Genomic DNA, 230,686 nt, shown 5'->3' on the forward strand with positions numbered 1-230,686 from the left:
GAACTCGCGAAGTTCTGCCGACGATACCGGCCACCAACCATAGGCCGCATGAAAAGCAACGGCGCTGCCCTGCTGAGGAGTATCGCCGCGCTGGCTCATGGTTTCATTGTACCAAAACCACGCACCACAGTCGAGGGAATCTCAGATATTCTGGGAAATCTGCGCGAAGTTATATTCGAGCGCCGCGGTAATGTTTTCGAGGCGATTCGAGCCCTTCGACCTTCGGTCGTCGGGCGAGCTCGCCGAGACCCGAAGTATCGACGGGCTCGCCCGACGGGCACAGCGAACTACCCGCGGCGCGAACCGAGGCTCTCGAGCAGGCGCTCCTCGGCGTCGTGACCGGGCGCGATTCCGCCCGGAATGCGCAGGTAAAAGAACACACCGCCGACCCACCACAGACCGAACAACAACCAGGGTTCGACTGACAGGGCCGCGGGCATCCCCGGCAGGTACAGGCTGAGAAGGGCCAGGCAGAGCGCGGCCGCGGCGACGCCGATCACGATTCCACCGTTGCCCTTGCCGCCAATGCGCAGCGGGCGGTCCATTTTCGGTTCGCGACGGCGAAGCATCACGAAGGCGATGGCAACCAGAATGTAGGCGATGACAATGCTGGGGGCACCTGAGTCCACGAGCCAGCCGAGCATCTGCGTGCCGAAGAACGGAGCCAGGAATGACAACGCGCCGATGAAGTACAGGGCGTTGGTGGGCGTACGAAACTTGGGGTGCAGCTTGCCGAACCAGCCCGGCAGCATGCCGGAACGCGCCATCGAGAACATGAGGCGCGAGGCCCCGAGCAGCAACGAGTTCCACGAGGTCAGGATTCCGGCGATTCCACCGGCGATGAGCACCTTCGCCATGACGTCACTGCCGAACAAGGCGCCCATGGCGTCCGCTGTGGCAATGTCGGTCTGTCCGATATCGGAGGCCGACATCGACGACGAGGTGGTCAGCACGATCATGACATACCAGATGGTCGCGAGAATGACGGCGATGACGACAAGCTTGCCGATCTGGCGCGGTGCCACGTTGACTTCTTCGGCGGACTGCGGAATGACGTCAAAGCCCACAAACAGGAAGGGCACGACGACCAACACCGCGAAGAACCCGCCCATGCCACCGGTGAAGAACGGCTGCATGTGCGTGGTCGAACCGCCGGTGAACGAGCCGAACACGAGCATAGCCCCGATGATCAGCAGAAATAGCACCACGAAGGTCTGCACGACACCGGCAAGCTTGACACCGCGGATGTTGATACCCGTGATCACGACGGCCGCCACGGCGCCCACCAGAGCCCACGTCAAATACACCTGCTCACCGGCAATCTGCCAGATTGGGATGTGACTCAGGTCGGTAAAGAGATAACCGGCCGTGCGCGGTAGCGCGACAGCCTCGAACGCGACGATGGTGACGTAGCCACCGGTGATCGCCCACGATCCGATGAATGACCAGCGCGGCCCCATGGCGCGCAGCAAAAAGTTGTGTTCACCACCGGCCTTGGGCATGGCGGCGGTCAACTCGGCGTAGGTGAGGCCGACGATGCCCATGATGACGCCACCGGCGATCATGGCGGTGACGGCGCCCATCGTGCCGGCTTCGTTGATCCAGCCGCCGGTCAACACGACCCAGCCAAAGCCGATCATGGCTCCGAATCCGAGGGCAAGCGCATCTCGATTTCCGAGCACTTTCAGCAAGGATGGTGCGTGGTGGTGATGCGTGGTATTGATGGTGTCCCCATTTTTGTGTCGGCTCGCATCAACGCTGATAGGACGCCGGATGGTGCGCTGGCGACGAGCCGATCGGCCCGTCACGCTTCGCGCGTTCAGGTTGTCAGTCTGTCACCTCAGGGGGGGCGCACGTCACTCCGGGGTCATTCCGGCAACGCTACCCGCGGCCGATCCACCGGTCCATTGACCGGTACACACCGAAAACCCGCCCGGCGACGGCATCCCACACGATTAACGGCAGTACGCCGCGCAGCACCTTGGAGAGGTGCACCGTCCAGGGCAGCAGAAGCTGCGGCGTGCCAGCGAGCATCGCCCGCCAGACCCGGTCAACCACGTATTCCGGGGTCATCAGCGGAGTGAGAAGCGGGCCGCGAGCACCCGCGAACATTCCGGTGTCGATGTAGCTGGGGCACACCGTGGTCACCTTGACGTAGCCGTGCCCCTGCTGCACCAGTTCGAGCCGCAACGAATCGCTCCAGCCGATCAGTGCCGCTTTCGACGCGGCATAGACACTCATCCGCGGGTTACTGAGGGTGCCGGCGGCCGACGCGATGTTCACGATGCGTGACTCGCGGTATCCGCTCGCAATCATCGCCGGCAGGAACTCGCGGGTGATGTACATCGGCGCGAGCGCGTTGATCTGCATCGTCGGGCGGGTGTCGGCGCCGTTGTCGTGCTCCCAAAAGTACTTGCCCCGAACGATTCCGGCGTTGTTGATGACCACATCGGGATCGCCGATCTCGGTGCGTACCCGCTGCGCGGTCTGCGCGATGGCACCCAGATCGGCGATATCAACGACGTACGGCGCAACCTGCGTGCGCCCATTCGAGCGTTCGGTGAGAATGGCGGCAGTCGCGGCGAGCGCGGCGCCGTCACGGTCCCAGAGAATGACAGTTTTCGCCCCCTCCGCGACGGCGCGTTCGGCATATAGACGGCCCATTCCCATGGCGGCTCCGGTAATCAGCACGCGGGCTCCGGCGACGGTTCGACTCATACCCCCATCATGCCGCCTACGCGCACCGACCGGAGCGTTCCGCCACGGGACTACGCTCGATTTAGCGCGAGATTCGGGGAGGTGCGCATGAACTTTCAGACCCTCGCGATTATCTCGGTGATCGCACTGCTCGGACCATTGCTCGCGACGCCGCGCCGCTGGAACATTCCCGTCGTCATCGGCCAGCTCGGTGCCGGCGTGATCGTCGGCCGAACCGGCTTCGGACTCATCGATGCCACCGACCCGACCCTGACGCTGCTCGCGGATATCGGATTCGCCCTGATCATGTTCGTGGCCGGCACACACGTGCCGATTCGCTCCAGCGCGATCAGACCCGCCCTGTCGGCCGGCCTGGCGCGAGCGATACTCGTCACGGTGTCGGCCAGCGCCCTCGGCGTGGCTATCGCCCTCATTTTCGGCACCCAGCACGCTCCTCTCTATATAGTGTTGCTCGCTTCATCGTCGGCCGCGCTCGTGCTGCCGCTCATTCGCTCTCTCGGACTTCGCGGACGATGGATGCTCGAGCTCACCGCGCAGGTCGCCATCGCCGATATTGCGGCGATCGTGGCCCTGCCGCTCGCCATCGATCCCCCGAACGCCGGCCGCGCCGCCCTCGGTGCGGCTCTGGTCGCAGCCCTGGCCGTTGCGCTCTATATTGTGTTGGCTTGGTTGGAACGCACTGGTTCCCGGCTGCGGCTGCACAAGCTTTCGGCGAATCGCAAATTCGCCCTGGAGCTGCGGATCCAGCTGGCGATCCTGTTCGCTCTCTCGGCCGTCGCCGTGTTCAGCCACGTCTCGGTCATGCTCGCCGGGTTCGCGTTCGGCCTCGCTGTGGCCGCGGTCGGCGAACCGCGCCGCCTCGCCCGCCAGCTGTTTGCCCTCGCTGAGGGGTTCTTCGGACCGCTCTTCTTCGTCTGGCTCGGCGCTTCGCTCGCGCTGCGCGACCTCGCCGAGCACCCACAGATGATTGCACTCGGCCTCGCGCTCGGTCTGGCAACCCTGCTCACCCACGCGACGACCCGCGTGCTCGGCCTCCCGTTGTCCTTCGGCCTGTTGTCGGCCGCCCAACTCGGCATTCCGATCGCGGCCGCAACTATTGGCACCCAGCTGCAGGTGCTCGTCCCCGGCGAGGCCGCCGCCCTGCTGCTCGGTGCACTCGTGACCATCGCGGTGACCGCGGCGGCAAGCGGATGGGCGCAGCCGCGCGCGGCATCCGTTGAGAAGGATTTGGCTTAGAGGAACATCAGCACGATGCCGACGATGCCCGCCACGACGCCCAGGCCGAGCAGCACGATCCCGGTGAGGCGCAGCCCTTTACCGTCGTGTTCCGGGTCGTGAGTGCGGCAACGCTCGGGAGCTCGCCGGCGAAACCACAGTACGACGTCAGTGCCGGGGGTGAGCAGGTGAGTCTCATGGGTGTCCGCCGGGCACTCGTGCACGTCACCGACGTTATCGAACCAGCGGATGACCGTGCCCGCGGCAGAGGCAGCAATCACGGCATGCGTTTTTACCCATTGGCCGCTGAAACCGCGCACGCCCAGTCCGACGATGAAGAGCGCAGCTCCCACGACCAGACCCACGACGGTGAGGATTTCGGTGAGAATGCCGAAGAAGGAGATCGGATCCACGGGCCACCTCATACTCATGCTCGGTGGCCCCAAATTGGACCGTCAAATCGATAGTATCGTTTGGTTTGGCGCAGAAGCTGCGCCGTATTATGGCCTGATGAGATTCGGCCTGTTTATACCTCAAGGATGGCGCCACGATCTGGTCGGGATCGAGCCGGCTCAACAGTGGTCGACGATGAGCGGCCTCGCCGCACACGCCGATGCGGGGAGATGGGAATCGATCTGGGTTTACGACCACTTTCACACCGTGCCGGTGCCCAGCGAGCAAGCCACCCACGAGGCGTGGTCATTGATTTCCGCCTTCGCTGCCACCACCACCCGGGTGCGATTGGGCCAGATGTGCACCTGCATGAGCTACCGTAACCCGGGCTACCTGGCCAAGGTCGCCACCACGGCCGACATCATCTCGGGCGGACGCATCGAGATGGGTATCGGCGCGGGCTGGTACGAGCACGAGTGGCGCGCCTTCGGCTACGGGTTTCCCCGTGCCGGCGAGCGTCTCGCCCGCCTCGATGAGGGCGTGCAAATTCTGAAGCAGGCCTGGACGACGGGCACCGCCACCCTCGACGGCGAGCACTACCAAATGGATGGCGCCATCTTTCGGCCGCTGCCGCTGCAGCAGGGCGGCATTCCGATCTGGATCGCTGGTGGTGGCGAGAAGGTCACGCTGCGCATCGCTGCCCAGTACGCCGATTACACGAACTTCGACGGCTCGCCCGAGGGCTTCTCCCACAAGAGCACGCTGCTGGCGGCGCACTGCGTGACCCAGGGCACCGACTTCGAAGCGATCACCCGGTCGGCCAACTACAACACGGTAATCGGTGCAACGGAGGCGGAGGTCGCCGACCGCCTGGACGCGATCGAAGCGCGGGTAACTCCCTACCTGGGAGTTACGGGCGCCGAGAAGTTCATGGCGGAGTATCGAAGCGGCACCGCCGCGGGCGTTGGCACGCCCGAACAAATCGTCGAGCGTCTCGGTGCGATGAATAAGCGCGGCCTCGGCTACGCCATCCACTACTTTCCCGAGGCGGCCTATGACCGCTCCGGCATCGAGCTGTTCGAACGCGAAGTGCTGCCCGCCCTGCAGTGATCCCCGAGCAATCACCGCCGAGGCCGGTCTGACACACTGGATTCAATGAAGCTCACCGACAATGAGGTGCCGGCCTGGTGGCGCGGCCTTGGCCTGCCCGGACTGGTCGACCTGCACACGCATTTTCTCCCCGAGCGCATGTTGCGACGCGTCTGGGCGCACTTCGATGAGATCGAGCCGCTGATCGGCCATCAGTGGCCGATTCGGTATCGCGATGATCAGAACGCACGGCTGGCAACGATTCGCCGCCTCGGCGTGCGACGCTTCACCGCGCTGTCGTATGCGCATCGCCCCGGCATGGCGGCTTCGCTGACGGATTTCTCCCTCACTCTGGCCGAGGAGCACCCCGATTGCGTGCCGAGTGCCACGTTTTATCCCGAGGAGGGAGTGCTCGAGCAGGTGCAGTCGGCCCTGGACCGGGGCGCTCGGGTATTCAAAATTCACGCCCAAATCGGGGCATTCGACCTGCGTGAGCCCGTCCTTGACCCGGTCTGGGGGTTGCTCGCCGACGCTGCGATTCCGGTCGTGATCCACGTCGGCAGCGGACCGGTGGCACGGCCGGGAATCACCGGACCGGACAAGCTCGCGGGAGTACTGGCTCGGCATCCGCTCTTAACGGCCGTGGTCGCCCATTTGGGTGCCCCGGAATATGGCGAGTTTCTGGATCTGGCCGAAAAATACCCCTGGGTGCACCTCGACACCACCATGGTATTCACCGATTTTTTCGAGCAACTCGCGCCGTTTGATCCGGCCTTGCTCTCCCGGCTGGCCGACCTGCCCGATCGAGTGGTGTTGGGCAGCGACTTTCCCAACATTCCCTATCCGTATGCGCACCAGCTTGAGTCGCTCGACCGCCTGCGAGATTGGGAACCCCGGCTCGACGACAATTGGCTGCGCGCCGTCTGCTGGTACAACGGGCTGCGCCTGATCGGCGAATAGACCGCCGGCTGCCCGAAATGAAAGCGTGCGCAGAATGAGTGCCACGAATAGCGATTCTCAGCGCTAAAACCCGGTCAGAGCCAGCATTCGTTGCGAATTTTTGCAAGAAAACGCCGCGCACAGCCCGATATTCTGAAGGCACGCTTTGGCGTGTACGCCCGCCGCGACCGCGGCACTCACGAGAACGGGAGGTTCCCATGTCGATATCTGTTGAAAAAACACACGTAGCTAACGCTCTGGTCGGTGAGCCCGAGGTTCTCGAGGACGGCGGCAGTCCCCTCGCGCAGCACCCCGCCTGGCTGAGCCTGAAGGCCGCAGCGACAGCACTGCAGGGTCTGCAGGCACAGGACGGGTCCATCACAGATACCGAACGACACGCGGATGCCGCGGCATCCGTTTCGCTGATCACCGCAGCGGTTAAAGAGCTCGCGCCAGAGTTTGCGCACGATGTCGCTTATCTGGCGGCCCTGACCGTGGATTTCGACCGCTGGGTCTCCGACAGCTTCGGCGTGCCCGACTTCTACGACTCCCTGATGGCCTTTCAGCCGCAGCAACACCGGGTGAACGGGCTACGGCACCTCGTGGTCTTTCCGATGTACACCCAGAACGGCAGTGCCAATCGCTTGGTCGAAGCCGTGCTGATCGAGGTCATCTGGCCGGAATTCATCGGCGAACTCGAAGCCGGCTATACGAACAAACTGTTCGTTCCGATTCGTTTTCTCGACTTCACCGCCGGCTATGACACCAACTCGGCCGTCTTGTTCCCCGAAACGGTCGCGATGCGACAGATTCCCACGTTTACCTGGGGGGCGATCTTCGCCGACCGCGAAGCCGCCCGTTTTCGCCGGGTCGTGCGTGCTGCCGCCCAGATCACTCGGCTTGAACTGCCCGCCGACGCGGCCCTGCTGCTCGACGACCAGCAACTGACCGAAGAGACCTTCGTGATGTGGGATCTCATTCACGACCGCACGCACATGCGCGGGGATCTGCCGTTCGATCCGTTCATGATCAAGCAACGCATGCCGTTCTTCCTCTATTCGCTCGAGGAATTGCGTTGCGACCTCACCGCTTTTCGCGAGTCTGTCACGATCGAACGCAGCGAGCTGGCCAGTCCTGAGGCGCGTCGGCACGCGAAACTGGTGCAGTACGCGGTCATCTTCGACCGCATCTTTCGGTTTGCCATCACCGGCAACCGGGTGCGCAACTATGACGGTCTCGGCGGACAGCTGTTGTTCGCCTGGATGCACCAGCACGGCGTGCTGCACTGGACCGACACCCGGCTCACCTTCGATTGGGAAGCCGTACCCGAGGTTGTCATTGCCCTCGGAACGCAGATCGACGAGCTGTACTGGGCTTCGATCGACCGACCCAAGAAGGCGCACTGGCTGGCAGCCTACGAGATGATCTCGAAGACCCTCACCCCGAACCCGGCGTCGAGCTGGGCGCGCGGGCTGCCGCTCGAAATACTCGCCGGAGCGCCCAAGGGCTATACCGATCAGGTTCTCGACGACGAATTTCCGCTGTCGATGTTCTTCGAAGCGCTCGAAAAGAAGATGCGTGCGGTCATCGACTCGACGGCCGGCATCACCGGAAGCGCGGTCGACTAATGAGCGTCAGTCCGGCCGTCGCCGGCCGCACCGTGCTGATCGCCGGCGCGACCAGCACGGCCGGGCTGGCGGTCGCTGCATCGCTGGCGGATGCCGGCGCACACGTCTCCGCCGTCGGCTCCAACCTCGCCCGCCTCCAGTCGGTGCTGGCAGTGGCACCCGGCGCCGCGCTCTACGAGTGCGACCTCACCGACTTTGGGGCGGTGACCTCGCTGGCCGGGGCGATCGGCCCCATTGACGGGCTGATTCACCTGGTGGGCGGATGGCGCGGCGGCGGCGGTCTCGCCGGCCAGACCGACGAGGACTGGGATTTTCTGCACTCCCATGTGGTCACCACGCTGCGCAACACCACTCGGGCGTTCAACGCCGACCTGCTCGCCTCGTCGGCCGGTCGGCTGGCAATTGTGTCGAGCGTATCGGTGGACCGCCCCACTCCCGGCGGGGCGAACTACGCTGCGGCGAAGTCCGCGGCCGAGACGTGGGTGCGCGCGGTCGGGCACGGGTTTGCGAAAGCCGGCGATACCGCCGCGGCCACAATTTTTGTCGTGCGTTCGCTCGACGGTCTCGAGGGCGAGTTGGCGGGGCGTGTGGCGGGGCTGTGGGATGAGTCGGCAGCATCCGCTCCTCTCGCCCGGATCGTGCTCGCGCCGAACCCGGCCGAGTAACACCGGTACCGATTGCCGACACCGCAGCGGGGGCACGCTACCGTGGGGGCATGAGCAATTCGGTCGCGTCCGTCGCCCAGAATTGGCGTCGGCCACGACCGACGCCCCGCGAGGCCCGCACCGATCTGTGGGTCGCGCTCGCCTTGGCTGCCGCGACCGCTCTGAGTGCCTCGCTCACGCGCAGCGCCGGCACGTTCAACGAATCGCCGCTCTGGCAAGTCATCCTCTGGGTCGTGCTCATCACCCTGCCACTGGCCGTACGACGTCGGTGGCCCGAGGCCGTAGCCGTCGTGGTCTCGGTGGTCTTCGCTGCCGGAGCACTTCTCGAAGCCAGCGATGCACTGTTCTCGAACATCTGCCTCTATCTCGCTATCTACTCGGTCGGCGCCTGTAGTCGCCACCGCGTGGCCGCCATTTGGGTGCGCGTTGGGATCGTCGCGGCAATGTTCACCTGGCTGTTTGCGCAGCTCATCGTGCAAGCCAACCAGGCGACGATGCTGCCGGAGCTCTCGCGAGATGGGTTCTTCTCCCCCTACGCGGCATTCGGGCTTCTTCAGGTGCTCATCAATCTGTTGTATTTCGGTGCAGCCTGGTACTTCGGCAATTCGGCGTGGACGTCAGCCCGCAAGGGTGCGGCTCTGGCCGAGAGCACCGCAGAGCTCGTCGCGGAACGAGAACACTCCGCCGCTCAGGCGATCACGCTGGAACGCGTGCGTATCGCCCGAGAATTACACGACGTAGTCGCCCACCACGTATCGGTCATGGGCGTGCAGGCCGGCGCAGCTCGGCGCATCCTGAATCGCGACCCGGGCCAGGCCGCCAACGCCCTCACCGTCATCGAGCAGAGCGCACGCAACGCGGTCGAAGAGCTACACACCATGCTCGGCACCCTGCGTTCCGACAACCCGAACAGCATCGAACTGACCAGTCAGAGCAGCAGCACGCGCGGTATCGCCCAACTCGACGAACTAGCCGCCGAGAGCCGCAGTGCCGGCATTCCCGTGCGCTTGTCAGTCGTCGGCCTCGAGCGAGCGATTCCCGCCACCATTGGCCTGAGCATCTATCGCATCGCTCAGGAGGCACTAACGAACACCCGCAAACACGGGGGCCCCGGCACCAGTGCCGAGCTGCGCCTGCGCTACGAAACGGACGCCGTCGAACTCGAGATCACCGACGACGGCGTTGGTCCGCGGCGACAATTCGCAGCGGCGATGTCCGGCAGCGCGGCAGCGCACGATACCGGCCACACCACCGGGCTGGGTCAGCGCGGCATGCGGGAACGTGTAGCGGCTGTCGGCGGCGAGCTGCACCTGGGTGGTCGACCACGCGGCGGTTACCTCGTGCGAGCCCGGTTTCCGCTCATGAATCGGCAGTCGGCATGAGCATCCCCGACATTCGGGTACTCCTGGTCGATGATCAGACGCTCGTGCGTGCCGGCCTTCGCATTATTTTGGAATCCGAGCCGGGCATCCGTGTCATCGGCGAAGCCGCCGACGGCGCAGTAGCACTGAATCAGGCCCGCGAACTCGACCCCGACGTGATCTGCATGGACGTGCAGATGCCGGGTGTTGACGGGCTCAGCGCCACCCGGTCCATCATCGATGACCCAGAAATTCACTCCGCCGTACTTATGCTCACCACCTTCGACCGGGAAGACTACCTATTCGCGGCGCTGCAGCACGGAGCGAGCGGATTCATCCTCAAGAACTCCACTCCGGAGGCGCTGATCGCGGCCGTGCAGGTACTCGCTCGCGGCGACGCCCTACTGTCGCCCGACGTCACCCGGCGGGTGATCGAGCGGTGTGTGAACCCGGGCGGGACATCCGCATCGGCCGCGGTGCTCACCCACGCGGCACCGAGCGGGCTGCAGGAACTGACCGAGCGAGAGTCCGAGGTGTTTGTGTTGCTCGCCCACGGGCTGGCCAACGCCGAGATTGCCGAACGACTCTTTCTCGGTGAAGCGACGGTGAAATCGCACGTGTCCAAGGTGTTGATGAAGCTGGGACTGCGCGATCGCATCCAAGCCGTCGTCTACGCCTACGAGCACCGCGTTGTCGTTCCCGGCGGCCCGCTCACGGCCTAGCTCACCGCCCAGCTCCCCCGGACGGCGGAGACTGTATCAGTCGCGCGACGGATGTGCGAGTGGCCACCGCACGCTACCGTGAAGACACGTATAACGAAAGGGCGAGCATGCTCGACATTAGGGGAGTCACCAAGAGCTACGGCGCCAGGCGGGTGCTCACCGATGTGAGTTTCACCGTGGGGGACGGACGGATGACCGGCTTCGTCGGCGCGAACGGAGCCGGCAAGACCACCACGATGCGCATCATTCTCGGGGTGCTCTCCCCCGACTCCGGCACCGTCCTCATCGACGGCGTGCCGGTCACGGCCAGCGATCGCCGCCGCTTCGGCTACATGCCCGAGGAACGCGGGCTCTACCCGAAGATGAAGGTCGCCGAACAGCTCGTCTACCTGGCCCGCCTGCACGGACTGTCGCCGGCATCCGCTCGCCGCAACACCGCCGATCTGCTGGCACGTCTCGGTCTCGACGCGCGCGCCGGCGACACCGTTGAGTCGCTCTCGCTCGGCAACCAGCAGCGCGCTCAGATCGCCGCCGCACTCGTGCACGACCCCGAATTTTTGGTGCTCGACGAGCCGTTTTCTGGCCTTGACCCGCTCGCGGTCGAGGTCGTCATGACCGTGCTCGCTGGCTTCGCGGCCCAGGGCGCACCCGTGCTGTTCTCCTCACACCAGCTCGACATTGTCGAACGGCTCTGCGACGACCTCGTCATCATCGCCGACGGTGAGATTCGCGCGAACGGTTCCCGTGAGGCCCTGCGCGAACAGCACAGCAGCCCGCGCTTTGAGATTCGCACCGCGGGTGACACCGGCTGGATCCGCGAAGTACCCGGCATTACCGTGATCGACTTCGACGGTGACTTCGCCATCTTCGAAGCAGAAACGGATGTCGCCAGCCAAGACGTTCTGCACCGTGCGGTTGCGCTCGGCTCGGTACATACCTTCAGCCAGCAGAGACCCACCCTCGCCACCATCTTCAAGGAGGTCATCGCGTGAGCAACGCCACCCGCCCGGTGCACACCGCGCCCACCTTCGCTCAGAGCGTCTGGCTGGTTTCCAACCGTGAGATTTCGGCGCGCCTGCGCAGCAAGTCCTTTCTCATCGCCACCGGAATTCTGCTGCTCCTCTCGATGGCCTCGGTCATTGTGGGCAGCATCGCCAGCCAGAACACGAGCCTGACCAAGGTCGCCGTGGTCGGCACGGCCATCAGTGTCGTCGAAGACACCAAAGCCTTCGACGTTGTCGAGGCCGACACCGTCGCCGACGCCGAGGCTCTCGTTCGCGACGGCACGGTCGACGCCGCCGTCGTACCGTCGACGAACGCCCAGTCCCCGCTCGGCATCACGGTGATCGCCCTGGATTCGGCGCCGACAGACGTACTCGGCACGCTCAGTGTGAGCCCCGACCTGAAGATTCTCGACCCGGCCGAGCAGGACGGCTTTCTCGCCTACCTGGTCTCCATCGGCTTCGGCATCATCTTTCTCATGTCGGCGACCACCTTCGGCGCCACGATCGCCCAAAGCGTCGTCGAAGAGAAGCAGACCCGCATCGTCGAGATTCTCATGTCGACCATTTCAGTTCGGGCACTGCTCGCCGGCAAGGTGCTCGGCAACAGCCTGATGGCATTCGCGCAGATCGTGTCGATCGGCCTGCTCGTCTCCGTCGGACTGGCCGTGACCGGCCAGCGCGTGCTGCTGGGAGATGTTGGCCCCGCCATCGTCTGGTTCGCCGTGTTCTTCGCCTTCGGATTCGTGCTGCTCGCTGCGCTCTACGCGGCCACGGCGTCGATGGTGTCCCGGCAGGAAGACGTGGGGTCGGCGACCTCACCAGTGCTGTTCCTCGTGATGATCCCCTACTTTTTAGTGATCTTCTTCAACGACAATCCGTTCGTTCTGGCGATCATGTCGTACGTGCCATTCTCGGCGCCCGTCGGCATGCCGGTGCGCATCTTCCTCGGCCAGGCCGAATGGTGGGAGCCCGTGCTCTCCCTCGCGATTCTGGCCCTGTCGACGATGGTGGTGATTGTGATCGGGTCGCGTATCTATTCCAACGCGCTGCTGCGCATGGGCGCCCGCGTGTCCTTCCGGGAGGCCCTGCACCGCTGAGCGTCACTCGACCGAACGGGTGACGGGCGGACAGCCAGCAGAATGCGAGAAGATGGACTGGTGACCCAACTCCATGATCTGACCTCCCGCGGTTTCGCCTCCGACAACTACTCCGGAATTCATCCGGAAATTTTGGAGGCGATCGTCACTGCCAACGGCGCCCACCAGATCGCTTACGGCGCGGACGTCTACACGGCCCGGCTGCAGGAGGTTTTCGTCGACCAGTTCGGCGCGGACGTTGAAGCGTTTCCGGTGTTCAACGGCACCGGCGCCAACGTCACCGGCCTGCAGTCCATGCTGCCGCGCTGGGGCGCCGTGATCTGCTCGGCCACCGCGCACATCCACAACGACGAGGGCGGCGCCCCCGAACACGTCGGCGGCTTCAAGCTGCTGCCGGTGATCACCTCCGACGGCAAGCTCACCCCCGAACTGATCGATCAGGAAGCCTGGGGCTGGGGCGATGAGCACCGCGCCCAGCCGCTCGTCGTGGCGATCACCCAGACCACCGAGCTGGGCACCGCGTACACGGTCGACGAGGTGCGAGCCATCGCCGATCACGCCCACTCCAAGGGCATGACGCTACACATGGACGGTGCCCGCATCTCCAACGCCGCGGCGAGCCTCGGGGTGCCGCTCCGGGCGTTCACCCGCGACGCCGGCGTTGATGTACTGAGCTTCGGCGGCACCAAGAACGGCATGATGCTCGGTGAATGCATCGTGGTGCTCAACCCGCAGGCATCCACCGGGCTGAAATATCTGCGCAAGTCCAACATGCAGCTCTCCAGCAAGATGCGCTTTGTTTCGGCGCAGCTCATCGCCTTGCTCGAGGGCGATCTGTGGTTGCGCAATGCCTCCCACGCCAACGCGATGGCCGCCCGGCTGCGCGCCGCGCTCGAGAGCAAACTCGCCAACGGCACTATTGTCGGGCTGGCGTTCAGCCAAAACACGCAGGCCAACGCCATTTTTGCGACTCTGCCGTCCGGCGTCGCCGACCGTTTGCGGGAGGTTTTTCGGTTCTATGACTGGGACGCGTCGAAGAATGAGGTGCGTTGGATGTGCGGCTTCGACACGACCGAGCACGACATCGACCAGTTCGTGGCCGCGATCGCTCGGGAGTTGTCATGACTTTCAAGGATCAGCCCTGGCTCGCCTCCTACGCGCCCGGCGTTCCCGGCACGATCAATGAGATCACCGAAACCCTCACCGACATGATGGAGACCTCGGCGCAGCGGTTCGCGCCGGCCATCGCCCTCGACTTTTTCGGCTCGACCACCAGCTATGCCGAGCTCGGCGAGCAGATCTCGCGCGCAGCGAACGGCCTCCGCAAGCTTGGAGTGACCCCCGGTGACCGGGTGGCGCTCGTGCTCCCGAACTGCCCGCAGCACGTTGTGGCGTTCTATGCGGTGCTGCGCCTGGGCGCCATCGCGGTCGAACACAATCCGCTCTACACCGATCGGGAGCTGCGCCACCAGTTCGAGGACCACGGCGCCAGGGTCGCAATCGTCTGGGACAAGGTGTACGAATCGGTGCGCGCTTTTCCCAAAGACATGGGGGTAACGGATGTCGTCACCGTCGACCTCACTCGCGCCATGCCGTTGTCGAAACGGCTGGCTCTGCAACTGCCGATCAAGACAGCGCAGAACGCTCGCGCCGCACTGACCGCGGGGTCGAGCAAGGGCGCGATCTCGTGGGATTCGATCGTCGGCGCCCGCAAGCTGCACCCGTCACACCAACGCCCGCGGCTCACCGACACCGCCGTGCTGCAATACACGAGCGGCACGACCGGCGCCCCGAAGGGCGCGATCCTCAGCCACTACAATCTGCGCGCCAATGCGGCGCAGGGCGCGGCGTGGGTAGCGGGCCTGCGCCCCGGCGACGAAACCGTCTACGCCGTACTGCCGATGTTTCACGCCTACGGCCTCACGCTCTGCCTGACCTTCGCGATGAGCATCGGTGCCCGCCTGGTGCTCTTTCCGAAGTTCGACGAGAAGCTCGTGCTCGATGCGGCCAAGCACGCACCGCCCACCTTTCTGCCAGCGGTGCCGCCGATCTACGACCGCCTGGTCACGGCCGCAGCGAAGAAGAAGGTGAGCCTTTCCGGCATCCGCTTTTCAATTTCGGGCGCCATGAACCTGCCGGTGTCGATTGTGGAACGCTGGGAGAAAGCGACCGGCGGGGTGCTGATCGAGGGTTACGGCATGACCGAGGCCTCCCCCATCGTGGCCGGCAACCCGATGGGCCCGAGCCGCCGCCCCGGAACGGTCGGCGTGCCTTTTCCGAGCACCGACATTCGCGTGGTCGATCCGGAGGACCCCACCATTGAGCTCGGTTTCGAGGAGGAGGGCGAACTGCTCGTGGCCGGCCCACAGGTCTTCTCCGGCTATTGGGACCGCCCGAGCGAAACCGCCCACGTGCTGCTGCCCGGGGGCTGGCTGCGCACCGGTGACATTGTGCGGGTTTCCGCCGACGGTTTCATCACGGTCGTTGACCGGATGAAGGAACTCATCGTCACCGGCGGCTTCAACGTGTCGCCGTCCGAAGTAGAAGAGGCGTTGCTGTCCCACCCCGACATCGTCGATGCGGCCGCGGTGGGCCTGCCGAGCGCAAACGGCGGCGAAGACGTGGTCGCTGCGGTGGTGCTCTCCCCCGGCGCCGAACTCGACGTGAGCGCGGTGCGGGAGTACTGCCGCACCCGACTGTCGGCTTACAAGGTGCCCAAGCGCATTGTCGAGGTCGATGACCTGCCACGCAGCCTCATCGGAAAGGTGCTGCGCCGCGAGGTGCGCGACCACCTGCAGGGCCTGTGACCTAGGTCTGCCCCAGTAGCCAGAACAGAACGGAATCGACGGCTGCCCCGCGGAATAGTGCACACTCTGCAGCGTTATACCCCGTGGGTCAGCGAAGCCTCACCCGCGTTTTCCGATCAAAGGATTTGCTATGACCCTCCTCACCGACACGAACCGTCGCGCCGTCACCGAGTCGCCTCTCATCGATGTTCTGGCCGAACGCTGGAGCCCCCGCTCCTACGACAAAACCGCCGTCATCGATGAGGCCACCCTCACGACCCTGCTCGAAGCCGCCCGTTGGGCCCCCTCGGCGAGCAACATGCAGCCGGCCCGCTTCATCGTTGCCCGCCGCGGTACCACCAGCTTCGCCACCATCAACGATGCCCTGATGGGGTTCAACAAGACCTGGGCCGATACGGCATCCGTTTTGATTGTCGGCGTCGCTAAACTGTCGATCGATGAAACCCGCGAAAACCCGTGGGCACGCTACGACCTCGGCCAGGCCGTGGCCCACCTCACGATCCAAGCCCAGCACGAGGGGTTGCACACGCACCAGATGGGTGGATTCGACGGCGCCGCCATCGCCGCGGCGTTCGACCTCACGGAGGATCAGGCTGTCGTAACCGTCACGGCTCTCGGTGTGCTCGGCAACGCCGATGACCTCACCCCCGAGCTGCGCGAGCGCGAGGTTGCCCCGCGCTCCCGCAAGCCCCTCACGGAGCTGCTGCTCGTCAACGACTAGCGCGCAGCGCGTGGCCCACGCAGCAACAGCGTCGGAACCAACGAACCGACAATGATCACGGCCGTGAGCCACGCGAGGTGCACGTCGAGCGGGAACGGCCAATACATGGTCACCCCCACGCCGGCCAGGGTGACAACGAGTGCAGCGAGGGCCGGCCACCACACTCTCCGCCACGCCGCTGTCAGTGCCGCGGCGGGTAGCCAGTACGCGACTTGGCTGCCCACGCCCATGCTCCGAACCAGGCCGGCCGGCGCCTGCAGAAACGAAACGGCGTCGATCCACGGTCCGAAGAACATCGCGGCGCAGTGAAAGACCAGCGCAAGCCCGCTGGCGACCGCCAGCACGGCCCACAGCCATCCCACGCGCACCGAACGCTCGCGCAGCAGAGGGTGCCCGACCACAAGCCGCAGAATTACGGAGGCGACGGCGAAGGCCAGCAGCCCTCCCCAGAGGAACGGTTGGTTCACACTTGTCCTTCCAGAGCGGGGTGCGGAACTCGTCAATTCCGACGGGGGTTACGGGCGCAGCAGCACCTTGATGGCCCGGCGTTCGTCCATGGCGGCGTAGGCCTCGGCCACCTCAGCGAGGGGCAGCTGCAGGTCGAAGACCCGACCGGGGTTGATCTGGCCCGAGAGCACCTCGGGCAAAAGCTCCTCGACGTAGCTGCGAACGGATGCCACGCCACCGTTCACGCCGACATTGCGCCCGAACAGTGAGCGAATCGGCAGCTCGGCGCCGCCGTTGGGCACGCCCACGTAACCGACCATTCCGCCGGGACGAGCCGAGCGGATGGCCTGATCCATCGATTCCTTGGTGCCGACACATTCGAGTACGAAGTCGGCGCCGATACCGTCGAACAGGTCCTGCACGGCGGCAACGCCCTCATCGCCGCGCAGCTCGATGACGTCGGTCGCGCCGAATTCGCGCGCCACGGCCTGGCGGTCGGCGTGGCGGGACATGGCGACAATGCGGCTCGCGCCGAGGCGCTTGCTCGCCAGAATGGCGCACAGACCGACGGCTCCGTCACCGACGACGACGACGGTGCTGCCGGGGGTCACTCCAGCGGAGACTGCCGAGTGGTGTCCGGTGCCCATGACGTCGGACAGCGCCAGCAGGCTCGGAACGAGCGCGTCGTCGGGCTGCTCGGGCGTGGCCACGAGGGTTCCGTCGGCGTGGGGCACGCGCACGCGCTCGCCCTGGGCACCGTCGGCGAAGCCGCCCATTTTGTCGTCGCTGCCCCACCAGGCACCATTGAGGCAGGAGGTGCTCACGCCGTTTCGGCAGTTGACGCAGGTTCCGTCGCAGTCGTAGAACGGAGCGATGACGAAGTCACCGACCTTGATGGTGGAGACCTCCGCACCGATTTCTTCGACGACGCCCACGAACTCGTGGCCAATCCGGTGCGGTTCCTTCGTGGGTGTCACACCGCGGTAGGGCCACAGGTCCGACCCGCACACGCAGGCCGCGACCACTCGAACGATGGCGTCGCCACCGGTCGAGAGCACGGGGTTGGGAACTTCTTCGAGGCGAACATCCCGTTCGCCGTAAATCACAGTTGCACGCATTGATAAATGCTAACCCGCGACTCTGAGCCTCCCCTGTAGCAATCAGGCGCGGTTGCGCGAGCGTCGATACAGGACCAGGCCGGCCAGGAGCACCAGCACGCCGAGGAGCGACACCAGCGGGAGGTCGTACGGAACCCCGGTCGACGCAATCCGATCGGTTTCGGTGGCGGTTTCGGCGGCGGTCGTATCGACAGCGACCGGCGGCGCGAGCACCGTGACCGCGGCGGTGAGATAGCGTTCGCTGCCGTCGGGCGCAATGCCGGTCGCGACGAGGGTGTGCTGCCCGGTGAAGCCACTCGGAATGGTCACCGTGGCGCGTGCCGTTCCGCCCGCATCCGCTGATGCAGTTGCCAGCAAGAGTGGCGTCGAGTAGATGCCGAAGGTCACGGGGGCGCCGGGGGCGAACCCGGAAGCGATGACGTCCAGCTGCGCACCGGCGTCCACCCGGCTCGGTACCCCGGCCAGGTGACCATGCCCGCTCGGAACCAGGAGGGGCAGGGCCACGGCGGGCGCCGCGGTCACGTCAACGACCAGGGTCTGTGTGGTATCCGCCACCCCATTGGACGAGGTCACCACAACGCTCACGCTTCCCGGCGGCGTCGTCGGCACGCCGCTGATTTCGGCGGTGCCGTCACCATTATCGACGAAGGTCAAGCCGTCGGGCAGCGCTCCAGCCAGGCTGAGCGTCGCTGCCGCGGGATACCCGCCGGTCGTGGTCACGGTCATGCTTCCCATGACGCCGTGAATGAAGGTCGCGGTGGCTGCACTCGTGATGCCGACCGGTTCGGTGATGGCCAGTGTGAGGGATTGCTCCGTCGCGAGGCCGCTGGCGTTGCCGGCCACAACCGTGACCGAGTGGATGCCGCCGCTACCGGCCGCGGGTGCGCCCATCAGGGTCGCGGTCAAGGGCCGGGACTCACCCCGCGCCAACTCGGCGAACGGTCGGGTGCCGAATCCGTCGCGCTCACCGAATCCCAGCTGCCCGCGCACACCCACACGGTCCAGGCCACCGCCCGTACGGTCAACTCACCCGCCAACGCCATCTGGGCGCAGCCGCGCTACGGCCGCGCCGCCGAGGCGGCCTATGCCGGAAGCGCCGGAGCAACGATGAGCCCGGACGCGATGAGCACCACGGGCGGCGGCCAACCGCACAACAATTTGCCGCCGTATACCGTGGTCAAATTCATCATCGCGCTGCAGGGAGTGTATCCAGCGCGAGATTAACCCGGGCGTTACAACGGGTCGTCTTGGACGGGTACATCCAGCGGGGCCGGGGCGGATGCCACGGTGAGCGAATCACCGTCGGCAGCCAGAGCAACCAGCACCGTGTTGCCGTCGCGAATATCACCCGCGAGCAGCGCCCGGGCCAGGCGGTCGTCGATTTCTCGCTGCATGAGGCGCCGCAGCGGACGCGCGCCGTAGATGGGGTCGTAGCCGCGTTCGGCCAACCAGCGCCGGGCATCCGGTGTCACGGCGAGTTCCAGTCGGCGCTCACCGAGCCGCTTTTGCAGGCGGTCGACGTCGAGCTCAACAATTTCACCGAGCTCGGACGTGGTCAGCGACGAGAACACCACGATGTCGTCGAGCCGATTGACGAACTCGGGCTTGAACGACTGCCGTACGAGAGTTTGCACAGCCTCCTCCTTCTGCTCCACCGACAGGGTCGGATCGACCAGAAACTGCGACCCCAGGTTCGAGGTGAGCACGAGAATGGTGTTCCGAAAGTCCACGGTGCGACCCTGACCGTCGGTGAGCCGACCGTCATCGAGCACCTGCAACAGCACGTCGAAAACCTCGGGATGTGCCTTCTCCACCTCGTCGAACAGAATCACCGAGTAGGGCCGACGCCGCACGGCTTCGGTGAGCTGGCCGCCCTGTTCGTAGCCGACGTAGCCCGGAGGCGCTCCGACCAGACGGGACACCGAGAACTTCTCGCCGTACTCGCTCATATCGATACGCACCATGGCTTTTTCATCGTCGAATAAGAACTCCGCGAGCGCCTTGGCCAGCTCGGTTTTGCCGACACCGGTCGGACCCAGAAAAAGAAACGACCCGGTCGGCCGGTCGGGGTCGGAGATGCCGGCCCGGCTGCGCCGCACGGCGTCGGCGACGGCACTGACCGCGCGCTTCTGCCCGATCAGACGATGGCCGAGTTCTTTTTCGAGGTTCAGCAGCTTGTCGGTCTCGCCCTGCAGCAGTCGGCCCACCGGAATTCCGGTCCAGGCGGCAACCACGGCAGCGATGTCTTCGCTCGTGACCTGATCGTTGACCATGCGCGGGCCGACGGATTCGGCCTGCTCAGCCTCGGCCAACTGGCGTTCCATCACCGGAATATCCCCGTACAGCAGGCGCGAGGCGCGCTCCAGGTTCCCCTCCCGCTGCGCGCGCTCCGAGTCGTTGCGAGCATCGCCGAGCCGTTTCTTGATCTCGCCGACGGCGTTGAGCGAGGCCCGCTCGGTGTCCCACCTGGCCTGCAATTCTTTGAGAGTGACCACACGCTCGGCCAGATCGGCACGCAGCTTCACGAGACGAGCCTTCGAGGCGTCGTCTTTCTCTTTCTTCAGCGCGAGTTCTTCAAGCTTGAGCCGGTCGACGCTGCGCCGCAGCTCGTCGATCTCCACCGGTGAGGAGTCAATCTCCATGCGCAACCGGCTGGCCGCCTCATCGATGAGGTCGATGGCCTTATCGGGCAGCTGACGCGCCGTGATGTAGCGATTAGACAGGGAGGCCGCGGCGACGAGCGCCGAATCGGCAATCGTCACCTTGTGGTGCACTTCGTAGCGCTCCTTGAGCCCGCGCAGAATGGCCACGGTGTCTTCGACGCTCGGCTCGTCAACGAGCACCGGCTGAAAGCGGCGCTCGAGCGCGGCATCCTTCTCAATGAACTCGCGGTATTCGTTGAGGGTCGTGGCACCGATCAGGCGCAGCTCGCCGCGGGCGAGCATGGGCTTGAGCATATTGCTGGCCGCAACCGAGCCTTCGCCACCGCCGGCACCCATCAGGGTGTGCAATTCGTCGACGAAGGTGATGATCTGGCCATCGGCGTCGTTGATCTCCTTGAGCACGGCCTTAAGCCGTTCCTCGAACTCGCCGCGATACTTGGCACCGGCCACGAGGGCGGCCAAGTCGAGGGAGACCAGTTGCTTGTCCTTGAGCGAGTCGGCCACATCGCCGGCCACGATCCGCTGGGCCAATCCCTCCACCACGGCGGTCTTTCCCACCCCGGGTTCACCGATCAATACCGGGTTGTTCTTGGTGCGGCGGGTGAGCACCTGACTGATGCGGCGAATTTCGGCGTCGCGACCGATTACCGGGTCGAGCTTGCCCGTGCGGGCAATGTCGGTGAGATTCACCCCGTAGAGCTCGAGGGCGGATTTCGCTTCTTCTTGTGATGGTTGCTGACCGGCCTGCATCGCTGTCTCCTTCAAAGTTGAGCCTTGCTGACTCAAGTTTACTACGCGCACGCAGCGGGCCCAAATGGGCTGACGAATATTTGAATGCTGAGCAATTTGTTCGGCACAGCCCCCGAACTAACGCCCATATCGTGCAGTTTGTGCCGTCGATAGTGATCGAATTGTCAAACATCTGCGAGATCATTACGCTCTCAATCAACCCGTCATCGCCGACGCTGTACTCGCCGAGCATGTCTGAAACAGGGTTCACGAGTGAGGTTGAGAATTTATGGTGCACCAACGCGAAACTATCGGCCGGCTGCCCGCCTACAAGCAGGGCGTCGCTGCCGGTGACTCCGGGGCGTTCAAGCTGTCCTCCAACGAGAATCCATTTGCGCCGCTGGCCTCGGTCACCGACGCAATCGCATCCGCCCTCGACCAGATTCAGCTCTACCCGAGCATGGCCGTCACCGAGGTCACCGACCGCATTGCGGCCCGGTTTGACGTCGCCGTCGAGAACGTGGCGTTCGGGGCCGGGTCGGTGGAGGTGCTCTCGCAGCTCATTCACGCGAGCGCCGGTGCGGGCGACGAGGTCATCTTCGCCTGGCGCTCATTCGAGGCGTACCCGATTCTGGTGCAGGTCGCCGGAGCGACACCGGTCCCGATCGCTCTCACGGCTGATGAGCGCCACGACCTGGACGCCATGGCCGACGCCATCACCACCAAGACCCGGCTCATCGTGGTCTGCAACCCCAACAACCCCACCGGCGCGTGCGTCACCGCCGACGAGCTGCACGCCTTTCTGGCGCGAGTTCCCGAGAACGTGCTCGTCGTCATCGACGAGGCCTACGTGCATTTCAACCGCGACGCCACCTCGGCAATTGGCATCGACTTCTTTCACCGGTACCCCAACGTGGCCGTGCTGCACACCTTTTCCAAGGCCTACGGGCTGGCCGGTCTGCGCATCGGCTATGCAATCGCACCCACCGCTGTAGCGACCAACCTGCGCCGGGTGGCCCTGCCGTTCGGCGTGACCGCGCTCGCCCAGCACGCCGCCCTGGCCTCACTCGATGCCGAAGACGAGCTCGTGCTGCGCATCGACGAGATCGTCGCCGAACGGGTTCGCGTGTTAGCCGCGCTGCGGGCAAGCGGATGGCACGTCACCGACTCGCAGGGAAACTTCCTTTGGCTGCGCACCGGCGCAGACACCGACCGGGTGAACGCGGTCTTCATGGCCGAAGGCATTCTGGCCCGCGCGTTTTCCGGCGAGGGACTGCGCGTGACGATCGGAACGACCACGCAGAACAACAGATTTTTGGTCGCCGCGACAGCCGCGCTGGCACCGGCCGCCATCTAACCCCACAGAATCACCACCGTAAAGAATTCGAAGGAGAATTTTCCAGCATGAAGCACACCACGACTCTGTCCGCCCTCGCCCTGGTCGCCGCGAGCGCCCTCGCGCTGAGCGGATGCGCAGCAAACGACCAGGCCGCATCCGGTTCCGACGACATGATCACGATCGGCATCAGCCAGATCGTGCAGCACCAGGCGCTCGACGACGCCCGCGAGGGCTTCAAGAAGGCCTTCACCGACGCCGGCTACATCGAGGGCACCGACATCCGGTTCGACGAACAGAACGCGCAGGGCGAGCAAGCCACCGCGAGCACCATCGCTGCCAAATTCGCTGCGGACAAGGTCGACCTCGTGCTCGCCATAGCGACTCCCACGGCGCAGGCCGCAGCACAGACCATCATTGACATTCCCGTGCTGTTCACCGCGGTCACCGAGCCGGAAGAAGCCGGACTGGTCGAGAGCTGGGACAAGCCGGGCAGCAACATCACCGGTACCAGCGACCTCAACCCGGTGAAGGAGCAGCTCGAACTGATCAAGGAGATCCTGCCGGACGCCACGACTGTCGGCGTCATCTACAGCTCGGGCGAGGTCAACTCCGACGTGCAGGTGAAGCTGGCCAAGGAAGCCGCCAAGACTCTCGGTCTGACCATCAAGGAAGCCACCGTCACCAACTCGAGCGAGGTGGCGCAGGCCACCGAGTCGCTCGGCGACGTCGATGCCATCTACATCCCTACCGACAACCGCGTCACTGAGGGTCTCGAGGCCGTCATTCAGTACTCCGAAGCCAACCAGGTACCGCTGTTCGGCGCCGAAAACGGCCAGGTCGAGCGCGGTGCCATCGCCACCTACGGAATTAACTACACCGACCTCGGCTACCAGACCGGCCAGATGGCCCTGCGCATTCTCGAAGACGGCGAGAACCCGGCCGACATGCCCGTTGAGACCCTCGACACGATCGAATTCATCCTCAACCCGGCCGCCGCCGAGCGCATGGGAGTGACCCTCTCCGAGGATCTCATTGCCAAGGCCGACCGGATCATCGACTAGCCGCCGCTGCACAACTAAAGGAATAACCAAATGAATGCGGCTCTCGAACTCGGCCTGCTCTACGGAATCATGGCGTTGGGTGTCTATCTGACGTTTCGAATCCTCAACTTTCCCGACCTCACCGTTGACGGGAGTTTCACGACCGGGGCCGCTGTGGCCGCGTCGCTGATCATCAACGGCGTGCCCGCTCCCCTCGCCACCCTTGCCGGAGCCGCGGCGGGAGCGGTGGCCGGCCTGGTCACCGGCGTGCTCTACACCAAGGGCCGCATCGACGGCCTGCTCGCCGGCATCCTCACGATGATCGCCCTGTGGTCGATCAACCTGCGCATCATGGGCAAATCCAACCTGCCCCTGTTGCGGGAGGACACCCTGATGACCCCGCTGCGTGACGCCGGTCTGCTCGGCGGCGCCTGGAGCATCCTGATCTTCGCGGTCGCCGCCCTCATCATCAAGTTCGCCATCGACTGGTTTCTCAGCACCGACCTCGGCCTGTCGATTCAGGCCACCGGCAACAACGAACAGATGATTCGCAGTCTCGGCGTCAACACCCACCGCACGACGATTCTCACCCTCGCCATCTCGAACGGGCTCGTCGCCCTTTGCGGCGCACTCATCGCGCAATACCAGGGCTTCGCCGACGTCAGCATGGGCATCGGCCTCATTCTGGTCGGCCTCGCCTCCGTCATCGTCGGCCAGGCCGTGTTCGGGCGACGCAATATCTTTCTCGCCTCGCTCGCGGTCATCGGTGGCGCTGTCATCTATCGCCTGGTGATCTTCTTCGCTCTCGGCGCCGGCCTCAACCCGAACGACATGAAGCTCATCTCGGCTCTGCTCGTCGTTGCCGCGCTGCTGCTACCGCGGTGGGGCATTCTCAAACGCATTCCCTCACTGCGCCAGATGCGCAGCAACGCCGCCGGCAGCGCCAGCTACAGCAAAGCCAACTAGGAGACTCATGCTGCTCATCGAGAACATCACCAAGACCTTCTTCCCTGGCACCGTCAACGAACGTGTCGCCCTCAATAACGTGTCACTGCAGCTGAACACCGGAGACTTCGTCACCGTCATCGGCAGCAACGGTGCCGGAAAATCCACCCTGCTCAATATGATCAGCGGCAAGCTGCCCATCGATTCGGGCGACCTGTCGATCGACGGCAGTTCAGTGAAGCGGATGCCCGACTACGCCCGCGCCGCCTACGTCGGCCGGGTGTTTCAGGATCCGATGGCCGGCACCGCGCCCGACCTGAGCATCGAGCAAAACCTCGCCCTCGCGCTCCGACGCGGTCAGCGCCGCGGGCTGTCCTGGGGGGTCACCCACAAGCGCCGCGCATTCTTTCGCGAGGAACTCCTCTCGCTCGAACTCGGCCTCGAGAACCGGCTCAAGGCCCGCGTCGGGCTGCTGTCCGGCGGGCAGCGGCAGGCGCTCTCGCTGCTCATGGCGAGCTTCACCCAGCCGCGCATCCTGCTGCTCGACGAGCACACCGCCGCCCTCGACCCGCAGCGGGCCGAACTGGTCACGACGCTCACCGAAAGCATCGTCGCCAAGCACAACCTGACCACCCTCATGGTCACGCACAATATGGAACAGGCCCTGCGCCTGGGCAACCGGCTCGTCATGATGCACGAGGGACAGATCATTCTCGATGTCGACGCGAAGCGCAAGGCCACTATGACCGTGCCCGACCTGCTCGCGGAGTTCGCGAAGATCAAGGGTGCGTCGCTCGACGACCGGGCCCTGCTCGGTTAGTTCGATACGGCCGCAGTTCGATACGGCCGCAGTTCGTCTCCCGGGGCTGAATCTACCTGGCCCCGGGCAATGCAACTAGCGGGCGAGGAATGCGATGGCGGCCTGCTTGAAGGCGCGCGAACTCACGGCGTTCGTGTGGGTGCGGGCGGGCAGCCAGAGCATTTCGGCGTCGGCGGCGAGCGCCGCCAGGTCGGCTGTTCCGGTCGCGAGCACATCGCGATCGCCGGTGACGAACAGCATCGGCCGGGTTAGAACGGATACGCCCGGCTCGAACCGTTCCGCCTTGATCGCAGCGATCTGCCGTAACAGGGCCGGGGTGTTGGCTCCGGGCGCGAGCTGCATCAGGGTCATGAGCGATGCGGTCGACTCGTGGTCGATCGCCGTGGACTCGGTCAGAAACCGGTCGGCCGCAGCCAGGTCGAAGTCGGCGAGCGGGTCTTCGGCGCTCATGCCCCCGAGCACCGCCCGATTGATCAGGTCGGGCCGCTCGCCGGCGAGCTCCCAGACCAGGCGGGAGCCGAGTGAGTAGCCGACCAGGTCCACGCCGGAGGCAGGGTCGCCGAGCTCGTGCGGCCGGGCGCCGGCCAGCCCGAGCACCTCGAGCACGGCCGCGCGCAGCCGGCTGGGGGCGTAGGCATCCGTTTCAAGCGGTGCGGCGCTCACTCCGTGGCCGAGCAGGTCGACGGTGAGAACGCGGCGACCGGCCGCGGTGAGGTCACGCACCCAACCGGTCGCCACCCAGTTCAGGGCGGTTGACGAGGCGAAGCCGTGTACGAGCAGCACCGGTGGCAGGCCCGCGTCGACGAGGGGTTCGTGCTGCTCCCAGCACAGGGTGGAGATACGGTCGGTCGTTGTTGTTTCAGTCATGTGGTGCAGCCTTCGCGGGTCAGTCTTCGCCGGTCAGTCTTCGTCGAGAACGGCCGAGAGGCGCACGCGGCGTTTCGGAGCAGCCTCGGCCGGCACGGTGCCCACGATGCCGGCGGAATCGTCGGCGACCTGAAAAGTGATCAGCGGCCCGTCGACGAGCACGACATCGCCGGGATTGCCGTGCAGCGTGAGCACGATGCCGGCGATCGGTGAGGGCAGTTCCACCGACGACTTGGTCGTTTCGACTTCGACGAACGGCTGGTTGCGTTCGACCTGGTCACCCACGGCGACGAGCCACTCGAGCACGGTCGCTTCGAGCAGTCCCTCACCGAGGTCGGGTAGGGGAAATGAGATTTCAGCCACGGCGGTACTCCAATACTCGCTGAACTCCAAAGAGAATTCGATCAATGTTCGGGATGTATTCGTCTTCGAGATCGCCCGAGGGGTAGGGCACGTCGAAGCCGGTCACGCGCTCGACCGGCGCCCGCAGCGAGTCGAAGCAGCTCTGCGAAACGAGAGCGGCCACCTCGGCGCCGAGGCCAGCGGTGTGCGGGCCTTCGTGCACGACGATGGCGCGACGGGTGCGTGAAACGGATGCCGCCAGCCCGGCTTCGTCGATCGGCTTGAGCCAGCGCAGGTCGAGTACTTCCAGCTCGATGCCGTCTTCCGCGGCCAACTCCGCCACCTGCAGGCACCGGGAGACCATGGCGCCCCAGGCGATGAGGGTCGCATGCTTGCCCGGGCGGGCGATCACCGAACCTTCAACGGACGCGCTGTCGACAGCGCCGCCGGTCCGGTTGTCGGTCAGGTTGACGTCGGCCTTGTTCCAATAACGCGCCTTGGGCTCCATGAAGATGACCGGGTCGGGCATTGAAGCGGCGTGCTTGAGCAGGTGATAGGCCTGCTGTGGGTTTGACGGCGACACGACCTTGAGCCCTGGCACGTGCGCGAACAGCGATTCGAGGCTTTCACCGTGGTGCTCCGGAGCGCGAATACCGCCGAAACTCGGCACCCGCAGGGTGACCGGCATCGGCAGGGTGCCGCGGCTGCGATAGTTCATCCGGGCGAGCTGGGTGATGATCTGGTTCACCGCCGGGTACGCGAAGCCGTCGAACTGAATCTCGGGAATCGGATGGAAACCGGCCATGGCCAGTCCGATTGCAGTGCCGAGAATGCCCGACTCCGCCAGCGGGGTGTCGAAGACCCGGTTGGCTCCAAAGCGCTGTTGGAGCCCGTCGGTGACCCGAAAGACACCGCCGAGCAGGCCGACATCTTCACCGAAGATGAGGGCGCGGTCGTCGGCTTCCAGAATCTCGCCGAGCGCCCGGTTGATGGCCTGCTGCATCGAGAGTTGCACGAGCGGTGTCGACGCCAGCTCCCGATCAGATTCGAGGGTGTCGTTCTGCAGAGCGTTAGACATGCTCGGATTCCTCTCTCCACTGGCGCGCCTGGGCGCCGAGCGTCGGGGTCGATTCTTGAAAGACAAAGTCGAACATTTCGCTGCCGGGACGGCTCGAGAGCGCCACGACGCCGTCGCGAATCTCATCGGCCTGCTGCTGAGCCTGCGCGTCGACCTCGGCGAAGGAGGCCGCGTCGGCTACGTTGCCGGCCAACAGCATCGAACGAAACCGGCTGAGCGGGTCTTCGCCGCCGTCGATCTTCTCGTCGTCGAGGGTGCGATACCGACCGGGGTCGTCACTCGTGGAGTGCGGACCGCGGCGATACGTCATGGCTTCGACGACGACCGGGCCGAGGCCGGCTCTGGCGTGGGCAACGGCACGCTGCGTGGCCGAGAGCACGGCGAGCACGTCGTTGCCGTCGACCCGAACGGCCGGGATACCGTAGCCCGCGGCACGCGCGGCCACCGAACCGCCGGCCACCTGCTGCTCGGTGGGCACCGAAATGGCCCAGCCGTTGTTCTGCACAAAGAAGACCACCGGTGCCCGCAGAATAGCGGCGAAGTTCATGGCCTCGTGCACGTCACCCTGCGAACTCGCGCCGTCGCCGAGAAAGGCCAGGCCCACGCCCAACGCCGTTTCGGCAGCGGATGCCGCGTTCAAGGTTTGGCCGTGTGCCCACCCGACCGCGTGCAGAACGGATCCACCCACGACCGCCTGGAACGGCGCGAAGTGGGTGGCGACCGCGTCGTAGAGACCACCGTGCCAGATCGCCTTGTGGGTCGACATGTAGTCGACCATGTTCACGCCGACAGTGTAGGCCACGCCCATTTCGCGGTAGGTCGGAAAAACGAAATCTCGCGTCGTATCCACGGCGGCACCGGCACCGACCTGGGCGGCCTCCTGGCCGAGCATCGGAGCGTAGCCGGGGATGAGCCCCTGGCGTTGCCAGGCCACGGCCGCGGCGTCGAGCTGACGTACGTTCGACAGCATGCGGTACAGGTCGCGTAGCTGGGCGGGGCCGGCGGCATCCGCTTCGACGAGCGGCAAAACGGGCGGGGGCAGAGTGTCGAGCGTGGCAGCGAGTGCGCGGGGCGCCATGCTGGCTCCTTCCATTGGCGGGCGGGTCACAGCAAAGTTAGTGACTTCGCCCGGCGTTCGCCACACTGACCAATCGGAGTGCACACTCTGTGAATTTCTGTGTGTATTTTTCGTTAAACACCATACAATTAGTACACTCTCCCGGCGCGGCAATGATGCCTGACCGGCACGCACGAAAGGTCACCGCATGCACGTCGATTCCCTGGATGCCCGCCTCGTCACCCTGTTTTGCGAACGACCGAAGCTCTCGGTGCTCGAGGCATCGCGCCGACTCAAGGTGGCCAGAGCTACCGTGCAGGCCCGCCTCGACCGGCTGATGAGCCGCGGTGTGATCAAGTCCTGGGCGCCCGTGCTCAACCCGAGCGAGTTCGGTTTTCCGGTCACCGCCTATTGTTCCCTCACCGTGCGGCAGGATTCCGGCCACGCTGTCGTCGTCGCCGCCCTCGCCAGGATTCCCGAGATTCTCGAACTGCACACGGTCTCCGGCGACAGCGACATGCTCGCCCGGGTCGTCGCCCGGTCGAACGCCGATGTGCAGCGCGTGCTTGACCTGATCGTCGCCACGCAGACGATCGTGCGATCGTCGAGCGTGATCGTGCTGCAGACCCATATCGAAGCGCAGGCCCTCGCCCTGCTGCAAGCGACCGCCGCACAGCACGGTGCCAGTCAGCAAGGGGTCGAGCTCCCGTGAGACAATGAAGGTTGGTCCCTTGTCATTACGGAGCTCCCACACCTATGGCCCATTCCCTCAGCACGCACGAGATCGCCCGCATCGTCGGCAGCCAGTCGTTCTCGCGCGGTGAGCGCTACGCCCGCAACGGGCACGTCACCGAACAGTCCTGGGCCCCGTCGGGAACACACCTCACCGGTCACGTCAGCGGCACCAGCCCCGAGCCGTACACCGTGTTCGTCTCGTTCACCCTGAACGCCGCCGGCCAGGCCGTGCGGGCCAGCGGAACCTGCACCTGCCCCATGGGCAGCAACTGCAAACACGTCGCAGCCCTACTCCTGGCCAGCCGCAGCACCCCCGCCGAGTTGAACGCCGAACGCGCCGCCTCCAACGTTCGCGCGATCGGCGACCGCCGCACCCCCGTGTTCGAGTCAACCTTCGTGCCGGCCGCCTACCAACCACCGAGCGCCGTCCCCGTCGTTCCCGCCGTGCCGCCGGCACCGGCCTGGCGCGCGGCTCTGGCCCCAATCGCCAAGCCGACCGGCGGCGACGCGGCCGGCAGCACTGCCCTGGCGCTGCAATTCGACATTCTCGACCCCGCCTACAGCGCCAACCGACGCCCGGGCCCGCGCCGTCTCGGCGCACGCCCAATGGTCATGGGCAAAAAGGGCAAGTGGATCCGCGGTTCGCTCACCTGGGACAACCTGTCGTGGACCCCGGGCACCTACAATCGCGGTCACCGCAAGATCCTCAACGCTCTCTACGCCCTCTCCGCCACCGGGCAGCGCTATTACAGCTACACCGACCACTGGCTCTACCTCGAGAACTTCGAAAACAAGGCCCTCTGGGACCTACTGCACGAAGCCCAGCTGAGTGGTCTGCCACTGGTCTGCGCAACGGATCCCCAGAACCCCGTACTGCTCTCGCCCACGCCGGCCTCACTCGAGGTCGACATCCGACGTGACGACGATGGCCTGCAATTGACCCCGCTCCTCGTGCTGAACGAGCAGCTGCACCGGGGCGCCGAATTCGGCTTCATCGGCGATCCGGCACACGGCTCCTACACCTTCACGACCCCGGCCGACCCGCTCGCAACCGGCCACCAGCTCACTCTTGCCCCGCTGAACGCCCCCGTCAGCTCCGAGATTCGCGCCCTCGCCGTCACCGGCGGCTTTGACATCCCCTCCGACGATGAGGCCGCCTTCCTCGCCGACTACTACCCGTTCCTGCAGCAAAAACTAGCCCTGACCAGTCACGATGGCTCCTTCGCGCTGCCCAAAACCGCCCGGCCGCAGCTGGCGCTCACCATCACCCACCACACGGATGCCCGCATCACCCTCGCTTGGGAATGGCAGTACGTCGCGCCCACCGACCGGCAAACTGACCCGGCCGCTGCCGATGTCGACGTCGCTGCCGATGTCGACGTCGCAGCCGGCACGGACACTGCCGCCGTGCTCTACCGGCATCCGCTTCGGCCGACGCCGGGCGATACCCGATTTCGCGATCTGACCCGCGAGAGCCGCCTGTTGGGCGACGTCGAACGCGCGACCGCGTCGTTTGCGACCCTGTGGCAGGCCGCAACCCCGGTCAGTCCGGTCCGATTGCTCGAACACTCCGAGCTGAACGGTGCCGTCATGATCACCTTCCTCGGCCAGGCGGTACCGCTGCTCGAGGCTTCCGGAATCATCGTGCAGGTCTCGGCCGACGCCCCGAGCTACCGCCAAGCCGACGAAGCGCCCGTGATCAGCCTCGCCACCACCGAAAGCACCGACACCCGAGACTGGTTCGACCTCGCCGTCACGGTGACGATCGAGGGCGAAGACATCCCCTTCGACGACCTGTTTCGCGCGCTGGCCACCGACCAGGATCTGATGATCCTCGACAGCGGCACCTATTTCAGCCTCGACCGGCCCGAGCTACAGCAGTTGCGTCGCCTGATCGAAGAGGCGCGCGGCCTGCAGGAGAGCAACGCCGGCACGCTCGGTCTCAGCCGTTTTCAGGCCGACCTGTGGGATGAACTGCAGCTGCTGGGAGTGGTCGCCGAACAGGCCGCCACCTGGCGCAGCGCCGTCGAGGGGTTGTCGGAAGCCGCACCGATCGCCGAGCGACCGCTTCCGCCGGCCGTGCACGCTACCCTGCGTGCCTACCAGCAGACCGGGTTCGACTGGCTGAGTTTTCTCTACGACCACCAGCTCGGCGGCGTGCTCGCCGACGATATGGGACTCGGCAAGACCCTGCAGGCCATCGCGCTCATCGCCCACGCCCGCGACAGCCAACGGGCCGAGCCCGGCACCCCGCCCAAGCCCTTCCTCGTCGTGGCCCCCACGAGCGTGGTCTCGAACTGGGCCACCGAGTGTGCTCGCTTCGCGCCGGACCTCAGAACTGTCGCCATCACCCAGACCGCCGGCAAGCGTGGCTCGAGCCTGGAGCACGAAATGGGCCAGGCGGATGTCGTGATCACCTCCTACACGCTGTTCCGCCTCGACTTCGAGGAGTACAACGCCCACGACTGGGCGGGACTGCTGCTCGACGAAGCCCAGTTCGTGAAGAACCACCAGAGCAAGGCGCACGTCTGTGCCCGCCGCCTGCGCACCCCATTCAAGCTCGCCATCACCGGCACACCCATGGAAAACAACCTCATGGAGCTGTGGTCACTGCTCTCGATCACCGCGCCGGGCTTGTTCCCCAGCCCCAGCCGCTTCACCGATTACTACCGCAAGCCCATTGAAACGGATGCCGATGCCGACCGGCTCGCGCAGCTGCGCCGCCGCATCCGCCCGTTCATGTTGCGGCGCACCAAGGCCGAGGTGGCCAGCGACCTGCCCGAGAAGCAGGAGCAGGTGCTGGAACTCGACCTGCACCCGCGGCACCGCAAGGTCTACGACATGCACCTCGCCCGCGAGCGCCAGAAGGTGCTCGGCCTGATCGAAGACATGAACGCCAACCGGTTCGAGATCTTTCGCTCGCTCACCATGCTGCGTCAGCTCAGCCTCGACGCGAGCCTCTACGATGCGAAATACGACAGCGTGCCGTCGACCAAGCTCGATGCCCTGTTGGAACTGCTCGAAGACACCGTAGCCGAGGGCCACCGCACGCTCATCTTCAGCCAATTCACCCAGTATCTGGGCAAGGCGCGCGACCGGCTCGACGCTGCCGGCATCAGCTACTCCTACCTCGACGGCAAGACTCGCAACCGGGCCAAAGCCATCAGCGACTTCAAAGAGGGCTCGAGCTCGGTCTTTCTGATCAGCCTCAAAGCCGGCGGATTCGGCCTCAACCTCACCGAGGCCGACTACGTGATTCTGCTGGACCCGTGGTGGAACCCGGCCACCGAGGCCCAGGCCGTGGACCGCGTGCACCGCATCGGGCAGACCAAGAACGTCATGGTCTACCGCCTGGTCTCCAAGAACACCATCGAGGAGAAGGTGATGGCCCTCAAGGCCACCAAGGCTCGCCTGTTCGAAAGCGTGATGACCGACGGCGCACCGGCCGGCACCGCCCTCACCGCCGCCGACATTCGCGAACTCCTGGCCTGACCCCACCCCTCTCACCCCCCCCTCAGCCCGGCCCCCACCAGTGCCCGGGCCCGGGCCCGGAAAGTGGGCCCACGATAGATCATGGGCCCGGTTGCCGAACATGGGCCCAGAGTGTGGCGCGGATGCGAGACATCCACTCGGGCACACCACCGGGCACTCGCGACCCCCCTGCCCGAAACCGACACCGGGGATTCACCCAGCACCCCTAGACTGCACGCGACGGCCACACCTCGCACGCTGCAGAAACGGTCCCATGTCCACAATTTTCGATCGGGTTGACGCCCGTCTGGCCCGGGCACTCACCCCGAGCCGCCGGCTTGCGCTGCAACGGCCGCGCACCCTCGTACTTGGTTTTCTCGGCCTGCACGCGGTGTTTCTATTTGCCCTGCTGCCCACCATCCTCACCGGCCGGGTTCTTGGTGACCTTCCGCTGTACCGCACCTGGGCGCAACTCGGCCTGAACCACGGCGTCTGGCAGGGCATCGATGTCGTCTGGGTTTATCCGATCGGCGCGATGGCGCCCATCGCCTTCGCGGCAATCGCCGGCCCACTGCTCTACCAACTGCTCTGGTTTCTGATGACATCAGCCCTCAACGCCGTCGCGGTGGGAGCCTTGACCGATTGGGGACGCCGCCGCAGCGGTTACAAGTCAGCGTGGTACTGGCTATTCGCATCTTTTCTCCTGAGCCCGGTCGGCCTCCTGCGGCTGGAAGGAATCACGGCGCCGCTCGTCATTGTCGGGCTCGTTCTGCTCGCGCGGCGGCCGGTGGTCGCCGCCGCTGTACTCGCCCTCGCCACCTGGATCAAGGTCTGGCCGGCCGCCGTGTTCCTCGCCGTGGTCACCGTGTCACCCCGCCGGCGCACGGTAATTGCCACCGGGGCGGCCGTCTCGGCCGGGGTCGCGGCATCCGTCTGGCTTCTTGGTGGTGCACAATTTCTCACCGGATTCGTCACCGAGCAATCCGACCGTGCCCTGCAGCTCGAAGCTCCGATCACGACGCCCTGGGTGTGGCTGGCCGCGCTCGGCCACCACGGCACGGTCATCTACGAAAACTACGTGATCGCCACTCGCGAGGTGAGCGGCCCCGGCACCCACCTGGTCGCCTCCCTCATGACACCGGTCATGTTCGGCGCTATCGCCGCAATCTTCGTGCTCATGTTGATGGCACAGCGTCGGCAAGCGGATGCCGCCCAGCTGTTGCTGATCGGTTCACTCGCTCTGGTCGGCGCGTTCGTCGTCTTCAACAAGGTCGGGTCGCCGCAATACATGCTGTGGCTGGTTCCGGTGGTCGCGGTCGGTGTCGCACACGGCTGGGCGGCCTGGCGCGTGCCCGCCGTGTTGCTGCTGGCCATTTCGGGCCTGACCACATTGATCTTTCCCATTTTCTACATGTCGCTGATCGCGGGAGATCTGCCCGCACTGCTGCTACTGACCGCGCGCAATGTTCTCCTCATGGCCATGTTCGGCTGGTCGGTCGTTGTTTTGGCCAGACTCGCCCTCACACCCCAGCGGATGCCGGCCCGGCCCAGGAGTGCGCCGGCGCGCGCAACGACCGACTGAGCGTCGTCACCAACGACGGTGCCCGAGGCCCGAACCGTCACCCAGTCGTTACCATATCCGTCCCAGATTGCTTGTGACCGGGCTCGCGTGACTTGTACTGTGTCTCCAGAGGGTTTAGCTACCGACTGGTCGGTAACTAATTAATATTCCAATTCTCAAAGAGGAGATTTTCAGTGAAGCAGTCTCGAATGCGCCTTTTCGCGCCCGTAGTCATCGCGACAGCGCTGGTTCTGGCCGGATGCAGCACGTCTAATCTGGGTGGTTCCAGCGACACCGACCCGTCAGCAGATTCCGGCCCGATCAAGATCGGTGCCGTGCTCGACATCACCGGCGTTGGCGCTAGCTTGGGTGTGCCCGAACAGAACACGCTCAAGATGTTGGCCGCTCAGCTCAAAGACGAGGGCGGCATCAACGGTCGCGACGTCGAACTGATCATCCTCGACGATGAATCCACCGAGGATGGTGCGGCCAAGGCCACCGCCAAACTCATTGAAAGTGAGGGCGTTGACCTGATCATCGGCGCTTCACGCACCGGCCCCAGCCTGGCCATGCGCCCGCTGGCCGAAGCCGCCGAAATTCCGCTGATTTCCGTCGCGGCCAACGCGGCCATCGTCGATGGCGCCAAGTGGGTCTTCAAGACCACACAGAACGACGTCACGGTGCTCGAGAGCATTCTCAATGACGCCGAGAAGAAGGGGTACACCAAGCTGGCCCTCGTGCGCGACGCCACCGGGTTCGGTGAAGGCATCGCGGACTACATCACATCCCTCGGTGCCGAGCGTGGCATCACCCTCGTCACCACCGAGTCCTTCGAGCCGAGCGCGACCGACTTCACCCCGCAGATGACCAACGTGCGTGGGTCCGACGCCGATGCCGTCATCATCTGGGGTATCAACCCCGCAGCCGGCCTGGCCCAGAAGGCCTACGTTCAGCTCGGCGTGAACAAGCCGGTCTACCAGTCGCACGGCATCGCCAACCAGGCGTTCTTCGACGCGGCCGGCGACTCCGCCAACGGCGTCATTGCGGCGATGGGTCGCCTGCTCGTCACCGAGCAGCTCCCCGCCGACAACGCCCAGCGCCCGGTCATTGAGAAGTTCCAGGCCGACTACAGCGCCGCCTACGGCGAGCAGCCCTCCACCTTCGGTGGACACGCGTTCGACGCCTGGCACATCGCGGTCAACGCGATCGAAAAGGTCGGTACCGACGCGAACGCACTGCGCGATGAACTGGAGCAGGCGGAGTTCATCGGAATCTCTGGAGAATACAAGATGACCCCGGAGAACCACTCGGGCCTGGATGCATCCGCACTGATCCTCGCTGAGGCGCAGGACGGCCGCTGGATCCTCCTCAAGGACTGACTGTGCTCATCGATTTTCTGCAGCTGACGGTGGCAGGGCTTTCACAGGGATCTGTGTACGCCCTGCTCGCCGTCGGGCTGATCGCCGTCTACACCGTGCGGCAAGTCGTCAACATTGCCCAGGGCGAATTTGCCATGCTCGCGGGCATCGGCGGCGCGTGGTTGACGGCGGCCGGCATGCCGCTGATCGTGGCAATTTTTGTGGCGATCCTCTCGGTCACCCTGGTCGCCATAGCCGTCGAACGCTTGATCGTCGCCCGAGTGAAGAACCTGACCACCCTCTTCTCCATGATCGTCACCCTCAGTGTGTCGATCCTGTTGCAGGCCATCATGTTGCTGATCTGGGGGCCCGAAGCCCGAGGACTACCGCGTTTTCCCGGCGAGAATCTTCTCATCGGCGGGGTCAGCATTCGCTCGCAAGAGCTCTGGATGCTCGGCGCACTCATCGTCGTCGGCGGCGGCATCATGCTTTTCTACGAAAAGACCCGGTTCGGCAAAGCCCTGCGGGCCTGCGCTGAGCAGCCCATCGCCGCCCGAATCGTGGGGATCTCCCCCGTCATGGCCTCCGTGCTCGCCTTCGCGATCGCGGGCTTCGTCGGAGGCGTGGTGGGCGTTGTGTCCTCCCCGATCTCCCTGTCGATCTGGTCCGGCGGGCTGCTGCTCGGTCTCAAGGGCTTCGTAGCCGCGATCCTCGGCGGGTTCTCCTCCTTCCGCGCGGCCATCGTCGGCGCGCTGCTGCTCGGTGTCATCGAGGCCTACGTCGCCGGTTACGTCGCTTCCGGGCTGCGCGACGGCGTCGCGTTCCTCATCCTCATCCTTGTGCTCACGTTCCGAACACAGGGCCTCGTTCTCAAGCCCACAGCCGTCAGGGTGTAACGCAATGACAGACTCCACAGCACCGACATTCGTCGGCAATCTCACCCCCCGAAAGCGATTCTGGGCGACCAACCGCGGCACCCTGATCGGGTGCGCCATCCTCATCGTCGTCGCGATCATCATTCCGTTCACCGCGAGCGCGTCGATGATGAACGTGGCCGTGTTCGCGATGATCTTCGCCTTGCCCGCCATCGGGCTGAGCCTGCTGATGGGTTTGGCCGGGCAGGTGAGCCTGGGCCAGGCCGCATTTTTCGGGATCGGCGCCTATACGCACGCCATTCTGCTGACCAAGTATGACGTTCCCGGGCCGATCGCGGCCACGATCGGCGTCCTCGCCGCCATGTTGGTGGCGCTGCTGGTGGGCCTGCCGCTCATGCGTCTGCGCGGCCACTACCTGGCCCTCGCGACGCTGGGGCTCGGCTTCATCGTCATGATCACGGCCCGGGAATGGGACTTCACCGGACGCACCACGGGAATCTACGGCATCGCCCGACCGGAGGTGTTCGGGATTCCGATCACCAACAACGGACTGTTCTTCTGGTTCGTGACGCCGTTCGTTGTGCTCGGCATCATCTTGGCGCTCAATTTGACGCACAGCCGCGCCGGTCGCGCACTGTCGGCGGTCAACGATTCCGAGGTGGCTGCCGAAAGCCTCGGGGTCAGCACCTATGCCCTGCGCCTGAAGGTACTGGTACTTTCCGCCGGATTCGCCGGTCTCGGCGGCGTGTTTTACGCCTACCAGGTCGCGATCGTGAGTCCGCAGATCGCGGGCTTCCAGGTGTCTGTCGAGTTCTTGCTCATGGTCGTGATCGGCGGTCTCGGCTCGGTCTGGGGCGCCCTGGCCGGAGCGTTCCTGATCGAATTCCTCGGTGAAGGAATGAGCGAGCTCATTCCGGCCCTCATCCCGGGCGCCACCGGTGAGGTGCAACTGCTCGGCTACGGCATCGTGCTCGTTCTAGTGATTCTGCTCCTGCCGGGTGGGCTGGTACAGGCCACCACTGCGCTCTGGCGCTGGGTCAAGTCCAAGGTGCCCGGTAAAGCCGCGGTCGGCATGACCGAGGTCGACGATGCTGCGGTTGTCGCGCTGCCCCGGATCAGTGCCCCGCTGGCTCCCGGCGAGCCGATCCTGCAAGTCTCCGGACTCACCATGCGCTACGGCGGCGTCGTCGCCCTGGACGCCGTGAACCTCACGGTTCCGGCCGGAACCATCCTCGGACTCATCGGTCCCAACGGCGCTGGCAAGACGACCTGTTTCAACATCATCTCTGGCACGCTGGCACCCACCTCCGGCACCGTCACGTTCCTGGGTCGCACCATCTCCGGCCGCAAACCGCACGTCGCGGCGAGCCACGGGCTGACCCGCACGTTCCAGAACCTGCAGATCTTCAGCTCGACCGACGTCGTCGGAAACGTCTACATGGGCCGGTACCGCCAGGGCCGAGCCGGGATCCTGCGCGGCATGCTGGGTTTGCAAGCACACGAACAGCGGTCGAACCGGGGCGTCGCGCACGACATCCTGCAATCGATGAACCTGACCGATGTCGCGCACGAGGAGGCCGGGTCCCTCCCGTTCGGTCGCCAGCGCATGATGGAAGTATGCCGCGCTCTGGCCGCCGAGCCGGCGCTGCTTCTCCTGGACGAACCGATGGCAGGGCTCTCCGGTGCCGAGCGCGACGTGCTGGCCGAGCTGCTGCGTCGCCTGCGTGATGCCGGGCTGACCATTTTGCTCGTCGAACACGACGTGGCGCAGGTCATGTCGCTGGCCGATCATGTTGCGGTACTCGACGACGGGGTACTCATCGCCCACGGCGAACCCGAAGTCGTACGCAACGATCCGGCGGTGATCGCTGCCTACCTCGGCACCGACGTTGACGAGGTCGAAACCGAATTGACCGATCTGGAAGGACACGTATGACGCTCCTGGTTTCCGGGCTCAACGCCGGTTACGGCCAGCTCGGGGTATTACACGACGTATCGATCGAGGTAGCTCGCGGCGAGATTCTCGCGGTCGTCGGCTCCAACGGAGCGGGAAAGACCACCCTGCTGCGCGCCATCAGCGGGCTGATCAAGCCCACGGGCGGTTCGGTCACACTCGAGGGCCGCTCGATCGGCGGTAAGCCGACCGAGAAAATGGCGGGATTCGGACTGACCCTGGTGCCGGAGAACCGTCTGTGTTTTCCGACCCTGTCGGTGCGGGACAACCTCATGCTCGGCGCTTGGACCAAGAAGGGGCGCGGCGATGTCGACGCCGTGCTTGACCTGTTTCCACGACTGAAGACCCGGATGGCCCAGGCAGCCGGAACACTCTCCGGTGGGGAGCAGCAAATGGTCGCCATCGGGCGAGGCCTGATGGCCGACCCCACGGCGATCATGCTCGACGAGCCGTCGATCGGACTAGCCCCGAAGGTGGTCTCCGAAATCATGGAGGTGCTGGCGCGCCTGTGCAGTGAGAAGCAGCTCGCCGTACTGCTGGTAGAACAGAATGTGCGCGCCTCCTTCAAGATCGCCCACCGCGCAACCGTGCTGCACCGCGGCCGCGTTGCGCTCTCCGGCACACCAGCCGAACTCATCGAACTGCCCGAGGTCCGGGCGGCCTACCTCGGCGGGGGCACTGCTGCGGCCTGATCCCATCCGGCAGGCGCTATCCGGGCGGGCGCTGAGGTCGCCACACACAGGCGGCCAAGGCACAATAGACGGGTGACCACGACGACCTTCGCCCTCATTCGCCACGGCCAGACCGATTGGAACGCCGCGGCGCGCATCCAGGGCGCCACCGACATCCCGCTCAACGACGTGGGACGGGGCCAGGCAGCGGATGCCGTCGCCCCGCTGTCGAGCTACGACTGGGACTTCATCGTCTCGTCACCGCTGTCTCGTGCCGCCGAGACCGCCGACCTGATCGGCGCTCAGCTCAGGCTCGACGCCGCCCGACGCATTCCGGGTCTGATCGAGCGCGACTACGGGCCCGCCGAGGGTCTCAGCGCCGGAGCCGAGCTCGAGGCCCTGCGGTTTCCCGGCGGCTTTTTCGGTGCCGAAACCGAGGAGGCCGTGGCCGCGCGCGGTATTGCGGCCCTGGGTGACTTGGCCCGTGAGCATCCCGGAGCCCGCATTATCGTGGTCGCGCACGGTACGCTCATCCGGCTCTGCCTGGCCCACGCTCTTGACCTGCACATCGGCAGCATCAGTAACGCCACACTCAACCTCGTGCACCACCACCACGTGCACACCGATGGTGTGACACGGTGGCAGCTCGACGTGCTGAACGGCGACCCGGTCGCGCAGTCCGTCTAACGCCCCACGCCGGGCCGACGAAGCCTAACGGCCGGTCGAGACCGTCACGGTGAACTTGGTGTTGCGCCCGACCTGGCGGGTCGATCCCACGATGCGGGTGAGCATCGGACGGTAGCCGAGGTGCGTGTTCCATACCGTCCACAGCTCGCCACCGGGTGCGAGTACCCGGGCAGCGTCGATGAACAGCTTCTCCGCCAGGCCGGCATGCACGGAGGCCCCGATATGAAACGGCGGGTTGAGCAAAATCAGGTCGGCCGAGTCATCCGCCTGGCCAGCCAGGCCGTCGGCGCGCAGCACGGTGACGCGATCAGCGAGCGCATTGGCATCGACGGTCGCGCGAGCGGATGCGACCGCCACGGCCGACTGATCCGTCGCCAGCACCTGAAGCAGGGGACGCTGCGCGGCCAGGGCCACGGCGAGTACGCCGGTGCCACAGCCCAGGTCGATGGCACGCTCGGCGTCAGGCTTCATGCGGTCGAGTACCTCGAGTAGCGCGCGCGTGCCGATATCGATGCTGGTGCCGGCGAACACTCCGCCGTGACCGCGCACGTTGAGGTCATAGTCATCATGGTGCTCGCTGTGCGGCCAGTCGGTCGTCGACGTGGCCAACGGCGAGGAGGCAATCAGCACGCGAGACTTCTGGCGCGCTGGTCGCACGTTGAGGGCGCCGAAATGACGGCGCAGCACCTCGTTCATGCTCACGGTCATGTGCTTGATCCGTCCGCCGGCGAAAACGATCACATCGGCGGCCGCGTACCGGGCAATGGCACCGGCAATCTCATCGAGCGCATCCAGGCTTTTCGGCAGCTGCAGCAGCACCACATGGGCGTCTTTGAGCAGCTCTTCTCCGAGCGGAAGCGAGCGGTACGCGTCGGTCAGGTTGACACCGGAGGCGTTGCTGTCGAGCGCGTATTCGCCCGAGAGCGCATCCTGGTAGACCCGAATGCCACGGGCATTGTGCAGGGCGGCGGCGCCGAGGGTAAGAGCGCCGTAGCGGTCCTCCAACACGACAACGCCACCAGCGCGGTAGGCGGCGAGCGCACCCGCGGCCTCATCGAGAATGAGGCGGTCACTCGCGTCGACGGCGAACAGGTTCTCCGCCTCAATGTCGGGGCGACGGCGCAAGCGGTCGAAATCGAATTCGTTCACGTTCGTGGCGGAACCTTTCAACTGCGTGTTCGCTGTGGTGCTGGAATTCCGCGGCGCGGACTGGTCAAACGCGTCCGATTCGGACATGGTTCCCCCTGAAGGTGGTACTGGTGCAACCAGTTCGTGCTGTGAAACAAAAACCTGGAGCTAACTATGGTCTCGCTGCCGCCAGATGACAATCTGGTTGCTGCGCTTGGTGCGAGTGCCCGCCTTCATTGAAATAACATCGCCGGCCGAGCCCGCCGCGAAAACGCGGCGGCCCGGACGGTTCAGTAGTTCGTCGGCGAGCGTCGATTCCAACTCGCGCAGGCGATTTTCGAGCCCGCGCACGTGATCCTCGAGTTCGAGGATACGACGGATGCCTTCCAGACTCACACCTTCCGAGCCGAGTTCCGCAATTTCACGGAGCTTTGCCACGTCGAGCATGGAGTACCGACGGCTCTTGCCGGGGGTGCGTTCCGGGCTGACGAGGCCCAGGCGATCATATTGGCGCAGGGTTTGCGGGTGCATTCCCGCAAGCTCAGCAGCCGTGGAAATCACGAACACCCGGGTGGTCTCGTCCATCGTCAGCCCCTCGCCCGCGCGATCAGTTCATCACGCGGGTTTTCTTTGGGTAGCGCCTCGGCGAACGCAGCGAGTTTCTCCTCCGCGTCTTTCGAGAGATGCGATGGCACCGCAACCTGCACAATAGCGAGCAGGTCGCCCGTGCCCTTCGCGGTCGTAACGCCGCGACCCTTGACTCGCAGAACGCGGCCACCGGGAGTGCCTGGGGCAACGCGCAGTTTCACCGGGGTGCCGCCGAGGGTGGGCACTTCGATCGTCGCGCCGAGGGTTGCTTCCACGAAAGTCACCGGCACGGTGACGCGCAGGTTGAGCCCGTCACGTTCAAACACCGGGTGCTTGCGCACGGTGATTGTCAGCACGATGTCGCCAGACTCTCCGCCGTCCGGGCTGGACTGCCCCTTGCCGCGCAGGCGAATCTTCTGCCCGTCGGCGACTCCGGCCGGAATCTTGACCTTGATCGGTCGGCCCTCCTGCGTTTGCAGGCTGATCTGGTCGCCGTGGGTGGCCGTGATGAAATCGATAGTCGTCGACGCGATCACGTCGCGGCCACGGGTGGGAGCGCCCGACCCGCGGTAACCACCGGTGGGGTTACCGAAGCCGGCTCCGCCGCCTCCGCGGCCGAACATGCCGCCGAGGATATCGTCGAAGCCACCCTGCTCGAAGGTGTAGCTCTGCTGGCGGCCTCCGCCACCGCCGAACATGCCTCCGAAGGCGTCCTCGAATCCACCGCTTTGGGCTCGGCCGCCGGGCGCGGCAAACCGCGCCCCGCTGCCCATGGCCCGAACGGCGTCATATTCCTTGCGTTGGGCCGCATCGTTCAGCACCGAATGCGCCTCGCTGAGTTCCTTGAACTTCGCCTCGGCGGCGGGGTTCCCCGGATTGGAATCCGGGTGGTACTTGCGGGCGAGCTTGCGGTACGCCTTCTTCAACTCGGCCGGCGTGACATCTTTCGATACCCCGAGAACCTTGTAGAAGTCCTTGTCGAACCAGTCCTGGCTAGCCATCGCTCGGTACCTGAACGACGACCTTGGCCGCGCGCAACAGCGTGGAACCGAGGTAGTACCCCGTCTCCGCGACATCGCCGACGGTTTCGGTGTCGACGGCCGCATTCGGCTGCTGGAAGATGGCCTCGTGCATGGTTGGATCGAAGAGGTCACCGACCTCGCCGAACGAGGTCAGGCCCATCCGCTCAACGCTGGCACGCAGTTTGGCGGCGATCGTCGCGAATGCCGAGTCGGGCACGAGATCACCGTGCTTCTCAGCACGGTAGATGTCGTCGAGCACCGGAATCAGTGCCTTGACGATATCTCCGGTCACGCGCTCTTTCTCGATGGCCCGGTTGGCTTCGGTGCGCCGACGATAGTTGGCGTATTCCGCGGTCACCCGCTTGAGGTCGGCGAGGTGTTCGCTCGACGGTTCAGCAGCTTCGCGCTCCGCCGCGTCCAGGATGTCCTGAACGGTCAGTTCGTCTTCTTCGATGCCGTCGGCCGAGTCCACAGCGTCCGAGTCAGCGCCGTCCGAGTCAGCGCCGCCCGACTCAGCAGCGCCCGCCGCATCGGCAGGCGCCGCCGCGCCCGCCGCGGCGGTGCCGTCATCGGGCACCCCCGCAGCGGATGCGTCGTTGTCTGGATGTTTCTTGTCTGCCATAGTTGCGGCCTACTTCTTGTCGTCTTCGTCGTCGTCAACAACCTCGGCGTCGACAACGTCTTCGTCCTTGTTCTCGTCGGCGGGAGCCTCGTCGGTGCCGGCCTCGTCAGCGCCGGCTGCGGCATCCGCCTGGCTGGACTTGTAGATGGCTTCGCCGATTTTGCCCTGGCTTTCGTTGAGCTTGTCGAACGCGGTCTTCACCGCGTCGTCGTCGTCGCCGGCCAGAGCGGACTTGAGAGCGTCGACGTCGGCCTGAACCTCGGTCTTGACATCCTCGGGCAGCTTGTCGTCGTTGTCCTTGATCATCTTTTCGATCGAGTAGGCGAGCTGCTCGGCCGTGTTGCGGGTCTCGGCAACTTCGCGCATGCGCTTGTCTTCAGCGGCGTGCTCTTCACCCTCGCGCACCATGCGCTCGATGTCTTCCTTCGCGAGCGAGGATCCGCCCGTGATGGTCATCGACTGCTCGGTTCCGGTGCCCTTGTCCTTGGCGGACACGTGCACGATGCCGTTGGCGTCGATGTCGAAGGTGACCTCAACCTGAGGAATTCCGCGCGGTGCCGGTGCGATACCGGTGAGCTCGAAGGTTCCGAGGTTCTTGTTGTCGCGGGTGAATTCGCGCTCGCCCTGGAACACCTGAATCGCCACGGAAGGCTGGTTGTCGTCAGCCGTGGTGAAGGTTTCGCTGCGCTTGGTCGGGATAGCAGTGTTGCGCTCGATCAGGCGGGTCATGATGCCGCCCTTGGTCTCGATGCCGAGGCTCAGCGGGGTGACGTCGATGAGCAGAACGTCCTTGCGCTCGCCCTTCAGCACGCCGGCCTGGAGCGCGGCGCCGACAGCGACGACCTCGTCCGGGTTGACGCCCTTGTTCGGGTCCTTTCCGCCGGTCTCGCTCTTGACGAGCTCGTAGACGGCGGGCATGCGGGTGGAACCACCAACGAGAACGACGTGGGCGATATCACTGACCTTGACTCCGGCCTCACGGATGACGTCCTGGAAGGGCTTCTTGGTGCGGTCGAGCAGGTCTTCGGTCATCTTCTCGAACTGGGCGCGGGTGAGCGTCTCGTCGAGGTTGGCCGGGCCGTTTTCGGTCAGCGACAGGTACGGCAGCTGAATGCTCGTCGACATGCTCGACGACAGTTCCTTCTTGGCCTGCTCAGCGGCTTCTTTGAGGCGCTGCTTGGCGATCTTGTCCTTGGACACGTCAACGCCGGTGGTCTCCTTGAAGCGCTTGATCAGGTGATCAACGACGCGCTGGTCCCAGTCGTCGCCGCCGAGGCGGTTGTCGCCGGCGGTCGAGCGCACCTGGATGGTGGAGAAATCGTCGTCCTTGCCCACTTCGAGCAGCGATACGTCGAAGGTTCCGCCTCCAAGGTCGAAGACCAGGATGAGCTCGTCTTCTTTGCCCTTGTCGAGGCCGTAAGCCAACGCCGCGGCGGTGGGCTCGTTGATGATGCGCAGCACGTTGAGTCCGGCGATCTCACCGGCCTCCTTGGTGGCCTGACGCTCGGCGTCGTTGAAGTACGCGGGCACGGTCACGACAGCGTCGGTGACCTTTTCGCCCAGGTACTGCTCGGCATCGCGCTTGAGCTTGGCGAGAATACGCGCCGAAATCTCCTGCGGGGTGTACTTCTTGTCGTCGATTGCGACGTTCCAGTCGGTGCCCATGTGGCGCTTGACGCTGGAAATGGTGCGGTCGACGTTGGTGACGTTCTGACGCTTGGCGGTTTCTCCAACGAGAACCTCGCCGTCTTTGGTGAACGCGACCACCGAGGGGGTGGTGCGCAAGCCTTCAGCGTTGGCGATGACGGTGGGTTCTCCACCTTCGAGCACGGCCACCACAGAGTTGGTGGTTCCGAGGTCAATACCTACTGCACGAGCCATGTGGGTTGTTCTCCTTCAATCATGTGCGAAACGAACTACAAAGTAATCTCAAGACTTGAGCCTCGATGACTCAAGTCTCTCAGACCTGCTCAGTCGGTGTCAATTTCTACAGCTGAAAGTTGAGTGTGAGTGACTCAACTTTGAACCCGGGCCGAGTTGTTTGCTCGCTGGCAGTACTCTATGCACATGACCGAGACTGTCTCAACAGACGAAGGTGCTGCCCCCACGCGCGGTCGGGTGGCGGCCTGGGCATTCTGGGACTGGGGATCGGCAGCGTTCAACGCGGTCGTCACGACCTTCGTGTTCACGGTCTATTTGACCGGGTCGTCCTTCGGCGACGAGAATGTGATCTCGGCGCAACTGGGCTGGGCGCTGGCGATCGCCGGTCTGCTCGTGGCCGTACTCGCCCCGATCACCGGACAGCGTTCTGACACCTCGGGGCGGCGCAAATTTTGGCTGGGTGTCAATACCCTCGTCGTGGTCGTGATTACGGCAGCGATGTTTTTCGTTCAGGCCTCGCCGAGCTACCTCGTTCTCGGCCTGTTTCTGGTCGCTGCCGGCAACGTGTTCTTCGAGTTCGCCTCGGTCAATTACAACGCCATGCTCGCGCAGGTATCCACACCGCTCACCATCGGCAAGGTCAGCGGCTTCGGCTGGGGCATGGGGTATCTCGGCGGCATTGTGCTGCTGCTCGTGGTGTATTTCGGTTTCATTGACCCCGAGGTCGGCTTGTTCGGCGTGACGAGCGAGAACGGCCTCGCCGTGCGCGTGTCGATGCTGCTCGCCGCCGCGTGGTTCGGCCTCTCCGCTCTACCCCTGCTTCTGCGAGTGCCGGAATACCGGGCACCGGCAGCGGAGCGCCGCGAGAAGGTGGGCTTCTTCGCGTCGTACCGTGTGCTCGGCCACGACGTTGCCCGACTTTGGCGCACCAGCCGGCACACCGTGTATTTTCTGGCCGCGAGCGCAATCTTTCGTGACGGTCTCGCGGGCGTATTTACTTTTGGCGGGGTGTTGGCGGCATCCGTTTTCGGATTTTCGGCCGGCGAAGTGATTATTTTTGCCATTGCCGCCAATGTGGTGGCGGGAGTGGCCACGATGAGTGTCGGCCTGCTCGACGACCGACTCGGTGCGAAACCGGTCATTATGACGGCGCTCGTGGGCCTGCTGGTCAGCGGCCTCGTGGTGTTCTTTTTGCACGATGGCGGCCAGGTGGTGTTTTGGACCGCTGGGCTGGCCCTGACCCTGTTCGTGGGGCCGGCGCAGTCCGCCAGCCGCACATTTCTGGCCCGCCTCATTCCGGCCGGGCGGGAAGGCGAAGTTTTCGGCCTGTATGCCACGACCGGTCGAGCGGTGAGCTTTCTGGCCCCGACCGCGTTCGCGACCATGGTGACGATCTTCGGCGAGGCGTACTGGGGCATCCTCGGAATCATGCTCGTGCTGCTGCTCGGCCTGGTCCTGCTCATTCCGGTCAGGGCCAAGCAGCAGCAGATCCGCTAGCGAACCGCCGGCCCGCCCTACCGCGCGACCAGCACCGTCACGGGCGCGTGATCGTCGACGGCGGCCAGCGGTGACCCGGCCGACGCGGTCATGGTGCGGGCCTGCGCATCGAGGGTGATGGTGGCCAGGGTGGACCAACGGTTGCCCAGTGTGGCACCCGGCTCGGGCACGCAGCAAAGCTCGGCGACGTCACCCGGTCGCGAGACCAGGTACGGCACGAGTTGCGCCGCACCGGTGGGCAGCGGTCCGGCCTCCGCCCGCTCGGTGAGTACACCGAGGCGCAACTGCGAGTCCGGATCGTAGAGACCGGGCTTCTCCCCCTGACCCAGCCGGGGGTCGAGGAAGTGATTGGTGTGCAGCAGAATGCCGTTGCGCGGCCGCACCACCTGGGATCCGGTGGGATTGAGTTCGACCGTCACCGCCGCATCCGGAGTCAGCACCGTGATAGCGCTCGAGGTGCTCACCGGCGCTGATTGCAGAATCTGCAGAGCCTCCTCGAGCGTTCCGGCCTCGGCCAGAACTCGCGCCCCGACCAGGTGCACCGGCACCCCGTCGGCGCGATCGGCCTGGTGACCGAGGATATTGAGCATGATGCCCACCCCGGCGTCATTAACGCCCACCTTGCTCAGGATGCCGTGCTCGGTCAGGCCAACGAAACTGTGCGGCGTTCCATGCACCTGCTGCAGGTGCCAGCAGTCGGCCAGCTCATCGTGCCAGTCCCAGGTCTGCGCACCGACCGGGCGCGCACGGGTACTCACGATCGTTGAGCATTCGCCGGGCTTGGTCCCGGTCGAACCGTTCGCGCCGGAAAGGATTTCGGTACGCGCATTGAGCGCCGCGATCATCCAGAGCTCGTAGCCGCTCGCGTCAGCGGTGCCGCGTAGTTCCGCGGCCAGATCGGGGCTCCAGGCCTCGGTCGCGACGATGGCGCTTTCGGCGTTGGCCTGCACGACCCGCGGGTCGATGCCCGCCACGGAGAAGAGCTGGCGATAGACGCTGATCCCGGTATCGAGGGCATCGCCGAGCCGCCGGCCGCGCTGGCGACCGCGCTCGTAGGCATCCGTCGAATCGATGCTGATCAGCTGCGGGGCGAGCGAGCGCCCCAAACCCTGCACGGTCATGAGGCGATCTCCTCACGCAGAGCGCGAATCATGCCGCGCTGTGGTTTCCAGCCCGGGCGCGGCGCGCACTCCAACAGCAACTGCGTATACGGATGCTGGGGGTTGCCCAATACCTCCTCCGTTGTTCCGCGCTCGACGATCACGCCGCGTCGCATGACGACGACGTGATCAGCGATCTGCTGCACCACCGAGAGATCGTGGGTGATAAAGAGGTAGGTGAGCCCCTTTTCGGCGCGCAGTTCGGCGAGCAACTGCAAAATCTGAGCCTGCACGGTCACGTCGAGGGCGGCGACGGACTCATCGAGCACGATCACGGCGGGGTCGGCGGCGAGCGCCCGAGCGATCGCCACCCGCTGCCGCTGGCCGCCGGACAGCTCGTCGGGGCGGGCCGTGAGGTGCCGGGGTTCGAGCCCGACCTGCTCGAAGAGAGCCGCACATCGTTCACGGCGGGCCCGGGCTCCCAGCCGGGAATGGGCGCGCAGCACCTCATCGACGGCCGTGCTCACCGGCAGGCGCCGGTTGAGCGAGCTCTGCGGGTCTTGGAACACCATTTGAATCTGCTGGGCTCGGCGTCGTAATTCGTGCCGGCGGGCCTTGGCCGCAACGACACGTCCAGCCAGGGTGACCGTGCCACCGTCGGCACGCTCCAGCCCCACGATAATGCGGGCCAGTGTTGTCTTACCCGACCCGGATTCACCGACCACGGCGAGGCAGGTGCCGGCCTCGACCGTCACGGAGACGTGGTCCAGCGCCGTCACCGTTCGGCCGCGGCCGGTGTGAAAGGTGCGTGTCAGGGAATCAACCACGATGACCGGTTCTGCTGCCGCGTTCATTTGATGCCTCCTGTGCTGGTCCAGGTGATGCCCGCCGGACGGGATGCCATCAGGGCGCGGGTATACGGATGCTGCGGGTCATCCCTCAGCTGTTCGGGCACTCCGGTTTCCACGATCTCGCCGTCCTTCATTACGTTGATGCGATCACAGACCGCGGCCGCCAGGTCGAGGTCATGGGTTACAAAAAGCATGGCCATGCCCAGTTCGCGGCGACAATCGTCGAGGATTGCCATGACCTCGGCCTGGGTGGTCACATCGAGCGCGGTAGTGGGTTCGTCGGCGAGCATGAGCCGCGGTTTTCCGGCGATCGCGCCCGCAATCACCACGCGTTGCAGCATGCCTCCGGAGAGTTGGTGCGGGTAGGAGCGCAGCACCCGATCGACCTCGTCGATTCCGACCTGTTCGAGAAGTTCACCGGCGCGCACCCGAGCGGCCCGCGTGGCCAATCCCTGAGCGTCGTGCATGCCCTCCACGAGATACCGTTCGACCGGCAGTACGGGGTTGAGCACGGCGTGCGGATTTTGCGCGATCATCGACACGTCACGGGAACGCATCCGGCGCAGGTCTTCGCCACGCAGGCCGAGCACATCCTCGCCATCGAGCAAAATCTGCCCGGCGATGGTGGCATTGACCGGAGCCATGTGCAGAATCGAGCGCAGGGTCATCGACTTGCCACTGCCGGACTCACCGACCAGGCCAACGGCCTCGCCGGCCCCTACGGAAAGGGAGACCCCGCGCAGGATGGAGAGGTCGGCGTGTTTACCGGCCAGGGTGAGGGAAAGATCGTCGATCTGGAGCATCAGGCTTTCCTCCCTGCGGCGGCACGGCCGCCGAGTTTTTCGCCGATATAGCCGAGCGACGCCACGGTCAGAACGATGCACAGTCCCGCCAGCAGGCTTTCGGCGGGGTATCCCTTGAGCAGGGATTGCTGGCCGTTGCTGACCATGAGACCCCAGTCAGCGGCGGGCGGTTGCACACCGAGCCCGAGGAACGACAGCGCGGCGAGTTCGATCATGGCGAAGCCGAAGTTGATAGTGGCGCCGGTCACGATGAGCGGAGCGATGTTGGGCAGCAGGTGCCGCACGGTGATGACGGCGCCGGAGATGCCTTGCAACTGTGGTGACTGCACGTAGGGCAGGTTGCGCTCCCGCAGCGCCGTGCTGCGAATAACACGTGCCGTATATGGAATATAAGCGATCGACAGGGCGAGCGCGGCGGTGGTGATGCTCGGCCCGAACACCGCGATGGCGAGCACGGCGAGCAGCAGGTTGGGAAAGGCGAACAAGAGGTCGAGCAGCCGGCTGAGCAGCGCGTCGACCAGACCGCCCCACCAGACGCTGACCAGAGCGATGAGCGTGCCGAAGACGGCCGTCACGCCCACGACGATGAGCGGTCCGGTCAGGCTGGATCGGGCACCCCAGAGCAGACGCGAGAAGATGTCGCGGCCGGCCTGGTCGGTGCCGAACAGGTGCGCCGCCGACATGCCGCTGTATCGCTGGGTTACCGAGCCGACCGTGGGGTCATACGGAGCAATCACTGGTGCCAGCACGGCGCCGAGCACCGCAACGAGAACGATGGCGATCGCGATCAGGCCGAGCACGCCCATCCGCTCGTAGAGAGCGACGAAGAAGCGGGCCAGCGGCGTGCCGGCCGGCCGGGTGTGCGTGGGAAGAATGTGTGCGCTCATGCGCTGAGCCCCAATCTCACTCGCGGGTCGATACTGGCATACAACAGGTCGACCAGCAGGTTGATGATGCCGAAAGCGCCGACCAGGATGATGGCGATTGCCTGCACGATCGCGAAGTCCTTGCGTTGCACGGCACTGACCAGGAGGGTACCAAGGCCGTCCAGGGTGAAGGCGTACTCGACCACGAACGATCCGGCGATGAGGCCGGCGATGTGGACGCCGACGATGGTGCTCACCGGCAGCATCGAGTTGCGAATGACATGGCGCCGCAGCACCAGCCCGCCGGGCACGCCGCGGGCCAGTGCCATCGCGGAATGCTCGCTGTCCCGCTCCTCGCGAATGGCCGTGCGGGTAATGCGGGCCACGACCGCGGTCGAAGGAAGCGCCAGCGCGAATGCCGGCAGGGTGAGGTGCCAGATGCGGTCGAGAAAGCCGTCGCCGCTGCCAAAGACGGGAAACCAGCCCAGCGCCACACTGAACACGCTCATCAGAATAAGCGCGGCGAAGAAGGTTGGAATGGCAAAGCCGAGGTTGGAGCCCAGCACGATGATCTTGTCGAGCGCTCCATCGCGGGTACCGGCAATGATACCCAGGCCGATACCCAGTACCACGATGATCACCGCCGCAAGCGAGACCAGCATGAGGGTGGTGGGCAGTCGGTTGGCGAGCATTTCGCCCACGTCCTGCCGATTGGCCAGGGATTGCCCGAAATCGCCGTGCAGAACGTTGGTGATCCAGTTCCAGAAGCGAACCAGGAAAGGGTCGTCCAGTGAATACTGCTCCCTGATAGCGGCGAGCACGTCGGGTGAGACCGTGCGTCCCTGCACCAGAAAGTTCTCCGGGCTACCGGGTGCAGCGTACATCGCACCAAAGACGAGAAAACTCGACACGACGAGCACCCCGGCGAGCGCCAGCAGCCTGCGTATGACAAACATCACGTGAACGACCCTTTTCAGTGTGAGCGGTGGTTACTCGGCAGCGCCGAGGTCGGCTGCCCACGGGTAGTACAGGTACACGAACGAGGCCGGCACACCGGTGACCCGATCGTTGAGGAACAGTCGTACCGACGGGTCGACGATCGGGATCCACGGGAGTTCGGCCATGGCCAGCTCCTGAATTTCGTTCACGATCGTCGCGCGGTCCTCGTTATCGCTGGCTGCGCCGGCGTCGGCCAGCAGACCATCTACCTCAGCATTGCTGTAAGCGTTGTAGTTCTGTCCGCCGGCGCTGCCGAGGATGGTGCGCAGAAAAGCGAGCGGGTCGGGAATATCCATGTAGTTCGCGGTCACGAAGGCGTCGTGGCCGGCGCGTGCCTCGGGGTCGGAGAAGAAGGCACCGAACTGTGCGCTCGGCACTCCCTCGGGAACGACGGTCAGCCCGATGGCGCTCGCGCCGTTGGAGATCTCCGAGATGATGTCGGCGTAATACGTGCGCTCCGACGGGTAGACGATGGAGATCGGCTGGGTCAGGTCGGTCGTGGCGGCCTTCAGGGCTTCCTTGGCTGCTTCGATGTCGACGGCGGTCGGTCGGAGATCAGCGCGGCCTTCTTCGAAGACATCATTGGCGTAGGACCACGCGTTGTTCGGTACCAGCGATGAGGATGCCTCGGCGGTGCCCTCGAAGACCGTCGCGGCAATCGCCTCTCGGTCTGTCGCGAGCATAAGAGCCTGGCGCACGGCCGGGTCTGCGAAGGCGCCATTACCGGTGCCGATGATGGCGATGATCTGTAGCGACCGCCCCAGAATCAGGCTCCCGTTGGTGGCCGATTCCAGAGTGGCGATCGAGCCGAGCGGCACGTCGTAGGACCCGTCGATGGCACCGGTGCTGAGGGCGTTGGAGATAGCGGCGGCGTCAACGATGAAGCTGATGTCGACCTGTGCGGTCTTGGCGACCTTCTGGGCGTTCCAGTAGTTGTCGTTGCGTTCCAGGGAGATGCTCTGGCCCTGGTTCCAGGCACCAACCGAGTACGGGCCGGTGCACATGACGCCACCGGCGGGGGTGCCGTAGGTGTCGCCGGCTGCCACGCGGTGCGCCTGCTCAACGACGTTGCCGATCGGGGTGGCGAGGTAGGAGTTGAAGGTGGCGTCCGGCCTGGTGAGCGAAACGGTCACCTCCCAGTCACCGGTCTTTTCGATCGACGCAATGTTGCCAGCGACGTCGCCGGCCCAGTAACTGCCCTCGTTCGGATCGAGTTGACGGCCCAGACTGTAGACCACATCGTCCGTCGTCATGGGTTCGCCATCCCAGAACTCGACGCCCTGGCGAATCGTGTAGATCCAGGTGGAGGCATCCTGGCTCTCGACACTTTCGGCCAGGTTGGGCGCAATGCTGTAGTCGGGCTGCAATTGCATGAGTCCCTCACACAGGTTGGCCACAACCGTATTCTCGGGGTAGTTGTAAGCCTTGATCGGGTCGATCGAGGCCGGCTCGCCGAACGGCAGGTTCCAGGTGGCCAGGTCGAGTTCTCCGCCGGCCGGAGTCGTGACAGCCAGGTCGTCGGTGCTGAGGCCGGGTGCTGCGCCATCGGTGTTTCCCGCGGCGCAGCCGCTGAGGGCCACGGCCAGCACGCCGAATATGGCGACTGTTCTCTTCTTCATGTCGTGCTCCTAGAATTCATCATTGCTGTGACGTGCAAGGGCTTTTATGAGAACCTAACTGACCAAAACGTTTTGGTCTAGTGATTGTACAAAACGTTTTGGTATTGGAAATATGCCTGTAACGTTCCGGTATGAGCTTCATTCCGGAACGGAGACGCGCCACGATCCACGATGTAGCGCGCGAAGCCGGGGTCTCCATCACCACGGTGTCGCACTCGCTCAACGGCAAGGGAGTGGTGGCCTCGGCCACGAGGCAGCGTGTGCTCGACACCGCCGAACGCCTCGGCTACAGCGCCGATGCCATCGCCCGCGGGCTGCGCAGCAACCGACTCGGGGTGCTCGGCCTGGTCATCCGCCCGCTCGACACCCTCGATTCCTACCAACCTGCCGGGGTGGATTATTTCGTGCGTTTTGCCGGCGCCGCGGCGGTGGAAGCCCTCGATCGGGGATTCGGTCTCATGCTGGTGCGCGACCCGACCACCAAGAACGTGCCGGGCATCGCCCTCGCCGTCGACGGCTTCATCATCTCCGACCCGACCGGCAACGACCCGGTCATCACCCTTTTACAACGAAATGGCATTCCGCTCGTGACGGTGGGCCGCGACGTGGGCCGCGACGACTTCACCGACTGGCTGGGCCTCGGCACCGCCGAGGATGCCCGCGCGGTACTCGCCCACCTCACCGAGCGCGGCGCACGGCGCATTGCTCTGGTCGTCGGAACCGATACCAACGCCTGGAACGCCGACAGCGAGCTCACCTATCGAGAGTGGGCCAGCGCGCACGCTGAGGCTGCCGTCGTCTACCAGCAAGACGAAACGGCGGGCGAGGCCGGCGGTGAGGCGATCGCCGAACAAATGCTCGCCGTGGCCGCAGTACAGGGACTGCCCGACGCGGTGTACTGCCTCACCGGGCGTCACGCGGCGGGATTGCAGCGCCGGCTCCAGCGAGCCGGCTACGACGTGCCGGCTGACATCATGATCGTGGCTGGCTCCGATTCCGAGCAGACGCGCAACAGCGCCCCACCGATCACCTCGATCGACCTGACGCCCGAGATCACCGCGAAGGCCGCGGTGGATTTTCTGGTGCGGCGCATCGAGGGCGATACCGACAGCAGCCCGCCGGTGATCGTGAACGTGCTCCGACAGCGCCAGTCCACGAACCGCGTGGCTGCCCGGTAGCGGCGCCGCGCGGGCATCCACTTGAAAACGGATGCGCGTGCTTAGCGAATGCGGGTGGCCTCGTTGTGTTCAATGAGTTGCCAACTGGCGCCCTCATCGGCGGAGACCCAGGCCTCCCACTTGTAGCTGTCGGGGGTGATGGCGGTGAAGTTCCAGCGGATCGGGCGGCCGTCGGTGCGGGTGCCCTCCTGCCGCACACCGTGGCGGTAGGGGGTGGCAATGAGTTGGCAGTATTCGCCGAGCGTTGGGGCGAAATAGCTCACCCGCCAGGCGCCGGCGAACGGGTCGTAGACGCGCACGGTAGTGGCGACGGTTTCATATCCCGACGGATGCGCCGGGTTCACGACCAGCTCGACGTCTTGCACGGCCCGGCCATCGAGGATGAATTCCACCATCCAAACGAAGTCGCGTTCACTCCACTCGCCGGTGGTCTCGTTGAGCCGGGACCCCTTCGCCGCCCAGGACCCCACCATCTGGCCGAAGCGATGCATGCGCCCGGGGTAGGCCGGCGTGGGGCCGTGCGCAATGAGCGCCTCGTCGAATCGGGTGGGCATGGAGGTCATACCCGAATTTTACCCGACCTGAGGTTACGTACGGATTACCCGTAGGCATCCGTCTGCGCTGGAGGGGGTTAGCGGTCGATGCTGGTGCGGTGAAAGTTCTGAAACGAGCGCGAGGCCGTCGGGCCGCGCTGGCCCTGGTAGCGGGAGCCGTATTCGCTGGAGCCGTAAGGCTTTTCGGCCGGGGAGCTGAGCTGAAAGAAGCACAGCTGGCCGATCTTCATACCGGGCCAGAGCTTGATGGGCAGCGTCGCAACATTGCTGAGTTCGAGCGTGACGTGGCCCGAGAAGCCGGGGTCGATGAATCCGGCGGTGGAGTGGGTAAGCAGGCCGAGACGACCGAGCGAACTCTTACCCTCGAGGCGTGCGGCCACGTCGTCGGGCAGGGTGACCTGCTCGTAGGTGGCGCCGAGCACGAATTCACCCGGGTGCAGAATAAACGGCTCGTCGGGCTTGGTCTCGATGAGGTGGGTCAGCTCGGGCTGGTCTTCGGCCGGATCAATATAGGCGTACTTGTGGTTGTCGAACAGCCGAAACAGGCGGTCGAGGCGCACGTCGATGCTCGACGGCTGGATCATCGCGGGGTCGAGCGGCTCTAAACCGATTCGTCCAGCGTCGAGTTCGGCCTTGATATCGCGATCGGAGAGCAGCACGGTGCCAGCCTAGCCGTGAGGGGTTGATATGCTGACAACGTTCCGATTGTTGTTCACTCACGGTCGGGCGCGCGGATGTAGTTCAATGGTAGAACTTCAGCTTCCCAAGCTGATAGCGCGGGTTCGATTCCCGTCATCCGCTCCACATTTTGTGCTCACTCGATGATTTTGTGGGGTGCAACCCGGCCCTAACCCCACGAAGTTGTCCAGTCAGCGCTCTCTGCTGTGTTGACACCTTCCGGTCGTACCGTTCGGCGAACTGTCATGGTGCGCCCGATAGCGTGAGAGCACTGAAAACGGTCACGAACACGAAAGTAGGAGAGCGATGACGGTACTGATTGCCGGATGCGGCGACCTCGGCACCGAAGTAGGTCTGCGGTTCGCCCGGCTGGGGCACCAAGTGGTCGGGCTGCGTCGCAACGCCAGTGTGCTCCCACCGGAAATCTCCGGCCAGTCCGTCGACCTCAGCGTGCAGAAACCGGTTATTCCGGTCGACACAGAGTTCGTTGTGGTGGCCATCTCCGCCGGCAGCCCCACGGAAGCCGCCTACCGGGCTGCCTACCTCGACGGCCTGCGCAACCTGCTCGATGCCATCGATGAGGCCCGCGTCACACCGCTGAGAGTGCTCCTGGTCTCATCGACGGCCGTGTACAACGTCAACGACGGTAGTTGGGTCGACGAGCAGACGCCGGCAAACCCGAAACCGGGCACTGATTCCATCGTGCTCGACGCCGAACGGATGCTCCACACCCGCCTCCCCGCCGCCACCGTGCTGCGCCTGGCCGGCCTCTACGGCCCCGGACGCGAACGCCTGATCACCCAGGTGCGGCAGGGTGCCACCCTGTCGGCCGAGTCCCGCCACACCAACCGCATACACCGGGACGACGCCGCCGCCGCGATCGTTCACCTGCTGCTCCGCCCGCAACAGCCGGCACCGCTCTATCTCGGCGTCGACAATGCCCCGGTGCCCAGCAACGAGGTCCTGACTTTTCTCGCCACCGAGCTCGGCCTGGCCGAGCCCGGCTACCGGCCCGGGAAGGAGTCAGACCCCGAACCCACTCGTGAGAGCCAACGCGGCGGCGACAAGCTCCTGAATAACCGGCTGCTGCGGGACACCGGCTTTGCCTTCAGCTATCCCACCTACCGTGACGGCTATCGCGCGCTTTTGGCGGGAGCTGGAACCCGCCACAGCTAAGTGTTTCAGCCCGGTGATCCCGCAGAGCTGGTCTAGCGCGGCTCGTTCAGCTCTCGAGCATCGCCGGCCCCGATGGACAACGCCATCGCGGCCAGGAGGTCGCCCAGTCGAGCCTGGTCTTCCGGGCTCACGTCGCGCACGGCACGGGCGATGAGTGCCTCAAAGTCGTCGTATATCGTCTGGGCGATCTGCCCGGCGGCCGGCGCGAGCTCGAGTAGCAGGCTGCGCCGATCATGGGGGTGGGGCACGCGTGTGACCAGATCCATGGCCACCAGGCGATTGGAGATCGCGGTCACGGCGCCCGTCGTCATTTGCAGCGCTTCGGCGAGCATTTTGGGCGTAATGCCGCCGGTCTCCACGATGCGGGCCAGGGCGCGCAGCTCCGTCCCGGTCAGATTGAACTGCGCGGCCACCCGAGTGCGATTGCGATCCAGCGCGCGCAAAAAAGCCACAGCGGATGCCGACATCGCATTCATGGAACGCCCCCCGCACTCATGCCCGCCCATGCACTCTCCCGAATTCTGGCCTGCCGGAATCGTCTCAGCGCAGCCGCGCAGAACTACCCGTCGGGCCGTTCCTTACTGACAGCGTAGCCGATTGCGCGAATCGCTTATAGATTAAATAGTTTGCACTCTGAGGCAATTACCGTAGTGTGAAAACTCGTACCGACGGTCCAGTCGGGACAACCGTGGGCCACAGTGATCGACCACGCCCCGATTCAGGCCGCACGCGTCGACCCACCCCTTGCCCCAACGAAATGGACCGTGCAATGCCCAGCTACCGGTTGACGATCAACGACGACTGGTTCTACCTCGCCGGCGATTACAACATTCCGGGCCTCAAGGCCGCCCTCACGGCGGCCGTGCACAACGGCGGCGGCTTCGTCGATATCTTCAGCTCCCTGAGCTCGCACATTTCCCTGCTCATCACGAGTCATTCCAACGTGAAATTTGAGACGATCTTTCCGGATGACGCTCCCGGCACGATCGAGTCCACGACGGGAATTACCTCCTCGTACATCGATGACGACTACTGGCTCGATTAGCCAGTGTCAGCGGTGCGTGCGCCGCTGCATCCGCTGTTTCGATGCCTTTCGCACGTCTGGAATCAAACCATTGACGAACCGTGTGCACCCGGGTAAATTCACGGCACATCGGGTGCATTGCATTGCACCGCTCGCTCACTGACCGCACAACTCAACTGAAAGGCAGTCTCATGAGTTTCCTCGGATTCCTACTGCTCGGTCTTATTGCCGGCGCGATCGCAAAGGCAATCCTTCCCGGCCGCCAAGGCGGGGGCTGGTTCATCACCCTGCTGCTCGGTGTCGTCGGCGCCTTCCTCGGCGGCTGGCTCGGCGGGCTCCTGTTCAACGTGAATCTGGGCGACTTCTTCTCCCTGACCACCTGGATCCTCGCCATTGTCGGATCGCTGATCGTGCTGCTCATCTACGGTGCGATCGTGAACCGCCGCAAGGCCTGACCGACACAAACGTTGAGCGCGGTGCCCAGATCCTGGGTGCCGCGCTTTCGTATGCCCCCGCCGGCAGACTCGACGAACCCAACGCGCACCAATCCGAAAAGGCAGCAGTTCCGAATACCTAGCAACCACGGAGTTAGCCGTGAATGACACAGGAGGCACCTGAAATGCGCACATCACCCAATCGCCTGATCGCCACCGTCTTCGGTGCGGTCTACGTTCTCGTCGGATTGCTCGGATTTGCCGTCACCGGCAGCGTCGGCTTCATCGCCACCCAGGGTGGACTGCTGCTGGGCATCTTCGAAGTCAACCCGTTGCACAACGTCGCGCACCTTCTGATCGGTGCCGCGCTGCTCATCGCGGGCGTTTCCAACGCCATGGCGGCCAAGGCCGCCAACAGCACCATCGGCGCTGTTTACCTGCTGCTGGGTATCGTCGGCTTCTTCATCGCGAGCACCTCGTTGAATATTCTGGCGCTCAACACCGCTGACCACTTTCTGCACCTCGCCAGCGCGATCGTACTCCTCGGGGTCGGCCTCACCGCCGACAAGACGCTTCGCAGCCGCGCCACGGCCTAGCACCAGCACCAGCACTCCACCCCTTCACAGCAGCAGATTCCCCAAGGAGCATTATGTCCCCGGTCATTCGCACCTGGCTCGGTTTCGCCGCTCTCGGCGCCGCGCTGATCCACCTGGCCGTGGGCGCGACCGCTCCATTTCCCCTGTCGGTTCTCCTGGTCGGGTTCGGCTTGGCTGAACTCGCCTGGGGAATCGCCACCCTCGCCACTGGCCGCGTGCTCACCGCCCGAATCGTGGTGGGCGCCACCCTCATTCCGGTCTTGATTTGGGGAGCAACCGCTGTCCTGGGCAGCGGCCTCGGCGTGACAAGCGCCCAGACCGGTCTGCCGCTCTACCCAATGGCGGTGGCGTCACTGTTCAACCTGTTTCTGGCCGCCACGGTGGCCATCGCACTGCGGCGCGCAGCGAACGGACCCCCTACGGCCGTCGGTGCCGCCGCGCTCCGTGCAGCCACACCCAGCGCGTCCACACCCAGCGCGTCCACATCCAGCGCGTCGTCGCCGAGCGGCTGGCGCTTTCTCACCGGCTTGGTCGTCGGCGGTTTTCTGCTCTCGGCACTGACCACTCCGGCCCTCGCCGCAACCGAGGTCGGCTCCCACGCGGTACCCCACGGTTCACACGGAGTTACCCAGTTGATCGTGCCTAACTCGGGCGGCCACGGGTCACACTAGATTCCTCGCAGAGAGTGAACCGGGCCCCGCCGACAGTCTGGTCAGGCGGGTCGCCCGGTTTCCTCAGTCGGTGGGACCCGCGCCGGAATCCTGTCCCAACGGGTCCAGACCCGCCAAGTCGGCCACGGGGGGCACGACCTCCATGTTCATGAACCGTTGGACATTCTCGTCCACGATGATGTCGCTCGGCCGCAGCGGCCGGGTCAGGTACAGGCCATCGAGGCTGGTCAGCCGGCTCAACGCGACGTAGGTCTGACCGGGGCTGAATACCCGGGCGCCGAGATCCACGATGGCCCGTTCATAGGTGGCCCCCTGCGATTTGTGAATGGTGACCGCCCAAGCCAACCGCAACGGAAACTGCGTGAATTCCGCCACGACATCCCGGCTCAGCTTCTTGGTCGCCGCGTTATAGGTGTACTTGTACTTTTCCCACACGGTCGGCTCAACCTCGTGCACGTCGCCGTCGATATCGACGAAAACCGTCGAGGTGACCTTAGTCACGGTGCCGATGCTGCCGTTCACCCAGCGCGGGCCACCATCGAGCGGCGAATCGTTGCGCAGAAACATCACCTGCGCGCCCACCTTGAGCTCGAGCACCTCGTCGGCCGGAAACTGCTTGCCGCCAAAATCTCCGGTGATATCGGCTTTCGCCGTGAGGGATTTACCCGACAGCTTTTTCAAAGCGGATGCGTTGATGCGGTTCACCGCGTCATTGCGCGTGGCGAGGGTGATCACGCCCTCACTGGGCGGAGTTCGCGCCCCCGCGCCGTTGAGCGCACCGCCGATCTCGGCGGTGACCTGACCGTGGCGCACAGCGTTGAGCATGAGCTTGAAGTCGTTGTCGTGCTGGCGGTGAATCTCGGTCAACTCGAAGATGCGCAGTTCCGCATCACGCCAAACCTTCGCGTCAAAGAACCACATTGACCGGTAGTGATCGGCGAAATAGGCGCGCTCATCGGGGCCGCCGGGCACCGGTGCCAGCTGATAGGGGTCTCCGAACAATACGATCTGCACTCCGCCGAACACGTCGAATGGCCGCTGCCGGGCCTGCCGCAGGCTGCGGTCGATCGCGTCCATCAGGTCGGCGTTGACCATCGACACCTCGTCGATGACGAGGGTGTCAATGGTGTTGAGGAGCTTGCGCACCTGATCGTTCTGGTCGATCGGGCTGTCGGCGATGACGCCGATCGGCAGCCGAAACAGGGAGTGGATGGTCTGCCCGCCCACGTTCAGCGCCGCGACCCCGGTGGGCGCGGCAATCACGATCTGCTTGCTCGTGTTCCAGGAGAGATGGTTCAGCAGGGTCGACTTACCCGTTCCGGCGCGGCCGGTGACGAATACGTTCTGTTTGGTGCCTTCGATCGCCGCGAAGATCAGCGCCTGTTCACGGCTGAGCGGAATCTCGGACACGGCACACTTTCTCTGGCAGGCGAATGCTGCACGGGGGACATCCCACTGTAACCTCCCGGCAGAGTTCGCGGGCACGACAGCGGCCGTGGCCTTCTGGCCGACCCGCCCCACATACAATATTGAAGTGACCATTCCGGCCGAAGAAAAACCGGCGAGCGGGCGCCGCGGCAGCATGCTCCGGGCCATTCTCGCCATTGCGGTGGTCGCCGCACTCCTGGCCGCCGGCCTCGCCGGCACCATCGTGGCCCTCAACCGCACCGTGTACAGCGCGGGCGGCTTCGTGCAGCAGTACCTCGATGCCATCGCTCGCGGCGACACCGTTGGGGCTCTCGCGCTCGGCGGGGTCATGCCCTCATCGGCGGAGTTGACCGCCTGGGGGCTGAGCGACGAGGTCGCCGCAAATCTGCCCGAAACGCTGCTGCGCGCATCCGTTCTCGATGGCCTGAGCAATATTGAACTCGCGAGCGCCACCGCAACGCCCGCCTCCGACGACGGAACCGCCCAGACCGTCGTGTTCGACTTCGATCTGGACGGCACCGCGTCAAGCATGGTGTTCACGGTCGAGCGGTCGGGGACCTTCGCCGGCGTCTTCAACGCCTGGACCTTCGCCGTCAGCCCGCTCGCGGTACTGGAAGTCTCAGTGCTGCACGAACGCACGTTCAGCGTGAACGGTCTCACCCTGGACACGCGCGCCCACATCAAAGCGGATGCCCCCGCCACCTTCTCGACGTCCGCCGCCTATCTCGCCTTCGCCCCGAACCGGTACACCTTGGAACACGACTCGACCATGCTGACGTCGAAGAAGTCCACCGTGCGCGTCACCGCCGCCGGGCCGACGGACGTTGAGGTGGATGCCATGCCGAACGAGGCGATGGTGTCCCAGGTTCAGTCGGAGTTGAACAAGTTCCTCGACGAGTGCGCGACCCAAACGGTGCTGCAACCCACGAGTTGCCCGTGGGGCATCACCATCGACGATCGGATTACGAGCACTCCGACCTGGTCGATCACGACCTATCCCACCGTCGCCCTCACCGCTGGTGAGCTGTCCTTCGAAATGGCCGCCGCTCCGGGGCTGGCGCACATTGTGGTCGAGGTTCAGTCCCTGTTTGACGGTGACATCAGCGATCGCGATGAAGACGTGCCCTTCACGATGGGACTCAGCGTGATCGTGCAGCCCAGCGGCGCCCTGGCCATCCAGCTGCATTGACTCCCAACCTAGTTCGGCATCTCGACATCGTGTTTGGCGAGGCGGGCCAGCCGGGCGTTGTAGGCAACCAACTCGGCGTCGTCGGTGCGGTCAGCCGTGCGATCCAAGCGTCGCGCTACCTTGGTGTCGTCCCGGCTCCACTGCACGGCCACCACAATGGCCAGGGCGATCGTGGGCAGCTCACCCACGCCCCAGGCGATGCCGCCCCCCATCTGCTGGTCAGCAATCGCGCTGAGGCCCCACGTGCGGCCCATGGCACCGAACCAGTCAGCCAACAGCAGGCTCGTGCCCATCATCAGCGCCACGCCGAAGAAGGCGTGGAAGACCATGGTGCCGATGAGGAGCAGGAATCGGAACGCGTAGGGCAACCGGAACGGAACTGGATCGATCCCGATGATGGACTGCACAAACAGGTAGCCGGTGATGAGAAAGTGCACCGTCATCCACTCGTGCCCGATGTGGTCGGTCGCGGCCCAGCTGAAGAGCGGCGTGTAGTAGAACACCCAGAGCGAACCGGCAAATAGCCCGGCAGCGACGAGCGGATTGGCGACAATGCCGGCGAACTTGGAGTGCACCGCGATCAGAATCCACTCGCGCGCTCCACGGCTGCCGTCCTTGCGGTTGTGGATGGCTCGCGCCGCCAGGGTCACCGGAGCGCCGGGCACGAGCAGCAACGGAACCAGCATGGTGAGCATCATGTGCATGAGCATGTGTGCCGAGAACAAGTAGTCAACGTAGACGTTGAGGCCACCGCTCGTGAGATAGAACAAGATCACGAGGCCACTTACCCAGAGCAGCGAACGGTAGATCGGCCATTTATCGCCCCGCCGGTGCAACCGCCAGACGCCGGCCAGGTAGAAGAAGATACCGAAGGCGCAGAACAGCAGCCAGGCCAGGTCGACGTTCCACTCCGTGAAGTAGCGCGAGAAGGTCAACTCGGGCGGCAACAGCTCCCCGGTGAGCACCTGGGCGGGCGTGGACTGCGGAATATCGGTCGCGACGACCTGCGCCACGGGTGTCGCCGTGCGAGCGAGTGCGGCGGCGACACCGGAGGCGAGGCCCATGAAACCCAGCTCGGTGACGATGAGCCACCAAAACCAGCGTCCCCGTGCCGGCTCGCTGCGCTCCAGGCGCGTGATGAAGAAGCGTCGTTGCAGAACACCGAACACCCCAAGAGCGCCGAGGGCGGCGATTTTAACCAACACGAGAACGCCATAGGGGGTGAACAGGTTGTCCCAGGTGCCGATGCGCAGTTGAGCGCTGACAAAGCCGGAGGCGGCCACGGCGATGAAGGAGATCAACGCGAGCGAGGAATAACGCCCGATCACCGAACGGATGCGGTCGCTATCGAACTGGGTGCGCAGCACGATGATGGTGAGCAGGCCGCCCAGCCAGATCGCGGCGAAGACGAGGTGCAGCCCGAGGGCCGTGATCGCGGCGTTGTGTCCAGCGGCTCCCGCGGAGTGACCCTGCTGAGCCATGGGCAGCAGGGAGGACAGCGCCAGCACGGCGACGAAGACCAGGGCGGTCAGGTTGCGCACGGCGAAGCACAGCACGGTGACGGCGGCGGCGATCAGGGTTGTCGCGAGCCAGGCCTGCCCCAGTTCGATCTGACTGAAGAACTGCCCGACCGTGGCACTGAATTGATCGCTCATGCTCAGCGGCACGTTGGTGACCTGCAGGAAGGTCAGAAATCCGGTGACACCGGAGGAGACGGCGAGCAGCGCGGCGGACGCGGCGGCAAAGTCCAGGGCGGTATTGAACTCGCGTTCCTTCGGACTGAGCGCGAACAGTGTGAGCACGAGCGACCCGATCGTCCCGGCGGCCGCAACGTTGACGACGAGCTTGGCGAGCGGGAGGCCCCAGCGCACCACCGGTCCCGGGTCAGCGAGCAGCTGGGCCGCGGCGCCACCGCCAAAGCTCAGAGCGAGAAGGGTGGACAACACAGCGACCAGCAGCAGGGCTGCCGGTCCAAGAACGCGGACGAGACGGGGCACCAGCCCAGCTTATTCGCCCAGCCCGGGACATCCGTCGCCCCAACGCGTCGTCGCCCCGAGAAACGCACGCCGCGGGCACAAAAAAAAGGGGCGCCGACCGTGGTCGACACCCCTTTTAGGACTTCAAGCTACTTGGCGGCAGCCTTGAGCTTGCTTCCGGCGGTCAGCTTGACGCGGTGGCCGGCAGCGATGGCGATTTCTTCGCCGGTCTGCGGGTTGCGACCGGTGCGAGCGGCCGTAGCGGTGCGCTCGACTCCCAACCATCCGGGGATGGTGACCTTACCGTCATTGGCAACGGTGTCGGCCAGGGTTGCGAAGAAAGCGTTCAGAACGCCATCAACGGCGGCCTGGCTCTGTCCGGAGTCAGCGGCAACCTTGGCAACGAGCTCGGTCTTGTTCAGCGACTTGTCAGCCATTGAGTGTCCTCCTCGGACCTTCGTCTGTGTTAACAGCGATATTCGTTATACGGATGTTTCTCGAAAGAGAAGCCCCGCCGGTCGGATCGACCGAGTTGAAATCTAGCATTGATCCGCCAAGAACCCCGGATTTACGGCGTTTTCGGGCCAGTTCGGAGCAGTTTCACCGTCTGGAGCACCCGATTTTCGCTCTCAGGCGAATCCTCGGGGAAACAAAACGGGATGTCGACCGAAGCCGACATCCCGTTTGGATGTTTCAGAGGCCGTCAAAGCTCGCGCTTCAACGGCTGCCAGAAGGAGTTACCAGCTGGACTTGGTGATGCCGGGCAGCTCGCCGCGGTGCGCCATGTCGCGAAACCGTACACGCGAGATGCCGAACTTGGAGAGGTGGCCACGGGGACGACCGTCAACGGCGTCACGGTTGCGCAGGCGCACCGGGCTCGCGTTGCGCGGCAGCTTCTGCAGGCCCTTGCGAGCGGCTTCACGCGACTCGTCGGTGCCGGCCGGGTCAACCAGGGCCTTCTTCAGCTCAAGGCGCTTGACGGCGTAGCGCTCGACGATGACCTTGCGCTGGTTGTTCTTGGCAATCATGCTCTTCTTCGCCATGTTTAGCGCTCCTCACGAAAGTCAACGTGCTTGCGGATAACCGGGTCGTACTTCTTGAGTACGAGACGGTCGGGGTTGTTGCGACGGTTCTTCTTGGTTACGTAGGTGTAACCGGTTCCTGCCGTCGAACGAAGCTTGATGATCGGACGGACGTCATGTGCCTTGGCCATTAGATCTTCACCCCACGAGCGAGTACGTCCTTGACGACGGACTCGATACCACGAGCATCAATTACCTTGATGCCCTTTGCGGACAAGGTCAGTGTGACCTTGCGACGAAGCGACGGCACGTAGTACGTCTTCTTCTGAACGTTCGGGTCGAAACGACGCTTGGTGCGCCGGTGCGAGTGCGAAATGTTGTGTCCGAAGCCGGGAACAGCTCCGGTCACCTGGCATACAGATGCCATGATTTCCTCCATTACCGAAGGGCGAATGCCCTTCCCAAGATCCCTTGTCGACGGGCACAACTCCACATCAGCCCAAGGCTGCAGGGAGAAACGCCCGCAATGTACGCACACAGGCGTAGCAGCTACCTACGCTACTCGAAGCGCTGCGCTGCCGCAAATCCAACACTCTGCCGATCCAACACTCTGCCGATCCAACACTCTGCAAATTTCACACTCTGCAAATTTCACACTCTGCGAGTGCGGACCGGCGATTAGAGAGCGGATGCGGCGGCTTGCGCCGTGCACGCGGCGCACAACCCGAAAACGTCCACGACGTGGGCGGCCTCGGTGAACCCATTCTGGGCGGCGACATCCTTCGCCCACCGCTCGACAGCATCCGCTTCGATCTCGACCGTGAGCCCGCAGTTTCGGCAGATCAGGTGGTGGTGGTGCGCGTTGGTGCTGCACGCACGGTACAGGCTCTCGCCGTCGGGCGATTGCAGCGAGTCGGCGTCGCCCTGCGCCGCCAGATCGGCCAGCGCCCGGTAGACCGTGGCCAGCCCAATCGGAGATCCGCTCGTGTGCAAAGCGGAGTGCAACGCCTGAGCGCTGACGAAGCCGTCGTTCGCGTCGAGCGCGCCCCGCACGGCCTCACGCTGCCAGGTGTTTCGCTTCATGCCTTCAACCGTACCGATGTTCGCGATGGTCCGGGTGCATCCGCTTGGCGGTGTGGCCGCAGGGTCTCGGTGAGCCGCCGAAGAACCAGTGCCAGCACAAACAGGGCAGCCGCCGTCAGGGCGATCGTCGGGCCGGCCGCAACGTCGAGTGAACGCGACAGCAGCACGCCGACCACGCCGGACATCGCGCCGAGCACGGGGGCGATGACAAACATTTGTTTGGTGGTGCGCGAGACCAATCGGGCCGCCGCGGCCGGGGCCGCGATGAGGGCGATGGCCAGAATGGCTCCCACGGCGGGCATGGCGGTCACGACCGTGGCAGTGATGAGCACCAGGGTCAGCAATTCGATCGGCCATTCGCGATAGCCGGCGGCGCGAAAACCGTTCACGTCGAAGGTCGAAAACATGATCTGTCGGCCGAACAGGGCAATGACCAGAACGGCGAGACCGAGCACCACGGCCACCAGCGTGATGTCCTGGTCGGTCACGGTGAGAATGGACCCGACGAGGTAGGAGTCAACCTTCACCGGCAGGGAGGGGTTGAGTCCCTGCAACAGCACTCCGAGGGCGAATCCGGCCGTGAGCAGAATGCCCGACGCAACCTGGTTCCCCTGGCGTTTGACCCGCCCGATCAGTGTCATGATACCCACGATGACCACGCTCGCTACGGCCGCCCCGAGGGGAATGCTCACACCCAGTATCGCTGCGCCGACCGCACCGGGAAAGGTGGCGTGGGTGAGGGCCTGGGCAAAGAAGGTGCGCTGGCGCAGCACCACGAGGGTACCCACGAGGCCGCTGAGCATTCCGATCAGCAGCGCCGCCAGCAGCGCCTGTTCGAAGTAGCCCATCAGCGCGCCACCGGTTCGGCCAGGCGATCCGTGCGGCGTCGTGATCGACGAGGGCCGCCGATCCGATCCAGAGCGAGCCGTACGATCAGTGCCACCACGTAGCCGGCCACGAGCACGAGCACGACCGTGGCACCGCTTGGCAGATCGACACCGCCGTTCACGGATGCCTCGTAGCCCAGCGTGAGACCGATCCAGGCGGCCACGATCGCGAAGCCGGCGGCGACCGGAAAGAGCAGCCACAAGCGATTGGTCACGAGGCGGGCAACAGCCCCCGGCACGATCAGTACGGCGAGCAGCAGCAGGTTTCCGACCGCACTGCTCGCGGCCACCACCACGAGGGCGATGGCAACGTTGAGCAGGATATCGAGCACGAGCGGGCGATACCCGGCCGCCGCCGTGCCCTCAAGGTCAAAGGCCCGAAAGACCTGCTCTTTGAGCGTGAAGCCCACAATGATCAGCGCCAGGAGGCAGACGACAACGGTCTGGTTGACCTCGGCCGGGCTCACGGTGAGCAGACGTCCGAACAGCAGGGCATCGAGCTGGCCGACGTAGTTTGTTTCCCGTGAAACCACGATGATTCCCACGCTGAACATCGCGGTGAACACGATGGCGATCGCGGCATCCGAGGTGACCGCACGCCGCACGATCACCGTGAGTACGACCGCCGCGAGAAGGGCCGCCACCATGGCCCCGACGAACAATCCATCACGACCGCCCCAGACGAACCCGATGGCCACCCCGGGAAAGACCGCGTGGGTGAGCCCATCGCTGATGAACTCGAGTCCGCGCAGGTTCACGAGCACGCCGACGAGCCCGGCGACGAGGCTGAGCACGACGAGCACGAGCAGGGCTCGAGCCATGAACGGCAGGTCGAAAGCGGTGATCAGCGGGGTGATGATATCCACTCAGTGACCGCCATGGCCGGGCACCACGATGGTGTGCTCGTCCATCTCGACACCGACCGAACCGAACGCCTGCTGCACATTGGCCAGGGTCAGCACCGAATCCCGCGGGCCAAAGGCCACCTGGGCGCCATTGAGCAGCAACACACTCTCACACACAGCGCGGGCCAGGTCGAGGTCGTGGGTCGACACGAGCACGGCAACTCCCTGCTGTTTGAGGCGTTTCACGGTCTCGATCAGGGCATCACGGTTGGCCTGATCGAGCCCGTTGAACGGCTCATCGAGCAGAAGCAAACGCGGGGCGGATGCCACGGCGCGGGCGAGCAGACCGCGCTGCTGCTGGCCGCCGGAGAGCTCACCGAAGCGAGTTTTCGCGCGGGCGCCGAGCCCGACGGTCTCCAAAGCGTCGGCGACCGCCCGGCGATCAGCCTTGGCCGGCATACGCCACCAGCCCAGCGAGCGGTAACGGCCCATCATCACGACCTGCTCGAGCGATACCGGAAAGTGCGGGTCGAGCTGGTCAGTCTGCGGAACGTAGCCGATGTATCCGGCCGGCGGTGGCCATTCGCCGAGCACTTCGATCGTGCCGGACGTGCGGTTGATCAGCCCGAGAACACCCTTGAGCAGGGTGGATTTACCGGACCCGTTTGGACCGATCAGGGCAACGGCCTCTCCCGCTCGTACCGCGAAGTCGATTCCGGTAAGCGCAGGCTCGGCACCATACGCAAACGACGCCGCCGTCACTCGAAGAGCGGCGGCAGCATTCGCTGGCGGTGTTTCCTGAGAAGTGTTCTCGATCACGTGTCAACTATTGCAGGTCGGCGGGCAGCGCAGAGGGTGTGACGCCCCACGATTTGAGAATAAGCGTTGCATTGTGCAGCTGCGCCTTGATGTAGGTATCCCCGTCGCTGCCCTCGGGGCCGAGCGAGTCCACGTAGAGTGCATCGTCGCCGGAGTAGACAGTGACGCCGGCTTCGGTCGCGATCGTCTCCGCGGTTTTCGGGCTGAGCGAGGCTTCAGAGAAGACGGCCGTGACCCCGGTGGCTTTGATGGCCGCGACGAGCGCGTCGATCTCGGCGGCGCTCGGCTCGGCGTTGTCGTCGAAGCTCGGAATCACCGAGCCGACATAGTCGATGTTGTATGCCGCCGTGAAGTAGCCGAGAGCATCATGGTTACTCACGAGCAGACGCTCGCTCTCGGGGACGGTGTCCACATTGGTGCGGATCCAGTCATCGAGGGCGCTGAGCTTGGCGGTGTAGGCGGTCGCGTTGGCTTCGAAGGAGGCGGCGTTGGCGCTGTCGGCGGTGACGAGGCCGTCCGTGATCGTCTGCACGATGGTCTCGGCATTGTGCACGTCAGTCCAGATGTGCGGGTCGCCGCCGTCATGAGTGTGCTCGTCGGCGGGCGCATCCGTTTGGGTGGCATCTTCGCCGGCTCCGACATCGGAGATGGTGATGCCGGTATCGGCGTCGATCGTGACGCCGTCGAAGCCGGACGCGCCGATGGCGTCGTCCAGCCACTCCTCAAGCCCGACGCCGTTGATCACGAGCACGTCGGCGGCGCCGAGCGCTGTCAGATCGGCCGCAGACGGGTCATAGCTGTGCGCACTCTGGTTCGGCTGAATCAGCTGGGTGAGTTCGACACCGGTCGCCGTTCCGATGACATTGCGGGTGAAGTCGGCGACCTGGGTGGTCGTTGCGACGACGGACAAATCCGTGCCCGCGCCGGCGGAGTTACTGCTCGTTTCAGCCGAACACCCCGACAGTGCGATGGCCACGGACGCGAGGAGTGCGGGAACGACAACGAATTTCTTGTGCATTCCTCGAGACTAGCCTTGTTGATAATGATTGTCAAAACCATCAACGGTCGTTCGGTCGGCCCTATTCGAGCAGCAGCGCCGGCTCTTCGATGATGCTGGCGACATCGGCGAGAAAACGGCTCGCGACATCACCATCAACGACGCGATGGTCGAAACTGGCGCCGATGGTCGTGACGAACCGCGCGCGCACCTCCCCATCGACCACCCAGGGCTTCTGCTTGATCGTGCCGAGAGCGACGATTCCGGCCTCACCCGAATTGAGAATGGGGGTGCCGGTATCCATCCCGAACACGCCGATATTGGTGATGGTGATCGTGCCGTTGGTCATCTCGGCAGGGCTGGTCTTGCCGTCGCGCGCGGTCATGGTGAGGTTCTCGAGGGCCGCAGCGAGCTCGAGCAGGCTCATGTCCTGCGCTTCCTTGATATTGGGCACGATCAACCCCCGTGGGGTCGCCGCGGCGATACCGAGGTTCACGTAGTGCCGCACGATGATTTCCTCGTCGGTAAACGTCGAGTTCACCGTGGGATTGCGCCGCACCGCCCAGATCATGGCCTTGGCCATGATCAGCAGCGGCGACACGCGGATGCCGGCGAAATCGGTCGAGGCCTTGAGCCGCTTGACGAATTCCATGGTGCGGGTGGCATCGACGTCGACGAACAGGCTCACGTGCGGCGCCGTGAAGGCACTCTTGACCATGGCCTGCGCTATGGCCTTGCGCACGCCCTTGACCGGGATGTGTTCGTCGCGATCGATTGGCCATTCCGGGGTCTGAATATTGCGGAAGACGCTGGCCTGGGTCGCGCCGCGCAGCACGTCCTCGCGGGTGACGTCACCGACCGGTCCGGTTGCCTCCACCAGGGAGAGGTCAACGCCGAGGTCCTTGGCGAGCTTGCGAATGGGCGGCTTGGCCATAACCGGGCCAGCGGATGCGGCCCGGCGCGTTGGCTCCAGCGGCTCGGCGCGCGTGCGCGCCTTGGGCTCGGGGGCCATCGTCTCGTGGGCAACGCTCGTACCGGCGTGCCGACGCCGACGGGTGGGCATCGTTGCGGCTGCACCACGGCCGACCAACACGGGCTCGGGAGCCTCGTCGCTGATGCTGCTGCTGGTATCCGCTGCGAGGGTGTCAACAGCCTCGGCGTCAGCGGTGTCGGCAATCGGAGCTGCCGGAGCTGCTCCTGACTCGTCGTCATTCCCGGTGGCCGCGGAATTGATCGTGATGATGAGCGTTCCCACGTCGACGGTGGTGCCGGCGGAGACCAGAATTTCCCCGACGACGCCGATGAACGGCGACGGCAACTCGACCAGGGATTTGGCGGTTTCGATCTCGACCAGTACCTGGTTGATCGTTACGGCATCGCCGGGGGCGACCTTCCACTCGACGATTTCGGCCTCGGTCAGACCTTCGCCGACGTCGGGGAGAGTGAACTTCGACACGCTCATGCTGTGCCTTTCTTACTGCTGGTGGAGGTGAGAATGATCAATAGGCCAGTACGCGGTCGACGGCTTCAAGCACCCGGTCGGGACTGGGCAGAAAATGCGTCTCGACCGCGGCCGGGGGAAACGGCGTGTCAAAGCCGGAGACCCGCAGCACCGGTGCTTCGAGTGTGTAGAAGGCCCGCTCGGCGACCGTGGCAGCGATCTCGCTGCCGACGCTCACAAACCCGGGGGCCTCCTGAGTCACAATGAGGCGGCCGGTTTTCTGTACCGAGCCCAGGATGGGTCCGTAGTCAATCGGGGAGATCGAACGCAGGTCGATAACTTCCAGGCTGATTCCCTCGGCCTGGGCAAGTTCGGCGGCCTGCAACAGCACGCTCACCATGGCGCCGTGGCCGACGACGGTAACGTCCGTGCCCTCCAGCGCCACGCGGCTGGCGTGCAGCGGGGTTCCGCTTTCGCCAAAGCGCACCTCGCCCTTAGGCCAGTAGCGACTTTTCGGTTCGAAGAAGATCACCGGGTCGTCGCTCTTGATCGCCTCCTGCATCATCCAGTAGGCGTCGTGCGGATTAGAGGGACTGACCACACGCAGGCCGGGGGTGTGCGCGAAGTAGGCTTCCGGGCTTTCTTGGTGGTGTTCGATCGAACCGATGTGTCCGCCGTAGGGAATACGAATGACCACGGGCATGATGACGCCGCCCTCGTGGCGGTTGCGCATGCGCGAGAGCTGGCTGGTGATCTGATCGAAGCCGGGAAAAACAAAGCCGTCGAATTGAATCTCACAGACCGGCCGAAACCCGCGCAGGGCCAGCCCGATGGCCGTGCCGATGATGCCCGACTCAGCGAGCGGCGTGTCGAGCACCCGCTTATCGCCAAACTCGGCGATGAGCCCCTCGGTAACTCGGAACACTCCGCCGAGAGGTCCGATATCCTCGCCCATCAGCAGCACCTTGGGGTCGTCCAGGAGCGCCTGGCGCAGCCCCGCGTTCAGGGCCTTCGTCATCGGCAGCGACGCGGAAGCGACGCTCGTGTCAGTGGCAGCGATCATCGGTTCTTGTCCTCGTCAAACGACGCTTCGTAGCGTTCCAGCCAGGCCTTTTGTTCGGCCACCAAGGGATGCGGTTCCGCGTAGACGTTGTCGAAAATCACCGAACGTTCCGGGCCGGTGATCTCGAGCGCGCGCGTGCGGGTATCGGCGGCGAAGTCCGCGGCTTCTTCGTCGACGGCGTCGAGGAATTCCTGCTCGATGCCTCGTCCCTGCAGGTAGCTGCGAAAACGCAGAATCGGGTCGCGGGCCACCCAGTAGGCGAGTTCGGCGGGATCGCGGTACTTGGTGGGGTCGTCGGCCGTGGTGTGTGCGCCCACGCGGTAGGTGAGCGCCTCGATCAGCGACGGTCCGAGCCCGGCTCGGGCGTCATCCATTGATTTCGCCGTGACGGCGAAGCTCGCGAGCACATCGTTACCGTCAACCTGGGTGCCGGGCATACCAAATCCCTGGGCGCGCAGGTACAGCGGCGTGCGGGACTGCCGCGACACCGGTACCGAGATAGCCCAGTGGTTGTTCTGCAGAAAAAACACCTGAGGCGTTTGGTAGCTGGCCGCGAAAACGAGTGCCTCATTGGCGTCACCCTGCGATGAGGCGCCATCGCCGTAGTACACGATCACGGCTTGATCCGTCTCCGGGTTGCCGGTCGCGGTCGACCCGTCGAGCTGCATCCCCATGGCGTAGCCGGTGGAGTGCAGGGTCTGCGAGGCGAGAACGAGGGTATACAGGTGAAAGTTTCCATGCTCTTCGGGAACCCAGCCGCCGAGGGTCACCCCGCGCAGCATGCGCAGGATATCGACAACATCGAGCCCGCGGATCATGCCGACGACGTGTTCCCGGTAGGACGGAAAAACGTGGTCTTGCGGGCGGCTGGCGTGCGCCGAACCGACCTGGGCTGCTTCCTGCCCATGGCTCGGCACCCAGAGGGCAAGCTGGCCCTGACGCTGCAGGTTGGCCGCCTCAGTGTCGAATTTACGAACCACGACCATGTCGCGATAAAAGCGTCGGTGGTCCGCCTCGGTGAGCCGGTCGAGGTAGGGCACAAACGCTTCCGCGGCGGCGTTGGGTTCGAACACCCCGGCAGGAGAGATCATACGCACACAGGTCGCGGACCCGTCGAGGCCAAAGGCTGCGGGGGCTGCGGTAGCGGGGGCGATGGAAGTGGGCGCTGCAGAAACCGGTGCAGTCGCGTCGTTACGGGTGGCTGACACCGTACTAACCTAGCTGCCGAGCCGGGTGATCGACGGGAAGGGTATCGACAAGATCCGCGCACATTAGTAGGAGTGTCGCCATAGCCTCCTCCTCCCCGACGGAAACGCGGATGCCTTCGGGGGCGAAGGGCCGCACGACCAGGCCGGCAGCGCTCAGCGCCGCGGTCACGCTGGTCGTTTCCGCTCCGGTAGGCAGCCAAATGAAGTTGCCCTGAGGTGCCGGAATCTTCCAGCCCTGACCGGTCAGCGCCCGCCAGGTTGCATCGCGACGTGCGGCAATAATTCGAACCCGTTCCAGTAGTTCCTTCTCGGCTGCCAGGGAGGCGATCGCGGCCGCTGCGGCCTGGATGGTCACCGAGAGTGGGATCGCCGTCGATCGGGCGGCGTTGAGAATATCCACCGGGCCGAGCGCGTAGCCGACCCGGAGTCCGGCCAGCCCGTAGGCCTTCGAGAACGTGCGCAGCACGACCAGGTTGGGGTAGCGGGCCAGCAGGGCCGGGCCGCTCACGGCATCCGCTTCGGTGACGAACTCGATATATGCCTCATCGAGAATGACGAGCAGATCGGTGGGGACGACGGCCATGAAGGCCTCAAATTCGTCTTTTGTCACGATCATACCCGTGGGATTGTTGGGCGAGCAGACAATGACGACGCGGGTGTTTTCGCCGATGGCGGCGGCCATTTCGGGCAGGTCATGGCCATGGTCGATGCGATTGGGCACGCATACGCTGGTGGCACCGGCGACGGTCACGAGTGAGGGGTACGCCTCGAACGAGCGCCAGGAGTAGAGCACTTCATCGCCCGGCCCGGCTGCGGCCAGAATGAGTTGGGCCAGCAGGGCGACCGAACCGGACCCGATGTGCACCTGGTCGACGTCGAGGCTGTACTTGGCAGCGAGGCGCTCGCGCAGCAGCAATGCCGACGCATCCGGGTAGCGGTTGTAGGCGGTTTCGGCCGCAACCGCCGCAATTACCCCGGCTAGTGGATCGAACGGGTTCTCATTGCTGGAGAGTTTGAAGGCGCTGGCGTCAGCCGGTTTGCCCTGCTTATAGGCGGGGAGGGCAACAATCTCCGGGCGCAGGCGGACGGTGGGACGGTCTGAGAGGCTCACTCGGTGAGTCTACGCCCGGACATATTCGCAATGACGAATGAATCTTCGCCCGACTTTCGCCCGCCGCGACGCTCTGAGATAGTAGGGCATGGCCAGATTCCTGATCAAGCTCATCGTCAACGCGGTCGCCCTGTGGTTCACCGCTCTGCTCGTGACCGGGGTGCACGTCATTCCCTACGCACCAGACTCGGGCGCCAGCGTGATCACGTACCTGCTGATCGCGCTCATCTTCGGCTTTGTGAACACCGTCGTGGGTGGGGTGCTGCGCGTCGTCGCGTTTCCGCTCTACATCGTGACGCTCGGGTTGTTCGCGCTGATCGTCAACGGCCTCTTGCTGCTGCTGGTCGGTTGGCTTTCTGGATTTCTGGGTTTTGGCCTCGTCGTTGACAGCTTCTGGTGGGGCGTCCTCGGCGCGTTGGTTCTCGGCATCATTTCCTGGCTGCTGGGTCTGATCCTGCGCCCGGTGACCGCGCGCGACTGAACGGCGACTGAGCGGGCGGCTGACTACTGCGGTGGCGGTCCCTCCGGTATGCGGATGCCGCGCCACAAGCGCGCCTCGCCCGGCGCGCTCCCGAGAACGCCGACCACGGTATCTCGAAAGTGTTGCAGGTGCAGTTCTGGTGATCCGTCGATGAGCAGCGCCGTCTCGCGATAGCGGTCCAGGTGGTGTGCGGGCACGCGCTCCCCGGCCGGCACCGGCACCGAAGCGAAAGCCTCCCGGCGTACGGTCACGCGATCATCCGAGTCGACCAGGCTCGATCCACCGAGGGCGGTCACCACGTCATCGGTGTGCTCGACCGTGAGTGTGGCGATATTGGGTGGCACGGGAACCTGCGATTCGGGTGCCCCGAACGTTGCCACCGCCCGCACCGCGAATTCCCCGGAAGCGGCAACCTGGGTGGCCACGAGCCCGCCCTGGGAATGTCCGGTGATCACCACCGGGTCGTCGCCTCCTATGCCGGCAGCACGCATACTGTGCATCACCGCCTCGAACGAACCCGCGTTCTGCCCGGCCATCCCCGCGACGTTGGCCGTGAGGTCCCAGGGTTCATTGGCGGCAACGGCATTCCAGTCCACCGTTCCGCCGACGTACACGCCCCACGACGGATGTTCGGCCGTGCCATAGCTTTCAATCCTCACCTGCGGGCGGCCCGCAACGGCCGTTGGAATTCGCGCTGCCAGGTCACCCGCCCCCGTTGGCGGCAGCGCCGGATGCGGCGCTCCAACGGGCATCACCGAGACGGGACCTTCACGAAACAGGCCCTGACTGCGCGCGACCGCGAGCACGGCCAGAGCCGTGCTCGAGACCCCGATCAGGCCCAGGCCCCCATCACCCAAAAACGACCCGACCAAGAACGGCACACCCAGTGCGCCCTCACCGACGTCGTCAAGAGACGAGACCAGCAGCCGCGCGAGCCTGACAACGGCGGGGTTGGTGAGGAGTCGTTCGTCGAGCTGGGAGTGCGTGTCAGCGTGGCTGTTCCAGGCCCGCCAGGCCAGCGCCCCCCTGGCCGCGGGACCGGCCGCGGCCAGAAGCGCCAGAATGGGAAACCGACCCAGATCGTGCCCGATCTTCGCACTCCCGAGCAGGGCCAGTCGCAGCACCACGCGTTCCGTGGCACCGTAGCGTTCCGCCGCGAGGGTCAGGCTCGCGGCGAGATCACCGCTGCTTTCTTCCAGCTGCCCGAGCGCCACCCACGCCCAGAGCAGCGTCAGCCCGGAATCGTTCGGGTTCAACCTGTGCGGCCCATCCGGATTCAGCTCCCGAATACTGTTCACCCGGGTCTGCCAGTGGGCCGCTTGAGCCTGGGCGCCCCGCAATACCTGGGCCTGGGCCAGCACGACGTCGGTGGCCACGACCGTCGTTCCGCCGACGGAAACAATCAGGTCGGCCCCCGCGACCCCGGGCGGGGGCTCACTCACTGTTCGTCCGCAGCGAGCAGTTGGCGGATGCTGCGCCAGATCTGGTCCTGAGCGTCGTTCAGATAGTCCAACACCCCTTGCAGATCGTGCACAATCTCATCGACTCGTCCGCGGTAAGCCCGCTGAGCGCTCGAACTCCAAAATTGACTGGGATCAAGTGCGTTCAATTGACTTTTCGCCGTGCGAATATCCGCCGTGAGACCCAGCAAGTCTCGACGCTGCGCGCGAAGCGCCGGAAGCTGATCGGTCTGACTGGGCGGGAGAATTCCGTAGAAATCGTCCATGACACCTCCTGGTCTGAGCCGATCGTGACATGGGAGACCGTTCACAAGACCGCTTCGGGGCAAGCTGTGCGGAGTCTGGGCAAACCGGGCGTGTGGAGGGGCACGATCTGCTCCGCACGGGAGAGCTGGGCCATCTCTCCGGTCGTCCTGTTCGACCGATCAGACGCGTATTATTTCGACGATGCGCTGTTTGACTCGGTATTAGGCATGATTGAGTGGGCAAGCCACGCTTTTGTGAAACAACTTGCACCCGCAATTCGACAGGGAGTCCGATGAGTCACCTACCCGTACAGGTTCTGAGCCCACTAGATGGCCGATACCGAGCCGCCGTATCCGATCTGGGCGAATTCCTGTCCGAAGCCGGCCTCAACCGTGCCCGGGTGCGCGTGGAGGTGGAGTGGTTGATCACCCTGACCGACCGCAGCCTGTTCGGTTCCGCGCCCCTCACCGCCGAGCAGAAGCTTTCCCTGCGCGCCCTGGTGACCGACTTCGGCCAGGCTGAGATCGATGAGCTGGCCGAACTTGAGGCGACGACCCGTCACGACGTGAAGGCCGTCGAATACCTCGTGCGTCGACGCCTGAGCACCCTCGGACTCGATCACATCAGCGAACTCACCCACTTCGCCGCCACCAGCGAAGACATCAACAATCTCTCCTACGCCCTCACCGTTCGTGACGCCGTGCAGACCGTCTGGCTGCCCAAGCTGCGCCTGGTCATCGAGGCCCTCCGCCGCAATGCGCTGGAATTTCGAGCGGATGCAATGCTCGCCCGCACCCACGGCCAGCCCGCTACGCCCACCACCATGGGTAAAGAGCTTGCCGTATTCGTCTACCGCCTCGAACGCATCGTTGGGCAGATCGACGCCGGCGAATATCTTGGAAAGTTCAGCGGTGCCACCGGCACCTTTGCCGCTCACGTCGCCGCCGAGCCGTCGGTGGACTGGCCCGCCGTTTCGCGCGATTTCGTTGAGGGTCTCGGCCTGGGCTGGAACCCCCTCACCACCCAGATCGAATCGCACGACTGGCAGGCAGAGTTGTATTCCCGCGCCGCGCACGCCAACCGCATTCTGCACAACCTGGCCACCGACATTTGGACATATATTTCGATCGGCTATTTTCGGCAGATTCCGCAGGTCGGTGCCACCGGGTCGTCGACCATGCCGCACAAGATCAACCCGATCCGGTTCGAGAACGCCGAGGCGAACCTCGAGTTGTCGTGCGCCATCCTGGACTCGCTCGCCGCCACCCTCGTGACCAGCCGGCTGCAGCGCGACCTGACCGACTCCACGACACAGCGCAACATCGGCGTCGGCTTCGGGCATTCACTGCTCGCGCTGGACAATATTCTGCGCGGTCTCGGCGAGATCGACATTGACCGTGCCCTGCTCGCGAGTGACCTCGACTCCAACTGGGAGATTTTGGGTGAGGCGATCCAGACCGTCATTCGCGCCGAGGTCTCGGCCGGACGCTCGTCGATCGAGGATCCGTACGCGCTGCTCAAGGAACTCACCCGTGGCAAGCGCATCACGAGCGCCGATCTGACCACTTTCGTCTCGGCCCTCGACATCGGAGCCGCCGCCAAAACCCGGCTCCTGGCCCTGACCCCGGCCGGCTATGTCGGTCTTGCCGACCCCCTGGTGGACTACCTGCCCTAAGTTCCGGGCCGGCCGCACGAGAAAGCACCTTCGTCGATTCGTGACGAAGGTGCTTTTTTGTGCGGTCCGCAGTGCCACTAGCGGCCCGTGCAACTAGTGGCCGTTTTGCTCGTCCAAATCGGTCTGCTCTGACTCATTGGGCTTCATGCCGAGTACCAGCATCGCAATCACCACGAGTGCCACAATGAACGTCACGCCCAGACCGATCAGCGAGAGCGTCAGCTCACGCGTGGTGAACAGAATCGTCACACCCACGAACAGGGCCATAGCTGCGGAGATGCCGAGCAATTCGGCCGGCTTCAGCCGATCAGATCGACTCGGCTGGTGGGCCGGGATGGGGTTTTTGGGAGTCTTTTTGGTCACAGGGTGTCCGAATCGTTGGGGGCGCTGTTCACAGGACCGCTGTTGTAGGCACCGCGGCGCGTCTTGGGTGCGTCCCATTTGAGGGAGAGCCCGGCAATGGGCAGAAAAACAGCGAGAAAAACCAAGTAGGCGCCGAACAGTCCGACCGAGACGACCGGGTTGGGTGGCAGCAGCAAGAACGCCAGCGCGAGGATCGCGGTGGCGATACCGGTAAACAGCCAGTCTTTGGCGGGCTGCGCGCGTTTTCGAACCCGGATGCCGGCATAAATTTCAAGAAAACCGGTGACCGCCGCCCAGACACTCACCACGAACAGAAAGAACCCATGACCGCCGGCGTGGAAGCCGAGGGCGAGGGCGCCGGCCACCATGCTCACGATGCCGTGAATGAGGAAGAGGGTGCGGTCGGTGGCGACAGTCAGGGTGCGTGGTCCGCTCAGGACCACCAGCAGGCCGCTCAGGAGAGCGAACGCCCCAAACACGATCAGGCCCAGCTCGGCGGAATGGTCACCGTTGAACGTGATGATCGCAGCCGGGATCACGGCGATGAGGGCGCGCCCCACGGCCACGGACCCGTACCCGGGGCCGACGTTTGATGGTGCCTGGGCGTTCGCCACGCACAACCTCTTTCGTTGCGGAATTATCCTGCCAGTCTACGCGGGGAGACCGCTCCGGATCTGCGAGCGGGCTGCACGCGGACCACGCCGAAGCGCAAGCGCCACAGCTACCCGCCGGCCACCATATCGGCGAACCGGGAGTAATGGCCGTGAAAGGCGACCGTGACAGTGCGGGTCGGGCCGTTACGGTGTTTGGCGACGATCAGGTCGGCCTCGCCGGCACGCGGGTTGTCTTTTTCGTAGGCGCTCTCGCGGTGCAGCAGAATGACCATGTCGGCGTCCTGCTCCAACGAACCCGACTCACGCAGGTCGGAGATCGCCGGCATTTTATCGGCGCGCTGCTCCGGTCCACGGTTGAGCTGAGACAGGGCGATCACGGGAACCTGCAGCTCCTTGGCGAGCAACTTGAGCGCCCGCGAGAATTCACTAACCTCTTGCTGGCGTGACTCAACCTTTTTACCGCTGGTCATGAGCTGAAGGTAGTCAATGATGACCATTTTGAGGCCGACTCGCTGCTTCAGTCGACGGCATTTAGCACGAATTTCAACCAGCGTCATATTGGGGCTGTCATCGATATACAGCGGTGCATCGTTGATACGACCTCGGGTGGCGGCGATCGTGGTCCAGTCCCGCGCCTCGACGGTGCCCTTGCGCATGCTCTGCAGCGGAACGGATGCTTCCGCCGCCAGCAGGCGCATTGCGATTTCGCTGCGGCCCATTTCGAGGGAGAAGAAGATGCTGGGCATGTTGTGGTGAATGGAGGCCGAACGAGCGAAGTCGAGGGCGAGTGTGGACTTACCCAATGCCGGGCGCGCCGCCACGATGATGAGCTGGCCACCGTGGAACCCATTGGTGAGTTCGTCGAGGTCGGCGAAGCCCGTGGGGACGCCGCTCATCTGGCCGTCTTTCAGCTTGGCGGCCTCGATCTCTTCGATGGCCGCCGTCACGGCGTCGGTGAGCGGAACGTAATCTTCGGTCTCTGTTCCGCCCGTCACGGAGTAGATTTCGGCCTGCGCGGTGTTTACGAGGTCGAGCACCTCGCCCTCGCCGGCGTAGCCCATCTGCGCAATACGCGTGCCAGCCTCGACGAGACGGCGCAGCAGGGCACGTTCAGCCACGATGGTGGAGTAGAAGCCCGCGTTGGCCGCAGTGGGCACCAGGCTCGTAAGCGTGTGCAGGTAGTCGGCGCCGCCGGCTCGCGAGAGTTCGCCAATTTTGGTGAGCTCGTCGGTAACCGTGATGACGTCGGTCGGCTCACCCTGTGCGTAGAGCGAAAGAATGGCGTCAAAGATGATCTCGTGCTTGGGGATGTAGAAATCGCCGCCGCGCACGGTTTCGACGACGTCAGCAACGGCGTCTTTGCTGAGCATCATGCCACCAAGAGCGCTCTGTTCGGCCAGCAGGTCGTGGGGCAGGGCCCGCTCCGACTTCCACGCCTCGGCCGGCCGCTCGGCACGGTTCTGGTCGAGCCCGCCACGGGCTGACGAACCGTACTCGTTTGACGCTGGCTGATTGGCCAGGCCCAGATGAGCGATTGACACTCGGTACCTCTTTCTCTGTCGTGCTTCTAGGTGTATCAGGACCCACCGACAGGGGGCGTGACGCACCAGTCTGAGCGAGATGCCGGTACTGGATTACCCTAAGGACCCCAGACCCGCCCCACAAACCACCCTGTGGATAACTCTGTGGAGAATCTGCGCGAAACGCCGTAGAGATTGTGCAGAACCTGTGCACTCGCCTGTGGACAGACTTTAAATCTTGGCCGATAAAAGGTGTTTGATCAGGTAATTAAGTTGTCCACATGGGTGTGAATAAACTAACTTCAATAATCCATTGAACCTTGTTGATACGAATGCTCACCTGTGCACAAAAGCACTGGGTAAAGCCCCCTCCCGGGGCCCTTAACGTCGCATAGCGGAGGGTTCCATTCGGAACCCCCCGCTATGGGAGTGGTGAACCAGACGGCCTTTCGACTGTCGGGCCTACCGAGAAGCGATGCTACTTGGCAGCGACGACCACGAGGGTGATCGTGGCGCTGAGCTCGTCACGAAGACGAACCGTTGCCGTGTGCTCACCGGTCAGCTTGATCGCTGCGAGCTCGATCTTGCGCTTATCGACCGTGCCGAGACCGGCGGCTGCGACGGCGTTAGCCACATCCGCGGTTTTGACGGAGCCGAACAGGCGTCCGCCAGCGCCGGCCTTGACAACCAGGGTGACCTTGGTGTTCTCAAGCTTTACCTTGAGCGCCTCGGCCTCTTCGAAGGTGGCGTGCTCGCGGGCTGCGCGGGCTGCCTTGATCTGCTCGATCTGCTTTTCGCCACCGCGGGTCCACGCCACAGCGAAGCCCTTGGGAACGAGGTAGTTGCGAGCAAACCCGTTTTTGACGTCTACGACGTCGCCGGGTGCACCGAGGCCGGAGACCTCATGCGTCAGAATCAATTTCGACATTTGGTTTCCTTACCGGCCTGAGCCTGCGTAGGGCAGCAAAGCCATTTCGCGGGCGTTCTTGACGGCACGGGCGATGAGGCGCTGTTCCTGAACGGAAACGCCTGTAATGCGACGGGCGCGGATCTTTCCACGCTCGGAGATGAACTTACGCAGGGTGGGGACATCTTTATAATCGATGACACCAACCCGAATCGACTTCGCGGGAGCGGCATTCTTGCCACCCTTAGCTCCGCGAAGCGGCTTGCGGCGGTCGCCGCTCGACTTTCCAGCCATGATTTCCTTACTTTCTTAAAAGGTGTTAGCCACGCGCGCGGCGTGGCTTAGAAGGGGGTCTCGTCGCTGAAGTTGCCGGGGCTGTTCCAGACATCTCCACCGGACGCTGCGGGCGCAGCAGTCTTGGCGGGGGCGCTAGGTGCCCACGGCTCGTCGTTGCCCTGGCCGCCGGCAGCAGGAGCACTGCTACGAGGGCCGGACGACTGCGCGCGCGTGAGGGAAGCGGTGGCGTAGCGCAGCGAAGGACCAATTTCGTCGATCTCGAGCTCCATGCTCGTGCGCTTTTCACCTTCCTTCGTCTCATACGAACGCTGCTTGAGACGCCCGGAAGCGATGACACGCGACCCCTTGGTCAATGAACCCGCTACGTGTTCGGCGAATTCACGCCAAACGCTCGCACGCAGGAACAGCGCGTCGCCATCTTTCCACTCGTTTGCTGCGCGATCAAACGTGCGCGGAGTAGAAGCGATGGTGAAGTTGGCAACCGCCAGCCCGTTCTGCGTGTAACGCAGTTCCGGATCGCTGGTCAGGTTGCCCACCACGGTGATTACGGTCTCGCCAGCCATGGGCTACTTGTCGCTTGCCTTGTCGGCAACAGCGGCCGGAGCCGGGGTCGCCTTGGCAGCAGCAGGCTTGGCAGCAGCAGCAACCTTCGCGGCCGGAGCAGCGGTGGAGGCGGCAGCAACCGGAGCGGAAGCTTCGACTTTGGCGGCAGCCGGAGCGGCAACCGGAGCAGCAACGGCCGGAGCCTCTGCAGCTTCAGCGGCGGCAACCTTCGCAGCGGCAGCGGCAGTTACGGCTGCAGCAGCAGCGTCAGCCTTGGCAGCAATGACCTTGGGGTTGGCCGCCTTGCGGGCAGCCTTCTCTGCGGCCAGCTTGGTTGCGACGACGACCTGGGCGATGCCCTCTTCGGCGCGGAGCACCTTGGTGCGCATGACAGCCTCGGACAGGCTCAGCTGGCGGTCGAGCTCGACCGTGGCTGAAGCGTTCGCGGTGAAGTCAACGACAGCATAAATGCCCTCGGTCTTCTTGTTGATCTCGTAGGCGAGACGACGACGACCCCAAACATCAACCTTGTCAATGGTGCCACCATCGTTGCGAACAACGTTGAGGAACTTGTCAAGGCTGGGAGCTACGGTGCGCTCATCGATCTCGGGATCGAGGATAACCATAAGTTCGTACTGATGCATGACTAACCCACCTCCTTCGGACTAAAACGGCTACAGACTTTCTGTAACAGGAGGGTTGTGCATGTGCTGCACGTGGAGGCCGGGAATCCGGCACGCGGGCAACCTGCCCAGACTACCGGATGCCGGTTCGATACGCCAGTCCATGCATCGATCCCGTCGGTGGAGGAGCTGCCTACTCGGTCAGCGCCGCATTGGCAGCACGCTGCGCTGCCAGCACACCCCGGTCCACCGGGGTACGGCCGAGGAAGACCTCCTCGAGGATGGGGCGCATAGCGTTTTCGGCGGCCGGCCAGTCGGCTCCCCGAGGGGCCGGTGCCGATCCGTCGGCCAACACGTCATAAAACGGGCTGATATCCACCTTCTGGGCAGCCCAATAGTCCGCGTAGGCCGGCTGAGCGGCCGTCACGGCCGGAGATGCCGCCCCGGAGGCTCCGATGAAATCGGATCCGGCAGCGCTTCCGAGCCATTCCAGCACCCGCTGCGTTTCGGCGGGATGCTTCGATGCAGCATTACCGGCCGCCGCGATGCCGTCAACACCGCTGATCGCTCCAGCTTGACCACTGGGCAGTTGCACAACGCCCCAATCGAAGTTCGCACCATCGCTCACATTGGCGAGGTTGTAGACACCACTCTGAAACAGCGCCATATTTCCCTGCAGAAATTGGTCGCGACTGAAATCGCCGTTGGTATTGGTATCGGCGGCGGACGGGGCGACATGCCACTTGTTCATGAGGTCAACGAGGTACTGAAAGGAGGTGATGCCCGCGTCGGACGCGAAGGCATACTGGTTGGTCTCGTCCTGGAACGAAGCACCACCCGAAGCCAGATAGTTCAGGATCATCGCCTGCAGGTCATACCCCGCGTTGTAGCCGTACTGGCTCAGATTGGTACCGTCAAAGTCGGCACTGTCGCCCGTATGGCCGTTGTAATCCTTGGTGAGTTTCTGCAGCACCGGAATGAGGGTGTCGTTCTCGCCGGTGGGGTCCCAGACGAGTGCCGATACGTCTTCGGGAGTCAGTCCCGCATCGCCGAGCAGATCGGCGTTGTAGTACAGGGCGATCCCGGGATCGGCCAGCTGCGGTACGCCCCACAGCGCGCCATCGCGGGTGTACTGCGCGACCACCGACGGAGCCCAGCCGGCCTGAGCATCCGCTGGAAGGGCGGTCGTAATGTTCAGCAGCGCGTCGGCGTCGGCGTAAGCCGGGTAACTGCCACCGTCGACCCAAAATACGTCGGGGCCGCCATCTCCGGCCACATCGGTGCGCAGCTTTTCGAAGTAGTCATCCCAAGGCACGATTTCAACGTCGACGCTCAGGTCGGGGTTGTCGTGTTCGAAGGCGGCAAAAGATTTCTCATAGGCCGCTCCGACCTGTTCGTCCCAGAGTCGAACGGTTACCGTTGTGGCGTCGCTCGGTATGTCTGCGTCGGGCGAGTTCAGGGCGACAACGGCGCCGGTGATGACGAGCAGCACGGCGGCGGCGCCGGCGGCAATGATGGTGGAACGCTTGGCCATGATGTCCTTTATTGACGGATCGAACGTGACCCCCAATGGACCAGCCTACGCAGATCCCGCGATGGTGATCGACCGTACGAAGCTGCGTTGGAACATCAGAAACAGCACGAGGAGCGGAACCAGAGCCAACGTGGTGGCCGCCATGACCAGGGTCCAATTGCCGTTGAACTGGCTTTGCAGGCTCGCGGTGGCCACAGTCACCACCCGCCATTGCGTGCCGGTGGTGACCACCAACGGCCACATAAAGCTGTTCCAGTGGCTCACGATCGTGATCAGGGTGAGGGTGGCAATAATCGGCCGGGACAGCGGCACAACGATCTCGACCAAAATATCGAGAGTATTCGCACCGTCGAGCCGGGCAGCATCGATGAGTTCCTGGGGAATTCCGCGAAAATATTCGCGCAGCAGAAAGATCGCGTAGGGGGATGCGAAGGCGAACGGAAGCACGAGGCTCCAGAACGAGTTGCGCAACCCGGCCTCGGTCATCATGAGGTAGAGCGGTACGACGAGCACGACCGGCGGAATCATCAGGGTCGACAGGTAGACCCAGAACAACACCTGGCGGCCGGGAAAATCGACCCGGGCGAAAGCGTAGGCGGCCAAAATCGAGAAGATGAGCTGCCCGACAAGAATCAGCACGGCCGCGAGCACGGTGATCACAATCGCGCGGCCGAATTGTGCCGGCCCGGTCAACAGCAGGGCGAAGTTCTCCAGGGTAAACGGGTCCGGCCAGCTCAGCACCGATTGTTGAGCGAACTGCTCACGGGTCTTGAACGCCGTCAGAATGCTCAGCAGGAACGGGCCGATTGTAAACAGGGCGCCGAGAACCAACACCAGATAGACGGTGGTCGTTGAGGAGAATCTAGTCCATCTCATAGGTGACCCTCCGGCGAAAATAGAGCTGCTGGGCGAGGGTGATGGCAACCAGGATTACCAGCAGAACGACCGCCATGACGGCCGCTCGGCCCAGGTCGAAGGCATCGAACGCTTCGTAATAGATGCGGGCCGATACGACATCCGTTGATCGTGCCGGGCCCCCCTGAGTGAGCGCATAGACCTGGTCGAAGACCTGAAAGGCTGAGATAACCGTGGTCACCAGAACGAAGAACATGGTGGGACGCAGCAGCGGCAACTTGATGTGCCAGAACATTTTGACGGGGCCGGCCCCGTCAATGCGGGCGGCCTCGAGAATCTGACCGGGAATGTTGAGCAGCCCGGCCATGAAGAACAGCGTGACGTAGCCGACATTGGTCCAAATCACCACGGCGGCCACCGAGGGCAGGGCCAGGGACGGGTCACTGAGCCATTCGACACGCTGACCGAGCAAGGTATTGAGCGCACCATCGGTGGGCGCGAGAATCCACTTCCAGACGACACCGAGCGCCAGTGGTGCGCTGATCCAGGGGAGCACATAGATGGTGCGAAACCAAGCCGAGCCCGGCAGGCCGCGAGTGAGCAGGGTGGCCGCGCCCAAACCAATCAGGGTTTGAATCGGCACCACGAGGGCGACGAAGACGAGCGTGACCAACAGGGAATTACCAAAAACACCGTCACTGAGAACGGATCGGTAATTCTCCAGCCCGACGAAGGTGATCGGACCGATCAGGTTCCAGCTCTGAAAGCTGAGCCAGAGCACGACGAGCACGGGAAGCAGGAGAAAGCAGACCACGCCGAACAGGCTGGGGGCGAGCAGGGCATAGCCGGTGATCGCAGTCCGTCGGCGCAGACTGCCCTTACTGGGCACGCTCCGCCCACCATTCCAGCACTCGGCGGGTGGCTTCTGGCTCGCCGAGGGGGCCATCGTCGAGCCGCTGCTCGAGCAGATAGCGGTAGGCCTCACCCACCTCGCGCCCCGGCTTCAAGCCGAGCACGGCCATGATCTGTTCACCGTCGAGGTCGGGGCGGACGGCGCCGAGCTCTTCCTGTTCGGCCAGGGTTGCAATGCGCTGTTCCAGGTCGTCGTAGGCGAAGCCCAGCCGGTCAGCCTTGCGCCGGTTGCGGGTCGTGACATCGGCGCGGGTCAGAATGTGCAGGCGCTCCAGCTGATCTCCGGCGTCGCGCACGTACCGGCGCACGGCGGAGTCCGTCCAGGCACCCTCGGTGTAGCCGAAGAATCGCAGGTGCAGTTCGATCAGACGAGCGACAGCGTTGATGGTGTCATTGTCGAAGCGCAGGGCGCGCAATCGTTTTTTGGCCAGCTTCGAACCGACCACGTCGTGATGGTAGAAGCTCACGACGCCGCCAGGTTCGAGTTTGCGCGTGGCCGGCTTGCCAATATCGTGCAGGAGGGCGGCGAGACGCACGATCAGGTCGGGGGTGGGCAGGTTGCCGCGCGATTTCTCGTAGCCCATGGCCTGTTCCAGCACCGTGAGGGTGTGCTGATAGACGTCTTTATGATGGTGGTGCTCGTCGATTTCGAGCCGCAGGCCGGGAATCTCGGGGAGCACAATCTCGGCCAGGCCTGATTCCATCAGCACCTCGATGCCGGCGCGCGGGTCAGTCGAAAGCAAAAGTTTGGTCAGTTCATCACCGACGCGTTCGGCCGACACGATACGGATGCTGTCCCGCATCTTTTCCATCGCCAGTGCGGTGTCCAGATCCAAGGTGAAACCAAGTTGGCCGGTAAATCGAGCCGCGCGCAGCATCCGCAGTGGGTCGTCTCCGAAGGACACCTCCGGCGTGCTGGGTGTGCGCAGGCGCCGGGCGAGCAGGTCGTCAATACCGTTGGCTGGGTCGACCAGCGTCAGCTCGGGCAGGCGCAGGGCCATCGCGTTGACCGTGAAATCCCGGCGGAGCAGGTCCGGTTCCAGCGTCGTGCCGAACACCACATCGGGCTTACGGGTGGTGCCGTCGTAGCTATCGGCACGATAGGTGGTGATCTCGACGGTTTCCCCGCCGAGGCTGGCCCCGATCGTGCCATAGGCGCGGCCGATATCCCACTGCGCTTCGGACAGGGGTTTGACGAGCGCGAGAATTTCATCCGGTGTCGCATCCGTGGTGAAATCCAGGTCGTGCAGCGGACGGTCCAGGAACGCATCGCGCACCGGCCCGCCGACCAGGGCCAGCTCATGACCGGCCGCCGCAAATGCGTTCGCCAGACGGGACACCGTAGGGGTGGCAGCCAGGTCGCCCAGTCGTGCGAGGGCTGCCGCGACGCTCTGCATAAGCTCCATATTACTGGCCATCCGGCGGCTCGCAGTCGCAGTGCAGGTGGCTCTAGGCTCGCACGCCGTAGAATCCCCCTATGGTGGCCGAGTCAGATTCCGCGCATCGGCCCGCGTTCTCGGTTGCCGCAGGCGCTGCCGTACGCTCGATGCTGCGTTCCGTGGGCGGCCGACGATTGCGGCCGACGACCGCGTTTCTAGTCGCCTTCCTCACCCTCGCCTCGTTGCTTCTCGGGCCGGCACTGGCCGTTACGGCTGCTGAAACCGCCACCTTGAAGAGCAGCGCCGCCACCACTGCCGATACCGCCATCCCCGCCGACACCGTCGTCGTCACCGTTTCTCCGACTAATTCCCCGGAAATATCTCCTAATCAGGATCTACTGGTGACGGTCACCGTAAATAACAACACCGACACCGCCATTCCCATCGGCCGAGTCAATGTGTATCTCGCGCAGCTCGCACTCACCACCCGGACCGCACTCGACTCGTGGCTCCAGCCCGACGACGACGCGAATTCCGGCGATGAACTGGTGAGCGTACCGACGACCGAAATCATCCCGGCCGGCACCAGCACGAACCTCTCGATCACGATTCCGGCCGTATCCGTGGGATTGACCGACCAGAACGCGTGGGGAGCGCGCGGAATCTCCGCGGTCCTCATCGCGGACGATGAAGTCCAGGCCGAGGGTCGCGGTACCTTTGTCTGGTCGCCGGGCGGTGAGATCACTCCGGTCGGGCTTTCTTCTGTTTTGCCCATCACGACCCCGGATAGCGCAACCGGATTGATTGCCGCCACGGACCTCGGGACCTACACAAGCTCGGTTGGCCTACTTACCGACCAACTGAATGCCGCGATCAATGCGCCGATGACAACGATCGCAATCGATCCGCGAATCATCGCCTCCATTCGTGTGCTCGGCACCGCTGCTCCCGCTTCGGCCGTGGCCTGGCTGGACCGCTTGGCCCAGGCGAGCAACGACATCTTTCCGCTCGGCTACGCGGATTCCGATATAGCCCTGCAAGCGCAGGCCGGTGCGGCAACACTGCTCGCACCGACCTCCTTCGCCGCGGCAATCGATCCGAGCCGGTTTGTGGTCCCCACGGCCGCGCCGAGTCCGGACGTGACCAGCGATCCCACCGGGATGCCCAGTGTGACGTCGCGCACCAAGACCGAAACAACCCCCTCGCCGACACCGACCCCCACGCCAACGATGGAACCGGGCGAGACGGTAATTCCCTCGACCAGTGATTTGTTGGCCTGGAATTACACCAGCACGTCGATCGGATGGCCCACTGCCGGGCAGGTAGCGCGCACCGACCTCGATGTCTTCGCCGCGAACGGTCTGAGCACGATCATCCTCTCCAGTGGCAACGTGGAGCAGTCCGACGTCTTCACCCCCAATACAGCGGTCACGCTGCCGACCGGGCAGGGCCTGGTCAGCGACTCCGCCCTCTCGGCAATGATCCGAGCCGCGGCCGAAGCCACGACCGAGGATGAATGGCGGGTGAAGACCTCCGAGGCGGCCGCACTGCTGGCGATCGTGTCAGCGGAGAACCCCAATTCGGCGCGCACACTGTTGGTCACGTTCAACCGCAATGGCCTCACCAGCTCGCCCAGGGCCGGTCAAACGCTCGCGGCCCTGTCGGCAACGCCCTGGACGAATGCGACCTCGTTGCAGTCGGCCCTGGACTCCATCCCGGCAACCACGGTGAGTTTTCAGGACCGAGCCATCGACACCAGCCGGGTCACGCTCGCCCGATCGCTGTTGGAACGCGAGGCTGCGATCGCCGAATTCGCCACGATCCTGGCCGACCCCATCGCGGTCACCGCCCCGACGCGTCTCGATCTGCTGGCCCTGCTGGACACCACCTGGGATTCCCAGGTGTCGGTCTGGCAGGAACAGGTCACTACGAGCCTCGCCGCCTCGTTCGATCTGCTGCACGCCGTGACCGTGACCACTCGCGGGCCGATCATCGTGGTGGGCAGCAAGGTCGACCTGCGGATCACGCTTAACAACGCCCTGGATCAGGCCGTCACCGTGCGCACCGAGATCGTGCCGTCCAACGGACGACTCGTGGTCGGCGATACCCTCGAGACCACCATTCAGCCCAACTCGGCGCAGTCCGTTTCCGTGCCGCTCAGCGCTGCCGTCGGCAACGGCGATGTTGTTCTCCGGGTCACCCTGTACACGCTGAATGGTGTTCCGCTCGGCCGGAGCGCCCCCATTGACGTCAGCGTGCGCGCCGATTGGGAGGGTGTCGGCGCGAGCATTTTCGCTGTACTCGTCGTCGGTTTCTTCGGGTTTGGAATCTTGCGCAATATCGCTCGCCGACGTCGGGAACGCGCGGGTGAGGCATCCGCTGCTGCCCAAAAGTCGACGCTACCCATTGAGGAACCCAATGTCTGAGGCCACCACCGCCAGCGGTGGCATCGGCCGCGCCAGCGCCTTTCTGGCCTCCGGCACGATCGTGTCGCGCATTCTCGGCTTCGTGAAACTCATCGTCCTGGCCGGCATGATCGGGGCCTACGGGGCCAGCGCCGACGCCTTCCAGCTCGCGAACCAGCTACCGAACCAGGTTTACGTGATCGTCGCCGGCGGAATCCTCACGGCCGTGCTGGTGCCTCAGATCGTGCGGGCAAGCCTGCACGCCGACGGCGGTGCGGCGTTCATTAACAAATTGCTCACGCTCGCGCTGCTGATCCTCGGCACCACCACCGTCATCGCAGTGCTGCTGGCGCCTGTGATCACCGGGTTCATCGGTCTCAACCTGCCCGCCGACCAGCTCTCCCTCGCCATCGCCTTCGCCTACTGGTGCCTGCCGCAAATCTTCTTCTACGGGCTCTACACGCTGCTCGGCGAGGTGCTCAACGCCCGCAAATCCTTCGGCCCGTTCACCTGGGTGCCTGTGCTCAACAATGTCGTCGCGATCGCCGGGCTGCTGATTTTTGCCGCCCTGTTCGGCGCCGATCCCGACGGCACTCGAACCGCCGGTGAAGTCACGCCGCTCATGGTGACCGTGCTTGCCGGCAGCGCTACCCTCGGCGTGGTCGCTCAGGCGCTCGTGTTGTACTACTTCTGGCGCCGTATCGGCCTGCGCTACCGACCCGACTTCCACTTTCGCGGTGTCGGTCTCGGCGCGGCCGGCAAGATGGCCGGCTGGACCTTCGGCATGCTGCTGCTGACAACAGCCGCGGGCATTGTCGAAACACAGGTCGCCACGCTCGCGACCGGCGAAGCATCCGTTTTTGTTCTCGCCACCGCCTGGCTGATCTTCATGCTGCCGCACTCGGTGATCACCGTCTCGGTGGCCACGGCCTACTTCACCCGCATGAGTGAGCACGCGGCACTGCAGAAGTTTCATCTGGTCAGAACGGATGCCTCCTCCGCGATACGAGGCACCACCCTGCTGATCGTGCTGGCCTCGGCCGTCATTGCCGTGTGTGCCTATCCGTTCGCGGCGGTATTCGTGGCCCCGTACGGCCAGATCATGGGCATCGGCAATGTGATTCTCGCCTTCATCGTCGGGCTCGTGCCGTTCTGCATCCTGTTCGTGCTGCAACGCACGTTCTACGCCCTCGGAGACACCCGAACGCCCTTCTTCTTCACGCTGTTCCAGGTTGCACTGATCCTGGTCGGCGTGCTCGGCTGCGCCCTGCTGCCGGCGCAATGGATTGCCGTGGGAATCGCACTGGTCATCACGGTTTCCGGGGTGCTGCAATGCATTCTGGCCGCCCTGCTGTTGCGCCGCCGACTCGGTGGTATTGATGGCCGCCGCATCGTACGCAGCCTCGTGAAATACCTCGTCGCGGCGATCGTACCGATCGCCTTGGGCGTGACCCTGCTGTTGATTCTGGGGGGAACCGTCGAGGGCGGTTTTGCTCTCGCCTCACGGCTGACCGCGATTGTTTCGATGCTCATCATCGGTGTCGTCATGGCCGCGGCCTACTTCGGGCTGCTCCTCGTTATGCGCAGCGGCGAGCTCACGGCCTTTCTAGCGCCCCTGCAACGCCGTTTCGGCCGGTAGCGCGCGCCCGGCCTGCCGTGCGGCACAGTGCCTCGTGAGCGCTCTGTGCGCGCCGACGGCCAGCTCTCGGCCATAGCTGAATGTCAGCTGAACGCGGTGAGGGGCCACGGAATAGCATCCGATTAGGATGTGTTGTATCGATACGTGAGTCGGGATTCTGCCCGTCTAATCCATCATTGCAAGGAGTGTGCGTGTGCGTCAGATCATCATCATCGGGTCCGGACCGGCCGGCTACACCGCGGCGATCTATGCCGCCCGAGCCAACCTCAAGCCGCTGGTCATCGCCAGTTCGGTAGAGGCCGGCGGTGAGCTCATGAATACGACGGATGTCGAAAACTTCCCCGGCTTTCCGGAGGGCGTACAGGGACCGGAATTGATGACCAAGATGCAGGAGCAGGCAGAACGCTTCGGCACCGAGGTCGTCTATGACGATGTCGAGTCGGTTGACCTCTCCGGCCCCATCAAAACGGTCACTCTCGGCAACGGCGACGTCGAGCAGGCGCTCACCGTGATCTTCGCCACCGGATCGGCGTACCGCAAACTCGGTCTGAGCGACGAAGAACGTTTGTCGGGCCGCGGAGTCTCCTGGTGCGCCACCTGCGACGGTTTCTTCTTCAAGGGCAAGGAGATCGCCGTCATCGGCGGCGGCGACTCCGCGATGGAAGAAGCCACCTTCCTCACCCGGTTCGCCTCCAAGGTGCACGTCATTCACCGCAAGGGTGAATTACGAGCCTCCAAGATCATGCAGGAACGCGCTTTCGCCAACGACAAGATTGAATTCACCTGGAACGCCGAGGTCGTCGGCATAACCGGCACCGACGCTGTCGACGGTCTCACCCTGCGCGATACCGTCTCCGGTGTCGAGAGCAGCCTGCCGGTCGGCGGCGTGTTCGTGGCAATCGGCAACGACCCCCGCACCCATCTTGTGCACCAGCAGCTCGACCTCACCCCCGAAGGCACCATCGCCGTCGCGGGTCGGTCGTCACTCACCAGCCAGGCCGGCGTATTCGCGGCCGGCGACGTGATCGACTCCAGCTACCGTCAGGCCATTACCGCTGCCGGATCCGGCTGCGCGGCCGCCCTGGACGCCGAGCACTACCTCAGCAACCTTCCCACCGCCTTGCTGGCCCAGGCCGGCGACACCGAACTCGCATCAGTCAACTAAGGAGCATTACATGACCGCACGAAGCGTTACAGAAGCAAACTTCGATCAGGAAGTCATTAACAACGAGAAGACCGTTCTCGTTGACTTCTGGGCCGAGTGGTGTGGCCCCTGCCGCGCCGTCAGCCCGATTCTCGACCAGATCGCCGCCGAGAACGCGGACAAGCTCGACATCGTCAAGCTCAATGTCGACGAGCACCCCGCGCTGGCCGCCAAGTACCAGATCACCTCCATCCCGGCGATGAAGGTCTTCCAGAAGGGTGAGGTCGTCAAGACCGTCATCGGCGCCAAGCCGAAGCCGGCCCTCGAAAAGGACCTCGCCGACTACCTGGTCTAAGCCGCAATACAGAAAATACCCGCCCGGCGACAACCGGGCGGGTTTTTTCGTGTTCGCCCCCAACGCATACGATGAAGAGGACAGCAGAACGGATACGACGTGACAATTCAGGGTTCCACTCCGGCCGGCAATGAGCAGGCCGGCAACACACAAGCCGGCAATAACCTCGATCCGTGGTATCACCACTACGCCGATCGAGCCGCCGGACTCAAGGCCTCCGAGGTGCGCGCGCTCTTCGCAGTGGCCTCGCGCCCCGAAGTGGTCTCGCTCGCCGGTGGCATGCCTTACGTGGCCGCGCTTCCGCAAGACCTCGTCATCAATGCCATGGACCGCGTCATGCGCGAGAAGGGCGCGACTGCTCTGCAATATGGCTCTGGTCAGGGAGTTCCCTTGCTACGCGAGCAGATTCTCGACGTGATGGCGCTCGAAGGAATCAAAGCCAACGCCGACGATGTGGTCGTCACCACCGGTTCCCAGCACGCGCTCGAATTGGTCAGCAAGCTGTTCCTTGATCCAGGAGACGTCGTCATCTCCGAGGGACCGAGCTACGTCACCGCAATGGTGATCTTCAAGTCGTATCAGGCCGAGGTCGACCATGTTCCGATGGATGAGAACGGCCTGATCCCGGCCGCCCTGATCGAGCACATCGCCGCGCTCAAGGCCGCCGGACGTAGGATTAAATTTCTCTATACAATCCCGAGCTTTCACAATCCGGCCGGGGTAACCCTCAGCTGGGCGCGCCGGCTGGAGATTCTCGAGATTTGCCGATCGAACAATATCCTCGTGCTGGAGGACAATCCCTACGGCCTGCTCTACTTCGACAAACCGGCACCGGACGCCATCCGCTCGCTCGAACGAGACGGGGTCGTCTATCTGGGCACCTTCTCGAAGACACTGGCGCCCGGCTTTCGAGTTGGTTGGGCGCTGGCCCCACACGCGATCCGCGAGAAACTCGTGCTCGCCAACGAGGCCGCCGTGCTGTCCCCCAGCTCCTTCACGCAAATGGTCATCTCGGAGTATTTGTCGACCGCCGACTGGAAGGGGCAAATCAACACCTTCCGCGGTGTGTATCACGAGCGTAAAAATGCCATGCTCGCCGCTCTCGACGAATACCTGCCCGATCTGACCTGGACCAATCCCACCGGCGGTTTCTACGTGTGGGTGACCCTGCCGGAACAGCTGGACTCCAAAGCAATGCTGCCCCGCGCGGTCAAGGAGCTGGTCGCGTACACGCCCGGCACGGCCTTCTTCGCCGACGGCAACGGTCGCCAAAACATGCGGTTGGCATTCTGCTACCCCACTCCCGACACCATTCGTGTGGGCATTCAACGACTCGCCACGGTAATCAGGGGCGAGCTGAACCTGCTGGACACTTTCGCCGGAACCGGGTCCCTCGGCGCCGCACCCGACCAGCCCGGCGCCAACCACCAGCGCTACGCCGGGCCGCCGGCCAATATTTCTTAGGTTCGCCTTCTTAACCATATAAAGCAAGGAAAATACCTGATCATGAGCGAATTCGTACCACTCAACATCGTCATTCTTGCGGGCGGAATTTCCCACGAGCGCGATGTTTCCCTGCGGTCAGGACGGCGGGTGGCCGACGCCCTGTCGAACGAGGGACACAGCGTAACCGTGCTCGACCCGGGATCTAATCTGCTCACAATCCTGACCGAGCAGGCACCCGACCTGATTTGGCCCACCCTGCACGGCGCCACCGGAGAGGACGGCGCCCTGCTGTCCCTGCTCGAGACCACCGGCATCCCTTTTCTCGGCTCACGTGGCGCCGCTGCCGCGCTGGCCTGGAACAAAGCCACCGCCAAGGAGCTCGTACTGCGAGCGGGATATTCCACTCCCCCGGCCATCGCCCTGTCGACGGAGACTTTTCGGGACCTGGGTGCCACAAGCGTGCTCGACCACCTCGTCAGTGCCATTGGCTTACCCCTGGTCGTCAAGCCAGCCCACGGCGGCTCCTCGCAGGGCGTCACGATCGTACGAACCCCTGCCGACCTGCCGCGCGCCATGGTGCACGCCTATACCTACGCCAACACTGCCCTCGTGGAAGCTTTTGTCGGGGGCACTGAGGTTACGGTCGCCGTCATTGATACCGGCGCGGGCCCAATCGCGCTGCCCATCGTGGAAATCGTGCCGGTAGATGGCGTCTTCAGCTTCGAGGCACGGTACAACGCCGGTGAAACCGACTATTACACGCCGGCCCGGTTGTCCGAGGAAGTCTCTGCTGCCGTTTCGAGTGCCGCTGTGGCCATCCACACGCTCCTCGATCTGCGCCACCTCAGCCGGATCGACATTATCGTCGACGCGGCGGGGACGCCCTGGTTCCTGGAGGCCAACGTGCTCCCCGGCCTAACCGAGACATCCCTCGTCCCCCAGGCTATCGAAGCCGACGGCCGGACGCTGGGTGCCACCTATTCCGCCCTGGCCACCCACGCCCAAGAGACCGGTAGGCGCAGCATCGCTCGGTAACGTCTAGACGATGTTTCACGTGAAACGTGCGGCGTGATCGCTGGTTCTGTTTCACGTGAAACATCGCCAGCGAACGCCTATTCCACCGCAACGTTCCGCCAGGTGTGTCGGCCGTTCATTCCAGGCCAGCCTCTTTGACAACCGCCTGAACGGCTCAGAGATGACAGGAACGCCCGCGGGTCTCGACCGAACTTTGCTGTCCGGTGAGTGTTTCACGTGAAACCACGGGGCGCGATCGCAGCTCCGCAAATCTCCGCCATTTTGAGAGGCTCCGCAACCTAGTTGCACTGGACTGCGCGCACCCGCGCACACGCCCGCGGGAGATCGCACCGCCTCCATCGAGTGCGCTCCGGCCCCGGCTCAATGTTTCACGTGAAACCCTATGGCTGTGCTGATTTCCCTTCACGGATATCCCTTCACGGATATCCCTTCATGGATATCCCGGCACTCGGGCACGCACCGAACGGATGAGCCCCAGGCCGCAGCGTCAACGAGCCAGACTTCCCGGGTCTGTTCGTTGTCGTCGTTCAGGCAGCTGAGCGCCCAGTTGCGTACCTGAGTAGTTGCGTACGTGAGCAGTTGCGTACGTGAGCAGTTGCCTCCGTAAACGGGGTGACCGATACACCGTCGACCCGACAATCGGCAGTGACGTCGATCAGCTCAGACGCGTGTTTCACGTGAAACACCGGAGCACAGCGCCGCCACCGCGCGACCCGGCGCTCACTGAACCGGTCGACAGCACCTGTCGACTGCACCTATCGACCATCAGCGCGCATAGGTCAGTCCCAGTTCGACGACAATCTTCGGCGCCTATTTTGCATCAACGTTTCACGTGAAACAGTGCAGAGAGCTGGGCGGAAAAGTCGAACTAGTTGGCGCTAAAGCCGGGCTCGCCGAGCACTGTCAGGATGCGGTTCAGGTCGCCAATTGTCGCGAAATCGACTGTGATCTGGCCTTTTCTTGCCCCAAGATTGATTTTCACGCGGGTATCCAATCGATCACCCAAGTGCTCCGCGATCTCATCGAGGTGTCCTTGACGTCGCCCCGGAAGTGGTTTTGCCGCGGGCATTTTCGGCACCGCGGTCGCCGCGGCCTCGGCGGCACGCACTGAAAGGTCTTGCTCAACAATCTTGTCCGCCAGGCGCAGCATGCCCGCGAGATCACCCACCGAAAGAATCGCCCGCGCATGGCCGGCCGAGAGCACCCCCGCCGCGACCCGTAATTGCACGGCTTCCGGCAGTTTGAGCAAACGCAGCGTGTTAGTGATCTGCGGCCGCGACCGACCGATGCGGTTCGCAAGCTCTTCCTGGGTGATCCCGAAGTCCGCCAACAGTTGCTGATACGCGGATGCTTCTTCAAGGGGATTCAGCTGGGCGCGGTGCAGGTTCTCCAACAGCGCGTCGCGCAGCATGTCCACATCAGCGGTCTCACGCACGACGGCGGGAATGCTATCCAGCCCGACGACTTTGGTCGCGCGCAGCCGACGTTCGCCCATGACGAGCTCATACTTGCCAGGTTCATCCGGCAACGGGCGCACCACTATGGGCTGCAGCACCCCAACTTCACGAATGCTGTGCACGAGTTCGGCGAGGTCGTCCTCGTCGAAAATGGTGCGCGGCTGAGCCCGGTTGGGAACAATATCCTGGGGATTCAGGTGAGCCAGGCGGGCGCCCGGAACGGGAACGAGCTCGGGGGAGTCATCCGCTTCGACGACAACCGTTCGCGGAAAGAAAACATCGACGGGACGAGGGGCCGAGGCATTCTCCTGTACTGGAATGAGTGCGCCGATACCACGGCCAAGGCCGGTTCTTTTCGCCATTACTGCTGTTCTCCTGTTCGGGGTGCCCCACGATGGGCCATTTCTGCTGCTGCTTCGAGGTAGGAGAGCGATCCTGCGGAGTTCAGGTCGTAGCTCACGACGCTCTGACCGTAGCTGGGCGCCTCAGAAACGCGCACAGAACGTGGAATTGCCGTGTTTAAGACCTCTTTGGGGAAGTGATCACGCACTTCCTTGGCAACCTGCGTTGCCAAATTGGTACGGCTGTCGTACATGGTCAGCAAAATCGTCGATACGGACAGGTCCGGATTGAGGTGCTTCTCAATGAGGGCGATGTTTTTGAGCAGCTGACTCAGCCCTTCCAGAGCGTAGTACTCGCACTGGATGGGAATGAGAACCTCGCGCGCAGCGACGAAGGCATTGATGGTCAACAGACCGAGGGACGGCGGGCAGTCGATGAACACATAGTCAAAGGGGTCGGCCATCTCAGCCAGGTACAGGTCCAGGGCCCGGCGAAGACGCTGCTCCCGCGCCACCATTGACACCAACTCAATCTCGGCACCGGCCAGATGAATGGTGGCCGGCACGCAGAATAGGGCACCGAACTCGGGGCTCTTCTGCACCACCTCATCCATGGGCATGTCATTGATAATGACGTCATACACGCTGGGAGTCTCGGCACGGTGCTCGACACCCAGAGCGGTCGAGGCGTTGCCTTGTGGGTCCAGGTCGATGACCAGCACTCGGGCGCCCTGCCGGGCCAGTGCAGCGGCAAGATTCACCGCGGTAGTGGTCTTGCCGACCCCGCCCTTTTGGTTGGAGATCGTGAGAACCCGGGTCTTTTCAGGCTTGGGCAGGTCGCCTGCAGCGATTACCTGACGACGCCGCGTCAATTCGGCGACTTCGCGGGCGAGCGGCGTGGTGCCGTCGAACCCTGCCGCCTTACCTACGCGCTGATTCTCAGCAGGATGTTTCACGTGAAACCTTTACGCTCGACGGTTGATGAGCCACCCGAAAGGGACTCCCGAACACCAAATACGGTGACATCCGGGACTAGTCCACTGTAGCCCGGATGACCCGGGTTACCTCCGGCAGCACGCCCGTACCGAGGGTAATGACCTCGATATCGCTCAAGCGATACTTGCGAATGGGCTTCGTGGCAGCATCGACTTCGCGCTGGGCGCCCTCACCCTTCATGAGAATGAGCTCTCCGCCGGTTCGTACCAGCGGGGCGGTCAGGGGAATGAGCTTGCTGAACGCGCTGACGGCGCGCGCCGTGACCTGGTCGAGCGGGTGCGTCAGCCGGGCATCCTCGGCACGCGCACGCACCACGGTGACATTCGTCAAATGCAGGGCGTCGACCTGGTCGTTCAGCCAGGCCACGCGTCGCTCCATCGGTTCGATCAGCACAAAATTGACGTCGGGTCGGGCAATGGCTAAAACCAGGCCCGGCAATCCAGCGCCGGAGCCGACGTCACCCACGACACCCGGACGCAAGAGTGGCGCCACGATGGCACAGTTGAGAATATGACGGGACCAGAGTCGGGGGAGTTCCAATGGCCCAATCAGGCCTCGAATTTCGCCCTGATCAGCCAAATTACTTGTGAAAGCACGTATGACGTCGATCTGAGAACCGAACAACTCGGCTGCAGCGGCCGGTTCCAGTTCCAACTCAGCCGCCGCCGGCGTTTCGGTGACAGCCTCGGCCCGAGTGGGCTCAGGCATGTTTGACGCTGATCTGACAGATTCCGACATGATCGGCCAGGCTACGCTGCGGTGATAACGGTGTGACGGTCGCGACCCTCGCCGGAGGACTCGGATCGGTAGCCACCGCTCGCGGCCACGATGTCGTGCACGAGTTTGCGCTCGTAGGAGGACATTGCGGGCAGGTCGGCCTCGGTGGCGCCACCCACAATGCGTTCAATGGCGCGCGCCACGAGAGCGGCCAGTTCCGCTTCGCGCACCTCTCGCGACCCGCCGATGTCCAAGATCAGGCGTGAGAACGAACCCGTCTTGTTTTGCACGGCGAGGCGGGTCAGTTCCTGCAGGGCGTTGACTGTTTCCGGCTTGGAGAGCACGCGCAAATTGTCAGCGTCAGAGGCCTTCACCGACAGGTAGGCGCGGCCGTTTCGGGCATCAATGTCGATGTCACCGTCCAAGTCGCAGATATCAAGAAATTCCTCGATGTAGTCCGCCGCGATATCGCCTTCACGCTCGAGCTGGTCTGTCGTGAGCGGGGCCTCGCTGGCACTGTGTGTTTCCGGGGCTGCGGGGGAGGCGGCATCCGGTGCGGCAACGGGAGTGGGAACAGGGCTGGTGGCACCGGGCGCCGAGTTGGCGCTCGGCTCGGGGCTGACCTCGGTGAGGCTGGTCTTTTCCGTCACGGTGATCTCCACTACTTCTTCGGGCCGGTTTGCTTCTTGGCGCGGGCCTTGCCGACCGGCTGCTGACGCTGTGCCGGCTTGGGGGGCTCCTCGACCACAATGATGTCACCATCGGTCCCGATGAGCTTGCCCTTGCGGGCCAGACGCTCTTCGCGAGCCTTGGCGGCTTCACTGCCGGGCGTCGGCATGTTCCGAATAACCAGGAACTGCTGAATCATGGTCCAGAAGTTTGAGGTGAGCCAGTAGAACATGACGCCGAGCGGGAACGCGACACCGGAGAAGGCGAAGACCAGGGGGAGCAGGTAGAGCATGATGCGCTGCTGCTTGAACATGGGGCTCGCCTTGGTCTCCGGCGACATGTTCTTGGAGACGATCTGCAGCTGCGTAATGAACTGCGACGCGGTCATCAGGACGACCATGGTGGCGGCGATGATCATCACGGCCGAGCTGAACGGGTCACCTGCCTGCATGAGCGTCCACTGCGACGCGAACGAGTCGCTCAGTGGTGCCTCACCGAACAGCTTGGCGTTACCAAAGCTCTGGGCACGCGTTATATCGAGCAGTCCGACGCCGGCTTTAAGGTGCTGAGCATCGTTCAGCACCGAGAACAGCGCGAAGAAGATGGGCATCTGCAGCAGCAAGGGAAGGCACGAACTCAGCGGGTTGGTACCCGTCTTCTTGTACATGGCCATGGTCTCGCGGGACATGGCCTCACGCGAGAATTGATCTTTCTTGCCCTTGTATTTGTCCTGGATCTTCTTCAGCTGCGGAGCAACTTCCAGCATCTTGCGCTGGCTTTTAATTTGCCGCACGAAGATGGGGATGAGCGCGGCACGCACGACCATGACGAGGCCAACGATCGACAACACCCAGGTGATGCCGTCGTTGTAGCCCATTCCCATCTGCGAGAACAGGGAGTGGAAGGAGACGAGCAGCAGCTCGACCACCCATTTCAGAGGCCAGAGGATCGTACCTATGAGGTCCATACTGTGGGTTAGCCCTTTCCGTGGCTAGGTGGGACAACAAAACCGAACTTCGTCAATCGAAAGCGACGTTTGCTTTTGAGAGGTACATCATCAATTCCGCCGTCAGACCACGGATGACAATGGCTCAGTCTGCGCGCAGCGAGGGCAGACCCCCACGCTAGTCCGTGTTCCTGAACGGCTCCCAGCGCATACGCCGAGCAAGACGGATAAAACCGACAGACATCCCCGTAGAGCGGAGAAATCACGGCCCGGTACACGCGAAGAATCAGGACACCCACGTTGCGGGGTATCAGAATAATCGTCGCAATGATCGGGTTCATCGGCCCGTACTGCCCTTTCGCACCGGTAGCGGGCGGGAGAGAGCACGCTGAACTTCGTCGTGCATCGTCTGCCACGTCGCAGCGCGCGCGCTCGGCAAAGCGCGGATCACGACATCCGTTCCGGCCGGCACCAGGGAAAGCAGGTCGAACGTAACCGCCTTGAGGCGGCGACGAACGAGATTGCGCCTCACGGCGTCACCCACATTCTTTGCGACAATGAAACCAAAACGGGCCGGGATACCCACGGTATCCGACTCTGACGCAGAGTTCTTTCGTACATACAGAACGGTGTGCGCACCAACGATCCGCACACCACGCCGAACGACGCCTTGATAGTCGCTGCCGCTCGTAATGCGATTTACGTGAGCGAGCACGAGAACCTGGCGACCACGAGAACTTACGCGGAGAGTTCGGTGCGACCCTTGCGACGGCGAGCACCGAGGATGGCGCGGCCCGCACGGGTACGCATGCGCAGGCGGAAGCCGTGCACCTTGGCGCGACGACGGTTGTTCGGCTGGAAGGTTCTCTTGCTCATAGTTCAATCTCCACGTATTTGAATCACCGCCGGCCAAGTTCCCCTCGGCCAGAACAGCAGCGCGCACAGAAGTTGGAAGCCCGCGGGATGGGGTCAACTGATTAAAACTACGGCCTCGGCCACGTCTGGTCAAACTCAACCCCCGAATCGGGTGATTCTCCACAATAATGACTCCATCACAGATACCGATCAGAGAAGGCAGGTCATGGTTGAATTCGCCTCACTGAGCGGGATTGACTACCGTAAAGACAAGTTATCCACAGGTTGGTGGCATCAACCTGAGAGTTCAGCCGCTTTTATACACAAGCGGTGGATAACTTTAACGATGGCTCTCGAACCCGGACCATGGCGACACGCCTCGTGCGGGCCCGGGGACGGCAGCGGGTCGAAAGATCAGACCGGACCACCGTCGCCCTGCGCCGTCCGCACAGTAATAGACCAAATTCACAGATTGTAGGAACCATGGCAGACGTTGAAACGCCGATAGCCCAAACTTGGCGATCCGTTCTGACCACGTTGGAATCCGACGCGACCATCACCCCCATGCTCTACGGGTTCCTCAGTCTGGTTGAACCCAAAGGCATCGCCGCCGGCACCTTCTATCTCGAGGTGCCCAATGAGTTCACGGCGAGTATGCTCAACCAGCGGATGCGGGTTCCTCTACTCACTGCCATGGGCCAGCTCGATGAGCCCACCGCGGTGTCGACGTTCTATGTGGTGGTCAACCCGGAGCTCGAGCAAGAGTCGTTGCGTCCGGTGCAGCAAACCCTGACGCCACCCGACATCATCACGCCGGCGCCTCCACAGTCGGTTTTCGAAGGAGCCGTGCCCGCGCAGCCCCATGAAACCCGACTGAACCCCAAGTACAGTTTTGACAACTTCGTTATCGGACAGTCGAACCGGTTCGCTCATGCTGCGGCCGTGGCCGTGGCCGAAGCCCCGGCCAAGGCGTACAACCCCCTGTTCGTGTATGGATCCTCAGGTTTGGGTAAAACTCACCTGCTGCACGCAATCGGCCACTACGCCATGAGCCTGTACCCAGGGATCCGGGTGCGGTACGTCAGTTCTGAAGAGTTCACAAACGACTTCATCAACTCCATAGCGAACAACCGTGGCGCAGCCTTCCAGGCGCGCTATCGCAATATCGACATCCTGATGATTGACGACATCCAGTTTCTGCAGAACAAGGCGGAGACCCAGGAAGCCTTTTTCCACACCTTCAACACCCTGCACGACCACAACAAGCAGGTGGTTATCACCAGCGACCTGCCGCCCAAACATCTCACCGGCTTCGAAGACCGTATGCGCAGCCGATTTGAATGGGGTCTCATCACGGATGTTCAGGCTCCCGACCTGGAGACGCGGATCGCTATCCTGCGCAAGAAGGCGCAGAGCGAAAAGCTGCAGGTGCCTCACGACATTCTTGAGTTCATGGCCTCAAAGGTGTCCTCGAATATTCGAGAGTTGGAGGGAACTCTCATTCGGGTCACTGCGTTCGCAAGCTTGAATCGCACTCCGGTGGACATGGACCTGGTGCAAACGGTGCTCAAAGACCTCATCACCCTCGATGAAGATAACGTCATCGCACCGGTGGACATCATCACCAACACGGCTAATTACTTCAAGCTATCCGTGGATGACCTGTACGGATCCAGCCGTTCCCAAGCCATCGCCACAGCGCGCCAAATCGCCATGTACCTGTGCCGGGAGCTGACGAATCTGTCTCTTCCGAAGATCGGGCAGCTGTTCGGCAACCGGGACCATACGACCGTGATGTACGCGAATAAGAAGATCAGCGAACTCATGAAGGAGCGGCGGTCCATCTATAACCAGGTCACCGAGCTCACCAACCGCATCAAGCAGGACCATCGCTATAAGTAGGGCACAGACGTCTGCCCGTGTGTTAAAATTCGCGGCCCCTCCGGAAGTTTTCACCGGTTTCAACGTGTTGAGACAGGTTTTGACCCGGAGGGGCCAAAATTTTTTTAGTTTTCACACCTGTGGATAACCCTGTGGAATTAACTCCCACAACGTGGCTCTACCTGTTGAAACTCCGGGCCGGCCTGTAGAAACTTGTAATTACCAAGAGTTCGAGTTGCTCAAACGAATGACAAACTTCCACAACTCGCCCACAACTTACAAACGTGTAGTTCCCAATGCCTCAGCGGTTTTCACAGAGTTATCCACAGTTTCCACAACGGTTAAGAAGATTAACAAGAATTCTTTAACTGGATCTAGCCGACAACCTTGGGTGCCAGGGCCCCCACGCCCATGCGGTAACGAACCGTCCGGTGAAGACAGCTAGCATTGAGGCCCAACCAACCGCCAATACGCGAAGGAATGACATCGTGAGATTTCAAGCCAATCGGGATGTCTTCAGCGAAGCAGTTTCCTTCGCGGTCAAGCTACTGCCCCAACGAACCACCCTGCCCATCCTGAGCGGTGTGCTCATCGAAGCCACAGAAACGGGCTTGATCCTCTCGTCATTCGACTACGAGGTATCGGCTCAAACCGAGATCGTTGCCGAAGTTGAAGAAACCGGCAAAATTCTCGTCTCCGGCCGGCTTCTGGCCGAAATCGCCAGCCGTCTTCCCAACGCGCCGGTGCGCTTTTCCACGGAGAACTCCCGCATCAAGGTCAGCTGTGGTTCGGCAAGCTTCACCCTGCTGTCTATGCCCGTTGAGGAATATCCCAGCATTCCGCAGGTCAGCACGCAATCGGGATTAGTGCCGGCCGCCGAATTCGCCGCCGCTGTCGCTCAGGTCGCCGTTGCGGCGTCACGCGACGACGTCACTCCGGTCATCACCGGCGTGCAACTCGAGGTCACCGAAAACAGCCTGAGCCTGGTGGCCACCGACCGTTACCGCGTCGCGGTTCGGGAAATCGATTGGGATCCGGGCAGCAATCCCGCCGAGGGAACGATCACCGCGCTCGTGCCGGCGCGTACCCTGCAGGAAGTGGGCAAGACGTTCGGCCACAGTGGCACCATCTCGGTCTCCATCACGAACAGCGATGACCGCGAGCTGATTGCTTTCACCGCGAATAAGAAGACCGTCACTTCACTGCTGATCAAGGGCAACTTTCCGCCGGTCCGCCGCTTGTTCCCCACCGCCGTTGATAACTACGCGGTGATGAACACGGCCGATCTGATCGAAGCCACCCGCCGAGTTCAGCTCGTGTTGGAACGCGAAGCTGCCCTGCGTTTCACGTTCGCCACCGATGGGGTCACCCTCGAAGCGGTCGGCTCAGAACAAGCCCAGGCGTCGGAAACCATCGATGCGATCCTCTCCGGCACTGAGACCGTCGTCTCGCTGAAGCCGCAGTTCCTGCTTGATGGGCTCAGCGCCGTGCATTCAGAATTCGTGCGTATCTCCTTCACGAAAACGGAAAACCCGAACAAGCCAGGGCCGGTGTTGATCACCAGCCAGACCTCACGCGAGCAGGCCGGAGCCGACAGCTATAAGTATCTGCTTCAGCCCAACCTGCTGCTGCGCTAACGACGGTGCGGGTCACCCACCTCTCACTGACCGACTTTCGCAATTACGCGGGTGCCGAGGTCGGGTTCGTTCCCGGCCCGAATCTCATAGTCGGGCGCAACGGGCAGGGAAAAACCAACCTGGTCGAGGCCCTCGGTTTTCTCAGCACGCTGGGATCGCACCGGGTCTCCACCGACAAGGCCATGATTCGGGCCGGCCAGGATTCCGGAATCATTCGGGCCCGGCTGGAATACAACGGCCGGGATATCCTCGCCGAGGTTCAGCTCAACCGTGCCGGACAGAACCGGGCGCAGGTCAATCGGTCCGTCATCAAGACCCGGGACCTTCCCCGTTATTTTTCGAGTGTGGTCTTTGCACCGGAGGATCTCGCCCTCGTGCGCGGGGATCCCTCGGGGCGCCGCAAGTTTCTCGATCAGCTCCTGGTACTGCGCACCCCGCGCCTCGCCGCCGTGCTCAGTGATTACGACCGGGTGCTCAAACAACGCAATACCCTGCTGAAATCGGCCAGAGCCTCGGGGGTTCGCGGTAACCAACTCTCGACTCTCGAAATCTGGGACGAACGTTTGGTGGAGTTCGGTTCGGAAATCATCGACGAACGCGCCAAACTTGTTGCCGCGCTCGGTGAACCGTTGCGCGCGGCCTATCGGGCCGTGGTGAATGAGGATCATGGCCCCGCGTTGGTGGCGAGTCTGAGCATTCTCGGTGCCGACGAAGATGCCGACCTCGGCGTCGTTGCGGCCCCGGCCCCGCAGGAGGCGTCACAATCGGTGGAATCCGCTACCAACGAAATCTTTCGCACTGCTCTGGTCGGATTGCGAAAACGGGAGCTGGAGCGCGGCATCACCCTCGCCGGCCCGCACCGCGATGACCTGGTCTTCATGCTCAATGCCTTACCTGCCAAGGGATATGCCAGCCACGGGGAATCGTGGTCGTTCGCGCTGTCGTTGAAACTGGCATCCGCTCAACTCTTGCGTCAAGACTCCGCCAGTGGTGACCCGGTCCTCATTCTGGATGACGTTTTCGCCGAGCTGGATCTGGACCGTCGTGCTCGGTTGGCTACCGCGATCGGGTCGTTCGAACAGGTCCTGATTACGGCTGCCGTACTCGAAGACATTCCCAAGGCGCTCGTCGCACATACGATTCATATCCACGCCGGAGCGGTCGTCGATGCCTGACGAGATTGTTCCACGTGAAACAACGCCCGACGACGATTCGATGGAATCACACGGCAGTGAAGCGGCACAGGTATACCTGCGGTTCAAGCACATTTTCGGCGATCCCAACGCGCGTCGATCACGCGGTCGCAAGCGGATTGCGCCGGCAGCCGGCTCGAGCGTTCCGTTTGGAATCGGACGGGACCCGCGTGGATTGGGCGACACGATCAACTCGCTCACCATGCAGCTGGGGTGGAATTCTCCGTTGGCCCAGTCCGAGCTTCTGGCGTCGTGGTCGGAATTGGCCGGTGCGGAAACGGCCAATCATTCGACCCCGGCCGGTATCGATGACGGAGTGCTCACCGTGCACTGTGAATCTACGGCCTGGGCCACCCAGTTGCGACTTATGCGCAACGTCATCATGGAACACATCGCCAATCGCTACCCAGACGCGGGCATCCAGTCGATTCGTTTCCAGGGCCCTAACGCACCGTCCTGGAAAAAGGGCCCCAGATCAATTCCAGGGCGTGGTCCGCGCGATACCTACGGGTGACCCAGCATTTAAGGTCAACCCCTTGAAATAAACGCGTCAACCGGCGATTGTGGCCGGTTCAGCTCCCCCTGTTTGGTAGACTGAATGGTCGCCCGTGCGATGGTCAGGAGCCTAATTTCAGATGACAGTTGAACCGACGCCCGAACGCACGTCCCCAGATATATCCCCAGTCGAGGCGGAGCGGGAGCCGGAGCACGAATACGGTGCCGACGATATCCAGGTGCTTGAAGGCCTGGAAGCCGTTCGCAAGCGACCCGGAATGTATATCGGGTCCACTGGACCGCGCGGACTGCACCACCTCGTCTATGAGATCGTTGACAACTCCGTCGATGAGGCTCTGGCCGGACACTGCGACACCATCGACATTCGTATTCTCGCCGACGGCGCGATTCGTGTCGAAGACAACGGCCGTGGCATTCCCGTCGACATCCACAAGGCTGAGGGACGCTCAACCGTTGAGGTCGTGCTGACCGTGCTGCACGCCGGCGGCAAATTTGGCGGCGGCGGATATTCCGTTTCCGGTGGACTGCACGGCGTGGGAAGCTCCGTCGTTAACGCGCTGTCGAGCCGCCTCGAGGTGGAGGTTCGTCGACAGGGCTTTGTCTGGCGGCAGAGTTTCGCCAACGGTGTTCCCAACGCTCCTCTCGAAAAGGGCGAAGCGAGCGACGAAACCGGTACGACGATTACCTTCTGGCCGAGTGCGGAAACGTTTGAGACGATCGACTTCGACTACGAAACCCTGCGCGCGCGTTTTCAGCAGATGGGCTTTCTCAACAAGGGCCTGCGGCTCACCCTCACCGACGAGCGCGATGCGCACCGCACCGACGAGGGTAAAGCCATCAGCAATACCTTCAAATACGACCAGGGGCTCGTCGACTACGTCGAATACCTCAACCGCGCGAAGAAGGCCGACCTCGTCAACGATGAGATCATCTCGTTCGAGTGGGAAGACCACGAACGCAAGATGGCGCTCGAAGTGGCCATGCAATGGACGACCGCCTACACCGAGAGCGTGCACACCTACGCCAACACGATCAACACGCACGAGGGGGGAACCCACGAAGAAGGATTCCGCGCCGCGCTGACCACGCTCGTGAACAAATACGCCCGTGAGAAGGGAATCCTGAAAGACAAGGATGACAACCTCACCGGCGACGACGTGCGTGAGGGGCTGACCGCGGTCGTGTCGATCAAGCTGGCCGAACCGCAGTTCGAAGGTCAAACCAAGACCAAGCTGGGCAACACCGAGGCGAAGTCCTTCGTGCAGAAGGTTGCCAACGATCAGCTCACCGATTGGTTCAACCGCAACCCGAACCCGGCCCGCGAAATCATCCGCAAATCGCTGCAGGCTTCGAATGCGCGAATGGCCGCCCGGAAAGCCCGCGAAACCGCGCGTCGCAAGGGTCTGCTCGAGGGCGGTGGAATGCCGGGCAAGCTCAAGGACTGCCAGAGCAAGGATCCCTCGATCTCCGAAATCTTCATCGTGGAGGGTGACTCGGCCGGCGGCTCCGCCGTTCAGGGCCGTAATCCTGAAACCCAGGCGATTCTGCCGCTGCGCGGCAAGATCCTCAACGTTGAGAAGGCCCGGCTGGACCGTGCCCTCGGCAACAACGAGGTTCAGGCCATGATCACGGCCTTCGGAGCCGGTATCGGCGAAGAGTTCAACCCCGACAAGGTGCGCTACCACAAGATCGTTTTGATGGCCGACGCCGATGTCGACGGGCAGCACATCACGACCCTGCTGCTGACTCTCTTGTTCCGGTACATGCGCCCGCTGATCGACCTCGGCTATGTGTATCTGGCTCAGCCTCCGCTGTATCGCCTCAAGTGGACGAACTCGCCGCACCAGTACGTGTATTCCGACGCTGAGCGTGACGCGCTCCTGGCCGATGGAGCCGCCGCCGGCAAGCGCATTCCGAAAGACAACGGAATTCAGCGCTATAAGGGCCTCGGTGAGATGGACTACAAGGAGTTGTGGGAAACCACCATGGCCCCCGAATCCCGCACCCTGCTGCAGGTCACCCTGGACGACGCGGCATCCGCCGACGAAATCTTCTCCACCCTGATGGGTGAAGACGTCGAATCACGACGCAACTTCATCCAGAAAAACGCGAAGGACGTGCGTTTCCTTGACATCTGATGACACCACGGGAAATTCCGATTCGGTCAACTCCGACGCGGTTGATGCCGACGTGACGGCCGCGCACGACGCTGCTGCCGCTGCCCATCTCGTGCAGCACGGCAAGATCGACCAGGTCGATCTGCAGCTTGAAATGCAGCGTTCCTACCTCGACTACGCGATGAGCGTGATCGTCGGTCGTGCGCTGCCCGACGTTCGTGACGGCATGAAGCCGGTGCACCGTCGAGTGATCTACGCCATGTTTGACGGTGGCTACCGTCCGGACAAGGCTTTCTCCAAGTGCGCCCGCGTCGTCGGTGACGTGATGGGGCAGTTTCACCCGCACGGTGACTCCTCAATCTATGACGCGCTCGTGCGTCTCGTTCAGCCGTGGAGCCTGCGGTATCCGCTCGCCCTCGGCCAGGGAAACTTCGGTTCCCCCGGTAACGACGGCGCTGCTGCGCCGCGATACACCGAAACGAAAATGGCCCCGCTCGCCCTGGAAATGGTGCGCGACATCGACGAGGACACCGTCGACTTTCAGGACAACTACGACGGCCGTACCCTCGAGCCGACCGTATTGCCGGCTCGTTTTCCCAACCTGCTGGTCAACGGCTCGGTGGGTATCGCCGTTGGTATGGCCACCAACATTCCGCCGCACAACCTGCGCGAGGTCGCCGCGGGTGCCCAGTGGTACTTGGAAAACCCTGAAGCGACCCGCGAAGAACTGCTCGAAGCGCTCATTGCGCGCATCAAGGGACCGGACTTTCCCACCGGCGCCCAGATCCTGGGTATCAAGGGCATTCAGGATGCGTACCGCACCGGGCGTGGCTCCATTACGATGCGGGCCGTGGTCAGCATCGAAGAAATTCAGGGGCGGACCTGCCTCGTCATCACCGAACTGCCCTACCAGGTGAACCCGGACAACCTCGCGATCAAGATCGCGGACTTGGTCAAGGACGCCAAGATCACCGGCATCGCGGACATTCGCGATGAGACCAGCGGTCGAACCGGCCAGCGTCTCGTGATCGTGCTCAAGCGCGACGCCGTCGCCAAGGTTGTGCTGAACAACCTGTACAAGCACACCCAGCTGCAGGAAAATTTCGGCGCCAACATGCTGGCCATCGTCGATGGTGTGCCGCGCACGCTTTCCCTTGACGGCTTCATCGCCGCTTGGGTGGCGCACCAGATCGAGGTCATCGTTCGGCGCACCCAATTCCGGTTGAACAAGGCCGAAGCGGATGCCCACATTCTGCGCGGCTATCTCAAGGCCCTCGATGCCCTCGACGACGTGATCGCGCTCATTCGCCGCTCCAACACCGTCGATGACGCCCGCGAAGGCTTGATGGCCCTGCTCGACGTCGACAAGCTGCAAGCCGACGCCATTCTCACCATGCAGTTGCGTCGCCTCGCTGCCCTCGAACGCCAGAAGATCATCGATCAGGCCGCCGAACTGGAGCTGCAGATCGCGGAATTCAAGTCGATTCTGGCCAGCCCCGAACGTCAGCGCACGATCATCAGCGAGGAACTGGCTGAAATCACGGCCAAGTTCGGTGACGACCGCCGCACCGAGATCATGTTCGGCTTCGACGGCGATATGTCGATCGAAGACCTCATTCCCGAAGAGGAAATGGTGGTGACCGTCACCCGCGGCGGCTACATCAAGCGCACCCGCAGCGACAACTACCGCAACCAGCACCGCGGTGGCAAGGGCGTCAAGGGCGCCCAGCTGCGCGCCGACGACGTCGTGGAACATTTCTTCGTGACCACGACGCACCACTGGCTGCTGTTCTTCACCAACACCGGCCGGGTCTACCGTGCCAAGGCCTACGAAGCACAGGAATCGGGCCGCGATGCCAAGGGCCAGCACGTGGCCAACCTGCTCGCCCTGCAGCCGGGCGAAGATATCGCGCAGATCCTCGATATTCGTGACTACGACGTTGCCCAGTATCTGACGCTCGCCACGCGTGACGGACTGATCAAGAAGACCGCGCTGCGCGAATACGACACCAACCGCACCGGTGGCATCATCGCCATCAAGCTGCGCGAGGGCGACGAACTCGTGTCTGCGCTGTTGGTTGAAGACGATTCCGATTTGCTGTTGGTCTCGCACAAGGGCATGTCGATTCGTTTCACGGCGACCGACGAAGCATTGCGCCCAATGGGTCGCAGTACCTCCGGCGTGATCGGAATGCACTTCCGCGGCGAGGACAGCCTGCTCGATGCATCCGTTATCAATGACGACGGTTTCGTCTTCGTGGTCACTGAAGGCGGCTACGCCAAGCGCACCGCTGCTGACCAGTACCGGCTGCAGAATCGCGGCGGCTTGGGCATCAAGGTGGCCAAGCTCAATGATGACCGCGGCGATTTGGTGGGTTCGTTGATTGTGAACGCCGAGGACGAGGTCCTTGTGGTTCTTGCCAGTGGCAAGGTGGTACGCTCGTTCGTCGCCGAGGTTCCGGCCAAGGGTCGGGACACGATGGGCGTTGTGTTCGCTAAGTTTGCGAGCGAAGACAGAATCATTTCCATCGCGAGAAACATTGAACGTAATCTGGTCGCCACCGACGAAGAAGGCGAAGCGGATGCCGATGCACCGGTCGATGTCGTCGACGCCAGTGCTGCTGACGGCGCTGTTCCGAACGTGATTGCAGGGAAAGTAGAGACACCGAATGAGTAGCGTCGCCGAAAAGCTCGCCAAAAAATCCACGCGTAAGACCACGAGCAAGCAGGTTCGTCTTAAATTGGTCTACGTCGACTTCTGGTCGGCCGTGAAATTGGCCTTCCTGATCGCCGTATGCGTGGCTATCGTCACGATCGTGGCGACGTTTCTGACCTACACGGTGCTCGTGCAGACCGAGGTACTGACCAAGGTCGACGACCTGTACGCCACCGTTGCGGGAGAATCAGCCGATCTGGCCGCCATCCTCTCCATCGGCAACGTTATGGGCTTCGCGGTCGTTGTGGCCGTGCTGAACATGGTCGTCATCACCGCCCTCGGCGCTATCTACGCCGTGCTGTACAACCTGAGCGTCAAAATCACCGGCGGACTGCTCGTCGGTTTCACCAACAACTAGCCTCTCAACCGGCTCGTTACGCACGATCGAGGGCTGTTTCTCTCCCGAAACAGCCCTCGCAGCGATGAATTTCAAAAATTTCCTCGCACGGAAGGCGCTCGATTTCAGGTTCCGGCCAGATTCCGGTAGTCTTCAATCTGCCCAAGAGGGGGATATAGCTCAGTTGGTTAGAGCGCTTCACTGATAATGAAGAGGTCCCAGGTTCAAATCCCGGTATCCCCACGCAGTACCAGATTCACTCCGATAACAGCGTTCGCGTTGTTCACTCGGCCTGAGAAATCGGGGCCATAGCTCAATTGGTAGAGCGCCTGCTTTGCAAGCAGGAGGTCCGGGGTTCGATTCCCCGTGGCTCCACAGTTTCAGTGCACGGCCCGTCTTCGGACGGGCCATGTCTCGTTAACGGGCTTTGTCTCGTTAACGGGCTGTCAATACGCTTGCCCCCCGCGCTGCGCAGGTCGAACGGCGCACGAGCGTTCGCGCTGAGAGCCCACAGGCGGGGCGTGAGGGCCGCGGCATCCGTTTAACGACTGAGGGCCCGCATCCGGTGGATGCGGGCCCTCAACGAGGTGGTGGGCGTTTTTTGGCCCTAGTCTTCCTGCGGTGCGGCCGGTTCGACCTCGTCATCGGAGACCCAGAGCTCGTCGTCGGCACGGAAGGTCTGCCAGACGGCGTAGGCGACGCCTGCAGCGGCAACCACGGCGAGGCCGAGCGCGAAGTAGGTTCCGGCACCCGGACCCTTCGGTTCGACGACAACGGGCTTCTGCAGACGGATGCGGCCCAGCGCGGCACGTACGCGGGCGTCGCGAGCGACATCACCGACGGACATGACCGTGCCGATTGCGGAACCGATGCCCGGCAGCACGTCATTGACGACGCGGCGGCGCACACCGTCGGCGGCTCCCTGGGTGGCGTTCACGCTGGCGCGAAGGTAGTGGTCGTAGCCCTCGCGAACGCGCGGAGCTACTTCTTCGCGAGCGAGGACACCGGCCTCGCGGCCGGCCTGGCGAGCGAGCACGTTTGCTCGCTCCAATACTTCTTGTTGGTGGCTCCATAATTCGTCTGCGCTTTTACGCAGCCGAGTGAGTTCCTTGCGGCGCTTGCGTGACAGGCTCATCTAGACCCTCCATCGATGTCGTGTGGCGAATGTGTATCTATCTTGCCACTGAGTGCCCATCTTGCCACTCAATCGCCGTGTTGCCAGCGAATGCACTGGGAGCGTGCCACGGCAATCAGATTCACTGGAGATTGCTGTGCAAGAATCTGTGTATGTCTAAGCACACCGCTGTCGCCACCCTGAACACCACCCTCGGACCGATCAAGGTCAATCTCTTCGGCAATCACGCACCGAAGACGGTCAAAAACTTCGTCGGCCTCGCGACCGGCGAGCTCGAATGGAAGCACCCCGCTACGGGCGTTGCCTCCACCACGCCGCTCTATGACGGCACGATCTTTCACCGCATCATCAAGGACTTCATGATTCAGGCCGGCGACCCGCTCGGCCAGGGCACCGGTGGCCCGGGCTACCAGTTCGATGACGAAATCAGCCCCGACCTCGACTTCACCCAGCCCTACGTGCTCGCCATGGCGAACGCGGGAATCCAGGGCGGCCACGGCACGAACGGCTCGCAGTTCTTCATCACCGTCGTTCCGACCACCTGGCTTCAGGGCAAGCACACCATTTTCGGTGCCGTTGAAGACGAAGACAGCCGCGCTATTGTCGCCAAGCTCGCCACCGTCGCCACCGATGGTCGTGACCGCCCCCTCGAAGACGTTGTCATTCAGAGCGTTTCCGTCGAGTCCGTCTAAGCACCACCCCCTGTAGAGAATGAGTGATCTGCCGGCCTCGGCGGCGAATTTTTGTTACCGCCACCCGGGGCGGCAGAGCTTCATTCTCTGCCAACGCTGCGGACGCACCATCTGCGCCGAGTGCCAAACTCAGGCCGCAGTCGGAGTTGTCTGCCCGGAATGCATGCGCGAGCAGCGTAAAAACGCGCCCCGCACCAAGCCGGCCATTCTCACCCGGTTGACCGGCAGTGGAAAACCGACGGTGACATATTCCATTATTGGAATCACCCTGGTCGTGTACCTGCTGCAGTTCGTCTTCGGCTCCCAGATCACCAGTTTGCTCTGGTACGCCGGGGTGTACTCGTATCCCGGCAGCTTTGAGCCGTGGCGCATGCTCACCACAGCCCTCGTGCACGGGTCACTTTTTCACGTGCTGTTGAATATGTACACGCTGTGGATTTTCGGGCAGCTCCTGGAACAGTTGCTCGGGCGCGGACGCTATCTGGCGCTATATCTGCTGAGCGGAGTGGCCGGTTCACTCGGCGTGCTGTTTCTCTCGAGTCCGACCACGCCGGTCGTGGGGGCATCCGGAGCGATCTTCGGGCTGATGGGGGCGTTCCTCGTGATTCAGCGTCGTCTCGGTGGCAATGCCACCCAGCTGCTCGTGCTCGTGGGGATCAACCTTGTGATCGGGTTTATCCCGGGGCTCAATATCGCCTGGCAGGCGCACGTCGGCGGAATCATCGGCGGAGCAATACTCGGTCTGATCTATGTTCAGACGCGCCGCATCCGGCAGAAATCGTTACAGGTGGGGTTGATCGGCGCTTTCGCGGCGCTGCTCGTGCTCTTGAGCTTCGCCCGCTTCTTTGTGAGTTGGGGTTCAGTCTCGGTCAGTACCTGGCTCGTGGGATAGCCCGCCACACTGGCCTACCGCACTGGTCTGCCGTGAGAGTTATCCACAGGTCTATCCACATGGGGATAATTACACCGGTGTCATTACCCGCACTACCGCCTGCTGGTTACCGGGCGGTAACGATTCGATGATCGTGAGTTGTCCGGTTGGTACCGGTTTGGGGCGCTGGATTAACGCCAGCGGGTGGTCATCAGAAAGCCGATGAAAGCGATTCCGAAGCCGACCAAAATGTTCATGGCGCCGAGGCTCGCGATGGGCAACTGGCTGCCGCTGACGTAGAACACGATGATCCAGGCCAAGCCGAGCAGCATGAAACCGAACATGACCGGCTTAAACCAGACGGCGTTGGGTGCCTCTTCGTTCGAGCGGGTAACTTCGGTGCGGGGATTCTTACGAGCCATCCTGCGATCCTAGCGTCTCCGCCTGTTTGAGTGGAGTTGTCGGGCTGGCCTGAGGCATTCAGGTCGGTAGACTCGCAGTATGTGTCCACAGGCAGACGACCCCACTTCGCCCGTGCCTAACGGCATCGAGTCGTCGTCGGCAGCGGCAGCGGTATCGGAACCGGCGGTTGCCGCCGAGGAAGGTTTCAAGCGTCCGCGCCGGGCGAAAGCGGCCAGGATTACCGTTGTCGGAGTGCTGGGCGAACTGCTCATCACCGCGGGCGTGCTCGTCTTGCTCTTTTTGGGGTGGCAGCTGTGGTGGAACGACATGATCATGGCCAATTCCCAGTCCGAAGCGGCAAGTCAGATCAGCCAGGACTGGATCGCTCAGGACACGTCCACAGCCGAACCGGCGCCGTCCGTGGATCCGGCAGAGCCGAACGCTGCGGCAGCACCGGCCGACTACGGCGTTCCAGTGGTCGGATCCGCGCCGGCCAATGCCCAGGCCTTCGCCGTGTTGTATGTTCCGCGTTTCGGCGCTGATTACCACCGCACCATCGCCGAGGGCACCGGCCACGACGTTTTGAACAGCAACCGTCTGGGAATCGGGCATTACAAGGGCACCGAAATGCCGGGCGAGGTCGGCAACTTCGCTGTTGCCGCGCACCGAAGTGCTTTCGGGGGCGGTATGCACCTCATCAACGAACTTCAACTCGGCGACGCCATCTACGTGCAGACCGCCGACGGCTACTACACCTATCGCTACCGGGACACCGAATATGTTGCGCCCTCGCAGGTACAGGTGCTGGCATCCGTTCCCAACAATCCCACCGCAAGCGCGGTCGACCGCATCATCACCCTGACCAGCTGCAACCCGTTGTATTCCACGGCGGAACGTATCATCGCCTACGGCGTGCTTGAATCGTGGCAGCCGCTCTCGGCCGGTGCCCCCGCCGAGCTTGCACCGATCATCGCAGCGCAGGGCTAGGAGGCTTCAATGTACGCAGCACTGTGGCGTGTTCTTCCCGGACCAATCTGGGTGCGCATCATTCTTGTTCTGATTCTGGTGGTGGCCGTATTGGCCGTGCTGGCCACCTGGGTCTATCCGTGGATCGACGGCATCATCAACAACCAGGAAGCGACGGTGGGTGGCGCATGACGCGTATTCTCGTTATCGACAACTACGACAGCTTTGTGTACACCCTGAACGGGTATTTGATGGAGCTCGGCGCCGAAACGGACGTGGTGCGCAACGATGCATTCGACGCGACCGAGGCCGCCGCCCGCATTGCCGAGTACGACGGCGTTCTGGTCTCCCCGGGGCCGGGCAAGCCGTCAGAGGCCGGCGTGTCCATCGCCGTCGTCGAGGCTGCGCTGGCCGCCAACATACCCTTGTTCGGCGTGTGCCTGGGCCTGCAGGCCATCGCGGAGGCTTTCGGGGCTACCGTGACCAATGCTGAAGAGCTCATGCACGGTAAGACGTCACTGATCACCCACGACGGCAGTGACTTCTATGACGGAGTGCCGCAACCGTTCACGGCCACCCGCTATCATTCCCTCGCCGTTGTCGCGTCAACCGTTCCGAGCGACCTCATCGTGACGTCCCGCACCCAGGGCGGGGTGATTATGGGGTTGCGGCACGTATCCGCTCCAATCATCGGTGTACAGTTTCACCCGGAGTCGGTGCTGACCGAGGGCGGTTACCGGATGATCGGCAACTGGCTGGCCCTGACCGGCCTGGAGAGTGCGCGGGAGACCGCGAAGTCCCTGCACCCCCTGCTGCGCCTGGCCTGACCCGCACCTCCCCCCGCATAGCCTCACCCTGCGACCGGGCCCGGGCCCGGCAACTGGGCCCATGATCTATCGTGGGCCCGCTGGGCCCGGGCCCGGTCGCATTCAGGAGGGGGCAGGAGCGGGCTAGGAGCGGGCGCAGTAGGTGAGCGTGATCTCGGAGTGCTGGGGGACGTCGCCGGGCGGGAGGGACTGCGTCTTGATCGGGGAACCGGACTCCTGGTCGCAGGTGTAGTCGGCCTTGGAGATGGGTGAGAAGCCGTCGTTGCTGACCAGGTCGATCGCTGCGATGAGCGACTGGCCCGTGAGATCTCCGAGGGTGACGAGACCGCTCGACACGATGTAGTCGACCGTGTCGCCGGCGAACGCCGAAGATGTGGCCGTCGGATCGGTGCGCAGAATGATGTCGGCGGCCACGGTGGGAGAATTCTCGGAGGTGACCGACCCGGACACGAAACCGAGTGCTTCGATCGCGGCCTGGGCATCCGCTATGGGCTGATTGGTGACGTCGGGAACCACGACCGGCACCGGCCCGGTCGATACGAAAACCTTGATCACGTCGGACGGGTTGACGATGGTGTCGGCCGGTGGGTCGGTGCGAATGACCTGATCGGCCGGAACGGTGGTGCTGGATTCTTCGGCGCGGGTGGCCGCAAGATCCAGATCAAGGAGGGTGTTTTGAGCCTCGTCGTAGGTCTGTCCGGTGAGGGAGGGCACCTGGCGGGAGCTGTCGGGCAGTTCCACCGAGGGTTGCAAATTCGCGACCCAGATCATGACCGCGACGACGATCACGATGACGCAGACGATGCCGGCCCAGACCCAGATGACCGGTGGGCGCCGCTGCGTGCGCACCATCGTCTGGTCTTCGGAGAGCTGTTTGAGGGCCAGCGCCGAACCGGTCACTGCAACGGGAGCGGCGCCGAACAGGCCGGCTCCGACCTCTTCGCCGGAACGGTGGATAGGAATTTGGCCGGAGCCGGCGGTTTCGACGTCATTGCGAAACTCGACCGCGCTCTGGTAGCGGGCGAAACGGTCCTTGGCCAGGGCATGCAGCACAACGGAGTCGAGAGCCGGCGACACCTTGGGATTGAGCGCTGACGGCTTGACCGGCGTTTCGCTGACGTGCTGGTACGCGACGGCGACGGGAGTGTCTCCGCGAAACGGGGGACGCCCGGTGAGCATTTCGAACAGCACCACACCGGTCGAGTACAGGTCGGTGCGGGCGTCGACGGATTCGCCCTTGGCCTGTTCGGGCGAGAAGTAGGCGGCGGTGCCGAGAATCGCCGTGGTCTGGGCGACGGTGGTCGCCGAGTCGGAGATGGCGCGGGCAATGCCGAAATCCATCACCTTGACCTGGCCGGACTTGGTGATCATGATGTTGCCGGGCTTGATATCCCGATGCACCACACCGGCACGGTGCGAATATTCGAGGGCGGTCAGGACACCGTCGATGATGCGAACGGCCTCGGCGGCGTCGATCGGACCTTCCCGAATAATGTCCTTGAGCAGTCGGCCGTCGACGTGTTCCATGACGATGAACGGAATCTGCGAATCGTTCCCGGCCTCGTCGGTGACGGTCTCTTCGCCGGCATCGAACACCCGCACGATCGTGGGGTGGGCCATGCGCGCTGCGGCCTGTGCCTCCTGGCGAAAGCGGGTGCGAAAGGCCGGGTCAGCCGCGAGAGTCGACTTGAGCAGCTTGATCGCGACCGTGCGGCCGAGTCGGGAATCCGTGCCGATGTGCACGTCGGACATGCCGCCGTGGCCGAGCAACGCCCCGACACGATAGCGACCCGCTATCAAACGGCCAGAATCAGACACGAACGCACTCCCCCACAATCGGACACCGTATTCAGGATGGACACAGTGAGCGCTACTTTACCGCACGGCATTGGGAGTTATGCCGGGGGCGCGGCTGCGCCTGTCACCTCAACGGTGGCCGTGGGAGAGAACTCGGAACTGACCTGGCCACAGAAGTAGCGGAACTTGACCTTGAACTGTTCCGTTCCGGCGGTGATGGTAGCCGTCGTCGTTTCGGCATCGGTCGGGTTGGTCGAGGTGATGACGGCAGCACCGCCCTCGGTGGCGATCTCGTAGCCGGCCAGTGTCTGGCCGGTCGGGCAGGTCTGGGCGTTCCATTTCACCGTGACCGTACCGGCCGGAGCGACCGGTGAGGGCGTTGCTGTCGGGGCCGATGAGGGGGTGCTTGGCGTGGCCACCGGTCCATAGACCGTGAGGCTCACCGTGCTGCCGGCCGGAACCGGGCCGGTGGGGTTGACCCGGTAGACCTTGTCGACGTTCTCGCTGGTGTCGGCGGCATTACCCGTGACGATGTCGGCGACGAAACCCATGTCGACAAGCTTGGCCGCGGCCTCAGCACTGCCCAGTCCGGTGAAGTCTTCGGGATTGACCGACGTATTGGTGGGCGTCGGGCTGGGCGTGGGACTGGGCGTCGGTGACGGCGTCGGTGACGGCGTCACCGAGGGGGTCGCCGAGGTCGGCGCCGGGGCCGGGGTGTCGTTGTTCTGGGTGAACAGGGCGTAGAGCGTGCCGGTGAGCACGATCACGAGCAGCGCGACGAGGGCAATGAGCGGCCAGGTCCACGGGCTGCGCTTCTTCTTCTCCGCTTCGGAGGCGGTAGCGGACGCCCGGTTGATGGGGGCGCCGGTGGCCGGAAGCACGGTCGTGGCCTGATCGGAACCACTGCCGGGCATGAGCATGGTCGCGCTCGTTGCCGTGAGTCCGCCCAGAATCGACGGCACGGCTACGGCCGCGGCAGCGACATCACCACGGCGTAGAGCGGATGCCGCGCGCGCCAGGTGAGCGGCCGATGCCGGACGGTCGGCCGGGTTCTTGGCCAGGCAGGCGAAGACCAGGTTGCGCACGGGTTCGGATACCGTGGCGGGCAGATCGGGTGCGATCTCGTTGATCTGGGCCATGGCGATCGCGACCTGCGACTCACCCGTGAACGGACGGCGACCGGCGAGGGACTCGTAGGCGACGATTCCGATGGAATAGATATCGGTGGTCGGCGATGCCGGGTGCCCGCTGGCCTGTTCGGGCGAGAGATATTGCACGGTGCCCATGACCTGGCCGGTCGCGGTGAGCGGAACCTGATCGGCGATGCGGGCGATGCCGAAGTCGGTGATCTTGACCCGGCCTTCGGGCGTGATCAGCAGGTTGCCGGGCTTGATGTCGCGGTGCACGAGGCCCGCGGCGTGGGCGGCGTGCAGCGCCAAGGAGGTCTGCGCGACAATGTCGAGCACCTTGTCGGTGGGCAGGACGTGCTCGCGCTCGAGAATGGTCGACAGCGCTTCGCCGGGAACAAGTTCCATGACGAGGAAAGCGCTGCCGTCTTCTTCGCCGTAGTCGAAGACATTCGCAATGCCCTCGTGGTTGACGAGCGCGGCGTGGCGCGCCTCGGCGCGGAAGCGCTCAAGAAACCCCGGATCGCCGAGGTATTCGTCTTTCAAAATTTTGATGGCGACGCTACGCCCGATGACGAGGTCGGTGGACTTCCACACCTCGCCCATGCCGCCAATCGCAATGCGCGATTGCAGCTCGTATCGTCCCCCGAAGGTGAGCCCTGCTGTGGGTCTCATTTGTTCAGCACCGCCTCTAGTACTTTCTGTGCGACTGGTGCGGCAAGAAGGTTGCCGAACCCGGTTTGTCCCATTCCCCCACCATCCTCAATGAGAACGGCAATGGCATATTTCGGGTCGTCCGCCGGTGCGAAACCGGTGAACCACAAGGTGAAAGGATCGGTTGACCCGTTCTGCGCCGTGCCTGTTTTTCCTGCCACGTCAACCCCGTCTATTCTTGCATTGCTCGCCGCGCCATCCTGAACGTTATTGATCATCATTGCTGTGAGTGTCGCGGCGGTTTCTTCGCTCATCACTCGCTCGACCTGCGTTGGTTCAAAGGTTTCGATGGAACTGAGGTTGGGCGCGAGAATCTCCTGCACCAGGTTCGGCGCCATCAGGACACCGCCATTGGCGATGGCACCACTGACCATGGCCATCTGCAGCGGGGTCGCCCGTACGTTGTACTGACCAAAGGCTGACTGCGCCGTCTGCGGAATATCGAGGCTGCTCGGGTAGTTGCTCGCCGTGACGGGCAGGGGAATGTTGAAAGAACTGTTGAAACCGAATTTCTCGGCGGTTTCCCGAATTGCCGCGTCGCCGAGCTCCAGGCCGAGCTCGGCGAAGGGAATATTGCAGGAGAGCCGCAGCGCGGTGGCGAGGGTGACGGTATCGCCGGCCCCGCAGGTTCCGTTGCTGGCATTGCGAATTTCACTGGTCGTACCCGGCGGGCTGAACACGTCGGGGTTGGGAAAGGTGCTCTCCGGGGTGTACTTACCCGATTCGAGCGCGGCGGTCGACATTACGAGTTTGAAGACGGACCCGGGCGGGTTGAGAGAATTGATCGCACGGTTGATCAGCGGATCGTTCTCGTCGGCGACGAGCGCATCGTAGTTCGCGGTGACCTCGGCGTTGTTGTGCACCGTGAGCAGATTCGGGTCGAAGCTCGGCTTGGAGACCATGGCCAGGATACGGCCGGTGGCCGGTTCCGTGACGACAACCGATCCGGTGCGGTCGCCGAGGGCATCCCACGCTGCCTGCTGGGCGATGGGATCGATGGTAACTTCGACGGCGGCACCCTTGGGGTCCTGGCCGGTGACCAGAGCGCCGATCTTGTCAAAGAACTGGGAATTGGAGGTACCGGTGAGCTCCGGATTCAGGGCGGATTCGAGCCCGGTCGGTTGGCCGTTGATCGGGATATAACCGGTGATCGGTGCGTACAGTTCGGGGTTGGTATAGGTGCGCAGAAACTTGAAATCGTCATCCGCCGGCATGGACTGTGCGATCGGTTCGCCGGCCACCAGGATGGCACCGCGCTCAACCTGATAGCTGTCATACAATGTGCGGGTATTGCGCGGATCGGCTGACAGGTTGTCGGCTTGAAACGCCTGCACGATCGACGTCGAGCTGAGGAGCGCAACGAACATCAGCATCACGACGATGCTGACGCGCTTGAGTTCGCGATTCACTAGACCACCAGCCGGGGTTGATTGCGCACGGTGTCGGAGAGCCGCAGCAGCAGTGCCGCGATGATCCAGTTCGCCACCAGCGAAGAACCGCCGGCGGCCAGGAATGGAGTGGTCAATCCGGTGAGGGGAATGACCCGGGTGACACCGCCGATGACGATGAAGCATTGCAGGGCAACGACAAAGGCGAGGCCCACAGCGAGGAGTTTGCCGAAGTCGTCCTGACCGGCGAAGCCGATACGGAAGCCTCGAGCCACGAACAGCAAATACAGGGCGAGGATGGCGAAGATTCCGGCGAGGCCGAGTTCCTCGCCGAGGCTCGCGATGATGTAGTCACTTTGCGGTACCGGAGTGAGCTCCGGACGGCCCTGGCCCCATCCGGTGCCGAGCAGCCCGCCCTTGGCCAGGCCGAACAGGCCCTGCACCAGCTGAAAGCTGCCGCCGTTCGCCTCGTAGACGTCGGGATTCAAAGCATCCAGCCAGTTGGTGAAACGGCCGTTGACGTAATCCAGGGTCTGGCTGGCCAGTAGCGCGCCGCCGAGAAAGAGCCCCATGCCCATGATGACCCAGCTCAGGCGACCGGTGGCGAGGTAGAGCATGACCAGGAACAGTCCGAAATAGAGCAGGGCGGTGCCGAGGTCGCGCTGAAAGATAATGACGGACATGGACAGTGCCCAGACCACGAGGATCGGACCGAGGTCGCGCAGGCGGGGAAAACGCGCGCCGAGAAACTTCTTGCCGACCATGGAAAGACTGTCGCGGTTACGCACGAGATATCCGGCGAAGAACACGGCGAGGGCGATCTTGGCGATTTCACCGGGCTGGAAGGTTCCCAAACTGCCAAAGCCGATCCAGACCCTGGCGCCGCTGATCTCCCGACCGAGACCGGGAACGAGCGGCAGGAAGAGCAGCAACACACCGATAAGCCCGGCGATGTAGGTATAGCGAAACAGCACGCGGTGGTTGCGAATAACCAGAAGAACGACGATGGCGCTGAAAATGGCCAGGGCGCTCCACGCTGTCTGGCGCACGGCGGCACTGCCCCACCCGGCCTGCTGGTCGGCGATATCGATGCGGTAGATCATCGCGATGCCCAGCCCGTTGAGCACCGTGGCAATCGGCAAAATGAACGGGTCGGCGTCGCGGGCGACGAACCGCAGCACGACGTGCAGGCTCAGCACCAAAACGGACAGGCCGGCGCCAAGGAGCACGAGGGTCGGATCGAGTTCGCCGAGAGCTCCGAGCTGAACGAGCATGACCGCGCTCGCGTTGATGAGGCAGGCGACGAGCAGCAGGAATAGTTCCAGGTTGCGCAGCTTTTGCGGCAGGTGCAGGCGACGCACCGGTTCGTTGGACGGCTGCTGGCGCACCAGTTCGGTGGCTGCGTTACTCAACGATCGCACCCTTCAGTCGCGTGATGATGGCCATGGCGTCGTCGAGGGAATCAGCATTGATGGTCTGCTCGACCTGCTGACGGTCGTAGACGCGCAGATCGGCGAGGTTGAGGTCGGTGTCTTCGTAGACGCTGGACAGCTTGATCGGGCCGATGTCCTGCTGCACGCCCTGATAAATTGCGACGGTGGAACCGTCGACACCCACGTAATAGCGCGTTTGGGTCCATTGGTAGCCCAACACAGCGGTCGTGACGATGCTGAGCACAAGCAGAATCACCCCGAACAGCCAGGTGGCCTTGCGGCGGCGCGCGCGCCGAGCATCCTCTTCGATCAGTTCGGAGAGATAGTCCTGCGAATCGGGCTCGAAGTGGGTTTCGCGCACCGGGTGCAGTCGCAGGGCCGGGATGCGCAGGGCCCGGTTGCGGCCCGGTTCCTCACCGAAGGCGAGCGGGTTCGCGGCGGAGCCGACGACCATCGGGCTGTCGGTGCGCGCGACGTTCTCACCGATATCAACGATGACCACGGTCACATTGTCGGGGGCGCCGCCGTCGAGGCTCTCCTTGACGAGCAGGTCGGCGACGTCTTGCGCGTTCGCTCCGCTCGCCAGGGCGGAGGCCATGGCGGTGTGTGAGACCACGCCGGTGAGGCCGTCGGAGCAGAGGAGCCAGCGGTCGCCGGCAATCGTGGCCAAAATCGAGGTATCGATCTCGGGGCTCGCTTCGACGTCGCCGAGCACGCGCATGAGCACGGAACGGCGGGGATGCACCATGGCTTCGGCTTCGGTGATGCGGCCGCTGTCAACCAGACGTTGCACGAAGGTGTGGTCGATGGTGATCTGGGAGAGTTCGTTGTCCCGGAGCAGGTAGATGCGCGAATCGCCGATATGGGCAATCGCTACCTCGTTCTCGAGCACGACGATGGCACTGACGGTGGTGCCCATGCCGGTCAGCTCGGCGTGTTCGAACACCGTCTCGGCGAGTTGGGCGTTGGCTCCGATCAGGGCAGCCTGCAGGGCGAATTCGGCGTCCTGAGCGCTCGTGTACGGCTTGTCGGCCTCGATGATGCGTTTGGTGGCGATCGACGACGCGACGTCGCCGCCGGCGTGGCCGCCCATGCCGTCGGCGACCACAAACAGGTTGCGTCCGGCGTACCCGGAGTCCTGGTTGTTGGAGCGAATCTTGCCGACGTGCGATGCGGCTGCGCTGTGACTGACCGTTGCCATGTCTTACCGCCGAAGCTCGAAGCTGGTGGCACCGATCTTCACGGAGGCGTTCAGGGGAATCTTGGTCGGGACGGTGACGCGGGATCCGGCCAGGAATGTGCCGTTGGTGGAGTCCAGGTCTTGCAGCATCCACTCGTCGTTCCAGAGCATGAGGCGAGCGTGGTGCGTGGAGGTGTAGTCATCGCGGATGACCAGGCTCGAGTCGCTCGAACGACCGATGGTGATCGTTTCGGTGCCGAGCGGAAACTCGGTACCGGCCTTCGGACCACTCGTGATGACCAGGCGGGTGGTGTTCTGGCTCGTGGCCTGTCCAGCGCCGGCGGCCGGGCTCGCCCGTGCGGCCGGCGCTGGGACGGCTGTGGGAGCGGGAGCGGGAACGGGGGCCGGTGCGGCCGGAAACGCAGCGGCGGGAGCAGCGGCCGGTGCGGCGGCGGCATCCGTTTTCATTTTGCGTACCCGGTGACCGAACAGGTCGCTGCGCAGGGCATAGACGATTCCGAAGATGAACATCCACAGCAGGAGCAGAAAGCCGATGCGCAGCACCAGCAGGGTGAGTTCGCTGACATTCATGCGTTGGGTCCCCAGAATCCGCCCATGTCGTGGCGTTCCGTTCCCGGGTCGGCGGGCGGGGCGGCGCGCGGAACCTCGCGAGAGTCGTCTGCGGCCTGAGCCAGCACACGGAACACGATGCGGGTGCGGCCGATGGTGACGACCGAATCGGGCTCCAGGATGGCCTGGCTGACCGGGGAGCCGTTGAGCTGGGATCCGTTGGTCGAGCCGAGGTCGCGCACCTGCGCGCGGGAGCCGTCCCAGAGAATTTCTACGTGGCGGCGTGAGGTGCCGGTGTCATCGACGGTGATGTCGGCGTCGGAGCCGCGACCGATCACGGTGCGGGCCTTGACCAGCGGATAGCGGGTGCCGTTGATGTCGAGTATCGGAGTCCAGGCGACGGTGCTCTTGACCGAGCTCGAGTCGATCTGCACCATGCCCTCACTGAGCGATCGGTCATCTTGCAGGGTGATATCGATGCCGCCGGTGAACTGGTAGCCCTGCTCGGTGCCGTGTTTTTGCACGAGCGCGGTGAGCTCGTCAATAAGCGTGACGCCGAGCGCGCTCATGCGGGCGTAGTCGGTGTGGGACATGCGCACGGTGAAGCGATTGGGCGCCAGAATGCGATCCCGCGCGACTACAGCGGCCTTGGTGTCGAGCTCACGACGCAGCGCGGAGGTTATTTCCACCGGCTGCAAGCCCGATCGAAAGGTCTTGGCGAACGCTCCGTTGACGGCGCGCTCCAAGCCTTTTTCAAAGTTATCCAGTATGCCCACAGGTCTCCCGATCCGGTCCGTTTGGCTATGAGCATGTTACTTGTCTCGGGTGACAACGCGCCTTAGGGCGCAAACGGCACGAACAGTCATACTACCCGTGGAGGGTCCCGGATCGAATTCCGCGCCCATTATGGGCATTCCGTAGGACTTTTTTTTGGTGTGGCGGGGCCGGCCCCACTGCGGCAGGAGGCTTTGGTCGCGGCGGCGGCGCATCGTCGAATGGCGCTGACCCCCTTTGCAGTGTTAGCATTCCTAAGTTCGCGCGAGTGGCGGAATTGGCAGACGCGCTGGCTTCAGGTGCCAGTGTTCGAAAGGACGTAGGGGTTCAAGTCCCCTCTCGCGCACTGCGGATTGGTTGCGGTTAGCCGCACAATCCATGCGAACAGTCAGGGCCTCCGAGAAATCGGAGGTCCTGTGTCGTTAAGGCACGGTGTTGGTTACGCACGATCGTTTCGGCATTGTGACCTGCCGCGTCAGGGTTCGACACGACGAACGGCCGGACAAGTAGCCTTGCGGGGACGCCACGGTACTCTGCCCGGCGGGAACGGATGGCGATGACGACGCGAGCCTCCAGGCCGAGAATGTTTCGGCCGAATCGGTGGTTTCGGCTGGCCTGGATGGTGCCGGCCGCGCTCGTAGTGGCGGCTGTCGTTGTGCTCGCGGCCAATGGAGTGCGCGCCGTTCCTGCGGTCGAATCGTTTATGCGCAGTTACCCCGGTGTCGGCGCAAACCCGGCGGCGACGCCGATCGGGATTCCGGCCTGGCTGGCCTGGCAGCACGGGCTGAACGCCTTTTTCCTCTTCTTCGTCATTCGCACCGGGTGGCAGGTGCGCACCACCAAGCGCCCGTCCATATTCTGGACGCGCACGAATACGGGAATATTCCGCACCGGGAATGCCCCGATTCGCATCACCCTCGACCTCTGGCAGCACATCGTCTTCGACACCCTGTGGATGGTGAACGGCGTCGTGTTCTACGTCGTGCTGTTTTCGACGGGTCAATGGCTGCGAATCGTACCCACCAGTTGGGATGTCCTACCCAACGCGCTGTCGGCCGGCTTGCAATACGCCTCACTCAACTGGCCGACCTCGGCCGGCTGGGTGCACTACAACGCTTTACAGCTGCTGAGCTATTTCGTGGTCGTGTTCATCGCCGCTCCCCTCGCCCTCGTGACGGGCCTGCGCATGTCGCCGGGACTCTCGGCGCGGCTTCGGAGGCTCGACCGGGTTTTTCCCCTGCCCGTGGCGCGCCGGCTGCACTTTGCGGTGCTGGTCTTCTTCGTGGCCTTCATCATCGTGCACGTTCTGCTCGTGCTCACCACCGGAGCCCGCGCCAATCTCAACCACATGTATGCGGCGCGCAATGACGGTGGCTGGCTCGGCGTCTGGATTTTTGTCGCGGCGGTTCTGCTCACGGCCGCGATCTGGGTGGGCGCGCGCCCCAATGTCGTTCGTGCCATCGCCGCTCGCAGCGGCCGCATCATTCACCGGAAGCGCTAGACCCCGACGTTGACGAGGTGAGGACATCCCGGCTGAGCATGGCCGCCCCGGCGACCGCCGCCGGCATCACGATGACCGCCGCGCCCGGAATCAAAAACAAGAGATAGGTGAGCACCCCGAAACCGAGGCTGCGGGCTCGGCGGGTGCGCAGCATCCGCTTGCGCTGGCCGAGGGTGAAACCGCGGGCGTCGAAAGCGAGACCGGTGAGTTCGAGAGTGAGGATCCAGCCACCGAAGACCGCTCCGAGAATGAGAGCGATCAGCTGGCCGAGGCCGGGAATGAAGCCGCACAGCAGCAGCCCGATCGCGACCACAATAGCCAGGCCGACCAGCCGCAGGGCGTCGGCCACGGAACGCAGAATGCCGCGCAGCAGACCGGGTGAGCGCTCTGCCGGCGGGTTGCCGAGATTGTTCTCGACGTCGTGCCAGATGCGCTCATAAAAAGGATCGCCCGCGATCAGCGTTACGGCCACAAAGCTGTAGGCCAGCACGAGGATGCCGGCGGCCGCAGCGGCGGCGCCGGCCACGATGCGCATACCGGTGCGCCAGGGCTCGTCCCAGCCACTCGCGAACGGGCTGAGCGCCACGGCGATGGTTTCGAGATTGACGAACAGCAGCACGCTGCCGGCGAGATAGGCAATGCCCACGATGAGGGCGGGCAGCGCGCCGAGCAGCATCAGCCGCGGCGAGGTGACCCACAGCTGAAGACCGCGACCGAGAAACGCGGTTCCGGCGAAGAACTCGCGGGTGGCGGTGGACGTGGTGGTGGAGTCGGGCGGCACTGTCACACCCTAACTCGCCGGCCTGACGCGGGCGGGCCCCCGGCAATGCGGGGACCCGCCCGATCCGACGCCGGAGTTCAGCGACCTAGGCCATCTGCGGAAAACCGAGGTCGATCTCCGAGGTGGCCGGGTCGGGCCAGCGCGTGGTGACGACCTTGCCGCGGGTGTAGAAACGGATGCTGTCCGGCCCGTACATGTGCGCATCGCCGAACAGCGAGTTCTTCCACCCGCCGAACGAGAACGATCCGACCGGCACCGGAATCGGCACGTTGATACCGACCATGCCGGCTTCGATCTCGAACTCGAACTGCCGGGCCGCACCGCCGTCGCGGGTGAACAGCGCGACACCGTTGCCGAATTCGTGCTCGTTTACGAGGGTGACGGCCTCGTCGAAGGTGTCAACGCGCACGACCGACAGAACCGGGCCGAAGATCTCGTCGTCGTAGACCTTCATGCCCGGGGTGACATGGTCGATCAGGCTGACGCCGAGAAAGAATCCCTCGCTGTCGAAGTGCTGTGTTCGGCCGTCGACGACCATCGTGGCGCCGGCCGCCTCGGCGCCGGCCAGGTAGGAGGCGACCCGGTCGCGGTGTTCGCCGGTGATGAGCGGGCCCATCTGCGAGGTTGGATCGGTTCCGGGGCCGACGATGAGCTGTGTCATGCGCTTTTCGATGGCGGCGACGAGGTTGTCGGCGATGCCGCCGACGGCCACGAGCACGCTGACAGCCATGCAGCGTTCCCCGGCGGACCCGTAGGCGGCGTTGATCGCGGCATCCGCTGCCATCTCCAGGTCGGCATCGGGCAGCACTACCATGTGGTTTTTCGCCCCGCCGAGCGCCTGCACGCGCTTGCCGTTGGCGGCCGCCCGGCTGTAAATGGATTTCGCGATCGGGGTGGACCCGACGAAGCTGATCGCCTTGACCTCGGGGTTGTCGAGTAGTTCGTCGACGGCCTCCTTGTCGCCCTGCACGACGTTGAGCACGCCGGCGGGCAGGCCGGCCTCGGCGAAGATTTCAGCGATGAAGATGGCCGATGACGGGTCTTTCTCACTCGGTTTCAGCAGCACGGTGTTGCCGCAGGCGAGGGCGCTGCCAATCATCCACAGCGGCACCATGGCCGGAAAGTTGAACGGGGTGACGCAGGCGACAACGCCCACGGCCTGGCGCACCGAGTGCACGTCGATTCCGGTGGAGACCTGCTGCGAGAAATCGCCCTTGAGCATGTGGGACAGCCCGGTGGCGAATTCAATGTTTTCGAGCCCGCGGGTGATCTCGCCGGCCGCATCGGAGAGCACCTTGCCGTGCTCGCTGGTGAGGATCGCCGCGAGTTCCGGCGTACGCTCGGCGAGCAACTCGCGCACCTTGAAGAAGATGGCCGTGCGCTTGGCCATGCTGCTGGCCCGCCATGCCGGCAGGGCCGCCGCAGCGGAATCGATGGCGTCGATCACGACAGCGCGGGAGGCCAGAACGACCTGCTTCTCCTGTACGCCGGTAGCCGGGTTGAACACGGGGCCGAATCGTTCGGCCGAATCGACGCGCGCTCCGTTGATGAAGTGGGGAATTGTTTGCATGAGAGGGTGCTTTCTGGTGGGTGTCGGGGTTCAGGCGCTCGGCTGCAGGGTGCCGTCGACGAGCTTGACGATCATGGAACAGTCCTTGCCGCCCTCGCCCTCATCGATCAGCCGCTGGAACAGTTCGGCGACGTGCTCGCCGATTTCAAGCGGGGTGTTGGTCGCTTTGGCTGCTGCGATTGCCAGGCCGATGTCTTTGCTCGCGAGGGCGGTGGTGAAGGTCGGGGCGAAATCCCGGTTGGCCGCGGCCGTCTCGATGACGTCCTTGATCGGGTACCAGGTGCGCAGCGCCCAGCTGTCACCCGATGACACGGATGCGATATTCCAGAAGACCTGCTTGTCCAGTCCCAGCCGCTCGGCTAGAACGGCGCCCTCGGCGGTTGCGGCCAGGTTGATGAACAGCATGAGGTTGTTGCAGATCTTCGCGGCCTGCCCGGTCGTGGCCCCGCCGGTGGGGATGATATTGGCCGCCATCGGCTGGATGAAGCCTGTGGCGTCGGCGACCGCACCGGCCTCGCCGCCGATCATGAAGGTAAGCGTTCCCGCGGTGGCGCCGCTGATGCCGCCCGAGACCGGGGCATCGACGAAACGAAAGCCCGCTGCCGCTGCGGCATCGTGCAGGGCCTGGGCGGTCTCCATGTCGATCGTCGAGGAATCCACCAACAGGGTTGACGTGTCGGTCGTGGCCAGCACACCGTCGTCTCCGAAATACACGGCGCGGGCGTGCTCGCCCTTGGGCAGCATGGTGAAGACGACGTCGGCACCGGCGACGGCGTCGGCAATGCTCTCGGCGGCGGTGACGCCGGCCGTGACGGCCGCGGCGAGGGCATCCGGATTCAGATCGAACCCACGCACCTCGTGGCCGGCGGCCACCATATTTGCTGACATGGGTCCACCCATGTTGCCTAACCCGATCCAGGCGACTACTGACATGAAAGCTCCTTTGCTTGTCTACTCGCTCCACCTTCGCAGCCGGATAGAGTGCAATCAAGGCAATATTTCACAGGGGGTATGTGCGCAGATGCACATACATGAAAGGATTGATCCGTGAGTACACACCAGCTTCCGAGCCCGAATGACCTGCTCGTTCTGCTCACCGTGGCCCGGCTCGGCCGGTTCAACGCGGTCGCCGAGGCGCTCGGCACCACCCACACGACCATTTCGCGGCGCATCCTCTCGCTCGATCAGGAGCTCGGCGGCCGCACGCTTGAGCGCAGCCCGCACGGCTGGGAACTGACCGAGCTGGGTCGGCATGCCGTTGATGCGGCCGAAGCGATCGAAGACCGGCTCGGCGCCCTGACCACGGCGATCAGCCAGACGGATCCGCTGTCGGGGCTCCTGCGCATCAGTACGATCGACGGGTTCGGGGCCGAGATCGTCACACCGGCGCTCGTGAAGCTGCAGCAGAGCCACCCCCGCATCAATATTGAAATGTTCAGCGCTACCCGCAAGGTGAGCCAGAACCGATCGGGCGTTGATCTCGAGATTGTGGCCGGACGTAACGACGTGAACAACGCCCAGGCGATGTTTCTCACCAACTATTTTCTGCGGCTGTATGCCAGCCGCGAGTACCTGCTGCGGCGCGGTGTGCCCGGGTCGCTCGACGATATTCGGTCGCACGGCTTCGTATCGTACGTCGAGAGCGCCCTGCTCGTGACCGACCTCGGCCATCGGTCGTCGCAGTTGCCGGAGCCCGCCACGACCTTTCAATCGACCAGCCTGTTCGCGCAGCTGGAGGCGGTACAGGCGGGCGCCGGGATCGGGCTGTTGCCCAATTTCTTGGTGCACGACCGGCCCGAATTCGTTCCCGTGCTGCCCGATGACTTTCAGCGTCAGTTGCCGATCTGGGCGGTCGTGCGAGCCGAATCGTTGCGCTCGCCCGTGGTGCGCGCCGCGATCGAAGCGATCTCCCGCGAGATTGCGCACCGACCGACGGCCTTCACCGACTGACGGCCTTCACCGACTGACGGCCTTCACCGACTGATGGAGGGGGCGCGGCGCGAAGCGGCGACCCGATAAGGAGATCGGGCCGCCGCTGCACCCGTTAGCGGCTGGGCGCGCCAGCGAGGTCTGCGGAGGCGGCACGATCGGCCGACTCGACGGCATCCGCTGCGTCAATGTCGTGCAGCGACAGGCCGCGGGTTTCTTTGAGGGTCAGCACCACGATGGCCGTGAGGAGGCAGGCCGACGCGAGGTAAATCGCCACCGGCACCGACGAGCCGTAGGCGGAGAGCAGGCTCACCGCGATGATCGGGGCGATGGAGCCCGCGATGACCGACGTGACCTGGTACCCGAGTGAGACCCCCGAGTAACGCATGCGGGTGGGGAACATCTCGGCCATGATGGCGGGCTGGCCGGCGTACATGAGGGCGTGAAAGAGCAGGCCCATCATGATGGCGAGGATGATGATCATGTCGTTCGCCGTATCCATCATGGGGAAGGCGAAGAAACCCCAGGTGCCGGCGAACACGGCACCCGTGAAGTACAGCGGACGACGGCCGAACCGGTCGGACAGGTGACCGACAATGGGAATCACGATGAAATGTACGGCGTGCGCGATGAGCAGGAGGAGCAGAACACGGGAGGTGTCCATCTGCACGATGATCTTCAGATAGGTGATCGAGAAGACCACGACGAGGTAGTACAGGATGTTCTCGGCGAAGCGCAGGCCCATGGCGGTGAACACCCCGCGCGGGTAGCGGCGGAAGACCTCGATAATGCCGAAGCCCTTGTCCTGTTCGACGACCTCCTTCTGCGCCTTGAGAAAGATCGGCGCATCACTGACCTTGGTGCGAATGTAATAGCCGACGAGCACGATCACGGCGGAGAGCCAGAACGCGACCCGCCAGCCCCAGCTGAGGAACGCCGCATCGGAGAGCGTGGTGGCGAGTACGAACAGTACGGCGGTGGCGAGCAGGTTGCCCATCGGCACCGCGGCCTGCGGCCAGCTGGCCCAGAATCCGCGCGACTTCGCGGGGCTGTGCTCGGCGACGAGGAGAACTGCGCCGCCCCATTCGCCGCCGACCGCGAAGCCCTGGATGAAGCGCAGGAGCACGAGAAGAACCGGTGCGAGGTAGCCGATCTGTTGGAACGTCGGCAGGCAGCCCATCAGGAAGGTGGCGACTCCGACCAGTACGAGGCTGAACTGGAGCAGGCGTTTGCGGCCGAACTTGTCACCGAAGTGGCCGAAGACGATGCCGCCGATCGGGCGGGCCAGAAACCCCACCGCATAGGTGGCGAATGCGGCGATAATGCCTTCGAGTTCGGTGCCCGCGTTCGGAAAGAACAGGGTGCCGAAGACCAGGGTGGCCGCGGAAGCGTACAGAAAGAATTCATACCATTCGACGACCGTGCCGGCCATGGAGGCCGCAACGACCTTCTTTAATCCGGATGACTGCACACCGTTTCGGGTGTCGGCTCTGGACGTACTCATGTAATTTCCCCCTCGTGTCTTCATTGACACAACGTGCGCGCACGTCGTTTGGCTCGTCTCAGCTTGCGTGCCGGTTGGGGAGCTGTCAAAGTCGATTCGCACAGACGGTTTGTGCAGAAATGCACATTTTGTCGCGGGGAATGCGTGCGGCACCGGTATTCTCGACAGAACGAACCATGAGGTGGGAGCAACCGTGACGCACGCGCATCCGCTGCACGTCGACCTTGAAGTGGCCTGCTTGTGCTGCCTCGCGCCGCAGCCTTTTCACTTCACCTCGCTGAGTGACCAGGTGGTCTGCGCGCTCTGTGTGCGCCATATCGGAGCCGAGAAGAGTGAGCGCCGCGATCTCGAACATGTGCGAATGTGGGCTGCCCGCTGGGCCGCGTCCGAGGTCGCACAGGAGGAGTACCGCGTTGAAACGGATGCCCTGCTCGTGACCCGAGACCAGCACCTGACCGCGCTGCGCGACCAGGTCGCCGAGCTCACCGCGCTCGTTGCCGGTCAATTCTCGGCCGGGATCGACGGGGTGCGGAGCTTGCTGCAGAACGATCTGGTCAAGCGCGCCGAACGCAACACCGAGCTTGCCCGGCGCCAGATCGACTGGGCCATGGCCGGACTCTGGCGCATCGAGCTGCTGCACCACGACGATCCGGCCCGGCCCGAGAAATGCTCCTGCGGCCGCACAGCCGGCACCTGCGCCGAGAGCACCGCGATCGACTCGCTCCGGCAGGCGCTGCGCGACTGGGAGAAGAAGAACGTGGCGCTGTTGCAGGACGGCCGTCGGCATGGACTGCCTGGCGATCACCCGGCGGTGCTGGCCCAGCGCATCCGCTGAACGGCTAGTGCGCCGGTGTGCTCTCGACGGCATCGCCGAGCGGGGGGCGTCGTACGAGGAATGCGGCGGGGATCGCGACGAGCGAGATGATGGCGCCGCACAGGAACGCACCGCGGATGCCGGAGGCAATAGCGGAGACCTCGGAGACACCCTGTGCCATCAGGTCGGCGGACTGCGAGGTCATGACCGCAATGAAGAGGGCCGTTCCGGCGGCACCGGCGAGTTGTTGGACGGTGCCGACGACCGCGCTGCCGTGAGAGTACAGGCTGGGCTTGAGGGAGCCGAGCCCCGCGCTGAACAGCGGAGTGAACAGCAGCGCGAGGCCGGCGCTCATCGTGATGTGGGCGAGCATGAGCATCCACGGCGGCGTCGTTTGTGCCAGCATGGTCATCGCCCAGAAGGCAGCGCTGACCAAAATCGAGCCGGGAACCAGCAGAATCGTCGTGCCGCGACGGTCGTAAATACGACCCACGAACGGCGCGAGCAGCCCCATGGTTAGGCCGCCCGGAAGCAGGAGCAGCCCGCTGGCGAGGGCCGTCATGCCGAGCACGTTCTGCATGTACAACGGCAGCAGAATAATGGTGCCGAACAGGGCGAGCATGCTGATGCCGAGCATGGAAATCGCGAGCGTGAAATTGCGTGAGTTGAACGTGCGCAGGTCGAGCAGGGCGCGATCGGTGCGCTGCAGGTGCACTTGGCGCAAAATGAACACGGCGAGAGCGATCAGCCCGACGCCGAGTGGCAGCCAGCCGGCAGCGGATGCGCCGCCCAGGTTGCTCAACCCGTAGACGAACCCGCCGAAGCCCAATGCCGAGAGAATGATCGAAATCACGTCGATCGGGATTGTGCGCGGTGTCGTCACGTTCTGAATGCGTGCGGCGCCGAGCAGGAGGGCGCCGACGGCGATGGGCAGCACCAGCAGAAACATCCAACGCCAGTCGAGCACGCTCAGGATGAGGCCGGAGATGGTCGGGCCGATCGCCGGGGCGACGGAGATGACGATGGAAATATTGCCCATCGTTTTGCCGCGCGAGGCCGGTGCGACGAGAGTCATCACGGTCGTCATGAGCAGCGGCATCATGATGGCCGTTCCGCTGGCCTGCACGATGCGGCCGATGAGCAACACCTCAAAGCCCGGCGCGAGTGCGGCGACTAGGGTGCCGGTGCTGAACAACGTCATGGCGGTAATGAACACGGGGCGGGTGTGGAACCGCTGAATCAGAAAACCGGTGATCGGAATGACGACGGCCATTGTGAGCATGAACGCCGTGGTCAGCCACTGCGCGGCGGTGGCCGTGATGCTGAGGTCTTTCATGAGGCGCGGCAGGGCCACGCCCATGATGGTTTCGTTCAAGATGACCACGAATGCGGAGATCAGCAGCAGTCGGATCACCAGCTGATTGCGTTTGGTGTCGAGGAGACCGGCCTGCGGCATCGAATCGGTGGCGGCTGGTGCGGTCATTGCTGGTCCTGACGGTCGTGCGAATAGAGGGCGGTGCGGTTCCGGGGCCGGTCGCCCCGGGGCGGGGCGGCGTGACCGGGGCGGCTCACTGTGACCGCCGCTAAATGCAGCGTTACCCCGGCCTCGAATTATTCCGCCGCCCCTGACTCAGCTTCGCGAAAGCGGGAAATTGGTTGCTTCCGGTACCGTGAAGCAACCATTTTCCCGCTTTCGCGTGACGGGGTTAGGGGAGGGGGAGGCGGAGGGGGAGGGGGAGGCGGAGGCGGAGGTAGGGGGCGGTGCGGCTGGTGGGATGGGCGGCGACCGTGGCGGGGGTACCGGCGGCGATGATGCGACCTCCGGCGTCACCTCCGGAGGGGCCGAGGTCGATCACCCAGTCGGCGGCGGCGACCACATCCATCTCGTGTTCGACCAGTACCACCGTGTTGCCGGCGTCGACCAGACGCCCGAGCTGCAGCATGAGCAGTTCAACGTCGGCCGGGTGCAGCCCGGTCGTCGGCTCGTCGAGCAGGTAGAGCGTGTGGCCGCGGCGGGCTCGTTGCAGTTCGGTCGCGAGCTTGATGCGCTGCGCCTCCCCGCCGGAGAGTTCGGTGGCGGGCTGACCGAGGCGCAGATACCCGAGGCCCACTTCGCGCAGGGTTTCGAGGCTGCGCGCCGCCACGGCGACGTCGGCGAGAAAGAGCAGCGCGACATCGACTGTGAGGCCGAGAACCTCGGCGATGCTCTTGTCGCGGTAGGTCACCTCGAGGGTTTCAGAGTTGTAGCGCGCTCCGCCGCAGTCGGGGCAGGGCGCGTAGCTACCCGGCAGAAAGAGCAGCCCGACGGCCACGAACCCTTCACCGAGGCACGTTTCGCAGCGGCCGCCGGCCACGTTGAAGGAGAACCGTGAGGCGGTGTAGCCGCGCGCCCGCGCCTCATCGGTAGCGGCAAACGTGGCACGAACGGCATCGAACAGGCCGGTGTATGTGGCGAGGTTGGAGCGCGGCGTGCGCCCGATCGGCTTCTGATCCACCTGCACCAACCGATCGACGGCCTCGAGCCCGGTGACCGCGGTCACCGGCATCCGCTCAGCGAGCTCGATCTCGGCATCGGGGTCGGCGAGGTCGAGCACGGGGCCATCGTCGGGGTCGGGATGCAGGTACCGCCCGACGGCTTCGGCGAGTACCTGGCTGACCAGGGTCGACTTGCCGGAGCCGCTCACACCGGTCACGGCCGTCAGCACCCCGAGCGGAATTTGCGCGTCCAGGCCCTGCAGGTTGTGCCGGGTGATATCGGTCAGGCCTAACCAGCCCAGCGGATGCCGCAACTCGCCCCGCGTCACCGGCGTGCGGTCTGCCTCGAACAGGTAGTTGCGGGTTATGGACGCTTCGACCTCCGCCAGCCCGGCGGTGGGCCCGCTGTAGAGCACCTCGCCGCCGCCCTCGCCGGCCAGGGGGCCGACGTCGACGACCCAGTCGGCGCGTGTGACGACGTCCATATTGTGTTCGACCACGAAGACCGAGTTGCCCGAGAGCTTGAGCTGTTCGAGCACGAGCAGCAGGGGTTCGGCGTCGGCCGGGTGCAGCCCGGCCGAGGGCTCATCGAGCACGTAGATGACACCGAACAGACCCGAGCGCAGCTGCGTCGCGATGCGCAGGCGCTGCATTTCTCCCGGGGAGAGGGTTGGGGTCGACCGGCCGAGGGCCAGGTAGCCGAGACCGAGCTCGAGCAGCACATCGATGCGGCGGAGCAGGTCGCCGGCCAGGGTGACGGCCACCTCCGACGAAACGGCGGTCCCGTCGCCGGCCACGATCGGCCGCAGAATATCGACCAACGCGGTCATCGGCAGGGCGTTGAGCTCGGCAATCGAGAACCCGGCCACAGTGACGGCGAGGGCTTCGGGCTTCAGGCCGCTGCCCGCGCAGTCCGGGCAGGGGCCGGTGTCGACATAGCGCAGCGCCCGTTGCCGCACGTTCGGGCTTTTGCTGTCGGCCAGCGTGTGCAGCAGGAAGCTCTTCGCGCTCCAGAACCGGCCCTGATACGGCTTAGCGATGCGATCACGTTGCGGCACGACCTCAACCACCGGCTGTTCCTCCGTGAAGAGAATCCAGTCGCGGTCGGCACGGGAGAGTTGCTGCCACGGCGCATCGATGTCGTAGCCGAGCACGGCGACGATATCGCGCAGGTTCTTGCCCTGCCAGGCTCCGGGCCAGGCTGTGATGGCACCGTCGCGAATGCTCAGCGTGGGGTCAAGTACCATCGACGCCTCAGAAACGGTGTGGGCCATGCCCAGGCCGTGGCAGCGCGGGCAGGCGCCCATCGCTGTGTTCGGTGAGAAGGAGTCGGATTCGAGGCGACTGACGGCGGCCGCTGGATATATGCCGGCACGGGAATACATCATGCGCAGTGAGTTGGAAAGGGTCGTGACCGTGCCGACGCTCGAGCGGGAACTGGGGGTTCCTCGGCGCTGTTGCAGGGCAACGGCCGGCGGCAGCCCGGTGATCTCGTCGACGTGCGGGGTATGTCCCTGCTGGATCAGGCGCCGGGCATAAGGCGCGACCGACTCGAAAAAGCGTCGCTGCGCTTCGGCGAAGATCGTGCCGAAGGCCAGCGACGACTTGCCAGAACCAGACACCCCGGTGAACGCCACGATGGCATCGCGGGGCACATCGACGTTCACATCACGCAGGTTGTTCTCTCGGGCACCGCGCACCCGCACAAAAGAATCGGCGGAAAACGGGTTCGACTGGAGGGAAGGCATTAGACCAACTTTAGTTCGCCCGCCTGAGATTGTGTTGGTCGCGCTGCGCGACTATTTCGGCACGCTCTCTTCGGGCAGATCGCGCAGCACGACCTTCATGATCTTGCCGGTGGCCGTGCGCGGCAGGGCATCGACGAAGGTGACGAAGTCGGGCACCTTGAAAGCCGCGATGAGGGTGCGGGTGTGCGTGAGCAGATCGACCTCGGTGGAGATATGGTCGGGCCGCAGCACGACGTAAGCTTTGGGCCGCTCGCCCCACTTGGGATGCGGTATTCCCACGACAGCCACATCGAGCACCGTCGCGTGGGTCAACATGGCGTTCTCCACCTCGATCGTAGAAATGTTCTCGCCGCCCGAGATGATGATGTCCTTGGCCCGGTCCTTGATCTCGATGTAACCGTCGGCGTGCATGACACCGAGGTCGCCGGTATGAAACCAGCCACCGCGGAAGGCCTCGGCGGTGGCCTGGCGGTCCTTGAAATAGCCGAGCATGACGTTATTGCCGCGCAGGACGATCTCGCCGATCGTCTGGGCATCGGCTGGAACGTCGCGCATGTCGGCGTCAACGATGCGTGCCGATTCGGCCTGCACCATGCCAACACCCTGGCGGGAAATCTTGCGGGCACGTTCCTCCGCGGGCAGATCGTCCCACTCACGCTGGTATTCGCAGATCGTGTACGGGCCGTAGACCTCGGTCAGGCCGTAGACGTGCACGACCGTGATGCCGAGCGTGTCCAACTGCTCGATCACGCTCGGCGATGGCGGGGCGCCGGCCGTCGTGATCGCGAGCGGGGTCTCCAGCTTGTGCTTCATCGGTGCGTTGGCGATGACGCCGCACACGGTGGGAGCGCCGCACAGGTTGGTCACGCCGAGGGTATCGATGGCCGACCAGACCGATTCGGCACGCACCGTGCGCAGGCAGACGTGGGTGGCCCCGGCAGCCGTGACGGCCCAGGGCGTGCACCATCCGTTGCAGTGGAACATGGGCAGGGTCCACAGGTAGACCGAATCGCTCGTGAACTTGTTGTGGAACACCTCGCCAAAGGAGTTGAGGTACGCGCCGCGGTGGGAGTACATGACGCCCTTGGGCTTGCCGGTCGTGCCCGAGGTGTAATTGATCGAGATCACGCCGCGCTCGTCGGTGACTTCCCAGGCCAGCGGCTCATCGGAGTCATTGTCAGCCTCGGCCAGAAAGGATTCGAGCGTCTGCTGGCCGACATCGAGGCCGCTTTCGGTGACGCCGAACTCACCGTCGGAGATTTCAATGACCCCCGTCAGTGCAGTGGATGCCGCGAAGGCGTTGCCGACACCGCCGACCAGCTCGGCGTCAATGAACAGCAGGGCAGCCTCGGAGTGCTCCAGAACGTAGTGCACCTCCGGCCCGGCCAGCCGGGAATTCAACGCGACGAGCACACCGCCGGCCAGTGGAACCGCGTAGTGAGCGATGAGCATCTCGGGTATATTCGGCGCGAGGAATATAACGCGATCGCCCGGATTGATGCGGGAGCGGATGGCGTGGGCCATCCGCTCTGCCGCCCGGGAGAATTCCAGGTAGCTGTACCGACGATCGCCGTAAATGATCGCATCCTTGTTGGGGAATACTTCGGCGCTGCGCTGCAGAAACCGCATCGGCGTGAGCGGTGAGTCATTGGGTGATCCGGTGCTGCTGAGCATTGTCGAAAGGTCAATCACGGGGACTCCTTTGTCCGAAAGGTTTGCCTACACGTAGGAGGGATGAAGCGAAAGCGTAAGGGGTGCCTAGTGGAAGGCGCTGACCCCGGTCAGATCACGACCGATGAGCAGTGACTGAATGCTCTCGGTGCCTTCGTAGGTGTGAATGGATTCGATGTCGGCGAGGTGCCGAATGACGTGGTTCTCCAGCAGGATGCCATTGCCGCCGAGCATGTCGCGGGCGATGGACGCCAGATTGCGCGCTGCCCGGGTGTTGTGAAACTTGGCCAGGCTGGCCTGGATAGGACGCAGAGTGCCGGCCGCATCGAGCTCGGACAGGCGCATGCAGTGCAGCTGCATCGAGGTGAGCTCGGAGAGCATGAGGGTGAGTCGTTCCTGCACGATCTGGAATCCGGCAAGCGGCTTGCCGAACTGCACGCGCTGCTGGGCGTAGCTGAGCGCTGCCTCAAAGACCGCGGTGGCATGCCCGAGCGCCGACCAAGCCACCCCGAGGCGGGTGGCGAAGAGCACGACGGCGGTGTCCTTGAAGGTGTGCGTGCCCGGCAGTACGGCGTCGAGCGGAACGCGCACGTCGGTGAGGGTGATGCGGGCCTGGTGCACGGCGCGGAGCGAACCCTTGCCGGTCATGGTCTCGCCGTGGTAGCCGGGCAGGGACTGGTCGACCAGAAAACCGCGCACGTTGCCGTCATCGTCGCGGGCCCAGACCACGGTCACGTCGCCGACCGATCCGTTGCCGATCCACTTCTTTTCGCCGTTGATGACCCACTCGTCACCGTCGCGGTGGGCGGTGGTCTCCAGGGCCACCGAATCCGAGCCGTGGTCCGGTTCCGTCAGGGCGAAGGCGCCCAGCTTCTCGGCGCGGGCCAGGGGCACCAGCCAGGTGGCCTTCTGTTCGTCGCTGCCGAACATCGCGATGCTGCGCAGGGCGAGTCCGCCCTGCACGGCGACGACGGTTCCCATCGACCCGTCTCCGCGCGAGATCTCCATGTTCACCAGGCCGGCAGCGAGCGGCGACATCGGGGTCAGTCCCGGTCCCTCGACGCCATCGGTGAGCAGATCGAGCTCGCCGAGGCGACGAGCCAGGTGCAGCGGGTACTCCGCTTTGTCCCAGGCCTCGGTGAGCTCGTCGAGTGTCTCCACCGCAAAGGTGCGTGCCCGGCTCCAGAAGGCGCGATCGGCGTCTGGAACATCGGCGAATACGCCGTAGTAATCGGTGTCGAGCGGTGCGGAGACGTCGTAATCGGGCATCATTGCCTTTCGCAGTAGCGGGTGTGCCTACAGTTCTACCTGACACTGAGTGTCACGTCAAGTGACACTGAGTGTCAGGTTGCTGGGAATCGAAGACGATTCTCGATCGCGCGTGCGACATCTTCCGGGAGTGCGGAGGCAGGAAAGACGGCGACCAGCAGTTCGCTGGCGGGGGTGGCCGTGGCCTCGACCGTGGCGCCAGCGGGATCGAAGCGATGGCGTACGGCGTGTAACTCGGCAGCGAGACCGGCCGCATCGAGCAGCTTGCTGGAGTCACTGCCGCGGATCATGTGGCGCAGTTCGAAGTTGTGCGTGGCGGTGACGGCCGCTGCGAACTGAATCGCAATGACCGGGTCCACCTCGGGCAGGCTTCGCCGGAGATACGACGAGAAGGTCTTTTCGTAGCGCGACACCATGACCGTTTCGCGATCCCGCAGAACGGATGTCTGGCGCACGAGCAGATCCCGCGCCCGTACGATCTCCAGTCGCTCCCGAAATCGCTCGAACACGAGGGTCGCTGCTTCGCAGACGGCCAGCCAGGGATCAGGATGCGCGGCCGCGAAATAGTCATCGATCTGCTCGAGCAGCTCGTCGTGATCGGCGAAGATCACGTCGTCTTTCGACCGGAACTGACGAAAGAAGGTGCTGCGGGACACCCCGGCGGCCGCGGCGATTTGCGTGGTGCTTGTGGCTTCATAGCCCTGGGCGTGAAAAAGCCCCACGGCAATGTCGGCGACGGCGACACGGCTGCGGGCATCCGTTGGCCTGGGGGAGGCAGAGCGCCCGAAATCGTTCGGCGCGGTTGGGGCAGACGGATCAGACATGGTCTGGCGAAATTAGCACGGAACGGCAAACGTAAACTTCAGTACCTTGCCAAGGGCGAGCGTGGCCGGCGTGGATTTTTGGGGTTATAGGATGAGAAATGCAGCGCGCGCACGATCATTGGAGGGCACCGTGGCCAAGGCATCGACCGTGTACGACGTGGCTGGTCACGCGGGGGTGTCGATCGCAACCGTCTCTCGCGTACTTCGTCGTCCCGACGATGTACGCGCATCCACTCGAGATAAAGTGCTCGCTTCGGTCGCGGAACTCGGATATGTCCCCAGTGCCAATGCTCGGGGGCTGGCCGCGCGTCGCACCGGCGTTCTTGGTCTCTACTTTCCGAACCTTGATGCCATGGAAGAGCTGGACGACGGTGAATTCGATGCGTCGAGTCTCGTTGAGGTAGTTCAGGATATTCCCGATTCCGGTCTGGTGCGACCGCCGAACCTGTATTTTGACGAGGTGCTCCGCGGCAGCGAGCTGGAGGCGTGGCGGCAGGGTTTCGCCCTCATGGTCGGCGTGGGGCGGGTGGCTTACCCTGCCGATATGGTCAATGATATTGCCGGCCGTGTCGATGGGATGGCCGTGCTCGCGCAGAGCATTCCTGACTCCGTGCTCCAGCACGTGTCGAGGCGTATTCCGATCGTGTTAATCGCCGGACCACGGCGCGGCGATAGTTATGACCACGTCAGTGTCAGCAACTCCGAGGGCATGGGCGCGCTCACGACCCATCTGCTCGATTCCTTGGCCGTGACGGATTTTGCCTACGTGGCCGGCCCGGACGACTCGCCCGACGGCGCCGAGCGGTATTCGGGCTTTCGGCAGGCGCTGCATTCGCGTGGGCTGGATCCGGATGCCCGGCCCGTCTTGCACGGCGGATTCTCCAGGCAGCGTGGGCGCGAGGTCGCGACGCAACTAGTGAACGACGGCAAGCTGCCGCGCGCCCTCGTGTGCGGCAATGATCAGATGGCTCTGGGCGCCCTCGACGTCTTGCGAGCGCACGGTGTGCGGGTGCCCGACGAGGTGATTGTGACCGGCTTCGACGGTATCGAAGCCGGTCAAACGTCGTCGCCGCGTCTGACGACCGTGCGCCAGCCCATGGTCGACCTCGGTCGGGCGGCCATGCGGGTGATGCTCAGTCGATTGGAGGATCCGAAGCAGCCGCCCATCTCTGTGCGGCTCCCCGTCAAGGTGCTGCTGCGTGAGAGTTCCGAAGGGCCCGTCGACTCGTCGAGCTGAGTTTCGGCGCCGATTGACGATGCTTGCAACCGAAACTGTATGCGCATACACTCGGCGGAGGCGCTGGGTGGCCGATGGGCACGCATCCTCCCCCCTCACCGAACAAGCTGCTCCGTCAACGACGACACGAAGGACACTGCTGTGAAACGATCATCGAAGGTGCTGGCGCTGGCCGCCGCACTCGTAACGGGCACCCTGCTCATGGCGCCGAGCGCGATTGCCGCCCCCGGCCAGGCCGGTTCCTCCGGCGGAGGTCATAACGAGACCGGCGGCGCCGACACGGTCCTGCGGGGCTATGCGCAGGACACCTGGACGTCGCTGGCAGCCATGACCGACAAGAAAACAGGTCTACCCGCCGACAAGCTCTCCGGCGACCTGACTGTAGCCAGCGAAAACACCAGCCCCACGAATATCGGCGGCTATCTGTGGTCGACAATATCGGCGCGTGATCTAGGAATCATCAGTAAGAACGAGGCCTATCAGCGGATGAAAACGACGCTGAAGACCCTCTCGGTGATCGAGCGGCACGCGCCGAGCGGCATGTACTACAACTGGTATTCGCGCCTCGACGGTCACAAGCTCACGACCTGGCCAGACAGTGGCGACCCGGTTGATCCGTTTCTGAGCACCGTCGACAACGGGTGGCTCGCCGCCGCCTTCCGCGTCGTCGCTGCGGCCGAACCCCGACTGGCGAGCTCGGCCGACGCGCTCTATGACAGCATGGACTTTGGCTACTTTCACGACCTCGCTGCACGTCCCGAAGCCGGCCTGAACCGCGGCGGGTTCTGGGTCGTGCCACCGGCTGGCTGCAACATTCCGGGCAACTACGGTGACGACGGACCCGACGTGTACTACACCTGCCACTGGTACGACACGACGGTGAGCGAGGCGCGGATTGCGACCTATCTCGGCATCAGCAATGGCCAGATTCCGCCGGAGGCCTACTACGGCACCGTGCGCACGATGCCCGACGAGGGCTGCGACTACTCCTGGCAGGAGCAAAAGCCGACCGGGGTCACCCGCGAGTATCTCGGTGTCTCGGTCTATGAAGGGGTCTACTCCTACCGCGGAATGTCGCTCGTTCCAGCCTGGGGCGGCAGCATGTTCGAGGCGTTAATGCCCGATCTGTTCGTGCCCGAAGCTCAGTGGGGTCCGCGATCCTGGGGTGTGAATCACCCAGCTTCGGTGCGAGCCCAGGTTGAACACGGCCTCGACGAAACACGGTACGGCTACTGGGGCTTCTCCCCGGCGAGCGACCCGTTCGGCGAATATGCCGAGTACGGTGTCGAGGGCATCGGCATGTCGAGCGACGGCTATGCTTCCGACCGCCAGCGCACCGACGTTGATGGCGGCTATGACGGATGCCGCGAGGCCACCAACCCGACACCGACGTTCGGTGACGGCGTGGTGACCCCGCACGCCTCCTTTCTCGCCCTCGCCTACGACCAGACTGCGGCTCTGAAGAACCTTGCGAATCTGAAGACAGACTTTGATTCGTACGGTCCGGGCGGGTTCTATGACGCTGTGGCGACCCAGAGCGGCACGGTGGCGGATCGCTACCTCTCCCTCGACCAGTCGATGACCATGGCCGCGATCACCAACGAGCTGCTGCATGACCGCGTCAAGGGCTACTTCGTCGACCGGCACTTTGCGGCCACGGTCAAGCCGCTCGTGGCCGCACAGATATTCGGGTCACGCTTGGGCTAGTTCATTCAGCCCGGCCGCAGGGGGGCGGCGGGAAACTTGAAAAAAGGACTTGCGCGGCAGGATGTATGCGCTTACAGTGGATCTCGAACGGGCACACATTCCGATAGGAGCGTGACCGGTCAGGGTCAAGGACGACGCGAAAGAAGGCATTGCAATGAAGCATTTGAGACGGCGCGGCACCCGCACGGTTTTAGCCGTGATCGGCGTGGCCGCTGTGCTGGCGACCAGCGCCTGCAGCATCAACACCGCCAAGTCCGGCGCGAGTTCGGCCGATGGGTCGATGCTCATTGCGGCCGACAACGGTTCGCCCACATTCGAGAGAAACTTCAACCCTTTCTCCACGAGCAAGCGCGTGACGGCCACGTACATGTACGAGCCGCTCCAGGTCATTAACACTCTGGACGGCAAGGCCACCCCGTTTCTGGCGACCGGGTACACCCAGCCAGACGCCAAGACCATCATCTACACGATCCGCACGGGCGTGACCTGGTCCGATGGCGTGGAGTTCACTCCCGCCGATGTGGCCTTCACGTTCGACCTGATCAAGAAAACTCCGGCCCTCGACAACAAGGGAATGTGGCAGCACATCGAGAGTCTTGAGGTTGACGGCGACACAGTGGTGTTCCACCTGAGCTCCGAAGACGTACCGGCCGCGTCGATCATTGACCAGCAGCTCATCGTTCCGGAGCATATCTGGAAGGATGTCGCCGACCCGCTCACTTTCACGAACGAAGATCCGGTCGCGACCGGCCCGTACGTGCTCGATGAGTTCACGCCTAACCAGTACACGCTCAAGAAGAACGAGACGTACTGGCAGGCCGACAAGGTTGCCGTGGAAAAGCTCGTGCTTCCGGCCGCGAACAGCCAGCTCGACGTCGTCAATAACGGCTACGACTGGGCCTACGCCTTCATCACCGACGTTGAGGGCACCTGGGTCAAGGCCGACGAACAGCACAACAAATACTGGTTTCCGCCGGGCGGCACCATCGCCCTCGTGCCCAACCTCACCAAGGCCCCGTACAACGATGTGAATTTTCGGCAGGGGCTGAGCCTCGCGCTGGATCGTGCGAAGATCGCAACGGATGCCGAGCAAGGATACGTTGACGCGGCCGGTCAGTCCGGTCTCCTATTGCCCAACCAGGAAGCCTGGCTTAGCGCTGACCTGCCGGATGGTGGCCAGGTCGCCCAGGACTCCGGCGCCGCCCTCGCGGCCTTCGAGAAGGCCGGGTACACGATGAACGGCGACAAGCTCGTCGACGCTGACGGCGCCCAGGTGTCGATCAATATCATGACCGCCAACGGCTACACCGACTGGTTGCAGGGATTGCAGACCGTGCAGTCGCAGCTGGGAGCCATGGGCATCGACGTGAAACTCAGCCAGCCGCAGCCGGCCGCCTACTATGAGTCGCTCGGCAACGGAGACTTCGACATGGCCATGACCGGATTCGGCGGAAGTGGCAGCGTGTTTCAGGACATGAACCTATTGCTCAACAGCGAGTTCGCCACACCCGTCGGAACGACGACGACCGGTAACTTCGGGCGGTTCAGCAACGCCGACACCGACGCGTTGCTGGCCAGGTTCAAGGCCTCGACCGATGAGGCCGAGCAGAAGAACATCGCCGGGCAGCTCGAACAGACGGTGTACGACCAGCTGCCCGTGATCAGCATGTTCTACGGCGGCCTCTGGGGGCTGTACAGCGACGCGAACTACACGGGCTGGCCGAGTGCCGACGATCCGTACGCACCGCCGAACACCTACAACTCCACGCCCCTGCTCATTCTCACTCACCTCGAAAAGGCGAAGTAGCCGTACCGCTGCCGAGATCGCCCCGCTCGTGTGGGCGGTCTCGGCAGGCGTGGCCATCAGCCCGTGGCGATCTCGCCACCGTCATGCCGTCTTCAGACCTCCACTGACCGGCGACAGCACGATAGAAAGGTGAAGGAACCGTGCGTTTTCTGCTCACGAAGGTCGGTCTGCTGGTGCTCACACTGTGGGCGGCCATCACGCTGAACTTTCTGCTGCCGCGCTTGATGCCCGGGTCCCCGGCCGACGCGGCGATAGCCAAACTGGCCCAGAACGGGCCGGTCAGCTCGGCTACCCGCGCTTCGATCGAGGCCCAGCTCGGCGTCCCGACCGGCAGCATGGTCGACCAGTACCTGCAATATCTGAACAACGTGGCCCACTTCGACTTCGGTGTCTCGTACACGTTCTTCCCGCAGAGCGTTGCCGGCCTGGTCGGCGCGGCCCTACCGTGGACTCTCGTGCTCGTCGGCCTCGTCACGGTGATTGCGTTCATCGCCGGAACCCTGCTGGGGGTGCTCGCCGCGTGGAAACGTGGCACCTGGCTGGACACTCTGCCGACCGTCGGCGGCACGTTCGCCAGCGCGTTCCCCTACTTTTGGACCGCCCTGCTCCTCTTGTTTTTTCTGGGCTATGTGGCGGGCTGGTTCCCCACCAGCGGGGCGTACCGCAGCGGCGGTACGGTCGATTTCACCGGCGAATTTCTGCTCGACGCGCTCTACCATTCCATTCTGCCGGCAACGACCATCCTCATCACCTCGCTCGGCGGCTGGATCCTCGGCATGCGCAGCACGATGATCAATACGCTCGGCGACGACTACGTGACCTTTGCGGAAGCGAACGGGCTCAAGCCAGGAACCGTGGCCATCCGCTACGCCGCTCGCAATGCAATTTTGCCGAACCTCACCAGCTTCGGTCTTGCACTCGGTGGCGTCGTGGGTGGTTCCCTGCTGGTCGAGCGGGTGTTTAACTACCCCGGCGTTGGCTACCTGCTCTATACCGCTGTCGTCAACCAGGACTTTCCGTTGATGCAGGGCCTGTTTCTCATCATCACCATCAGCGTGCTGATGGCCAACTTCATTGTCGACATTTTGTACGGCATCCTGGATCCGAGGACGAGGCGATGACTACTCCCACCCACGACCCCTCCGAACGCGGCACCCACGCCGTTATGGTCACGCGCAAACAAGCGGATGTACCGCCCGCGACGAGCCCGCTACGGGTGCTCTGGCGGGCCGTCGCCACGATTTGGAGCGTACCGAAGGCGCGAGTGGGCGTGGCCCTTCTCGGCTTCTTCGTGGTGCTCGCCGTGTTCGCGCCGCTCATCGCCCCCTACGATCCGACCGACAACAGCTTTGGGCGCAGCGAGGACTTCAGCGCCGCGCACTGGATGGGCACGACCGCTGCCGGTCAGGATGTACTCTCCCAGATTATTCACGGTGCGAGCACGTCGGTGTTCGTTGGCTTCGTGGCGGGTTTGCTCTCGACCATCATCGCCGTCACGATCGGCCTCACCTGGGGCTACTTGCGCAATATCACCGGCGACGTGATCAACTTTGTGGTCAACCTGTTTCTGGTGATTCCGGCACTGCCGCTCATGATCGTGATCGCCGCCTACCTGCAAAACGGCGGCATCGGCATGATCATCTTCGTGGTCGTCATTACCGGCTGGGCGTGGGGGCACGAGTGTTGCGCTCACAGACCCAATCGCTGCGGAGCCGCGACTTCGTGACGGCGGCCGTGTTCAGCGGTGACAGCCCGGCCCGCATCGTGTTTCGGGAGATTCTTCCGAACATGACCTCGCTCATTGTGGGTAGCTTCTTCGGGGCAGCGACCGCCGCTATCCTCGCTGAAGCCGGGCTGGAGTTTTTGGGCCTCGGAGACTCCACCACGATCAGCTGGGGCACCATGCTGTTCTGGGCGCAGAACAGCAACGCCCTGCTCACCGGCCAGTGGATCTTGTTGTTTGCTCCGGGCCTCTGCATCTCCCTGCTCGCGACGTCGCTGAGCTTGATCAACTTCGGCGTGGATGGCCTGAGCAATCCGCGCTTGCGAGAAGGAGCGAACCGATGAACGCCAGGAATGAGCCGCTGTTGAGCGTGCGCGACCTGTCGGTGGTCTACGAGCCGCGCAGCGGCGAACCGGTTCCGGCCGTCGTCGGCGCCAACTTTGACCTGCAGCAGGGAGACTTCGTCGGACTGGTCGGCGAGAGCGGGTCGGGAAAATCGACGCTGGGCTTCGCGTTGACGGGGCTGTCCAAACCGCCCGCACGGATCAGCGCTGGCAGCATCCTCTTCAACGGCGTCGACATCGCCAACCTCAGTCCGGCCGAATTGCGGGTGCAACGGCACGGCGGGTTTGCGATGGTGCTGCAGTCGGGAATGAACGCGCTCAACCCGGTGCGCAGCATTCGCAACCACTTTTACGACATTTTTGCCGCGCACGGGCATGTGCCGCGCGCCGATCGGGAGGCCCGCGCGGCGGAACTGGTCGGCAAGGTGGAGCTGCCCTCGAGTGTGCTCGACCGGTTCTCGGGCGAGCTCTCCGGCGGAATGCGGCAGCGGGTATCGATCGCACTCGCCCTGTCGCTCGAACCCAAACTGATGATTTTCGACGAACCGACGACAGCCCTCGACGTGCTCGTGCAGCACGCAGTCATGAATACGATTCGTGAGCTGCAGGCGTCTGAGCGCTTTACCGCCGTGTTGATCAGCCACGACCTGGGCATGGTGCTCGAGGTGACCGAACGGGTCATGGTCATGCACGAGGGAGTCGTCGTCGAAGACAATACAGCGGCGGCGATTCTGGCCGCGCCGCAGCATGCCTATACCCAGATGTTGCTCAGTCACTATGGCGACCCACGTGCTGAGGTCGTCGAAGTACCAGGCCTCGCTGTTCGCGGAGCGACGGGAGCGAAATCGACCGTCGCGGTGGCGAGCCGTGAGGGCCGAGCAGCGCGCGAGGCCATCGTGGTCACCGGGGTCAGCAAGACCTACCCGCCGCCGCGGCGCGGGGAGGACGCCGTGCGCGCCGTGAAAGATGTGTCTTTTCGGCTGGAACCGGGCGCGTCGATGGCGCTTGTGGGAGCCAGTGGCAGCGGCAAGAGCACGATCGCCAAGATGATCACCGGCGTGGAACGGCCGACCAGCGGCACGATCAGCTTCGGCGATCTGCAGATCGACGCGATCAAACGACGCTCACTCAAGCGCCTGCACACCGAGGTGCAGATGGTGTTTCAAGACCCGTACGCGGCGCTCAACCCGCTGCACACTGTCGAGTACATTCTCACCCGACCCATTCTGAACTTCTCGAATCGGCGTGGGAAGGACGCCCGGCGGCGCATGCTCGAACTGCTCGACACCGTTGGGTTGACCCCGGTCGAGCAGTTCGCGGCCCGGCTTCCGCACCAGCTGTCCGGCGGGCAACGCCAGCGCGTGGTGATTGCGCGAGCGCTCGCGAGCGACCCGCAGGTCATCATCGCCGACGAGCCGGTTTCCATGCTTGACGTGTCGCTGCGGGCGGGAGTGCTCGCGCTACTGGACAGCCTGCGCGAAACCTGGGGCGTCAGCATGCTCTACATCACCCACGATTTGCTCAGTGCCCGACTCGTGACCGATCAGATCATGGTGCTGAATCAGGGGGCCGTCGTCGAGGAGGGGGAGACTGCATCCGTTTTGCAAAACCCGCAAGACGACTACACCGTGAGATTGCTCGAAGCGATTCCGCACCCGCAGGTTGGCCAATGATTTTTTTACCACTAGCTAGGAGCACCATGCTGAATTTTCCGAACGGCTTTCTCTGGGGGGCAGCCACGGCCGCACACCAGGTTGAGGGCAACAACACGAACAACGACTGGTGGGTTAAGGAGCACGCTGCCGGAACCAGCATCGTGGAGCCGAGCGGCGACGCGATGGACAGCTATCACCGCTATCGCGAAGACATGCGCTTGCTCGCCGATGCCGGTCTGAACTCCTACCGATTCAGTTTGGAATGGAGCCGCATCGAACCGGAGCCCGGATTCATCTCGCGGGCCGAGATCGACCATTACCGCCGCATGGTCGATACTGCCCGTGAGTTCGGTCTGAACCCCGTAGTCTCGCTCTTGCACTTCACCGTGCCGCAGTGGATGTTCGAGCGCGGCTTTTGGCGCAATCCTGACGCCCCCGACCTGTTCGCGCGCTTTACCGAGGCGGCGTTGCCGATCGTGGCCGACGTGGACTTTGTCTGCACCATCAATGAGCCCAATATCGCCGCGATGCTCGCTGGTGGCGAGACCGCCGCAAACCTCGTCGCTTTCGGGCTGCCGCGACCCGATTTGCAGGTGGCGGATGCCCTGCTCGCCTCCCACAAGGCTTCGCGCGAGGTGCTCTCGTCGATTTCTGGACTGAAGAGCGGATGGACGGTCGCGACCCAGGCATTCCACTCGACCGGGGAGCCCGGCGCCGACGAGAAACTTCGAGAGTACGCCTACCCGAGTGACGACTGGTACCTCGAGAACGCCCGCGGCGACGACTTCATCGGTGTGCAGGCCTATACCCGCACGTTCATCGGCCCCGACGGGCCGATCCCGGTGCGCGATGACGTCGAGACGACGCTCACCGGCTGGGAGTATTTTCCCCCCGCGCTCGAACTCGGCGTGCGCGCCGCGTGGGAGCTAACCGAGCATGTGCCGGTGTTCGTGACCGAGAACGGCATCGCGACCGCGGATGATGCCCGCCGTATCGCCTACACGGATGCCGCGCTGCGCGGCCTGCACGCCGCAATCGAGGATGGTATCGAGGTGATCGGCTACGAGCACTGGAGTGCACTCGACAACTACGAGTGGGCGAGCGGGTATCGGCCGACCTTCGGTCTCATCGCGGTCGACCGTGAGACTTTCGTGCGCACGCCGAAACCGAGCCTGGCCTGGCTGGGCGGGGTCGCCAGGGCAAACGGGCTGAACTAGCCCGGTGCTCAGAAGGAACGACCCCGCTCGGTGTTGGCTGAACTCAGTGTTCGTCTGCCGAGAGAACCCGCAGCGGCAGGTAGACCGAGCTGCCGAGGCGGGTGAATTCCGCCGATTTTTCGGCCATGCCGGCCTCGATCGCCTCGAGGCTGGTCAGGCCGTTCTCTTCGGCGTACACCCGCACATCCGCTGAAATGCGCATGGAACAGAACTTGGGCCCGCACATGCTGCAGAAATGGGCGGCCTTGGCCGGGGCGGCTGGCAGCGTCTCGTCATGAAAGCTCTGCGCGGTGTCGGGGTCGAGCGAGAGCGCGAACTGGTCGGCCCAGCGAAACTCGAAGCGGGCCAGGCTGAGGGCGTCGTCGCGTTCCTGCGCGCGCGGATGCTGCTTGGCCAGGTCGGCGGCGTGGGCGGCAATTTTGTAGGTGATCACGCCGGTCTTCACGTCGTCACGGTTGGGCAGGCCGAGGTGTTCCTTGGGCGTGACGTAGCAGAGCATGGCGGTACCGGCCTGGGCGATGATGGCCGCGCCGATGGCGCTCGTGATGTGGTCGTAGGCCGGCGCGATGTCGGTCGCGAGCGGGCCAAGCGTGTAGAACGGGGCTTCCTCGCAGAGTTCCTCCTCGAGGCGCACGTTCTCGACGATCTTGTGCATCGGCACGTGGCCGGGCCCCTCGATCATCACCTGCACACCATGGGATTTTGCGATCTTCGTCAGTTCGCCGAGCGTGCGCAACTCGGCGAACTGGGCCTCGTCGTTGGCATCGGCGATCGACCCCGGGCGCAAGCCGTCGCCGAGCGAGAAGGTCACGTCATAGCGGCGCAGAATTTCGCAGAGCTCCACGAAGTGGGTGTACAGAAAGCTCTCCTCGTGGTGCGCAAGGCACCAGGCCGCCATGATTGAGCCGCCGCGCGAGACGATGCCGGTGACCCGGTTGGCGGTGAGTGGCACGTAGCGCAGGAGCACGCCGGCGTGCACGGTCATGTAGTCGACGCCCTGCTCGCACTGTTCGATCACGGTGTCCCGATAGATCTCCCAGGTCAGCAGGGCCGGGTCTCCGTTGACCTTCTCTACGGCCTGATAGAGCGGTACGGTGCCCACGGGGATGGGCGAGTTGCGCATGATCCACTCGCGGGTGAGGTGGATATCTTTGCCGGTCGAGAGGTCCATCAGGGTGTCGGCGCCCCAGCGGGCGGCCCAAACCATTTTCTCGACCTCTTCGGCGATGGATGAGGTCACGGCCGAGTTGCCGATGTTCGCGTTGATTTTCACGGTGAAGGCCTTGCCGATGATCATCGGCTCGCTTTCGGGGTGCATCCGGTTGGCCGGAATGACCGCCCGACCGCGGGCCACCTCATCTCGCACGAGTTCGACCGAGACGCCCTCGCGGGCGGCGATATAGGCCATCTCGGGCGTGACCATGCCAGCCCGGGCCCAGACCAGCTGGGTGGCCGCTCCGTCGATGGGCAGCGGATGCTCCCAGCCATCCCGTGTCTTCGCCAGACCGGCGTCAAGATCGATGGTGGCCGCTTCGTCGGTGTAGGGGCCGGAGGTGTCGTACAGGTCGAAGTGTTCGCCGTTGCTCAGGTTGACCCGGCGAACCGGAATGTGTAGTCCGGGCCAGCCCGGCACGGGTTCGTGACGTTTGCTGCTGCCCTGGATCGGACCGGTTGTCACGGTTTGTGACATGGTCGTAGCGTCATTTGTGCGCATTGCGTGGAACTCCCTACGCCGGCATTACCCGGACAGGTTCAACGGTCGACGGCCCTGGCCGTCCTCTCAGCTCGCTGGTGCGCGCTCCCGTGGTGGTGTGTCTTCTGACTCCTTCACCCTAGCGTCAGCGGGCGAGCGCGGCCAGCTCGGCCCGGCTCGAGGCACCGACCTTGCGCAACAGGTTGGCCACGTGAAACTTCACAGTGTTCTCGCTGATGGTCAGGGCCTCGGCGATCGCCTTGTTGCGCGCGCCCGAGGCGACGAGTTGGAGCACACCGCGTTCGCGCGGGCTGAGACCCCAGGCTGCGGCGCCGGTGACGGATGCCGTGGGCGCGTCGAGCGGGAGCGATACCGCCATTTCGGATCCCCATCCGGCGGTCGACTCCACGCTGAGCGTGCCGCTGAGCGCCACGACGCGAGCGGCCAGTTGGCGCACGCTCGGCACTTCGGCATCGAGGTCGCCCGGTCCGTCGTCCCGAATGCGAATGAGCAGGTTGCTGCCGTCGCAGTCCCACTGCACCCGCACCCGCGCCACACCGGCTTGTTCGACCAGGGCCAGTACAGCTCCGCGAACGATGGCACGGGCCTCGTGGGCGACTTCGCCGGGCAGGGCGCGACCGTTCACCGGTGGCTCCACGAACTGCACGTCGACGTCGCCGAACCGCACGAGCGGGCGCAGGTCGTCGCGCAGCCGTTCGAAGGCGCGGGCCACCGGTTCCTCGGTGAGGCTGCGGTCGAGGTCGCTCACCGCGCGCAGGGCGACCATCGCCGCCGCGGCCAGATCGGTGGCCTGTTGACGCGCTATGGGGTCACTCGTGCTGCGCGAGCGCAGCACGGCGAGCAGCGATTCCAGCGTGGTCGCGTGCGCGTCGGTGAGGTCGGCAATGAGCATGGAGCGTTCGGCCGCTGCCGAACGCGCTGTCTGTGCGGTCTGTGCCGTCTGCAGCGTCTGCACGGGAGAAATAGCGGGGAGCGTCATTTCCCGAGCCTATCCGAACCGCTCCGTAAGTCGTAGAAAACCATTCGTTTGAGTAGGAAAACCGTTCCTTTGGCGGGCCGCATCCCTGCTCGAAGGAGTGGACCATTGACCTATGACCGATACCGCAACCATTCCGGGCACAACGGATGCCCTCGACCTTATTCTCTCGGAGAACAGCCGCGTCGCCGACGCGCTGGGGGCGGCATCCGCTTCATCGCTTGATGATGCGGCCGGACTGCTCGCGGCGGCTCCGCGCATTTTTGTGCTCGGAGCCGGCCGCTCGGGACTGGCGCTGAAGATGACCGCGATGCGACTGATGCACCTCGGCCGTACGGTGCACGTGGTCGGCGAGGTGACCACCCCGGCGATCGCGTCGAATGACGTGCTGCTGGTGGCGAGCGGATCCGGAACGACGGGCGCCATCGTGCGCGCCGCCGAGACGGCTCACGGCGTGGGGGCGAGTATCGTCGCGCTCACGACGGCGCCCGATTCGCCACTGGGCCGGGTCGCTGCGGTGACCGTGGTCATTCCCGCGGCCGCCAAGCAGGACCACGCCGGGCAGATGTCGGCGCAATACTCGGGCGGCTTGTTCGAGCAGGCCGTGCTCCTCGTGGGCGATGCCCTGTTTCACACCCTCTGGCACCGGAGCGGGGCCACGGCCGCCGAGCTCTGGCCCCGCCACGCCAACCTCGAATAATACCCACCGGGCCCGGGCCCGGAAACCAGGCCCAGGTTAGATCATGGGCCCACTTTCCGGGCCCGGGCCCGGGCAATGAAAACCACCCCAACAGAAAGTAGAACCTTTTGAAGCTTCAGGTTGCAATGGACGTATTGACCACCGACGCCGCGCTCGCACTCGCCGCCCAGGTTGCCCCGCACGTGGACATCATCGAGCTCGGCACCCCGCTGATCAAGGCCGAGGGGCTGCGTGCCGTCACCGCGATCAAGGCCGCGCACCCCGACAAGATCGTTTTCGCCGACCTCAAAACGATGGATGCCGGCGAGCTCGAAGCCGACATCGCCTTCGCCGCGGGAGCCGACCTCGTGACCGTGCTTGGCACGGCCGGCGACAGCACCATCATCGGTGCCGTTGCCGCTGCGACCAAGCACGGCAAGGGCATCGTCGTCGACCTCATCGGCGTTGCCGATAAGGTTGCCCGGGCCCGCGAGGCCATCGCGCTCGGCGCGCAGTTCGTGGAGATGCACGCCGGACTCGACGAGCAGGCTGAGCCCGGCTTCTCGCTCGCCAAGCTGCTGAGCCAGGGCGAAAGCGCCAAGGTTCCGTTCTCGCTCGCCGGTGGCGTGAACCTCGCGACCATTAAATCGGTACAGCGTGCCGGAGCCTCCGTCGCCGTTGCCGGTGGCGCGATCTACGGCGCTGACGACCCGGCCGCCGCCGCTGCCGCCCTGCGTGCCGCCATTATCTAGCTTCCTTCCGCGGGTGCGGGCACCCGCGGGGTCCCGCAGCGGATGCTCGCCCACCTCCGGCAGGGACACGCTAGATCATGGGCCCGGCAACCGGGCCCATGATCTAGCGTGGGCCCACTTGCCGGGCCCGGGCCCGGTTGGACGTGTACGTGTGCGGACGTGTACGTGTGCGGATGTGTACGTGTGCGGATGTGTACGTGTGCGGACGTGTACGTGTGCGGACGTGCGGACGTGCGGATGCGCGGGTGCGGGGATGTGCGGGCGGGGCGCAGGTCGCCGGTAGGCTGGTGGCGCCCGAGACAGTTGGCGGCATTGTCGCCGCGAGAGGACGCCCGTCGTGAACATGACCACTACCATTTTCGACCGAGCTCGACCGGCGGCATCCGTTGTCGCTGAAGCACTGACCGGCACCCGGCAGGGCTCGTTTTGGCTCGAAGATCTCGAGCCGCGCGCACAGTATCCTCGGCTTTCCGGTGATCTGAACTGCGACCTCGCGATAGTCGGTGGCGGTTATCTCGGCCTGTGGAGCGCGGTGCTGGCTAAGCAGCAGAATCCAGCCGCCCGGGTGATACTGCTGGAGGCGCGCACGGTCGGATGGGCGGCATCCGGTCGCAATGGCGGCTTCTGCGAGGCAAGCCTCACGCACGGCGAAGAAAACGGGCGGAGTCGCTGGCCGCAGGAGTTCGATCGATTGACCGAACTCGGCCACGAAAACCTCGACGAGATTGAGAGGGCTGTGGCCCGCCTCGGTCTCGACTGCGATTTCGAACGCACCGGTTCCATCGACCTGGCCATTGAAGACCACCAGATTGAGTGGCTGCGCGAGGAAACGACCGACCAAAACACTGTGTTCCTCGACACGGCGGCCGTGCAGGCCGAGGTGTCGTCGCCGACCTATCTGGCGGGGGTCTGGCACCGGCGCAGCAACGCTCTCGTGCATCCGGGCAAGTTGGCCGCCGAGCTGGCTCGCGTGGCTACCGAGCTTGGCGTTGAAATCTTCGAGCACTCCCTCGTGCAGAACCTGGACACCGCCGGTCGCACGCCCGGCCAGGGCACCCGGGTGGTCACCGCGGGCGGCACCGTGACGGCCGAGAAGACGGCGCTCGCCACGAACGTCTTTCCCTCGCTGCTCAAGCGCAACAAGCTGGCCACCGTGCCGGTCTACGACTACGTGATCATGACCGAGCCGCTCGATGCCGCGCAGCTTGCCGCGATCGGCTGGCAGAACCGGCAGGGCCTGGCCGACCTGGCCAACCAATTTCACTACTACCGGCTGAGTGCCGACAACCGCATTCTGTTCGGTGGCTACGACGCTATTTACCACTACGGCCGGAAGGTGCGCAGCGGCTACGAGAACCGACCGGAAACCTTCGAGAAGCTGGCGAATCACTTCTTCACGACGTTTCCGCAGCTCGCCGGGGTGCGCTTCAGTCACAAGTGGGCCGGCGCGATCGACACGTCCACGCAGTTCTGCGCGTTTTTCGGCCAGGCCCGCGGCGGGCGCATCAGCTACGCCGCAGGATTCACCGGCCTCGGCGTGGGTGCCACTCACTTCGCGGCCCAGGTCATGCTCGACCAGCTGGCCGGCCGCACCACGGAGCGCACGGAACTGGCCATGGTGCGGGGCCGTCCGCTGCCGTTCCCGCCGGAGCCCGCGGCATCCGCCGGCATTCAGGCGACCCGGTGGGCGCTCAACCGTGCCGACCACGACCGCGGAAAGCGCAACGCCCTGCTCAAGACCCTCGACGCCCTCGGCCTGGGCTTCGACTCCTAGCCGAGCAGCAGCTTGCCGAGCAGCAGCTTGCCGAGCAGCAGCTAGCCGAGCAGCAGCTTGCCGAGCTGGTCGGTCGAGTGCACCACGGCCGTCGCCGACGCGGCTTCGGCGGGGGAACCATAGCCCCACTCGACCAGAACCGCCGGAATTCCGTTGGCCTCGGCGCCAATGGCGTCGTAGCTGCGATCGCCGACCAGGACCGCGCCACTCGTGTCGACGCCGGTCGCGGCGAGACGGGCCAACGCTTCGGCGACGATGTCTGATTTGTTGCTGCGGCTGTCATCAGCGGATGCGCCGACCATGGCCGTGAAGTATTTTGCGAGGTCGAAGTGCGTGAGAATGGCGATCGCACTCAGCTCGGGCTTGCTGGTGGCGAGGGCGAGGGGAATTCCGGCCGCGTGGATGCGTTCGAGCAGCCCCGCGATTCCGGGAAAGACAGCAGTATCCAGCGCTGCGGCACCGTGGTAATCGGCGCGGTAGATGGCGATGGCCTCTGCGGCGTCGTCCGGGGTCATGCCCGCATATTCCTGAAAGGCAGCGAGCATCGGCGGTCCGACATAGGCGAGCAATTCGGCGGCCGACGGAATCGGGCGGCCGAGCTGCGCGAACGTGCGGGCCAACGAGCTGGTGATCGCCGGGGCGGAATCGGTGATGGTTCCGTCGAGGTCGAAGAGAATGGCGCTCCAGGTGCGCGTCAAAGTTGCGTTCATTCCGGATAGCTTAGGCGATCGACCGGGAACGAGTCCCATTTGCCCACAATTCGCCACCGAGCCCACGGGTGTGGCAGGCGTGAAACCCGACTCGAAACCCGGCCTAGAACAGTTTGGACGCCGTGTCGTCGAGGCCGCGCATGGCGTCATAGTCCAGCAACAGGCAACGGATGCCGCGATCCTCGGCGAGCTTGCGGGCCTGCGGCTTGATGGTCTGCGCGGCGAAAACCCCGCTGACCGGCGCCAGATGCGGGTCGCGGTTCATCAGGTCGAGGTAGCGGGTGAGCTGCTCGACACCATCGATGTCGCCGTTGCGCTTGAGCTCGACCGCGACGGACCGACCCGTCGCATCCTGCGCGAGAATATCGACGGGCCCGATGGCCGTCATGTATTCGCGGCGCACAAAGGTGAATCCCTCACCCAGCAAGTGGATGTGCTCGGCCAGCAGCTTTTGCAGGTGCGACTCGGCGCCGTCCTTGATCAGGCCGGGGTCAATGCCGAGCTCGTGCCTGGAGTCGTGCTGCACCTCATAGACGCTGACCACAAGTTGGTCGGCGGTTTTGGCGTGGGTGACGGTCCAGAGGGCGGTGATGCCGGCATCCGCCTGGTCGCCATCCGGCTCGGAAATCGTGACCGAGCAGGGCGGGCTCATCCAGTTGAGCGGCTTGTAGGAGCCGCCGTCGGAGTGCACGAGCACGCTCCCGTCGGATTTGATCATCAGCAGTCGGGTGGCCAGCGGCAGATGCGCGCTGAGACGACCGGCATAGTCAACGGAGCATTTCGCAATTACAAGGCGCACTGGTCGATCTTAACCGGGCGAGCGCGAATCGGTGGCACCGGATGCTGCCGGCCGCGCCGCCGGGGCCGCCAACCCGGCCAGCACCATTAGCGCCACGATCAAGTACAGGGCAGTGAGGATGCCCCAGGCCTCGCCGAGCAAGCCGAGCACGGGCGGCCCGACCAGAAAGGCGAAGTAGCCGATGATGGCCACGGCGCTCACCCTCGCCGCCGCGTTCCTGGTGTCGTCGGCCGCCGCCGACATGCCCACCGGAAACCCGAGCGAGGCGCCGAGGCCCCAGAGCACGGTGCCGACGAACATGAGCGGGGTGGTCGGCGCGAGAATGAACAACACGAGTCCGACAATGCCGATCCCGGCGCAGACGCGCAGCACGAGCACCCGCCCGAACCGGTCCAGCAGCGGCCCGCCGATCACACGGCCCACGGTCATCGCCGTCACGAACACGCCGAACACGATGGCACCGTCGGTGTTGCTGAGCCCGTGGCCATCCACCGAGGCGAGGGCGAGCCAGTCGTTGGCTGATCCCTCCGCGAAGGTCATACCGAGCACGATCACGCCGATCAAGAGCAGTTTGCGATCCCGCCAGACGGCGAGACTCTCGCGCAGACGCGCACGCCAGAGCCGGGGTGGGGCATCCGTGGCGACAGCGGGCGGGGTGGCGGCGGGCAGATACCGCACCGCGACGATGATCGTGCCGAGTACAAGTACCGCGATGAGCAGCAGATGCCAGAACACCGACACGCGCAAAGCGGATGCCGCGGCGCCGCCGAGTGCACCGACGACCGTACCGAGGCTGAAGCAGGCGTGCATGAGCGGCATGAGTGTGCGGCCGATGGCACGCTCGGCCGCCGCGCCCTCGACGTTCATCAGAACGTCGAGGGCGCCGATGCCCATACCGAAGACGGCCAGGGCAGCGAACACGAACGGGGCCGACGGCACGATGCTGACCCCCGCGCCCATGAGCACGAGGCCGCTGGTTAATAGTGTGGCGCACAGCAGCATGGCCCGGCGCGCGCCCAGCCGGGCCAGCAGGCCTGCCGCGATCAGCAGGCCGAGCACCGAGCCGGCCGAGAGTCCGAAGATGAGCAGGCCGACCTGGGCGGTATTGAGCTGGAGGCCGTCGCGCACGGCGGGAACCCGCGACATCCAACTGGCCAGGCCGAGCCCGGACACGAAGAACACGGCGAACACGGCAGTGCGCCAGCCGATCAGGGCCGAGCGGGCGGTCACGGGGGATTCAGTCATCGGGATCCTCAAGCGGCGGCGGGCCTCGGCAACGGACAGTTACCGCAAGGCTACAACGATTGGAAGCCCGCAGGTCGGGGGAGTGTGACAGCGACCCGCGCGCTCGACGATGCCCGGTGCATCCGCTCGCCGAGCCGTGAGTGTAGGGACTGCCCGCTCGCCGAGCCGTGAGTTTGATCTCCTATTTCGCCCGGAACGACTCAGGACTCACGGCTCGGCGACTCAAACTCACGGCTCGGCGCTCGCACCGCGATTAGCGCCCCCGGCGAGGTTAGCGTAGCCTTACCTTGGTAGTTCAAGCCCCACAGAACTGGAGTCACATGCGCATCCCTCTCTCTGTCGCCGCGTTCGTTGCTGGCGCCACCGTACTTGCCCTCGCCGGCTGCACTCAGGCTGCGGACACCGCGCCGACGGCGGAATCCAGTGACGGCGCCTTCACGCTGTACTCCGGCCGCGACGAAGCGCTCGTGCAGCCGCTCATCGACCAGTTCGAAGAGCAGAGCGGAATCAGCGTCGATGTGCGCTACGGCAATACCGCCGAGCTCGGCGCGCTGCTGCTCGAAGAGGGCGACGCCACTCCCGCCCAGGTCTTTCTGGCGCAGGATGCCGGAGCGCTCGGCGCACTCTCTAACGCCGACCTGTTCGCAACCCTGCCCGCCGCAACAACCGACGCGGTTCCGGCCGGATTCACCTCGACCGATGACACCTGGGTGGGCGTTACCGGACGTGCCCGCGTGATCGCCTACGACAGCGAGGTGCTGCAGGCGGCCGACGTGCCGGCATCCGTTGACGCTTTCACCGACCCGGCCTGGGCCGGAAAATTCGGCATCGCGCCCACCAACGCGAGCTTCCAGGCCTTCGTCACCGCCTATCGAGTGCTCAACGGCGAAGCGGCCGCCGATCAGTGGGTCGAAGCCGTCGCCGCCAACGACCCGGTCATCTTCGACAACAACCGCGCCATTCTCGCCGCCGTCAATGACGGCGTGATCGAGGCCGGACTCATCAACCACTACTACTGGTTCGCCCAGGCCGCCGAAACCGGCGCGGAGAACATGCGTGCCCAGCTGTCCTACCCCGAGGCCGGTGATGCCGGTTCGATCGTGAATGTCACCGGCGCCGGCCTGCTCAGCGGCGCGGCCACGGATGCCGATGCGCTCAAGTTCATTGACTACCTCGTGAGCGCCGATGCGCAGCAGTACTTCGTCGACGAAACCTTCGAATACCCGCTCATTTCCGGCATCGAAGCCCCGGCCGGCCTGCCCGCGCTCGAGTCGCTCGTGAACCCCGAGCTCGATCTTGCCGACCTGGACACCCTCGAAGACACCCAAACCCTGCTCGGCAAGCACGGCCTGATCTAGGCGTGAACGGATGGGTGCGGGCGCCGATCGGTAGCCGCGCCCTACCCTTCGCCGGCCGATTGACGGGGCCGCCGTCATGACCGCATTGATCATCCCGCCCGTGACAGCGGATGCCCCGGTACCGCCGCGCGCGCCCGCCCGGTATCGCTTCGGAGCACCGCTCTGGCTCCTGGTGCTCGCCGCACTGTGCGCCGCAACCGCCGCTATCCCGCTGGTCTACCTCGTCGTGCGCACGACCGAGGCCGGGCTCACGGAACTTTTCGACACGCTGGTGCGCCCACGGGTGCTGCAGCTCACGGTCAATACGGTGCTCCTCGCCGTGGCCGTCACGCTGTCGACCCTCGTGCTCGGCACGATCGGTGCGTGGATTCTCACGCGCATCCGCTTGCCCTTCCAGCGCACGCTGCTGCTGGTGTCGGCGCTGCCGCTCGCGGTGCCGAGCTACCTCGCAGCCTACGGCTGGCTGGTCTGGTTTCCCCATCTGCACGGCTTCGGCGCCAGCTGGTTCGTCATGACGATGGTCTGCACCCCCTACGTGACGCTGCCGGTCGCTGCGGCATTGCGCGGGGCATCCGCTGATCTGGAATCGGTGGCGCGCACGCTCGGTCGTGGGCCGCTACGGGCCTTCGTTGCCGCCACGTGGCCGCAGATTCGCCCGGCCGCAATTGCCGGGGCGCTTCTGGTCTGCCTGTACTCGCTGAGCGATTTCGGGCTGGTCTCGATGCTGCGTTTTCAAACGCTCACCTGGGGAATCAATGCCGCCTACGGCGCGAGCTTCGACCGCAACCAGGCCGCCCTGCTGGCCCTCGTACTCGTCGTGCTCGCCCTCGTGGTCGTCGCCGGTGAACGCCGCAGCCGCCGCCAGGTGGGAAGCATTCCCGGCCGCAGCACGATGCCGGCGCGGGCACCCGGAAAAGCCGGCGTTGTCTACGTCGCGGTGCTTCTCGCCGCGCCGCTGGCCGGGGTCGTCGTTCCGGTGGTCGGGCTGCTCAGTCGCCTGCTCGAAGCCGAAACCCTGCGCGCTATCGATGTGCCGCGATTGTTGGAAGCGATCGGTGCGACGCTCGGACTCGCCCTCGCCGCCGCCGTAGTGTCCGTGCTCGTGGCGCTCCCGATCGCCGCGCTCGCGGCGCGCTATCGCGGACGTCTGGTGGCGGTGATCGAGGCCGTCGGTTTTCTCGGCCATGCCCTGCCCGGTATCGTCGTCGGCCTCTCCCTCGTGTTCTTCGCCCTCGCCGCGGTGCCGATGTTCTACCAAACGTCGGTCGTGCTGGTCTTCGCCTATGTCGTGTTGTTCATGCCGCGGGCCATCGGCAGCGTGCGCAGTGGCATAGCGGCGGTGCCGGCCAGTCTCAGCGATGTCTCCCGCATGCTCGGCCTGTCACCGTTTCAGACCTGGTTGCGGGTGACTGCGCGCCTCGCCCTGCCGGGCATTGCGATCGGTGCACTGCTCGTGGCCATCTCGGCCATGAAAGAATTGCCGGCGACGCTGTTGCTGCGGCCGACGGGTGTGTCAACGCTCGCGACCGAGCTGTGGAGTCGCACGGCCCTGTTCGAGTTCGGCGCTGCGGCGCCCTACGCGGCAGCGCTCGTGCTCGTGGCGATGGTGCCCGCGGTGCTGCTCTCCGGCATCCGCGGCACGGCAAAGGAGAACTAGTGGGCTGGGTATCGATCGAGGGGCTGCGCGTCGCCTACGGTGACACGCGGGTGCTCGACGACGTCAGTTTGCGCATTCCGCGCGGCAGTCTCGTGGCGGTTCTCGGGCCGAGCGGATGCGGCAAGACCACCCTGCTGCGCGCGGTCGCGGGTCTGCTGCCGGTCACCGTCGGCACGATCACGGTCGGCGGACGCCTGGTCACCGGCCCCGGCGTGCAGCGGGCACCGGAAAAACGCGGCATGGGCTGGGTGCCCCAGGATGCCTCGCTGTTTCCGCACCTCACGGTCGGTGAGAACATCGGCTTCGGTCTGCCGCGCACGAAGCAGAGCGACGATCTCTTCTGCGAACCCAGCGAGGTTGCGGGCGGTGCGGCCGGGCTGCTGGACCGTTTCACGAGGCGAGGGCGCGCCGCCCGGGCCCGTCCCGCCGCGGCGCGGGAGGACGGCGCGGAGCACCCGGCCGCTCGCGCTGCCGTGCCGAGGAGCCGAGAGAACAGCCGGGAGAACAGCCGTGCGGGCCGGATCGCGGAGCTTGCGGCACTGGTTGGGCTCGCCGAACTCGTTGACCGCGCCCCCGCGCAGCTCTCCGGCGGGCAGGCCCAGCGCGTCTCACTGGCCCGGGCCCTCGCCCCACGGCCCGACCTCATGCTGCTCGATGAGCCCTTCGCCGCCCTCGATCCGCTGCTGCGTTCGGCGCTGCGCACGGAGGTGGCCGCCCTGCTGCGCGGAGCGCACAATACGAGCCTGCTCGTAACGCACGATCAGGAGGAGGCGCTCTCCCTCGCCGATTTCGTGGCCGTGATGCGCGGCGGCGCGATCTTGCAGTTCGGCACGCCGGCCGACGTGTACGAGCGCCCGGTCGACCCCTGGGTTGCCGGATTCGTGGGCGACACAGTCGAGCTTGACGGCCAGTGGCACAGCAACGATGGGCGCAGCGGCGACGGGCCGGATACCGCCGGCCGCGCCGGCCTCGTGGACTGCGTGCTCGGAACGCTTCCGGCGGACTGGATGGGCGCGGCAGCCGCTCCCGCAGCAACCCCCGTGCGGGTGTTGCTGCGCCCGGAATGGCTGATCCTGGCGGAGCAGGGAACGCCGGCCGTGACCACGGCCATCGCCTACGCCGGCCACGACGCGCTGGTGAGCTTCGCCCTCGAGGGCGGCATCGTCGTGCGTGCGCGCATCGCCGCCCCCGACCTGCCGCAGCTCGGAGCCCGCGTGACCCTCGGGGTACGCCAAAGCGCGCTCGCGTACCCGATCTAGCGGCGTCGCAACACGGCCAGCGGCAGAACGGGGACTTTCGGCCCTCGCGCGGGCCGACCGGCACTGGTTAGAGTGAGCCTGCCCGCTATCGTTGAGCGAGCAGCAACGTGAAACGAGGCGGGATGGCCGGTCACACGAACGCACCCGGCCAATCGGTGACCAGCCGGGTACTGAGCATTCTGGCGGCGTTCGAACACAGCGCATCCGCTCGCTCCCTCTCGGAGATCAGCCGCGAAAGCGGGCTGCCGCAGAGTACCGCGCATCGTTTGCTCGGTGAGTTGGAGACTTGGGGCGCCGTGCAGCGGGATGCCCAGGGCCGTTACCAGATCGGCCTACGCCTGTGGGAACTCGGCCAACACGCCGGCCGCAAGCTGCGCGACGTTGCCCGGCCCTATCTGCAAGACCTGTTCGGCCTGACCCAGGAGACCGTGCACCTCGCCATTCGCGACGGCGCCGAGGTGCTCTACATCGACCGCGTCTATGGCAGCCGGCGCGTGCCTCAGGCCAGCCGGGTGGGCGGGCGCCTACCGCTGCACGCCACTGCCGTTGGCCGCGCCATTCTGGCTTTCGAAGAGGAGTGGGTGCAAAACGCCGTACTCGATGGTGAACTCGTGCGCCGCACCCCGCTCACCAAGACCGATCCGGCCGAGCTGCGCCGGGAACTCGGCAAGATCAAGGAACTCGGGTTCGCCCTCGCCTCCGAAGAGGTGCGGCAGGGCTCCTGTTCGCTTGCGGTGCCGGTGTTTCAGCCGCCCGGGCAGATCTTCGGTGCCCTCGGCATCGTGCTGCCCACCTCACGGGCGCACCAGCTGGAGCGCTACCTGCCGGTATTGCAGGGCGCCGCGCAGCGCATTCAGGCTGGAATCGCGTACCTGCCTCCCGCCGTGCTGCGCTTGCCGGCCAGTGTGCCGACCCCGATTCAGCCGTGATCGGCCACCAAGCCACTTCCATCCAGTGGGACACTCCGGAGCTTTTCGCTACCGACGCGTCTTAGATTGACCTCGTCGACCTCAACGTTGAGAAACGCAAACCAAGGAGCCATCGTGACCGCTCAACCAGCACTCGCCCACCCGGCCACCGCACCGGGCCACTGCCCGGTTGCCCACGGCACGCCTGAAACCGGCAGCTCCGCAACCGGCAGCTCCGCAACCGGTAGCTCCGAAGCTGGCACCCCCGCGCAGATCGCCCACCACGGCTATTCCCCGTTCGCGATGACCGACCCGTTCCCGTCTTACGCCGCCCTGCGCGAGAACGAACCGGTCATGTTCGATGAGGAGATCGGATACTTCGTCGTCTCCCGCTACGACGACGTGAAGGCCGTCTTCGACAACTGGCAGGTGTTCAGCAGCGAAAACGCCCAGGCCCCGGTGCGGGCCCGCGGCGCCGCAGCCACCACGATCATGAATGACGGCGGCTTCACCGCCTACTCCGGCCTCAGCGCCCGCATCCCCCCGGAACACACGCGCATGCGCGCCATCGTGCAGAAGGAATTCACGCCGCGCCGCTATAAGGCTCTCGAACCCACCATTCGCGAAAACACCGCCCGGCTGCTGCAGCAGATGCTGGCCCATCCGGATGCTCGGGGCGACTTTCTGAAAGACGTCGCGGTCGACATCCCCACGATTACCATCCTCGGGCTGCTCGGTGTTGGTCCCGAAATGGTCTCGACCTACAAGAAATGGTCCGATTCCCGCGCCGCGATGACCTGGGGCGACCTGAGCGATGAGGAACAGATTCCACACGCACACAACCTCGTCGACTACTGGACCGAATGCCTGCGTCTCGTCTCGAACGCCCACGAGCAACTCGCGAACGGTGTGAACGGCGACAACCTCGTCTTCGATCTCGTGCAGGCCCAGTCCACCGGCTCCGAGATCTCCGACCACGAGATCGCCTCGGTCTGTTACAGCCTGCTCTTCGCCGGCCACGAGACCACCACAACGCTCATCTCCAACACCATTCGCGAGCTGCTCGCCCACCCCAGCGAATGGCAGAAGCTGCAGCACGACCCGAGCGGCATCCCGGCCGCGATCGACGAAACCCTGCGCTTCTCCCCGAGCATCGTGGGCTGGCGGCGCAAAGCGCTCGTCGACACCGAGATCGGCGGCGTGCCCATTGTGGCCGGGTCAAACATCCTCCTGCTCATGGGGTCGGCGAACCGTGATGCGGACACCTTCGAACAGCCCGAAACCTTCGACATCAACCGGGTGAACGCCCGCAATCACCTGTCGTTCGGCTTCGGCATTCACTACTGCCTCGGCAACATGCTCGCCAAGATGCAAGACAAGATCGTCGTCGAGGAAACCCTGAAAGCGGCACCCACTCTGCGCCTGATCGACGCCGACAAGATTGTGTTCGGAGACAACCTGTCGTTCAGGGCGCCCACCGCGGTACCCGTCACCTGGGGAGAAAAGAAATGACCAGCACACCCTACATTCAGTTCTTCGACGGCGCCGACGAGCCCCGCCACGACCTGCTCGGCGGCAAATGCGCCTCGCTCGTGGCCCTCACGCAGGCCGGCATGCCGGTGCCGCCCGGATTCGCCATCACCACGGCCTCCTACGACGCGTTCATCGCTGCCGCCGGTATCCAGGCCGACATTCACGTGTTGCTGGCCGACCTGGACGCCGATGACGTGGCCGAGGTTGACCGGGTCTCGGCGCAGCTTCGGTTTGAGATTGAGAGCCGCCCGGTACCCGCCGAGGTGCGCGCCGACTTTGTGGCCGCCTACCACGCACTCCAGGCCCGGTTCAGCGAGCCGGTCCCGGTGGCCGTACGGTCTTCGGCGACCGCCGAAGACCTGCCAGATGCGAGTTTCGCCGGCCAGCAAGACACCTACCTCTGGCTCAACGGCATCGAGGACGTCACCGAACACATCCGCCGCTGCTGGGCCTCGCTGTTCACTTCGCGGGCGATCACCTATCGGCTCAAGAACAACATCCCCAACGAGGGCCTGTCGATGGCTGTCGCCGTGCAGAAGATGGTCAACGCCCGTGCCGCCGGCGTGGCCATCACCATGGATCCAACCACCGGCGACCGCTCCAAGATCGTGATGGAAGCCTCCTACGGCCTGGGCGAACTGGTCGTCTCTGGCCTCGTCACCCCCGACAACATCACCGTCGACAAGATCATGCTCATGGTGGTCAAGCGCGTGATCGGCGACAAACACGCCGAGCTCGTGCCCGACCCGGCCAACAGGGCGCTGGTTGAGCTCGAGGTGTCCGCCGCCCGCCGTGGGGTGCTCTCGATCAGCGAAACCGAAATCACCGCCATCGCGGCCATCGCTAAGAAGGCCGAGAAGCACTTCAAATGCCCCCAGGACATCGAGTGGGCGCTCGATGGCGACCTGCCCGATGGACAGAACCTGCTCTTGCTGCAGTCCCGCCCCGAAACCGTGCACTCATCGTCCGGTTCCGACACGAGAACGGATGCCGCCGGACCCGCGCCGACCGCCGGCTACGGCATCGAGAGCATCACGCGCTCGTTGCTGGTGCAGGCCGGGAAATCGACGGACTAAACCCGCGGCATCCGCTGCGCAGCACGGCCCGCAACAGCACGGCACGCAACAGCACGGCCCCGACTATCACTACCCGCGCACCACCTCGAGAACGGTTTTCTTATGACAGAGAAGTCATTTCCCAGCCCCTATGACCAGGCCCCGGCGGCCGGCGCCGAGGACTGGAAAGACCTATACGCCTACAACCTGGTCTTTCAGGAGAACCGCCGCGAGGTTGAAGAGGCCAAGTTCTGGTTCTGCGACAGCCAGCACTGGCCCACCGTGACGAAGCCGTTCGAGACAATCGGGTTCGAGTTCGCCGTCTCCTGCCTCGGCCAGTACAACACTCGCCACCTGCTCATTCCGCCGGCCAACGGCATCGAGTTTCGTATTCACAACGGCTACCTGTTCATGTCGCCGGTGGGCGTGCCCGAGTCGGAGATCGCCGCCCGCGTTCCCGAGTTCATGGCGCGGGCCGGCCACTACTTCCAGAACTGGGAAACCCTGCTCGAGCAGTGGCAGGGCAAGATTCGCGGCACGATCGACGAGCTCGACGCTCTGTCGTTCGAGGCCCTGCCCGACAGAGTCGATATCAACGACGTCACGAGCGGCAAGGGCACCGGCCCGAACAACGATTTGCTCGCTCAGTACGACGCGCTGATTGCGCTCACCTACCGCGCCTGGCAGTATCACTTCGAGTTTCTCAACCTCGGCTACGTTGCCTACCTCGACTTCTTCAGCTTCTGCAAGGAGGTCTTTCCGGGTATCCCAGACCAGGCCGTGGCGAAGATGGTGCAGGGCGTTGACATGGAACTGTTCCGGCCAGACGACGAGCTCAAAAAGCTCGCCAAGCTCGCTGTGGAACTGGGCCTGACCGGCCTGTTCGGCGACACCGCAAACCCGGAGCAGACGCTTTCCGGCATCGAAGCGGCCACCGCTGGTGCCGAGTGGATGGCCGCCTGGAACGAGGCGAAGGATCCGTGGTTCAACTTCACCGTTGGAAACGGCTTCTACGCCCACGACAAGTATTGGATCGACCACCTCGAGCTTCCGCTCGGCTACATCAGCGATTACATCGGGCGTCTGCAGGCTGGCCAGAACATCGACCGCCCGGTGGCCGAACTCGTCGCCGAACGCGACCGCATCACCGAGGAATACTCGGAGCTGCTCACCCCCGAGCAGCTCGCCGCCTTCACTGGCAAGCTCGGCCTGGCCCGCCAGGTTTACCCCTACGTCGAAAACCACAACTTCTATATCGAGCACTGGACCATGGGAATCTTCTGGCGCAAGGCGCGCCAGCTCTCGGCGATGCTGCAGGAGCAGGGCTTCTGGCCCGACGCCGACGGCATGTTCTTTCTGCGCCGCGAAGAGGTGCGTGAAGCACTCTTCGACTACGTCACCGGCTGGGCCGTCGGCGCCCCGGCCATCGGCCCGTCGTACTGGCCCGAGCAGATCGAGCGTCGCCGCGCCATCGTGGATGCCCTGCAGAGCGAGCGCCCGCAGCCGGCCCTGAACACCCCGCCCGCCGTGATCACCGAACCATTCACCCTCATGCTCTGGGGCATTACGAGCGACCAGATCAAGAACTGGCTGGGTGATTCCGACGCCCCCGAGGGAGAATTCCGTGGAATGGCCGCCTCAAGCGGGGTGGCCGAAGGACCGGCCCGCGTGATCAGTAGCTCCGACCAGCTCTCCGAGGTGCAAGAAGGGGACATCCTCGTAGCCCCCGTCACGGCGCCGTCGTGGGGACCGATCTTCGGCAAGATTCGCGCCACCGTCACCGATATCGGCGGCATGATGAGCCACGCGGCCATCGTCTGCCGCGAATACGGCATGCCGGCCGTTACCGGAACCGGCACCGCTTCGTCGCAGATCGTCACCGGGCAGTGGCTGCGTGTGGACGGCAACAATGGCACCGTCACCATCGTGGAAGATCACAGCGGTGAGGGTCACCGGCACGATCTCGGCCTGGCCGCCGACGCGTCCAGTCAGCTGGCACAGTCTCTCGACGGCCCGATTCTCGAAGGCAGCCATGCCTGACGCGCGCACGGACCAGCCCGCCACCCAAACCGATTCGGCCAGAACGGTGCTGATCACGGGCGCCGCTGGCGGGCTGGGCCGTGCCTTTGCCCTGGGCTTCGCGGCCCAGGGCGACCGGATGGTCGTCGCCGACACCAACCTCGAGGGTGCGCAGCAGACCGTCGCGTTGATCGAGGCGGCCGGCGGCTCCGCCCTCGCCCTGCAGGCGAACGTGACGCAGCTCGACTCGGTCACCCGGCTGGCAGCGGATGCTGCGGCCTTCGCCGCGGCCGCCGCGGCCGAAGGCACCGGCCAGATCGACGTCATCATCAACAACGCGGCGATCTACGCCACCATCACCCGATCACCCTTCGAAGAGATCGACGTCGACGAGTGGGACCGCGTGATGGCGGTCAACCTCAAAGGACCCTGGTTGGTGACCCGCGCCTGTTCTCCCTACCTGGCCAACGGGGCCGCGGTGATCAACCTGTCGAGCGCGACCGTGCTCAGCGGATCCGCCCAGTGGGCGCACTACGTGGCCTCGAAGGGCGGCGTGATCGCGCTCACCCGGGTTCTCGCCAAGGAGCTCGGCGACCGCAACGTCACCGTGAACGCCATCGCCCCCGGGTTCACCCTCACCCAGGCCAGCTACGGCCTGATCGAGGGCGCCGCCGAGTACGGCGTCGACCGCGGTTCGATCAAACGGGCCAGCGAGCCCGATGACATCGTCGGGGCGGCCCTGTTTTTGGCCGGCCCCGGCTCCCGCTACATCACCGGCCAGACCCTCGTGGTCGACGGTGGCCGACAGTTTCTGTAAGGAGAAATGAATGCCTTCTGTAACCTACATATCCGCCACCGGCGGCGAAACGGCCGTGGTCGGATTCGCCGGCGACTCCGTCATGGAGACCGCCGTGCGCAACGGCGTTCCCGGCATCGTGGCCGAATGCGGCGGCAGCCTGTCCTGCGCCACCTGCCACGTCTTCGTCTGCGCTGACAGCGTATTTCCCGCGATGGAAGACCTCGAAGACGACATGCTCGACGGCACCGCCGTCGACCGCGAAGTCAACTCCCGGCTCTCCTGCCAGCTCAAGCTGCTCGACGCGGACATTCGCGTGACCACCCCCGAAACGCAGGTATAGAGATGACCGGCACCGGAGCATCCGCTCACGTGGCAGCACAAGCGCGGGGTACCCTCATTATCGGCGCCTGCCAGGCTGGCGTGCAGCTCGCCAGCTCGCTGCGTGAACAGGGCGACACCGAGCCAATCGTGCTCGTCGGCGAAGAACCGCACGCGCCGTATCAGCGGCCGCCGCTGTCGAAGGCGTTCCTGAAGGGCGAGGCCACGGCCGATTCGCTCACCTTTCGCACCCACGAGTTCTACGCCGAACACCACATTGAGCTCGTCACCCGGGAGCGCATCGTCGCGATCGAGCGTGATGCCACGGGCGGGGTGGCCACGGCCGAATCCGGCCGGCGCTTCGAATTTGCCCGGCTCGCCCTCACCACGGGGGCCGTACCGCGGCAGATTCCGTTTGACGGCAGCGAACTTGAGGGGATCACGTACCTGCGCACCGCAACGGATGCCGCCCTGCTCGAACAGAGGCTGGCCGGCGCTCACGATGTGGTCGTCGTCGGCGGTGGCTTCATCGGCCTGGAAGTGGCCGCCGGTGCCCGCGCGGCCGGCAAGACCGTGACCGTGCTCGAAGCTTCGCCGCGGCTGGTCGGGCGGGCCGTGTCCGAGACCACGAGTGCGTTCTACCTCGCGGCTCATCGTCGACGTGGCACCCGAGTGATCTTGAACGCCCAGGTCGTGCGCTTTCTCGGGGAGCACGATCGGGTCACCGCGGTTGAGCTGGGCTCGGGCGATGTGATCAAGGCCGATGTCGTCTTGATCGGTGTCGGCGTGATCGCCCGCACCGAACTGGCCGAGCAACTCGGCCTCGCCGTCGATAACGGCATCGTCGTTGACGCCAGCGCGCTGTGTTCCGACGGCCTCACCGTCGCGGCGGGGGACTGCGCCAACCTGCCTAACCCGTCATTGACCCCCGGCGGCATTGAACGGCTGCGACTGGAGAGTGTGCAGAACGCGGTCGAACAAGCCAAGGTCGCCGCCGCAACCCTGCTCGGCCGGCCGGCCGAATACTCCACCGTTCCGTGGTTCTGGAGCGACCAAGCCGACCTCAAGCTGCAGATCGCCGGTCTCAGCGGCGGCCACGACCAGATCGTGCTGCGCGGCGACCCCGACAGCGAGAAATTCTCGGTGCTGTACTACCGCGCCGGACAGCTCATCGCCGCTGACTGTGTGAACCGCCCGCTCGATTTCATCGCCGTGCGCGCCATGCTGCACTCGGGGCAGCACCTGCCCAGTGACCGCGCGGCCGACCTGTCACTGCCGCTCAAGAAGCTTTTTCTTCCTGCTGTGCCCGTCCTAATCGGAAAGTAAACCCATGACACTGCAGACCCAAGAACTCGTTGATACTTCACCGATAGCCGTGGGGGTGAGCTCGATCGACCTCAATCCGCTCTGGCGGGCCGTGCGCCTCGAGATGCGATCGCGTTCCAACGACATTCATATTCCCATCTCGTTCGCCTTCGCCGAGCGACTGTGCCTGGCCTATCCGGAGGCCGACGCTCTCGTGGTGCGCGTGGCGATTCTGCTGCACGACACCGGGTGGGCCCGGGTCGATGAGACCAAGATCATCTCGGAGGGTTTCGGCGCCAACTGGCGCCAGGCCGACATCCGCTACGAACACGAGCTCAAGGGCTGCGAGATTGCCCGCCAGGTGTTGCCCGAACTCGGCTACACCGCCGAGTTCGTGACCCGGATCACCGACATCATTGATGGCCACGACACCCGCTCCGAGAGCTACTCGATCGAGGATTCCCTCGTGCGCGACGCCGATCGCCTCTGGCGATTCACCACCACCGGTATCGCCCTCGCGTCGGGCTGGTTCGGCCAGGAGCCCTCGGCGTACTGCCGGCGCCTGCGCACCGACATCATGCCCGAGCTCATCACCGCGGCCGCCCACGAGATGGCCGCGGCCGAGCTGGATCGCGCCGAAGCGCTGCTGCAGACCGAGGTGCTCGCGAGCGGCGTCGAGGCTCCCGCGCTCGACGGCAGCGGACGATGACGAGCCTGGTTGCGGTCGAGGTGACCGCCAACCTGCCCTATCGGCACACCGACGACCTCTTCATTGACGGGCAGTGGCGGGCAGCCACGGGAACCGGCCGCACCCTGGTGACCAATCCGGCAACGGAGGAGGTTTGGGGTTCGGTGCCGCAGGCATCCGGTGCCGACCTTGATCAGGCGGTCGCGGCCGCCCGCCGTGCGTTCACCGGCACGGGGCGGTCGGTTCGGGGCGCGGGGAACGGATGGCGCGACCTGGCTCCCGCAGTGCGGGCCGGCTATTTGCTGCGGCTGGCCGAGGAGATCGAGAAGCGGGCCGAGGCCATCTCGCACACCAACACCTGGGAGAACGGATCACCGGTTGCGGAGTCGTCACGGGCCGCCAGCAATGCCGCCTCAATCTTTCGCTACTTCGCCTCTCTCGCCGGCCTGCTCGAAACCGTCGATATTCGCCCGTTTGCCGATGGTTCGGGCGAAACCGTGGTGCGGCAGGACCCGATCGGGGTGTGCGCGCTCATCGCGCCGTGGAATTTTCCGATCAACCTCGTCGTGGCCAAGCTCGCACCGGCCCTGATGGCCGGGTGCACCGTGGTGATCAAGCCGGCCTCACCGACGCCGCTTTCGGTGCGGCTCATCATCGACGCCGTCGTGGCCACCGGCCTGCCGGCCGGAGTCGTCAACCTCGTCACCGGCCCGGGCTCGTTCGGCGACGCGCTGGTCAAGCATCCCGGCATCGACAAGGTGGCCTTCACCGGGTCGACCCCGGTCGGCCGGTCGATTGCCGGAGCCTGCGGTCAACTGCTGCGACCGGTCACGCTCGAACTCGGCGGAAAGTCGTCGGCGCTCGTTCTGCCCGACGTTGATCTCGATGCGTTGTCGCAGGTGCTTATTCGCACCTGCATGCGCAACACCGGGCAGACCTGCTACATCTCGACACGTATTCTCGCCCCGGCCGAGCGTTACGACGAACTCGTCGACATGGTCACGGCCACCATCGCCGCCGCCAAACAGGGCGATCCGATGCAACCAGACACCGTGTTCGGGCCGGCAGCCACGCGCGCCCAGGAGCAGACCGTGCGCGCCTACCTGCGCAGCGGAGTAGCTGAGGGTGCCCGAGCCACGACCGGTGGCGACGTGCCCTCCGGCTTTGATCAGGGCTTCTTCGTGAAGCCCACGGTGTTCGCCGATGTGACTCCCGGCATGCGCATCGCACGGGAGGAGATTTTCGGCCCGGTGCTGTCGATTCTGCGCTACGACAGTGTCGACGAGGCTGTCGCTCTCGCCAACAACACCACGTTCGGGCTCGGTGGCACGATCTTCTCCGAAGACCCCGATCGAGCGTTCGCGCTGGCCGGCCAGCTCGACACCGGCTCGTTAGGCTTGAATTTCTTCGCCTCCAACCATGCCGCGCCGTTCGCCGGCCGGCATGATTCGGGCCTCGGCGCCGAGTTCGGACCGGAGGGGCTCAAGGCCTACCTGTCGCCGCAATCGGTGCATCGCCGCATCCGCTGACCCGGCGGTACCGCGTCGACTTGCTGCGGGCGCGTAGCGTCGGAGGCGGCGCTAGCGTGCGCCGACGACCAGCCAGGCCATGCTGCGGGCGCGCAGGCTCAGCGTTACGGCGCGAGCTCCGAGATAGCCGAGCGCAAACGCGGCCATGAGCAGCGCGAGTCCGGCCGCGCCTTTGGGAGCCCAGGCCAGCACCGCTGCGGCCAGCGGAATGAACACGGCGAGGTTGATCAGACCGGTCAGCGCGAGGTAGCGAGCGTCGCCGGCACCGATGAGCACACCGTCGAGCACGAACACGACCGCGCCGAGGGGAACGGATGCTCCGAGCACGACCAGGCTCAGCGGCAGGAGCGATGTCACCGCCTCGGCATTGGTGAACGCGTGCCCGAGTACCCCGCTCGTTGCGATCACAGCGGCGGCCAGCACCAGGCCGGCGAGTACGCCCCACTCCAGGCAGCGGCGCAGCACGGCGCGCACTCCCGCAACGTCTCCCGCGCCGAGGCCGCGGCCGACGAGCGCCTGGGCGGCGATCGCGAGGGCGTCGAGGGCGAAGGCAAGCGTCGCGAACAGCGTCATCGTGATTTGAAAAGCAGCTAGTTCGGGGGAGCCGAGCTGCGCGGCCACGAAGACGGCGAGCAGCATGGCGGCGCGCAGACTCAGCGTGCGCAGGAATAGCCAGCCACCGCTGCGGGCACCGAGCATGAGCCCGGCCCGGTGCGGGCGCAGCGGAGCGCTGTGCCGCCGGGCATGGGTGGCAACCACGACGAGGTAGACCAGGGCCATGCCCCACTGCGCCACGACCGTGCCGACGGCCGATCCGGCGATGCCCCAGCCGAGCAGATAGATGAAGACGTAATTGAGCGCGATATTCACGCCGAATCCCACCCCGGCCACGTAGAGCGGGGTACTTGTGTCTTGCAGGCCGCGCAGCAGCCCGGTGGCGGCGAACACCAGCAGCATGGCGGGCAGGCCGAACATGGAGATGCCAAGGTAGGTGGCGGCATCCGCTGTCACTGCGGTTTCGGCGCCGAACGCGCCAACGAGCGCGGGGGTGGCGAGACGGCCGCCGATGGCCAACACGACGCCGAGGCCGAGGGCGAGCCACAGCCCATCGATGCCGACGGACACGGCTCGACGCGTGTTTCCGGCGCCGAGCCAGCGGGCCACGGCCGGCGTGGTGCTGTAGGCGAGAAAGACCATGAGACCGATGATGGTCTGCAGCACCGCGCTGGCCAGGCCGAGGCCGGCCAGCGGCGTGGTGCCGAGGTGTCCGACCATCGCCGAATCGGCCAGGAGAAAGAGCGGTTCGGCCACGAGTGCGCCGAGCGCGGGTACGGCAAGCCGCAGAATGTCCCGATCGATGGGCTGTGCCCGCAAAATGTTGATGGTTCGACTTTACGGGTTCGACCGCACGGTACGACGTCGCGGTGGTTCCGTTAGGCGTCGTCGGGCCGCTTCGCGGGCGCGAACATCCGCCGTTGTTAAGAATGCCGATTCTTTCATTCGCGATGGCGCTCTTTCGAGCCTTGAACCGGGCGCTTCGAGCTATGTTCGACCTAGGAGCATCTGCCGATCGTGGGCGCTTCGGGCACGCTCTGCCGCGCGGGAGCCATCATTCCCAGCCTGGAGTGCCCCCTTCCCGCAGGATTGTTGCCGCCTCACCGCTGAGTGTGCCGACGTCCTCGTCGCTTCGAAAGGTTTCCCCCATGACCGATTCCCAGCTGCCCGCCGAGGCGCCACGCATCGGCGTTGTTCGCGAGAGCGGGGCCGATGAGCGGCGTGTCGCTCTCGTGCCTCGCGCCGTCGCTACGCTCGTAGCCCAAGGGCTCGACGTCGTCGTCGAGCCCGGTGCCGGGGCGGAAGCCCTGATGGGCGACGATCTCTACCTCGCCGCCGGCGCCACCCTGGGCGATGCGTGGAGCGCCGACATCGTGCTCAAGGTTGCCGCGCCGACCGACAGCGAGATAGCCCGCATGTCCGCAGGCTCGACCCTGATCGGATTTCTCGCGCCGCGCAACGTTGACAATAAGATCAGCGCTTTGCAGGATGCCGGAATCGTCGGCTACGCGGTCGAAGCGATCCCGCGCATCTCCCGGGCGCAGGTCATGGACGCCCTCTCGTCGCAGGCGAACGTGGCCGGCTACAAGTCGGTTATTCTCGCGGCGTCACTGTCGACGAGGTTCTTCCCGATGCTCACCACGGCGGCAGGAACAGTCAAGCCGGCCAGTGTGCTCGTGCTGGGCGTCGGCGTGGCGGGCCTGCAGGCTCTCGCAACCGCCAAACGGCTGGGCGGTCGTGCCACCGGCTATGACGTGCGACCGGAGGTCGCCGACCAGGTTCGTTCGGTGGGGGGCCAATGGCTCGACCTCGGGATCGATGCGGCCGGTGACGGCGGCTATGCCCGCGAGCTCACCGAGGAGGAGCGCGCCCAGCAGCAGGCGGCACTCGAGACCGCCATCTCTACGTTCGACGTCGTGATCACCACCGCTCTCGTGCCGGGGCGCCCGGCGCCGCGACTGGTGACGGCCGGTGCCGTGTACGGAATGAAGGCGGGCAGTGTCGTCATAGACATGGCGGGGGAGACCGGCGGTAACTGTGAACTGACCGTCCCCGGCGAGACCGTAGTGGTCGACGGTGTCACCATCGCTTCCCCGCTCAACCTGCCCTCGACCATGCCCGAACATGCCAGCGAACTGTATTCGAAGAATCTCACCGCGTTGCTCGGCCTGCTCGTGCGCGACGGCCGCCTCAACCCCGACTATTCCGACGACGTTGTCGCGCTCTCCTGCGTGACGCGCGACTCGGTCGCGAACAGGATCTGATCCATGGACTACACAAACTTCCTGGCGAACATCGCCATCCTCGTGCTCTCAGGCTTCATCGGGTTCGCGGTCATCTCCAAGGTGCCGAACACGTTGCACACCCCGCTCATGTCGGGTACCAACGCCATCCACGGCATCGTCGTGCTCGGCGCCCTGGTCGTGCTCGGCACGGCGGAGAACCCGGGTATTCCGCTGCAGGTCATCTCCTTCGTGGCGATCGTGTTCGGAACTGTCAATGTCATCGGCGGTTTCGTCGTGACCGACCGGATGCTCGCCATGTTTAAAACCCGCCCCACCAACGCCGCGACCGACGGGAAGAACTGACCATGGAGATCCTCGTCTACGCCCTCTACATCATCGCTTTCGCGATGTTCATTCTCGGACTCTCCGGCCTGACCGCGCCGAAATCCGCCGTTCGCGGCAACAAGATCGCGGCCGCCGGCATGGCCGTCGCCTTCGTCGCCACCCTCATCCACATCCGTGACACCAGCAGCTGGTTGCTCATCATCGCCGCACTCGTCGTGGGCGTGATCGTGGGCATTCCGCCCGCCCGCCGGGTGAAGATGACGGCGGTGCCGCAGCTCGTGGCACTGTTCAACGGCGTCGGGGGCGGAACGGTTGCCCTCATCGCCTGGGGTGAGTACATCGACAGCGACGGCTTCACCGGTCTGCATGTGACATCCGGTCCGGTACTCCCGCTCGTCATTGCCTCGCTCTTCGCTGCCATCATCGGATCGTTGTCGTTCTGGGGCTCGATAGTGGCGTTCATGAAGCTGCAGCAGATCCTGCCCGGGCATCCGTTGTCGGTCGGCCGGTTGCAACAACCGCTCAACGCGATCCTGTTCATCGGCGCTGTTGTGGCGGCGGTCATCGTCGGTATCGGCTCGGCCAGCGCCGGGGCAAGCCCGATCTGGTTCGTCGCGATCTTGATCTTGGCCGGCATCCTCGGGGTGACCATGGTGCTCCCGATCGGTGGCGCCGATATGCCCGTCGTCATCTCACTGCTCAACGCACTCACCGGCCTCTCGGCCGCAGCGGCCGGGCTGGCGCTGAACAATATCGCCATGATCGTGGCCGGCATGATCGTCGGCGCCTCGGGCACCATCCTCACCAACCTCATGGCGAAAGCGATGAACCGGTCCATCCTCTCCATCGTGGCCGGCGGGTTCGGCGGCGGCAGCGGCGGCTCAGGCGCTGCCACGTCAAGCGCCGGTGACCAGGTGGCGAAGTCCACCTCGGCAGCGGATGCCGCCATCAAGCTCGCCTACGCCAACCAGGTCATCGTCGTACCCGGCTACGGCCTCGCTGTCGCCCAGGCCCAGCACGCGGTCAAGGATATGGCCAAGGTGCTCGAAGCCCGTGGTATCGAAGTGAAATACGCGATCCATCCGGTGGCTGGCCGTATGCCGGGGCACATGAACGTGCTCCTCGCCGAAGCCGATGTCGAATACGACGCCATGAAAGAGATGGACGATATCAACGGCGAGTTCTCCCGCACCGACGTCACCATCGTCATCGGCGCCAACGACGTCACCAACCCTGCCGCACGCACCGACCCCAACTCGCCGATCTTCGGCATGCCCGTGCTCAATGTGACCGAGTCCAGGTCGGTGATCGTGCTCAAGCGCTCCATGAGTTCCGGCTTCGCCGGCATCGAGAACCCGCTGTTTTTCGGCGCCAACACCACGATGCTCTTCGGCGATGCGAAGAAGTCCGTCGCGCAGGTGACCGAGGAACTCAAGGCGCTCTAAGCCCGGCTCGACGCCGATAACGTCGGCGAGCTCGAGTGGCTGGCGGCCGAGTGGGGTCGCGGCACATCGATGACCGGGGCGCGGGAAGCGCTCGGCCGGATTGCACCGCCCAACTGATGTGGCCCAGGCTGCAGTGCACGACCAAGGGCCCCGACGGATTCGTCGGGGCCCTTGGTCGTGCTTGATTACGTGGTGCTGGTTACGCGGTGCGGTGCTTGCGGCGCAGCGCGGCGCCGAACAGCAGGACGCCAGCGAGGGTGAGCGCAAGGGCTCCGAGGGCGCCGGTGCTGCCGGAGAATCCGGTTGCGGCCAGTTCGGCCTCGACGGCCGGTACGGCCGTCACCGTGGTTGCGGCGACAGCGGCATCGACGATGGTATCGACCGGGGCAGCGGTTTCAACCGGAATTCCCGTGTAGTTCGATGACAGAAGCTGGCCGGCGGCATCGATTTCGAAGTACACGACGCGGCTGAGGGTGGTCCCGGTGTTATCGGTGGAATCGAGTGTGATCGAGTGCCATCCGGTTTCGAGGCCGGCCGGGATGGTCGCGACGCCGGAGACGGTTCCGGTGGACGTGACAAATCCGTTGCCGATGACCTGCGGGGTGGAGCGCAGGGTCAGGGTCCACGCGGCGCCGTCCTGCAAGCCGCTCGCGGAATAGGTAATGTCACTGCCGGCGATGAGTGCGCCGACTGAGGCGTTCAGGGTGAGGTCGGCGGCAACGGGCTCGTTGATGACGGTCAGCGTCAGCGCGCGATCCGCATCCATCCCTTCATCGTCTGCAAGATAGATGTATGTGTCGACGGCGCCCACGGTGGTCGGCGTTCCAAAGATGTGGATGGTGGGGGGTGTTTCGTCGTCCGACCACGTGTTGAGAACTTCGGCTTCGAGGCCGGCCGGCAGGTCGCCGATCTGGGCGTAGCCGCCGTGGGTCCAATCGAAGTTGTCATAGCCGTCGAAGGTGAGGGTGGTGTCGACGGCGACGCCGCGGGTGAACGTGGTCGTTCCGACGACGTCGAAGCACTGCTGCTCAGACGAGATCTCGGCGATCTCGGTGTTCGCATACGACAACCAGTCGGCATCAATGCTGGTCAGGAGAGTGGGCAGTGCTGCCGGGTCAGCACACGCCTCGTAGCCGATCAGGATGTTCTCCAGCCTGGCGGACGAGGCCACACCAAAGTCGAAGGAGAGCGTGTCGTTGCCGTTTACGTAGCTCGCTTCCCCCGTGCTCTTCCACAGCAGGTAGGGATCGTAGATACCCGTATCAGTCGACAGGAGGAACGTGTCGTACGGCGTGTACGTTGAATCACCGTCAGAGCCGAGGTTGCCAGTGATGAACAGCGGCATATCTGCCGGAATATCCGTTCCCGCCTCGAAAACGTCGACGGTCCATGTCGCCGTGTTGCCAACGAACGTGCGCGTCACATGCGCATCGACGAAGCCGTCGGTGAGGCTGTTATAGACATCGGTGTCGACGAACGTAAACGTCGTGCCGTCGACTTCGTAGGTGTCTGCGGTGAAGAGGTACTGCGATTCGTCCGCGTTGGTCGTTCCGACGTAGCCGAAGCCATCATAGGCATCGGTCGTGTGTTCAGTCCGGGCGTCGCTGATGCTACCCGAGGTCTGGCAGACGTAATTGAACGAAGTGGTCGCGGTGTCAACACTGCTGCTGCTCACTCCGCCGCCGAGCCCGCACAGGAGGGATTCATTGGTGACGTTCCCGGGGCTGGCCTGCGCGGGGGCTGCGAGAAGCATCACCCCAGCCAGGGAAAGTGCCGTGACGGCAGCGGTCAGAGTTCTCTTTTTCATGGATGTCTTCCCGACATATTTGTAGCGATTCTCAAAACGCGAAGTCGGATTCGAGACAGATAAATACCAAACTAAGGGAATGTTATTGCCCGAATAGGGCAAATGGGCGTTCGGGTGCGCCCCAGAAGGGGGGCAGAATGTCGAGTCTAGCGATGGCTCCGTGGGCACCGCGGACACCGCTGAGCGGCTTCACTCGGCCAGCTGTCACCCCGCCCGGATAGGCTGAAGACATGACTGAGCTGGCTACTGCATCCGGAATCAACCAGGCCGAACTCGACCCGGAGGTACGGCCGCAAAACGACCTCTTTCGGCACGTGAACGGCAAGTGGATCGCGCGCAGCGAGATCCCCGCCGACAAGGCGCGTTGGGGCTCCTTCATGATGCTCGCCGAAGACGCCGAGAAGGCCGTGCGCGAAATCATCATCGAGGCGCAGACCGCTCCGAAGGGCAGTCTCGAGCGCAAGTTCGGCGACCTCTACACGAGCTTTCTCGACGAAGAACGCATCGAAGCACTCGGCGCCACGCCGCTGGTCAGCGACCTCGCTGCGGTCGACGCGGTCACCACCATCTCCGAACTGCTCTCGACCCTCGGCCGGCTCGAACGCGGCGGCGTGGCGGGAGCCTTCCACCTCTACGTCGACAACGACCCGGGAAACCCCGAGCGCTACCTGGTCTTCATCGCGCAGGGCGGCATCGGCTTGCCCGACGAGTCGTACTACCGCGAAGAAAAGTTCGCCGAGATTCGTACGAAATACCAAGAATTTCTTGAGCGGATGTTCACCCTCGCCGGTTTCGCCGACGCCGCCGAACGTGCCGGGCGGGTATTTGCCCTTGAAACCGAACTCGCCGCGCACCACTGGGACAAAGTCGCTACCCGCGACAGCGAGAAAACCTACAACCTGCGCACCTGGGGTCAGGTATCGGCGCTCGCCGCTGGCGCCGACGTCGACCTCTGGCTGGAGGGCCTCGACGCCCCGGCCGGCGCCTTCGAAGAGGTCGTCGTGCGCGAGCCGAGCTTCATCGCCGGGCTCGCCGAGACCCTGACCGATGACCGCCTGGAATCATGGCAGGACTGGCTGCGCTGGCAGGTCATCCGCTCGAGTGCCGCCTACCTGTCGGGTGAATTCGTGGAGGCGAACTTCGACTTCTACGGTCGTACCCTGAGCGGAACCCCGCAGCTGCGCGACCGCTGGAAGCGCGGTGTCTCACTCGTGGAGGGTGCCCTCGGCGAGGCCGTCGGACGTATCTACGTGGATCGCCACTTCAAGCCGAGCGCCAAGGCGAGCATGGACGTGCTCGTGGCCAACCTCGTCACCGCCTACGAAAACAGCATCAGCACCCTCGACTGGATGACCGAGGAGACCCGCGGCCGCGCCCTCGAAAAGCTGAGCAAATTCACGCCCAAGATCGGCTACCCGGTGAAATGGCGCGATTACTCGAGCCTCGAGATCACCGCCGACGACCTCATCAGCAACGTCAAGGCCGCGGGCGAGTTCGAGTTTCAGCGCGAGCTCGGCAAGATCGGCAAGCCGCTCGATCGTGACGAGTGGTTCATGACCCCGCAGACCATCAACGCCTACTACAACCCCGGATTCAACGAGATCGTTTTTCCGGCCGCCATTTTGCAGTTTCCGTTCTTCGACGAGAGCCGCGATCCGGCCGCCAACTACGGCGCGATCGGCGCGGTCATCGGCCACGAGATCGGCCACGGGTTCGACGACCAGGGCTCGAAGTACGACGGCGACGGCCGTCTCATTGACTGGTGGACCGCCGAAGACAAGGCTGCATTCGAGCTGCGCACGACCGCGCTCATCGAGCAGTTCGACGGCCTCGAGCCCCGGGCCATTCCGGGTCACACCGTCAATGGTGCCCTCACCATCGGCGAGAACATCGGCGACCTCGGCGGCCTCTCCATCGCCTGGAAGGCGTACGTGCTTTCGCTGAACGGCGAAGAAAGCCCGGTCATCGACGGACTCACCGGCGCGGAACGCTTCTTCCTCTCCTGGGCCCAGGCCTGGCAAATGAAGCTGCGCGACGCTGAGGCCATCCGCTTGCTGGCTATCGACCCGCACTCGCCGAACGAGTTTCGCTGCAACCAGATCGTCAGCAACATTCCCGCGTTCTATGAGGCGTTTCAGGTGAGCGAAGCGGATGCCCTCTGGCTCGCCCCCGAGAAACGCGTCACCATTTGGTGATGGCCGTTCCCAGTCGCGATGCCGAGGGCGCGGGCGGTCAGCATGCCGGCGTGAACCCGGCGTCCAGCGCAGCGGATGCCGGCGGCGGTGCCCGCTCCCGGCACGCCGCCGCGCCCGCTGGCAAACATCGCACCTCGAATTCTCCCGAAAGCTTCGCCCGCGGTTTTGCAGCCCTGGGCGAGCTCGCTCTGGGCGGAGTGCAGGTCTCGGCCCGGGCGACCGATCTCGCAACCGGGCGGGTGCTGTTTTCGGTCGACGACCACGTGTCGATGCCGACGGCGAGCATCGGCAAGGTGCTGCTTCTCATCGAGGTGGCAGCGCGCTTGAACGACGCCGAATTCGGCCTGGCCACGATGCTCGAGCGCACCCCGCTGGACGCCGTGACCGACTCGGGCGTGTGGCAGCACCTGCAGGTGGCGCGACTCGGCGTCGCCGACCTCGCTGCGCTGGTCGGCGCGACGAGTGACAACCTCGCAACGAACGTGCTCATTCGCGCCGTGGGGTTGCACTCGGTGCGCACCCGCACGGAGCAGCTGGGACTCAGCCGAACCGCGCTGCTCGATCTGGTGCGCGATCAGCGCGGCCCGGATGATGCACCACAGCTGTCGGTCGGCAGTGCCAAAGAGCTCACCTGGTTGTTCACGGCATTGGCCCGCGGTGAGATTGTCGATGCCGCCACCAGCGCGCGGGTGATCGGTTGGCTCTCGCTCAACACCGACCTGTCGCTCGTGGCCAGCGCGTTCGGGCTGGATCCGCTCGCGCACCGCGAAAGCGACCACGGTCTGCTCATGGTCAACAAGACCGGGGCGACCACCGGCGTGCGCAGCGAGGTGGGTATTCTTCGCGGTCCGCGGGCCGGCGTGACGTACGCCGTCTCGATGTGCTTCGATGACACCGAGCTCATGACCCGACTCGCAGTGCTCGACGGGATGCGCGCGGTCGGCGCCGATTTGCTGGAGTACGTGCACTAGCCCAGCCAAGTTGTGCCATCGTGGAGTTGTCGGGCAGAGACGCCCGCCACCTACGCGAAGGAGCTATGCCATGGCGGTCATCGGATGGATTGGGCTGGGCCACATGGGCGGCCCCATGACGGCGAATCTGGTGAAGGCCGGGCACAGTGTGCGCGGCTTCGACCTCAACACCGAAGCCCTCGACGCGGCGGTGGCTGCGGGCGTCACACGCCAGACGAGCATCGCCGACGCGGTGGCCGGTGCCGACGTGGTCTTCACCATGCTGCCCAAAGGCGAGCACGCCCGCGCGGTGTACTTCGGCGACGAGGGTGTGCTGGCCAACGCCGACACCAAGACTCTGCTGGTGGACTCCTCGACCATCGATATTGAATCTGCTCAGGCGTTGCACGATGCCGCCGCCGGGGCCGGCTTTCGCTTTGTCGATGCCCCGGTCTCGGGCGGCATCACCGGTGCCGAGGCCGGCACGCTCACCTTCATGATCGGCGGTGCAGCGGATGCCGTCGCCGAAGCCACCACATTCATTGAGCCGATGGCCGCGAATATCATTCCCACCGGTGGGGCCACGACCGGCCAGGCCGCGAAGATCTGCAACAATCTCATGCTGTTCATTAACCTTGCGGCGACCTCGGAAGGCGCTGTTTTGGCCGATCGGCTGGGACTGGACCCGCAGGTGTTCTGGAATATCGCATCCGTTTCCTCGGGGGATAGCTGGGCGCTGCGCACCTGGTATCCCATTGCCGGAGTGGTGCCGTCTGCGGCCGTGAACCGGGATTTTGCGCCGACCTTCACGGCCGAGCTGGCCAATAAGGACATGGGCCTCGCGGTTGCTGCCGCTGCCGCCACCGACACACCGCTGGAGATCGGGCAGCACGTGCAGCAACTGTTCCAGCGCCTGATCGACCACGGCCAGGGCGGCAAGGACTGCTCGATGATCGTGCAACTGGTCGACGGCACCCTGGAGTAGGGTCGCGCGCCGCCGAGGGTCTCGCATCCTGGTCCTCGGAGCCAACTGGATGCCGGTGGTTTACGGCGCCGTCAGCTTCGTGCTCACCTTCGCCCTCTATTCGAACACTTGATGTCAGATTCCAGAGCAACAAGCGGCCGAATCCTGATGACCAAGGCCTAAGCCGCCGCCGAGCCGTGAGTTCCGGGTCGATTCGAACGATTCAACGGCGAGAAATTCACGGCTCGGTGCCACAAACTCACGGCTCAGGGGTACCCGATAAACCAGAGCAGCACGATGGCCGCCGGCTGCAGGACGATACCCGCGCCGAGCAGGGTACGGCGCAGCGTCTTCGACCGGGCGATGGCCGGGTCACCGAGCAGGGGCGCGAGCGGCATCAGCAGTCGCAGCAAGCTCTGCTGCGGCAGAAACACCGCCACCAGGTAGAGTCCGTAGCTCGCGGAGTAGGCCACGATCTCCGGTCGAAGCGGATGCAGCGACCGCCGCGACAACCACCACCCAAATCCGTCCGCAAGGATCAGGATCAGCAGGATTCCGGCCAGACCGAGATACTTTCCCGCCATCAGAAACCACGGCGTGAGCGGCACGAACTCCACCCGGCCGACAAAGCCGGTCCACCACGACAACTCGGTCTGCAGGTAGGCGTCGTGTACTCCGGTGACGGCACCGGCCACGAGCGGCCAGGCCAGCCCGACCGCGGCAATGGTGAGCCCGGCGACCACGACGGCCCAGCGCTCCCGCCACGCGAACCGGCTACCCTCGCGCCAGCGCACGACCAGCATGATGGCCAGGGCCAGTGACAGTGCGAGCACACCGGGGCGGGTGAACGCCGCCAGAACGGCAAACGGAATCATGAGTAGGTAGCGCCGAGCCATCATCAGACCAAGGCTCGCGAAGATCAAAAACAGATACAGGCTCTCGGCGTAGGCCACCTGCAGAATGAACGACAGCGGCCCGAAGCAGAACAGGGCCACCGCCCACAATGCCGAGCTGGCTCCGACGCGCGGCGCGAGGAGGCGGTGCAACATCAGAGCGGCCAGGGCTCCGAACAGAGTCGCCACGAGTACCCCGGCAACGTAGAAGTCCAGGCCGGTCACCGCCACGATGCCGCGCGTCAGCCACGGAAAAAACGGGAGAAAAGCCCAGGCATTCGGTTCGATGTTGCCGGCGGCATCCGTTGGCAACTCGGCGGGGTAGCCCTGCAGCGCAATCTGGCGGTAGAAGGAGCTATCCCACGAGCCCGAAAAGGTGAAGAAGCTCGGGTCCGTGCGGTAACTCGCAAATGTCCAGCCCGCGCGAGTGGCGACGGCGAAGACGGCGCCGAGCAGGGCCGTGGTGAGTACCCGAGAGGCGGCCCAGATCAGCAGTACTTGACCCCACGGTGGCAGGCTGCTGAACAGTGCGCTGAGCCGCAAAAGGAGCGCGCGCGGGCGCTGTGCTACACCCCCGCTCGTCATCACACCAGAATAGCGTGGCCCTGTTTTGACCACACGGCATAGCTCGATCAGATCACACGTCTAGCAGCAGCGACTCTGCGGGTTCTTGTCCTGGCGGTCGGTCTGGTCGCGCCAGAACTCCCGCTCGGTCATGATCGGATGAGCCGGATCGGGCTCGCAGCTCGCGTGGTGCTCCACGTATTTCTCGTAGGCGTCTTCGCCCATGAGGGCACGAGTCCACCAGACAACGCGACGGGTGCCGGCACGAAGGCCGAGGCGCAACCGCGTTCCGATGCCCACCGAGGTAGGCATCAGTGCCCGGTCCGCTTCGGGCGTTTGGCGGCCGGCACGGCATCCCACTGGGCCTGAATGACCTTCTCGGACGGGGTCATCATCAACCCGGCCGGGGCGAAGAGCTGCGACTGCACGGCGTCATCTTCATTCGTGGCATTCGAGTGGGTGCGGTAGGCATGAATGGTGGCCTGAATCGTGGTGATGATCACGACGATGGTCAGCACCACGAACACGATCGACAGCACCCCCTGAACCATCGTGTTGCGCACAACGGCCTCCATGGCAACGACCGATGGAGCGGTGCCGAAGCTAGTCTGCCCGTCGGCGAGGGCCGCGGCAAACGCCCGGTTCTGTGCGAAGTAGCCGATGCCCGGAACGGTCGAGAAGATCTTCAGGAACGAGGCGTAGATGGTGATGACGGATGCGAAACCAAGCGGGAGTGCGACCACCCAGATGTACTTGAATAGCCCGCGCCGGGCGATGATCGCCATGGCGACCGCGAGGGCGATCGCTGCGAGCAACTGGTTGGCGATACCGAAGAGCGGGAACAGGGTGTTGATGCCGCCGAGTGGATCGGTCACTCCCATGAGCAGCACGGCTCCCCACGCCGCGACCATGATCGCGGTGGCCGCCCAGGCACCTGGGCGCCACGAGGTGTTCTTGAACTTCGGAAAGAAGTTGCCGAGGCTGTCCTGCATCATGAAGCGCGCAACGCGGGTGCCGGCATCCACTGCGGTGAGGATGAAGAGCGCCTCAAACATGATGGCGAAGTGATACCAGAAACTCATCATGGCCGGACCGCCAACGAGTTGCTGCATGATGTGTGCCAGACCGACGGCGAGGGTCGGTGCGCCTCCGGTACGCGAAACAATGGATGCTTCACCCACGTCCTTCGCCGTCTGCGCGAGCAGGTCGATATTCACGTTGACGCCGGTCATGCCCAGACCGTTCACGAAGGCGACGGCGCCCTCGATGGTTCCGCCGGTGAGGGCAGCGGGGGAGTTCATAGCAAAGTACAGGCCGCGGTCAATCGACAGCGCCGCGACGAGGGCCATGATGGCGACGAAGGATTCCATCAACATGCCGCCGTAGCCGATGAAGCGGGTCTGGCGCTCCTTCTGAATGAGCTTCGGCGTGGTGCCCGAGGCGATCAGCGCGTGAAACCCGCTGAGGGCGCCGCAGGCGATCGTGACGAACAGAAACGGGAAAAGGTTTCCGCTGACGACCGGGCCGGCACCATTCGTGGCGAATTCGCTCACGGCCGGGGCGGTGATCTCCGGACGAATGATGATGATCGCAACGGCAAGCATGCCAATGGTGCCGATCTTCATGAAGGTCGAGAGGTAGTCGCGTGGCGCGAGCAGCAACCAGACCGGGAGGATCGCGGCGATGAAACCATAAATGATGATTGCCCAGGCGATGGTGACCTTGTCGAGGGTGAAGAGGGCCGTGCCCCACTCGGTGCCGGCCACGGCGCCGCCGCCGATGATGGCGGCGAGCAGCAGCACGAAACCGATGATGGAGATTTCGGTGATCTTGCCGGGTCGGAAGTACCTCAGGTAGCAGCCCATGAACAGGGCGATCGGAATAGTCATCCCGACCGAGAAGACACCCCACGGGCTTTCCGCCAGTGCGTTGGTGACCACGAGGGCCAGAATGGCCACGATGATGACCATGATCACGAGGGTGGCGATCAGGGCGGCGGTGCCACCGATCAGACCGAGTTCGTCGCGTGCCATCTGGCCGAGGGAGCGACCGCCGCGGCGCATCGAGAAGTACAGCACCAGATAATCCTGCACTGCACCGGCGAAGACGACTCCGACGATGATCCAGATCGTTCCGGGCAAAAAGCCCATCTGGGCGGCCAGGATCGGTCCAACGAGGGGGCCGGCGCCAGCGATCGCAGCGAAGTGATGGCCGAACAGCACGCGACGGTCGGTCGCCGCAAAGTCCTTACCGTCGGCCTTGTACTCGGCCGGGGTGGCGCGACGGTCGTCGGGCTTGAGCAGGTGCTTTTCAATGTAGTTCGAGTAGAACCGGTAGCCGATGAGGTAGGTGCAGATAGCCGCGAAGACGAACCAGATGGCGTTGACGGTTTCGCCGCGCACCACGGCAAGCATCACCCAGCTGAGCCCGCCGAGCAGGGAAATCACGCCCCAGATGACGATCTTTAGCGGCGTCCACTTGCGGTCGTGGGCCTCGATCTCTTCGGGGTCCACGGCCACCGCCAGATCGTGGGGAATCCGTTGCAGAGCCCCCGGTTCCTTTGAAATGCCCCTGCTCGTACTGGACGTAGCGCCCATGTCTCCCCCTAGAGAATCTGGCTGGTGATAGAAAACCGCATGCTTACGTTACCCCCAGAAAGTGCCGCACGCGGAGCCTCATAGACGACGGGGATATTTCACCCGATAGGAGCGCGTAAAATGGAACCTTCGGGCACTCGCCCGCATTCTGCGCCTTCGACCATTGGAGCCACCGTGGCCGCACCCACCCATCTTGATGCCGTTATCGCCCTCGCCCGCCACCGCGGTTTTGTTTTTCAGGCCGGTGAGATCTACGGCGGTTCACGTTCCGCCTGGGACTACGGGCCCCTCGGCGTCGAGCTCAAGGAAAACATCAAGAAGCAGTGGTGGCGTTCCATGGTCACGAGCCGCGACGATGTCGTCGGCCTAGACTCTTCCGTGATTCTGCCTCGCCAGGTTTGGGAGGCATCCGGTCACGTCGAGGTGTTCAGCGACCCGCTGATCGAGTGCACGAGCTGTCACAAGCGTTTTCGCGCCGACCACCTCGAAGAGCAGTATGAGGAGAAGAAGGGCCGTGCGCCCGAGAACGGCCTCGACGACATCGCCTGCCCCAACTGTGGCAACCGTCACATCTGGACCGAGCCGCGCGCATTCTCCGGACTGCTGAAGACCTACCTCGGCCCGGTCGATGACGAGGCCGGCATGCACTACCTGCGCCCCGAAACCGCGCAGGGTATCTTCGTGAACTTCGCCAACGTGCTGCAGGCGTCGCGTTCCAAGCCGCCGTTCGGCATCGGCCAGATCGGCAAGAGCTTTCGCAACGAGATCACACCGGGAAACTTCATCTTTCGCACCCGCGAGTTCGAGCAGATGGAGATGGAATTCTTCGTTGAGCCCGGCACCGATGAAACCTGGCACCAGTACTGGATCGACACGCGCATGAAGTGGTACACCGACCTCGGCATCAACCCCGAGAACCTGCGCCTGTTCGAGCACCCGGCGGAGAAGCTCTCGCACTATTCCAAGCGCACCGTCGACATCGAGTACCGCTTCGGCTTCACCGGCACCGAGTTCGGTGAGCTCGAAGGCGTGGCGAACCGCGGTGACTTCGACCTGTCGACGCACGCCAAGGCATCCGGCAAGGATCTGTCGTACTTCGACCAGACCAAGAACGAACGTTGGACGCCCTGGGTGATCGAGCCCGCTGCCGGCCTGACTCGCTCCCTCATGGCCTTTTTGGTCGATGCTTACGTTGAAGAAGAGGTTCCCAATGCCAAGGGCGGCGTTGACAAGCGCACCGTGCTCAAGCTGGACCCGCGCCTGGCGCCGGTGAAGGCTGCGATTCTGCCGCTCTCGCGCAACGAGAAGTTGTCGCCGATGGCGCGCGAGCTCGCCGCGAACCTGCGCCAGCTGTGGAACGTCGATTTCGACGATGCTGGTGCGATCGGGCGTCGGTATCGCCGCCAGGACGAGATCGGCACGCCGTACTGCATCACGGTGGACTTCGACTCGCTCGACGACCAGGCCGTCACCGTGCGTGACCGCGACACCATGGCACAGGAGCGCGTGCCGCTCACCGAGCTTGAGGCCTACCTCGCGGTGCGCCTGCGCGGCGCGTAGCCGATATTAAACGGATGCCCGGGCATCCGTCGTGCAGACTGAGACCATGCAAGCGGTCTATTTTGAAGAGTTCGGTGTTCTTCCAGTGCTGCGCGAGGTGCCCGAGCCGCTGCTGAGCGCCGCCGGCGTGATCGTGCGGGTGGAAGCGACCGGCCTGTGCCGCAGCGACTGGCACGGGTGGGTGGGCCACGACGCCGACATCGCCCTTCCTCACGTGCCGGGGCACGAACTGGTCGGCGTGATCGACGAGGTCGGGCCGCTCGTGCGCCGATATCGGGTGGGGCAGCGGGTGACCGTGCCGTTCGTGTGTGCGTGCGGCGAGTGCCCGGAGTGTGACAGTGGCAACGGCCAGGTCTGCCGCAACCAGACCCAGCCCGGCTTCACCCACTGGGGGTCTTACGCCGAGCGAGTTGCGCTGCACAACGCCGACGTGAACCTCATCGCTATTCCCGATGGCCTCGATGCCGGCGCGGCCGCGCTGCTCGGCTGCCGGTTTGCGACCTCCTATCGCGGGCTCGTGCACCAGGCCGGCCTGCAGAATGGCGAAACCCTGGTGGTCGTGGGCTGCGGTGGAGTCGGCCTGAGTGCGGTCATGATCGGACGAGCCCTGGGCGCCACGGTCATCGCCGTCGATATCAGTGCCGCTGCGCTCGACGCGGCGACCCGCGTCGGTGCTGCCCACACGGTGAACTCGGCCGGCCTCGAGGACGCCGAGGTGGTGCGGCGCATTGTCGCGCTCACGCCCGACGGTTCCGGAGCGCAGGTGAGTCTTGAGGCGTTGGGTCGGGAGAGCACGGTGGCCATCGGCATCCGCTCTCTGGCCACGCGCGGGCGACACCTGCAGATCGGCCTGCTGGCCGATGATCCGCGACTGCCGCTCGGCAGGGTGATCGCGCGCGAACTGACCGTGCTCGGCAGTCACGGGATGCCCGCCCACGACTACCCGGGCTTGCTCGACCTCGTGCTGAGCGCACGGCTGCGCCCGAATGAGCTGATCAGCCGGCGAATCACGCTGGCAGAGGCGCCCAAAGCGCTCGCCGCGATGGGCGCAGCCAGCCCGCCTGCCGGGGTGACCCTGATCGAGGTCGCTCACCGCTCTCAATTTCACGAGATGCCACGTTCGGCCCCATGAGACTCGCCCAAGGGGCCGAAGTTGGCATCTCGCGCGGAAAGACTGCCGCGTCGTGGCCCGGCGATCGTTTCAGCCCCGTCAAGAAACTGCTCGCGAAAGCTAGGAGGCGATCGAGCCGTTATCTGAATCGGTATCCGCTGCACTCACGGCCGGCAGGGTGACGTCGATGCCGAACAGGGCGTCGAGACCGGTGAGATAGGCGTCTTGCTCGCCGGCGCGGGCGAGCTCCCGGGCGCGCACCATGGGAGTGTGCAGCAGCACACCGGCCAAGTGTCGCAGAGCCGACTCGGTGGCTTCGCTCGAGTCGCCCCGGCTGCGCGCCCGAGCGATTTCGGCATCGCGCAACTCGAAAACGTAGCTGCGCAGAGCTACCACGGCCGGGGTGAGGCTCTGCTCTTCGGCCACGACAGAGAATTTACGAGCGGCTTTACCCACGATCTCGCGCGCCTCGGTCGTGGCATTGAGCTCTTCGAGCGGGGCGTGGATGCTGATGGTTTCCAGATCGAGCAGCTCAACGCCGGGCACCGTCGTCACGTCGGGTGCCACGTTGCGAGGCAGCCCGAGGTCGATAATGAGCTGTGGTGGCGCCGCGGGGCCGGCATCGGCCGGGCAGAGGCGGGCCGGGGCCTCAGCGGTGGCACCGGCAATGGCAAACGGGTCGAGACTAATCTCGGCGCGACCGCGGGTGATCAGGGCCGCGTCAATAACGTGGTCATCGCGCAGGGTGCAGGTGACGACGACGTCGGCGCGGGCCACCTCGGCGGCAAAATCGGTAAGGGGAACGGCCTCGATGTCGTGTGAAGCGGCGAATCCGACGGCGCGACCGGACGGCGAAAACACGCGCACATCCTCGGCTCCGCGGTCGCGCAGGGCGGCCAGGGAGGCGCCGGCGTAACGGCCGGTGCCGACCAGAAGCACGCGAGCGCTGGACCAGTCGCTGACCCGGCTTTCGGCCAGTTCGAGGGCGAGTCGCACGATCGAGCGACCGGCCGAACCGATGCCGGTGCGGTTTTTGACACCGCGTGAGGTCTGCGAAGCCCGCTGAAACAAACGCTCAAGTTCGGGGCTCGTGGTGCCGTCGGCGCGAGCCTGCTCGAGCGCACGGCGCACCTGCCCGGCGATTTCGACCTCGCCGACGACAACGGATTCCAGGCCACTCGTCACGGCGAACAGGTGCTCGGCGACGCCATTGCCGTGCACGAGGGTGAGATTGTCGCGCAGAACGTCAGCGTCGAGACCGCTGCTCGCGCTCACCGCCGCAATCGCGACGTACACGGCGGGCAATGGCGACACCCCGTACGGTTCGTCCAGGTCGAGGTAGGCCTCAAATCGGTTGCAGGTCGCAACCACAACGGCGCCGCTGAGCGGTCCGTGTTGCTCCACCATGCGGATGGCTGACGAGCCTCCGCCCACAGACAATTTCTCCAGCACATCAAAGGTGGAGTTCTTGTGGCTGGCGGACAAAAGAATGAGCACTAACCGATTCTACGACTTCTTGCTGTACGCTCCGGTCGCCGCTGTCAGGGATGTTTGAGAGAATGAGCGAGATGATCCTCGACGCGCACCATCCACTTTCCTCCGGCCTCACCGCTGACTCCCGCCTGATCCAGGCCTACCAGGGCACGCGGCCCGCCGTGACCCCGGTGTGGTTCATGCGCCAGGCCGGGCGATCACTACCCGAATACCGGGAACTACGCGTGGGTACACGCATGCTCGACGTGTGCCTCGACCCGGAACTGGCGAGCGAAATCTCATTGCAGCCGGTGCGGCGCCACAACGTCGACGCCGGAATTTTCTTCAGCGATATCGTCGTTCCGCTCAAACTGGTCGGGGTCGACGTGTCGATTGTGGCCGGAAAGGGCCCCGTTCTCGGCAAGGCAGTGCGCACGAGCGCGGATGTCGACGAGCTCACCGCCCTCGACCCCGCTCTGCTCGATGACGCCCTGGCGCCGATCAGTGCAGCGGTGGCCCTCGCGGTGGCTCAGCTCGGATCGACCCCGCTCATCGGCTTTGCCGGTGCGCCCTTCACCCTGGCCGCATATCTGGTCGAAGGCGGTCCGTCCAAGGACCACATTCACGCCCGCACGCTCATGCACGCCGAACCGGAGGCCTGGGCCAAGCTCATGGCCTGGACCGCTGACGTCACCGGCCGATTCCTTCGTGCGCAGGTGTTGGCCGGTGCCAGCGCTGCCCAGCTCTTCGACTCGTGGGCCGGAGCCCTCTCGCTGGCAGACTATGCGGCATCCGTCGCCCCCGCTTCGGCCGCGGCGATCGCCCATGTGCGCGACCTGACCTACACCGTGCCGGCATCGAACGGTGCCGGTGCCACGGCCGATGCCGAGACGGTTGACCGCAACGTGCCGATCGTGCACTTCGGCGTCGGTACCGGCGAACTGCTGAAAGAGATGCACAACATCGGCGCCGACGTCGTGGGCGTCGACTACCGGGTGCCCCTCGATGAGGCCAACCGCCGCCTCGGCGGAGCCGTTCCGGTGCAGGGCAACGTTGACCCGGCCCTGCTGGCCGCTCCCTGGCCGGTACTCGAAGCCCACGTGCGCGACGTGCTCGAACGCGGACGCAGCGCGCCCTCGCACGTGCTCAACCTCGGCCACGGCGTTCCACCCGACACCGACCCCGACGTGCTCACCCGTCTCGTCGGCCTCGTGCACGACGTGAGCGCCGGCGAGTAGGAACCGGCGTCATGATCGATGTGCTCGTCATCGGCGGCGGGGTGGCCGGCTTGGTCGCGGCTCGCGAATGCGCCCAGGTGGGACTGAACGTCACCATCATTGAGAGCACGGATGCCGTCGGCGGCCCGGTTGCCGGCCACATTCTCGACGGTCTCGCCCTCGACAGCGGTGCGGAGAGCTTCGCCGTGCGCGGCGGTACCGTCGCCGCCTTCATCGAGGATCTCGGCCTCACCGATCAGGTCGTCGCGCCCAACGTCGCCGGCGCCTGGCTGCACCTGCCCGCCCTCACAACGAAATCCGTGTCCCGTTCCCGCGCGAAGAAAATCGCCGCAGGCGTGTCCCTCCCCGCACCGTCAGCGGATGCCTCGGTCAGCGTTCCGCTGCCCAAGGCCGGCGTTCTCGGCATTCCCGGTTCACCGCTCGCCGACGATGTGCGCCGCGTTATCGGCTGGAAGGGGGCGCTCCGCGCCTACGTCGACCGGCTCATGCCCGTACTCACGATCGGCCGGGAGCACAGCCTCGGCGACCTCGTGAAGAAGCGCATGGGCCAGCGCGTACTCGATCGTCTGGTCGAGCCCGTCGCCTCCGGCGTCTACACGACGAGCGCCGTCGACCTCGAAATCGACGTCGTCGCCCCCGGACTCAACCGTGCCCTCACCACCGCAGGTTCGCTCTCCGGCGCCGTCTCGGCGTTGCGTTCGGGCGCGCCGGCCGGCTCGAACGTTGGCGGTCTCCTCGGCGGCATGGCCAGCCTGCCCGCCGCGCTCGTGAGCGCACTCGAGCGCCACGACGTGGCTATTCTCACCGGTACCACGGCCGAGACCCTGGCCCGTTCCGGCACCGAGGATGCGCCCACCTGGGACGTCACCGTCACCCGCCCCGCGGATGACGAGGTGGCCGAGCCGGAAGACACCACGGAAACGCTCACCGCCCGCTTCGTGATCATTGCCACCCAGGGCGCACAGGCCCTGCGGCTGGTCAATCCGCTCGGCGACGAGTTTGACGCTCTCGCCGAGCTGGACTGGCCGGCTCCGACCGCCGTCACGCTCACCACCCTCGTGCTCGACGCGCCCGCCCTCGACGCGCACCCGCGCGGTACCGGTCTGCTCGTCTCCATAGACGCCCCCGATGTCACCGCGAAGGCGCTCACCCACGTCACCGCGAAATGGGCCTGGGTTGCCGACGCGGCCGGCTCCGGCCGGCACGTCGTGCGATTGAGCTACGGTCGGGCCGGTCAGCCCAACCCGACCGACGACCTCAGCGACGTCGAACTGCAGGCGCTCGCCCTGCATGACGCGTCTGTACTGCTCGGAGTGCCGCTGCCGGCCCGCTCGGTGCGCGCCTTCGCCCGCACCGAGTGGCGTGATGCCCTGTCGCCGGCCACCCTCGGGGCGCCCGAACGTGCCCAGCACGTGCGCGAGGCCGTCGCAGCGACGCCCGGACTGGAGATCACCGGCGCCTGGCTGGCCGGAACCGGTCTCGCCTCGGTTATTCCGCACGCCCTGGAGGCCGGCGACCGCATCCGGCACGCCGCCCTCGGCCTCGCCATCACACCGCCGGATCTCTAGCTGAAACTGTGCGCTTCCTGTATTGATACGTGCGGTGTCAGACTTGCCGGGCACCACCCGAGACCGAAACGGCGAACCGGGTTACTCTGGGGAGACCTTACGAAAGTGGAGACTCAATGCGCGGAAAGCTTCTGTTCATCACGGGCGGACTCGTCGGCTATGTGCTCGGTGCACGTGCCGGTCGCAAACGTTACGACCAGATCGCTGCCGCGGCAAATGATCTCTGGAATGCCAAACCAGTGCAGCGCCGGGTGACCGAGGTGCGCGACGCCGCCCTCGAGCTGGTCGGCGATGTTCCCGTCACCCTGTTCAAGGCTGGCAAGAGTGCCGTCACGAAGGCCGCCGCCAAAAAGAAGCAGGCCGCGAGCCCGGCCCCGTCTACGGCTTCCGCGAAAGCCAGCGGCACCACGAGCGCCACCGCCGCTGCGAAGCCCAAGCCCAAGGCTGCGCCCAAGCCTGCGCCCAAGGCCAAGCCGAGTGCCGCCGCTGATTCTTCCACCGATGCTTCCGCTGGGGATTCTCCCGCGAAGTAGGCGAGGCAATCGGTCGCGCAACCGGCGGCGCATTTGCTCGTAGAATTCAGAAACCTGAAACACCGACACCCGAACCTAGGGAAGGCAATCCGTGACTAGCAGTGGATTCAACCCCAAGAGCAAACGCCCGTTGCTCGCCCTGATTGGGGAACTACCCGGCCAGATCAGTGGCCTTGTTAAAGCCGAACTTGATGCCTTCAAGGCCGAGTTCGCCGCCAAGGCGAAGAATTTCGGGGTCGGTGCCGCCATGTTCGTCGTGGCCGGCGTTTTCGCGTTCTTTGCGACCGGGGTGCTCGTGGCCCTCGCCGTGATTGCGCTGGACCTCGTGCTGCCGCTTTGGCTGGCCACCCTCATCGTGGCGGTCGCGCTACTGCTCATCGCCGTCATCCTCGTATTGATCGGCGTCAACCGGGTGAAGGCGGCCACGAAACCCGACCCCGAGGGTATACACGCGAGTATTCGCCACGACGTCGATGCATTCAAGGGAGTTGGCGAATATGACCACAAATAGCCCCGCAGTCAGCACCTCAAGCGAGAAGCGCGGTATTACCGAACTGCGCGCCGAAGCGCGGCTCCAGCGCGCAGAGCTCGCCTCGACGCTCGACGCGATCGAGTACAAGTTCAACCTGCCCAAGCAGTTTCGCATCAAGCGGCGTCGCCTGACCCACGCCCTGCGGCAGCTCGGCGAAGACAACCCGGTCGCCCTCGTCGGGATTGCGTTCGGCGCGGCGACCGTCGTGGGTGTCATCGTCTGGTTCGGTGCTTCCGCTGTGGTCAAGAACCGCTAGTTGCCCGGCCGTGTGCCCGGCTGGTTCCCAGAAAGCGCGCGCTCCTTTTGGTGCCGGGACCAATACAGAGCAAACTAGACCCATGACTCACCCGGCTGCCGGAGAGGCAGTAACCAGCGTTCAGCCCACCACCCCCACCGATTCCGAGGCACTTGCGCCTTCTCCGGAAGGTTTCACCCTCTTTACCGTTCTACGACGAGATCCGCACAACCCCGACGATCTCGACGGCAGCGATGTGCCGCACGCCGTGAACGAGCTCGACGACGTGGTGGCCCTCATCGAGGCCGAGGGCGTCACCGTGCGCGGCTTCTACGACGTCTCCGGCCTCAAGGCCGACGCCGATGTCATGATCTGGACCCACGCGCCGATCGCCGAGAACCTGCAGTGGGCCAACCGCGAGCTGCGCCGCAGCCGCCTGCTCAAGAGCCTGCTGCCAACCTGGAACGCCATGGGCGTGCACCGCGACGCCGAATTCAACAAAAGCCATGTGCCCGGCTTTCTGCGCGGCGTCGAACCGAAGGCGTGGCTCACCGTGTACCCCTTCGTGCGCAGCTACGAATGGTATTTGCTGCCCGACGAGGACCGCAGCCGGATGCTCGCCGACCACGGCCGCAAGGGTGCTGCGTACCGCGGAGCCATCGCCAACACCGTCTCGGCCTTCGCCCTCGGCGACTACGAATGGCTGCTGCCGATCGAGAGCGACGAACTCACCGAGCTCGTCGACTTGATGCGCGGCCTGCGCGACACCGAAGCTCGCCGTCACGTGCGCGAAGAGATCCCCTTCTTCACCGGGCGTCGCATTGGTACCGCCGAACTCGTCGAGGTTTTGCAGTAATGGCGCAGTACGACGCCGTTCTATTGGCCGGCTTCGGCGGTCCCGAGGGCCAGGACGACGTCATTCCGTTCCTGCGCAACGTGACCGGTGGCCGCGGCATCCCCGAGGAACGTCTCGAAGTCGTCGCCAAGCATTACCGCCACTACGGTGGCGTCAGCCCGATCAACGACCAGAATCGCGTGTTGCAGGCCGCCCTGCAGGCCGAGATCGACCGCCGCGGCATCGATTTGAAGGTGCTCTGGGGCAACCGCAACTGGGCGCCCTATCTCTCGGACACGATCGCCCAGGCGCACGCCGACGGGCAGGATCGACTACTCGCCATCGCCACGAGTGCGTACAGCTCCTACTCGGGTTGCCGTCAGTACCGCGAGGACTTTGCCGCGGCGCTGACCAAGAACGACCTCGAGGGCGTCGTGACCATCGACAAGGTGCGCCAGTTCTTCGACCACCCCGGTTTCGTCACGCCGTTCGTAACCGGTGTGCGCACCGGTCTCGCGGAGGTCGCGGCCGCCCTCCCGGGCATCAACCTCGACACCGAGGTGGAAGTTTTGTTCTCCACCCACTCGATTCCCATGACCGACGCGAATAAGAGCGGCCCGACCGAACGTGGTTTCGGCGAGGGGGGCGCCTACGCGGCACAGCACCTCGCGGTGGCGCAGAAGGTCATGGCGGGGATCGACACCCCCTGGCAGCTCGTCTACCAGTCCCGCAGCGGCCCACCCAGCATGCCGTGGCTTGAACCCGACATCAACGATGCGATCGCCCTGGTGCCGGCCCGCGGCATCCGTGCCGTTGTCATCGTGCCGCTCGGTTTCGTCAGCGACCACATGGAGGTCATGTGGGATCTCGACAATGAGGCACTCGACAGCTGTGCGGAGCACGACCTGTTCGCCGTGCGCGTGCCTACCCCCGGGGTCTCGCCGGACTTTGTCAACGGACTCGTCGACCTCGTCGTTGAGCGCCTCGAGGACACCCCGGTGGAAGATCGCCCGGCCGAAACCACCCTTGGCCCCTGGTACGACGTGTGTCGTCCCGGTTGCTGCGAAAATGTGCGCCTCGGCTTCAAGCCGGCCGTGGCGGGAATGGCACCATGACCGTAATTCGCGTGGGAACGCGCGCGAGCGCCCTGGCGCTGGCGCAGACCCAGACCATCGTTAACCGCATTGCGGCATCCGCCGGTGTCGAGGTCGAGGTCGTGCGCGTCACCACGCACGGCGACACCTCGACCGAGTCGCTCGCGAGCCTCGGCGGCACCGGTGTGTTCGCGAGCGCGTTGCGCGAGGCCCTCCTGAATGACGAGTGCGACGTCATCGTGCACTCGTTCAAGGACCTGCCGACCGAGGCCTATCCCGGCCTGCGCATCGGCGCCACACCGAAGAGAGCGGATGCCCGCGACGTGCTCTGCGCACGCGCCGGCTTCACCCTGGATACCCTGCCAGAGGGTGCTCGCGTCGGAACCGGCTCGCCCCGCCGGGTCGCCCAGCTGCTTGAACGTCGTCCCGACCTGACCGTCGTGGATATTCGCGGCAACATCGACACCCGCGTGGGGCGTGTGGCCGATGGCGATCTCGACGCCGTCGTGCTTGCCGCGGCCGGCCTGGGCCGTCTTGGTCGTCTCGACTCCGTCGCGACCGACTTTCTTGACCTGTCCGCCTGGCCGACCGCTCCCGGACAGGGTGCGCTGGCCATCGAGGTGCGCGACGGAAAGCCGGATCGCCTGCTCGGTGTTGCACTTTCCGCCATGAACCACTCGACCACGCAGGCGACAACCACCGCCGAACGCAGCGTACTGGCTCGCCTCGAGGCTGGCTGCGCCGCACCGATTGGTGCAACGGCGGTCGTTGACGACGGGCTTCTTTTTCTGACAGCGACCGTGTACAGCCCGGATGGTTCCCGCAAGGTCACCAGTTCGCACGCGGCGACACCCGATTCCCACTCCGCACTCCACCTCACCGAAGCCGCGCTCGACGTGGCCGAACGAGTGTCCATTGATCTCCTGGCCGGTGGCGCGGCCGAGTTCGCTCCCCTGAAAGTGACTGAGTGACCACGTGACCAATTCACTGACCAAGCCCCTCGCGGGCTGGCGAGTTCTCGTACCGCGCGGCGGACCCTGGGGCGACCAGGTTGCAGCAAATTTGCGGGCCAAGGGCGCACAGCCCATCGTTGCTCCGATGATTAACTTCGCCGCAACCGATGATGCCCCGGCTCTCGACGCGGCGCTGACCCGCCTTGCGGCCGGTGACTTCGACTGGATGACCATCACGAGCGCCACGACCGTCGACGTTTTGTCGTCGCACCGTGCTGTTATCGCGCCCGGAACACGCATCGCAGCGGTCGGTGAAACCACCGCGGCGGCCCTCGTTGCAGCCGGCTACCGAGTGGATATCGTGCCCTCCGAAGACAATTCCGCGCGCGGCCTGCTCGAGGAGTGGGAAACCGCCACGGCCGGTGTCATCCCCTTGCGCGTGCTGACCCTGCGCAGCGAGATCGCCAAACCCCTCCTCACCGAGGGGCTGCGTCGGGTCGGCCACGACGTGGAATCCGTCGTCGCCTACCGCACGATCGGTGTTCCGGTCAGTGACCAGGTCGTCGCCGACGTCAAGGCTGGCCTCGTGCACGCCGTGCTCGTCACGAGCGGAAGCGTCGCGCGTCAGGTGCGGGAACAGTTCGGTGATATTCCCGAACGCACCCTGGTGGCGTGCATCGGCCCGCAGACGGCCAGAGACTCCCGGGCGCTCGGACTGCGCGTTGACGTCATCGCCGACGAGCGCAGCGCCGAGTCTCTCATCGATGCCCTCGTCGACACCGCGCTGGACGGAACGGCACCGGCGTCCTGAACCGATCACCGACCGGACACACGGCCGGATAGGTAACGGCAGGATAACGAAACGTACAGCCGGGCGGCGTAGGGTGAAGGGGTGACCAACCCCGTAATCCGCCCACGCCGTCTGCGCGCCAGCCGTGCCCTTCGTCGTCTGGCCAGCGAAATCCGTGTTCACCCGGCCGAACTCGTTTTGCCTATGTTCGTGCGCGAAGGTGATGACACCCGCGAGATCAGTTCGATGCCCGGTGTCGTCCAGCACAGCATTGACAGTGCTCGCCGTGCCGTCGTTGCGGCGGCCGAAGCCGGCGTCGGCGGAGTCATGCTGTTCGGCGTTCCGTCCCACCGCGATGCGACGGGAACCGGTGCGACCGACCCCAACGGCATTCTCAACCTGGCCACCCGTGCCCTGGTCGACGAAATCGGTGACGCGCTCGTCGTGCAGACCGACCTGTGCCTCGACGAATTCACCGATCATGGGCACTGCGGCGTGCTCGCGGCCGATGGCCACGTCGCCAACGATGCCACTCTGGACCGCTACCGCGACATGGCCCTGGCCCAGGCAACGGCCGGTTCCGCGCTGCTCGGCCTCTCGGGCATGATGGACGGCCAGGTCGCCGCGGTGCGCGAGACCCTCGATGCCAACGGGTTCGAAGACACCGCGGTGCTCGCCTACTCGGCGAAGTACGCTTCCGCCTTCTACGGCCCCTTTCGTGAAGCCGTTGCTTCCACCCTGGTCGGCGATCGTCGAACCTACCAGCTCGACCCGGCCAACCGCCGCGAGGGCGTGCGCGAAGCCGAGCTCGACATCGCCGAAGGCGCTGACATCGTCATGGTCAAGCCGGCCGGCAGCTACCTGGACGTGCTCGCCGAGGTTGCCGCGATGAGTAGTATTCCGGTTTGGGCATATCAAGTCTCCGGTGAATACGCCATGATCGAGGCGGCCGCCGCGCAGGGCTGGATCGACCGCCGCCGCGCCGTCGAAGAATCGGTCTTGAGCATCCGCCGGGCCGGCGCCGATGCCGTACTCACTTATTGGGCCGTTGAACTGGCCACCTGGCTCAAGGAGGAGCAAGCATGACCGACACGATTGCGACGTCAGTCGAAGCCGCGGTTACCCACAATGACGAACTGTTCGACCGTGCCCGGCGCGTGATTCCCGGCGGGGTCAACTCGCCCGTGCGCGCCTTCGGCTCCGTGGGCGGCACCCCGCTCTTTCTCGTGAAGGCCGCGGGCGCCTACGTCACCGATTCCGACGGCCGCGAGTACGTCGACCTCGTCAACTCGTGGGGCCCGGCCATTCTCGGCCACGCACACCCCGAAGTCATCAAGGCGGTGCAGGATGCCGCCGCGCTCGGGCTGTCCTTTGGTGCTTCGACACCGGCCGAGACCGAGCTCGCCGAACTCGTCGCCGATCGGGTCGGTGCGGTAGAAAAGCTGCGCCTGGTTTCCACCGGTACCGAAGCGACCATGACCGCTATTCGCCTCGCGCGCGGCTTCACCGGTCGCGACCTGCTGATCAAGTTCGCCGGGCACTATCACGGTCACTCCGACGGGCTGCTCGCGCAGGCCGGTTCCGGCCTCGCCACGCTCGCCCTGCCCGGTTCGGCCGGTGTCACCGCGGCGACCGCCGCGCAGACGCTCGTGCTGCCCTACAACGACCTTGACGCCGTGCGGGCAGCGTTCGAGGCGCACCCGGGTCGTATCGCCGCGATCATCACAGAGGCGGCCGCCGCCAACATGGGCGTCGTCGCCCCGGACGCCGGATTCAACGCGGCGTTGTCGGCAATCGCGCACGCCAACGGCGCGCTGCTTATTCTCGATGAAGTGCTCACTGGTTTTCGGGTGAGCCGCTCCGGTTTTTGGGGCCTCGAGACCAGCAGCCTCGAGTCTGCGGGCGAGGAGTTCTACACGCCCGACCTGCTCACCTTCGGCAAGATCATCGGCGGCGGTCTGCCCGTGGCGGCGCTCGGCGGCCGGGCCGACGTGATGGATGCGCTGGCACCGACCGGCCCGGTTTACCAGGCCGGTACCCTGTCGGGAAACCCGGTTGCCGTCGCGGCCGGAATCGCGACGCTCAATCTGCTCGATGAGAGCATCTACGACCGGCTCAATGCGACCGCCACCATCCTCTCTGAGGCGGTCTCCGCATCCCTGGCTGCCGAGGGAGTCGCGCATCGCGTGCAGCGGGCCGGCAACTTGTTCAGCTTCGTGTTCGGCGAGGAAGCGCAGGCTTCGGCTCCGCGCACCTACGCCGAAGTGCAGCGGCAGGAGGCGTTTCGGTACGCACCGTTCTTTCACGCCATGCTCGATGGCGGCGTATCGCTACCGCCGAGCGTGTTCGAGTCGTGGTTCGTCTCCGACGCGCACGATGAGAGCGCCATCGGGCGCATCTTCGAGGCGTTGCCGGCCGCGGCCAAGGCAGCGGCCGCGGCGGCTCCTCAGAGCTGATTCCGGCGCATCCGCTTGGATTGGAGAGATCCTCCGCTGGGACGTTACTGCTTTGTGAGGTTCAGACAAGGGCTTTTCGGCCGGAACCGGGCAGACTGGAACAATGGCTTCCCTGAGTGTGCATCCCGACCGGCTCGAGATCCACTTGACGCGCACAGAACGCACCCTCGGGCTGCGACGGGATTCGATTGTTGTGCAGCGGGAAAATATTCGTTCGGTGACGATCACGGAGGACCCGTGGATCTGGCTGCGCGGAATTCGCGCACCGGGGTCGATGATTCCGTTGGTTCTGGCCGCCGGCACCTGGAAGTTTCACGGCGGTAAGGACTTCGTCTCGATCAAGCGCCATCGTCCCGCCGTGGTGATCGACCTCGTTGATGAAGAATTCGCCCGAGTGATTCTCACCAGTTCGCACGCAACCGATTTGATCGACTCGCTCAAGCTGCCGCTCTAGCTTCGACCTGCGCGCTACTGGGCAGCCACCGGCTTCGCGACGAGATCATCGAAGGCAACGGTCATCGGTGTTGTGGCCGATCCGCTCAGGTAGACGGCCAGCCCGATCGATCCGGCTTGCTGCAGGGCCGGTGTCGCGTCGGTACGGCTGAGCTGCCACGTCGTCGGCTCGGGGGTTCCCGTCGCCCAGACTTTGGCCCGAATCGTCGTGGGGGACGTACCGAAGACCTGCAACCGCAACTGCAACTGATCGTTGGTCTGATAGCTCAGCCCGGAGATGTTCGTTGCCTGCAGGGTCGTGCCGCCACGCTGGAGTTGGAGTTGCACGCTACCGCTGGAGAGAATCTTGATCCGGGCCCGATAATCGTCGGATCCCACGCGACGCCCAATCAATGTGACGTAGGTGCCCGCTCCGGTTGATGCCTGCTGCAGCGAGGTCGTGACGGACAGATCGGTGCTCACCGACGAGACGGCGGCGAGATAACCGTTCACCCGCCCGCCGGCCGCGACTCGCAACTGGCCGACGCCGCCGGCCACGGAGTAGTTGCTGGACGAGCCGGTGGTGGTCCAGGCTCCTCCGGTGTCGGCCGCACCGAGGCCGCCACTGACCGTGCGTGCGAAGGCATCCGCAGCGATTCCGGCCGGCTCAGGGTCTGGGTCGGGAACCGGTGCGGTGACACTGACGGAGCGGGTCGTTGTGTTGGTGGCACCGTCGTTGTCGGTGACGGTCAGGCTGATCAGGTAGGTGCCGGCCGCGGCATAGGTGTGCTGTGCCGTCATGCCGGAGCTCGTACTGTCGTCACCCCAGGCCCAATCGAATCCGGTCACGGTTCCATCGGAATCTGCCGACGCCGAAGCATCCGCTGTGGCCGTGAGCAGGTCGGTGGCGGCCGTGAACGCAGCGGTCGGGGCCGCATTGGCCGGAACGGCCGTGGTTGAGCCCAGCGAGTAGTGCTGCGCGATGGCGGCAGCGGTGAGTGGCTGCGGGTAGACAGCGACCTCGTCGAGGGTGCCGGCAAACCACGGGCTCGTTGAGCCCCACGTGTTGTCGCCGCCGATGCGCCAGTACCCGGAGTAGGCCTGCGCGCCGGTCTGCGGGTTGGTGCCGACGAGGGCACCATCCACGTACAGGGCCATGCCGTCAGCGGACTGCTGCGCGACGACGTAGTGCGCCTGGCCGTCGTTGTAGGCGGCGTCGGTCACGACGGTATTCGTCTGCCCGGTCCAGGTGCCGAAGACGAGGCGCCCGTCGTCTTGCAGGTAGACGTGACGGTCATAGTTGTTGGACCGCCCGGTTGACGCATTGCCGAATCCGATCAGCTTTCCGCCCTGCGTCGTCGTTGTGCTGAACCAGGCTTCGAGTGCATAGCTGCTGGGACCCTCGATCTGGGTGTCGCTGCTGGCGAGTCCTCCGGTGAAGGCGGCGGCGGTATTGCTCGTACCGTTCACCAGCCCAGCCGTGCCGAGGCTAACCGAACCGGAATACGTTCCCGGCTGCTCGGAAATCGACGAGTCGCCAGCGGTGGTTCCGCTTGATTCACCCAGACGCCAATACAGGTCAGGACCGGCGGCATAGACGGCTGCGCCGTAGTCGTCGGTCGGAGCTGCCGCGACGGTGCTGGTTCGACCGGAAGCCACATAGTGCGCCACGATCTGCTGCTGCGTGAGCGGGGCCGAGTAAACGGCGACCTGGGCGATGTCGGCGGCAAGGAACGCACTCGTCGGGCGGCTCGGCCAGCTGCCGAGATTGTCCCCTCCGATGTGCCAGAATCCGGGATAGTCCTGGCCGGTCGTGATATCAGTGCGCTGGGCTACCCTCTTACCGTCGATGGACAGCGACATGCCGGAGCTGCCGAGACTAGCTACGATCTGGTGCCAGTTGCCGTCGTTGTAAGACGCGGCCGAGGTGAGCGTCTTCGTTCCGCCGGGGTAGACGCCGAACCAAATTCGCCCGTTGTTGTCCATGTAGACGTGCCGGTCGTAGCTGTTGCTTTGGCCGGTGGCGCTGTCGCCGAATCCGATGATCTTGCCGCCCCTTGTCGTGTCGGTTTTCACCCAGGCTTCAACACTGAACGAATTCGAGGAGCTCTCGGCGTCCTGGGTAGCGGCGAACCCGGTGGACGTGCCGTCAAAGCTGCTGGCCGTGCTGGTGTCACCCACGATTGCGCCCGGCGCACCGGTGGAGACGCCGCTACTGCGTGTCAAGTCGACGCCACTGGTCCAGTCGAAGGCGGTGGTGCCGGACGCCTCGTTGAGCGGCCAGTAGGAACGCGGGGAATCCGCCAGAACACTCGCCGAATAGTCGCTGAGAGCACCGGCGACGACGGTGACGCTGGCTGTGGCTCCGATGTGGCTGTTACCGAAGGGATCGGTGACCCGGATGCGATAGGAGTAGCTCTGCCCCGGGGTCAGCCCGGTGTCGGTGAAGGCGAGGATCGGCCGGTTCCAGTCGGAAGAAAGCGCCTGGAAACTGGTGACGACGGCTCCGTCGCGAAGCACCTCGTAGGTGAGGTTCTCGTTGTCGCGGTCGTAAGCCGATTTCCAGCTGAGACGTGCCGTTCCGCTCATGAAGGACGACACCGACGGCACGAAATCCGCGGCGACGAATGACACATCGGCGATTCGCGGTCCTTCGTTGTTGGGTGCGATCGTGGGCACGGCAAATCGGGCGAGGCCCTGTTGGCGCTTGTTGTTGACGATCGTGAATTCTCCGCCATAGAGCAGGTATTCGGCGTTGGCGGTGACGTGCCAGGGCCCCTGCCCCTGCCCCGTGTAGGTTCCGGTGTTGATGTCCGGATAGAACGGGAGCAGGTTGGGGCGGGGTGTGCCGGCAAAGTTGAAGTAGCCGTGCGTGTCTTTGGTGATGGTGCCGCCGACGTCCATGCTGAAGGCCAGGGTGCGGTGGTAGGTCCACGGCGAGGTCTGCTCGAAGCCGCCGATATTGCCGCAGTAGTGCGCGTGCTCGGTGGTATACACCTTGTCGCCGGCCGGCACTGCGGAATAGGTGTCGCCGTGGCAGTCTTCGAGCCAGATCAGGCTGCCGTCCTCCCAGCTGGCCCGAAAGGTCCCTTCCAGGTTTCCGCCGTTGCCGAAGACGTAGCCGGTGCCGAACACGCCTTCGGCAGATCCGGTCAGGCTGAGGATGGCCGCCTGAGGACCGCCGTTGCGAACGAGGCTGTTGATCTTCCACGGCAGGGATGCACCGGTCGTGGCATCGGTCGCGGCCATGCCGTAGCCGGGGTCTGAACTGCCGTTATAGGCCGTGAACGAACCTCCGATGACGATCTTCGTGCCATCGGGGGAGGCGACGAGGGCATTGATCGTGCCGTCGGTCGGCGTGCCGGACCAAGGTTGCAGCGCTCCGGTGGCGCCGTCGAAGGCGGCCATCCGGGTGCGGGACTGATCATTGGCCGAGGTGAACGTTCCACCCGCGTAAACGGTGTCGCCAGCGAAAGCCAGCGCCTTGACGCCCGCGTTGACCACCGGTGCCCAGCTTGAAATGAGGGCGCCGCTGGCGGTGTCGAAGGCAGCGAGTCGGTACCGACTGACGCCTCCGACGCTCGTGAAGGAGCCGCCGGCGTAGAGTCGCGACCCGTCGGTCGATACGGTCAGTGCGCGAATGGTGCCGTTGACGTTGGGGTTGAAGGACGAAATGAGCACACCGGTGGTGAGGTTGTAGGCGAGCAGATTGTTGCGCACGACCTCGTTGGTGCCGGCGGACGAACCGGCGGGGCGGGAACGGGTGAATTCACCACCGACGTAGACGGTGTTGCCCACGATGAGTTGTGCCCACGCGACACCATTGATCTGAGCGGTGGGGAGCGAGTCGGCGGATACCGTCACGGGTGCGCTGGGATCCGCTGGCTGACTGTCGGCGGCGGCCGTGAGCGGAACGGCAAGGGCAGCTAGAACGAGCGCGGCACTGGACACACCGGCAAGCAATCGAATTCGGGAAAAAAGTAGCACACTCACCCAGGAGGCCTCGCTTCGACTCTATTTGCGGCCGTAGGTCAGCCGCCGCATTAGTCGGAGCTTAGTGAGAAATGCTCACCGAGTCAGGCCCCCAAGGAGGGGTGGAATGGTCCGCCGGCATTGGGGAGTTCGGCTAGGTGACGTCTTTCTTCCAGCTCGCGGCGTAGCCGATGACGGTCGCGACCAGGGCGTAGCCGAGCAGCACGAGGCCACCCTGCCACCAGTCCAGCGGCGCAACAGTGGCCGCGTTCGCCACGGCGAAAACGCTCGCGCCGACGAGGGCGTCCGACGCGGAGCCTGGCAAAAAATTGCCGATCTTCGCGGTGATCTCAAGAAACGAAGACGCCAGCCGCAGCAAGGGTTCGACGAACTGGGTGAAGGCGAGCACGATCACGATCGAGGCGACCTGGTTGGGTACGAGTACGCCAAGGCCCACGCCGATCGCTGCCCACAGTCCCATGGCCAGTAGTGTGCGTGCGGCGAGCAGCCAGGTCTGTGAGTCCAGCAGCAGAGCGTCAACCCCGAAAGCGCTCAGAACGGCGCCACCGATACCGACGGATGCCGCCAGCGCGACGATTCCGAGGCCCGCGCCGATCACCACCAGGGTGACCGTTTTGGCGCCGAGCACCACGCCCCGGCGCGGGGTGGCCAAAAATGTCGGCGTCAGGGTCTGGTGGCGAAACTCTCCGGTCGTTGCGAGGGCGCCGAGCAACACCGGAAAGACGTAGCCGACCGAGGAGGCGAAGCTGTAAACGAGTGGAGGGAGACTGCCGAAGGCGGTCGCTGCGCCGCCACCCGTATTCACCGTATCCGGGCTGATCACACCGGTCTGAATTCCGGCGAACAGCGCGCCGAGGCCGCCAGCGAGGAGTCCGATGTAACAAAACAGCACGAGGGCGAGAATCCACCACAAGCGAGTAGTGAAAACCTTGGCGAATTCGGCCGCGACCGACCGGAGGAAGGACGTCATAGCGTGTGGCTCCCCCCGACGAGGGCGAGAAACGAGTCTTCCAGGCCGGACTTCTGCCGGTGCAACACGCTCAGCTCGACCCCGGCGGTGAACGCGAGGTGGCCGAGTAGCGCCGCGTCGGAGGTAGCGGCGAGCAGGCCGGTGCGGCCGATTGAGAAGGTGATGCCGGCGGCCGTGAGGGCCGCGGCGAGGGCGTCACGGTCGGGAGAGTCCACGATCGTTTGGGGCGCGGCATCCGTGTCGAGGCTCGACAGCGGACCGCGATGCACCAGCTCGCCGCGGGCGATGATGACGACGTCGTCAACACTCTGCTGCACCTCGGAGAGCAGATGGGAGCTCACCAGAACGGTGCGGCCTTCAGCGGCCATATCGCGCAGAAATCCGCGAATCCAACGGATACCCTCCGGGTCGAGCCCGTTGATCGGTTCATCGAGAACGAGCACGCCGGGGTTGCCGAGCAGGGCGTAGGCCAGGCCGAGCCGTTGGCGCATGCCGAGCGAATAGCCGCCGACTCGTTGGGCGGCGTGGGCAGCCAGCCCGACCTGGGCGAGAACCGCAAGAACGCGGGTGCGCGGTATCCCTGCCGCGATCGCGTACACGCCGAGGTGGCTGCGGGCGGTGCGGCCCGGGTGAAAACTCGCGGCTTCGAGGGCGGCGCCCACGGTCGTCAGTGGATTGGGCAGATCCCGGTAGCGCACGCCGCCAAATGTCGCCGTACCGCTCGTGGCCCCGACGAGTCCCAGGAGTATGCGCAGGCTTGTCGTCTTACCGGCCCCGTTCGGGCCGAGAAATCCGGTGACCCGGCCCGGCTCCACCGTGAACGACAGATCGTTGACCGCGGCAATACCGCCGAAGCGCTTGCTGATATTCGTGAACTCGATAACAGCGCCGGTAGGCATCCGACTCCCCTCCGTAGTGGTTCCCACCCTATTGCCCGGCCGGTCGTTTCACGCCGCCGACCGGGCGTTATCTTTCAGGTGACGGGAACCCCCGTGTGCGTGACGCAGGCCGGTGGGGCCAGTGCCACGCATGCGGCACACACCACGAGCTGCTCGCGACAGGATGCCTCGCGGCAGTTGAGCATGTTCGTTGTGGGGGTCGCGCACTGGCGGCAGGTGCCGAGCACGGCGGCATCGGGGGCGAAGTCGATAGACATCCGTTGGTCGAAGACATAGAGCGAACCCGACCACAGGCCCGCGTTGCCGAAGGCCTCTCCGTAACGCACAATTCCGCCGTCGAGCTGGTACACCTCGCCGAATCCACGGGACTTCATGAGGCCACTCAGCACCTCGCAACGGATGCCGCCGGTGCAGTAGGTCACCACCGGTTTGCCCTTGAGATGGTCGTACTTGCCACTGTCGAGTTCGGCGACGAATTCGCGTGTGTTGGCGACGTCGGGCACGACCGCGCCCGAAAAATGGCCGATCTCGGCCTCGAACTTGTTGCGTCCGTCGAAGAAGACCACCTCGTCGCCGCGCGCCGCGACCAGTGCATTGAGCTCGGCCGGTTGCAGCTTGGTGCCGCCGCCGACGACGCCTGTCGCGTCGACCTGCAGTTCGCCGGGGGCACCGAAACTCACAATTTCGTCGCGCACTTTCACGACCAGCTTCGGAAAGTCGAGGCTCTGGCCTGACTCGTCCAGGCCGGTGCCCTCGCTCCATTTGAAGTCGATATTCTTGAAGGCCGGATAATCGCGCGTTTTGCGGATGTATTTCTTAATGGCGGGCAGGTCGCCGCCGACCGTGCCGTTGACACCGTCTTTCGAGATCAGGATGCGCCCGCGCAGTCCCAACCCGGCACAGAGGTCGCGCTGCCAGAGCCGCACCGCCTCGGGGTCAGCCAGTGGGGTGAAGATGTAATAGAGCAGAATCTTCGGAATGGCCATGCATTCATTTTACGAGGGCACGCGTAGGCTGGTCGCACTTACTGTGCTGCAACAAGGCGGCACGTCTCAGGGAGGCCCCGTGACCCACGATCCGCTCGCCATTTTCGGTGAAGTGCCCCAGTTCTCCCTGACCAGCACCGATATGACCGACGGAGGCCCGTTGCGCCCGGCGCAGTACGGTGCCGACGCCGGGGGAGCGGATATCTCCCCGCAACTGTCCTGGTCGGGTTTTCCCGTCGAAACCCAGAGCTTCGCAGTCACCGCCTACGATCCCGACGCCCCGACCGGTTCCGGATTCTGGCACTGGGCCGTGGCGAACCTGCCGGTTTCGGTCACCAGTCTGGCTGCCGGAAGCGCTCTACCGGCGGGCTCGCTCACCCTGCCGAACGAACAGCGCCTCCCCTCGTTCATCGGAGCCGGCCCGCCCCCCGGCACCGGCACCCACCGGTACCAGTTCATCGTGCACGCCGTCGATGTGGCGACGCTCGATCTCGGCCCGGAGTCCACGCCGGCCGTTCTCGGCTTCAACCTGCACTTTCATACGCTCGCGCGCGCGGTGCTGGAGGCGACGGGGGTCGCCGGAGGAGCATCCGTCCGGTAACGGACTGACCTGAAGTCCGGTTCGAAACCGGGAGTTGCCCCCAAAAGGGGCACTCCCCAGCAAGGCTTCGGGGAGCCGAGTTAACCTCAGGCAGTGAGTAACACCAGCACCTCGTTCGACGGCACCTCGTTCGACAGCACCTCTTCAGGCAGCATTCGTCCCCTATTCGGATCCCGTTCGGACTCGCGCCCCGCCGGGAATCCCCCGCAACAGCCCGGCGCCGACCGGGTTCAGCATCCGGCGACGGGCTGGCTGAATGGCATTCGTCTACACGCCGACGGCGTGACGGTTGATCGGTCTGGTCACCGCGAGACGGGCATCCGTCGGCTGCCGGTCTGGGCTTGGCGTGCACTCATGTTGCGACGCGCGACGCCCGTGCACAAGTTCAACCTGCACCCCATCGATTCCGTCGTCTATGACCGAGACATCGACTACCACGGTGATGGCCAGAAGGTGCACCGGCTCGACGTCATCGTTCCTAAAACTACCAATGCGGTGCCTGCGCCGCTGCCGGTCTACGTGTACTTTCACGGCGGCGGCTGGACCTCAGGGGACAAAGACCCGCTCACCAAATACTGCGCGAGCCAAGCCGCCGAGGGCATGATCGTGGTCAACGCCAACTACCGCATGGCCACGCGGTTTCATTTGAAGCACATGATGCACGACGGTAACGCGGTCCTCGATTGGGTCGCCCGCAATATCGCCGCCTATGGCGGAGACCCGACACGCATCGTGCTCGGCGGCGACTCTGCTGGCGGCCATATCGCAGCGCTGCTCACCGCGACGACGTTTGCACCCGAGCTGGCCGCACACTATGACATTCGCCCGCCGATCGCTGCCGGAAGCTTGCGCGGCCTGGTGCAACACTGCAGCATCGCCGACTTCTCGGTCTTGTTCGACCGCGGTTTCGTCTTGAGCCTCAATTTCGTGCGAATGCTGCTGCCCGAACGGGGGCGCGGACTGCACCTGCGCGCGGCCGCGCGGTTCATGTCGCCGATTGAGTGGCTCGACCGGGGGTTTCCTCCGGTCTTTGTCACCACGTCGGAGCGGGACTATTTCTACCGCGCCAATCTCAATTTCATCGAGGCGCTGCGGAAGCGGGCGATTTGGGTTGACTCCCTGATCTACGGCCGTCGCAGCGTCAATACCAAGCACACCTGGCAGCAAGACGACACGCATCCGGAATCGCAGGAGGTCTATCGTCGCCTCGGCGCCTTCGTGCGTGCCGTCGCGCCGCGCACGGTGGCCCCTGCGGTGGCCTAAACCCGCACCGACTGTGCCGAACGTGCACGCAACCGGCTCGCACGCAGGGAATGCTGGTGCCCACCCACAACGGATGCCGCCGGTTTCGTCGGATTCGTTAGCATCAGTGGGTGCATATGTTCTTCAGAACCCTCCTCCACGTCGTGCTGTCGAAGTTCGGCCCCCGGCTCGGTCACTTCGACGTCGCGCGCACCAACTTTGTGACCCTGCCGACCGACCAGGACATATTGCGGCATATGAACAACGGCGTCTACCTGTCGATCATGGACGTGGCCCGATTCGACATGCTGCACCGCACCGGTATCTGGGCCATTTTCAAAGCCCGCGGCTGGTACCCGGTCGTCGTCTCGGAGACCATCAGTTTTCGCAAGTCGCTCACGGTCGGCCAGAAGTTCACGGTTGAGTCGCGCATTCTCGGTTTCGATGAGAAGGCCGTGTACGTTGAGCAACGGTTTGTGCGTCCGGATGCTGACGGAGAGTTGGAGATCTACGCCCACGGGTACATCCGCGGTCGTTTTCTCAAGCGCACCGGTGGCGTTGTGACGATCGACGAGCTGCTCGACGCGGTCGGCGTTGCCCCCGACGATGTGACGGTTCCGGAATGGCTACTCGAGTGGAGCCGCAATGCTGCGGCCCCGGCGACGCGCGCTCCGGCGCCGAGTATCTGGCACTAGGGGCATCCGTTTCGCGCGGCGCGGGACTTGCGCCGGTGCGCGGGAGGCGCAACTCCCGCGTACTGGCGTAGCTCCCGCGCGTGGCGCAGCTGCCGTCTGGCGTCGGTGCTAGATGGCGCGCACCGGAACGATCATGTCTTTGTAGAACTGGGCCTGCGCGGGGTAGTAGTGCTCCCACTGCGGTACTTCCAAGCCCGAACGCATCGCGACGAGCCGATCGAGGTAGTAGTCCCAGCCAGGTCCGACCGTGGCAGCCTCGGAGGGCGAACGCAAACGCTGCCCGAAGGTGAGGTTGGTCATGCCGTCACCCTCGACCAGGTGAAAGAGGGCGCGCCAGGCATCCTCGCCCTCGCCGAAATCACCGCTGAAACGATGCGGTGCCTTGCACTCCCGAATGCTCACGTACTCCCACCTGGCGTCCGGTTCGGCCGTCATCTTGAACTTCACGGCGCCGGTGTCCGGCGAACCGGTGTAGGTTCCGATCCATTTCTCCAGCTCAGCGGGGCGGGTCAGGCTGGCCCACACCTGCTCGATCGGCGCGTTGAACAATCGATTCAGGATGAGATACAGGCCGTCTTCGCGGTGTACAAGGCGTCCGGTGGGCTTGGCTGACATGGTGACCTCCACAATGAGTGAAACGCGAGTCTTAACTCAGGCTAGGCCAATTTAAGCCTCGCGGCTATATGCCGATCGGCCTCAACGCTCTGCTGCGCCAATCCGAGGTTCGGGTGCTTGGCGGGGACGCGGCGGGTGTCGGGATCCGGCGGTCGCCCCATGGTCACGGTCCGTTCACCTGCGAGCTACCTGAGACCCCTAGACAGGAAGACAGCCAGTTCTGCCCACAGGAGGATCACCGCATGAGCGCCGTTCGACGCCCCGCACGAAGCCGAATACCCGTCATCTTCATGGCCGTCGCGGCCTGCGCCGCACTCTCGGCTGGACCACTCGTTGCGGGAGGCCCCTCGGCCTCGGCGGCCATCGTCGCTGCCCCCATTTCCGCTGCCCCGATAACAGCTGCGGGCACGGCACCGGACTTCGAGATGTCGCCGCTCGGCAGCTATGAGACCGGCACCTTCGACGCCTCGGCTGCCGAGATCGTGACCTATTACGCGCAGAAGCAGCGACTCTTCGTGGTCAACGCCGCCCAGGGCGCTGTCGACGTGCTCGATATCTCCGACCCGGGATCCCCGGCCAAGCTTTACGCCCTCACCGCTGAGGGCGCAGTGATCGACGGCGGCGGTGTCATCCCCGCCGGGTCCACCGCTAACTCCGTGGCGGTGCGCGCCGACGGCCTCGGCGCGATGGCCATCGAATCTCCCACGAAAACGGATGCCGGCTGGTTGGTCTTCTTCGACGCCAACGCCGAAAGCCCCGCGGTGCTCGGTGCCGTTACCGTTGGGGCCCTGCCCGACATGGTGAGCATGTCCTCTGACGGCGGTTACGCCGTCGTCGCCAACGAGGGTGAGCCGAGTGAAGACTTCACGATCGACCCTGAAGGTTCGGTCAGCGTGATCACGCTGCCGGATGCACTGGCGATGCCAAGCCAGTCGGAGGTTGCGTCCGCTGATTTTCACGAGTACGAGGCCGGTGGCTCGAAAACACTGCCCGCTGACGTGCGCGTCTTCGGCCCGACGCCGGAGTCCGACTTTCCGATCTCCCGAAACCTCGAACCCGAGTATGTCGCCATCGACGGCAATCTCGCCTACGTCGCCCTGCAGGAGGCCAACTCGGTTGCCGTTGTCGACCTGACAGCCGGAACCATCACCGACGTCTGGCCGCTCGGCTTTCAAGACCACGGTGTGGACGGAAACGGCATCGATGCCTCCGACCGTGACCCGAAGGACGCGCCGACGGTCAACATCCGCACCTACGAGGGCCTCAAAGGCATGTATATGCCCGACGGCATCAACGCGTACACCGCCGACGCTGAGACCTATCTGGTCACCGCCAACGAGGGCGACGCCCGCGAATGGGGCGACTACGTCGACGGTGTGCGGGTGAAGGATCTCGGCTCCGACGGCCTCGCGCCGGTCTGCGCCGGCAGCCCGCTCACGGATCTGACCGGTGACGCCGATCTCGGTCGTCTGAACGTCTCCATCGAAGACGGCTACAACGCCGCCGACGACTGCTACGACGAGCTGTACTCCTTCGGCTCGCGATCGTTCTCGATCTGGAACACGGAGGGAACCCAGACCTTTGACTCCGGCGACGACTTCGAGCAGATCACGGCCGCAGCCAACCCCGATTTCTTCAATTCAGACCACAGCGCGTCCGATCTGGAGGGCCGCAGCGACAACAAGGGTCCCGAGCCGGAGAACCTGGCCATCGGGCAGATCGACGACCGCACCTACGCCTTCATCGGCCTCGAGCGTGTCGGCGGCATCATGGCCTATGACATTACCGACCCGACGAACGCCCAGTTCGTGACCTACCTGAACAACCGCGACTTCGCGGTGTCGATGGAAGACTCCAGTGACGTCGCCCGCGACCTGCCGCTCGCCGGCGACCTCGGTCCCGAGGGCGTCACCTTCATCCCGGCCGAAAGTTCCCCGACCGGTGAGCCGATGCTCGCGGTCGGCAACGAAGTCTCCGGCACCACCACGATCTTCGCGATCACCACCATCGAACCGCCGGTGGCCACGGAGATCCAGGTGCTCGGAATCAACGATTTCCACGGTCGTCTCGAAGCAGATGCGTACAACAAGCAGGGAGGCGCAGCTGTGCTCGCCGGAGCCGTCATGCAGCTGAAGGCCGAGAACCCGAACACCCTGTTCGTCTCGGCCGGGGACAATATCGGCGCCTCGACCTTCACGTCCTTCTCGCAGCAGGACGAACCGACCATCGCGGCACTCCTCGCGGCCGGGCTCGACGCATCCGTTGTGGGAAACCACGAGTTCGACGCGGGCTGGGGCGACCTCAGCAACCGGGTGCGTTCCGCCTACGGCGACCCGCGCTACGCGCTCGGGGCCAATGTCTACCTCAAGGGCAGCATGACGCCCGCGCTTGACGAATACTGGGTGAGCGAGGTCGACGGGGTACGCGTCGGCTTCATCGGTACCGTCACAGAGCAGACCGCTTCGATGGTCTCCCCGGCCGGCATCGCCGATCTCGACTTCGGCGACCAGCTCGAGGCCGTCAACCGGGTGGCGGCACAGTTGCAGGACAGCGACCCCGCGAACGGCGAAGCCGACGTGATCGTGCTGCTCACCCATGAGGGCGGCGTCGGTACCGACTGCGCCGCGATCGGCGCGTCGGAGAGTCTCTACGGCGATCTGATTCGTGGAGCCTCGGCGAACGTCGACGCCATCCTGTCCGGCCACACGCACGCCAGCTACAACTGCTCCTACCCGGTCGACGGTTGGAGCGACGGACTTGAACGTCCGGTTCTGCAGGGCGGGCAATACGGCATGAACCTCGACCAGCTGACCATCACGGTCGACCCGGCCACCAAATCGGTCGTGTCGCTCAGCAGCGCATTGCTGCCGCTGCACGACGGCGAGAGCGGCCTCTACCCGGCCGATGCGACCGTCACCCAGATCGTCGCGGATGCCGTGGAGCAGGCTGACATTGCCGGTTCGGTTGAAGTCGGGGCGATCAGCGCCGACATCACGCGCGCCGACGGCGGCGCCGACCGTGGTTCAGAATCGACCATCGGCAACCTCGTAGCCGATATTCAGCTGTGGGCGACGTCGAACGAGACCTTCGGCGGGGAACCGGCCCAGATCGCGATCATGAACCCGGGCGGATTGCGCGACGACCTGCTCTACGGCGACGACGGCACGGTCACCTACAAGGACGTGGCCAATGTGCAGCCCTTCGCCAACACCCTCGTCACGATGAACCTCACCGGGGCCCAGCTGAAGTCGGTCCTCGAGGAGCAGTGGCAGCCTGACGGCTCCTCGCGCGCGAGGCTGCACCTCGGCATTTCCGCGGGCTTCAGCTACCTGTACGATCCCGCCGCCGCCCGCGGCGAGCACGTGGTCGGCATGAGTCTCGACGGTGTGCAGATCGCGCCGAGCGACGTGTTCCGCATTACAACCAACTCGTTCCTCGCCTCGGGCGGCGACAATTTCGGCACCTTCGCCGACGGAACCGGCGCGACCGACACCGGCCAGATCGACCTCACGGCAGCCGTGGAGTACTTCGAGCAGCACGCACTCGTCGACCCGGCTTCGCTGGGCCGCGCCGTTGTGGCCGGTACGGACTGGGCCAGCGTCGACGTCGGTGATGGCGTCTTCGAGCCCGGCGAACGGATCACCATCACGGTCTCCGGGCTCAACTCCGGTCAGGAGATCACCGGCACGCTGCACTCAACACCGGTGCACCTCGGCAGCGTCGCGGCCGACTCCGCCGGTGTCGCCAGCATCGCCGCGGTGATCCCGGCCAACACGCCCGTCGGTGCGCACTTGCTCGTGATCAGCTCGATCGGCCGCCAGTCGATCACGCGCGCGGTCACCGTAGTCGCCGGGGACGCCGCGGTGACGAGCACGGGCGAACTAGGCACACTCCCGGTGACCGGTGGCGATCTGGTACCGGCCGGCGTCGCCAGTCTGCTCCTGCTGCTCGGCGGCGGCCTCGTTCTGGCGCGCCGCAAGCGCCAGGTCCTGCGCGCGTAGGCCGAGGGAGCCGGTATTCGAGGGCCGCCGGCGCGAAAGGGGTGTACCGCGGCCGGTTAGACCGGTGCGAGCGGCTCGAACGGACGCGGCGGCTCGAGCGGATCGGACTCGGTGGGTGTGGCCACCTTGCTCACGGCCCGGTCGAGGGCGTCACGCACCGCGACCACTCCTGGGCGTTGCGCGCTCGAGCGTCGAGCGGCCGAGAACAGGGTGCGATGCGGTGCGCCGGGCAGATCGTGCAGTTGAACCGCGGGCATGCGACCGGCCCAGACCAGGTCGGGCAGAATGCCCACCGCATTGCCCGATTCGATCAAGCGGATGTGCGCGATCAGGTCTGCGGTTTCAAATCGAACATCGGGTTCGAATCCGGCCGAGCGGCAGAGTTGCGTCGCCCACTGGCGTGATGCCGTGCCGATCGGTTCCATCACCCAGGGCAGCCCGGCTGACTCCTCCAATGTTGCCGCCGCGATCCGCCCCGTGTCCTCGGGCGGTACGGCCAGCCGTAGCGCATCCGTGGCGAGGTTGACCCGGTCCAAGTCGGGCCAGTGCGCGCGGGTGCGCCCCGGATACTGCTCGGCGAGTACGAGGTCGAAGTCGCGCGCGGCAACCTCGAACAGGCCGCGCTCAGGCTCGCGCTCGGTGACTTCAACACGCAGCGCCGGAAACTCATCGGCCAGAAAGGTGAGTGCGCGCGGAATCACCGCGAGAGCTGCGGATTGAAAGACCGCGACCCGCACGGTGCCGACAACCGTCGTGGTGCTCGCCCGCAGGTCCGCCTCGGCGAGCTCGAGCCGCTCCAGCACGTGCGTGGTGTGTTCGACCAGAATCTCCGCCTGTGGCGTGAGCTGCACGCGACGGCCGACCTTCTTGAGCAGTACGACGCCAGCCTCTTTTTCGAGCAGTGCGAGCTGCTGCGAGACCGCGGACGGGCTGTAAGCGAGGGCCTCGGCGACGCCGGCGAGGGTGCCCCGAATCTTCAGCTCCCGCAGCATGCGCAACCGCCTGACGTCCAACATCCGCTGCCCCTTACACCTTTTGTCGCACCCGAAACCAAATCATTAGAAATTGTAACGAATATTATGCATAAACAATTGCTTTTGCTAAATATAGGCGGGCCGCAGACTTGAACCACCAGAGCACCCCAACCGCGAACGAAAGACTAGTCTCGTGACCATGACCAACGCCTCCACCCGCCCCGCCAACGAGGAATTCAGCTCGGAGGTCGTCGCTCTCGTTAAGAAATGGCTAGACGAGAGCGCCACTATTCCTGCGGATGCCGCGGCCGAACGGCTCGCCGGCGTGCTCAAAGATCCGAACGGCCTGGACTTCACGGTCGGCTTCGTTGATGGCGTCATGCGCCCCGAAGACAAGATGGTCGCCGGTTACAGCCTGCAGAAGGTCGCCAAGAAGGCGCCAGCCTTTCTGCCGCCGCACATGCGCGCGGCCATCGGTCTCGGCGGAATCCTCGGACCGGTGCTGCCCTGGGTCGTTATCCCCGCAGCCCGAACCGTGCTGCGCCAGATGGTCGGCCACCTCGTCGTCGACTCCACCCCTGACAAGCTCGGCCCCGCACTCGTGCACTTGAAAGAGGACGGCAACCGCCTCAACATCAACCTGCTCGGCGAGTCCGTGCTCGGTGAAAAGGAAGCGACCGAACGCCTCGAAGGCACCAGGCGCCTCCTGGAACGTCCCGACGTGGACTACGTCTCGATCAAGGTGTCGTCGATCGCCAGCCAGCTGTCGATGTGGGCCTTCGACGAGACCGTTGTACGCGTGATCGAACGACTCACGCCGCTGTTTGAGTTTGCCGCGGCATCGCCTACCCCGAAGTTCATCAACCTCGACATGGAGGAGTACCGCGACCTCGACCTCACCATTGCGGTGTTCGAGGGGCTGCTCGACCAGCCGCAGCTCGCCCAGCTCGAGGCCGGTATCGTGCTGCAGGCGTACCTTCCCGACGCCCTCAGCGCCATCCAGGGCCTCACCCATTGGGCCCAGAACCGGCGCGCCGCCGGTGGGGCACCGATCAAGGTTCGCCTGGTCAAGGGTGCCAACCTGGCCATGGAGCACGTCGACGCCGCCGTGCACGACTGGCCGCTCGCCACGTTCTCGAGCAAGCAGGACAGCGACACCAACTACAAGCGAGTACTCAACTGGGCACTCACCCCGCAGAACACCGACGCTGTCAAGCTGGGCATCGCCGGCCACAACCTGTTCGACGTGGCCTGGGCGCACCTGCTCAGCGTTGCCCGCGGTGTCGATGACCGCGTCGAGTTCGAAATGCTGCTGGGCATGGCCACCGGCCAGGCGCAGGCGGTTCGCAGAGACGTCGGACAGCTGCTGCTCTACACGCCCGTCGTGGATCCCGCAGAGTTCGACGTGGCGATCAGCTACCTGATTCGCCGGCTCGAAGAGAACGCCAGCCAGGAGAACTTCATGTCGGCCGTGTTCGAGCTGACCAGCAACCCCGAGCTGTTCGATCGGGAGAGGGCCCGCTTTCAGGCCTCTCTCGACGCCCTCGACGACCAGGTGCCCACCCCCAACCGTGTCCAGGATCGCTCGAGCAGCGACGACCTCGACCGGCTCGCCGCCGCCCAGACGGATGCGCGCAGCCAGGACGCCGAGGCAGCCCCCGACGACGACCCGCAGCTGACTGGCGCCCTGCTCGGCATCACTCGCGGTTCGGTGCCCACGCACTCCACCTTCCGCAATGAGCCGGACACCGACCCATCGGTGCCCGCCAACCGCGCCTGGGGCCGGGCCATCCTCGCCCGCGCCGATGCGTCAACGCTGGGCACCGACACGATCGAAGCTGCCGCCGTACCCGATGAGGCCGCCCTTAACGCCATCATCGAGGGTGCGGTGACCGCCGGAGCAGCCTGGGGCCAGAAGACGGGCGCCGAACGCGCCGCCGTGCTGCACCGCGCTGGACTCGCGCTTGCCGCCAACCGTGCCCGCCTGATTGAGGTCATGGTGAGCGAGTGCGGAAAAACTCTCATCGAGGGTGACGCCGAGGTGAGCGAGGCAGTGGACTTCGCGCACTACTACGCGGAGCGCGCCAAGGATCTCGACCACGTGCAAGGCGCGATCTTCGTGCCGTCGCAGCTCATTGTGGTCGCCCCGCCGTGGAACTTCCCAACGGCTATTCCGGCGGGCGGCGCCCTGGCTGCCCTCGCCTCCGGCGCCGGCGTTGTCATCAAGCCCGCCACGGTTGCCCAGCGCACCGGCGCTGTCGTCGTCGAGGCGCTCTGGGAGGCCGGCATTCCGCGCGATCTGCTGGCGCTGGTCAACCTGCCCCACCGCGAGCTCGGTGCCAAGCTCATTGCGCACCCCGCCGTGAACCGCGTCATTCTCACCGGCGGCTACGAGACGGCCGAGCTGTTCCGTTCGTTCCGCCACGACCTGCCGCTGCTCGCCGAAACCAGCGGTAAGAACGCCATAATCGTCACCCCCTCGGCCGACCTCGACCTCGCGGCCGCGGACGTCGTGAAGAGCGCGTTCGGCCACGCCGGCCAGAAGTGCTCGGCGGCCAGTCTCGTCATTCTGGTCGGATCGGTCTCGAAGTCGCCGCGATTCCTCGGCCAGCTGGTCGACGCCGCGACCTCGATCGAGATCGGACAGGCGAGTGACCCGGTCACCCAAATGGGCCCGATCATGTCCCCGGCCGATGGCAAACTGCTGCACGCCCTCACCACCCTCGGTGCTGAAGAGACCTGGCTGGTCGAGCCCAAGCAGCTCGACGACACCGGCAAGCTCTGGTCGCCCGGCATCCGTACCGGCGTCGCGCCCGGATCGTACTTTCACCTCACCGAATTCTTCGGTCCGGTGCTCGGCGTGATGCACGCGCGCAACCTGGAAGAAGCCATCCGGTTGCAGAATGCGGTTGATTTCGGCCTCACCAGCGGGCTGCACTCGCTCGACGCGGATGACTTGACCCTCTGGCTTGACACTGTTGAAGCCGGCAACCTCTACGTCAACCGCGGCATCACCGGCGCCATCGTGCAGCGCCAGCCATTTGGCGGCTGGAAGCGCTCAGCAGTGGGAGCCGGCACCAAGGCCGGCGGCCCGAACTACCTCCTCGGCCTCGGCACCTGGGTCAACGAACCGGGCCGCAACAGCTCGACGCTGCACCTGCGCGGACTGGAACAGCGCGTCACCGACATCATCGAGGCCAGCCAGCCCTTCCTCGACTACGCCGACTTCGACGTGCTGCGCCGCTCGGCCGTGAGCGATGCTCTGGCCTGGCGCGAGGAATTCAACGTTGTGCGCGACGCTACCGGCCTCGGCGTTGAGCGCAACCTGTTCCGCTACCGGGCGCTGCCGGTTACGGTGCGTCTGACCGAAACCGGAACGCTCGCCCAGCTGCTGCGCGTGATTGCTGCGGCGACACTGTCGACGTCGCACTACGACGTGTCCAGCAGCATTCCGGTGCCGCCCGCTGTGCGCAACATCCTTTCCGAGCGCGAGGTTCCGGTGGTCATTGAAAGCGATGAGGAATGGCTCAACCGGGCACGCTCCGGCGGCATCACGGCCAGCCGTGTGCGCCTCATCGGCCGCGACCCGGTGCTGGGCGCTCGGGAGGCGGCATCCGCTCTCGCCGATGCCATTGACGGCAGCCCGGACATTGCCGTGTACTCGAACGCGGTCACCCAGGCCGGGCGTATCGAGGTGCTGCCGTTCCTGCGTGAACAGGCCATCTCGATCACCGCACACCGGTTCGGTAACCCGAGCGCGCTCTCCGACGGCGTGATCTGATTCGTTTGGCCTGTGTGCCCGGTAGCGGCACACAGGCCACGTGCGGTATACATACAGTTTTGTAGGGCATGCTCTACGGGGCCGTATGATTACCGCTGTCCACAATTCGACAGGGGTTCACGCTTGAACGGAAATGCAACGACGACGCACCGAAACGTCGCTCTGTTGTCGGTCACGAGTCTGATCGCGCCCCTCATCACGACGTCGGAAGAAATAGACCGACGCCTCAAGCCGGTCTTGACGCGACTCAAGCTTCCCACCGGGCTGCTGCAACGCGTCGCCGGCGTCTACGAGCGCCGCAATTGGGGCCCCGACGAGACCTTTGATGATGCCGCGGTCAAGGCCGGAAAGATCGCCCTCCGTGAGGCCGGCATCAAGCCGAGCGACGTGGGCCTGCTCATCAACACTTCGGTCACCCGCAAGCACCTCGAGCCCTCCGTGGCCGTGCGCATTCACCACGGACTGGGTCTGCCGTCCTCGGCCATTAACTTCGACATTGCGAACGCCTGCCTCGGCTTCGTCAATGGCATGACGCTCGCCGCGCAGCTCATCGATTCCGGGCAGATCAAATACGCCGTGATCATCGACGGCGAAGACGCCGACGAGATCCAGACCAACACGATCGACCGGCTCGGCCGCCCGAACATCAAGCGCAAAGACTTCATGAGCGAGTTCGCGAGCCTCACCCTCGGTTCGGGTGCTGCCGCAGCCGTGCTCGGCCCGGCGGATGCCCATCCCGGCGGCCACCGCATCCTCGGCGGTGTCACCCGTGCCGCCACCCAGTTCAACGGACTGTGCGTGGGCAGCGTCGACGGCATGTTCACCGACGCGAAGGCCCTGCTCAAGGGCGGTATGGAACTGGTCGTCTCGGCCTGGACTGAAGCCAAACGCGACTGGAGCTGGTCGAATATGGACCGCTACATCGTGCATCAGGTTTCGGACGTGCACACCAACGCCATCGTCAAGGCCACCGGCATGGACAAGACCAAGGTACCGCTGACCTACCCGACCCTCGGCAACGTGGGTCCGGCCTCCATCCCCATTACGCTCTCGCAAGAGGCGTCGAAGCTGAAGCCCGGCAACCGGGTACTGCTCATGGGCGTGGGGTCTGGTCTCAATACCGCCATGATGGAACTCGTCTGGTGATGGTGGGGGCCACAAACCACCGTCGACTTCTGCAAGATGCCAGCTTCGGCCCGATGAACTGTTCAACCGTCCACGAGATGCCAGCTTCTGCCCCATGGAATGGATCCAAGGGGCTGAACGTGGCATCTCGTGAAAACCAAGGGGCCGAATGCGGCTTCTCGGGCCCAAGAGGAGTGTGACTGAAATCCGCGCAACCCCAGCTTCCCGACTTCCGCGCGCTCGCTCGGCCGTGGCGACCTTGCCGCCGTCGGGGCTGGCGGGGCTGAACCCCGAGTGGTCGCGCCTGGTCGACGTGGCAGAGAGTGGTACGCCCGGTGTGACCCACGGCTGGCATCTGCTCGACAATGGGCCGCAGCTTGACGCGCTCGGCGTTGTCCCCCTCGGCACGATCCTCTGCGTGCACGGCAATCCGACCTGGTCTTACCTCTGGCGCAGTCTGCTGGCGGCAGCGACGGATGCCGCAGCGGCGGGAGCTCCCGCCTGGCGCGTGATCGCCGTCGACCAGCTGGACATGGGCTTCTCCGCGCGTACCGGGAGTTTTCGCCCGCTTGCCCGCCGGGTGCAGGATCTCGGCGACCTCACCGACGCACTCGACCTGACCGGTTCGGTGATCACTCTCGGCCACGACTGGGGAGGCGTGGTTTCGCTCGGTTGGGCGGTTGACCACCCCGAGCTGCTGGCCGGGGTCGTGCTGCTGAACACGGCGGTGCACCAGCCCTCAGCCGAGCCGATTCCGGCACCGCTCCGGCTCGCACTTTCCCGCGGCGTCCTCGGCGCGGCGACCGTGGCGACGCCCGCGTTCCTCGCCACGACGTTGGCCCTCGCGCATCCGCCGCTCTCCGCCGCGGTGAAGCACGGCTACCGCGCGCCGTATCGGGCGAGCGCCCGGCGCGGCGGCATCGGTGGCTTCGTCGCCGACATTCCCGTTGAACTGGCCCACGCGAGTCGGCCCGAACTCGACCGCATCGCCGCGGGCGTGCGCGCACTCGCGGTGCCGGCGCTGTTGCTCTGGGGCCCGCGCGACCCGATCTTCAGCGATCGCTACCTCGATGACCTGATCGAACGGATGCCGCACGCTCGCGTGCACCGGTTCGAGGGCGCAGGACACCTGGTCGCCGAAGACGCGGACTACGCCGCCGCAGCCCTGATCTGGCTGGGCGAGACCACGTTCGAGCGGGCTCCCGGCGACGAAACCAGCGCGAGCGCAGCTGATGTAGAAGCGGCAGCGGTGCAGACAGCAGTGGCGGAGACAGCCGGGGTTTCTGCCGGGACCGTCTCTGCCGGGGCCGATTCTGCTGGGGCCGATTCTGCTGGGACGGCGGCCGCCTGGGCCGCCACGGGAACGCATCCGCTCTGGCACTACCTGGATGAGCTGCGCGACTTGGACGAGACTGCCCTCGTAGATATGCAGCCGGCGCCGCGCACGGTGAGCTGGCGACTGCTGTCGCGGCGCGTGCGCCAGATCGCCGCCGGCCTCGCCTACATCGGCGTTCGGCCCGGCGACCGCGTCTCGCTGCTCGTGCCGCCGAGTGCCGATCTCACCGCGGTGCTCTACGCCTGCGTGCGCATCGGCGCCATCGTGGTCGTAGCGGATGCCGGCCTCGGCCTGACCGGCCTCACCCGCGCTGTGCGCGGCGCCCGCCCCGACTTTGTGATCGGTGCCGCTCCCGGCCTCATGGCCGCCCGTGCGCTCGGCTGGCCGGGTCGCGTGATCTCCACAGCCCGATACCCGGCCCCGATGAGTCGGCTGCTCGGGGTGGAACACACCCTCGCCGAGCTCATCCGTCTGGGTCAGGCCCGACTCGAAGCCGGTGACGCCCCCGCTCGCGAACCCGCCCCGAGCGACCCGGCTGCTGTTCTGTTCACCTCCGGGTCGACCGGCCCGGCCAAGGGCGTCGTCTACACGCACGGCCAGTTGTCCGCCGTGAGTCGCGCCCTCTTCCTGCAGTACGGCGTGGGTGTCGGTACCGGTCTGGTCGCCGGATTCGCCCCGTTCGCCCTGCTGGGCCCCGCCCTCGGTGCCCGCTCGGTCACCCCCGACATGGACGTTACCGCTCCCAAGACCCTCACGGCCTCCGCGGTCGCCGCTGCCGTCGCCGCGATTGACGCCACGGTGGTCTTTCTCTCGCCCGCCGCGCTCGTGAACGTCGTCGCGACGTCCGAGGCGCTCACGCCCGCCGATCATGCCGCCCTTGCCGGCGTGCAGCGTTTTCTTTCGGCCGGCGCGCCCATCTCCGAAAGCCTGCTCGCCCAGGCCGCGGCGCTCATGCCGGGAGCAACCGCGCACACCCCGTACGGCATGACCGAGGGGCTGCTCATGGCCGACATCACCCTCGAGGGCATTCGGGCTGCAGCCTCGGGTCCGGATGACTCCGCGCACTCCGCCGGGGGAGTGTGCGTTGGGGCATCGACCGCGACCACTCAGATCCGGATCAGCGCGCTCGACGCGAGCGGGGCATCCGTTGGTGAGCTGTCGGAGCAACCCGATGTGACCGGCGAGATCGTGGTGTCGGCGCCGCACGTCAAGGATCACTACGACCGGCTTTGGCTCACCGAACGGGCGTCGCGGCGCGGAGCTGTGCCGGGCGAGCGGTGGCATCGCACCGGCGACGTCGGGCATCTCGACAGTGCCGGCCGTCTGTGGGTCGAGGGCCGGATGCCGCACGTCATCGTGACGCCCGCCGGTGTTATCACCCCGGTCGGCCCGGAGCAGCGCATCGAAATGCTGACCGAGGTTGCCCGGGCCGCCTTCGTCGGGGTCGGTCCGCTCGGCACCCAGCAGCAGGTCGCGGTGATTGAAATCGTGCCGCCGGCCCGCCGGCTGCACCGGGCTCCCGAGCCGCTCGCCGCAGCCGTGCGCGCGGCGGTGGGGTCGTCGGTCGCCGCTGTTCTCGTTGTTCCGGGCCTGCCCACCGATATTCGGCACAACTCCAAGATCGACCGCACTCGACTCTCGCGCTGGGCCACCGGCATCCTCTCGGGTGGTCGCTGGGTCAAGCCATGAGGGTGCTGGTGACCGGTGCCAGCGGGTTTCTGGGCCGCGCGGTCGCTGCCGGCATCAGCGCGGCTGGACACGAGGTACGCACCTTTCAGCGCCGGCCGTCAGGCCTGCCCGGGGTGGAAGACGTGCACGGGTCGATCACCACGCTCGCGGACACGCCCTACGCCGGTCTGGCCTATGCCGTCAGCGGCATGGACGCGGTCGTGCACCTCGCCGCCAAGGTGTCGCTCACCGGTGACCCGGCCGAATTCGAGGCGGTGAACGTGGGTGGTACCGGCGCCGTGCTGCAGGCTTCGAAGGACGCCGGGGTCTCCCGTTTCGTCTACGTCTCCTCGCCGTCCGTGGCCCATTCCGGCAACTCCATCATGGGCTCCGACGCACTGCCGGCCTCACCGGAGCACGCTCGCGGCGATTATGCCCGCACCAAGGCCCGCGCCGAGCTGCTCGCGCTCGCCGCCGACGCTCCCGGATTCAGCGTGGTCGCCGTGCGCCCACACCTGGTCTGGGGCCCCGGCGACACCCAGCTGGTCGATCGCATCGTCGAACGCGCCCGCTCGGGGCGGCTGCCGCTGCTCGGGCATGGCGCGGCGCTCATCGACACGACCTACGTCGCGAACGCGGCCTCCGCCATCCACGCGGCGCTCGATGCGGCCAAACGAGTACACGGCCGGTCCTATGTCATCACGAACGGTGAACCACGCCCGGTCGCGGAACTGCTCGCCGGAATCTGCGGCGCTGCCAACGTGGCGGCCCCGGCCTGGCGGGTGCCGGCATCCGCTGCCCGCGCTGCCGGCTCGCTCATTGAGGCCGTCTGGCGCCGCCGCCCGAGAGTTGACGAACCGCCGATGACCCGGTTTCTGGCCGAACAGCTGTCGACCGCGCACTGGTTCGACCAGCGTCGCACCCGCGCCGACCTCGATTGGACCCCTGCCGTGTCGCTCGACGAGGGCTTCGAGCGGCTCGCCGCGTACTATCGCACCGCCCCCTAGCTTTCTGTTGTCCGGGTCCGGGCCCGGAAACCAGGCCCGCGATAGATCATGGGCCCACTTTCCGGGCCCGGGCCCGGTTGGGTTTGCGCAGCGGCTACGAACGGATGCCGAGGGCCGCGCGCGCCAGTGCGAGCGCCTCCTCGGGTGCGACGCCAAGTTTTCGCGCCTTGTCAGCGAAGGTCACGGCGGCAGCCTGCACCTGTTGCTGAGCGGCCGTTCCGCTCGCGGCAATGAAGGATCCGTTGCGGCCGCGGGTTTCGATGACCTCGTCGCGCTCGAGCTCACGGTAGGCGCGGGCGACGGTGTTTGCGGCGAGCCCCAGATCTTCAGCCAGCCGACGCACGGTCGGTAGTTTGTCGCCCGGGGCCAGATCACCCGAATGCACGGCGGCGAGAACCTGCACCCGCAGTTGTTCGTACGGCGGCGTTGCCGAACGCGGATCGACCAGCAGCATCATGCCGAGGTCTTCGTTCGGCTGCCCGCATCGGGCTGGTCGTTGGGCTCGTCGCCGACGGCCTGGCCGCGCGCGTGTCGGCGCCGGTCGAGCTCGTCGGCCGTCTCGGGCCAGAGGCGGCGCAAGTAGTGTGTCGTGCTGCGATTGCGCAGGCTGGCGAGGCTCCACCCGATGAGGGCCACGAACAGCACCGGGCCCATGATGGTGAACGAGTCGACCAGAATCGCACCGGCCGAGCCCGGAGTGGCCAGCGTGATCGCCTGACTCAAGGTCAGGAACAACACGAGGGTGCTGATGGCGGCGAGGATTCCCGGGATCGACACGAGGCCGCGCAGCGTAGTGCTGCGAAAAGCATCGCTCCAAGCCAGCTCGATGAACGTGCTGGCCGGCTGACCGCGGCCGAGCATCGCACCGGCGGCCGCCCAGGTCAGCAGGCTTGCGGCAGCCGCGAGGGCCAGCAACAGCCCGGCCGGCCAGAGTATTGATCGCACCGACACGTCATCGAACACCCGCTCCGGATTGATCGCGATAACCCCGAGCACGGCAATATAGCTGAGGGTTGCCAGGGCCAGCAGGCCGAGGGAGAACGCGCGGTCGAGCGGCGTGACGTAGTCGCCCAGTCCCGGGGAGACGCTGCGCGCCAGTCGCGGCGCGTCGGGAACCGGAGCAAAAGCCGAGCGGGAATCGCTGAGAATGAGCGCAATCGTGGAGCCGACGGTCACCGCGACCACAATGAACACCCCGCTCCAGGGGCTGCGAGCGCCACCCATCGCGGTCAGGACCGCCACCCCGACCACGAGTCCGGCCACGGACCCGAACACCCCGGCACGTTCCCGGCCGTAGATCCGAGTCGACAGCGTGGTAACGATCTCGGGAACCAAGGCGAGGCCAACCTGCTGGGAGTACGCGTTCAGCATCCGTCGGCGTGGTTCGGCCCGTGCGATATAGATTAAACGGATGCCGAACCCCGCCAAGACCAGAGCGGCCACGACCATCAAGACCGTATCCACGGAACCCTCCCTTTGTATGCGTTTTGTACCAGAGTAGCAATACAAAATCCGGGGCGCAAGGCCGAGTGCTCAGCCGTCAGAACGGCGATTCAGCGCGTCCGTCACGAGCGCGAGCGCTTCGGCAGCACTCAGGCCGAGTTGCTCCATGCGCGCCGCGAAGGAGTCGGCGGCCGCCTGGGCCTGGGCGGCAGCGGCCTCGCCCTCGGGGGCGATGAACGATCCGTACCGGCCGCGCGTTTCAATAACGCTGTCGCGCTCCAGCTCGCGATAGGCGCGGGCGACGGTGTTCGTGGCGAGGCCGAGCTCGGCGGCAAGGGCGCGCACGGTGGGGAGGCGGGTGTCGGGGGGCAGCTCGCCGGAGCGCACCGCGGCAATGACCTGGCCGCGCAACTGCTCAAATGGCGGCGTGCTCGACTGGGGATCGATGGTGAGAAATGAAGTGGGCACGATACCCTCCGTTCAACGTTTCAAGTAATTCTGACCCGCTACAACGGATGATACAACAGCATACCCTTGGTACGTTCTTACGGTATTTTCCCTCCGGCCCGCGTCGGCATCGCTGCGGACGTGCCGGTCGCTAGGCTCGAGCCATGACGCTTCCGGCCGACCTTTCCGCACAGCTGGCCGGATTGTTGCCCACGTTCATCGGTGTTGTGCTGCTGCTGACCGTGGTCGTGACGGTGCTGCGCGGCTATCGCACGCGGCATCCGTTCGCCCCGGCGCTCGCGCTGCTGCGCGGAACGCTGCAGTTGGCCGCGATCAGCCTTATTCTCAGCGGCATCATCAACAATCCTGTCTGGGTCGGCGTGGGTTTGCTCGTCATGTTCGTGGCGGCCATCGCCACGGTCACTCGACGCATCGGTCGATCCCAGTTCGTGCGCGTGGCCGCAGCGATGGGTCTGGGAGTGGGAATCACGCTCACGATCGTGTTCACAACCGGCGCGATCGAATTCTCGCCGCGCTATGT

General features: G+C 64.7%; 206 protein-coding genes, 4 tRNA genes and 1 pseudogene (1 of these 211 cut by a window edge). 112 read left to right on the plus strand and 99 right to left on the minus strand.

All coding sequences use genetic code 11. The features are described from left to right. Positions 1-287: 287 nt before the first annotated feature. Complete coding sequence (locus QMK22_RS04665; protein WP_283496473.1) at positions 288-1,682, minus strand: APC family permease; 1,395 nt, start codon at positions 1,680-1,682, stop codon at positions 288-290. Between the two features lie 199 nt (positions 1,683-1,881). Beyond that, complete coding sequence (locus QMK22_RS04670) at positions 1,882-2,718, minus strand: SDR family NAD(P)-dependent oxidoreductase (RefSeq protein ID WP_283496474.1); 837 nt, start codon at positions 2,716-2,718, stop codon at positions 1,882-1,884. A gap of 87 nt (positions 2,719-2,805) precedes the next feature. On the opposite strand from QMK22_RS04670, the gene QMK22_RS04675 reads away from it, so the two are divergent. Next, complete coding sequence (locus QMK22_RS04675) at positions 2,806-3,954, plus strand: cation:proton antiporter (protein WP_283496475.1); 1,149 nt, start codon at positions 2,806-2,808, stop codon at positions 3,952-3,954. Here QMK22_RS04675 and QMK22_RS04680 read toward each other — a convergent pair. Next, entirely contained in the window at positions 3,951-4,346 is a 396-nt protein-coding gene (locus tag QMK22_RS04680) for a DUF3592 domain-containing protein (protein WP_283496476.1), read from the minus strand. The two genes, QMK22_RS04675 and QMK22_RS04680, sit on opposite strands and share 4 nt — an antisense overlap. Before the next feature lie 97 nt (positions 4,347-4,443). Between QMK22_RS04680 and QMK22_RS04685 the strand changes: the two genes are divergently transcribed. The 11 genes from QMK22_RS04685 to QMK22_RS04735 all read left to right on the plus strand — a co-directional run bounded on the left by QMK22_RS04685 (position 4,444) and on the right by QMK22_RS04735 (position 16,359). Beyond that, positions 4,444-5,436 carry an LLM class F420-dependent oxidoreductase gene (locus QMK22_RS04685; RefSeq protein ID WP_283496477.1) on the plus strand — a complete coding sequence of 331 codons (993 nt, stop codon included), beginning with the start codon at positions 4,444-4,446 and terminating at the stop codon, positions 5,434-5,436. 45 nt (positions 5,437-5,481) lie between these two features. Continuing rightward, complete coding sequence (locus tag QMK22_RS04690; RefSeq protein WP_283496478.1) at positions 5,482-6,375, plus strand: amidohydrolase family protein; 894 nt, start codon at positions 5,482-5,484, stop codon at positions 6,373-6,375. Between the two features lie 197 nt (positions 6,376-6,572). Further along, a complete protein-coding gene (locus tag QMK22_RS04695) occupies positions 6,573-7,982 on the plus strand; it encodes a DUF6421 family protein (protein ID WP_283496479.1) in 1,410 nt (469 codons plus the stop codon). Next, complete coding sequence (locus tag QMK22_RS04700) at positions 7,982-8,647, plus strand: SDR family NAD(P)-dependent oxidoreductase (RefSeq protein ID WP_283496480.1); 666 nt, start codon at positions 7,982-7,984, stop codon at positions 8,645-8,647. Before QMK22_RS04695 ends, QMK22_RS04700 begins: the two co-directional genes overlap by 1 nt. 50 nt (positions 8,648-8,697) lie before the next feature. Further along, positions 8,698-10,029 (plus strand): sensor histidine kinase, encoded by a 1,332-nt coding sequence (locus QMK22_RS04705; RefSeq protein ID WP_283496481.1) that lies wholly within the window; start codon positions 8,698-8,700, stop codon positions 10,027-10,029. After that, positions 10,026-10,730 carry a response regulator gene (locus tag QMK22_RS04710; RefSeq protein WP_283496482.1) on the plus strand — a complete coding sequence of 235 codons (705 nt, stop codon included), beginning with the start codon at positions 10,026-10,028 and terminating at the stop codon, positions 10,728-10,730. The genes QMK22_RS04705 and QMK22_RS04710 overlap by 4 nt, the downstream gene beginning before the upstream one ends. 107 nt (positions 10,731-10,837) lie before the next feature. Continuing rightward, positions 10,838-11,722: an ABC transporter ATP-binding protein gene (locus QMK22_RS04715; RefSeq protein ID WP_283496795.1), complete on the plus strand. Its 885-nt coding sequence runs from the start codon at positions 10,838-10,840 to the stop codon at positions 11,720-11,722. Beyond that, positions 11,719-12,831, plus strand: a complete 1,113-nt coding sequence (locus QMK22_RS04720) for an ABC transporter permease (RefSeq protein ID WP_283496483.1) — start codon at positions 11,719-11,721, stop codon at positions 12,829-12,831. Before QMK22_RS04715 ends, QMK22_RS04720 begins: the two co-directional genes overlap by 4 nt. Before the next feature lie 42 nt (positions 12,832-12,873). After that, positions 12,874-13,956: a threonine aldolase family protein gene (locus QMK22_RS04725; RefSeq protein ID WP_349360601.1), complete on the plus strand. Its 1,083-nt coding sequence runs from the start codon at positions 12,874-12,876 to the stop codon at positions 13,954-13,956. After that, on the plus strand, positions 13,953-15,638 hold the full coding sequence (locus tag QMK22_RS04730) for a long-chain-fatty-acid--CoA ligase (protein WP_283496485.1): 1,686 nt from the start codon (positions 13,953-13,955) through the stop codon (positions 15,636-15,638). Before QMK22_RS04725 ends, QMK22_RS04730 begins: the two co-directional genes overlap by 4 nt. A 130-nt stretch (positions 15,639-15,768) precedes the next feature. Then, positions 15,769-16,359: a nitroreductase family protein gene (locus tag QMK22_RS04735; RefSeq protein ID WP_283496486.1), complete on the plus strand. Its 591-nt coding sequence runs from the start codon at positions 15,769-15,771 to the stop codon at positions 16,357-16,359. Here the strand turns inward: QMK22_RS04735 and QMK22_RS04740 are convergent. From QMK22_RS04740 to QMK22_RS04750, 3 genes are read right to left on the minus strand one after another with little or no spacing between them, the layout of a single operon-like run. After that, complete coding sequence (locus QMK22_RS04740; protein ID WP_283496487.1) at positions 16,356-16,826, minus strand: LTA synthase family protein; 471 nt, start codon at positions 16,824-16,826, stop codon at positions 16,356-16,358. The two genes, QMK22_RS04735 and QMK22_RS04740, sit on opposite strands and share 4 nt — an antisense overlap. Before the next feature lie 48 nt (positions 16,827-16,874). Then, positions 16,875-17,924 (minus strand): zinc-dependent alcohol dehydrogenase family protein, encoded by a 1,050-nt coding sequence (locus tag QMK22_RS04745; RefSeq protein ID WP_283496488.1) that lies wholly within the window; start codon positions 17,922-17,924, stop codon positions 16,875-16,877. Between the two features lie 42 nt (positions 17,925-17,966). Next, positions 17,967-18,815 carry a hypothetical protein gene (locus QMK22_RS04750; RefSeq protein WP_283496489.1) on the minus strand — a complete coding sequence of 283 codons (849 nt, stop codon included), beginning with the start codon at positions 18,813-18,815 and terminating at the stop codon, positions 17,967-17,969. Here QMK22_RS04750 and QMK22_RS04755 point away from each other — a divergent pair. Continuing rightward, positions 18,780-19,148 carry a phage tail protein gene (locus QMK22_RS04755; protein WP_283496490.1) on the plus strand — a complete coding sequence of 123 codons (369 nt, stop codon included), beginning with the start codon at positions 18,780-18,782 and terminating at the stop codon, positions 19,146-19,148. The two genes, QMK22_RS04750 and QMK22_RS04755, sit on opposite strands and share 36 nt — an antisense overlap. Before the next feature lie 8 nt (positions 19,149-19,156). On the opposite strand, the gene QMK22_RS04760 is transcribed toward QMK22_RS04755, so the two are convergent. Next, the gene (locus QMK22_RS04760) at positions 19,157-21,337 is read right to left on the minus strand and encodes an ATP-dependent Clp protease ATP-binding subunit (protein WP_283496796.1); all 2,181 of its coding nucleotides are present in this window, start codon (positions 21,335-21,337) and stop codon (positions 19,157-19,159) included. A 268-nt stretch (positions 21,338-21,605) separates the two neighbouring features. Between QMK22_RS04760 and hisC the strand changes: the two genes are divergently transcribed. From hisC to QMK22_RS04780, 4 genes are read left to right on the plus strand one after another with little or no spacing between them, the layout of a single operon-like run. Beyond that, positions 21,606-22,673: a histidinol-phosphate transaminase gene (hisC, locus tag QMK22_RS04765; protein WP_283496491.1), complete on the plus strand. Its 1,068-nt coding sequence runs from the start codon at positions 21,606-21,608 to the stop codon at positions 22,671-22,673. A 47-nt stretch (positions 22,674-22,720) separates the two neighbouring features. Beyond that, a complete protein-coding gene (locus QMK22_RS04770) occupies positions 22,721-23,716 on the plus strand; it encodes an ABC transporter substrate-binding protein (RefSeq protein ID WP_283496492.1) in 996 nt (331 codons plus the stop codon). 30 nt (positions 23,717-23,746) lie between these two features. Beyond that, positions 23,747-24,661: an ABC transporter permease gene (locus QMK22_RS04775; protein ID WP_283496493.1), complete on the plus strand. Its 915-nt coding sequence runs from the start codon at positions 23,747-23,749 to the stop codon at positions 24,659-24,661. A gap of 7 nt (positions 24,662-24,668) precedes the next feature. After that, positions 24,669-25,460, plus strand: coding sequence for an ABC transporter ATP-binding protein (locus QMK22_RS04780; RefSeq protein ID WP_283496494.1), 792 nt, complete (start codon positions 24,669-24,671; stop codon positions 25,458-25,460). 75 nt (positions 25,461-25,535) lie between these two features. Here the strand turns inward: QMK22_RS04780 and QMK22_RS04785 are convergent, their stop codons facing one another. The 4 genes from QMK22_RS04785 to QMK22_RS04800 form a co-directional block, all read right to left on the minus strand. Next, positions 25,536-26,327: an alpha/beta fold hydrolase gene (locus QMK22_RS04785; protein WP_283496495.1), complete on the minus strand. Its 792-nt coding sequence runs from the start codon at positions 26,325-26,327 to the stop codon at positions 25,536-25,538. 33 nt (positions 26,328-26,360) lie between these two features. Beyond that, positions 26,361-26,690 carry a biotin/lipoyl-containing protein gene (locus QMK22_RS04790; RefSeq protein ID WP_283496496.1) on the minus strand — a complete coding sequence of 110 codons (330 nt, stop codon included), beginning with the start codon at positions 26,688-26,690 and terminating at the stop codon, positions 26,361-26,363. Beyond that, positions 26,683-27,672, minus strand: a complete 990-nt coding sequence (locus QMK22_RS04795) for an alpha-ketoacid dehydrogenase subunit beta (protein ID WP_502857186.1) — start codon at positions 27,670-27,672, stop codon at positions 26,683-26,685. The genes QMK22_RS04790 and QMK22_RS04795 overlap by 8 nt, the downstream gene beginning before the upstream one ends. 67 nt (positions 27,673-27,739) lie before the next feature. Further along, positions 27,740-28,825: a thiamine pyrophosphate-dependent enzyme gene (locus QMK22_RS04800; protein ID WP_502857071.1), complete on the minus strand. Its 1,086-nt coding sequence runs from the start codon at positions 28,823-28,825 to the stop codon at positions 27,740-27,742. 187 nt (positions 28,826-29,012) lie between these two features. Between QMK22_RS04800 and QMK22_RS04805 the strand changes: the two genes are divergently transcribed. The 8 genes from QMK22_RS04805 (at position 29,013) to QMK22_RS04840 (ending at position 40,116) form a co-directional block, all read left to right on the plus strand. Then, a complete protein-coding gene (locus tag QMK22_RS04805; protein ID WP_283496498.1) occupies positions 29,013-29,516 on the plus strand; it encodes an Lrp/AsnC family transcriptional regulator in 504 nt (167 codons plus the stop codon). A gap of 44 nt (positions 29,517-29,560) precedes the next feature. Beyond that, positions 29,561-33,031 (plus strand): DEAD/DEAH box helicase, encoded by a 3,471-nt coding sequence (locus QMK22_RS04810; protein ID WP_283496499.1) that lies wholly within the window; start codon positions 29,561-29,563, stop codon positions 33,029-33,031. A 253-nt stretch (positions 33,032-33,284) separates the two neighbouring features. Beyond that, complete coding sequence (locus tag QMK22_RS04815; protein ID WP_283496500.1) at positions 33,285-34,592, plus strand: glycosyltransferase 87 family protein; 1,308 nt, start codon at positions 33,285-33,287, stop codon at positions 34,590-34,592. Positions 34,593-34,765: 173 nt separating this feature from the next. After that, positions 34,766-35,950: an ABC transporter substrate-binding protein gene (locus QMK22_RS04820; RefSeq protein ID WP_283496501.1), complete on the plus strand. Its 1,185-nt coding sequence runs from the start codon at positions 34,766-34,768 to the stop codon at positions 35,948-35,950. Positions 35,951-35,952: 2 nt separating this feature from the next. Further along, a complete protein-coding gene (locus QMK22_RS04825; RefSeq protein ID WP_283496502.1) occupies positions 35,953-36,825 on the plus strand; it encodes a branched-chain amino acid ABC transporter permease in 873 nt (290 codons plus the stop codon). A gap of 4 nt (positions 36,826-36,829) precedes the next feature. Next, entirely contained in the window at positions 36,830-38,740 is a 1,911-nt protein-coding gene (locus tag QMK22_RS04830; protein WP_283496503.1) for a branched-chain amino acid ABC transporter ATP-binding protein/permease, read from the plus strand. Further along, positions 38,737-39,450 (plus strand): ABC transporter ATP-binding protein, encoded by a 714-nt coding sequence (locus tag QMK22_RS04835; RefSeq protein WP_283496504.1) that lies wholly within the window; start codon positions 38,737-38,739, stop codon positions 39,448-39,450. The genes QMK22_RS04830 and QMK22_RS04835 overlap by 4 nt, the downstream gene beginning before the upstream one ends. Before the next feature lie 72 nt (positions 39,451-39,522). Then, positions 39,523-40,116 (plus strand): histidine phosphatase family protein, encoded by a 594-nt coding sequence (locus QMK22_RS04840; RefSeq protein ID WP_283496505.1) that lies wholly within the window; start codon positions 39,523-39,525, stop codon positions 40,114-40,116. A 24-nt stretch (positions 40,117-40,140) separates the two neighbouring features. On the opposite strand, the gene QMK22_RS04845 is transcribed toward QMK22_RS04840, so the two are convergent. The 5 genes from QMK22_RS04845 to dnaK all read right to left on the minus strand — a co-directional run bounded on the left by QMK22_RS04845 (position 40,141) and on the right by dnaK (position 45,357). After that, positions 40,141-41,265, minus strand: a complete 1,125-nt coding sequence (locus QMK22_RS04845) for a class I SAM-dependent methyltransferase (RefSeq protein WP_283496506.1) — start codon at positions 41,263-41,265, stop codon at positions 40,141-40,143. 147 nt (positions 41,266-41,412) lie between these two features. Further along, the gene (locus tag QMK22_RS04850) at positions 41,413-41,829 is read right to left on the minus strand and encodes a heat shock protein transcriptional repressor HspR (protein ID WP_283496507.1); all 417 of its coding nucleotides are present in this window, start codon (positions 41,827-41,829) and stop codon (positions 41,413-41,415) included. A 2-nt stretch (positions 41,830-41,831) separates the two neighbouring features. Next, complete coding sequence (locus tag QMK22_RS04855) at positions 41,832-42,833, minus strand: DnaJ C-terminal domain-containing protein (protein ID WP_283496508.1); 1,002 nt, start codon at positions 42,831-42,833, stop codon at positions 41,832-41,834. After that, positions 42,826-43,476, minus strand: coding sequence for a nucleotide exchange factor GrpE (locus QMK22_RS04860; RefSeq protein WP_283496509.1), 651 nt, complete (start codon positions 43,474-43,476; stop codon positions 42,826-42,828). Before QMK22_RS04860 ends, QMK22_RS04855 begins: the two co-directional genes overlap by 8 nt. A 9-nt stretch (positions 43,477-43,485) precedes the next feature. Then, positions 43,486-45,357: a molecular chaperone DnaK gene (gene dnaK / locus QMK22_RS04865; RefSeq protein WP_283496510.1), complete on the minus strand. Its 1,872-nt coding sequence runs from the start codon at positions 45,355-45,357 to the stop codon at positions 43,486-43,488. A gap of 186 nt (positions 45,358-45,543) precedes the next feature. On the opposite strand from dnaK, the gene QMK22_RS04870 reads away from it, so the two are divergent. Further along, a complete protein-coding gene (locus QMK22_RS04870) occupies positions 45,544-46,854 on the plus strand; it encodes an MFS transporter (RefSeq protein WP_283496511.1) in 1,311 nt (436 codons plus the stop codon). Between the two features lie 17 nt (positions 46,855-46,871). Here the strand turns inward: QMK22_RS04870 and QMK22_RS04875 are convergent, their stop codons facing one another. Genes QMK22_RS04875 through QMK22_RS04900 form a run of 6 tightly spaced genes read right to left on the minus strand, consistent with a single transcriptional unit; the run spans position 46,872 to position 53,092 of the window. Further along, on the minus strand, positions 46,872-47,975 hold the full coding sequence (locus QMK22_RS04875; protein WP_283496512.1) for a C45 family autoproteolytic acyltransferase/hydrolase: 1,104 nt from the start codon (positions 47,973-47,975) through the stop codon (positions 46,872-46,874). Beyond that, positions 47,972-48,808, minus strand: coding sequence for an ABC transporter ATP-binding protein (locus tag QMK22_RS04880; protein WP_283496513.1), 837 nt, complete (start codon positions 48,806-48,808; stop codon positions 47,972-47,974). The genes QMK22_RS04875 and QMK22_RS04880 overlap by 4 nt, the downstream gene beginning before the upstream one ends. Beyond that, a complete protein-coding gene (locus QMK22_RS04885; RefSeq protein WP_283496514.1) occupies positions 48,805-49,608 on the minus strand; it encodes an ABC transporter ATP-binding protein in 804 nt (267 codons plus the stop codon). The genes QMK22_RS04880 and QMK22_RS04885 overlap by 4 nt, the downstream gene beginning before the upstream one ends. Further along, complete coding sequence (locus tag QMK22_RS04890; RefSeq protein ID WP_283496515.1) at positions 49,608-50,495, minus strand: ABC transporter permease; 888 nt, start codon at positions 50,493-50,495, stop codon at positions 49,608-49,610. Before QMK22_RS04890 ends, QMK22_RS04885 begins: the two co-directional genes overlap by 1 nt. Beyond that, entirely contained in the window at positions 50,492-51,430 is a 939-nt protein-coding gene (locus QMK22_RS04895; RefSeq protein ID WP_283496798.1) for an ABC transporter permease, read from the minus strand. Before QMK22_RS04895 ends, QMK22_RS04890 begins: the two co-directional genes overlap by 4 nt. 33 nt (positions 51,431-51,463) lie before the next feature. Beyond that, entirely contained in the window at positions 51,464-53,092 is a 1,629-nt protein-coding gene (locus tag QMK22_RS04900; protein ID WP_283496516.1) for an ABC transporter substrate-binding protein, read from the minus strand. A gap of 131 nt (positions 53,093-53,223) precedes the next feature. On the opposite strand from QMK22_RS04900, the gene QMK22_RS04905 reads away from it, so the two are divergent. Next, positions 53,224-54,270 carry a LacI family DNA-binding transcriptional regulator gene (locus QMK22_RS04905; protein WP_283496517.1) on the plus strand — a complete coding sequence of 349 codons (1,047 nt, stop codon included), beginning with the start codon at positions 53,224-53,226 and terminating at the stop codon, positions 54,268-54,270. Between the two features lie 41 nt (positions 54,271-54,311). On the opposite strand, the gene QMK22_RS04910 is transcribed toward QMK22_RS04905, so the two are convergent. Continuing rightward, positions 54,312-54,833, minus strand: coding sequence for a hypothetical protein (locus tag QMK22_RS04910; protein ID WP_283496518.1), 522 nt, complete (start codon positions 54,831-54,833; stop codon positions 54,312-54,314). A gap of 68 nt (positions 54,834-54,901) precedes the next feature. Then, on the minus strand, positions 54,902-55,483 hold the full coding sequence (dcd, locus tag QMK22_RS04915; RefSeq protein WP_283496519.1) for a dCTP deaminase: 582 nt from the start codon (positions 55,481-55,483) through the stop codon (positions 54,902-54,904). 71 nt (positions 55,484-55,554) lie between these two features. On the opposite strand from dcd, the gene QMK22_RS04920 reads away from it, so the two are divergent. After that, a tRNA-Gly gene (locus tag QMK22_RS04920) sits at positions 55,555-55,628 on the plus strand. A 180-nt stretch (positions 55,629-55,808) separates the two neighbouring features. Beyond that, a complete protein-coding gene (locus tag QMK22_RS04925) occupies positions 55,809-56,678 on the plus strand; it encodes an NAD-dependent epimerase/dehydratase family protein (protein WP_283496520.1) in 870 nt (289 codons plus the stop codon). 32 nt (positions 56,679-56,710) lie between these two features. On the opposite strand, the gene QMK22_RS04930 is transcribed toward QMK22_RS04925, so the two are convergent. Continuing rightward, positions 56,711-57,154, minus strand: a complete 444-nt coding sequence (locus QMK22_RS04930; RefSeq protein WP_283496521.1) for a MarR family winged helix-turn-helix transcriptional regulator — start codon at positions 57,152-57,154, stop codon at positions 56,711-56,713. A gap of 293 nt (positions 57,155-57,447) precedes the next feature. Between QMK22_RS04930 and QMK22_RS04935 the strand changes: the two genes are divergently transcribed. The 4 genes from QMK22_RS04935 to QMK22_RS04950 all read left to right on the plus strand — a co-directional run bounded on the left by QMK22_RS04935 (position 57,448) and on the right by QMK22_RS04950 (position 59,403). Then, positions 57,448-57,723 carry a hypothetical protein gene (locus tag QMK22_RS04935; protein ID WP_283496522.1) on the plus strand — a complete coding sequence of 92 codons (276 nt, stop codon included), beginning with the start codon at positions 57,448-57,450 and terminating at the stop codon, positions 57,721-57,723. Positions 57,724-57,893: 170 nt separating this feature from the next. Continuing rightward, the gene (locus tag QMK22_RS04940; protein WP_283496523.1) at positions 57,894-58,157 is read left to right on the plus strand and encodes a GlsB/YeaQ/YmgE family stress response membrane protein; all 264 of its coding nucleotides are present in this window, start codon (positions 57,894-57,896) and stop codon (positions 58,155-58,157) included. A gap of 164 nt (positions 58,158-58,321) precedes the next feature. Beyond that, positions 58,322-58,732 carry a DUF4383 domain-containing protein gene (locus tag QMK22_RS04945; protein ID WP_283496524.1) on the plus strand — a complete coding sequence of 137 codons (411 nt, stop codon included), beginning with the start codon at positions 58,322-58,324 and terminating at the stop codon, positions 58,730-58,732. A 53-nt stretch (positions 58,733-58,785) separates the two neighbouring features. After that, a complete protein-coding gene (locus QMK22_RS04950; protein WP_283496525.1) occupies positions 58,786-59,403 on the plus strand; it encodes a hypothetical protein in 618 nt (205 codons plus the stop codon). A 63-nt stretch (positions 59,404-59,466) separates the two neighbouring features. Here the strand turns inward: QMK22_RS04950 and QMK22_RS04955 are convergent, their stop codons facing one another. Beyond that, a complete protein-coding gene (locus tag QMK22_RS04955) occupies positions 59,467-60,813 on the minus strand; it encodes an ATP-dependent DNA helicase (RefSeq protein WP_283496526.1) in 1,347 nt (448 codons plus the stop codon). 124 nt (positions 60,814-60,937) lie between these two features. Here QMK22_RS04955 and QMK22_RS04960 point away from each other — a divergent pair, with 124 nt between their 5' ends. Beyond that, a complete protein-coding gene (locus tag QMK22_RS04960; RefSeq protein ID WP_283496527.1) occupies positions 60,938-62,020 on the plus strand; it encodes a hypothetical protein in 1,083 nt (360 codons plus the stop codon). An 8-nt stretch (positions 62,021-62,028) separates the two neighbouring features. Here the strand turns inward: QMK22_RS04960 and QMK22_RS04965 are convergent, their stop codons facing one another. The 14 genes from QMK22_RS04965 to QMK22_RS05030 form a co-directional block, all read right to left on the minus strand. Continuing rightward, the gene (locus QMK22_RS04965) at positions 62,029-64,017 is read right to left on the minus strand and encodes a bifunctional copper resistance protein CopD/cytochrome c oxidase assembly protein (protein WP_283496528.1); all 1,989 of its coding nucleotides are present in this window, start codon (positions 64,015-64,017) and stop codon (positions 62,029-62,031) included. 128 nt (positions 64,018-64,145) lie between these two features. Beyond that, positions 64,146-64,433, minus strand: a complete 288-nt coding sequence (locus QMK22_RS04970) for an HU family DNA-binding protein (RefSeq protein ID WP_066598601.1) — start codon at positions 64,431-64,433, stop codon at positions 64,146-64,148. Between the two features lie 300 nt (positions 64,434-64,733). Continuing rightward, positions 64,734-65,039: a 30S ribosomal protein S14 gene (rpsN, locus tag QMK22_RS04975; protein WP_092110538.1), complete on the minus strand. Its 306-nt coding sequence runs from the start codon at positions 65,037-65,039 to the stop codon at positions 64,734-64,736. Between the two features lie 2 nt (positions 65,040-65,041). After that, positions 65,042-65,209, minus strand: a complete 168-nt coding sequence (gene rpmG / locus QMK22_RS04980; protein ID WP_035835253.1) for a 50S ribosomal protein L33 — start codon at positions 65,207-65,209, stop codon at positions 65,042-65,044. Then, positions 65,209-65,445 carry a 50S ribosomal protein L28 gene (gene rpmB, locus QMK22_RS04985; protein WP_035835252.1) on the minus strand — a complete coding sequence of 79 codons (237 nt, stop codon included), beginning with the start codon at positions 65,443-65,445 and terminating at the stop codon, positions 65,209-65,211. The genes rpmG and rpmB overlap by 1 nt, the downstream gene beginning before the upstream one ends. A 251-nt stretch (positions 65,446-65,696) precedes the next feature. Then, positions 65,697-66,101, minus strand: a complete 405-nt coding sequence (locus QMK22_RS04990; RefSeq protein WP_283496529.1) for a Fur family transcriptional regulator — start codon at positions 66,099-66,101, stop codon at positions 65,697-65,699. Beyond that, positions 66,098-66,949 carry a metal ABC transporter permease gene (locus tag QMK22_RS04995; RefSeq protein WP_283496530.1) on the minus strand — a complete coding sequence of 284 codons (852 nt, stop codon included), beginning with the start codon at positions 66,947-66,949 and terminating at the stop codon, positions 66,098-66,100. The genes QMK22_RS04990 and QMK22_RS04995 overlap by 4 nt, the downstream gene beginning before the upstream one ends. Next, entirely contained in the window at positions 66,949-67,854 is a 906-nt protein-coding gene (locus QMK22_RS05000; RefSeq protein WP_283496531.1) for a metal ABC transporter permease, read from the minus strand. The genes QMK22_RS04995 and QMK22_RS05000 overlap by 1 nt, the downstream gene beginning before the upstream one ends. Continuing rightward, on the minus strand, positions 67,855-68,652 hold the full coding sequence (locus QMK22_RS05005) for a metal ABC transporter ATP-binding protein (RefSeq protein ID WP_283496532.1): 798 nt from the start codon (positions 68,650-68,652) through the stop codon (positions 67,855-67,857). Positions 68,653-68,659: 7 nt separating this feature from the next. Further along, positions 68,660-69,670, minus strand: a complete 1,011-nt coding sequence (locus tag QMK22_RS05010; RefSeq protein ID WP_283496533.1) for a metal ABC transporter substrate-binding protein — start codon at positions 69,668-69,670, stop codon at positions 68,660-68,662. Between the two features lie 61 nt (positions 69,671-69,731). Beyond that, on the minus strand, positions 69,732-71,111 hold the full coding sequence (locus QMK22_RS05015; RefSeq protein ID WP_283496534.1) for a dihydrolipoamide acetyltransferase family protein: 1,380 nt from the start codon (positions 71,109-71,111) through the stop codon (positions 69,732-69,734). A 37-nt stretch (positions 71,112-71,148) separates the two neighbouring features. Beyond that, positions 71,149-72,153 carry an alpha-ketoacid dehydrogenase subunit beta gene (locus QMK22_RS05020; protein ID WP_283496535.1) on the minus strand — a complete coding sequence of 335 codons (1,005 nt, stop codon included), beginning with the start codon at positions 72,151-72,153 and terminating at the stop codon, positions 71,149-71,151. Then, on the minus strand, positions 72,150-73,244 hold the full coding sequence (locus QMK22_RS05025; protein ID WP_283496799.1) for a thiamine pyrophosphate-dependent dehydrogenase E1 component subunit alpha: 1,095 nt from the start codon (positions 73,242-73,244) through the stop codon (positions 72,150-72,152). The genes QMK22_RS05020 and QMK22_RS05025 overlap by 4 nt, the downstream gene beginning before the upstream one ends. A 121-nt stretch (positions 73,245-73,365) precedes the next feature. Beyond that, a complete protein-coding gene (locus tag QMK22_RS05030; protein ID WP_283496536.1) occupies positions 73,366-74,472 on the minus strand; it encodes a histidinol-phosphate transaminase in 1,107 nt (368 codons plus the stop codon). A gap of 88 nt (positions 74,473-74,560) precedes the next feature. On the opposite strand from QMK22_RS05030, the gene QMK22_RS05035 reads away from it, so the two are divergent. Continuing rightward, positions 74,561-74,953 carry a phage holin family protein gene (locus QMK22_RS05035; RefSeq protein ID WP_283496537.1) on the plus strand — a complete coding sequence of 131 codons (393 nt, stop codon included), beginning with the start codon at positions 74,561-74,563 and terminating at the stop codon, positions 74,951-74,953. Between the two features lie 23 nt (positions 74,954-74,976). On the opposite strand, the gene QMK22_RS05040 is transcribed toward QMK22_RS05035, so the two are convergent. Together QMK22_RS05040 and QMK22_RS05045 are read right to left on the minus strand one after the other, a co-directional pair. After that, positions 74,977-76,395: a hypothetical protein gene (locus QMK22_RS05040; protein ID WP_283496538.1), complete on the minus strand. Its 1,419-nt coding sequence runs from the start codon at positions 76,393-76,395 to the stop codon at positions 74,977-74,979. Further along, positions 76,392-76,679: a hypothetical protein gene (locus QMK22_RS05045; RefSeq protein ID WP_283496539.1), complete on the minus strand. Its 288-nt coding sequence runs from the start codon at positions 76,677-76,679 to the stop codon at positions 76,392-76,394. Before QMK22_RS05045 ends, QMK22_RS05040 begins: the two co-directional genes overlap by 4 nt. Positions 76,680-76,951: 272 nt before the next feature. Between QMK22_RS05045 and purB the strand changes: the two genes are divergently transcribed. Next, the gene (purB, locus tag QMK22_RS05050; RefSeq protein WP_283496540.1) at positions 76,952-78,334 is read left to right on the plus strand and encodes an adenylosuccinate lyase; all 1,383 of its coding nucleotides are present in this window, start codon (positions 76,952-76,954) and stop codon (positions 78,332-78,334) included. A 93-nt stretch (positions 78,335-78,427) separates the two neighbouring features. Here purB and QMK22_RS05055 read toward each other — a convergent pair whose 3' ends face one another. From QMK22_RS05055 to QMK22_RS05105, 11 genes and pseudogenes are all read right to left on the minus strand, one after another. Next, positions 78,428-78,697, minus strand: coding sequence for a hypothetical protein (locus QMK22_RS05055; RefSeq protein ID WP_283496541.1), 270 nt, complete (start codon positions 78,695-78,697; stop codon positions 78,428-78,430). Beyond that, positions 78,694-79,311: a hypothetical protein gene (locus QMK22_RS05060; RefSeq protein ID WP_283496542.1), complete on the minus strand. Its 618-nt coding sequence runs from the start codon at positions 79,309-79,311 to the stop codon at positions 78,694-78,696. The genes QMK22_RS05055 and QMK22_RS05060 overlap by 4 nt, the downstream gene beginning before the upstream one ends. 107 nt (positions 79,312-79,418) lie before the next feature. After that, positions 79,419-80,852, minus strand: coding sequence for a replicative DNA helicase (gene dnaB, locus QMK22_RS05065; RefSeq protein WP_502857090.1), 1,434 nt, complete (start codon positions 80,850-80,852; stop codon positions 79,419-79,421). Positions 80,853-81,309: 457 nt separating this feature from the next. Then, on the minus strand, positions 81,310-81,759 hold the full coding sequence (gene rplI, locus QMK22_RS05070; protein ID WP_283496543.1) for a 50S ribosomal protein L9: 450 nt from the start codon (positions 81,757-81,759) through the stop codon (positions 81,310-81,312). Between the two features lie 9 nt (positions 81,760-81,768). Then, positions 81,769-82,032 carry a 30S ribosomal protein S18 gene (gene rpsR / locus QMK22_RS05075; protein ID WP_035835236.1) on the minus strand — a complete coding sequence of 88 codons (264 nt, stop codon included), beginning with the start codon at positions 82,030-82,032 and terminating at the stop codon, positions 81,769-81,771. Positions 82,033-82,079: 47 nt separating this feature from the next. Next, entirely contained in the window at positions 82,080-82,598 is a 519-nt protein-coding gene (locus tag QMK22_RS05080; RefSeq protein ID WP_283496544.1) for a single-stranded DNA-binding protein, read from the minus strand. A 255-nt stretch (positions 82,599-82,853) separates the two neighbouring features. After that, a pseudogene (rpsF, locus tag QMK22_RS05085) lies at positions 82,854-83,222 on the minus strand (30S ribosomal protein S6); the annotation flags it as partial. A gap of 172 nt (positions 83,223-83,394) precedes the next feature. Continuing rightward, a complete protein-coding gene (locus tag QMK22_RS05090; RefSeq protein ID WP_283496545.1) occupies positions 83,395-84,735 on the minus strand; it encodes an ABC transporter substrate-binding protein in 1,341 nt (446 codons plus the stop codon). A gap of 45 nt (positions 84,736-84,780) precedes the next feature. Continuing rightward, the gene (locus QMK22_RS05095) at positions 84,781-85,611 is read right to left on the minus strand and encodes a carbohydrate ABC transporter permease (protein WP_283496546.1); all 831 of its coding nucleotides are present in this window, start codon (positions 85,609-85,611) and stop codon (positions 84,781-84,783) included. Next, on the minus strand, positions 85,598-86,479 hold the full coding sequence (locus QMK22_RS05100) for a carbohydrate ABC transporter permease (protein ID WP_283496547.1): 882 nt from the start codon (positions 86,477-86,479) through the stop codon (positions 85,598-85,600). Before QMK22_RS05100 ends, QMK22_RS05095 begins: the two co-directional genes overlap by 14 nt. Next, positions 86,469-87,899, minus strand: coding sequence for a CCA tRNA nucleotidyltransferase (locus QMK22_RS05105; RefSeq protein ID WP_283496548.1), 1,431 nt, complete (start codon positions 87,897-87,899; stop codon positions 86,469-86,471). Before QMK22_RS05105 ends, QMK22_RS05100 begins: the two co-directional genes overlap by 11 nt. Positions 87,900-87,979: 80 nt before the next feature. Here QMK22_RS05105 and QMK22_RS05110 point away from each other — a divergent pair, with 80 nt between their 5' ends. The 6 genes from QMK22_RS05110 (at position 87,980) to QMK22_RS05135 (ending at position 95,905) form a co-directional block, all read left to right on the plus strand. Beyond that, positions 87,980-90,307 carry a DUF6049 family protein gene (locus QMK22_RS05110; RefSeq protein WP_283496549.1) on the plus strand — a complete coding sequence of 776 codons (2,328 nt, stop codon included), beginning with the start codon at positions 87,980-87,982 and terminating at the stop codon, positions 90,305-90,307. After that, complete coding sequence (murJ, locus tag QMK22_RS05115) at positions 90,300-91,925, plus strand: murein biosynthesis integral membrane protein MurJ (RefSeq protein ID WP_283496550.1); 1,626 nt, start codon at positions 90,300-90,302, stop codon at positions 91,923-91,925. The genes QMK22_RS05110 and murJ overlap by 8 nt, the downstream gene beginning before the upstream one ends. Positions 91,926-92,118: 193 nt before the next feature. Further along, positions 92,119-93,090 carry a thioredoxin-disulfide reductase gene (trxB, locus tag QMK22_RS05120; protein WP_283496551.1) on the plus strand — a complete coding sequence of 324 codons (972 nt, stop codon included), beginning with the start codon at positions 92,119-92,121 and terminating at the stop codon, positions 93,088-93,090. Positions 93,091-93,100: 10 nt separating this feature from the next. Continuing rightward, positions 93,101-93,424, plus strand: a complete 324-nt coding sequence (gene trxA / locus QMK22_RS05125; RefSeq protein WP_283496552.1) for a thioredoxin — start codon at positions 93,101-93,103, stop codon at positions 93,422-93,424. Between the two features lie 99 nt (positions 93,425-93,523). Next, on the plus strand, positions 93,524-94,888 hold the full coding sequence (locus QMK22_RS05130) for an aminotransferase-like domain-containing protein (RefSeq protein WP_502857095.1): 1,365 nt from the start codon (positions 93,524-93,526) through the stop codon (positions 94,886-94,888). A gap of 42 nt (positions 94,889-94,930) precedes the next feature. Then, entirely contained in the window at positions 94,931-95,905 is a 975-nt protein-coding gene (locus QMK22_RS05135; protein ID WP_283496553.1) for a D-alanine--D-alanine ligase family protein, read from the plus strand. An 868-nt stretch (positions 95,906-96,773) separates the two neighbouring features. On the opposite strand, the gene QMK22_RS05140 is transcribed toward QMK22_RS05135, so the two are convergent. The 8 genes from QMK22_RS05140 to rpmH form a co-directional block, all read right to left on the minus strand. After that, positions 96,774-97,724: a ParB/RepB/Spo0J family partition protein gene (locus QMK22_RS05140; protein WP_283496554.1), complete on the minus strand. Its 951-nt coding sequence runs from the start codon at positions 97,722-97,724 to the stop codon at positions 96,774-96,776. After that, the gene (locus QMK22_RS05145; RefSeq protein ID WP_283496555.1) at positions 97,724-98,659 is read right to left on the minus strand and encodes a ParA family protein; all 936 of its coding nucleotides are present in this window, start codon (positions 98,657-98,659) and stop codon (positions 97,724-97,726) included. The genes QMK22_RS05140 and QMK22_RS05145 overlap by 1 nt, the downstream gene beginning before the upstream one ends. A gap of 76 nt (positions 98,660-98,735) precedes the next feature. Continuing rightward, complete coding sequence (rsmG, locus tag QMK22_RS05150) at positions 98,736-99,407, minus strand: 16S rRNA (guanine(527)-N(7))-methyltransferase RsmG (RefSeq protein ID WP_283496556.1); 672 nt, start codon at positions 99,405-99,407, stop codon at positions 98,736-98,738. Positions 99,408-99,448: 41 nt separating this feature from the next. After that, positions 99,449-100,066 (minus strand): Jag family protein, encoded by a 618-nt coding sequence (locus QMK22_RS05155; RefSeq protein WP_283496557.1) that lies wholly within the window; start codon positions 100,064-100,066, stop codon positions 99,449-99,451. Positions 100,067-100,077: 11 nt separating this feature from the next. Then, positions 100,078-101,052, minus strand: coding sequence for a membrane protein insertase YidC (yidC, locus tag QMK22_RS05160; RefSeq protein WP_283496558.1), 975 nt, complete (start codon positions 101,050-101,052; stop codon positions 100,078-100,080). An 8-nt stretch (positions 101,053-101,060) separates the two neighbouring features. After that, entirely contained in the window at positions 101,061-101,372 is a 312-nt protein-coding gene (gene yidD / locus QMK22_RS05165; RefSeq protein ID WP_283496559.1) for a membrane protein insertion efficiency factor YidD, read from the minus strand. Beyond that, positions 101,369-101,746, minus strand: coding sequence for a ribonuclease P protein component (gene rnpA, locus QMK22_RS05170; RefSeq protein ID WP_283496560.1), 378 nt, complete (start codon positions 101,744-101,746; stop codon positions 101,369-101,371). The genes yidD and rnpA overlap by 4 nt, the downstream gene beginning before the upstream one ends. A 23-nt stretch (positions 101,747-101,769) precedes the next feature. Continuing rightward, on the minus strand, positions 101,770-101,907 hold the full coding sequence (gene rpmH / locus QMK22_RS05175; protein WP_010204566.1) for a 50S ribosomal protein L34: 138 nt from the start codon (positions 101,905-101,907) through the stop codon (positions 101,770-101,772). A gap of 462 nt (positions 101,908-102,369) precedes the next feature. On the opposite strand from rpmH, the gene dnaA reads away from it, so the two are divergent. The 9 genes from dnaA to QMK22_RS05220 all read left to right on the plus strand — a co-directional run bounded on the left by dnaA (position 102,370) and on the right by QMK22_RS05220 (position 112,658). Continuing rightward, a complete protein-coding gene (dnaA, locus tag QMK22_RS05180) occupies positions 102,370-103,788 on the plus strand; it encodes a chromosomal replication initiator protein DnaA (RefSeq protein WP_283496561.1) in 1,419 nt (472 codons plus the stop codon). 467 nt (positions 103,789-104,255) lie between these two features. Then, positions 104,256-105,404, plus strand: a complete 1,149-nt coding sequence (gene dnaN / locus QMK22_RS05185; protein WP_283496562.1) for a DNA polymerase III subunit beta — start codon at positions 104,256-104,258, stop codon at positions 105,402-105,404. Between the two features lie 5 nt (positions 105,405-105,409). Further along, positions 105,410-106,579 (plus strand): DNA replication/repair protein RecF, encoded by a 1,170-nt coding sequence (gene recF, locus QMK22_RS05190; RefSeq protein ID WP_283496563.1) that lies wholly within the window; start codon positions 105,410-105,412, stop codon positions 106,577-106,579. After that, complete coding sequence (locus QMK22_RS05195; RefSeq protein ID WP_502857101.1) at positions 106,572-107,111, plus strand: DciA family protein; 540 nt, start codon at positions 106,572-106,574, stop codon at positions 107,109-107,111. The genes recF and QMK22_RS05195 overlap by 8 nt, the downstream gene beginning before the upstream one ends. Positions 107,112-107,232: 121 nt before the next feature. Beyond that, positions 107,233-109,251, plus strand: a complete 2,019-nt coding sequence (gene gyrB / locus QMK22_RS05200; RefSeq protein ID WP_283496564.1) for a DNA topoisomerase (ATP-hydrolyzing) subunit B — start codon at positions 107,233-107,235, stop codon at positions 109,249-109,251. 52 nt (positions 109,252-109,303) lie between these two features. After that, a complete protein-coding gene (gene gyrA, locus QMK22_RS05205; RefSeq protein WP_283496802.1) occupies positions 109,304-111,907 on the plus strand; it encodes a DNA gyrase subunit A in 2,604 nt (867 codons plus the stop codon). Further along, positions 111,900-112,304: a DUF3566 domain-containing protein gene (locus QMK22_RS05210; RefSeq protein ID WP_283496565.1), complete on the plus strand. Its 405-nt coding sequence runs from the start codon at positions 111,900-111,902 to the stop codon at positions 112,302-112,304. Before gyrA ends, QMK22_RS05210 begins: the two co-directional genes overlap by 8 nt. A 148-nt stretch (positions 112,305-112,452) precedes the next feature. Further along, positions 112,453-112,526 (plus strand) — tRNA-Ile (locus QMK22_RS05215). Between the two features lie 59 nt (positions 112,527-112,585). After that, positions 112,586-112,658, plus strand: a tRNA-Ala gene (locus tag QMK22_RS05220). A gap of 232 nt (positions 112,659-112,890) precedes the next feature. Here the strand turns inward: QMK22_RS05220 and QMK22_RS05225 are convergent. Beyond that, a complete protein-coding gene (locus QMK22_RS05225) occupies positions 112,891-113,418 on the minus strand; it encodes a hypothetical protein (RefSeq protein WP_283496566.1) in 528 nt (175 codons plus the stop codon). 152 nt (positions 113,419-113,570) lie between these two features. Between QMK22_RS05225 and QMK22_RS05230 the strand changes: the two genes are divergently transcribed. Both QMK22_RS05230 and QMK22_RS05235 read left to right on the plus strand, forming a co-directional pair. Next, positions 113,571-114,110 (plus strand): peptidylprolyl isomerase, encoded by a 540-nt coding sequence (locus QMK22_RS05230; protein ID WP_283496567.1) that lies wholly within the window; start codon positions 113,571-113,573, stop codon positions 114,108-114,110. A gap of 163 nt (positions 114,111-114,273) precedes the next feature. After that, on the plus strand, positions 114,274-115,002 hold the full coding sequence (locus QMK22_RS05235; protein ID WP_349360630.1) for a rhomboid family intramembrane serine protease: 729 nt from the start codon (positions 114,274-114,276) through the stop codon (positions 115,000-115,002). A gap of 170 nt (positions 115,003-115,172) precedes the next feature. Here QMK22_RS05235 and QMK22_RS05240 read toward each other — a convergent pair whose 3' ends face one another. After that, on the minus strand, positions 115,173-115,403 hold the full coding sequence (locus tag QMK22_RS05240; protein WP_283496569.1) for a cell division protein CrgA: 231 nt from the start codon (positions 115,401-115,403) through the stop codon (positions 115,173-115,175). A 112-nt stretch (positions 115,404-115,515) separates the two neighbouring features. On the opposite strand from QMK22_RS05240, the gene QMK22_RS05245 reads away from it, so the two are divergent. The 3 genes from QMK22_RS05245 to QMK22_RS05255 are packed head-to-tail and all read left to right on the plus strand — an operon-like array spanning position 115,516 to position 117,176. Beyond that, positions 115,516-116,370 carry a class E sortase gene (locus QMK22_RS05245; protein WP_283496570.1) on the plus strand — a complete coding sequence of 285 codons (855 nt, stop codon included), beginning with the start codon at positions 115,516-115,518 and terminating at the stop codon, positions 116,368-116,370. 9 nt (positions 116,371-116,379) lie between these two features. Continuing rightward, positions 116,380-116,541, plus strand: coding sequence for a hypothetical protein (locus tag QMK22_RS05250; protein ID WP_283496571.1), 162 nt, complete (start codon positions 116,380-116,382; stop codon positions 116,539-116,541). After that, complete coding sequence (locus tag QMK22_RS05255) at positions 116,538-117,176, plus strand: anthranilate synthase component II (RefSeq protein ID WP_283496572.1); 639 nt, start codon at positions 116,538-116,540, stop codon at positions 117,174-117,176. The genes QMK22_RS05250 and QMK22_RS05255 overlap by 4 nt, the downstream gene beginning before the upstream one ends. A 123-nt stretch (positions 117,177-117,299) precedes the next feature. On the opposite strand, the gene pknB is transcribed toward QMK22_RS05255, so the two are convergent. The 7 genes from pknB to QMK22_RS05290 form a co-directional block, all read right to left on the minus strand. After that, positions 117,300-118,994: a Stk1 family PASTA domain-containing Ser/Thr kinase gene (gene pknB, locus QMK22_RS05260; protein ID WP_283496573.1), complete on the minus strand. Its 1,695-nt coding sequence runs from the start codon at positions 118,992-118,994 to the stop codon at positions 117,300-117,302. 77 nt (positions 118,995-119,071) lie between these two features. Next, the gene (locus QMK22_RS05265) at positions 119,072-120,775 is read right to left on the minus strand and encodes a protein kinase domain-containing protein (RefSeq protein WP_283496574.1); all 1,704 of its coding nucleotides are present in this window, start codon (positions 120,773-120,775) and stop codon (positions 119,072-119,074) included. Further along, positions 120,772-122,223: a peptidoglycan D,D-transpeptidase FtsI family protein gene (locus QMK22_RS05270; protein WP_283496575.1), complete on the minus strand. Its 1,452-nt coding sequence runs from the start codon at positions 122,221-122,223 to the stop codon at positions 120,772-120,774. The genes QMK22_RS05265 and QMK22_RS05270 overlap by 4 nt, the downstream gene beginning before the upstream one ends. Further along, positions 122,223-123,614 (minus strand): FtsW/RodA/SpoVE family cell cycle protein, encoded by a 1,392-nt coding sequence (locus QMK22_RS05275; RefSeq protein ID WP_283496576.1) that lies wholly within the window; start codon positions 123,612-123,614, stop codon positions 122,223-122,225. The genes QMK22_RS05270 and QMK22_RS05275 overlap by 1 nt, the downstream gene beginning before the upstream one ends. Beyond that, positions 123,607-124,836: a PP2C family protein-serine/threonine phosphatase gene (locus QMK22_RS05280; RefSeq protein WP_283496577.1), complete on the minus strand. Its 1,230-nt coding sequence runs from the start codon at positions 124,834-124,836 to the stop codon at positions 123,607-123,609. Before QMK22_RS05280 ends, QMK22_RS05275 begins: the two co-directional genes overlap by 8 nt. A gap of 3 nt (positions 124,837-124,839) precedes the next feature. Then, positions 124,840-125,406, minus strand: a complete 567-nt coding sequence (locus QMK22_RS05285; RefSeq protein ID WP_283496578.1) for an FHA domain-containing protein FhaB/FipA — start codon at positions 125,404-125,406, stop codon at positions 124,840-124,842. Beyond that, on the minus strand, positions 125,403-126,161 hold the full coding sequence (locus tag QMK22_RS05290) for an FHA domain-containing protein (RefSeq protein WP_283496579.1): 759 nt from the start codon (positions 126,159-126,161) through the stop codon (positions 125,403-125,405). The genes QMK22_RS05285 and QMK22_RS05290 overlap by 4 nt, the downstream gene beginning before the upstream one ends. Positions 126,162-126,421: 260 nt before the next feature. On the opposite strand from QMK22_RS05290, the gene QMK22_RS05295 reads away from it, so the two are divergent. Then, a tRNA-Leu gene (locus QMK22_RS05295) sits at positions 126,422-126,505 on the plus strand. Positions 126,506-126,742: 237 nt separating this feature from the next. Next, positions 126,743-127,660 carry a cytochrome b/b6 domain-containing protein gene (locus tag QMK22_RS05300; protein ID WP_283496580.1) on the plus strand — a complete coding sequence of 306 codons (918 nt, stop codon included), beginning with the start codon at positions 126,743-126,745 and terminating at the stop codon, positions 127,658-127,660. Here the strand turns inward: QMK22_RS05300 and QMK22_RS05305 are convergent. The 3 genes from QMK22_RS05305 to mmsB (QMK22_RS05315) form a co-directional block, all read right to left on the minus strand. After that, positions 127,641-128,441, minus strand: coding sequence for an EI24 domain-containing protein (locus QMK22_RS05305; RefSeq protein WP_283496581.1), 801 nt, complete (start codon positions 128,439-128,441; stop codon positions 127,641-127,643). The genes QMK22_RS05300 and QMK22_RS05305 overlap by 20 nt on opposite strands. A gap of 85 nt (positions 128,442-128,526) precedes the next feature. After that, a complete protein-coding gene (locus QMK22_RS05310; protein ID WP_283496582.1) occupies positions 128,527-130,011 on the minus strand; it encodes a CoA-acylating methylmalonate-semialdehyde dehydrogenase in 1,485 nt (494 codons plus the stop codon). A gap of 30 nt (positions 130,012-130,041) precedes the next feature. Beyond that, complete coding sequence (gene mmsB / locus QMK22_RS05315) at positions 130,042-130,944, minus strand: 3-hydroxyisobutyrate dehydrogenase (RefSeq protein ID WP_283496583.1); 903 nt, start codon at positions 130,942-130,944, stop codon at positions 130,042-130,044. 114 nt (positions 130,945-131,058) lie between these two features. Between mmsB (QMK22_RS05315) and QMK22_RS05320 the strand changes: the two genes are divergently transcribed. After that, positions 131,059-131,961: a LysR family transcriptional regulator gene (locus QMK22_RS05320; protein ID WP_283496584.1), complete on the plus strand. Its 903-nt coding sequence runs from the start codon at positions 131,059-131,061 to the stop codon at positions 131,959-131,961. A gap of 94 nt (positions 131,962-132,055) precedes the next feature. Here the strand turns inward: QMK22_RS05320 and QMK22_RS05325 are convergent, their stop codons facing one another. Then, positions 132,056-133,444 (minus strand): MFS transporter, encoded by a 1,389-nt coding sequence (locus tag QMK22_RS05325; protein WP_283496585.1) that lies wholly within the window; start codon positions 133,442-133,444, stop codon positions 132,056-132,058. Between the two features lie 193 nt (positions 133,445-133,637). Here QMK22_RS05325 and QMK22_RS05330 point away from each other — a divergent pair, with 193 nt between their 5' ends. Further along, entirely contained in the window at positions 133,638-134,279 is a 642-nt protein-coding gene (locus tag QMK22_RS05330) for a hypothetical protein (protein WP_283496586.1), read from the plus strand. Positions 134,280-134,283: 4 nt separating this feature from the next. Here QMK22_RS05330 and QMK22_RS05335 read toward each other — a convergent pair whose 3' ends face one another. The 5 genes from QMK22_RS05335 to QMK22_RS05355 all read right to left on the minus strand — a co-directional run bounded on the left by QMK22_RS05335 (position 134,284) and on the right by QMK22_RS05355 (position 142,245). Then, entirely contained in the window at positions 134,284-135,741 is a 1,458-nt protein-coding gene (locus tag QMK22_RS05335; RefSeq protein ID WP_283496587.1) for a DHA2 family efflux MFS transporter permease subunit, read from the minus strand. 223 nt (positions 135,742-135,964) lie between these two features. Beyond that, a complete protein-coding gene (locus QMK22_RS05340; protein ID WP_283496588.1) occupies positions 135,965-138,481 on the minus strand; it encodes an excinuclease ABC subunit UvrA in 2,517 nt (838 codons plus the stop codon). Between the two features lie 51 nt (positions 138,482-138,532). Next, positions 138,533-140,173 carry an AMP-binding protein gene (locus QMK22_RS05345; protein ID WP_349360638.1) on the minus strand — a complete coding sequence of 547 codons (1,641 nt, stop codon included), beginning with the start codon at positions 140,171-140,173 and terminating at the stop codon, positions 138,533-138,535. A gap of 66 nt (positions 140,174-140,239) precedes the next feature. Continuing rightward, positions 140,240-141,424, minus strand: a complete 1,185-nt coding sequence (locus QMK22_RS05350; RefSeq protein ID WP_283496589.1) for an acyl-CoA dehydrogenase family protein — start codon at positions 141,422-141,424, stop codon at positions 140,240-140,242. A 71-nt stretch (positions 141,425-141,495) separates the two neighbouring features. After that, the gene (locus QMK22_RS05355; RefSeq protein ID WP_283496590.1) at positions 141,496-142,245 is read right to left on the minus strand and encodes a TetR/AcrR family transcriptional regulator; all 750 of its coding nucleotides are present in this window, start codon (positions 142,243-142,245) and stop codon (positions 141,496-141,498) included. Positions 142,246-142,375: 130 nt separating this feature from the next. On the opposite strand from QMK22_RS05355, the gene QMK22_RS05360 reads away from it, so the two are divergent. The 8 genes from QMK22_RS05360 to QMK22_RS05395 all read left to right on the plus strand — a co-directional run bounded on the left by QMK22_RS05360 (position 142,376) and on the right by QMK22_RS05395 (position 151,935). Beyond that, the gene (locus QMK22_RS05360; protein WP_283496591.1) at positions 142,376-143,482 is read left to right on the plus strand and encodes a LacI family DNA-binding transcriptional regulator; all 1,107 of its coding nucleotides are present in this window, start codon (positions 142,376-142,378) and stop codon (positions 143,480-143,482) included. A 141-nt stretch (positions 143,483-143,623) separates the two neighbouring features. Beyond that, positions 143,624-145,189, plus strand: a complete 1,566-nt coding sequence (locus tag QMK22_RS05365) for a glucoamylase family protein (RefSeq protein WP_349360641.1) — start codon at positions 143,624-143,626, stop codon at positions 145,187-145,189. A 154-nt stretch (positions 145,190-145,343) separates the two neighbouring features. Continuing rightward, complete coding sequence (locus QMK22_RS05370; protein ID WP_283496592.1) at positions 145,344-146,996, plus strand: ABC transporter substrate-binding protein; 1,653 nt, start codon at positions 145,344-145,346, stop codon at positions 146,994-146,996. Between the two features lie 140 nt (positions 146,997-147,136). Beyond that, positions 147,137-148,117, plus strand: a complete 981-nt coding sequence (locus QMK22_RS05375) for an ABC transporter permease (RefSeq protein ID WP_283496593.1) — start codon at positions 147,137-147,139, stop codon at positions 148,115-148,117. After that, the gene (locus QMK22_RS05380) at positions 148,114-148,722 is read left to right on the plus strand and encodes an ABC transporter permease (protein WP_283496594.1); all 609 of its coding nucleotides are present in this window, start codon (positions 148,114-148,116) and stop codon (positions 148,720-148,722) included. The genes QMK22_RS05375 and QMK22_RS05380 overlap by 4 nt, the downstream gene beginning before the upstream one ends. Beyond that, complete coding sequence (locus QMK22_RS05385; RefSeq protein ID WP_283496595.1) at positions 148,719-149,063, plus strand: ABC transporter permease subunit; 345 nt, start codon at positions 148,719-148,721, stop codon at positions 149,061-149,063. The genes QMK22_RS05380 and QMK22_RS05385 overlap by 4 nt, the downstream gene beginning before the upstream one ends. After that, a complete protein-coding gene (locus QMK22_RS05390) occupies positions 149,060-150,736 on the plus strand; it encodes an ABC transporter ATP-binding protein (RefSeq protein ID WP_283496596.1) in 1,677 nt (558 codons plus the stop codon). Before QMK22_RS05385 ends, QMK22_RS05390 begins: the two co-directional genes overlap by 4 nt. A 26-nt stretch (positions 150,737-150,762) precedes the next feature. Then, the gene (locus tag QMK22_RS05395; protein ID WP_283496597.1) at positions 150,763-151,935 is read left to right on the plus strand and encodes a glycoside hydrolase family 1 protein; all 1,173 of its coding nucleotides are present in this window, start codon (positions 150,763-150,765) and stop codon (positions 151,933-151,935) included. A gap of 43 nt (positions 151,936-151,978) precedes the next feature. Here QMK22_RS05395 and thiC read toward each other — a convergent pair whose 3' ends face one another. Both thiC and QMK22_RS05405 read right to left on the minus strand, forming a co-directional pair. Beyond that, positions 151,979-153,625, minus strand: a complete 1,647-nt coding sequence (gene thiC / locus QMK22_RS05400; RefSeq protein ID WP_283496598.1) for a phosphomethylpyrimidine synthase ThiC — start codon at positions 153,623-153,625, stop codon at positions 151,979-151,981. A gap of 148 nt (positions 153,626-153,773) precedes the next feature. After that, positions 153,774-154,628 carry a LuxR C-terminal-related transcriptional regulator gene (locus tag QMK22_RS05405; protein ID WP_283496599.1) on the minus strand — a complete coding sequence of 285 codons (855 nt, stop codon included), beginning with the start codon at positions 154,626-154,628 and terminating at the stop codon, positions 153,774-153,776. Positions 154,629-154,740: 112 nt separating this feature from the next. On the opposite strand from QMK22_RS05405, the gene hxlB reads away from it, so the two are divergent. The 3 genes from hxlB to QMK22_RS05420 all read left to right on the plus strand — a co-directional run bounded on the left by hxlB (position 154,741) and on the right by QMK22_RS05420 (position 157,830). Beyond that, a complete protein-coding gene (gene hxlB / locus QMK22_RS05410; protein ID WP_283496600.1) occupies positions 154,741-155,325 on the plus strand; it encodes a 6-phospho-3-hexuloisomerase in 585 nt (194 codons plus the stop codon). A gap of 107 nt (positions 155,326-155,432) precedes the next feature. Further along, a complete protein-coding gene (gene hxlA / locus QMK22_RS05415) occupies positions 155,433-156,056 on the plus strand; it encodes a 3-hexulose-6-phosphate synthase (protein ID WP_283496601.1) in 624 nt (207 codons plus the stop codon). A 343-nt stretch (positions 156,057-156,399) separates the two neighbouring features. Beyond that, positions 156,400-157,830, plus strand: a complete 1,431-nt coding sequence (locus QMK22_RS05420; protein ID WP_283496602.1) for an NAD(P)/FAD-dependent oxidoreductase — start codon at positions 156,400-156,402, stop codon at positions 157,828-157,830. Between the two features lie 41 nt (positions 157,831-157,871). Here the strand turns inward: QMK22_RS05420 and QMK22_RS05425 are convergent, their stop codons facing one another. From QMK22_RS05425 to QMK22_RS05435, 3 genes are all read right to left on the minus strand, one after another. Next, complete coding sequence (locus tag QMK22_RS05425; protein WP_283496603.1) at positions 157,872-158,540, minus strand: HAD hydrolase-like protein; 669 nt, start codon at positions 158,538-158,540, stop codon at positions 157,872-157,874. Between the two features lie 103 nt (positions 158,541-158,643). Continuing rightward, positions 158,644-159,339: an endonuclease NucS gene (gene nucS, locus QMK22_RS05430; protein WP_283496604.1), complete on the minus strand. Its 696-nt coding sequence runs from the start codon at positions 159,337-159,339 to the stop codon at positions 158,644-158,646. 9 nt (positions 159,340-159,348) lie between these two features. Further along, positions 159,349-160,584: an MFS transporter gene (locus tag QMK22_RS05435; protein WP_283496605.1), complete on the minus strand. Its 1,236-nt coding sequence runs from the start codon at positions 160,582-160,584 to the stop codon at positions 159,349-159,351. A 320-nt stretch (positions 160,585-160,904) separates the two neighbouring features. Here QMK22_RS05435 and QMK22_RS05440 point away from each other — a divergent pair, with 320 nt between their 5' ends. From QMK22_RS05440 to QMK22_RS05495, 12 genes are all read left to right on the plus strand, one after another. Beyond that, positions 160,905-161,942, plus strand: coding sequence for an iron ABC transporter substrate-binding protein (locus QMK22_RS05440; RefSeq protein ID WP_283496606.1), 1,038 nt, complete (start codon positions 160,905-160,907; stop codon positions 161,940-161,942). A 76-nt stretch (positions 161,943-162,018) separates the two neighbouring features. Then, complete coding sequence (locus QMK22_RS05445) at positions 162,019-163,599, plus strand: ABC transporter permease (protein WP_283496607.1); 1,581 nt, start codon at positions 162,019-162,021, stop codon at positions 163,597-163,599. After that, a complete protein-coding gene (locus tag QMK22_RS05450; RefSeq protein ID WP_283496608.1) occupies positions 163,599-164,858 on the plus strand; it encodes an ABC transporter ATP-binding protein in 1,260 nt (419 codons plus the stop codon). Before QMK22_RS05445 ends, QMK22_RS05450 begins: the two co-directional genes overlap by 1 nt. A 122-nt stretch (positions 164,859-164,980) precedes the next feature. Further along, a complete protein-coding gene (locus tag QMK22_RS05455; RefSeq protein ID WP_283496609.1) occupies positions 164,981-165,787 on the plus strand; it encodes an IclR family transcriptional regulator in 807 nt (268 codons plus the stop codon). 114 nt (positions 165,788-165,901) lie between these two features. Continuing rightward, positions 165,902-167,278, plus strand: a complete 1,377-nt coding sequence (locus QMK22_RS05460; protein WP_283496610.1) for a cytochrome P450 — start codon at positions 165,902-165,904, stop codon at positions 167,276-167,278. Further along, positions 167,275-168,375, plus strand: a complete 1,101-nt coding sequence (locus tag QMK22_RS05465) for a PEP/pyruvate-binding domain-containing protein (protein WP_283496611.1) — start codon at positions 167,275-167,277, stop codon at positions 168,373-168,375. The genes QMK22_RS05460 and QMK22_RS05465 overlap by 4 nt, the downstream gene beginning before the upstream one ends. A 102-nt stretch (positions 168,376-168,477) precedes the next feature. Continuing rightward, positions 168,478-170,394, plus strand: a complete 1,917-nt coding sequence (locus tag QMK22_RS05470; protein ID WP_283496612.1) for a PEP-utilizing enzyme — start codon at positions 168,478-168,480, stop codon at positions 170,392-170,394. After that, positions 170,387-171,190 carry an SDR family NAD(P)-dependent oxidoreductase gene (locus QMK22_RS05475; RefSeq protein WP_283496613.1) on the plus strand — a complete coding sequence of 268 codons (804 nt, stop codon included), beginning with the start codon at positions 170,387-170,389 and terminating at the stop codon, positions 171,188-171,190. The genes QMK22_RS05470 and QMK22_RS05475 overlap by 8 nt, the downstream gene beginning before the upstream one ends. A gap of 10 nt (positions 171,191-171,200) precedes the next feature. Then, positions 171,201-171,512 carry a 2Fe-2S iron-sulfur cluster-binding protein gene (locus tag QMK22_RS05480; RefSeq protein ID WP_283496614.1) on the plus strand — a complete coding sequence of 104 codons (312 nt, stop codon included), beginning with the start codon at positions 171,201-171,203 and terminating at the stop codon, positions 171,510-171,512. Positions 171,513-171,514: 2 nt separating this feature from the next. After that, positions 171,515-172,816: an NAD(P)/FAD-dependent oxidoreductase gene (locus tag QMK22_RS05485; protein WP_283496615.1), complete on the plus strand. Its 1,302-nt coding sequence runs from the start codon at positions 171,515-171,517 to the stop codon at positions 172,814-172,816. Between the two features lie 4 nt (positions 172,817-172,820). Beyond that, positions 172,821-173,504, plus strand: a complete 684-nt coding sequence (locus QMK22_RS05490) for an HD domain-containing protein (RefSeq protein WP_283496616.1) — start codon at positions 172,821-172,823, stop codon at positions 173,502-173,504. After that, positions 173,501-175,012, plus strand: coding sequence for an aldehyde dehydrogenase family protein (locus tag QMK22_RS05495; protein ID WP_283496617.1), 1,512 nt, complete (start codon positions 173,501-173,503; stop codon positions 175,010-175,012). The genes QMK22_RS05490 and QMK22_RS05495 overlap by 4 nt, the downstream gene beginning before the upstream one ends. A gap of 51 nt (positions 175,013-175,063) precedes the next feature. Here QMK22_RS05495 and QMK22_RS05500 read toward each other — a convergent pair whose 3' ends face one another. Next, complete coding sequence (locus QMK22_RS05500; RefSeq protein WP_283496618.1) at positions 175,064-176,386, minus strand: MATE family efflux transporter; 1,323 nt, start codon at positions 176,384-176,386, stop codon at positions 175,064-175,066. Between the two features lie 329 nt (positions 176,387-176,715). Between QMK22_RS05500 and QMK22_RS05505 the strand changes: the two genes are divergently transcribed. The 3 genes from QMK22_RS05505 to QMK22_RS05515 are packed head-to-tail and all read left to right on the plus strand — an operon-like array spanning position 176,716 to position 179,582. Continuing rightward, entirely contained in the window at positions 176,716-177,831 is a 1,116-nt protein-coding gene (locus QMK22_RS05505) for an NAD(P) transhydrogenase subunit alpha (RefSeq protein ID WP_283496619.1), read from the plus strand. 3 nt (positions 177,832-177,834) lie between these two features. Beyond that, positions 177,835-178,155 (plus strand): NAD(P) transhydrogenase subunit alpha part 2, encoded by a 321-nt coding sequence (locus QMK22_RS05510; RefSeq protein ID WP_283496620.1) that lies wholly within the window; start codon positions 177,835-177,837, stop codon positions 178,153-178,155. A gap of 2 nt (positions 178,156-178,157) precedes the next feature. Continuing rightward, entirely contained in the window at positions 178,158-179,582 is a 1,425-nt protein-coding gene (locus tag QMK22_RS05515) for an NAD(P)(+) transhydrogenase (Re/Si-specific) subunit beta (RefSeq protein WP_283496621.1), read from the plus strand. A 199-nt stretch (positions 179,583-179,781) separates the two neighbouring features. Here QMK22_RS05515 and QMK22_RS05520 read toward each other — a convergent pair whose 3' ends face one another. After that, a complete protein-coding gene (locus QMK22_RS05520; protein ID WP_283496622.1) occupies positions 179,782-181,389 on the minus strand; it encodes a hypothetical protein in 1,608 nt (535 codons plus the stop codon). A 230-nt stretch (positions 181,390-181,619) separates the two neighbouring features. Between QMK22_RS05520 and QMK22_RS05525 the strand changes: the two genes are divergently transcribed. The 3 genes from QMK22_RS05525 to mmsB (QMK22_RS05535) all read left to right on the plus strand — a co-directional run bounded on the left by QMK22_RS05525 (position 181,620) and on the right by mmsB (QMK22_RS05535) (position 185,519). Next, complete coding sequence (locus QMK22_RS05525) at positions 181,620-183,584, plus strand: M13 family metallopeptidase (protein WP_283496623.1); 1,965 nt, start codon at positions 181,620-181,622, stop codon at positions 183,582-183,584. Beyond that, positions 183,584-184,555 (plus strand): serine hydrolase, encoded by a 972-nt coding sequence (locus QMK22_RS05530; RefSeq protein ID WP_283496624.1) that lies wholly within the window; start codon positions 183,584-183,586, stop codon positions 184,553-184,555. The genes QMK22_RS05525 and QMK22_RS05530 overlap by 1 nt, the downstream gene beginning before the upstream one ends. A gap of 70 nt (positions 184,556-184,625) precedes the next feature. After that, positions 184,626-185,519 carry a 3-hydroxyisobutyrate dehydrogenase gene (gene mmsB / locus QMK22_RS05535; protein WP_283496625.1) on the plus strand — a complete coding sequence of 298 codons (894 nt, stop codon included), beginning with the start codon at positions 184,626-184,628 and terminating at the stop codon, positions 185,517-185,519. 245 nt (positions 185,520-185,764) lie between these two features. On the opposite strand, the gene QMK22_RS05540 is transcribed toward mmsB (QMK22_RS05535), so the two are convergent. From QMK22_RS05540 to QMK22_RS05550, 3 genes are read right to left on the minus strand one after another with little or no spacing between them, the layout of a single operon-like run. After that, positions 185,765-186,976: a hypothetical protein gene (locus QMK22_RS05540; protein WP_283496626.1), complete on the minus strand. Its 1,212-nt coding sequence runs from the start codon at positions 186,974-186,976 to the stop codon at positions 185,765-185,767. 60 nt (positions 186,977-187,036) lie between these two features. Next, entirely contained in the window at positions 187,037-187,267 is a 231-nt protein-coding gene (locus tag QMK22_RS05545) for a YbdD/YjiX family protein (RefSeq protein ID WP_283496627.1), read from the minus strand. Then, the gene (locus QMK22_RS05550; protein ID WP_283496628.1) at positions 187,267-189,552 is read right to left on the minus strand and encodes a carbon starvation CstA family protein; all 2,286 of its coding nucleotides are present in this window, start codon (positions 189,550-189,552) and stop codon (positions 187,267-187,269) included. The genes QMK22_RS05545 and QMK22_RS05550 overlap by 1 nt, the downstream gene beginning before the upstream one ends. A 174-nt stretch (positions 189,553-189,726) precedes the next feature. Between QMK22_RS05550 and QMK22_RS05555 the strand changes: the two genes are divergently transcribed. Beyond that, the gene (locus QMK22_RS05555; protein ID WP_283496629.1) at positions 189,727-191,112 is read left to right on the plus strand and encodes a glycine--tRNA ligase; all 1,386 of its coding nucleotides are present in this window, start codon (positions 189,727-189,729) and stop codon (positions 191,110-191,112) included. 46 nt (positions 191,113-191,158) lie between these two features. Further along, positions 191,159-192,244: a zinc-binding dehydrogenase gene (locus QMK22_RS05560; protein WP_283496630.1), complete on the plus strand. Its 1,086-nt coding sequence runs from the start codon at positions 191,159-191,161 to the stop codon at positions 192,242-192,244. A 99-nt stretch (positions 192,245-192,343) separates the two neighbouring features. Here the strand turns inward: QMK22_RS05560 and QMK22_RS05565 are convergent, their stop codons facing one another. Then, the gene (locus tag QMK22_RS05565; protein ID WP_283496631.1) at positions 192,344-193,720 is read right to left on the minus strand and encodes a glutamyl-tRNA reductase; all 1,377 of its coding nucleotides are present in this window, start codon (positions 193,718-193,720) and stop codon (positions 192,344-192,346) included. 71 nt (positions 193,721-193,791) lie between these two features. Between QMK22_RS05565 and hemE the strand changes: the two genes are divergently transcribed. The 12 genes from hemE to QMK22_RS05625 all read left to right on the plus strand — a co-directional run bounded on the left by hemE (position 193,792) and on the right by QMK22_RS05625 (position 204,384). Next, on the plus strand, positions 193,792-194,934 hold the full coding sequence (hemE, locus tag QMK22_RS05570) for a uroporphyrinogen decarboxylase (protein WP_283496805.1): 1,143 nt from the start codon (positions 193,792-193,794) through the stop codon (positions 194,932-194,934). Between the two features lie 11 nt (positions 194,935-194,945). Beyond that, positions 194,946-196,502: a protoporphyrinogen/coproporphyrinogen oxidase gene (locus QMK22_RS05575; protein ID WP_283496632.1), complete on the plus strand. Its 1,557-nt coding sequence runs from the start codon at positions 194,946-194,948 to the stop codon at positions 196,500-196,502. 116 nt (positions 196,503-196,618) lie between these two features. Next, entirely contained in the window at positions 196,619-197,035 is a 417-nt protein-coding gene (locus QMK22_RS05580; protein WP_283496633.1) for a YtxH domain-containing protein, read from the plus strand. A gap of 91 nt (positions 197,036-197,126) precedes the next feature. Beyond that, positions 197,127-197,546: a phage holin family protein gene (locus tag QMK22_RS05585; protein WP_283496634.1), complete on the plus strand. Its 420-nt coding sequence runs from the start codon at positions 197,127-197,129 to the stop codon at positions 197,544-197,546. Beyond that, positions 197,533-197,823 carry a hypothetical protein gene (locus QMK22_RS05590; protein ID WP_283496635.1) on the plus strand — a complete coding sequence of 97 codons (291 nt, stop codon included), beginning with the start codon at positions 197,533-197,535 and terminating at the stop codon, positions 197,821-197,823. Before QMK22_RS05585 ends, QMK22_RS05590 begins: the two co-directional genes overlap by 14 nt. 82 nt (positions 197,824-197,905) lie before the next feature. Next, entirely contained in the window at positions 197,906-198,658 is a 753-nt protein-coding gene (gene hemQ / locus QMK22_RS05595) for a hydrogen peroxide-dependent heme synthase (RefSeq protein ID WP_283496636.1), read from the plus strand. Then, positions 198,658-199,752, plus strand: a complete 1,095-nt coding sequence (locus tag QMK22_RS05600) for a ferrochelatase (protein ID WP_283496637.1) — start codon at positions 198,658-198,660, stop codon at positions 199,750-199,752. Before hemQ ends, QMK22_RS05600 begins: the two co-directional genes overlap by 1 nt. After that, the gene (hemC, locus tag QMK22_RS05605) at positions 199,749-200,702 is read left to right on the plus strand and encodes a hydroxymethylbilane synthase (RefSeq protein WP_283496638.1); all 954 of its coding nucleotides are present in this window, start codon (positions 199,749-199,751) and stop codon (positions 200,700-200,702) included. The genes QMK22_RS05600 and hemC overlap by 4 nt, the downstream gene beginning before the upstream one ends. Before the next feature lie 4 nt (positions 200,703-200,706). Then, complete coding sequence (locus tag QMK22_RS05610) at positions 200,707-201,495, plus strand: uroporphyrinogen-III synthase (RefSeq protein ID WP_283496639.1); 789 nt, start codon at positions 200,707-200,709, stop codon at positions 201,493-201,495. Between the two features lie 81 nt (positions 201,496-201,576). Further along, a complete protein-coding gene (gene hemB / locus QMK22_RS05615; protein WP_283496640.1) occupies positions 201,577-202,560 on the plus strand; it encodes a porphobilinogen synthase in 984 nt (327 codons plus the stop codon). Next, a complete protein-coding gene (gene hemL / locus QMK22_RS05620) occupies positions 202,557-203,930 on the plus strand; it encodes a glutamate-1-semialdehyde 2,1-aminomutase (protein ID WP_283496641.1) in 1,374 nt (457 codons plus the stop codon). Before hemB ends, hemL begins: the two co-directional genes overlap by 4 nt. Before the next feature lie 103 nt (positions 203,931-204,033). After that, the gene (locus QMK22_RS05625) at positions 204,034-204,384 is read left to right on the plus strand and encodes a hypothetical protein (RefSeq protein ID WP_283496642.1); all 351 of its coding nucleotides are present in this window, start codon (positions 204,034-204,036) and stop codon (positions 204,382-204,384) included. A 14-nt stretch (positions 204,385-204,398) separates the two neighbouring features. Here the strand turns inward: QMK22_RS05625 and QMK22_RS05630 are convergent, their stop codons facing one another. From QMK22_RS05630 to trhO, 4 genes are all read right to left on the minus strand, one after another. Beyond that, complete coding sequence (locus QMK22_RS05630; RefSeq protein WP_283496643.1) at positions 204,399-208,313, minus strand: LamG-like jellyroll fold domain-containing protein; 3,915 nt, start codon at positions 208,311-208,313, stop codon at positions 204,399-204,401. A 175-nt stretch (positions 208,314-208,488) separates the two neighbouring features. Then, positions 208,489-209,325, minus strand: coding sequence for an ABC transporter permease (locus QMK22_RS05635; RefSeq protein WP_283496644.1), 837 nt, complete (start codon positions 209,323-209,325; stop codon positions 208,489-208,491). Further along, the gene (locus tag QMK22_RS05640; RefSeq protein WP_283496645.1) at positions 209,322-210,224 is read right to left on the minus strand and encodes an ATP-binding cassette domain-containing protein; all 903 of its coding nucleotides are present in this window, start codon (positions 210,222-210,224) and stop codon (positions 209,322-209,324) included. Before QMK22_RS05640 ends, QMK22_RS05635 begins: the two co-directional genes overlap by 4 nt. Positions 210,225-210,298: 74 nt before the next feature. Further along, on the minus strand, positions 210,299-211,210 hold the full coding sequence (gene trhO, locus QMK22_RS05645; protein ID WP_283496646.1) for an oxygen-dependent tRNA uridine(34) hydroxylase TrhO: 912 nt from the start codon (positions 211,208-211,210) through the stop codon (positions 210,299-210,301). A gap of 79 nt (positions 211,211-211,289) precedes the next feature. On the opposite strand from trhO, the gene QMK22_RS05650 reads away from it, so the two are divergent. The 3 genes from QMK22_RS05650 to QMK22_RS05660 all read left to right on the plus strand — a co-directional run bounded on the left by QMK22_RS05650 (position 211,290) and on the right by QMK22_RS05660 (position 213,748). Further along, positions 211,290-211,811, plus strand: coding sequence for a YbhB/YbcL family Raf kinase inhibitor-like protein (locus QMK22_RS05650; protein ID WP_283496647.1), 522 nt, complete (start codon positions 211,290-211,292; stop codon positions 211,809-211,811). 93 nt (positions 211,812-211,904) lie between these two features. Then, positions 211,905-213,074, plus strand: coding sequence for an alpha/beta hydrolase (locus QMK22_RS05655; protein ID WP_283496648.1), 1,170 nt, complete (start codon positions 211,905-211,907; stop codon positions 213,072-213,074). Positions 213,075-213,190: 116 nt separating this feature from the next. Further along, complete coding sequence (locus QMK22_RS05660) at positions 213,191-213,748, plus strand: acyl-CoA thioesterase (RefSeq protein ID WP_283496649.1); 558 nt, start codon at positions 213,191-213,193, stop codon at positions 213,746-213,748. A 108-nt stretch (positions 213,749-213,856) separates the two neighbouring features. Here QMK22_RS05660 and QMK22_RS05665 read toward each other — a convergent pair whose 3' ends face one another. Further along, the gene (locus QMK22_RS05665) at positions 213,857-214,363 is read right to left on the minus strand and encodes an SRPBCC domain-containing protein (protein ID WP_283496650.1); all 507 of its coding nucleotides are present in this window, start codon (positions 214,361-214,363) and stop codon (positions 213,857-213,859) included. Positions 214,364-214,605: 242 nt separating this feature from the next. Between QMK22_RS05665 and QMK22_RS05670 the strand changes: the two genes are divergently transcribed. After that, positions 214,606-218,364, plus strand: coding sequence for a choice-of-anchor I family protein (locus QMK22_RS05670; protein WP_283496651.1), 3,759 nt, complete (start codon positions 214,606-214,608; stop codon positions 218,362-218,364). Positions 218,365-218,420: 56 nt separating this feature from the next. On the opposite strand, the gene QMK22_RS05675 is transcribed toward QMK22_RS05670, so the two are convergent. After that, the gene (locus QMK22_RS05675; protein ID WP_283496652.1) at positions 218,421-219,380 is read right to left on the minus strand and encodes a LysR family transcriptional regulator; all 960 of its coding nucleotides are present in this window, start codon (positions 219,378-219,380) and stop codon (positions 218,421-218,423) included. Positions 219,381-219,537: 157 nt separating this feature from the next. Between QMK22_RS05675 and QMK22_RS05680 the strand changes: the two genes are divergently transcribed. The 4 genes from QMK22_RS05680 (at position 219,538) to QMK22_RS05695 (ending at position 228,255) form a co-directional block, all read left to right on the plus strand. Then, a complete protein-coding gene (locus QMK22_RS05680; protein ID WP_283496653.1) occupies positions 219,538-223,119 on the plus strand; it encodes a proline dehydrogenase family protein in 3,582 nt (1,193 codons plus the stop codon). A 123-nt stretch (positions 223,120-223,242) separates the two neighbouring features. Continuing rightward, positions 223,243-224,265, plus strand: coding sequence for a 3-oxoacyl-ACP synthase III (locus QMK22_RS05685; protein WP_283496654.1), 1,023 nt, complete (start codon positions 223,243-223,245; stop codon positions 224,263-224,265). Between the two features lie 148 nt (positions 224,266-224,413). Beyond that, a complete protein-coding gene (locus tag QMK22_RS05690; protein ID WP_502857133.1) occupies positions 224,414-227,269 on the plus strand; it encodes an alpha/beta fold hydrolase in 2,856 nt (951 codons plus the stop codon). After that, on the plus strand, positions 227,266-228,255 hold the full coding sequence (locus QMK22_RS05695; protein ID WP_283496656.1) for an NAD-dependent epimerase/dehydratase family protein: 990 nt from the start codon (positions 227,266-227,268) through the stop codon (positions 228,253-228,255). The genes QMK22_RS05690 and QMK22_RS05695 overlap by 4 nt, the downstream gene beginning before the upstream one ends. A gap of 94 nt (positions 228,256-228,349) precedes the next feature. Here the strand turns inward: QMK22_RS05695 and QMK22_RS05700 are convergent, their stop codons facing one another. The 3 genes from QMK22_RS05700 to QMK22_RS05710 all read right to left on the minus strand — a co-directional run bounded on the left by QMK22_RS05700 (position 228,350) and on the right by QMK22_RS05710 (position 230,166). Then, positions 228,350-228,712, minus strand: coding sequence for a GntR family transcriptional regulator (locus tag QMK22_RS05700; protein ID WP_502857135.1), 363 nt, complete (start codon positions 228,710-228,712; stop codon positions 228,350-228,352). Then, positions 228,709-229,719 carry a hypothetical protein gene (locus QMK22_RS05705; RefSeq protein WP_283496657.1) on the minus strand — a complete coding sequence of 337 codons (1,011 nt, stop codon included), beginning with the start codon at positions 229,717-229,719 and terminating at the stop codon, positions 228,709-228,711. The genes QMK22_RS05700 and QMK22_RS05705 overlap by 4 nt, the downstream gene beginning before the upstream one ends. A 69-nt stretch (positions 229,720-229,788) precedes the next feature. After that, positions 229,789-230,166, minus strand: a complete 378-nt coding sequence (locus QMK22_RS05710) for a GntR family transcriptional regulator (protein ID WP_283496658.1) — start codon at positions 230,164-230,166, stop codon at positions 229,789-229,791. A gap of 143 nt (positions 230,167-230,309) precedes the next feature. Between QMK22_RS05710 and QMK22_RS05715 the strand changes: the two genes are divergently transcribed. Further along, positions 230,310-230,686, plus strand: partial view of an ABC transporter permease gene (locus tag QMK22_RS05715; RefSeq protein WP_283496659.1) — the beginning only. It continues 382 nt past the right edge of the window; 377 of the gene's 759 nt are visible here — the first part of the coding sequence; the start codon lies at positions 230,310-230,312; its stop codon lies off the right edge, out of view.

The sequence above is a fragment of the Cryobacterium sp. PH29-G1 genome, from assembly GCF_030063365.1.
GTDB lineage: Bacteria > Actinomycetota > Actinomycetes > Actinomycetales > Microbacteriaceae > Cryobacterium.

Coding starts and splice junctions, on each gene's coding strand:
- QMK22_RS05335 (WP_283496587.1), bottom strand. CDS start 135,741: ATGACCGCACCAGCCGCCACCGATTCGATGCCGCAGGCCGGTCTCCTC.
- QMK22_RS04995 (WP_283496530.1), bottom strand. CDS start 66,949: ATGGGCTACTTCGAACAGGCGCTGCTGGCGGCGCTGCTGATCGGAATG.
- QMK22_RS04815 (WP_283496500.1), top strand. CDS start 33,285: ATGTCCACAATTTTCGATCGGGTTGACGCCCGTCTGGCCCGGGCACTC.
- QMK22_RS05580 (WP_283496633.1), top strand. CDS start 196,619: ATGCGCGGAAAGCTTCTGTTCATCACGGGCGGACTCGTCGGCTATGTG.
- QMK22_RS04700 (WP_283496480.1), top strand. CDS start 7,982: ATGAGCGTCAGTCCGGCCGTCGCCGGCCGCACCGTGCTGATCGCCGGC.
- QMK22_RS05660 (WP_283496649.1), top strand. CDS start 213,191: ATGTTCTTCAGAACCCTCCTCCACGTCGTGCTGTCGAAGTTCGGCCCC.
- QMK22_RS04785 (WP_283496495.1), bottom strand. CDS start 26,327: ATGACTGAAACAACAACGACCGACCGTATCTCCACCCTGTGCTGGGAG.
- QMK22_RS04670 (WP_283496474.1), bottom strand. CDS start 2,718: ATGAGTCGAACCGTCGCCGGAGCCCGCGTGCTGATTACCGGAGCCGCC.
- QMK22_RS05395 (WP_283496597.1), top strand. CDS start 150,763: ATGCTGAATTTTCCGAACGGCTTTCTCTGGGGGGCAGCCACGGCCGCA.
- QMK22_RS04685 (WP_283496477.1), top strand. CDS start 4,444: ATGAGATTCGGCCTGTTTATACCTCAAGGATGGCGCCACGATCTGGTC.
- QMK22_RS04850 (WP_283496507.1), bottom strand. CDS start 41,829: ATGGACGAGACCACCCGGGTGTTCGTGATTTCCACGGCTGCTGAGCTT.
- QMK22_RS05265 (WP_283496574.1), bottom strand. CDS start 120,775: ATGAGACCCACAGCAGGGCTCACCTTCGGGGGACGATACGAGCTGCAA.
- QMK22_RS04935 (WP_283496522.1), top strand. CDS start 57,448: ATGCCCAGCTACCGGTTGACGATCAACGACGACTGGTTCTACCTCGCC.
- QMK22_RS04910 (WP_283496518.1), bottom strand. CDS start 54,833: ATGACCTCCATGCCCACCCGATTCGACGAGGCGCTCATTGCGCACGGC.
- mmsB (WP_283496583.1), bottom strand. CDS start 130,944: ATGTCAGTAGTCGCCTGGATCGGGTTAGGCAACATGGGTGGACCCATG.
- QMK22_RS05545 (WP_283496627.1), bottom strand. CDS start 187,267: ATGCCTACCTCGGTGGGCATCGGAACGCGGTTGCGCCTCGGCCTTCGT.
- QMK22_RS05505 (WP_283496619.1), top strand. CDS start 176,716: ATGACCGATTCCCAGCTGCCCGCCGAGGCGCCACGCATCGGCGTTGTT.
- QMK22_RS05510 (WP_283496620.1), top strand. CDS start 177,835: ATGGACTACACAAACTTCCTGGCGAACATCGCCATCCTCGTGCTCTCA.
- QMK22_RS05095 (WP_283496546.1), bottom strand. CDS start 85,611: ATGAGATGGACTAGATTCTCCTCAACGACCACCGTCTATCTGGTGTTG.
- QMK22_RS05455 (WP_283496609.1), top strand. CDS start 164,981: ATGGCCGGTCACACGAACGCACCCGGCCAATCGGTGACCAGCCGGGTA.
- QMK22_RS05700 (WP_502857135.1), bottom strand. CDS start 228,712: ATGATGCTGCTGGTCGATCCGCGTTCGGCAACGCCGCCGTACGAACAA.
- QMK22_RS05590 (WP_283496635.1), top strand. CDS start 197,533: ATGACCACAAATAGCCCCGCAGTCAGCACCTCAAGCGAGAAGCGCGGT.
- QMK22_RS05680 (WP_283496653.1), top strand. CDS start 219,538: ATGACCAACGCCTCCACCCGCCCCGCCAACGAGGAATTCAGCTCGGAG.
- QMK22_RS05230 (WP_283496567.1), top strand. CDS start 113,571: ATGTCTAAGCACACCGCTGTCGCCACCCTGAACACCACCCTCGGACCG.
- QMK22_RS05480 (WP_283496614.1), top strand. CDS start 171,201: ATGCCTTCTGTAACCTACATATCCGCCACCGGCGGCGAAACGGCCGTG.
- QMK22_RS05485 (WP_283496615.1), top strand. CDS start 171,515: ATGACCGGCACCGGAGCATCCGCTCACGTGGCAGCACAAGCGCGGGGT.
- QMK22_RS05240 (WP_283496569.1), bottom strand. CDS start 115,403: ATGGCTCGTAAGAATCCCCGCACCGAAGTTACCCGCTCGAACGAAGAG.
- QMK22_RS05690 (WP_502857133.1), top strand. CDS start 224,414: ATGCGGCTTCTCGGGCCCAAGAGGAGTGTGACTGAAATCCGCGCAACC.
- hemC (WP_283496638.1), top strand. CDS start 199,749: ATGACCGTAATTCGCGTGGGAACGCGCGCGAGCGCCCTGGCGCTGGCG.
- QMK22_RS04855 (WP_283496508.1), bottom strand. CDS start 42,833: ATGGCTAGCCAGGACTGGTTCGACAAGGACTTCTACAAGGTTCTCGGG.
- QMK22_RS04990 (WP_283496529.1), bottom strand. CDS start 66,101: ATGAAGCGAAACACCTGGCAGCGTGAGGCCGTGCGGGGCGCGCTCGAC.
- rsmG (WP_283496556.1), bottom strand. CDS start 99,407: ATGCCTGAGCCCACTCGGGCCGAGGCTGTCACCGAAACGCCGGCGGCG.
- QMK22_RS04725 (WP_349360601.1), top strand. CDS start 12,874: ATGCGAGAAGATGGACTGGTGACCCAACTCCATGATCTGACCTCCCGC.
- QMK22_RS05015 (WP_283496534.1), bottom strand. CDS start 71,111: ATGAGCGTGTCGAAGTTCACTCTCCCCGACGTCGGCGAAGGTCTGACC.
- QMK22_RS05140 (WP_283496554.1), bottom strand. CDS start 97,724: ATGGCGAAAAGAACCGGCCTTGGCCGTGGTATCGGCGCACTCATTCCA.
- QMK22_RS04950 (WP_283496525.1), top strand. CDS start 58,786: ATGTCCCCGGTCATTCGCACCTGGCTCGGTTTCGCCGCTCTCGGCGCC.
- QMK22_RS05010 (WP_283496533.1), bottom strand. CDS start 69,670: ATGCACAAGAAATTCGTTGTCGTTCCCGCACTCCTCGCGTCCGTGGCC.
- QMK22_RS05195 (WP_502857101.1), top strand. CDS start 106,572: ATGCCTGACGAGATTGTTCCACGTGAAACAACGCCCGACGACGATTCG.
- rpsR (WP_035835236.1), bottom strand. CDS start 82,032: ATGGCTGGAAAGTCGAGCGGCGACCGCCGCAAGCCGCTTCGCGGAGCT.
- QMK22_RS05475 (WP_283496613.1), top strand. CDS start 170,387: ATGCCTGACGCGCGCACGGACCAGCCCGCCACCCAAACCGATTCGGCC.
- QMK22_RS04810 (WP_283496499.1), top strand. CDS start 29,561: ATGGCCCATTCCCTCAGCACGCACGAGATCGCCCGCATCGTCGGCAGC.
- QMK22_RS05380 (WP_283496594.1), top strand. CDS start 148,114: ATGACTACTCCCACCCACGACCCCTCCGAACGCGGCACCCACGCCGTT.
- QMK22_RS04940 (WP_283496523.1), top strand. CDS start 57,894: ATGAGTTTCCTCGGATTCCTACTGCTCGGTCTTATTGCCGGCGCGATC.
- QMK22_RS05225 (WP_283496566.1), bottom strand. CDS start 113,418: ATGAGCCTGTCACGCAAGCGCCGCAAGGAACTCACTCGGCTGCGTAAA.
- QMK22_RS05355 (WP_283496590.1), bottom strand. CDS start 142,245: ATGTCTGATCCGTCTGCCCCAACCGCGCCGAACGATTTCGGGCGCTCT.
- QMK22_RS04925 (WP_283496520.1), top strand. CDS start 55,809: ATGACGGTACTGATTGCCGGATGCGGCGACCTCGGCACCGAAGTAGGT.
- dnaA (WP_283496561.1), top strand. CDS start 102,370: ATGGCAGACGTTGAAACGCCGATAGCCCAAACTTGGCGATCCGTTCTG.
- QMK22_RS04885 (WP_283496514.1), bottom strand. CDS start 49,608: ATGCTCCAGATCGACGATCTTTCCCTCACCCTGGCCGGTAAACACGCC.
- QMK22_RS04715 (WP_283496795.1), top strand. CDS start 10,838: ATGCTCGACATTAGGGGAGTCACCAAGAGCTACGGCGCCAGGCGGGTG.
- QMK22_RS05280 (WP_283496577.1), bottom strand. CDS start 124,836: ATGGCAACGGTCAGTCACAGCGCAGCCGCATCGCACGTCGGCAAGATT.
- QMK22_RS05350 (WP_283496589.1), bottom strand. CDS start 141,424: ATGATGCCCGATTACGACGTCTCCGCACCGCTCGACACCGATTACTAC.
- QMK22_RS05490 (WP_283496616.1), top strand. CDS start 172,821: ATGACACTGCAGACCCAAGAACTCGTTGATACTTCACCGATAGCCGTG.
- QMK22_RS05470 (WP_283496612.1), top strand. CDS start 168,478: ATGACAGAGAAGTCATTTCCCAGCCCCTATGACCAGGCCCCGGCGGCC.
- QMK22_RS05405 (WP_283496599.1), bottom strand. CDS start 154,628: ATGACGCTCCCCGCTATTTCTCCCGTGCAGACGCTGCAGACGGCACAG.
- QMK22_RS05080 (WP_283496544.1), bottom strand. CDS start 82,598: ATGGCTGGCGAGACCGTAATCACCGTGGTGGGCAACCTGACCAGCGAT.
- QMK22_RS04795 (WP_502857186.1), bottom strand. CDS start 27,672: ATGCAGCAGGCCATCAACCGGGCGCTCGGCGAGATTCTGGAAGCCGAC.
- thiC (WP_283496598.1), bottom strand. CDS start 153,625: ATGTCACAAACCGTGACAACCGGTCCGATCCAGGGCAGCAGCAAACGT.
- QMK22_RS04735 (WP_283496486.1), top strand. CDS start 15,769: ATGACCCTCCTCACCGACACGAACCGTCGCGCCGTCACCGAGTCGCCT.
- QMK22_RS05285 (WP_283496578.1), bottom strand. CDS start 125,406: ATGAATGTCAGCGAACTCACCCTGCTGGTGCTGCGCATCGGCTTTCTG.
- QMK22_RS05235 (WP_349360630.1), top strand. CDS start 114,274: ATGCGCGAGCAGCGTAAAAACGCGCCCCGCACCAAGCCGGCCATTCTC.
- purB (WP_283496540.1), top strand. CDS start 76,952: ATGAGTCACCTACCCGTACAGGTTCTGAGCCCACTAGATGGCCGATAC.
- QMK22_RS05425 (WP_283496603.1), bottom strand. CDS start 158,540: ATGAACGCAACTTTGACGCGCACCTGGAGCGCCATTCTCTTCGACCTC.
- QMK22_RS04880 (WP_283496513.1), bottom strand. CDS start 48,808: ATGAACGCGGCAGCAGAACCGGTCATCGTGGTTGATTCCCTGACACGC.
- QMK22_RS05640 (WP_283496645.1), bottom strand. CDS start 210,224: ATGCCTACCGGCGCTGTTATCGAGTTCACGAATATCAGCAAGCGCTTC.
- QMK22_RS04705 (WP_283496481.1), top strand. CDS start 8,698: ATGAGCAATTCGGTCGCGTCCGTCGCCCAGAATTGGCGTCGGCCACGA.
- QMK22_RS05025 (WP_283496799.1), bottom strand. CDS start 73,244: ATGATCTCTCCTGCCGGGGTGTTCGAACCCAACGCCGCCGCGGAAGCG.
- QMK22_RS05340 (WP_283496588.1), bottom strand. CDS start 138,481: ATGCCTTCCCTCCAGTCGAACCCGTTTTCCGCCGATTCTTTTGTGCGG.
- QMK22_RS04835 (WP_283496504.1), top strand. CDS start 38,737: ATGACGCTCCTGGTTTCCGGGCTCAACGCCGGTTACGGCCAGCTCGGG.
- QMK22_RS05665 (WP_283496650.1), bottom strand. CDS start 214,363: ATGTCAGCCAAGCCCACCGGACGCCTTGTACACCGCGAAGACGGCCTG.
- rpmH (WP_010204566.1), bottom strand. CDS start 101,907: ATGAGCAAGAGAACCTTCCAGCCGAACAACCGTCGTCGCGCCAAGGTG.
- yidD (WP_283496559.1), bottom strand. CDS start 101,372: ATGAACCCGATCATTGCGACGATTATTCTGATACCCCGCAACGTGGGT.
- QMK22_RS04675 (WP_283496475.1), top strand. CDS start 2,806: ATGAACTTTCAGACCCTCGCGATTATCTCGGTGATCGCACTGCTCGGA.
- QMK22_RS04775 (WP_283496493.1), top strand. CDS start 23,747: ATGAATGCGGCTCTCGAACTCGGCCTGCTCTACGGAATCATGGCGTTG.
- QMK22_RS04760 (WP_283496796.1), bottom strand. CDS start 21,337: ATGCAGGCCGGTCAGCAACCATCACAAGAAGAAGCGAAATCCGCCCTC.
- mmsB (WP_283496625.1), top strand. CDS start 184,626: ATGGCGGTCATCGGATGGATTGGGCTGGGCCACATGGGCGGCCCCATG.
- QMK22_RS05465 (WP_283496611.1), top strand. CDS start 167,275: ATGACCAGCACACCCTACATTCAGTTCTTCGACGGCGCCGACGAGCCC.
- QMK22_RS05045 (WP_283496539.1), bottom strand. CDS start 76,679: ATGGACGATTTCTACGGAATTCTCCCGCCCAGTCAGACCGATCAGCTT.
- QMK22_RS05495 (WP_283496617.1), top strand. CDS start 173,501: ATGACGAGCCTGGTTGCGGTCGAGGTGACCGCCAACCTGCCCTATCGG.
- QMK22_RS05540 (WP_283496626.1), bottom strand. CDS start 186,976: ATGACGAGCGGGGGTGTAGCACAGCGCCCGCGCGCGCTCCTTTTGCGG.
- QMK22_RS05255 (WP_283496572.1), top strand. CDS start 116,538: ATGACGCGTATTCTCGTTATCGACAACTACGACAGCTTTGTGTACACC.
- QMK22_RS05135 (WP_283496553.1), top strand. CDS start 94,931: ATGAGCGAATTCGTACCACTCAACATCGTCATTCTTGCGGGCGGAATT.
- QMK22_RS04690 (WP_283496478.1), top strand. CDS start 5,482: ATGAAGCTCACCGACAATGAGGTGCCGGCCTGGTGGCGCGGCCTTGGC.
- trxA (WP_283496552.1), top strand. CDS start 93,101: ATGACCGCACGAAGCGTTACAGAAGCAAACTTCGATCAGGAAGTCATT.
- QMK22_RS05560 (WP_283496630.1), top strand. CDS start 191,159: ATGCAAGCGGTCTATTTTGAAGAGTTCGGTGTTCTTCCAGTGCTGCGC.
- QMK22_RS05440 (WP_283496606.1), top strand. CDS start 160,905: ATGCGCATCCCTCTCTCTGTCGCCGCGTTCGTTGCTGGCGCCACCGTA.
- QMK22_RS05210 (WP_283496565.1), top strand. CDS start 111,900: ATGAGTAGCGTCGCCGAAAAGCTCGCCAAAAAATCCACGCGTAAGACC.
- QMK22_RS04800 (WP_502857071.1), bottom strand. CDS start 28,825: ATGGCGCCCCGCGCACTCGCTGCCACGCTCGACACTCTGCCCCCGCCC.
- QMK22_RS05635 (WP_283496644.1), bottom strand. CDS start 209,325: ATGACGTCCTTCCTCCGGTCGGTCGCGGCCGAATTCGCCAAGGTTTTC.
- hemQ (WP_283496636.1), top strand. CDS start 197,906: ATGACTCACCCGGCTGCCGGAGAGGCAGTAACCAGCGTTCAGCCCACC.
- QMK22_RS04945 (WP_283496524.1), top strand. CDS start 58,322: ATGCGCACATCACCCAATCGCCTGATCGCCACCGTCTTCGGTGCGGTC.
- QMK22_RS05670 (WP_283496651.1), top strand. CDS start 214,606: ATGAGCGCCGTTCGACGCCCCGCACGAAGCCGAATACCCGTCATCTTC.
- dnaK (WP_283496510.1), bottom strand. CDS start 45,357: ATGGCTCGTGCAGTAGGTATTGACCTCGGAACCACCAACTCTGTGGTG.
- QMK22_RS05370 (WP_283496592.1), top strand. CDS start 145,344: ATGAAGCATTTGAGACGGCGCGGCACCCGCACGGTTTTAGCCGTGATC.
- QMK22_RS04695 (WP_283496479.1), top strand. CDS start 6,573: ATGTCGATATCTGTTGAAAAAACACACGTAGCTAACGCTCTGGTCGGT.
- hemE (WP_283496805.1), top strand. CDS start 193,792: ATGATCCTCGACGCGCACCATCCACTTTCCTCCGGCCTCACCGCTGAC.
- QMK22_RS05300 (WP_283496580.1), top strand. CDS start 126,743: ATGTTTCGGCCGAATCGGTGGTTTCGGCTGGCCTGGATGGTGCCGGCC.
- QMK22_RS05435 (WP_283496605.1), bottom strand. CDS start 160,584: ATGACTGAATCCCCCGTGACCGCCCGCTCGGCCCTGATCGGCTGGCGC.
- QMK22_RS04860 (WP_283496509.1), bottom strand. CDS start 43,476: ATGGCAGACAAGAAACATCCAGACAACGACGCATCCGCTGCGGGGGTG.
- QMK22_RS05675 (WP_283496652.1), bottom strand. CDS start 219,380: ATGTTGGACGTCAGGCGGTTGCGCATGCTGCGGGAGCTGAAGATTCGG.
- QMK22_RS05695 (WP_283496656.1), top strand. CDS start 227,266: ATGAGGGTGCTGGTGACCGGTGCCAGCGGGTTTCTGGGCCGCGCGGTC.
- hxlB (WP_283496600.1), top strand. CDS start 154,741: ATGACCGATACCGCAACCATTCCGGGCACAACGGATGCCCTCGACCTT.
- QMK22_RS04745 (WP_283496488.1), bottom strand. CDS start 17,924: ATGCGTGCAACTGTGATTTACGGCGAACGGGATGTTCGCCTCGAAGAA.
- QMK22_RS05090 (WP_283496545.1), bottom strand. CDS start 84,735: ATGGCCAAGCGTTCCACCATCATTGCCGCCGGCGCCGCCGCCGTGCTG.
- QMK22_RS04870 (WP_283496511.1), top strand. CDS start 45,544: ATGACCGAGACTGTCTCAACAGACGAAGGTGCTGCCCCCACGCGCGGT.
- trhO (WP_283496646.1), bottom strand. CDS start 211,210: ATGGCCATTCCGAAGATTCTGCTCTATTACATCTTCACCCCACTGGCT.
- QMK22_RS04970 (WP_066598601.1), bottom strand. CDS start 64,433: ATGGCTGACAAGTCGCTGAACAAGACCGAGCTCGTTGCCAAGGTTGCC.
- QMK22_RS05575 (WP_283496632.1), top strand. CDS start 194,946: ATGATCGATGTGCTCGTCATCGGCGGCGGGGTGGCCGGCTTGGTCGCG.
- QMK22_RS05600 (WP_283496637.1), top strand. CDS start 198,658: ATGGCGCAGTACGACGCCGTTCTATTGGCCGGCTTCGGCGGTCCCGAG.
- QMK22_RS05625 (WP_283496642.1), top strand. CDS start 204,034: ATGGCTTCCCTGAGTGTGCATCCCGACCGGCTCGAGATCCACTTGACG.
- QMK22_RS05520 (WP_283496622.1), bottom strand. CDS start 181,389: ATGAAAAAGAGAACTCTGACCGCTGCCGTCACGGCACTTTCCCTGGCT.
- rpmG (WP_035835253.1), bottom strand. CDS start 65,209: ATGGCCAAGGCACATGACGTCCGTCCGATCATCAAGCTTCGTTCGACG.
- QMK22_RS04930 (WP_283496521.1), bottom strand. CDS start 57,154: ATGAATGCGATGTCGGCATCCGCTGTGGCTTTTTTGCGCGCGCTGGAT.
- QMK22_RS05035 (WP_283496537.1), top strand. CDS start 74,561: ATGGCCAGATTCCTGATCAAGCTCATCGTCAACGCGGTCGCCCTGTGG.
- QMK22_RS04875 (WP_283496512.1), bottom strand. CDS start 47,975: ATGACCGTGCAGGGTTTGGGGCGCTCGCTCGCCCCGCAGCTGATCAGC.
- QMK22_RS04900 (WP_283496516.1), bottom strand. CDS start 53,092: ATGAAGAAGAGAACAGTCGCCATATTCGGCGTGCTGGCCGTGGCCCTC.
- QMK22_RS05515 (WP_283496621.1), top strand. CDS start 178,158: ATGGAGATCCTCGTCTACGCCCTCTACATCATCGCTTTCGCGATGTTC.
- QMK22_RS05325 (WP_283496585.1), bottom strand. CDS start 133,444: ATGAGTACGTCCAGAGCCGACACCCGAAACGGTGTGCAGTCATCCGGA.
- QMK22_RS05250 (WP_283496571.1), top strand. CDS start 116,380: ATGTACGCAGCACTGTGGCGTGTTCTTCCCGGACCAATCTGGGTGCGC.
- QMK22_RS05110 (WP_283496549.1), top strand. CDS start 87,980: ATGGTGGCCGAGTCAGATTCCGCGCATCGGCCCGCGTTCTCGGTTGCC.
- QMK22_RS05445 (WP_283496607.1), top strand. CDS start 162,019: ATGACCGCATTGATCATCCCGCCCGTGACAGCGGATGCCCCGGTACCG.
- QMK22_RS04830 (WP_283496503.1), top strand. CDS start 36,830: ATGACAGACTCCACAGCACCGACATTCGTCGGCAATCTCACCCCCCGA.
- hemL (WP_283496641.1), top strand. CDS start 202,557: ATGACCGACACGATTGCGACGTCAGTCGAAGCCGCGGTTACCCACAAT.
- QMK22_RS05390 (WP_283496596.1), top strand. CDS start 149,060: ATGAACGCCAGGAATGAGCCGCTGTTGAGCGTGCGCGACCTGTCGGTG.
- QMK22_RS04750 (WP_283496489.1), bottom strand. CDS start 18,815: ATGGGCGCACCCGCGGCCGGTAGCGGCGGCATCCACTCGGTCACGGTT.
- QMK22_RS05105 (WP_283496548.1), bottom strand. CDS start 87,899: ATGCAGAGCGTCGCGGCAGCCCTCGCACGACTGGGCGACCTGGCTGCC.
- QMK22_RS04730 (WP_283496485.1), top strand. CDS start 13,953: ATGACTTTCAAGGATCAGCCCTGGCTCGCCTCCTACGCGCCCGGCGTT.
- hisC (WP_283496491.1), top strand. CDS start 21,606: ATGGTGCACCAACGCGAAACTATCGGCCGGCTGCCCGCCTACAAGCAG.
- rpsN (WP_092110538.1), bottom strand. CDS start 65,039: ATGGCGAAGAAGAGCATGATTGCCAAGAACAACCAGCGCAAGGTCATC.
- QMK22_RS05525 (WP_283496623.1), top strand. CDS start 181,620: ATGACTGAGCTGGCTACTGCATCCGGAATCAACCAGGCCGAACTCGAC.
- QMK22_RS04905 (WP_283496517.1), top strand. CDS start 53,224: ATGAGCTTCATTCCGGAACGGAGACGCGCCACGATCCACGATGTAGCG.
- rplI (WP_283496543.1), bottom strand. CDS start 81,759: ATGTCGAAATTGATTCTGACGCATGAGGTCTCCGGCCTCGGTGCACCC.
- QMK22_RS05310 (WP_283496582.1), bottom strand. CDS start 130,011: ATGCAAACAATTCCCCACTTCATCAACGGAGCGCGCGTCGATTCGGCC.
- QMK22_RS05020 (WP_283496535.1), bottom strand. CDS start 72,153: ATGATCGCTGCCACTGACACGAGCGTCGCTTCCGCGTCGCTGCCGATG.
- QMK22_RS04895 (WP_283496798.1), bottom strand. CDS start 51,430: ATGTTTGTCATACGCAGGCTGCTGGCGCTCGCCGGGGTGCTCGTCGTG.
- QMK22_RS04770 (WP_283496492.1), top strand. CDS start 22,721: ATGAAGCACACCACGACTCTGTCCGCCCTCGCCCTGGTCGCCGCGAGC.
- QMK22_RS04710 (WP_283496482.1), top strand. CDS start 10,026: ATGAGCATCCCCGACATTCGGGTACTCCTGGTCGATGATCAGACGCTC.
- QMK22_RS04780 (WP_283496494.1), top strand. CDS start 24,669: ATGCTGCTCATCGAGAACATCACCAAGACCTTCTTCCCTGGCACCGTC.
- QMK22_RS04890 (WP_283496515.1), bottom strand. CDS start 50,495: ATGAGCGCACACATTCTTCCCACGCACACCCGGCCGGCCGGCACGCCG.
- QMK22_RS05420 (WP_283496602.1), top strand. CDS start 156,400: ATGACCACTACCATTTTCGACCGAGCTCGACCGGCGGCATCCGTTGTC.
- QMK22_RS04805 (WP_283496498.1), top strand. CDS start 29,013: ATGCACGTCGATTCCCTGGATGCCCGCCTCGTCACCCTGTTTTGCGAA.
- QMK22_RS05550 (WP_283496628.1), bottom strand. CDS start 189,552: ATGGGCGCTACGTCCAGTACGAGCAGGGGCATTTCAAAGGAACCGGGG.
- QMK22_RS05530 (WP_283496624.1), top strand. CDS start 183,584: ATGGCCGTTCCCAGTCGCGATGCCGAGGGCGCGGGCGGTCAGCATGCC.
- rpmB (WP_035835252.1), bottom strand. CDS start 65,445: ATGGCATCTGTATGCCAGGTGACCGGAGCTGTTCCCGGCTTCGGACAC.
- murJ (WP_283496550.1), top strand. CDS start 90,300: ATGTCTGAGGCCACCACCGCCAGCGGTGGCATCGGCCGCGCCAGCGCC.
- yidC (WP_283496558.1), bottom strand. CDS start 101,052: ATGGACCTCATAGGTACGATCCTCTGGCCTCTGAAATGGGTGGTCGAG.
- gyrB (WP_283496564.1), top strand. CDS start 107,233: ATGACAGTTGAACCGACGCCCGAACGCACGTCCCCAGATATATCCCCA.